The organism is Roseixanthobacter pseudopolyaromaticivorans (assembly GCF_043195145.2).
Taxonomy (GTDB): domain Bacteria; phylum Pseudomonadota; class Alphaproteobacteria; order Rhizobiales; family Xanthobacteraceae; genus NCEH01.
This window is the reverse complement of sequence record NZ_CM195539.1, coordinates 3457477-3688162: the sequence shown is the minus strand read 5'-3', so window position 1 is coordinate 3688162 and position 230686 is coordinate 3457477. Positions and strand designations below refer to the sequence as shown.

The following is a 230686-nucleotide window of genomic DNA, read 5'->3' as shown; positions in this document are numbered from 1 at the left end:
TTCCTCGGCGTGCCGATCCTGCGGGCCGGCAACACGCTGGGCGTTCTGGTGGTGCAGAACCGCGCGCGCCGCACCTATGCGGAAGAGGAGATCGAGGCGCTCCAGACCACCGCCATGGTGCTGGCGGAGATGATCGCATCGGGTGAGCTGACCGCGCTCGCCAAGCCGGGCGCGGAACCGGCAGTGCGCCGGCCGCTGCATCTCACCGGCATCGCCCTGGCTGACGGGCTGGGCCTTGGCCATGTGGTGCTGCACGAGCCGCGCATCGTCGTCACCAATGTGATTGCCGACGACGTGCAGAAGGAAGTGGTGCGGCTTGACGGCGCCATCGGCAAGCTGCGCGCTTCCATCGACCTGTTGCTGGAGGACGACGGCCTCTCCAAGGCTGGCGAGCATCGCGAGATTCTCGAAGCCTATCGCATGTTCGCGCACGACCGGGGCTGGATGCACCGCATGCGCGAGGCGGTGCTCTCCGGCCTCACGGCGGAAGGGGCGGTGGAGCGTGTGCAATCCGACACGCGCGCCCGCATCATGCGCGCTTCCGACCCCTATCTGCGCGAGCGCCTGCACGATCTGGACGATCTCGCGAACCGCCTGTTGCGTGAATTGACTGGGCGCGCCCGCAGCGCCGACCGGACCGACCTGCCGGAAAACGCGGTGCTGGTGGCGCGCAACATGAGCCCGGCGGCGCTGCTGGATTACGACCGCACCCGCATCCGCGGCCTGATCCTGGAAGAAGGCGGCACCACCAGCCACGTCACCATCGTCGCCCGCGCGCTCGGCATCGCGGCGGTCGGACAGGTGGAGAATGCCGCCGGCCTCGCCGATCCCGGCGATCCGGTGATCGTGGACGGGCAGGCCGGCGAAGTGCATCTGCGGCCGCCCGGGGATGTGGAGGCGGCCTATGCCGAGAAGGCGCGCTTCCGCGCTCGCCGGCAGGCCCAATATGCCGCGCTGCGCGATCTGCCCTCGGTGACCAAGGACGGCGTGCAGGTGGACCTCCATCTGAATGCCGGCCTGCTGGTGGATCTGCCGCACATTGCGGAAACCGGCGCTTCGGGCATCGGCCTGTTCCGCACCGAACTCCAGTTCATGATCGCGTCCACCTTCCCGCGCATCTCGGAACAGCTGAACCTGTACCGCGCGGTGCTGGATGCCGCCGCCGGGCGGCCGGTCACCTTCCGCACGCTGGATATCGGCGGCGACAAGGTGCTGCCTTACATGCGCACCGTGGAGGAGGAGAATCCGGCGCTCGGCTGGCGCGCCATCCGCCTCGGCCTGGACCGCCCCGGCCTGCTGCGCAGCCAGCTACGGGCCCTGCTGCGCGCGGGCGCGGGGCGCGAGCTGCGCATCATGTTCCCCATGATCGCGACGGCGGGCGAGTTCGACCAGGCGAAGGCGATCCTGGAGCGCGAATTGACCCATCTGCGCAAGCACGGCCACGTGCTGCCGGAGCGGGTGTTCGTCGGCGCCATGGTCGAGGTGCCCTCGCTCCTGTTCGAGCTCGACGAGATTCTCTCGCGGGTGGACTTCCTCTCGGTCGGCTCCAACGATCTCGTGCAGTTCCTGTTCGCCGCCGACCGGGCCAACGTGCGGGTCGCAGAGCGGTTCGATCCGCTCTCGCCGGCGGCGCTGCGGGCGTTCCGCATGGTGGCGGAAGCCGGCGCGCGCCATGGCAAGCCGGTGACGCTGTGCGGCGAACTCGCCTCGCGTCCACTGGAATCCATCGCCCTCGCCGCCCTCGGCTATCGAGCCCTGTCGCTCTCGCCGGCGGCCATCGGTCCGGTGAAGTCCACCTTGCTGCGGCTCGATGTGGAGGCCGCCCGCGCTATCCTCCTGCCGCTGCTGGCGGACACGACCGGCACGGTGGACGTTCGAGCCGCCCTGCGGACCTTCGCCGAACAGAGCGGATTGCTGCTTTGAGCGGGCTTCTCCTGTCGTGCGGTGTGCCTCGTGAGTGATTTGCCCCTCGCCAAGCTCGAACAATTGGTCGCCCGCCATCGCGAGGTGGAGGCGCTGCTTTCCGCTGGCGCGGAGGGCGATGAATATGTGCGTCTCGGCCGCGAGTTTTCCGATCTCACGCCGGTGGTGGAGCAGGTGCAGGCGCTGAAAGCCGCCGAGCGCGGCCTTGCCGAGGCGCGCGACCTTGCCGCCGAAGCGGGAGGCGACCCGGAGATGCGGGCGCTCGCGGAAAGCGAGCAGGAGCGTCTGACGGGCGAGATCGAGCGGCTGGAGAAGGCGGTGCGCCTCGCCTTGCTGCCCAAGGACGCCATGGACGAGCGCGGCATCATCCTGGAAGTGCGCGGCGGCACCGGCGGCGACGAGGCCGCACTGTTCGCGGGCGATCTGTTCCGCATGTATTCGCGCTATGCCGCCGAAAAGGGCTGGACCGTGGAAATCCTCTCGGAGAGCGAGGGCACCATGGGCGGCTACAAGGAAGTGATCGCCGCCATCCACGGGCGCGGGGCCTTCGCCCGGCTGAAATTCGAATCCGGCGTGCACCGCGTGCAGCGTGTGCCGGCGACCGAGACCTCCGGCCGCATCCACACTTCCGCCGCCACCGTCGCGGTGCTGCCCGAGGCGGAGGAGGTGGACGTGGAGCTGAACGAGAGCGATCTGCGCATCGATGTCTATCGTGCCCAGGGCGCCGGCGGCCAGCATGTGAACAAGACTGAGAGCGCGGTGCGCCTGACCCATCTGCCCACCGGGCTGGTGGTGGCGGTGCAGGACGAGCGCTCCCAGCATCGCAACAAGGCGCGTGCCATGGCGTTGTTGCGCTCGCGTCTGCTGGACGGCGAGCGCCAGCGCCAGGAAGCCGGCCGCGCGGCGGACCGGCGCGGTCAGGTGGGCTCGGGCGATCGCTCCGAGCGCATCCGCACCTACAATTTCCCCCAGGGGCGCGTGACCGATCACCGCATCAACCTCACGCTCTATAAGCTGGAGGAAGTGATCGCCGGCACCGCTCTGGACGAGATCATCGATGCGCTCGTTACCGAGCATCAGGCCGAGCTGATGGCCTCGGCGGACAGCAATTGAGCAGGGCCGCCTCCGGCGCCCCGACCCGCGCGGCGGTGCGTCGCTCGCTCGCGGCGCGGCTCCTCGCCGCCGGCATGGAGAGCGCAGATCTGGACGCGCGGCTGCTGCTCGCCGATGCGCTTGACGTGGCGCCTGCCGATCTGCTGCTGGATGGCGATCTGCCGATGGAGGCGCCGGCCCTTGCGGCCGCCGAGGCTCGCATTTTGCGGCGTCTTGCCGGAGAGCCGGTGGCGCGCATTCTGGGCGAGAAGGAATTCTGGAGCCTGCCGTTCCGTCTATCAGACGAAACGCTAGTGCCCCGGCCCGACACCGAGACTTTGGTGGAGGCGGCCTTGTCCGCGCTGAGCGGGCGGCGGGAAGAGCGGCTGCGGGTGCTGGATCTCGGCATCGGCAGCGGCGCCATTCTCGCGGCGCTGCTGAGCGAGTTGCCACACGCCTTCGGGGTGGGCGTGGACCGTTCCGCAGGAGCCGCTTCCACCGCCCGCGACAATCTGGCGCGACTGGGTCTGGCGGGACGCAGCGTGGTGCGGATCGGCGACTGGGCGCAGGATCTGGAGGGCCCGTTCGACCTCGTGGTGTCCAACCCACCTTATATTCCGAGCGGCGATCTGCCCGCGCTGGAGCGCGAGGTGCGCCTGTTCGATCCCGCGCGGGCGCTGGATGGCGGGGCGGACGGACTCGACGCCTATCGCGCGATTCTTGCTGCACTGCCGCGCTTGCTGGCCCCGGACGGCCTTGCCGTGCTCGAACTGGGCATCGGCCAGGAAGACCAGGTGGCCGCCTTGGCGCGGGCGCAGGGCCTCGTCGTGGAGGGGCCGGCGCGGGCGGATCTCGGGGGAATTCCGCGCGCTTTGGTGCTGCGGGCGGCGTGAACCGGCGCGGCGAAGGCGAGTGACCGCCCCTGTGCAAGCGGGGATTTGAGGCGCTGCCGCGAAAAAACCGCTTGGAAGGGCTAAGCGAACTGGCTAGTGTCCTTGGCAGGAATCGTACCGGGGCTTCGGTCCGCATGGTTGAGGCCCGCGCCTGAGACTGGAACCTTGTTTCGGGGGTGTGGCAGGCGAAAGTTGATGGCGCACCGATGTTGCGCCACGGCATTCCTTCACGGGACGATCGAATACCCACGGTCTCGCACGCTTGCCGCGAACGGGTACACCGCCAGCGGTAGCGTAGGGAAATGGCTTGGCTGGCCGCGCGTTTGGCGCGGAACGGGGCTCATGGTCGAACAGATCCGAACTAACACCAAGTCTGGAGCTGGAACGAACGCTGGCGCAGCCCGCGGTCGTGGTTGACGACACCCCGACGGACTTGAACCCGGCCGCGGCGGGCGCCTTTCCGGCACCCGTCCGAGCGGACCGGACGCAGAACGGCGATGAGTGCCGAGCGAGTAGAGAACGATTCAGATGAGAAATGGTCAGCAGAAGCGTCCGCGCGGCCGTAATAATAACAATAACAACAATAATAATAACAACAATAACAATCGCCGCGGCTCCAACCCCCTGACGCGGGTCTATGAGTCCAACGGGCCAGATATGAAGGTGCGCGGCACCGCCCATCACATTGCAGAGAAATATCTTCAGCTGGCCCGCGATGCCCAATCCTCGGGCGATTACGTGGCTGCGGAAAACTATTTCCAGCATGCTGAACATTATATGCGCCTGATCGCCTCCTTGCAGGGCCAGTTCGCGCCCCAGCCTCAGCCCGGCTTCGGTGCCGAGGACCAGGAGGACGAGGACGGCGAGGAGAATGCAGCCGGCGAAGGCCAGCAGCCCCAGCCGCCGCAGCAGCAACCCTATGCGCGAGAGGCGCAGTTCCAGCCGCGTCCGCAGCGCGACGACCGTTTCGGGCGCGACGATCGCCAGCCCCGTGACGACCGCCAGCCGCGCGACAATCGCCAGGGTGGCTACCAGCGCCGCACCGAAGAAGGTGGGGAAGGCTACCAGCAGCAGCCGCGCGAGTATCGGCCGCGTTCGGATGAGCAGGGCTATGCCCAGCGGCCCCCGCGGGCGCCGCGCGCAGAGGATGAGCAGGGCTACGCGCCCCGTCCGCCCCGCGCGCCGCGCGGCGAAGAGGAGGGGCAGGGAAATTATGCCCAGCGCCCCCCGCGCGCCCCGCGTAGCGAGGACGAACAGGGCTATGCTGCCCGTCCGCCCCGCGCGCCACGTGGCGAGGAGGACGGGCAGGGCACCTATGCGCCGCGCCAGCCGCGTGCACCTCGCACCGAGGACGAGCAGGGCTATGCGCCCCGTCCACCCCGCGCGCCGCGCGGCGAGGAGGATGGGCAGGGCGCTTATGCGCCGCGCCAGCCGCGTGCGCCTCGCACCGAGGACGAGCAGGGCTATACACCTCGCCCGCCGCGTGCCCCCCGCGAGGAGCGCTCCGAGCCGGCCGACCTCGGCCTGCCGTCTTTCATTACCGGCGGCCTGCCGCTGAAGGAGGCGCGCGAGCGTCCGGTCCGTGCGGAGCGCGCACCGCGTCCGGTGGAGGAGGCTGCACCCGCTCCGGTGGAGCGTCCCGCTGCCGAACTGCCGTTCGAGGAGGCGGCCCCGGCCGCGAAGCCGGCGCCAGTCGCATCCCCCGCGCCTGCAGCTCCCGCGCCTGCCGCGGAGCCTGCCTCGGTGGCGCATGTGGAAGCCGCGCCTGCGGATGCATCCCCCGCGGCCGAAGGCGCCGCTTCTTCCGAGGCGCCTGCCGGCACGGATGAAGAGGCCGCTCCCTTCCGCCGCCGCCGCCGCTATCGCTCGCGCGCCGAGCGGGCCGAGGAGGCCGCCACCCAGGCGCCCAGCGATGTGGAGCCCAGCCTCGGCGAGTGATCTGCTCGGCGAGCGATCCGCGCCAAGGGCGATAAAACGAGAAAGGCCCGGCATTGCCGGGCCTTTTTGTTGATGGGCCGGGATGGTGGTTGCCACCCCCGGCGGCACGGTCACTCCGCGGGCGTGCCCGCGAGCATCGCGGCCTTGCCGGTGAGGCCGAGGGACAGCGCCGGGATCGGCCGCCGCACCAGTATCCAGTAGATGATGGCCGCCGCCAGGGCCACCACCGAACCGGTGATCAGCGCCGGGGTGAAAGTGCCGGTGGACTGGACGATGAAGCCCGTGACGGTCGGCGCGAGCGCGCCACCGATGTAGCCGCCGAAGTTCTGCACCGAGCCGATGGAGGCGGTGCAATTGGCCGGCGCGGCCACCGAGGCCATGGCCCAGGCGGACGAAGAGCAGGAATAGACCAGGAACAGCGAGGCGGAGATGCAGGCGATCGCCAGCACGTCGCTCGGCGCCTCTGCCGCGATCAGCGTGAACAGAGCGGTAAGCACCAGGGCGCCCGCCATGGGATATTTGCGGGCCATCATGGGATCGACGCCGCGCCGCGCCAGCACATCGACGATGCGCCCGCCCGAGACCGCGCCGAGCACGCCGAAGGCAAACGGGATGGTGGCAACCCAGCCGGTCTTCGAGATGGTGAAGTGCCGCTCGATCTCCAGATAGCCCGGCAGCCAGGCGGTATAGAGCCAGGTGACATAAATGCAGCCGAAATAGCCGGCGATCATGCCCCAGGTGGTCTTGTAGGCGAACAGTCGCTTCCAATCCGCCCAGGTGACGCGCGCGGGCGCGTCCAGCGGATCGCCCTCCTTGAGGAAGGCCTTTTCCTCGGCCGTCAGGTTCGCCTGCTCCGGATTGCGGAAGACCAGGAAATACACGCACGCCAAGGCCAGGCCCGCGACGCCCATGGCGACGAACATCCAGCGCCAGCCGAAGCTCAGCATCAAAAGCGTAAGCAGCGGCACCGCGATGGCCGTGCCGAGCGAGGAGGCGCTGTTCCAGATGCCGGTCGCTGTGCCGCGCTGGCGGATGTTGAACCAGTCGCGCGAGATGCGGGCGCAGGTGGGGAAATGCGGCGCCTCGCCCATGCCGAGGATGAAGCGGGCGCCGGCAAACTGCCAGAAATTCTGCACAAGCCCGCCGAGCATCTGCCCAAGCGACCAGCAGGTGAGCCCGACCGTGAGAGAGAGGCGCGGACCGAACCGGTCGATCAAAGCGCCAGCCGGCAATTGGGAGAAGGCATAGGCCCACAGGAAGGCGGAGAGGAGCAGGCCCATTTCGCCGATCGAAAAGTGCAGTTCCTCGCGGATCAGCGGATTGGCGACCGCGAGCGTGGCGCGGTCCACGTAATTCACGACCCCGGCGGTCACCAGCAGGACCAGCGTGAGGGTCTGGGTACGCCTCAGGCGCGCAGTGCCCTTGGACTCGAGCATTCACATCCTCCCAATTTGATTTTCTCGGATGCTAGGGCCGATCAGGAAGGTGTAAATGCCGCGCCGCAGCATGCCGCTGGGTGAGGGTGGGGGTGGTTCCGGCAACAGTTGGCCAGCCTTGAATAAGTGACGCTGGGGGAGGCGAAACACGGGCTTTCAACGTTTCTTTTGAAACGATTGAATTTTGCGCCGGAAATGTCGGATTGTGCATCGCACCAGAGGAGGTGCGCGAATTCCGGTCACCTTTTCGTGAGTTTACTTAAGGGTATGTTGGTAGCGGGGGTTGTGGAGGTCCGTCTCGGCACCCGCACGGCCGCGCCGCCGTCCTAGAGTTTGCGAAGGCTGACTTCGGCGATCTCGTGGTCGCCCGCCTTGCGCAGGATCAGGTCGGCGCGCTGACGGGTGGGCAGGATGTTTTCCTGCAGGTTCGGCAGGTTGATGCGCTGCCAGATGGAGAGGGCGGTCGCCTTGGCCTCCTCCTCCGTGAGCTTGGAATAGCGATGGAAATAGGACATGGGGTCCATGAACGCCGTGGAGCGCAGGCGCATGAAGCGCTGCACGTACCATTGCTGGAGAATGTCCTCGTCCGCGTCGATATAGACCGAGAAGTCGAAGAAGTCGGAGACGAACGGGATCTCCTTGCCGTCGCGCGGCAGGCGCCCGGTCTGGAGCACGTTCAGCCCCTCGACGATGAGGATGTCCGGGCGGTCGACTTCCACCCGCTGGTCGGGCATCACGTCATAGAAGAAATGGCTGTAGAGCGGCGCGCGCACCGGCCGGCGGCCGGCCTTGATGTCGGTGAGGAAGCGCAGCAGCAGCGGCAGGTCGTAGCTTTCCGGAAAGCCCTTCTTCTCCATCAGCCCCTCGCGCTCCAGCACCGCATTGGGCAGCAGGAAGCCGTCGGTGGTCACGAGGTCCACCTTGGGAGTGTTGGGCCAGCGGGCGAGCAGGGCCTGGAGCACGCGCGCGGTGGTGGATTTGCCCACCGCCACGGACCCGGCGACGCCGATGATGTACGGCATCTTGCCGTCGCCATTGTTCCCGTGGTCCAGGAAGTGGCTCATGGCGCGGAACAGCTTCTGCGTCGCGCCCACATAGAGCGAGAGCAGGCGCGAGAGCGGCAGGTAGATCTCCTCCACCTCGCTGATGGACAGACGGTCGTTCAGGCCCTGGAGACGGACGATCTCCTCCTGCCGAAGCGGCATGGGCGTGTCCTGGCGCAGCACCGCCCATTCCTCGCGGGAGAAGGTGCGGTAAGGCGAAAGGCCGGGATCGACCTGCTGGTCCAACTGGCGTCTCCTTGCCGTCGAAACGTCAGCCGCGGGGTCGCGCGGCCTTTTCGTCGTGACCGGATCGAGCGGTGCGTCGGGCGAGTTCGGCGTGGACGTCATCGAGCGGAACGCCCCGTGCGTGGAGAAGGACGGCGAGATGGTAAAGCAGATCGGCGGATTCCGCGACGAGGGCGGCCGGCGGTTCGGAAAGGGCGGCGATCACCGTTTCCACCGCTTCCTCGCCCAGCTTCTGGGCGCATTTCGCCACCCCCTTGTCGAGCAGGGAGCGGGTGTAGGAGGCCTCCGCCGTCGCGGCGGCGCGGGTGGCCACGATCTGCTCCAAATCGGCGAGGGTCACGCGGGCGTCAGTCATTGTCGTGTCCAGTGCAACGCCGGCCGTCTCACGCATCGAGACGGACCGGAAGGCCGGCTTGCGCCAGATGGGCCTTGGCCTCGCCCACGCTGAAGGTGCCGAAATGGAAGATGGAGGCGGCGAGCACGGCCGCGGCCCCGCCGTCGCGGACGCCCTCCACCAGGTGGTCGAGCGCGCCGACCCCGCCCGAGGCGATGACCGGCACATGCACCGCATCCGAGACCGCGCGCGTCAGCGCCACGTCGAAGCCGATGCCGGTGCCGTCGCGATCCATGGAGGTCAGCAGGATCTCGCCCGCGCCGAGGTCCACGACCTCGCGGGCATATTGGATGGCGTCGAGCCCGGTGGGCTTGCGCCCGCCATGGGTGAAGATCTCCCAGCGGTTGGCCTCGCCGGGCGCGCTCACCTTCTTGGCGTCGATGGCCACCACGATGCACTGCTCGCCGAATTTCTCGGCCGCCTCGCCCACGAAGGCGCGGCGGTTCACGGCGGCGGTGTTGATGGAAACCTTGTCCGCGCCGGCATGCAGCAGGGTGCGCACATCGTCCACGGTGCGCACGCCGCCGCCGACCGTGAGCGGCATGAAGCATTGCTCGGCGGTGCGGCGCACCACGTCCAGAATGGTGCCGCGATCCTCGTGGCTGGCGGTGATGTCCAGGAAGGTCAGCTCGTCCGCGCCGGCGGCGTCATAGGCGCGCGCGGCCTCCACCGGATCGCCGGCATCGCGCAGATCGACGAACTGAACGCCTTTGACGACGCGGCCGTCCTTCACGTCCAGGCAAGGTATGACGCGGACTTTGAGCATGGTGGAACAACTCGAGCGTGCGGCGCAAACCTATGGCCGAATTCAAACTTGATGTCATCTTTTGCGGGCAAAATGGTGCATCGCACCCGCAATTTTCGAGCTACCGTAGCGGCACGGCCGGGCTTCAATGCCCCGCCATGAGCTGAAGCGCCTCGCGCGCATCGAGCCGCCCATCATAGAGCGCGCGGCCGGAAATGGCGCCGGCGAGCTTCTTCGCCCGTGGCTCCAGCAGCGCTTCGACATCGCTCAGCGAGCCGAGGCCGCCGGAGGCGATGACCGGAATGTTCACCACGTCCGCCAGCGCGATGGTGGCGTCGAGATTGAGCCCCTTCATCAGGCCGTCGCGGGCGATGTCCGTGAAGATGATGGCGGCAACCCCGGCATCCTCGAACCGGCGGGCGATGTCTTCCACCGACACGTCGGAGCTTTCTGCCCAGCCCTGCACCGCGACGCGGCCGTCGCGCGCGTCGAGCCCCACGGCCACGCGGCCGGGATGGGCTTTCGCCGCTTCCTTCACCAGGTCCGGGTCACGCACGGCGGCGGTACCGAGGATGACGCGGGTGACGCCCTTCTCCAGCCAGGCTTCGATGGTGGCATGGTCGCGGATGCCGCCGCCGAGCTGCACCGGGATCGAAACCGTCTCCAAGATCCGGTCCACCGCCGCCGCATTGACGGGATGGCCGGCGAACGCGCCGTTGAGGTCCACCAGATGGAGATAGCGGAAGCCGAGCGTCTCGAACTCGGCGGCCTGGGCGGCGGGATCGCGGCTGAACACGGTCGCGCGATCCATGTCGCCTTGTTCGAGGCGCACGGCGAGGCCGTCCTTCAGGTCGATGGCAGGAAACAGGATCACGGGCGCCACTTCAGGAAATTGCCGAGCAGGGCGAGACCAAGGGTCTGGCTCTTTTCGGGGTGGAATTGGGTTCCCGCCACATTGTCCTTCGCCACCGCCGCCGTGATCGTGCCGCCGTAATCGGTGGTGGCAACGAGATCGGCGGGGTCGGCGAGGACGAATTGGTAGGAATGGACGAAATAAGCGTGCAGCCCCTTTTCCCCGGTGGGAATGCCGTCGAACAGGGGATGGGGCCGCGCGAGGGTGAGGGTGTTCCAGCCCATGTGCGGGATTTTCAGCGTCGGATCTGAAGGCGCGATGCGGTCCACCTCGCCCTTGATCCAGCCGAGGCCGGCGGTGACGCCATGCTCCAGCCCGCGCTCGGCCAGCAATTGCAGGCCGACGCAAATGCCGAGGAACGGCCGGCCGCGTCCGTGCACCGCCTCTTCCATCGCCGCCACCATGCCGTCCACCGCGTCGAGCCCGCGCCGGCAATCGGCGAAGGCGCCGACGCCCGGCAGCACCACGCGGTCCGCCGTACGCACGATTTCGGGATCGCTGGTCACGATCACCTCTGCGCCGAGGCCGTTGGCGGCGCGCTCCAGCGCCTTGGCGGCGGAGTGCAGATTGCCCGAGCCGTAATCGACGATGGCCACATTCATGATGCGCGCGGCTCCGGGAACGAACCGATGATGGGGGCGCCGAAGCCCGGCGCGGCATGGGCGGGCTGCGGCCGGATCACCGGGCCCTGCAGCACGGGCGGCCGTGGCGGCGTCCAGGTGGTGAAGAAGCGCCGCTCGGCCTCGTCGCGGTCGCGGGCGACCACGGTGCCGGCCTCCAGATAACCGATGCGCCGCAGCTTCCAGATCCGCATGTCGGCGAGCTGGAGTGCAATCAAAACGTGCAGTCCGACGCCCAGCACGAAGCTCACATCCTCCGGCAGGCGCAGCAGCACTTCGGCAAGTCCGATCATCAGCGAGGCGAGGATATAGGCGCCGAACGCGAGCCAGAGCCGGTGGCCGAGCAGCACGAGCGGCGCGAACAGGAGGGCCGTCCAGGAGAATTTCTCCCGCACGAACACCACCCGGTCGGCCGCCGCGAGCGCGGTGTCGCCGGCCGTTTCCTTGGTCAGGACGGTCCAGATGGCCATGTTGCGTGCTCCGTCGCCCGCCTCAGGTGCCCAGCGCACCCTTGGTGGAAGGAATTTCCCCTGCCGCCGCCGGATCGATGGCCACCGCCGCGCGCAGCGCGCGGGCCAGCCCCTTGAAGCAGCTCTCCGCTATATGGTGATTGTTGTCGCCATACAGAGTCTCCACATGCAGCGTCACGCCGGCATTGGAGGCGAACGCCTGGAAGAACTCGCGCACCAACTCGGTGTCGAATTCGCCGATCTTCGGCGCAGAAAAGCTGGTGCGAAACACCAGGAACGGCCGGCCGGAAATGTCGAGCGCGACGCGGGTCAGCGTCTCGTCCATGGGCAGGTGCAGGTCGGCATAGCGGGTGATGCCGCGCATGTCGCCGAGCGCGCGCTTCACAGCCTGGCCGAGCACGATTCCGACGTCCTCGGTGGTGTGGTGGAAGTCCACGTGCAGGTCGCCGTCGGCCTTGATGTCGAGGTCGAAACGGGCGTGACGCGCGAGCAGGTCCAGCATGTGGTCCAGGAACCCGATGCCGGTTGCAATGGCGGCCTTGCCCGTTCCGTCCAGATCGACGGAAAGGCGCACCTTCGTTTCCTTCGTTTCGCGAACGATCTCGGCCTGACGCATGGAACTCCTCCAAGGCCGCGCCTTCTAGCAGGTAAGGTGCTGCAATGCCATATGGCGATGGTGTGACGGGGCCGGCGGCCCTTCTGTGCGGGCGTTAAAGAGCGGGAGGGCTCCCCTGACCCGGCGTGGCCGGCCATTGATTTCCGCGTCGTGCGCTGCCGCAGGGGCACAGGTAAAACCCGCCCGCTCCCCGCAACTCGTCGTCGTCTTGTGTCCTGGCGCCCGCTATAAGCTGGGGGTTCGTCACTCCTCTACCGCTTCCCCTGGAACGCTCAAATCCTCGCGGAGATGCCCGTGGTCGCAGATCATGACCCGCAGCTTTATTTCCATGTGCGGATCGTCATGGGCATGATCCTCGGCCTCAGCCTCACCCGCCTGCTGGGCGGTTTCGCCAAGTTCGTCCAGCATCCCTCGGTGAATGAGATCGCGCCCCTCCACATGGGGTGGGCGGTGATGGTGCAGCTCAACGCCCTGATGTTCTGGTGGTGGGAATTCCGCCTCATCAACGTCTCGCACTGGACGTTCGAGCTGTATCTGTTCCTGCTGACCTATTGCAGCGTCTTCTATTTCATGTGCGTGCTGCTGTTTCCCGAGCATCTCGGCGATTACCCCAGCTATCGCGCCTATTTCGCCGCCAAGCGCAAATGGTTCTTCGGCTTCTTTGCGCTCTCGCAGGTGCTCGACCAGATCGACAGCTGGGTGAAGGGCCCGGTTTATTTCCTGACCCTCGGCTGGCCCTATAGCGTGAGCACGGGCCTTCTTCGGCATAGCGGGTGATGCCGCGCATGTCGCCGAGCGCGCGCTTCACAGCCTGGCCGAGCACGATTCCGACGTCCTCGGTGGTGTGGTGGAAGTCCACGTGCAGGTCGCCGTCGGCCTTGATGTCGAGGTCGAAACGGGCGTGACGCGCGAGCAGGTCCAGCATGTGGTCCAGGAACCCGATGCCGGTTGCAATGGCGGCCTTGCCCGTTCCGTCCAGATCGACGGAAAGGCGCACCTTCGTTTCCTTCGTTTCGCGAACGATCTCGGCCTGACGCATGGAACTCCTCCAAGGCCGCGCCTTCTAGCAGGTAAGGTGCTGCAATGCCATATGGCGATGGTGTGACGGGGCCGGCGGCCCTTCTGTGCGGGCGTTAAAGAGCGGGAGGGCTCCCCTGACCCGGCGTGGCCGGCCATTGATTTCCGCGTCGTGCGCTGCCGCAGGGGCACAGGTAAAACCCGCCCGCTCCCCGCAACTCGTCGTCGTCTTGTGTCCTGGCGCCCGCTATAAGCTGGGGGTTCGTCACTCCTCTACCGCTTCCCCTGGAACGCTCAAATCCTCGCGGAGATGCCCGTGGTCGCAGATCATGACCCGCAGCTTTATTTCCATGTGCGGATCGTCATGGGCATGATCCTCGGCCTCAGCCTCACCCGCCTGCTGGGCGGTTTCGCCAAGTTCGTCCAGCATCCCTCGGTGAATGAGATCGCGCCCCTCCACATGGGGTGGGCGGTGATGGTGCAGCTCAACGCCCTGATGTTCTGGTGGTGGGAATTCCGCCTCATCAACGTCTCGCACTGGACGTTCGAGCTGTATCTGTTCCTGCTGACCTATTGCAGCGTCTTCTATTTCATGTGCGTGCTGCTGTTTCCCGAGCATCTCGGCGATTACCCCAGCTATCGCGCCTATTTCGCCGCCAAGCGCAAATGGTTCTTCGGCTTCTTTGCGCTCTCGCAGGTGCTCGACCAGATCGACAGCTGGGTGAAGGGCCCGGTTTATTTCCTGACCCTCGGCTGGCCCTATAGCGTGAGCACGGGCCTTCTGGTGCTGTTCAGCATTGTCGCCATGTTCTATGGCAACAGCCGGTTTCAGGCCGTGTTCCTCTGCCTCAGCCTGGTCAATGAGGTGGGCTGGATCATCTGGCTGCTGCACACGGTGAATTAGCCGCCGGCGCGCCTGCCGCTCGCTTGACGCTGCGCGCGCCACGGTTTCCATTTGTCCTCGATCCCGTCCTCTGGCCGACAGGCGCATCATGACCCGCTTCGCCACCCGTGAGGGGCTCTCGCTCGCCTATGATGTCGCGGGCGAAGGGCCGCCGCTGCTGATGATCGGCGGGCTTTCGGCCGATCGCGTATTCTGGTCCCTCGCGCGCCCGCTGCTCGGCGGCGTGCGGACCCTCGCGTTCGACAATCGCGACATCGGCGCGAGCGCGCGCTCCACCGGCGCCTATGGCGTGGCGGACATGGCGCGCGACGCCTTGGCGGTGATGGATGCGGCGGGTGTTGAGCGGGCCCATGTGCTGGGCCATTCGCTCGGCGGGGTGATCGCGCAGGAACTGGCACTGCTCGCGCCCGAGCGGGTGGACCGGCTGGTGCTCGCCAATAGCTTTGCCCGCAACACCCCTTATACGCGCGAGGTGATGTGGCTGCTGAAGCGCCTGCGGAGCGAGATCGCCGATCCCGTCACCTACGTCTCGGCGCTCGCCACCTTCACCCTCGGCCGGGCCACCATCGATACCGTCCCGCTTGAGGCGATCGCGCGGCAGGCGCTGTCCGCCGGGCCGCTGCAGGAGGCGGATGCCTTCGCCCGCCAGGCGGCTGCGGCGGCGGCTGCGCAGACCCTGGACCGGCTCGCCGCGATCCGGGCGCCGACGCTGGTGCTGTACAGCGCCGATGATCGCATCTTCGCGCCGGCATTGGCGCAGGAACTGGCGGGGGCGATTCCCGGCGGGGTGCTGGAGGAAATCCCGGCGGTGGGTCATTGCCCCATGGTGGAGGCCCCCGGCGTGTTCGCGGCCGCGGTGCTGCGTTTCCTGCTCTAGACGTTTTCAAAGGGCGGCGCCCGCGCCGCCCGCCGCGTGTCTTGCCCCGCCTGCGGGCGCCGCCCCTACAAGGACGCCTCATGCAGATCTCTTTGTTCCGCAGCCATGGCGCGTTGTTTCTCGCCGTGTTCCTGGACATCTTCTCGTTCGGCCTGATGTATCCGCTGATCGTCGGCCTGTTCGACGGGCCGGCTTTCGGCGGGCAGGTCACCGTCGCCAACCGCGACCTTATGATGTCGCTTGCGTTCGCGCTGTTTCCCATCGGCGCCTTCTTCGGATGCTCGCTGCTCGGCGATCTCTCCGATGCGCTCGGGCGCCGGCGCACCCTCGCGGTGTGCATGGCGGGCCTCGCGGCCGGCTATGGGCTGATGTGGCTTTCGCTGGAACTCGCCCATGTGTGGCTGTTTTTCGCCGGGCGCATCGTGGCGGGGCTCATGTCCGGAACGGCGCCCATCGCCCAGGCCAGCATGGTGGACGCGGTTGCGCCGGAGGCACGCGGCGATGCCATGGCGCAGGTCACCGTGGTGAATACGGTGGGCCTTATGGCCGGTCCCGCCATCGGCGGCGTGCTCGGCCATTATGATTTTCGCCTGCCGCTCGCGGTCGCGCTGGTGCTGTGCGCCTTGAATACGGTGATGCTCGCACGCTCGCGCTTTGGCGAGGAGACGCGGCGGCGCGCCTTTCACTTCGACTGGCGCCAGCCGTTCCTGTTGTTCGCGCGCCTCACAGAACGCCCGCAGGTGGTGCCGGCGCTTGTGTCCTTCTTCCTGTTTCAGCTGGGATTTCTCGTCTATTACACCTTCATCCTGGTGGTGATGCAGCGCGACCACGGCTTCACCACGGCGCAGATTGGCCTGTTCTCGGTGGGAATGGGCATCGGCTTCATGCTCGGCTCGGCTTTGTGTTACGCGCCGGTGTCGAAATGGCTGAAGGACGAGCGTCGCATCGCGATTTTTGGGGAAGCGACGTGTGGCGGCCTGTTGCTGTTCACCGCGCTGCCGGTGGGCGCGGCGGGACAGGTGGCGCTCGCGGTTCTGATCTGCATCGCCAACGTGTTTTCCTATGTCTCGCTGCTGTCCGCCATGTCGGGCGCGGTGGACGAGACTGAACGCGGCTGGGTGATGGGACTATCCGCCGCCAGCGTCGCGCTGTGCGTCTTCATCTCCGGCCTGTTGACCGGTCTGCTGGCGATCCTTCCCGCCGCCCTGTTCCTGGCTACGGGCGGAGTCCTGGTGCTGCTTGCCATTGTCCCAGCGCTCCGCATCACGCCCCTTTGCGCAATCACCAATTGTTCAAAAATCGAGACTTGATCTTTCGGTTGCGCTGCCGTCCCCTGGTACGGCGTGTGTCGCCAGGGTGTGCTGGGAAAAAGCGAGGTCGAGGGTGCCGCTCAAGGGGATAGGAAGCCAAGTCGGATCGGGCGAGCCGCCTCTGTTCGTTCATTCCAGCTACCGGACCTCCAGCACCTGGTTCTGGTCGAAGCTCCGCGCCAAGCCCACGGTTCTCGCCTATTGCGAGATTTTCAACGAGGCGCTTGCCAAGCTGACGTGCGAAACGATCGAAGCGCAGCATGCGGACAGCTGGGCTTCCGGCCATCCCTCGGTGGCGCCGTATTTCCTCGAGTTTCTTCCTCTGCTGACGAAAGAGCAGGGCCTACCACTCTATGATCGCTCGATGCCGTTCGCGCGGTTCATGCCGCTCGATGGAATGGGCGGGGCTCTGAGCGAGGCCGAAACCGAATATGTCGCAAGCCTGATCGCGAATGCTCATGCCTGCGGCAAGGTTCCGGTGTTGACCGACACCAGCACGCTCGGGCGCCTGCAGGCGTTCAAGCAAGCATTTCCTGGGCGGACGATCTTCCTCCACCGCAACCTCTTCCACCAATGGGCCTCCTATTCCAAGCAATGGGTGCTCGGAAATCAGTATTTCATCTGGACCACGGAATGGGCCATGGCGGGATGCCAGGGTGATCCTTTCGTTCGGCATCTCGACGAATTCTTCGCGAAACGCAGGCGTGCGGCGGACGACGAGCAAACGTTTCTGACCTTCGTGCTGTTTCACCTCTACCTTTATGCGCATGCGCTGGAAAATGCCGACTTGGTTCTCGACGTGGACGCGCTGGCGGCCGATGCGACGGTGCGGACCGAGGTGGAGCGGGAGGTCGGCGAATGGATCGGGGCTCCGATCGACCTGAGCGATTGCCGGCCCAATTTTGAGCTTTCGCTGGTCGCTTGCCGCTCCAACAGTGCCATGGTCGACACCATCGAGCAGTTTCTGAAGTTGATCGCCGCAACGGTGCGCACGAAAGCCGCGGTCGCCGGCATTGAAGAGATGAAGGACGCTTTGTTGCGCGAATGGGAACGCAACGATTTCTATGCCGGGGCGCTGCGTCGGCATCATGTGGCGCATGTCGCCAAGACCGCCGAGCAAGCCACGGAGTGGCAGGCCGAGCGTGAGACGCTGGCGACGCAGCGCACAGATCTCGAAGCCCGCCATGAGGACCTTTGCGCCACGCACCAGGCGCTGACCGGCGAGGCCGCCAGCCTGCGCGAGACGATTGCCGCGCTGTCGGCCGCGGGCCAGGCGGCGGACTTACAGGTCAAAGAGCTTGAGATGCGGCATGGGGAGTTGCGGGCCGCGTACGAGGCGCTTTCCGCAGACGCGGCCGGTTTGCGCGAGACAGTCGGCACTCTGTCCGCCGATGGCGAAGCGGCGGCCGCCCGGCTCCGGGATGCCGAAGCGCGGTACGCTGTGCTGCAGAATGCGTATGAAACGCTGGACCGTGAAGCAGTCGCTCTGCGCGAAGTGGCGGCAGCAGCGCAGGCGCACGAAGAGGCCGTCGCTCAGATGAAGGCGCCTTCGCGCGGCATTGCGCGTATGTGGAGGCGCTAGCGTCCCGGCGGCGATGGTCGTCCTAACGCCCATAGCCGAGACAGCGCGGGCGTGAGAGTTGCGCTTGCGCGGGAACTCCATAAGTAAGGCGCGTCACCGGAGCCTCTCATGCATTCCCCAGATACCATTTACGGCACCACCATCGTCTCCGTCCGCAAGGGTAACAAGGTTGCCATCGCCGGAGACGGGCAGGTGACGCTCGGCCAGACGGTGCTGAAATCCAACGCGCGTAAGGTGCGCCGCCTGGGCAAGGGGGATGTCATCGGCGGGTTCGCCGGGGCAACCGCCGACGCGTTCACCCTGTTCGAGCGCCTGGAAGCCAAGCTCGAGCAATATCCCGGCCAGCTCCAGCGCGCCGCCGTCGAGCTGGCGAAGGACTGGCGCACCGATCGCTACCTGCGCCGCCTTGAGGCGATGATGATCGTCGCGGATGCGCAGATTTCCCTGGTGCTCACCGGCACCGGCGACGTGCTGGAGCCGGAAGCCGGCGTCGCGGGCATCGGCTCGGGCGGCTCGTTCGCGCTCGCCGCGGCACGCGCGCTGCTGGACCGGGAAGAGGATCCGGAAGTGATCGTGCGCCGCGCCATCGAGATCGCGGCCGACATCTGCGTCTATACCAATCACAACATCATCGTTGAGACCGTCGGCTCCTGACACCGCCGCGCGACGCCGCCGAACATCAAGAGACCTCCGAAATCATGAGCGATTTTTCCCCCCGCGAGATCGTGTCCGAGCTGGACCGCCACATCGTCGGCCAGACCAAGGCCAAGCGCGCGGTCGCCATCGCGCTGCGCAACCGCTGGCGGCGCCAGCAATTGGAAGGGCACATGCGCGAGGAGGTTCTGCCGAAGAACATCCTCATGATCGGCCCGACCGGCGTCGGCAAGACCGAGATTTCCCGCCGCCTCGCACGGCTCGCCGGCGCGCCCTTCCTGAAGGTGGAGGCGACCAAGTTCACCGAGGTCGGCTATGTGGGCCGCGACGTGGAACAGATCATCCGTGACCTGGTGGAGGTCGGGATCGGGCTGGTGCGCGACGTGAAGCGTAAGGACGTGCAGGCGCGCGCCCATCTCGCCGCCGAAGAGCGGGTGCTCGACGCGCTGGTGGGGCAGGGCTCCTCCGCCGCCACGCGAGAGAGCTTCCGCAAGAAGCTGCGGGCGGGCGAACTCGACGACAAGGAAGTGGAGATCGAGGTCCAGGCCGGCGCCCAGGGCCTCTCCATGTTCGAGATTCCCGGCATGCCCGGCGCGCAGATGGGCTCGGTCTCGCTCGGCGATATGCTGGGCAAGGCACTCGGCGGTGGACGCACCCGGACGCGCCGCGTGCTGGTGCGGGATGCCCATCCTTTGCTCGTCACCGAGGAGGCCGACAAGCTGATCGACCAGGACGCGATCACGGTGGAAGCCATCTATGCGGTGGAGAACAACGGCATCGTGTTCCTCGACGAGATCGACAAGATCGCCGGCAAGGAAGGCCGCTCCGGCGCCGATGTCTCGCGCGAGGGCGTGCAGCGCGATCTGCTGCCGTTGATCGAGGGCACCACGGTTTCCACCAAGCACGGGCCGGTGAAGACCGACCACATCCTGTTCATCGCCTCCGGTGCGTTCCACGTCTCCAAACCTTCCGACCTGCTGCCGGAACTCCAGGGCCGCCTGCCGATCCGGGTGGAGCTGGAGGCGCTGACGCGTTCGGATTTCGTGCGCATCCTCACCGAGACCGAGGCGAGCCTCGTCAAGCAGTCGGTGGCGCTCATGGGCACGGAGGGGGTCACGCTCGACATCACGCTGGACGCCGTTGAGGCGATCGCCGACGTGGCCGTGGAGGTGAATTCGACCGTCGAGAACATCGGCGCCCGCCGCCTGCAGACGGTGATCGAGCGGGTTCTGGACGATCTCTCCTTCACCGCGCCCGACCGCTCCGGCGAGACCATCGTGATCGACGCCGCCTATGTGCGGGCGCGGGTGGAGGATCTGGCGAAGAATGCCGACCTGAGCCGCTATATTCTCTGAGCGCCGGCTTTCCGGCGAAGGGCGCCTCGCTCCCCCCTTGCGCGGGAGGGGGAAACGCCGGCACCCGAAAAGCGCCGGGCCGGATCAGCCGCGCGAGGCGTCGGCGAATTGCGGCAGGCCGGCCGCCTCCAGTGCGCCCATGACGCGGGCGTAGGAGTCCGAGAGCGGCAGCAGGTGGTGCACCAGGCGGGAGACGCCGGCTGGGCCGCCGGGCGTATCGCGCGCCAGCAGGGCCACGACGCCGCGTTCCTCTTCCTGGCGTCCCAGCGCGTGCAGGATCAGCGCCAGCGCGATGCGGCCCTGGGCGGAAGGATGGGCCTGCAAGGTGGGCAGCAGGCCGTTGGCAGCGATATCATCCTCGCGCAGGAAAGCCGCGATGGCGAGATAGACGTCCTGAATCGGCGTGCGTGCGGCGCCGTGGCCGCGCGCGAAGGTCAGCACCGCTTCGCCCTGCTCGGGCTTGCCGAGACCGATCATGATAGTGCCGACGGTGGCCGCCACGTCATAATCGAGCGGATTGAGCGCCAGCGCCCGGTCCGCGGCCGCCAGGGCGGCGTCCCGCTCGCCCCGGAAGAATTCGACGCTCGCCAGCACCTTGGCGGAATAGGCGCTGTTCGGGGAAAGGTCGGTGGCCAGCTCCGCCTCCCGCTGCATCTCATCCAGCATGGCCGGGTCCAGAGGCCGGTCGGAGGAGCGCTGCGCCTCGTCCAGCAGCAGCATGGCGCGGACCGCGTGCAGGGTGCCGAAGCCGTTGTCGCGCGTCACCCATTGGTCGAGGCAATTGCGCGCCTGGGCGGCGGTGGTGCTGTCCTCGCTGCGCATGACGGCGAAGCTCTGGGCGATGCAGCCGAAGCCCGAGCCGGGCGCGTCGGCGCGCGCCTGGGCGCGGGCGCGGGTGGGCAGCACGCCGTAGGATTGCATCACCGCCGAGGCGATATCGCGCACGACGCGGTATTCGGAGGCAGGAAGCTCGGCCCCGCGCCGAAGGTCCTCGAACGCGGTGGACCAGATGATGGTGCCGCCGCACCGGTCAGCCAGGCGCACCAGCAGCGAGAAGGTGCCGCCCTCGTGGGCTTCGGCAAGGCCGGTCAAGGAAAACACCGAGCGTGGCGGATTGCCGCGGCACTGGCGCGCCGAGCCTTCTTCCCCGGCCGACATGACATCCACGAAGTCAAAGCGGGCCATAGCGTCGCGCAACCGCACCTCGAACGCGTGCACCTCGCTCGCGCCGAAGCCCGTGGGGCCGGCCGTGCCGGCGATCTCGAACGGGCGCACCTCCAATTGCGGCATGCCCATGCGATCGGCGATTTCGCTCGCCGAATTGGCGCTTTCGAGTCCCAGCAGGGTTGCGATGGGGCTTGAGCGGTTGGAATCGGTGAGTTGCAGCGTGCCCCACACCAAGGCTGCGGCGGCCACCAGCCCCACGGCGACCCAGGCGAGGCGCCCGCGTGCACGGGCCAGCGGCGCAGGCGCGCGGGCGCCGGGCAGCGGATAAGCCGGCCCCTCGCCGTCGCCCGTGGCGGCCTGGCTTGCAGCCTCGCCGGCGCCGCGCGGCACGAAGCGCGGCACGTAGACGCCCTTGGGGATGACGATTTCCAGCGTCTCCTCGGGGCCTGCGGAGGTATAATAGCGCTCCAGCGCGCGGCGCAGGCGGGTCGCCTCGACGCGCACGATGGGGTCGGTCTGGGGGTCGAAGGTGGTCGGACGCCCGAGCGCCTCGACCGCGATGGTATAGCCCTTGATGGCGTCCGCGCGCCCGCCGAGCGTCGCTTCCACCACGAAACGCAGGAAATCCGCGAGGCGGGGCGAGGAGACGAATTCATCGGAGGCGAGGACGCGCGCGAGCGCCGCGCGGGCCTTGTCGGCCTGCACATCCTGCGCGGAGGGGAGGGCCGCGAGTTCCGCCGGGTCCTGCACATCGTCGCCCGGCAGGGCGGTTTCGTCCATCATTGGGTCGGCATCCGGCCTCGGATCGGTCTCGGGGGCGGTCACGAGCGCGCGCCGGCCCGGGCAGCGGCCTGAGGCGCCGATCCGGTCCCCGTTTCAGTCATGACGCGGCCTCGGCGCGCGGTCACTCTATCCGCGCCCCGTGCCAAACTGCCGCAGCGCGCATCAGCGACCGGCCCCGATTGAAAATGACCCATCGTCATGGCCTTCTTTTGTGCCAGTCGGGCGCATGGCGCAAGAGGCAGCGTTGCGACCTCGGCGGTTCCCTCCCTGCGTGGCCGCTGATAGCTTCCCCGCACAGGCGGCAAATGTGAGGCCGCCGCGCGCCGGTCGGGCGATGAGGAGAGGGATGATGGCACTGGACGAGATCGCGGTTCGAGCAACGGGCGACGCGGCGCCGAATGATCTGGACGCATTCTGGATGCCCTTCACCGCGAACCGCTCTTTCAAGAAGCGCCCGCGTCTGATCGCCCGCGCCAAGGATATGCACTATTACACCCCCGAAGGCCGCGCGATCCTCGACGGTGTCGCAGGCCTATGGTGCACCAATCCTGGCCATAACCGGGCGCCGGTGGTGGAGGCAATCCGCAATTCCGCGAGCGAGCTGGATTTCGCCCCCACGTTCCAGTACGGCCACCCCAACGCCTTCAAGGTGGCGAGCCGCATCGCCGCCCTTGCGCCCGGCGATCTGGACCATGTGTTCTTCTGCAATTCCGGCTCGGAAGCTGTGGATACGGCCCTGAAGATCGCGCTGGCTTACCAGAATGTGATCGGCCAGGGTGCCCGCACCCGCCTCATCGGCCGCGAGCGCGGCTATCACGGGGTCGGCTTCGGCGGCATCAGCGTCGGCGGCATCGTGCCGAACCGCAAGATGTTCGGCTCCCTGCTCGCCGGGGTGGACCATCTGCCGACCACTTATGACCGCCAGCACCAGGCCTTTACCAAGGGCGAGCCGGAATATGGCGCCCATTTCGCCGACGAGCTGGAACGCCTGGTGGGCCTGCACGACGCTTCCACCATCGCGGCGGTGATCGTGGAGCCCATGGCCGGCTCCACCGGCGTGATCCCCTCGCCGAAGGGCTATCTCAAGCGCCTGCGCGAGATCTGCGACAAGTACGGCATCCTGCTGATCTTCGATGAGGTCATCACCGGCTTCGGTCGCCTCGGCTATGCCTTTGCCGCCGAGCGTTATGGCGTGGTGCCCGACCTGATCACATTTGCGAAGGGCGTGACCGCCGGCGCCGTGCCCATGGGCGGCGTGCTGGCGCGGGCCGGCATCCACGATGCCTTCATGCGCGGGCCCGAGCATGTGATCGAGCTGTTCCACGGCTATACCTATTCGGCCCATCCGCTCGCCTGCGCTGCGGCGCTCGCGACCCTGGACCTTTATGCCGAGGAAGACACCTTCGCGCGCGCCCGCAAGCTGGAGCCCATGTGGGCGGACGCGGTGATGAGCCTGAAGGACAAGCCGGGCGTTCTGGATATCCGCACGGTCGGCATCACCGCCGGCATCGACCTTGCGCCGCGCGACGGGCAGCCCGGCCTGCGGGGCTATTCCACGCTTGATGGGGCGTTCCATGATCTCGGAATCATGGTGCGCGCCAGCGGCGATACCATCGCGCTGACGCCGCCGCTGATCATTTCCGAAGACCAGATCGGGGAATTGATCGAGAAGGTGGGAAAAGCGATCGAACTTTACGCATAACGCCCCCTCGGGGGCGCGAACATCGCACATGGCGGCGCGGCGGCACCCGGATGGGTGCCGCCGCTCTTTCTTGCGCAGGTCATTTGCTTGCGCAGCTCATTTGCCTGCGCAGGTCAGATCCGCCCTGTGAGCGCCAGCACAACCACGATGATGAGGAGGACGCCCACGATTCCGCCGGGGCCATAACCCCAGCTGCGGCTATATCCCCAAGTCGGCAGCGCGCCGACGAGAAGCAAAACTAAGATGACAAGCAGAATTGTGGACATGGCGTTGTGGTCTCCCGGCCTCTGAGTGCCTTGACAACGCCTGATTTCGCGGATGGTTCCCGTTAAGACGCAGCCGACGACTATAAAGCGTCGGGCGCAGTCTGGGCGATGGGCGCGGTGGCGCGCAGTAGCCAGGCGCAGGTCTCAGTGTCCAGCAGCGGCCCCACCCGCACGGCCACCTCAGCGTGATAGGAATTGATCCACTCGATCTCGGTTTTCGTGAGCAATTCCAGAGCCATCAGTCGCTTTTCAAACGGCGCGAGGGTGAGCGTCTCGAACCCCAGGCTCGGCCGCTCCCCGCCTTCGGGATGGCGCGGCTCCACCAGGATGAGATTTTCCAGCCGGATGCCGTAGGCATTGGATTTATAATAGCCCGGCTCGTTCGAGAGGATCATGCCGGCCTTCAGCGGCACATGGCCGAGCTTGGAGATGCGCGCCGGCCCCTCGTGCACTGAGAGCCCAGCGCCCACCCCGTGGCCGGTGCCGTGATCAAAATCGAGCCCATGGGCCCAAAGAAATTGCCGCGCCAGCGGATCGAGCTGCGCCCCGCTCACGCCGACCGGGAAAACCGCGCGGGCGAGCGCGATGTGACCCTTCAGCACCAAGGTGAAATGCCGGCGCATCTCCGCCGTCGGCTCCCCCACCACCAGGGTGCGGGTGACGTCCGTTGTGCCGTCCGGATATTGCGCGCCGGAATCGAGGAGAAACAATTCTCCGTCGTTGACCAATCGGTTGGTGTCCTTGGTGACGCGGTAATGCACGATCGCCCCGTTGGGGCCGGCGCCGGAAATGGTGGGGAAAGACACGTCGTTCAGCGGCCCGCTTTGCCGCCGGAAGGTCTCCAGCGCTTCCACCGCGCGAATCTCGCTGACCGTTCCGCTCGGCGCGGTCTCTTCGAACCACTTCAGAAAGCGTGTCAGGGCGACGCCGTCGCGCAGATGTGCCGCGCGCATGCCCTCGATCTCGGCCGCATTCTTCACCGCTTTGAGCAAAGCAATGGGATCGGCGCCTTTCGAGATGCTTCCGCCGGCCTGCTCGATGATTTGGGCGAGTGCGACCGGGGCGGTCGCCTGGTCCACGCGGACCGTGCGCCCCTTCGCAAAGGCCGCGAGCCGAGGGCCGAGGGCGCCTTCCTCCGCAATGTCGGCCACATCTTCCAATTGCGCGCGCACGGCATTGGAGAGCTTCTCGGGCGCGATGAACACCTCCGGCCGCCCCTGCGCCGGCACCAGCGACCAGGAGAGCACCAGCGGGGTGTGGCTGACGTCGGCACCGCGCAGATTGAACAGCCAGGCCGTCGCGTGCGGGTCGGAAATCAAGGCGCCGTCGAGCTTTTCCGCCACCAGCGCCGCTTGGACCTGGCTTAGCTTCTCCCGCGGGCTGGCACCGGCGCGGGCATCGTCCAGCAGACGCGCGGCGGCGCGCGGCGGTGCGGGCCGGTCGGTCCAAAGGCGGGCGATGGGATCGTCCTCGACCGCGACCAGGATGCCGCCGGCCTTGGCGACCGCCTGGGAGAGCTTGTCCTTCATGTCAAGGGTGGAGCGCCACGGGTCAAACCCCAGCGAGCAGCCCTTTGGCAGGTGTTCGGCGATCCAGCGCTCCGGCGTGATGTCGGCGAGCGGCACAACGGTGAAGGCGGTGCCGTCCACCTGCGCCGGTGCCTGGAGGGTGTAGCGCCCATCCACGAACAAAGCGGCTTCGTCCTTCAGCACCACGCACAGGCCAGCCGAGCCGGTAAAGCCGGTGAGCCACGCGAGGCGCTCTTCCGCCGGGGTCACATATTCGTTCTGATGCGCATCGGCGCGGGGGATGACGTAGCCGTCCAGCCCGCGCGCGGCCAGTTCCGCGCGCAAAGCGGCAAGACGCGCCGGCCCCAGCCGACCGTCGGCGGTGTCCTCGAACGTTTGAAAGAGCGCTGAAAACGCGGCGGGATCAGCGGCGGGAGCGGCAGGCTGGGTCTGTGACATGCGGTAATTTTAGGAGCGAAGCGCTTCGCCTGCAATTCGTACCGGCGCGCGGGCGCAGGCCTATTGCGTCTGCCCGGCGACGAAGCAGCGGTTGCGCCCGGCCTTCTTGGCCGCGTAGAGCGCCACGTCGGCGCGCGCCAGCAATTTGCGGAGCGGCTCCGGCGGGCGATATTGCGCGACGCCGAAACTGGCCGTCACCACCCGCGTATCCGGCACCGAATCGAAGCGGGTGCTCTCCAGGAGCAGGCGCACGCGCTCGGCAAACTGGCGCGCCCCCTCCGCGTCCGCCCCGGTCAGCAGGATGGCGAATTCCTCGCCGCCGATGCGGCCGATGACATCTTCCGACCGCATGGTGTTCAGCAGCAGCGCGCCGAACTCCTTCAGCACGGCATCTCCCGCCCCATGGCCATAGGTGTCGTTGAGCGTTTTGAAATGGTCGATGTCGCAGGAAATCAGGCTGATCGGGCGCCCTCCCGCGCGCGTCATGTGCGAACCGGCGATGCGTTCAAAGCCGCGCCGGTTCAGCAGCCGGGTGAGGAGATCGGTGTCGCGGTCACGCTCCATGTCGCCGAGCATGTCGGCGACAGTGGCCGCGAGCAGGGACAGGGCCATGACCGCGCCGAAGATGGCGAGGCTCACCTGGAGCACGAGCCAGAACACCGAGCGCCCGAAACTGCGGACGCCCCCGCCGAGGTCGGGATCGATGGTGGCCGTGGTGCGGATGAAGAAGTGGAAGGCGAAGGCGACGAGAACCCAATAAAGGAATCGATCGATGAAGCGGCCCGAGGTCCAACTCACCAGACGCATACAAATATAGAGGAAAACAAATCCGCATCCGAAATTGATAATGTAAATACGGGCGATGAGGCTGGGCTCGATATAAAAGAAATACCAGATCGGTATCATGATCGCGCAAAATATAACAATCATCGCGAGCGTGCTTAAGCGCTGGTCGGCGCGTTGCAAAACGCCGCTGCCGATCAGGATCACGCTCGTGGTGTAAAGCAGCGCGGTGAGAATGGTGTTTTGGCCAACATCCGCCGGCCAGAATGTAATCTGCAGAATTGCGGCCAAGCTGTAGACGAAGCACGCCGCCGAAAACAGCAGGATATAATTGCGTGTGCCGCCGAATGCCCACAGTCCGAGAAAACAAAATGAAAACAGCGCCAATATTGCCGGCCCGATGAGGGCCAATGCAAAATAGGTATCGGGAGCGGGGGGCATCTGTGCGTAAAGCTCGGACCGGTCGCTGGAAGGGCCTTATTCTTGTACCGGGTTAACACGGGCGGGGGAAGTAGGCCTCGTGTATCGATTTGAGGCTGCAACTGGCACGCTTCACTGGCCCGGCGGCTGGTCCACCGGGCCAATTCACATCGTCTCGTCCCTTGGTCTCGTCGCGGTCAGTAGGACACGAAGGCGCCGGCGAACAGGCCCTCGCCGCGGCTGTCGCCCGCCAGCTTGAAGCGGTATTGCGCGGTCAGGTCCACATAGGACATGGGGGCGGTGTATTTGTCCTCGCGGAACCACCACCGCAGGTTGACGCCGGGGCCTGCCCCGAGGGTGCCGGGGGTGTCGAGCACCGAATCATAGGCCCCGCCGATCGCCAGGAACGGCGTGACGATGAGATTGTCATTGATCGGCTTCACCCGATAGGAATGGCCCCAGCGGAATTCGAAGCTGCTGACCGATTCGGGAAGCTCCACGTAATAATTGGTGTCGGCGTAGAACTGCCAGTAGTTCCAGTCGTTCACGTCCACCCGCAGGTCGCTGCCCTCGCCGTTGGAATAGGCGGCGCGCAGCAGCCAGTCGTTGCGGGAATAGGCACCGATCGGGAACAGGCGGCTCGCCTCCAGCACCAGGTTCTGGTCCTTCAGCGGCTTCCACCGCACGCCCACGCTGCCTTGCATGGTATCGACGCCCGTCGGCCCGCCCTTTTCGTCATAGAGGGTGGTGAAGACGCGGCCGAACACCTCGAAGATCGAGCCGTCGCGATAGCCGATGCCGGGCGGGCGCCAATAGACCTCGGCACCCGATTGGATCGTGTGGCCGCCGGGGCCCGGCGGCGGGGCAAGCGGGGACCCGGGCATGACGCCGACCGCGCCGTAGCTCACCGAGGCATAGGCACCCCACGTGCGCTCCAGCTCGCCCACTTCGCGGCGCAGGCCGAACACGGTCTGTGCCGGCAAGGGCAGGGCGCCGTCCGCATTGGCGTCGATGGCCCGCTTGAACAGGGCCGCCGATTCCGCGTTCTGATATTCGTGCTTGGCGGCATAGGCGGCATCCACCAGCACCATGCCGCGGCGCAACCCGGTGGTGGAATCCACTTGGTGGAAATATTTGTAGGCGGTCGCCGTGTCGCCGGCCTGATTGGCGAGATAGGCGACGTCGAGCGGCTGCATGGCGCGCAGTTCGCCTGAGGCGAGTGCCTGCTGGAACCGCGCCTTGGCTTCGTCCTTGCGGCCCAGCGCCACCAGTTCGCCGATCACGGCGCTGGAGATATTGGCCCGGTCTGTCGGCGTGCGGGCGAGGCGATAGGCGAATTCGAAGGCTTCCAGCGCCTCCTCGTGGCGGCCCAGCGCCTGGAGCGCGAAGCCGCGGCGGGCCACCACATCATAGCTGCGCTCACGTCCGAGGGGGGCGAGGGCGTCGAGGGCGGCCTGCGGGTCCTTCGCCCCCATATAGGCGTCCACCAGGGCAAGGCGCACGCCGCGCACATCGTTCGCCGGCAGGCGGCCGCTGCGCAGGGCGGCGGCGAAGTCGGAGGCCGCGCCGCCATAACGGCCGAGCCGCTGGCGCAGGTAGCCGCGCTGCACCACCAGCGTCGTTTCGCCCGGGAAGGCGGCGATGGCCTGGGTGGATGCGGTTTCCGCCTCCGCCGTGCGGCCGGCGGTGGAAAGCGCGTTGATGAGGAACTGGCGATAGGTGACGTTGCGCGGGGAGAGTTCCACCGCGCGGCGCGCCTCGCTGATGGCGAGCGCGTAGTTGCGGGCCTTGAGCGCCCGGATCGAGGCATCGGCGGCTTCGTAGCCGGGGTCGCTCGGCACGCCGGAACCGGCGTTGGTGCCGCCCGCGAAGACCGAGCAGATGATGCCGTAATTGGTGGATTGGCACAGCGGCACCGGCGCCACCAGTGCGGGGCGCTGGCGGTTCGGGTTGGCCAGCATCGCCTCGGCGGTCTTGCGGAAGCTTTCGACATCCGCATTCTTCACGTCGTCGAGCGCTTTGAGGATCTTGATGGCGTCGTCCGGCTTGCCGGCCGCAAGGGCGGCATTGGCGGCGATCAGGCTGTAGTTAAGGATTTCCTGATCGGTGAGGACGTTGGAGGCGAGCACCTTGTCGAAATCCTGCACCGCGCCGGCCCGGTTGCCGGTGGCCTGGAGCAGATAGGCGCGCAGGATGCGGGGTAGGACGTCGTTCTCATCCTCCTCCACCGCGCTTGCGGCGGCGGCGGCGGCTTCCTTGGTCTGGCCGGCGGCCATCAGGGCCTGGATCAGCACGATGCGGAACACCATGGCGTGCGGCGCCTGCTGCACCGCTTTCTTGGCCGATTCCACGGCCGCCTTGGGATTCTTCTCGGCCATCTGCTTCAGCGCCAGCACGGCGGAAGGTTCGCCGAGGCGCGTCTGCGCCATGCCGCGCAGGCCGAGCAGGGCGGGATCGTCCTCGCCCGCCGCGATCGCTTCGCCGATGGCGGCGTCGAGGGCGGCGAACTGGTTGGAGCGCTCCAGCGTGTCGATCAGCAGGCGGCGCCAGGCGGCGTTCGAGGGGCTGACCGCGAGCGCCTCGCGGATGCGCTTTTCCGCCAACGCGTAATTGCCGTCCGCATACGCCTTATAGGCTTCGTCGGCGGCCTTGAAGCCGGGATTGGCGACGCCGCCGGCGCCCGGCGGCGTGGTGGCGGGCACCAGCGTGCAGGCCGGTCCATAAGGCGTGTCGCGGCACTTCTGATAGGGCACCGGCAGCGTCTTGAAGGCATCCTTCGGCACGATGCTGGGGGTGGCGTCCTGCGCGCTCGCGGCATCGCGGCGCGCCTTGACGGCTGGGTCCTGGGTATCGCCGAGCGGATCGAGAATCTTCAGCGCCCGGCGCGGATTCCCGGCGGCGATGGCAGCATCGGCGATCACCAGGCGCACGTCGCGCGCGTCCGGGCCGGTGAGCACCTCGTCGGTCAGCGCGCTGTCGAAATCCTGGTTCGCTTCGTTGATGCGGCCGAGGCGCTCGCGCAGATAGCCGCGCAACACCTGAGGCAGGAAGGATTTGGGATCGACCGCAATGGCCGCGGTCGCGGCCTGCTCGGCAGCCTCGATCTGGTCGTCGGCGATCAGCGCGTAGACCAGCAGGATGCGATAGCTGAGGTCGTCGGGCACGAGCGCGATGGCCTTGCGGATCTCCGCGAGCGCGGCCTTGGGATTGCGTGCCTCGAGCGCCTTGTTGGCGGCGAGCGAGGGCGCCTGCGCCAGCACCTTGCTCTGGCTGCGCAGGCGGGCCGTGATCGTCGGGTCCTGGACGCCGGCGGCGATTGCGTCTTTCGCCGTCGCGACCGATTCCGCGACATTGCCCTGTGCGTCGAGCGCATCCATGAGCAGAAGCCAGAGCCGGGCGACATCGGGCCGTAGGCGCAGCGCCTCGCGCGCCTGGGTGGCGGCGGTGGCGTAGTCCTTGGCCTGATAGGCGGCGTACGCCTTGTCGGCGGCTGTCCATGCCGGCCCCACGAGGGCCGGCTCCTGAGCGAGCGCTGGGCTGTGGGCCATCAGTGCAATGCCGCTCACCGTCATCGCCAGCATGGCGGCGGCGGTGACCCTGCGCATGCGTCCCATCGCCTGAAGGCGCATGGGACGGCTGATCTCGGAGAGATGAATCGCGGTAGTCATGACGCTACCGTCGGATATTAAGGTTAAATCACAGTTAAGGTTAATCGATCCGAATGAATCGGCGCCCTTTTCTTCGATTAACTTTTGTTAAGTACAAAATTTACTTCTTGGAAAGAGATTGTTTAGGAAGGGGAAAGGTCTCGTTTACAAAGCGTAAACCAGTATTTACGAAGAGTGAACGGGTGCGGGAGCGCTGGCGCACACGCGGCGTCGGCATCAGCGGCGGACGCCCGCGCATGGGAATGAGCAGGAACAGGCGCGCGCGTCGGTTCGCGCGGGGTGCGCGCGCCGTTGCACCGAGCCCCGGACCGGGCTCGGCCGGGACGGGATGTCGGCCCGTCGCGCTCTAACGCTGCAAGCGGTGTCTCAGCGCCCGATCGCCGCGACCATGCGGTCGCGCCACACCTGCGGGGCCACGATGGAGGGCGCATCCCATTGGCCGGTCGCGTCCGGGCCGCTCTGGAACTGTCCTTCGTTGAACTGCCACACGATCACTTGCGGCGGCTGCTTGGCGAAGCCGGGAGAGCCGACATATTGCAGGAACGTGAACCACGGTCCGATATTGCCCACGTTCCAGGTCAGCGAAACCGGGCGGTCAAGGGCGTTGGAGAGCTTCTGCGGGAAGCCGAGATAGGGCTGGACGAAGCTGTTGCCCACCACATGCACCGGCGCGGGCGCGGCATCCAGAAGGCCCTTCTTGTCCTCGGGGGGAACGCGCACGGTGTAGAGGTCCGGCCCCACGGCCTTCTGCTGGTCCGGCGAGAGGAAGCGCTGGGCGAGATCGCCGAGATTGCGCTGGGTCACCCATTCGCCCAGCTTGTCGCCGGTGCCGGCCGCGCCGGACAATTTCACGCTCGCCTTGATTACCTTGGCCACCGCATCCGCCGCGGCTTCGGCGGACCAGGCGGTCCAGTGATAATCCGCCCGGAAGAAGATGGTCTGCTTGCCGGTTTCCACCGATTTCAGAGCCGGCCGCAGGTCGATCGCCTCAAGCCCGTTCTGCTTCAGCTGGGCGAGGATGAAATCATAGCGCGCCTTCACCTCGGCGGAGACCGCGGTGCCGTCGGGCAGCTTGTCGGGATAGAAGGTGGCCTTGAACGGCACCACCACCGGCACCAGCAGGATATTGCGCGCCGCGAGGCGGTCCTTGGTGTCCTTGATCAGCTGCACCACGCTCTGGATGGCCGCGGAATTCGAGGTGGTGAGGCTTTCCCACCCCGGGAACAGCCAGCCGCCCTTGCCCATGATGATGATCGGCCCGTCGGCGGCCCACGCCGGAAGGCCGGGCAGGGCGGCGCCAGCGAGCAAAGCGGCAGCGGCGAGGAGGGCGCGGCGGCGCGTGACGAGCGTCATGGAAGGTCCCTTTCGAGATAACGCCGTTCGGCATCGGTGAGAGGCTGGGTCAAGGCGCGAACCGGCCATTCCCAGACAACAAGCTTGGTGCGCGGGAGCAGGTCGGCATGGCGCTCCAGCAGATCGAGGATGGCGCCGGCAAAGCCGCCGCCCGCGAGGCTGCGCTGGACCACTTCGCGCGCAAGCGCGGCCTGCAATTGCTCGAGGAAGCCCGAGTTCAGGGAATAGGATGAGCCCGCCAGGATTATGGCGGGCGCCGGGACATCGTCGAGCAGCCCGCCGGACCGGGTCAGGGTCGCGGAGATATCGCGGACGTCGTCGGGCGCCGGGCCGAAAATAGCGGCGGTGCTCCGCAGGTTGGCGAGCCGCATGAGATCGCCCGGGCGTGGATGAACCGGCCCTTCGGCCAAGGCGACCGGGGTCGTTCCCGTGCCCAGAATGGACTTGGCGATCGCCGCCACTTGCCCCGCCGCGAAGCCCGCGCCCGTGGTGTTCCAATGGGTGTCGGTGCGCAGGAAGCCCGGTGTCGGCCAGTTCAGCGCGAGGTTCGCCTGTCGCAGCCCGTTGCCTTCCGAATTGCCGCGCCAGGAGGCGAACCGGTTGCGCGCTTGCTCCGCCACCGGCAGGCCGCAGGTTTCATCGTGCGCCAGGTCCACCTTGTCCGGCACCGGAAGCACCACCAGCGCGACGCCGCGCTTGGCAAGATCGGCGGCGATCTTGCGCGCCAGCCGCACGCGCGCGGCGAGGAAGGTGTCGCCGTTACGGACTTCCAGGATTTCCTCGGCGAGGAACAGCCATCCGGGACAGCCGGCGCGCACCAGCGGGCCGGCATCGCCGATCGCGGCATAGAGCGCGCCCGCCACCGCCCCGTCCAGCGCCTCGCTGTGCGGCACGCCGGTGGCGAAGGTGCGGTCGAACGTGGCGGTGAACTGCCCATTGAGCAGCGTGGAGACGGTGAGCGGGGCATAGGCCGCGCGCGCCTTTTCGCTCCACAGATACGGCAGGCTGGCCGCCATGCCGACGAAACAGACCAGCAAAAAGGCCGCGGCGTAGACGAGGTGGAGTTTCGCGCGCATGGCCGTCTCCCTCCCTCAGAACTGGAAATACAGGAAGGGCACGACCGTGCGCCCTTGCAGCACGAACACCGCCACCAGCCACAGCGGCAGCGCCCCCCACAGCCGCACGACACTGCCAAAGCGCGCCGCCGGTTCGCTGAACCGGCCGATCAGCGGCACATATACCATCACGATGCCCAGCAGCAGCGTGGCGATGATGGTGGGATGCAGTGTGGCCAGGAATTCCTGCGAGGGCGCCGTCCCGTTCGCCCCGGTCAGGCCGTTGAGCGCCACCGCGAATTCATCCCAGGTCTGGGCGCGGAACAGCAGCCAGCCGAACATGACGAACAGCAGCGTCGTCACGTGGCCGAGCACCGCCGGCGCCTTGGGCAGGCCGGCCGCCGACGCGAGACGCAGCGCCATGAGGCCGAGCCCGTGCCACAGGCCCCACACCAGGAAGGTCCAGCTCGCCCCATGCCACAGGCCGCCGAGGCCCATGGTGATGAGCAGGTTCACGCACAGCCGCCACAGCCCGCCGCGATTGCCGCCGAGCGGGATGTAGAGATAGTCGCGTAGCCAGGTGGACAGGGAGATGTGCCAGCGGCGCCAGAATTCGGCGAGCGTGACGGAGAGATAGGGATTGTCGAAATTCTCGTGGAATTTCAGCCCCACCATCAGCCCGAGCCCGATCGCCATGGAGCTGTAGCCGGCGAAATCGAAATAAAGCTGCAGCGTATAGCCGAGCACCGCCAGGGCCACGTCCGCCGTGCTTGGATGGGCAAGGGAATATCCCGCGTCCACCATCGGCGCGAGGGTATCGGCGATCAGCACCTTCTGGGCGAAGCCGAGCATGAAGCGCTCCACCCCGATGGCGAATTCCGCCCGGTCGAAGGCGCGGGCGTGCAGGCGCTCCGCCACCCATTGATAGCGCACCACGGGGCCCGCCACGAGGTGGCCGAACATGGACTGGTAGGTGGCGTAATTGATGAAGCTGCGCTCCGCCGGCACGGTGCCGCGATAGACGTCGACCGAATAGGAGATGGCGCCGAAGACGAAGAAGGAGAGGCCGATCGGCAGCAGGATCGCCTGCCAGCCGGTGAGCGGAGCGCCGAGCGCGATGGCGGTGCCAACGAACAGATTGGCGTATTTGAACCAGATCAGCGCCGCGAGCGGCCCGGCGATGGCGACGAACAGCGGCCATCCGCGCTCATGGTCCGCCCGCCGGGCGATCCACAGGCCGGTCACCCAGGACCAGATGGCGATGCCGACGATGAGCGGCAGGAAGTCCACCCGCCACCAGGCATAGAACAGCCAGGAGAAGCCGAGCAGCGTGACATTGCGCCAGCGTGCCGGGGTCAGGCCGTAGGCGACCAGGAACACCGGCAGGAAAAGGAAGATGAAGCTGTCGCTGGCGAAGACCATTGCGGACCGACAGTCCTTTCGCGATCAGTTGGCGGGGCCGCGATAGGGTTCGGTCTCGTCATTCTGGCCGGCGAGCACGGGGGCCTGCGCTGTGCCCACCAGGAACAGGCTGTAATGGTCCCCGGCCTTCAGCGGCGGCAGCTTCAGCGGCGCGGAGACCGCATCCCCGCAGCGCCCGACAAGGCTGGCCTCCACCGGATTGATCGCCCGCTGGCGGCTCGCCATGGGGGGCACCGCATCGAACACGGTCGGCCCGTCGGCCACCGCAAGCGTGGCGGTGCAGCCGGGCGCGAGCGCGTAGAAACGCAGCATGGCCTTGAGATCGTCCCGGCCCTCGGTGGAATCCGCCAGCGCTTCCAGGCGGAAGCCGGCGCCTTCGGGCAGCAGGACCAGGGTGGAGAAACCATCGGCCGCGGGGCTCGCGGCGCCGGAGACCGGCTTGCCGTCCGCGGTGACCGAGACCGGCTTTCCGCCCGGCACCACGCGATAGACGCTCGCGCGCGGGCCGCCGGGGCCGAGGGTCGCCTTCGCGCCTTCGCCGAGCCCCACCACGACCGCCGCCTCGGTGGGATTGAGCACCCGCACGAAGGCCGAGCCGGCCGGCGGCTTGGCTGCGTACAGCCGCGCAAGCGGCGTCGCCTGGGCGAACGCCTCGCAGGCCACCAGGGTCAGGAGGGCGGCGAGAATTGCAGTGGTCGGAACACGGGTCATCGAACGACATCCCATCTGGAGGGGCGGGTCATACGGCGGCCAATTGCTCGAACCGACGCCGCTGTTCCGCCTGCGCGGTCTCGACGGCCTCGCGGGTGACGACGCCCCGCGCGACCAGATGGTCGCCGATGCGCCCGTCGCGCTCCGGACGATAGTCTTCCATGGCGGCGTCGAAGGCGGAGCGCTGCAGGAGGCCCTGCTCGATCAGCAGATCGCCCAGCAGGGGCACGCTGCCCTTTTCGCTCGTCTCGAAGGTGTCGCCCTGTTCGGTCAGCAGGCGCAGGGCGGCGGCGATCTCGCTTTCGCGCGCGATCATCTGCTCGGGCGTGCCGCCGAGGGCCGGGGCGAGCGCGGCGAGAACCTCCGGCTTCAGCGGGCCGCCCACGGCGATGCGCGGCACGCCGTCCTCGGCACCGAGGAAGATGAAGCGGTGGCGCACGCACAGGCCGAGATCGACCTGGCGGCCAAAGCGGCGCACGGTCGCGGCATCGATATGGGCGCGCGGCAGATCCGATTGCGCGGAAATCGCCTCCGCCAGGGTTTCGTCGTCCAGCCAGCCCTGGAAGATCAGCAGCCGGCCGAGGGGAATGTCGCGCTCAGCCTGGAGCGTCAGGGCATGTTCCAGGCGGGCTTCGTCCAGCACCTGCCAGGACATCAGCAGGTCTCCCAGGCGCCGGCGACGCAGCAGCAGTTCGTCGGCGGTGGGGAAGGCGTGCATGGTCTTGTCCCATGTCACGGCCTGCCCGAACAGCGAGGTTTGGATGAAGATGCGCCAGGCGCGCAGCGTCGCCATGAAGTTCACGGCGTTGCACACCACGAGGCGCGGCACCGAGAGCACGGCCTGCTGCCAGCCGTAGAGGCGCCAGACGAAATAGGCGCGCTGGCTGATGCGCAGCAGCAGGGCGAACGTGTTGAACCACAGGATGTAGAGGATCCAGCTGTTCTCGGTGAACAGCGGCGGGTAGCGCAGGGTCCAGGCCCCCAGTTCGGCGGCGATGTAGAAGCCGACGAAATTCAGCACCAGGAAGTAGGCGAGCGTGCTGACGATGGAGGTGATGATGGACTTGCGGTCGCGCACCAGCAGGTATTTCGTCGCGAGCGAACCCGGCCAGCCCTGCTGGCGCCAGCTCTGCAGGGCGATGCCCAGCGTCCAGCGGGCGCGCTGGCGATAGGCGGCGCGGAACGTGTCGGGGAAGTATTCGCGCACGCACAAAGGCATGTCCAGGGTGGTGGTGTGCACCCCGCTGCCCAGCCAGGAATAGCGCTTCACCTGGTATTTCACCGGGAAGCGCACGAAAATGGACCGCATGCCGAGGCGCGACAGGCGCATGCCGATGTCGTAATCCTCGGTCACGCTTTCGGTGTTGAACGGGCGGTTGTTATTGGTATCGCAGAGCGCCTGCAGCGCGCGGCGCGAGAAGCCCGTGCCGACGCCCGCCGACGGCACCATGCCGGAGATGCTCTCGCGCACCGGCAGGTCCTTGGCGTGCCATTCGGCGAATTCGTCCATATAGGTGCCCGCGACCAGCTCGAACCATTCGCGTTCCAGCGAGATCACCGGCAGCTGGATCAGGTCCTTGCGCGGGATCAGATAGTTGAACAGCCGCATTTCCAGCGGGTGCGTCACGTCCTCGCTGTCGTGCAGGATCACACCGGTGAACTCGATGCCCTTTTCCTGCTCGTAGAGGAAAATGGCCTGCACCACCCAGTTGAGGCAGTCGGCCTTGGAGGTCGGGCCGGGATGGGGCACTTCCACGCGCTGCAATTGCTTGATGCGCCGGCGCATGCGCTCGACTTCCACGATGGTGGCCGCATCGTTGGGATAGGTGCCGACGAAGATCGTGTAATCGCGATAGTCGAGCGTATCGACCAGCGTCTCCAGCATGCCGGCGATCACGTCCGCTTCCAGCCACGCCGGAATCATGATGGCAAACGGCTGTTCCGGCCGTTCCAGCAATTGCTCGACGGTGAGCGGGCGGTAGACGCGCTTGATGGTGAGCGCGCGATAGGTTTCGCGCACCCAGAAATAGATGTCGATGAACAGGTCATCCAGACTGGAAATCAGGATGATGATCGCCACCACGGCGGCGACCCATTCCAGGGCCGCGTAATAATCCGCGGCTCCGTAGGTGAGAAGATATGCCATCACGCCACGCCGCCTTGGTCAGGCATCACGGTTCCTCTCGCGTGCGCCGGCGCGCCCGCTGAGCAAGAACCACGAACAACAGGAACAGCAGGATTGCGACGCCGACGGCGGCCGGTCCCCAGGCAGGACCGCGCTTGAGGAAGTTGCTGAACGGATCGCTCTCCGCGCCTGTTTCCCGCGTCAGTGTCGCCGAATTGGTGTCGAGAGTCACCGCCGGCCCCGTGGAGGTCAGCAGGCTGATGTCGCCGGCGGCCAGCAGGAACGGCTTCTTCCACTCCGGCGCATTGGCGCCGATGGTGCGGTAGACGAGGCCGATCTGCCGCCCCGAGGTGACCGCCTCGATCACGCCGAGATTGGTGAGCGAGCCCACGTCCAGCATGGTCTGCTCGTTGCTGCCGTTGATGGCGAGGCGGCTGCCCTCCACCTTCACCTTGCTCGTCACGTTGCCGACGCGCGTGTCGATGGCGAGGAAGGCCCCGTCCGGCGTGATCTCGGCGCCGTCGCCGGCCACCGTCAGGATCGCGCGCTCGGGGGTGACGCCGGAGGCGACCGCCAGCGAGATCACCCGGCGCAAGGTCTTGGGGTCGCGCAGATAGGATTGCGGAATGATGACGTTGGCGCGCGTGGCGAGCCGCGGCATGGCGCCGAAGAAGTCGATGGTGGCCGGGGCATCCACCAGCACCGCGCGGCTGGAGGGCAGCACCGCCACGGGGAAGGCCTGCGGCGTCTCGCGGCAGCGGTCGCTCATGGGCTGGCGCTGGAACGAGATCTTCAGCACGTTGCGGGCCGCCAGGGCGTAGCGCGGCACCTGGACCGGAATGCGCTCGGTGATGCCGTTGGCGGAGAGCCGGCGGGCCCCGAGCAGGTAATCGTTCAGCGTGATCGAGGCGATCGGCGAGGAATCGCCGGCGCTCGGGGAGGCGGAGACGTCCACCAGGAATTCGGAGGGCACGCGCCCGCCGCCCAGCAGGGTGCCGAGGTCGAACGTGGCGCTCCAGTCGCCGCGCGCCAGCACGTCGAAGGTGCCGGTGCGGCCGCCGAGGCGCGAGAGGTCGATGGAGGTGACGCCGGAGAAGTCGGGCGTCGTGGCGACGCGCACGTTGGCCGCCGGCACCACCAGCATCTGACGCCACAGGTCCGAGAGCACGCCGGAGGCCTGCGCCGCCGCCTGGGCGGAGATGGCGATGACCGGCTTGCCGGCGATGGTCACGAGGCGGATGTTGTCGTCGCTCTGGGCCGCATTCGCCATGAGCTGGGCGCGCAGGGGCGCGAACGCGCTGGCATTGTCGGCGGAGCCGCCGCGCAGATCGTCTTCCAGGGCGCGCACGGCCTGGTCCATCTGGTCGCGCAGGGCCGGGTCCTCGATGATGAAGTCGGCCGAGAAGCCGCCCTGGCGGGCGAGCGCGATATAGGCGCCGAGTTCCGCCCGGCTGGCGATGCGGTGGCGGCCGCCGCCGGCGAAGGCCGCGAAGGCGGGCAGCGAGGCGAGGCCGGGCGACAGCACGATGCCGGAGGTGTCCACCTCCTGCCCGACGCCGGGCATGACGACGATGCGCGGCAGCTTGCCGGCCTGCTGGAGCACGGTGCCGATGCGCCAAGCGGCATCATAGGTGGCCTTGGAGAGATCGCCCGGCGGAATGAGGATCACCGGGCGCGGCGGCAGCGCGCTCCAGGCGGTGGCGAGGTCGCGGATGTCCGAGGCGTTGTAGGTGTAGGTGAAGCGCGTGGTCGGGTCGAACTCCAGGATATTGCCGATGGAGCGCTCGTCGCCGCACAATTCCTGGGAAATGACGGAGGACCAGGCGAGGTTCAGATTGACGAAGCCGGTGGGGCGGATGTCGCCGGAAATCGGCAGGAGCTCCGAGACGGTGCCCTTGTCGCCATCCACCGGCCGCGAGAATTGCGGGGTGCCGTCCACCGAGACCACATAAGTGGTGTGGCCGCCGTCGCCGCGCAGATAGCGCCCTTCCAGCTTGATCTGGGCATCGCGGATGCGCACGCCGGCGGGGACGGGAAGGAAGATTTCGCGCCGCGCGTCCATGCCCCACAGGGAGATCGGCCGGTCGATGCCGAGGTCTTCCAGGTTCAGGGTCACGGTGATCGCCCGGTCGCTGGCGAGCCGGCCGAGGGCGGCCGTCGGGGTTTCCGGGGCGGGCGCGGCCTGGGGGGCCGTGGTCTGAGGCGACGTGGCTGGGGGGGCCGCAGTCTGGGGCGCCGGGCTCTGTGTCGGCTGCGCCTGGGCGGTGCGAACCTGCGGGGGCTGGGCCTGAGCGTGTGCGCCCGTCACGAGACAGGTCTGCGCCATCGCCGCAAGGGCAAGCAAGACCGGCAAGTGACCATTGTGCTTAATCATCGTCGCGTCTCGAAAGGGAATTGTGCGGGGCTTTTTCAGGTATCGGTTCGGCTGGACTGGAAAAGTGGCGTTCGAAAACCCAGACCGAAGACCCCGGACGATGCATTCTGCTTCTAGGACTATGGCCAGGAAGGATTTGGATATCCTGTGGATAGCTAGAGCGCAAGAAGAAGTGGGATTACTCAAATACCATTGTCTGAGATTTTTGCCTTGCGGAGCGACGAATCGCGCTTCGACCGACGCGGCGTCGTGTGGAATCGCGCCTGTTTGGCCGATCGCCCGTGGTCCCATCCCTGACGTGGTGGAACTCATCTCCCGCCCCCCGGCATCTGCGCGGCGGCGATGCCACTGGCATTCGACCCGCAGGTGCATTTCCGTAAGATATCCTGCCCGCGGAGCGGTCGATGTCGACCGGCCAGCGGACCTCCGACTCTTTCTATTGCAGCCCTTGGTTAAATTTTCCCACCTCCCGCGCGTGTTTTGATCAGGCGAGGCTGGCGCCAGTGGGGCCGCGTGGGGCTATGGACAGGGGCGGGCGGCCTTTGCTAAACGTGGATCGCGCTCCCGGCTTCGCAACCGCGGGCGGTTTAGGTTCCTTCAGGTGCGGCCCTGGCGGCTAGGGCCTGAAGGGGTTTCCTCAACGGCGCAGTTTTGGCTTGCGGCGTTGCGGGCGTAGTTCAGTGGTAGAACGACAGCTTCCCAAGCTGTATGTCGTGGGTTCGATTCCCATCGCCCGCTCCAATTCGCCCTCGCCGCGCCCTTATCCCCGGTGCGCGCGCGGACCCTGCTGAGATCGCAGACATGCCCAAGCTCATCATGCGGATCGACTTTCCCCCCGCGGATCGTCTCGGGCGCGGGAAAATCGAATTGCTGGAGCAGATCCGCAGCGAAGGCTCCATCACCAATGCGGGGCGGGCCATGGGCTTGTCCTATCGCCGGGCCTGGATGCTGGTGGCCGCGATGAACCGCATGTTCTCCACCCCCGTGGTGGAATCCAAGCGCGGCGGCGGCGGCGGCGGGGGAGCAGCCCTCACCCCTTTCGGCGAAGAGCTCATCGCGCGCTTTCGCGGCATGGAGGCCAAGGCGCGCAAGGCGCTGGCCGAGGACATATCCTGGCTGGAAGCGCGTTATGTGCCCAGCGAGGAGCCAGACCCGGACGGCCCTAGCCCCGACTCTCCGCCAGCGCCACGGATTTGACCACGGCAAACACCGCCATGCCCGTCTGAAGGCCGAGCATCTCGCGCGAGAAGGTGGTCAGCCGCGCCAGCAGCGATTGCCCGCCGCACACCAGGCGGATGTCGATCATGCCGTCGGCCGGCTGGCCGATTTCCGCGATCTTCCCTTCGAGCACGTTGAGCGCGCTGAGCCCGTGGGGCGGGGCGAGCGAGATCATCACGTCACGGGCGGGAATGCGCACCCGCACGGTGGCGCCGGGCTGCTGGTCGCACAAAGGCACCCGCATCTGCCCGCTGCCGGTGTCGAGCACGGTCATGCGGTGGGCGGGGTCGTGGGCGGCGACCTTGGCTTCGATCACCGCGCCGCTCTCGGCGCGCCCGGTGGCGGCCACGAGGTCCGGCTGGGTCAGCACCTGGTCGGCCGAGCCGATGGCGACCGTGCGCCCTTCCACCAGCACCACGATGGTGGAGGCGAGGCGCGAGACCTCGGCCAGGGAATGGCTGACATAGACGATGGGAATGTGGGTCTCGTCCCGCAGCCGTTCGAGATAGGGCAGGATCTCGGCCTTGCGCGCCTCGTCGAGGGCCGCCAGCGGCTCGTCCATCAGCAGCATGCGCGGCTCGGAGAGCAGCGCCCGGCCGATGGCGACGCGCTGCTTCTCCCCGCCGGAGAGCGCGTCGGGCCGCCGGTCGAGCAGATGGCCGATGCCGAGCAGGTCCACCACCTGCGCGAGATTGCCCGCCCGCAGGGAGGCCGGTGCGAACCAGCGCCCGAACAGCAGGTTGCGCCGCACCGAGAGATGGGGGAACAGGCGCGCTTCCTGGAACACATAGCCGAAGCGCCGCTTGTGCTTGGGCACATAGATGCCGCGCGCGGTATCCACCAGCACCACGTCGTCGAACACGACCCGGCCGGCATCGGGCCGGATCAGCCCGCCGATGACATTGACGAGGGTGGATTTGCCTGATCCCGACGGGCCGAACAGAGCGGTGACGCCGGCGTGTGAGGCAAAGCGCGCGTCGAGGGTGAAGTCGCCCAGCTTCAGCTTGGCTTCGACCAGCAGCGTCATCGCAGGTCCGCCTTCCGGCCGGCAAAATGGGCGAGGATTTCGGAGGCGATCAACGCCGCCATGGAAATGGCCACCGAAATCAGCGTCAGGCGCAGGGCGCCGGCATCGCCGCCGGGCACTTGGGTGAAGCTGTAGATGGCGGCCGAGAGGGTCTGCGTCTCGCCGGGAATGTTCGAGACGAAGGTGATGGTGGCGCCGAACTCGCCCATGGCTTTTGCGAACGAGAGGATCATGCCGGCGATCACCCCTGGCAGGATCAGTGGCAGCGTGACGGTCAGGAATACCCATATCGGGCTCGCGCCGAGGGTGCCGGCGGCGTCCTCCAGCTTGCGGTCCACCGACTCGATGGAGAGGCGGATGGTCCGCACCATCAGGGGAAAGCCCATCACCGCGCAGGCCAGCGCCGCCCCGGTCCAGCGGAATGAGAAGACGATGCCGAAATAGGTGTCGAGAAAGCTGCCGATCGGCCCGCGCCGGCCGAACAGCAGCAGCAGGATGAAGCCCGTGACCACCGGCGGCAGCACCAGCGGCAGATGGACGATGCCGTTGAGCACCGATTTGCCCCAGAAGCGGCCACGCGCCAGGGCGAGTGCCATCAGGAGGCCGAAGGGCAGGCTGGCCAGCATCGCCACGGTGGCGATGCGCAAGGTGAGAACGACCGCCGTCCATTCGTCGGCGCTGAGATGCATGAAATCCACGCAGGTGTTCCAGGCGTCGGAGGAGTGGTGGCGCGCGGCGCGCCACACGCTTCACTTTAGGACAGTGAAGCCCTGCTTCTCAAATGCCGGCTGCTCCTTCGCCGAGCGCATGAAGGCGAGGAAGGCGGCGGCGTCCGGATTCTTAGAGGCCGCGACCAGCGCCACGGGATAGATGATCTTCGGGTGGCTGTCTTCCGGGAAGGTGCCGACGATGGCGACGCTCGGGTCGGCGGCGGCGTCGGTCTGGTAGACGATGCCGTAGGGCGCCTCGCCGCGCGAGACGAGCAGCATGGCGGCGCGTACGCTTTCCGCGCCCGCGACCTTGTTTTCCACCGAGGGCCAGACGTCGAGATAGGTCAGCGCCGCCTTGCCGTATTTGCCGGCGGGCACGCTCTCCACCGAGCCCATGGCGAGCCGCCCGCCCTTCAGCAGGCCGGCGAGGTCGAAGCCCTTCTTGATGTCGACCGGCTTGGCATTGTCCTTGGGGGCGATCAGCACCAGGCGATTGCCGAGGAAGTTCACGCGGGTCGCATCCTGGATCAGCTTGCGGCTGGCGGCATAGTCCATCCAGTCGAGATCGGCGGAGATGAAGATATCGGCCGGCGCGCCGGCCTCGATCTGCTTGGCGAGCCCGGAGGAGGCGGCATAGGAGATGCGCGTGGTCTTGCCGGTTTCCTTCTGCCAGTCGGCGGCCACCGCATCGAGGGCGTTCTTCAGGCTGGCGGCGGCGAAGATGGTGACCGGCTCGGACTGGGCATGGGCGACGCCCGCGAGCGGAAGGGTGCCGAACCAGGCGCCGCTCAGGGCGACGCATGCAATCTTCAGCCATGTGCGGCGGGCCAGATTCATTTTCCCTCTCCGAGTGCGGTGCCGTGGTGCAGCGCGATATATTGTGAAATATAACGCCGCGACGATTTTCGCTAGCGATATATTTTCTAAACTATGTCGATGTGGGGCGTGGCGGGCAGGACCCATCGGGCTCCGCGCCATCATTGGAGGGGATCATGAAGATCAGTGCGCGGAATGTGTTGAAGGGCAAGATCTTGGAAATCACCAAGGGCGCGACCACGTCCCACGTGCGCCTCGACCTGGGCGGCGGCGCGACCGTGACCGCTTCCATCACCAACGAGGCGGTGGACGAACTGAAGCTCGAAGTCGGTCAGGAAGCCGCCGCCATCATCAAGGCGTCGGACGTGATGATCGCCGTTCATTGAGGCCGGGCGGACGCCGCCGTGGGCGGCCCCGTCTTCTCAGGCCGCGCCCCTGGCGGCGCGGCCATCCGTGCGCGGCCTTCGTGCGCAGGCGAGCATGGTATCGTCGCGCGCATCGCCGGGGCCGCACCGGAAAAGGGCTTTCTCGATGTTCGTCCGTCAGCTGCATTATCTCCTGGCGGTCGCCCGCGAACGGCATTTCGGGCGGGCGGCGGAAGCCTGCAACGTGTCCCAGCCCACTTTGTCCGCTGGCCTGCGCAAGCTGGAGGAGGAACTGGGCCAGCCGCTGGTGGTGCGCGGCCACAGGTTTTTGGGGCTCACCGCCGAGGGCGAGCGGATCCTGCAGTGGGCCCAGCGGATCGTCGCGGATTATGACGGGCTGAGGCAGGAATTGTCCGGCCGCGGCGCCGGCCTTGCAGGCCAGCTGCGCATCGGCGCCGTGCCTGCCACCTTGCCGGCCATCCCGCCCCTCGTGAACGCTTTCTGCGCGCGCCATCCCGAGGTGCGGGTGCAGATCCATTCGCTCAGCTCGGTCGCGATCCAGCGCGGGCTCGACGATCTCGACCTCGATGTCGGCGTCACCTATCTCGACACCGAGCCGCTGAGCCGGGTGAGCGGGTTCGCGCTCTATGAGGAAGCCTATGTCTTCGTCACCGCGCAGGCCGACGAACATGCCGGCCGCGAGACCATCAGCTGGCGCGCGGCGGCGGAAAGCCCGCTCTGCCTGCTGACGGGCGACATGCAGAACCGGCGGATCATCGACCGCGTGCTGGCGCAGGCGGGTGTCGCCTCGCGCCCGCGCATCGAGGCCAACTCCTTCTTCGGCATCTGGTCGCAGGTGGCCTCCGGCGCCTGGGCGAGCATCGTGCCGCAGACCCATTTGTCCAGCTTCGGGCGCATCGAGGGGGTGCGCGCGCTGCGCTTGGTGGATCCGGTGCACACCCAGGCGGTGGGGCTCGTCGCCACCGACCGCGATCCCAAGCCCCCGGTGGCCGATGCCTTCCTGCGGATCGCGCGCGGCTTCGTCCAAGGCGCGCTGCGCACGCTCTGAGGCGCGCCGCGCCGCCCGTCGCCGGGCGGTTCCTGGAACCGTTCCATCATTGCCTTCGCCTATGAATTCTTGCGTCCAATCGATTGGACGCGCGCGGTCCGCCGGTCTTCACTGAGCCGGTCGAAGCGGCACCGTGCGCCAAAGCGCGCCGCCCCGAACGCGGAGCAGAACCGGCATCGCCTCAGGCGGGCGGTTGCTCCGCCCCCGCCCAAGATCCGGCATGCCTAACGCCTTTGCGGCGAATGCCGAGGCCTGCCTTCAGGAGGAAACCATGGCGAAAATTGTCTGCGTTCTCTACGACGATCCCGTTAACGGCTATCCCAAGACCTATGCCCGCGACGATCTTCCCAGGATCGACCATTATCCCGGCGGCCAGACCCTGCCGACCCCGAAGGCGATCGATTTCCAGCCCGGCACCATGCTGGGCAGCGTTTCAGGCGCGCTCGGCCTGCGCAAATACCTGGAATCCCTTGGCCACACGCTGGTCGTGACCTCTTCCAAGGACGGCCCCGACAGCGTGCTGGAGCGCGAACTGCACGACGCGGAAGTGGTGATCTCCCAGCCGTTCTGGCCGGCCTATCTCACCAAGGAACGCATCGCCAAGGCGCCCAAGCTGAAGCTGGCGCTCACCGCCGGCATCGGCTCCGATCATGTGGATCTGCAAGCCGCCATCGATGCCAAGATCACGGTCGCCGAGGTCACTTATTGCAACTCCATCAGCGTCGCCGAGCACGTGGTGATGATGATCCTCGGCCTCGTGCGCAATTATCTCCCCTCCCACGATTGGGTGCGCAAGGGCGGCTGGAACATCGCCGATTGCGTCGCCCGCTCCTATGACGTGGAAGGCATGCATGTGGGCACGGTGGCCGCCGGGCGTATCGGCCTTGCGGTGTTGCGCCGCCTGAAGCCGTTCGACATGCACCTGCACTATACCGACCGCCACCGCCTGCCGGCCGAGGTGGAGGCCGAGCTGAACCTCACCTGGCACGCGACCCGCGAGGAGATGTACGGCGTGTGCGACGTGGTCACGCTGAACTGCCCGCTGCATCCCGAAACCGAGCACATGATCAATGAGGAGACGCTGAAGCTGTTCAAGCGCGGCGCCTATCTGGTCAACACGGCGCGCGGCAAACTGTGCGACCGCGACGCCATCGTGCGCGCGCTCGAAGGCGGCCAGCTCGCCGGCTATGCGGGCGATGTGTGGTTTCCGCAGCCCGCGCCGCAGGATCACCCCTGGCGCACCATGCCCCACCACGGCATGACGCCCCACATCTCCGGCACCTCGCTCTCCGCTCAGACCCGTTATGCGGCCGGCACGCGCGAGATTCTGGAATGCTATTTCGAGGGCCGGCCGATCCGCGACGAATATCTCATCGTCGATGGCGGCAAGCTCGCCGGCGTGGGGGCCCATTCCTACAGCGCCGGCAATGCCACCGGCGGTTCGGAAGAGGCTGCCAAGTTCAAGAAGGCCAGCTGACGCCAGGGCCTGGTCCGACGAGTCCGATCAGGTTGAAACAGCCCGGCGGCGCCAAGGTTTGCGGTGCCGCCGGCCCTAGGATTGTTCTTTTCCCCTTTCCTCCCCGCCTTGCCGGGGCGCGCGGCACGTCATTGCGCCGCGCGGGAGGGGCCGCGTGGCGCGTGTCGCTCGTGGCCCTTTCCGCGCGGTGTGCCGCCCGCTCCGGCGATCTTTCCCCCCGTGCCCGTCAGGTGTCGTGCGGGTCGTCCAAAGGCTGGCCGAGCGTGCGCAGGGTCCAGCGCCGGCCGTCGGTGCGCAGGTCAGTCAGGCTCAGGGGCGCGATGTCGATCTGCCAGAAGGCGTCAGGCGCCTGGAGAAGCCCGGCCACCAGCGCCCGGACATTCGCCGCGTGGGTGCATGCGATCAGATGGCCATGGCTCTCGCGCTGGCGGTCCAGCCAATCCTCCATGCGGGCGATCAGCGCCGTGCGCGATTCGCCGCCGTGCGGCGCGGCCTGGGGCTCGCCGCGCCAGAGGGCGAGCGCGCCGGGATAAGCCGTGTCCACCTCAGCGAAGGTGAGGCCCGCCCAAAGCCCACAGTCCCAATCCTGAAGATCCACATCCGTCTCGGCGTTAAAGCCGAGGGCCTGTGCGGTTTCACGCGCGCGCAGGGCCGGCGCGGCGAGCACCCGGTCGGGCCGCCGCAGCCGGCCGCGCCAGGCTTGCGTCTGCGCGAGGGCGCGCGGCTCCAGCGGTTCGTCGCACGGAAAGGCGCCGGCCCGCATGGCGGCGGTGGCACCGTGGCAGATCAGCGTCAGGCGATTGGCCATGGCGACGGGGCAACCTCGCGGTATCAGGCGGGGACATCGAACGGCGGCCGGCGGGCCGGGCGGGTGCCCGGTTTGCCACATTGTTTGTTTGACACAACCTGTATCCCGCAAATAGTGTCGGAGCTTCGCTGCGGGTGAGGAAGTCGGTGAAAATCCGACACGGTCGCGCCACTGTAAGCGGCACGCCATTCCGGCTGTGCCGCAAGTCAGACCCGGCCCGCAGGGTTTTGTTCGATTTCGGGACGCGCAATCCCAGGAGACCCAGCATGGCCGACACCCTTCTTTCCGGTTCCTCCCTCGGCGCTGCGGCCGGCACGCAGACCATCTCGGTCAGCGAACTTCTGCCCTGGGCGGTGTTCGGCGGCCTGCTGATGCTGCTCGCGCTCTATTTCGTCGGCGCCGAACAGGGTGCGACCTCCCTCATCCCCGGCATGTATGTGCATGAATTCCTGCACGACGGCCGCCATCTGCTCGGCTTCCCCTGCCACTGAGGGGGATGCGACATGGTTGGGTCTCTCCTGCTTCGCGGGATGCTTGTCGGCGTCCTCGCGGGCCTGCTCTCGTTCGGATTCGCGCGCGTCTTCGGTGAACCCGCGGTCAACCGCGCCATCGCCTTTGAGGAAGCGCATGCGGAAGGGCCGGCGCCCGCCGCCGCTCCCGCATCCCCGGCGGCGACGCCGCATGTCCATGCCGACGGCAGCACGCACATGCATGCCGCCGCCCCGGAACCCGCCGCCGCAGAGGGCCATTCCCATGGTGGCGAGGAGGAATTGGTCAGCCGGTCCACCCAGGCCGGCCTCGGCCTGCTGACCGGCACCGTGGTCTATGGCGCCGCCATGGGCGGCATCTTCGCGCTGGTCTTCGCCTTCGCCCTTGGGCGGGTGGGTCCGCTGTCCCCGCGCGCCACGGTGGTGCTGCTGGCGCTGGGCGGGTTCTTGGCCATCGTGCTGGTGCCGGGGCTGAAATATCCCGCCAATCCGCCCGCCGTGGGCGACGGCGCGACCATCGGCTTCCGCACCCAGATGTTCTTCCTGATGCTCGCGGCTTCGCTGGTCGCGCTCACGGGCGCCGTGCTGCTGGCCCGGCGGCTCGCCGCCCGCCACGGCGCGTGGAACGGCATCGTGGCGGCGGCCCTCGCCTATGTGGCGGTGATCGCCCTGGTGCAGATGGCGCTGCCGACCATCAACGAGGTGCCGGCCGAATTCTCGGCCTCGCTCCTGTGGGAGTTCCGCATCGCCACGCTCGGCATCCAGGCGGTGCTATGGACGACCCTCGGGCTGGTCTTCGGCCCGCTCGCCGAGCGCAGCCTGCGCGCCCATCGCGGCGTGCGCCTCGCTTCCGCCGGCGCCCTGCGCTGACCAGCTTGCGCTGGGCCGGTTCGGTGAGCCGGGGGGACCGCTGTGTCGGACCCCCGGGTGCGCCGCCGGTGGTGCCCTTTTGGTCGCTGTCGGCCCGCGTCGATCCCTCAGAAGCGGGCGGCATTCGGCATGCCGAAATGTGATGCGCAATATCGGAGCGAAAAGCCGGTGTGATCGGCCGGAAAACCGCGGTGAAGCCCCAGTAAACCGATGTTCGTCTAGCTTAAGTCATTGTTTCACGTGAAACATTTTTGGTGAATGTGGGTGGCGGGGCGCGCCTAAAGGCTCGCTGCCGCCCGCGCCGCCTGATCGTAATGGCCGGAGAGCGTGCGCAGCAAGGCGGCGATTTCCGAAAGCTTTTCCGGCGCAATGCCGGTCGCGGCCACGGTCTTGGTCAGCAGCGCCTCGCGCACCTCGCGATAGCGCTGGCAGGCGAGGCGCCCCTTCTCGGTCGCCGCCAAGGTCTTCTCCTTGCCGCGCCGGCCGCCGGAAACCAGCCCCAGCGCCTGGAGCTTCTTGGCCGCATAGGTCACCAGGTGCGTATCCTCCACATCCAGCACCAGGCACAGATCGGCGATGGTCTTCGCCCGGTCGCGGTGGGCCACATGGTGCAGCACCAGCACGTCGAGCGAGGAGAGATCCGGCAACCCGGCCGCCGCCATGCAGCGGACCATCCAGCGCTGATAGCCGTGGGTGATCATGTTGAGGCCGAATTCCAGCTCCGAGAGCGCCGGCAGCGCCCCGTCCGCGAGATGGGCCGAGGAGACGATCGAGCCGAGCGGGCCGGAGGAGATCTTGCGATCATCGCTGGCGGCGGCCGAAGGGGGGGAGGGGCGTCGGGTCATGCGGCGTGGCGTCTATCTGTTATTGGGCATGGACCGCGGCGGCCGGCCGAGGCGTCTTCAGTGAAACGCGCCGGCGCGGATTTCGCGGAAAGACCGGCCCTTGCGGGGCCGGCCAGCGTGGGGCGGCGCGCCAGCCGCGCGCCGCAGCCTCAGGCGTCGAGGCTCATTTGTTGAAGGTGGCGAGGATGGCTTCGCCGTCCGGGCCGGCCTTCTTGATCCAGTCGGCGGTCAGCTGCTTGCCGATCTTCTCGAAGCCCGCCCGCAGTTCGGCGGAGGGCGGCTCCACCTTCATGCCCTTGGCCTGGAGCTGGTCGACATACCATTTGCTCTTTTCGATGGAGCTCTTCCAGCCACGTTCCTCGGCTGCGGCGGCGGCCTTCAGCACGGCCTCCTGAGTCGGCTTGTCGAGGGCCTCGAACGCGGCCTTGTTCACGAACACCATGTTCTTCGGCAGCCAGGCCTGGACGTCGTAGAAATAGGGAATGCTTTCCCAGATCTTCACGTCATAGCCAGTGGCGGCGGAGGTGATGAGGGCGGTGACCACGCCGGTGGCGAGCGCCTGCGCCAGTTCGGCCTGCTGCACGGTGACGGACTGGGCGCCAAGCAGATCGCCGATGCGCGAGGTGCCGACATTATAGGCGCGCCATTTGGCGCCCTTCAGATCCTCGACCTTGGTGACAGGGTTCTTGGAGAAAATGCCCTGCGGCGGCCAGGGCACCGCATAGAGCACCATAAGCCCCTGCGATTCCATCTTCTTCTCGACGAACGGGCGAGAGGCCGCCCAGAGCTTCTTCGAGCTTTCGTAGGAGGTGGCGAGGAACGGAACCACGTCGACGCCGAAGATCGGATCCTCGTTCTCGTGGATCGACATGATGACCTCGCCGGCCTGGGCCTGGCCGGTCGCCACCGCGCGCTTGATCTCCGGCGCCTTGAACAGGACGGCGTTGGGATGAAGCGTGATCAGCAGCTTGCCGCCGGACAGGGTTTCCACGTCCTTGGCGAACTGAGCGATGTTCTCGGTGTGGAAATTGTCCGCCGGGTAGGCGGAGGGAAGGTTCCACTTGGTCTGGGCGAGCGCTGGGGCCGCCGAGAGCGTGGCGATGCCGGCTGCGACGAGCGCCGGTGCGAGGAAACGCAAGCGTGCCATTTTGTATCCCTCTTCTGGTTGGCTTTGACGGCGGTGGATCACCCGGGGAAGGCCCAGCGCGGCAGCACCAGGACGATCTCCGGGAAGGTCGTGATGATGATGACCGCGACGTTGAGCAGAATGAAGAATGGAAAAGCAGCCTTGGCCACCGAGAGCGTATCGCGCCCGCTCATGTTCTGGAGCACGAACAGGTTGAAGCCCACGGGCGGCGTAATCTGCGCCATCTCGACGTGGATGACGAGGTAGACGCCGAACCAGACGAGGTCGAACCCTGCCTGCTTCACCATCGGCAGCACGATCACTGCCGTCAGGACGATCATCGAGATGCCGTCCACGAGGCAGCCGAGGATGATGTACATGACGGTCAGCGCCAGGGCGAGCTTGCCGGGGGTGAGGTTGAGCCCCTGCACCCATTCCGCCAGCGCCACCGGGATGCCGGTATAAGCCATGGCGGCGGTGGTGAAGGCCGCGCCGGCGATGATCAGCATGATCATGCAGGACAGCCGGGTGGCGCTCATCACGCTCTCGATGAACGCGGTCCAGGTCAGCGTCCCGCTCCAGGCCGCCAGGGCAAGCGCGCCCATCACGCCCCAGGCGGCGCATTCGGTCGCCGTGGCGAGGCCGAGGATGAGCGAGAGAAACACCCCCGCGATCAGCAGCAGGCACGGCAGCAGGCGCGCCGATTGGCGTAGCTTTTCCCGGAACGGCATCCGCGGGTCGCGCGGCGGCGACTTGGACGGGTTGAGCAGCGCCCAGATGATGATGTAGCCGCTGTAGAGCGCCATCACCAGCAGCCCCGGCAGGAAGCCGCCGAGGAACACCTGGAGCACCGAGACATTGGCCGTGACCGCATAGACCACCATCGGGATCGACGGCGGAATGAGCAGGCCGAGCGTGCCCGAGCCGGCCAGCGTGCCGATGCTCATGCCCTTGTCGTAGCCGCGCTTGTCCAGCTCCGGCAAAGCGATCTTGCCGATGGTGGCGCAGGTGGCGGCGGAGGAGCCGGAGACCGCAGCGAAGATCCCGCAGCCCACCACGTTCACATGCAGCAGGCGGCCGGGAAGCCATTGCAGCCACGGCGCAAGGCCGCGGAACATCTCTTCCGACAAGCGTGTTCGGAACAGGATCTCGCCCATCCAGATGAACAGCGGCAGGGCGGCGAGCGTCCAAGAGGCGGTGGCGCTCCACACGGTGGTGGCGAGCACCTGGCCGATGGGCACGTTGGTGGTGAGCACCATGGCCGCGAGCCCGACGATGCCGAGGCCGAAGGCAATCCACACACCGCTGGCGAGGATGGCGACGAGAAGCAGAAGCAGCACGATGGAGAGCTGCGCCAGATCGAAATGCATCATGGCTCAGACGCCTCCGCCGGCAGCGATGCGCTCGACCAATTCATCTGGCGAAGTGGCGGGTTCCTTCTCATAGCGGGGCCGGTTGCCGCCCGCGACATGGACAAACTCGTCCAGCATGGCGATCAGCAATATCACCAGCCCTGCCGCATATCCGCTCTGCGGAATCCAGAGCGGCACGGCGATCACGCCTTGCGACATGTCGTTGAAGAGCATGGATTCATAGGCGAGTTGCACGGCGTTCTTCGCGAAATAGGCGAGGAAGGCGATGCCGATCGTCAGGGCCACCAGTTCCGCCGCCTGACGGGAGCGGCCGTGGAGCCTCTCGAGCAGCAGGCCCACGCGGATCATGTCGCCGGCCTTGAAGGTGTGGGCGAGGCCGAGAAACGCCATCGCCGCCATGCACCAGGCGGTGAAATCATCGCCGGCGGGAACATTGAGGCCGAACTCGCGGCCGGCAGAAAGGGCGATCATCAGGCCGAAGATCGCGAGCAGGAAAAGCCCGGCCAGGATGCCGGAGAGAAGATAGAGCCCGTCGAGCGCCTTGCGGATCATGCGCGCCCTCCGCAGATCGGATGTCGGCGCCGCCCGGCGGATGTGTCTCTATCCTTCGCGACGCTGCGCGCGCGCGTTTTCAACCGCCGTCGATGGCGGAATTCTTCCCTGGTCATCTGAACCCCTCAAAAGTCTGTCCGGCGCCCTTCGGGCTATGCCCTGGGTGCTCTCGAAAGATATGCTGGCCTCAACCTGTCATTTCGTCAACAAAATGTTGACGTTTTTTATCCGACATGACTTCATTCGTTTCGCAGACGCCTAACTGACGTGGCATCCAGGCAAACGATCGATGCTGCAGAGTGGGCCAGACGGATCGAGAATAGGAAATTCTAATTTTGAGCCCATTCATGCTGAAATCGGTATCAGTCCGATGCGGCGTGAAGGGTGGTTGAACAGCGCGGACCGCTTGGGCGGTGCAGAAAACGGGCCAGCCGAACCGGCGCGGTTCCGGCGACCATCAGACGACGCAGGGGACAGATATGGTGACGAACGCGGACGCGGAGATTTCTTCGGGCAAGCGGGGTGCTTGGGAATTCTGGATCGACCGCGGCGGCACCTTCACCGACATCATCGGGCGCCGGCCTGATGGACATCTGGTGGCGCACAAGGTCTTGTCGGAAAACCCGGGCGCATATCGCGACGCGGCGGTACACGGCATTCGCGAGTTGCTTGGCCTCAAGGCAGGGGAGCCCATACCCGGCGGCCTCGTTTCTGCTGTCAAAATGGGCACGACGGTCGCCACGAACGCGCTTCTTGAGCGCAAGGGCGACCGCACCCTGCTGGTGACGACACGCGGCTTCAAGGACGCGCTGAAGATCGGCTATCAGGCGCGACCCAAGATTTTCGCCAAGAAGATCGTTCTTCCCCACATGTTGTTCGAACGCGTGCTGGAGGTGGGCGAGCGTGTGCGCGCCGACGGCACCATCGAGGCGGCGCCCGATCTGGACGCGGTGCGCGCGAGCCTGGTGGAGGCACGCGAGGCCGGCATCGTGGCGGTGGCGATCGCCTTCATGCACGCCTATCGCTTCCCCGAGCACGAGCGGCAGATCGCGGCATTGGCGCGGGAGATCGGCTTTCCGCAGGTTTCCGTGTCCCACGAGGTTTCCCCGCTCATCAAGCTGGTGGGGCGAGGCGACACTACGGTGGTGGATGCCTATCTCTCGCCAATCCTGCGCCGCTATGTGGGGCAGGTGGCGGAGGAACTGGGAGCCGGGGAGCCCGAGGGCGCCGACCCGATCCGCCTGATGTTCATGATGTCCTCTGGTGGGCTGACCGCCGCCAATCTGTTTCAGGGCAAGGACGCACTGCTTTCCGGGCCTGCCGGCGGCGTGGTCGGCGCGGCGGAAACCGGCGGCATTGCCGGGCTTGAGCGCATCATCGGCTTCGACATGGGGGGCACGTCCACGGACGTCTGCCATTTCGACGGCGAGCTTGAGCGAGCTTTCGACACGGAAGTCGCCGGCGTGCGCATTCGCGCGCCCATGATGCGCATTCACACGGTGGCAGCGGGCGGGGGATCGATCCTGCATTATGATGGCTCGCGCTTCCGCGTGGGGCCGGACAGCGCGGGCGCCAATCCCGGCCCGGCCTGCTACCGGCGCGGCGGGCCGCTCGCGGTGACCGACGCCAATGTGATGCTCGGTAAGCTCATTCCCGATTTCTTCCCGAAGATCTTCGGCCCAAACCAGGATCAGGCGCTCGATGCCGATGCGGTGCGCGAACAATTCGCCGCCCTCGCGGCCGAGATGGGGGATGGCCGCACCGCCGAGGCCGCCGCCGACGGCTTCATCACCATCGCGGTGGAGAACATGGCCAATGCGATCAAGAAGATCTCGGTGGAGCGCGGCTATGATGTCACCCGCTATGCGCTGACCTGTTTCGGCGGGGCGGGCGGGCAGCACGCCTGCCTGGTCGCCGACGCGCTGGGCATGAAGAGCGTCCATATCCACCCCTTCTCAGGCCTGCTGTCGGCCTATGGCATGGGCCTCGCCGCCATCCGCGCCCATCGCACAAAGGCTGTCGGCGTGCGCCTCGAAGCCGAGGCTTTGGCCGCGCTCGAGCAAACCCGGGACGCGCTCGCGGGGGAGACGGTGGCGGAACTCGTGGGGCAGGGCATTGCTCAAGGCGATGTCGAGACGCAGGCCAAGCTGCACCTGCGCTATGAAGGCACCGATACGCCGCTCTCCGTCGCACTTGCCGACGTGCAGGCCATGCTTCGCGAGTTCGAAGCCAAGCATAAGGGCCAGTTCGGCTTCGTCTCGCCCGAAAAGCCGGTGGTGGTCGAGGCCATCGAGGTTCAGTCCTCGGGCGGCGGGGCTGGCATCGCGGAACCTGATCATGCCCTGTGCGAAGGCGCCCCGCAGGCGGACCGCACGGCGCGCTTCTTTTCGCGCGGCGAATGGCATGAGGCGCCCGTTGTGCTGCGCGCGGCGTTCCGGCCGGGCATGGTGCTGCAAGGCCCGGCCATCGTCATCGAGCCCAACCAGACGGTGATCGTGGAGGCCGGCTGGCGGGCGGAAGTGACGGTGAAGGACCATCTCCTGCTCACCCGCGCCGTGGCCTTGAAGCGCGCCGAGGCGGTCGGCACGCACGCCGATCCCGTGATGCTGGAAGTGTTCAACAACCTCTTCATGTCCATCGCCGAGCAGATGGGCGTAACACTCCAGAACACCGCCTATTCGGTGAACATTAAAGAGCGGCTGGACTTCTCGTGCGCGGTCTTTTCCGGCACCGGCGAACTGGTGGCCAACGCGCCCCACATGCCGGTGCATCTTGGCTCCATGGACCGCTCGGTGGAAACCGTGATCCGCGAGAATGATGGCGCCATCCGCCCCGGTGATGTGTTCGCGTTGAACGCTCCGTACAATGGCGGCACGCATCTGCCGGATATTACCGTGTGCTCGCCGGTGTTCGACGATGAGGGGAAGGAGTTGCTGTTCTGGGTCGCCTCGCGCGGCCACCACGCGGACGTTGGCGGCGTCGCTCCCGGTTCCATGAGCCCGCGCGCCACGGTGATCGAGGAAGAAGGCGTCTATATCGACAATTTCAAGCTGGTGGACCAGGGCCGCTTCCGCGAGGCGGAACTTCTGGATCTGCTCTCCGGCGCGAAGTATCCCGCCCGCAATCCGGTGCAGAACGTGGCGGACCTCAAGGCGCAGATCGCCGCCAATGAGAAGGGCATCCAGGAATTGCGCAAGATGATCTCGACCTTCGGGCTCGATGTCGTCACCGCTTATATGGGCCACGTGCAGGACAACGCCGAGGAGAGCGTGCGCCGGGTTCTCGATCGTCTCAATGACTGCGAATACAGCTATGAGATGGACCAGGGCACGGTGATCAAGGTGAAGATCACGGTGGACAAGGCGGCACGTCGCGCCACGGTGGATTTCACCGGCTCCTCCCCGCAGCAGCCGACCAATTTCAACGCGCCGGCCCCGGTCACCCGGGCGGCGGTGCTCTACGTCTTTCGCGTGATGGTGGAGGATGAAATCCCCATGAACGCTGGCTGCCTGCGGCCCATCGACATCGTGGTGCCGCAGGGCTCGATGCTCTCGCCGGTCTATCCCGCCGCGGTTGTGGCCGGGAATGTGGAGACGTCCCAGGCGGTCACCAATTGCCTGTTCGGCGCGCTGAAAGCCATGGGCGCGTCCCAGGGCACCATGAACAACCTCACCTTCGGCAACGAGAAGATTCAGTATTACGAGACCATCTGCTCGGGTTCGCCGGCGGGCCCCGGCTTCGACGGCACGGACGCGGTGCACGTGCACATGACCAATTCGCGCCTGACCGACCCGGAAATCCTGGAAACCCGCTTTCCGGTTCTGCTGGAGGATTTCCACGTGCGGCCGGGCTCCGGCGGGCGGGGGCAGTGGAACGCGGGCGCCGGCACCTACCGGCGCATCCGCTTCCTAGAGAAGATGGATTGCGCGCTGCTGTCTTCGCACCGGCGCGTCCGTCCCTTCGGCGTGGACGGCGGCGAATATGGTGCGGTGGGCGAGGGCTTCGTGCGCCGCAACGATGGGTCCTACGACGTCATGGAAGGCTGCGACCAGACCGTGCTCGAAGCCGGCGAAGCGGTGATCGTCATCACGCCGACGGGTGGCGGTTTCGGGGATCCGGCCTTGCGCAAGGGGTGATCCACGCGGCGTGATCTGAAAGTCCGGATGCCGTCGTCCGCACGTCCTTGGTGGTGTGGGCGATGGTGTTCTTTCGAGTTTTGATCCCGATCAATAGCGATACCTCCGTGGGGACTAGACTGCATCGCCAGATCCTGGCGTGCGGTGCGATCCGCGGAGAAATCCCATGGCTTCGAAATGGACGGTCCGTTCCCTGTTCGCCGCCGTCGCCGTCGGCGGGCTCACGCTCATGCCCTTTGCCGCCTTTACGCAGGTGAATGCACCTGCGCAGAAGCATGAGGCTTATGTTCCCCACCTCGGCGACATCATGGAGACCATGCAGCTTCGGCATTTCAAGCTGTGGTTTGCAGGGCGCCTCGGCAATTGGGAGCTTGCCGATTACGAACTCGGGCAGATGCGGGCGAGTTTCCAGGATGCGCTGACCCTCTATCCCGGTATTCCGGTTGCCGACATGAGTTCGATGACCGAGCCGGCCCGCCTCATCGGCGAGGCTATCAAGGAAAAGAACGGGCCGAAGTTCGCGACCGCGTTCAATGACATGACCAATGCCTGCAATGCCTGTCACCAGTCGATCGGGCGCGGGTTCATCGTCGTGCAGGTGCCCACCTCCTCGCCCTTCAGCAACCAGTCCTTCGCGCCTCCGGCCAAATAGCCGCCGCGCGTCAGACCGAGAGCAATGCGTCGCGGCGTGCGGGATCGCCCGCGAGCGCCGCGAAGCTGCCCTCGAATACCATGCGGCCGCGCGCCATGACGCAGGCGCGATCGCAGATGAGCCCGGCGAAGTGAAGGTTCTGCTCGCACAGCAGGATCGAAAGTCCCTCACGCTTCAGGGTCGTCACCGCCAGCGCGATTTGCTCCACGATCCGCGGCGCCAGCCCTTCGGAGGGTTCGTCCAGCAACAACAGCAGCGGATTGCCCATGAGGGTGCGTGCAAGGGTGAGCATCTGCTGTTCGCCCCCGCTCATCTCGCCGCCGCGCCGCCGGCGCATCTCCGCCAGATTGGGGAACAGCGCGAACAGGCGCTCCACCGTCCAGGGCGCATGGCCCGGCCGGGCGGGGCGGCGGCCAACTTCCAGATTCTCCATCACGGTGAGGTCGGTGAAGATCCGCCGATCCTCCGGAACATAGCCGATGCCGGCCTGGGCGAGGTCGTGGGTTTGCAGGCGCGAGACGTCGCGGCCCTCCAGGCGCACCTGCCCGGTGCGGCGGGGCCCCTGCGCGATGATGGCGCGAAGCGTGGTGGATTTGCCAGCCCCATTGCGGCCGAGCAGAGCGAGCGCCTCTCCGGTGCGCACCTCCAGCGCCACATCGTAAAGAATCTGGGCGTGGCCATAGAAGGCATCGAGATGCGCCACCTCAAGCATCCGCAGGCCCCGCGAAGGTCAAGCCGGTGCCGAGATAGATGGCGCGCACATGCGGATCGGCACGGATGGCGGCGGGCGAGCCTTGCGCGATCAGCGTGCCGCGATCCAGCACCAAAACCCGGTCGGCATGCTCGAACACCACATCCATATCGTGCTCGGTGAACAGGATGCCCATGTCGCGCTCCCGGGCGAGGCGGGCGGCCAGGCGCATCAGGGCGACGCGCTCGCCGATTGCCATGCCGGCGGTGGGCTCGTCCATGAGCAGCAGGCGGGGGCCGTTCGCCAGCGCGAGCGCAAGTTCCAGCCGCTTGACGTCACCATAGGCGAGCTCCCCGCTGGCCCGTTCCGCCTGGTCCGCGAGCCCCACGAGGCCGAGCAGCGCGTCCGCTTCCTGCCTGTGGGCGCGGCCGGCGAAGCCGAAGGGACGGGCCAGCGCGCCATGGTGGGAGAGCAGGGCGACCGCGAGATTCTCCCGCACGCTCATGGACGCGAAGGTGGCGGCGATCTGGAACGTGCGCCCGACGCCCAGGCGGAACAGCCGGCGCGGCGGCGCGCCGGTGATCTCCTGCCCGGCGATGCGCACGGTGCCCGCGTCGGGCGTCACCTGCCCGCCCAGCAGGCTGAAGCAGGTGCTTTTCCCAGCGCCATTGGGGCCGATGAGCGCCACAATCTCCCCGGCCGCCAGGGTGAAGGAGACATCGCGCACGGCGGCGACGCCGCCATAGGCCTTGGAAAGGCTGATGGCCTCGAGCAACGGCGGGCTCATGCGTCACCGCTCCCCAAGCGTGGGCGTAGGCGGGCGAGCGAACCCACGATGCCATGGGGAAAGGCGATCACCAGCAGCACGATCACCGCGCCCAGAACGAGCTTGGAATGCTCGGTCTGGCTCATCAGCCCTATGGATAGCAGCTTGTAGGCGATGGCGCCGACGATGCCCCCTGAGATGGTTTCAACCCCGCCCAGGAGCACCATGGCTAGGGCATCCACCGAGAGTGGTATGCCCAGCGTATCGGGAAAGACACTGCCTTTCAGAAAAGCGAACAGCGCGCCGGCGAGCGCCGCGAACAGGCCCGCGAGGGCAAATGCCGCCCATTGGATGCGATGGCGGTCAACGCCCAGCGCTTCGGCCCGCGCGGCATTGTCACGCGCCGCGCGAAGGGCATAGCCGAAGGGCGAGAAGATGAGCGTGCGCAGGGCTGCGACGCCAAGCGTCGCGAGGGCAAGGGCCAGCCAATAGAAGCCGGAGGGGGTCGCAGCGAAGCCTTGCGGCCAGATGCCGAGCAGGCCGTTGTCGCCGCCGGTCACCTGGACCCATTGGAAGGTAATCGCCCAGGCGATCTGCGCGAAAGCGAGCGTCAGCATGGCGGAATAGACGCCCGACAGGCGTACGCAAAACCAGCCGAACAGCACCGCGCCGGCGAGCCCCAGGAGCGGACCGAGCAGGATCGAACCGATCATGGAAAGCCCGGCGAGCTTCAAGGAGAATGCCGCGCCATAGGCGCCGAGGCCAAAATAGGCGGCATGGCCGAAGGAGGGGAGGCCGCCTGCACCCATGAGGAAATGCAGGCTCGCGGCAAAAAGCACGAAGATCGCGATCTCCGCGGCCACATTCAGCGCATAGGCGCTTGCGCCGAGTGGCAGCAGGGCGGCCACCAAGACGCCGCCAGCCACCGCCGCGCGCCCGCGCGCCGTCAATGGTCGCCACGGGGCAATGAAGGTGCCGATGGTCGTGCGTGCGCCGCCGTCGGCCCGGCCGAGCAGCCCGTACGGCCGCAGGACCAACACCAGCGCCATCACCGCGAACACCAGCACCAAAGACACCTGGGGCAGAATGAGGATACCGAAGGCGTTCAATTCGCACACCAGCACGGCCGCGAGAAACGCGCCGGTGACCGACCCGAGCCCGCCGATCACCACCACCACAAACGCCTCCACGATGATCTTCAGATCCATGGAATGGTTCACCGCCTCGCGCGGCAATTGCAGCGCCCCGCCAAGCGCGGCGAGAAACACGCCGATGGCGAACACCGAGGTGAACAGCCATTTCTGATTCACGCCGAGCGCCGCCACCATGTCCCGGTCCTGTGTCGCCGCACGCACCAGAATGCCCCAGCGGGTGGTGTGGAAGGCGAGCCAGATCGCGCCGAGCACCAGCGGTCCTAAAGCCACCAGGAACAGGTCGTAGGCGGGGATCGCCTGGCCGAGAACGTCCACTGCGCCCTTCAATCCCGGCGCACGGGGGCCGAGCAGGTCTTCCGGCCCGAAGATCAGGACCACAAGATCCTCAACCATCAGCGTGACGCCGAAGGTTGCGAGCAGTTGGAACAGCTCCGGCGCGCGGTAGATGCGGCGCAAGAGCAGGATTTCCATGGCCACGCCCAGCAAGGCCACGAAGCCGGCGGCGCAAACCAGGGCCGCCCAGAAGCCCAGCGCCCCGGAAAACCGCTCCGTGAGGCTGTAGGCCACATAGGCGCCCAGCATGTAGAAGGCGCCATGGGCGAAGTTCACGATACGCGTAACGCCGAAGATGATCGAAAGCCCGCTTGCCACCAGGAACAACGAACAGGCGCTGGCAAGGCCGGTGAGGAGTTGGGCAATGATGAAGTCCAAAAGCCTCGTCTCCACGCCTTGGTTTGGCCGGGCGTCACCGCCTCTCACCGAGGGAGAGGTCGTCCGCATCGCTGGCGGGTGAGGGGGCACCATGCCCCGCCAGCGCTTCACCCTCGCCCCATCCTTTTCCTTCTCGGGAGAGGAGGCAGGCAAGGCGCGTCAAAACCTATTGCGCCGGGCGCAGCTTTGCGGCCTCTTCCTCGCTCGGCAGATAGGCGGCGCCGTCGCGATAGACGAAGTCCACCATCCGGCCCTGGCCGTCCTGGACCGTGGTCTTGCCCACGAAGGCACCGAGGGTGGATTGGTGATCCCCCTTGCGGAACACGATGGGCCCGAACGGGCTGACGAGGGAAATGCCTTCGGCGGCGGCAATCAGCTTGTCGGTGTCGGTTGACCCGGCCTTGGCGATGATCGCGGCGGCTGCCTTGATGGTCGAATAGCCGACCACGGACCCGAGGCGGGGATAATCGTTGAACTTCGCCCGGTAGGCGTTCAGGAACGCGTCGTGCTCCGGCGTATGGATCGCGTACCAGGGATAGCCCGTCACGATCCAGCCTTGCGGCGCCTCGTCCTTCAGCGGGTCGAGATATTCCGGCTCGCCGGTCAGGAAGCTGACCACGGCGCGATCCTTGAACAGGCCGCGCACATTGCCCTCGCGTACCAGCTTGGCGAGGTCCGGACCGAAGGTGACGTTCAAGATCGCGTCCGGCTTGGCGGCGGCGATGGCCTGGACCACGGGACCGGCGTCGATCTTACCCTGAGGTGGCCATTGTTCCGCCACCCATTCCACGTCCGGCCGCTTGGCCGAGAGCAGCTTCTTGAAGACCGCGACCGCGGACTGGCCGTATTCGTAATTGGGCGCGATGGTGGCCCAACGTTTGGCGGGCAGCTTGGCCGCTTCCTCCGCCAGCATGGCCGCCTGCATGTAGTTCGAGGGGCGCAGGCGGAAGGTATAAGCGTTGCCCTTCTCCCAGGTGATGGCGTCGGTCAGCGGCTCGGCGGCGAGGAAAAACACCTTCTTCTGCTTGGCGAAATCCGAGACGGCAAGGCCGATGTGGGAGAAGAAGGTGCCGGCGAGCATGGCCACCTGATCGGGCGAAACCAGCTCGTTGGCGGCGGTCACCGCATCGGCGGGCTTGCCGGCATCGTCCTTGGAAATCACCACCAGCTTCTTGCCGAGCAAGCCGCCGGCGGCGTTCACCTCGTCGACCGCGAGTTGCCAGCCCTTGCGGTACGGCTCAGTGAAGGCGGGCAGAGTGGAATAGGAATTGATCTCGCCGATCTTGATCTCACCCTGTTGGGCAAGGGCCGCCGAGGCGAACAGGGTGGCGCCGACGGCGAACGCCGCAACGGAAGCGGACAGCGTGCGCATCCTCAACCTCTCCTTCGCAGAGCCGGCGCGCCGCGGGGAGTTCCCCGTTCGGAAAGGCGGCGCCGACCTCTTGCGGATACGCGAGGCGCGGCCGGAAGTCGAGCACGTCAGGGCGCCCGCTGCCGGGTAAGGCGCACGCCGACTATTGAACGCGCTGGGTCTGCGCCGCTGCTAGCGCCGTGCGGCAGCCTTCACTGATTTGGTCGGTCTGTTTTTGAGGGCACTGCATGATGCGTCCGCCGCCCGGCTGGACACTGGCGCACAGCTTCTGCGCGTCCGTGCGGCAGGCCTCCAGTGCCGCCTTGGTGGCCGCAGAGCCCGCGTCCTGCGCCAGCGCCGAGGGCGCGGCGAGACTGCTCTGGATCAGAAAGGAGAATGCGAGGCGCGCCAAGGCGCGGCGGGGAAATGCGATGGCAGGCAAGCGACGGCTCCGGTCGGTGCGGCGCCGCTGGGGCGCCGCTTCATTCCGGAACCATGGCGGCCGGCGGTTGCCCACCGATGTCCGCACGTTGCCAGATCGTTCGGACGTGTGAAGTTTTGTAACAGCCCGAGAGAGGGACAAGCCGGCGTTTCATGCCGGCCCGCGCATGCCGTCCCACCCCTCAGCGGCGCAGGCGGTCCAATACGTCGGCATTGGGGTAGCCGTCCGGCACCATGCCGCTCTTGATCTGGAAATCCTGCACGGCGACGCGGGTCTTGTTGCCCAGGATGCCGTCGGGATTGCCGATATCGTAGCCGCGCTGGAGCAGGAGGGACTGCATCTCCACCCGCTCGGCGCGGGTCAAGGTACGTTCGCCCGCGGGCCAGGAGGCCACGAACGGCCCGCCGCCCCGCAGCCGGTCCGACAGATGGCCGATGGCAAGGGCATAGGCGTCCGCCGGATTGTACCTCAGGATCGAGCTGAAGTTCGGCAGCATCAGGAAGGCCGGCCCCTTGGCGCCGGTGGGGAGCAGCAGAAAGGCGGTGTCCGTGGCGCGCGGAAACGCCTTGCCGCCTGGCCGCGTGATGCCGAGCGAGGCCCATTGGCTGAGGCTGTAGCGCTTGGAGCGATCCACATAGCGATAATCGAAGTTCGCCGGCAGGACGACTTCATAGCCCCAGGTCTTGCCGAACTGCCATCCATCGAGCTTGAGGTTGTTCGCGGTGGAGGCGATCACGTCCGGGATGGAATCCACCACGTTGCGATGGCCGTCGCCGTCGAAATCCACCGCGAAGCGCTGGAAGCTGGTGGGCATGAACTGGGTCGGACCGAACGCGCCCGCCCAGGACCCCTTGAGATGGTCGGCGGGCACATCGCCCTTGTCGAGGATCTGCAAGGTGGCGATGAATTCGTCGCGGAAATAATCCTGCCGCCGGCCGATGCAGGCGAGCGTCGCAGTGGAGCGCAGCACCGAGCGCGAACCCATGCCGTTCGGATTGCCGTAGTCGCTTTCGATGCCCCAGATGGCGGCCACCGCGTAGCGGTCCACCTTATAGGCCTTTTCCACGGCGTCGAAGATCGGCTTGTACTTCGCCAGGATCTCCTTGCCCTTGGCGATGCGCTTCTCGCTCACCAGCATGTTCACATAATCGCCCAGCGCGCGGGAGAATTCCGGCTGGCTATCGAGATAGTCCATGATCTTCATGTCGGGCTCGAGGCCCGTGGTGAAGCGTTCGAAGCCACGCTGGGAGACGCCCTTGGCCTGGGCGAGCGGCCACATGTTGGCGATGCAATTGGGGAAATTGGCCTGCGCCTGGGCAATTGCCTCGGGCGTCATGAGGGGATGGCTGGCGGGGCGGGTGGCCTCGGGCGTCGGATTGGCAGGAAATCCAAAGATCGAGCCGGTCACCTGTGCCTGCGCCCCGGCTGGGGTGAGCCCTGCCAGGGAAAGGCCGAAAGCGATGGCGAGCGCTCCGCCGGTTGTCTTCAGCGCCATGACTGCCCTCTTCGCTGCGCGGCGCGCAGATGTCGCCCCACGGATTCCATGACCGCTAATGGGCAGTCCATATGGTTGCTCTGTGGTTAACGTAGGGCAACTTTATCCGCGACGGTCAGCGAACAGAGTTAAATCTTCTCCCGCTCCGCAAGGCTACGCTCCCAGTCCAGCGCATGGGCGACGATGGTGGGCAGATCATCGAGCTTCGGTGCCCAGCCGAGCTGCGCCTGGATACGATCGGACGCTGCGACGATGGCGGCGGGATCGCCGGCGCGGCGCGGCGAATAGGTGACGGGGAAATCCACCCCGGAAACCGCCTTCACCGTCTCCACCACGTCCAGGACCGAATAGCCCCGGCCGTAGCCGCAATTGAAGATGCCGCTCTCGCCTCCGCTCCGCAGATAGGCGAGCGCGTCGAGATGGGCGGCGGCAAGATCGCTCACATGAATATAGTCCCGCAGGCAGGTGCCGTCGGGGGTCTCGTAATCCGTGCCGAACACATGCAGGCCGGGCCGCTTGCCGAGCGCCGCCTCGCAGGCGACCTTGATGAGATGGGTGGCGCCGGCGGTCGATTGGCCGGAGCGCCCCTTGGGGTCGGCACCCGCCACGTTGAAATACCGCAGCGCGACATAATGCAGCGGGAAGGCGGCGCCGGCGTCGCGCATCATCCATTCGCTCATCAACTTCGAGCGGCCATAGGGCGAAATGGGATTGAGCGCGGCGTGCTCGTCCACGGGCTCTGTGCCGACCATGCCATAGACGGCGGCGGTGGAGGAGAAGATGAAATGCGGTACGCCCGCGCCGACCACAGCCTCCAATAAGGCGCGGGTCTTCACGGTATTGGCGAGATAATAACCGAGCGGGTCGGCGACGGACTCCGGCACGACAATCCGTGCGGCGAAGTGAATGACGGCCTCGATGCCGTATTGCCGCACGGTCTGCGCCACCAATGCGGAGTCGCTGACATCCCCTTGAACGAAAACAGCCGCCTCGGGCACCGCCCAACGAAATCCGGTTGAAAGATCGTCCAGCACCACGACCGCTTCGCCGGCATCGAGAAGCGCCAGCACCATGTGGCTGCCGATATAGCCCGCGCCGCCTGTAACCAGAATCGCCATGTCCTCATCCCTCTGCCCGCGCCAGCCTCTCTGGGCCGTCTGAAATCGCGCGGCTATTGTGCGGTGCATTCATCGCTTCGGTCCACCTGTCGCGAACCATTTCGATGCGGATGCGTTACCTCCACGGACACAGCAACGTCAAAGGCAATCGCGCGATGCGTCAGACTGCGGCAGCCGTTAGCAATACGACGATCGAGTGCTTTGCCGGACGCTGGACCCACGTGCTAGAAGCCCTTGTCTCCCGAAACTGAATGGTGCTCATTCCATGCCGAAGCCTCTGCGGAAAGCCATCCTGCCGGTTGCCGGCCTCGGTACGCGCTTCCTGCCCGCCACCAAGGCGGTTCCTAAGGAAATGCTGACCGTGGTTGACCGGCCGGTCGTTCAGCACGTCGTGGACGAGGCACGTGCCGCCGGCATCGAGCACATCGTTTTCGTCACGGGCCGCAACAAGGCGGTCATCGAAGATCATTTCGACCGTCAGTTCGAGCTCGAAAAGACGCTCGTCGATCGCGGCAAGACGGCGGAACTGGAGCAGCTCGACCGCGACACGCCGAAGGCGGGCACCACCTCCTTTACGCGCCAGCAACTGCCGCTCGGGCTCGGGCATGCGGTGTGGTGTGCGCGCGATCTGATCGGTGACGAGCCGTTCGCGCTGCTGCTGCCGGACATGCTGCACCTGCCCAAGAACGGCAAGGGCTGCCTCGGTAAGATGGTCGAAGCCTACGAGCACACCGGCGGAAATGTCATTTCGGTCTATGAAGTGCCGGACGATCAGACCCATCAATACGGCATCGTCGGCACCTCCTCTGCCCCGGGGTTCGTTCCTGAAATTACGCAAATGGTGGAAAAACCCGCCCGCGGCACGGCGCCGACCAACCTTGCCATTTCCGGGCGTTATATTTTGCAGCCGACGATCTTCGATCTGCTCGCCAAGCAGGGACAGGGTGCGGGCGGTGAAATTCAGCTCACCGATTCGATGCTGAAGCTGATGGAGCGGGAGCGTTTCTTCGCCGTGACCTTCGATGGCGCGGTTTATGATTGCGGCTCCAAGATCGGGTTCTTGATGGCCAATGTCGCTTACGCGCTCATGCGTCCTGATATAGAGCCCGAATTCCGCTCGGAATTGACCTCATTCCTGAAGATCTGACGTAACGGCGGCAGGGCGTGACGTTATTAGAATACCATTTCAGTCGTCGCGCCTTGCCTTGACCCGAACTCTTTTCCCGTCTAATCGCGGTCTCCGAAGCCTTATCTGGTCCAGGCGCGGAGCCCGCGAATGCTGCAGTCCCAAAACCATGGCGGCGAGTTGCGCAAACCCCGCATGAACGATGAACTGCGGTTCCTCCAGTCCTGGTTCCAAAATCCGCTGAAAACGGGCGCGGTTTCGCCTTCCGGCAAGGCGCTTGCCCGGATGATGGCGAACTACCTGGACCCGGCTGTTCCAGGCCCGGTGATCGAGCTTGGACCTGGCACGGGGCCGGTGACGCGGGCGCTGCTGTCGCGGGGATTCGCGCCCGAACGTCTGTTTCTCATCGAATATAACCCGGAATTCTGCGCTCTTCTGCGCCGTCGTTATCCCGGTGTCACCGTGATTCAGGGCGACGCCTACGAAATGCGTAAGACGCTGAACGGGCTGCTGCCCGGCCCGGCGGTCGGCACCATCTCCTCGCTGCCGCTGTTCACCCGCTCGCCGGAGGATCGCGACCGGATGGTGAACGAGGCATTCGACCTGTGCGTCGGTGGCGCGCCGTTTGTTCAGTTCACCTATGCGGTGGTCTCGCCCGTGCCCCTCAAGAATGGGCGCATCAATGGCGAGCGCTCGCCCCGCGTGTGGCTGAACTTGCCCCCCGCCCGCGTGTGGGCCTATCGGCGGCCGTGACGCCCTTTCTTTATGTCAGCCATCCGCAGGTGAAGGTGGATGCGGACCTCCCGGTTCCGCTGTGGGGGCTTTCTGACATCGGGATCGCCCGCACTCGCGCCTTCGCCCGTGATCCGGCGCTGCTGGCCTTCGGCCGCATCGTTTCGAGCGACGAGGTGAAGGCGAAGGAGACTGCTGCCCTTCTGGCCGAGGCGCTGCGCCTGCCGGTGGAGGTGCGCCCCGCCATGCACGAGAATGATCGCTCCTCCACGGGGTATCTGGCCGAAGCGGAATTCCAGGCGGTGGCCAATCTTTTCTTCGCCCACCCGCAGGAGAGCGTGCGTGGCTGGGAGCGCGCTGCCGACGCCCAGGCCCGCATCGTGCGGGAGGTGACGGCAGCGCTCGCCGACGCTCCGCAGACGCCGCCGATCTTCGTCGGTCATGGCGGCGTCGGGACATTGCTTTTATGCCATCTCGCGGGCTATCCGATCTCGCGGGCGCATGACCAGCCGCCCGTCGGCGGAGGTTGCTGGTTCCAATCCGCGCTGGATCGCACGCCCGATCGCTGGCGCGCCATGGAGGAGGCCCTCACCCCATGACATCTGGCCCCGCGACATCCGCAACCCCGTCCGAGACGGCGCGCGACAAGCTTATCGTCGCTCTCGATTTCCCGAATGTTGCCGCGGCGGAAGCGCTGGTGTGGCAATTGGGTGATGCCGTCAGCTTCTACAAGATCGGCCTGGAACTCACGATCTCCGGTGGCCTCGATCTCGCGAGCGACCTGATCTCCGCGGGCAAGAAGGTGTTCTTGGATCTCAAGCTCCACGACATCGACCACACGGTGGAGCGCGCCACTGCCGCCGCTGCCGCGCGCGGGGTCACGCTATTGACCGTTCATGCCTATCCCCAGACGCTCGCCGCGGCTGCCCGTGGCGCCAAGGGCAGTGAGCTGAAGGTGCTCGGCGTCACGGTGCTCACCTCCTATGACGACGCCGATCTTGCGGCGGCCGGGTATGGAAGCGGCGTCGGCGAGACGGTTCGCCTGCGCGCCCGCCAGGCGCGCGAGGCTGGGATTGCCGGCGTCATCTGCGCGCCGACCGACGCGGCGACCGTGCGCGGCATCCTTGGGCCCGACGGCCTTGTGGTGACGCCGGGCGTGCGCCCGAGCGGCTCCGAGGTGGGCGACCAGAAGCGGATCGCGACACCGGCCGCTGCCATCGCGGCGGGCGCGAACAAGATCGTGGTCGGCCGCCCGATCATCGCCGCGCCGGATCCCGTCGCGGCGGCGCAGGCCATATTGAAGGAAATCTCCGGCGCCTGATCCCTCGACGATGGGGGCGCTGTTGTGGGATGGTCGCCGGCGCGAAAGCGCTTGAGTGGCGGGACGAAGGGGCGGAACGAGATGGCCAAGGGCTATTGGATCGCGCGTGTCGATGTGGTCAACCCGGTAGGATACGCGGAATACGCCAAGGCGAATGCCGAACCCTTCGCTGCCCACAAGGCGCACTTTCTGGTGCGCGGCGGCGAAATCCACGCGATGGAAGGCATTTCGCGCGGCCGCAATGTGGTGATCGAGTTCGAGAGCTTCGAAGCCGCCCGCGCCTGTTATTTCTCTCCCGAGTATCAGGCGGCGCTTGCGCTGCGCCAGCCCTATTCCATTGCCGACGTGATGATCGTGGAAGGCGTCGAGCCTCCCGTCGAGGCGCCGTCCTCGGCGGCAACGCCCGCGGGCTATTGGGTCATGGGCCTCGATATTATCGACCAGGAAGGGTACCGCGCCTATGCGGCGGCGGGCGGCACGGCGGGGTTCAAGCCGCGTTTCCTGGTGCGGGGCGGGCGTCAGGAATTGCTGGAAGGCATCGGCCGCCAGCGCACCGTGCTGCTGGCCTTCGATGATGTGCCGACCGCACTCGCCTGCTACGAATCAGATGAGTATCAAAAGGCCGTCCTGCTGCGCGAAGGTGCAGCCGAGGTGGATCTCATCATCGCGCCCGGCTATTCCGGCCCGCAGCCTGCCTAAGACAAATAAGCCCGGATCCCCGGGGGGAGCAAAGCCAAGTGTCGGATCTGCGTGTCGTCATCACCGGGGCCAGCGGTCGCATGGGGCGCACGCTCCTGCGCGCGGTGCTCGAAACCGAGGGGTTCGCACTGGTCGGCGCGCTGGAGCATGCCGATAGTCCCCATCTCGGCGAGGATGCGGGCCTGCTGGCCGGCATCGGCGTTTCGGGCGTGACGGTGCGCAACGATGTGTCCCGCGTGCTCAACGGCGCGGACGTGGTGATCGATTTCACCACACCGTCGGCCTCGGTGCGGCTGGCCGAGACGCTGGCGGAAGCCGGCATCGCCCACGTGATCGGCACCACCGGCTTTTCCTCCGCCGATCTCTCCACCATCGCGGCGGCCGCGCGGCGCACGGCGATCGTCCGCTCGGGCAACATGAGCCTTGGCGTGACCCTGCTGGCGGCGCTGACCAAGCGCGTGGCGGCGACGCTGGGGCAGGAATTCGACATCGAGATCGTTGAGATGCATCACGCCCGCAAGGTGGATGCCCCTTCCGGCACCGCGTTGCTGCTGGGCGAGGCGGCGGCCGCGGGCCGCAATGTGGACCTTGACGACTATGGGGTGCGCGGCCGCGATGGCGTCACGGGTCCGCGCCGGCCGGGCGCCATCGGCTTCGCCAGCCTGCGCGGCGGCTCGGTCATCGGCGAGCATCAGGTGATTTTCGCCGGCCCGGCCGAGCGCATCGAGTTGGTGCACAAGGCCGAGGACCGTTCGATCTTTTCCCACGGCGCGCTGACCGCCGCGCGCTGGACCAAGGGGCGCGAGCCCGGCCTTTACGACATGGCAGACGTGCTCGGCCTTTCGGATTTCTGACCCCTCAGGGGCGCTATGGCTTTTGAAATTTCCGGCTCGGACGTGCTATCAGTCGCGCCGACACATCAATCCGCCCTGCGGCGGCCTTCCCTCAAGGCCCAGCCGAAGCTCCTCGTTCAAGGAATGCGTCCATGGAACGGCTTCTCGTCCTCGTCCGTCACGGGCAGAGCGAGTGGAACCTCAAGAACCTGTTCACCGGCTGGCGCGATCCGGGCCTGACGGAGAAGGGGGTCGCGGAGGCGCAGCGCGCCGGCAGCCTGCTTGCCGCGGAAGGGTTGAGCTTCGACTTGGCTTACACGTCCGCTCTCGGCCGCGCCCAGCGCACCTGTTCCCTCGTGCTGGAGGAGATGGGTCTTGCGGGGATCGAGACCATCGCCGACCAGGCTTTGAACGAACGCGATTACGGCGATCTCTCGGGTCTCAACAAGGACGAGGCGCGCCAGCGCTGGGGCGACGAGCAGGTGCACATCTGGCGCCGCTCCTACGACATTCCCCCGCCCGGCGGCGAGAGCTTGCGCGACACGGTGGCACGGACGCTGCCTTATTACGTGCAGGAAATCCTGCCGAGCGTACTTCGCGGCCGGCGCACCCTGGTGGCGGCCCACGGCAATTCCCTGCGGGCGCTGGTGATGGTGCTGGAGCGGCACACCCCCGAGAGCATCATGAAGCGGGAACTCGCCACCGGCGCGCCCATCGTCTACCGGCTGGCGCCCGACGCCACCGTGGAAGAGCATCGTGATCTGATCGTCTGATCCTGCGCCCGGCCCATCGTGCGGGCCGGGGAGTAAGGCGGTACGCCGATCAGCGCATGGCGGGGGCGGAAGGCGCGGGGGGCGTGGCCGTTCCCGGCTTAGCGGCGCGGGGCGCCTGGGCCAAGCCGGCCGACAGCCGCACGGCCACCGATTGCGCGAAGCAATTGTAGCTCCAGTCCGTCAGGTGCAGACCGTCAAGGATGATCATCTGCGAGAGCGGGATGCCGTCGCGTTCCTTCCAGCGCTTCATCATGGCGTAGCGGGCGATGACGGGCACATTCTCCTGCTGTCCCACGTCGGCGATCAGCTTCAGCATCGGCCCGGTGTCGGCGTCGATATTCACCCAGGGCGAATATTGCAGATCGATCAGCACCGGGTCGGCGCCATAAGCGCGGATGCGGGCGATGCCGGTGCGCAGCTGGTCGCCGAAATTGCCCAGGCCGAAGCTGCGCAGCACATAATTGGTGCCGACCTGCCAGAGCACCACATCGGGCTTCAATGCGCCGACGTCGCGGTCGAAGCGGGCGAGATTCTCCGGCACGTCCTCCGCATTGCCGCCCTTGTTGACGACCTTGATCTGGGTGCCGGGGAAACGCGCCTGCAGCTGCGCCTCGAGCACCGCCGGATAGGTGCGGGAGGGATCCGAGGCACCGACGCCGGTGGTGGAGGAGGAGCCGATCGCCACGATGGTGATCGCCTTTGTCCGCGCCAAAGTTTCGGCCGCCCGCGGCACGCTCAACGCCGCCTGCGGCGGTTGAGCCGGGCAGGCGGTCGTCTGTGCCATGGCGGAGCCGGCGAACACGCCCAGCAACGCAGCGCCGCACACGCGTGCCGCGATGCTGGAAAACGAGGCGGCCATGCCGGTTTCCTCCAATGATGTTCTACTGCGCCTTCTGGCGCAGCGCGAACCCGAACATGGCGGTGGTGACGCCGTTCACGATCAGGTCGATGCCCAGGAACAGGCCGAGCAGGAATACCGAATTCACGGGCCAGCCCGCAATGATGATCACGCCCAAAAGGAAGGTGATCACCCCCGACAATGCGAGGAATCCCCAGCCCGCTGCGGGACGCGCGCCGATGGCAGCGAAGATGCGGAACCCGCCACCCACCACGAGCGACACGCCGATCATCAAGGTGATGACGCCGGCCGCCAGAAGCGGCTGGTACATGATGAGGCCGCCCGCGATCACATACAGCACGCCGCCCAGCAGCCAGAACAGGAACCGGCCCCAGCTCTGAACGCGGAAGGCGTGAAGGATCTCCACGATGCCCGCGACCATCACCAAGGCACCGACATAGAGCGCGGTGACGAGGGTGGAGGTGAGCAGATGCGCGAGCGCGATGAAGCCGAGCACCACGAAAGCGATTCCAAGAGCAACGAACCAGCCCCAGCTGGCCCGGATTTCCGTGATGTGAAGCTTGGCGGTGGGGGAGGGAAGACTGGTGGGCATGATCGGGTGCTCCGGCAGCGTAAAGCCGTCCGCAGGCGATCATATCCGCACCGTCCGCGCAATGCTAAGACGCAACGGGATCGTGCAGGGGCAGCGCATATTTCGCGGTGCGATTCGCCGCAGGTCGGAAATCGATGATGACACAGGCCAAACGTTCGAACCGTGCCGCCAAGGAGCAACTGGAGGCGCAGCGGCACGCGGCGGAGATCGCCCGTCTGTGGGTCGGCCATCGCGTGGTGCGGCTGCACGTGCGCCTGTTCATTGCCGTCCTGCTCGGGTTGGCCGCATTCGCGATGATGAGCTTGACCGGGATTGCAGAGGGCATCACGCGCGCCCTGCTCTCGTGGGACATCGCCATTTTGGTCTGGCTGATCCTGGTGGGCGTCCTGGTGGTGCGCACGGATGCGCGGATGCTGAGCATCCATGCCGGCATTGATGACGAGGGCGGGCCGGTGATTCTGGTGGCCTCGCTCCTGTGCGCCGGTATCAGCTTGGCGGCGGTCATCCTGGAAAGCGGCCATCACGGCACGGATGGGAGCTCGTCCCCGCTGCGCGTCGGCTTGGCTGTGGGGACCTTATTGCTGTCCTGGCTGTTCCTTCACACCATCTACGCCCTGCATTATTCGCGGGAATATTATTCCTCCCGCCCCGATGCCTCGCCCATGCTGGTGTTTCCCGGTGATGCGCAGCCCAATTATTGGGATCTGCTCTATTTTTCCTTCAATATCGGGACCGCCTCGCAAACCGCGGACATCACCATTCCCTCGCCGCGCCTGCGCCGGCTCGTGCTGGGCCATCAGATCGCCTCGTACATCTTCAACGCCGCCGTCATCGCCCTTGGCGTCAACGTGGCGGCGAGCCTCGTCTAGGGCGCTTTGGCTGTCTCCTGCGCATCCTGGAGTTGCAAGAATTCAGGGGACGACTGCGCTTGATCTGTTAAATGTGCGCATCGATACTGCGCGCCGTCGGTGCGTTGCGGTATGAATGTAGCGAGCGCGCCGGCCGGCTGTTCACGATGCGCGAGCGGCGCTGTGGGGTGGGAGGTGAGGGGTGGCCCAGGTTTCGACATTCGTGTGCGGCGTTCAAAAGGGCGGAACGACGAGCCTGTTCGAATATCTGAGGTCCCATCCCGATCTTGCTGCGCCGTACCACAAGGAACCTCATTTCTTCGACAACGAGTCGATCGATTGGAACCGCCCGGATTACGGCATGCTGGAAGCCGCCTTTCCCGTGGACGACGGGCGCGAGCGGTTCGAGGCGACCCCCATCTACAGCTTCTGGCCGCCGGCGATGGAGCGCATCCAGGCCTACAATCCAAAGGCGCGGCTGATCTTCCTGTTTCGCGATCCCTGCGAGCGCGCCTGGTCCCATTGGTGCATGGCCTATGCCCGTGGGGAGGAGGATATGCTGTTCGCTGACGCGATCCGCGAGGGACGCGCGCGCATCCCGTCGATGCCCGTGTCTGAGGCGTTGCGTCAGTTCAGCTATGTGGAGCGCGGTTTCTACGCGAGCCAGGTGCGTCGGGCGATGGCGCTTTTTCCGGCCGGACAATTGCTGTTCCTGCGCTCTCGGGATCTCGCGCATGATCAGCATGCGACGCTGGCGCGGATCGCATCTTTCCTGGGGCTGGCCCCGTTCCCGATCATGACTCCCAAGCGCGCGTGCGTCCGGCCGGCACGCGCGTGGCCGTGTTATCCGACGCAGGCCGACCATGCGCTGCTGTCCCGCCTTCTGCGGCCGGAGGTCGAGGCATTTGCGGAACTGACGGGGCTGGATGTGTCGGGTTGGCTGAGCATGGCGGGCGCGTCCTCAGCGGAGCGCACATCGCCGGCTGCCGTTCGCGATCACGTCCCGTGCACCGGGGATCAGGCTCAGGCGAGCTGCACGCAATAGCGCACGAACTCGTCGGCCGGCGTGAACGAATCATAGAGGCGGCGGGCCACGGTGTTGCTGGCCTTCGTTTGCCAATAAAGCTCGATCCAGCCCTCGGCCCGGCCGCGTGTGATCAGATCTTGAATCAACGCCCGCCCCACGCCCCCGCCGCGCACTTCAGGATCGACGAACAAATCCTCCAGATAGCAGCGCGGCCCGTGACCCCAGGTGCCTGGATGCAGCACGCTGACGGCAAAGCCGGCCACAAGCCCCTCCCGCTCCGCGAGACGGCAGGAGATGGGCGAGGCGGAATCGAGGATCCGGGCCCAGGTATGTGCGGTCACATCCGCGGGCACGTCGGTTTCGTAAAAGGCGGTATAGCCCGCCCACAGGTCGCGCCAGCGCGCTTCGTCCCCTGCGGTGGCATCGCGCACGCAAATCGAGGCCAGAGGGGACAACGCCTCGCTTCTCTGCTCCGTGCCGGACATGCCGCCCCCGTGTTTGCGTGACCTCGGCCTTTTTCCCCGGTGCCCATCATCGCGCAGGCATCGGCCGCCGCGAAGTGACCACGTCAAAAGAAAAGCGCGCCGGCCGGGCGCGCTTTCTTAAACTCGAACCGACGCGTCACGCGCGGCGGGCGACTCAACGAGCTTGGGAATTGGACGCGGCGTTCGCCTGCGCCCCTCCGGTCTTGGGCATGATGACAACCTTCGTGCCCACCTTGACGCGGTCGAACAGGTCTTCCACGTCCGCATTCAGCATGCGGAAGCAACCGGAGGACACGAACTTGCCGATGGTCTGCGGCTCGTTGGTGCCGTGGATACGATACTCGGTGCCGCCGAGATAAAGCGTGCGCGCGCCGAGCGGATTGCCGGGGCCGCCGGCCATGAAGCGCGGCAGATAGGGCTGGCGGGTGATCATTTCAGACGGCGGGCGCCAATCGGCCCATTCCGCCTTGCGGGTGATCTTCTCCGTGCCGGCCCAGGTGAAGCCTTCGCGGCCCACGCCAATGCCGTACCGAATCGCCTTGCCGCCACCCTGAACCAGATAGAGATAGGTGTTCGACGTATCGATCACGATCGTGCCGGGCGGCTGGGTGCTCGGGAAATCCACCGTCTGGCGGCGGAAGCGCTCGGGCACCGGCTCGCTCGGATCGACATTCTCGATGCGCGGACCGGACGGCGCTTCCTGCGTGCCGGGCACAACGGCGGCGTTGGCCCCGTACACGCCCGACGGCGGAGCACCGGCCGGGCCGGGCGCGGCGCTGCCATAGGCGGCCGTCTGGGGCTGCACGTAACCTTGCTGCGGCTGGACGTAGCCCTGCTGCGGCTGGACATATCCCTGCTGGAGCGCCTGAGCTCGCAGCGCATCCTGCTGAGCGGAGGTCGGCGGCTCATCCGAAGCCTGGGGCTGCACATAGCCTTGGGGCTGCTGCACATATCCCTGCGGCTGCTGGACGTAACCCTGCGGCGCGTTGGTGCCATGCGCGCCCTGGGAGGCATAGCCACCCTGCGGGGCGTAGCTGCCTTGGGGTGCAATCGAGATCGGCTGGTTGCTGGGGGCGGCGGCCTGGACGGGCGCACCCTGCGGATAGCCTTGGGGCGCCGGCTGGGCATAGCCGGGCGCGGAATAGGTGGGAGCCTGAACGCTGCCGGGCGGCGGCGCGATGGGCGCGCTCTGAACGGCGTCGTTGCGCGTCGCGGGGCGCGCATAAGGATCATTATAGCCGGGGACGCTTCCCGACGGTTCGGGAGCGATGGCGCCGGTCGGCTCATCTTCATCCACCGCCGCGGCCGCGGGGACATAATACCGGCTTTGGACGGGCTGAGCCTGTGCCGAAGCAGCCAGGACGGAGATCCCAAGGGCGGAGAGGAGTGTGTTGCGCAGCGTCATGGGATTCGTTGTTAATCCTGAAACGTGACGAAATTGGAAACGATCGGAATTTTTTCACCCCACCGTTTTGCCAAGCTTGCATGCCGGAGCGTTAGACGCTCATGCGATGGATCAAGCCCGCGAAACAATGGTTCCCCGCCGCTTCCATAACCACTTGAGGGCACCTTATGTTCCGTTGAACTCGTAGCGCCCGCTCGACCGCGGCGCAACGCAAAGACGCATTGGTAACCCAAACGTGGTGCAATCCTGGAATGCGTTGCAGGAGGGTGACGGTCGCGCCGCTTGAAAACGGCGCGGGATCAATATAAAGATATCTTTATGTCTTTAGTTGGTCACGATCTCGCGGCGAAGCCACTGTCCTATGCCGTCCTTCTCGAAGGGCTGAAGGCGGCCGGGGAGGACACGCGCCTGCGTCTGCTCGCCGTGCTCGGCGAGGCGGAGCTGACGGTGTCCGACCTGACGGAGATTCTCGGCCAATCCCAGCCACGCATTTCCCGGCACCTCAAGCTGCTGGCCGACGCGGGGCTGGTTGAGCGTCACCGCGAGGCCAGCTGGATGTTCTACCGTCGCGCCGCCGAAGGACCAGGCGCGTGCCTCGCGGGCATCCTGCTCCAATTGCTCGATCCGCTGGACGATGTGGCGCGGCGCGACCGCGAGCGTCTCGCCGAGGTGCGGGCTGCCCGCGCCCAGGCGGCGCAGACCTATTTCGCCGCCCATGCCGCCCAATGGGACGCCATCCGCAGTCTTCATGTGCCCGAGACGGCGGTTGAGGCGGCGGTGCGGGAGGCCCTTTCCGGACGGCCTATCGACTCCCTTCTCGATCTCGGCACCGGCACCGGCCGCATGCTGGAGTTGTTCGCGCCCGAGATCGGCCGCGGCGTGGGCATCGACCTCTCGCCCGACATGCTGGGCATCGCCCGCGCCCATCTGGAGCAGGCGGGGATCCGCAATTGCTCGGTCCGGCAGGGCGACATCTACAATCTCGCCATGCCGCGCGAGAGCTTCGATGCCATCATCGTCCATCAGGTGCTGCACTTTCTGGACGATGCCGGGCGCGCGGTGCGCGAGGCGGCGCGGCTGCTGCGGCCCGGCGGCCGCCTGCTGGTGATCGATTTCGCGCCCCACGACCTGGAATTCCTGCGCGAGGCCCATGCCCACCGCCGGCTCGGGTTCTCTGCCGAGGCGGTGGAGAACTGGCTGGCCCAGGCCGGGCTCGTGCCGACCATGCATCGCCTGCTCGTCCCCGAGCGCGGCGGCGGCGATGCGCTGACCGTATCCCTATGGCTCGCCCGCGACCCCCGCGTCGCCGAAGTCCAAGAACAGCAGGAGGTTGCGTGATGGCCGGGCCGATCCGAGCGAGCCGGGAAATTGGCAAGGCGCCGGTGGGCGTCTCGTTTGAATTCTTCCCGCCGAAGACCGAGGAGATGGAGCGCAACCTGTGGGCCAGCGTCGCGCGCCTCGCGCCGCTTGCGCCCCGCTTCGTCTCTGTGACCTACGGGGCGGGCGGTTCCACGCGGGAGCGGACCCATGCCACGGTCGAGCGCTTGGTGCGCGAGACCGATCTTGCTCCTGCCGCCCATCTCACCTGTGTCGACGCGACCCGCGCGGAGATCGACGACGTGGTCCGCGCCTATGCCAAGGCCGGCGTGAAGCACATCGTCGCCTTGCGCGGCGATCCCACCAGCGGGGTGGGCACGACATACGAACCGCACCCGGACGGCTATGCCCATGCCTGCGATCTGGTCGCCGGTATCCGCAAGCTCGGGGATTTCGAGGTCTCCGTCTCGGCTTATCCCGAGAAGCATCCCGAAAGCCCCAGCATCGATGCCGACATCGATTATCTGAAGGAGAAGGTGGACAACGGGGCGACCCGCGCCATCACCCAGTTCTTCTTCGATAACGACGTCTATTTCCGCTATCTGGACAAGGTCCGCGCGCGCGGCATCGACATTCCGATCCTGCCCGGTATCCTGCCGGTGACCAATTTCAAACAGGCCGCGAACTTCGCCGCCCGCACCGGCGCGAGCGTGCCGGACTGGCTCGCCAAGCGTTTCGAAGGGCTCGACAACGATCCCGAGACGCGCAAGCTGATCGCTGCCGCCGTGGCGGCCGAGCAGGCGACCGATCTGGTTGATCGCGGCGTCGGCGATATCCATTTCTACACGCTCAACCGCGCCGACCTGGTCTATGCCATCTGCCATCTGCTCGGCCTTCGGGACAAGGGCATGGCGAGCACGGCACCGCAGGCCATCGCCGTGTGATGTTTTGCGTTTAATGCGGGGCGGCGGTGCCGTCCCGAGCGGTCCGGGCCGCTTTCCCGAGCAGACGATTCAAGGCTTCCCAGACGGGATCAGTGGTGCACCATGACCAACACCCGAAACGAAACCACCGCCGCTCTCCATGCCGCCGCGCGCGAGCGCATCCTGGTGCTGGACGGGGCCATGGGCACCATGATCCAGGGCCTGAAGCTGGACGAGGCCGGCTATCGCGGCGCGCGCTTCGCCGCCTGGCCGCGGGACGTGAAGGGCAATAACGACCTGCTGAACATCACCCGGCAGGACGACGTACGCGCCATTCACCTGAAGTATTTCATGGCCGGCGCCGACATCGTCGAAACCAACACTTTCTCCTCCACCACCATCGCCCAGGCCGACTATGGCATGGAGGAGATCGCCTACGAACTGAACGTGGAAGGCGCCCGCCTCGCCAAGGAAGCGGCAAAGCAGGCGCAGGAGAAGGACGGCCGCCGCCGCTTCGTCGCCGGCGCCATCGGGCCCACCAACCGCACCGCCTCCATCTCGCCGGACGTGAACGACCCCGGCTTCCGGGCCACCTCGTTCGACGAACTCGCCGTCGCCTATGGCGAGCAGGCGCGCGGCCTGCTGGACGGCGGCGCCGACCTGCTGCTGATCGAGACCATCTTCGACACGCTGAACGCCAAGGCGGCGATCTTCGCCATCGAGGGGCTGTTCGACGAACTGGGTTATCGCGTGCCGGTGATGATTTCCGGCACCATCACCGATCTGTCCGGCCGCACGCTCTCCGGCCAGACGCCGGCGGCCTTCTGGTATTCGCTGCGCCACGCGCAGCCCTTCTCCATCGGCCTCAATTGCGCCCTTGGCGCCAAGGAGATGCGCGCCCATATCGCCGAGATCGGCAAGGTCGCGGATACGCTGGTGTGCGCTTATCCCAACGCCGGCCTGCCCAATGAATTCGGCATGTATGACGAGAGCCCCGAAGCCATGGCGGCCCTGGTGGGCGAGTTCGCCGCCTCGGGCCTCGTGAATATCGTCGGCGGCTGCTGTGGCACCACACCGGACCATATCGCGGCGGTGGCGAAGGCGGTTTCCGTCCACAAGCCGCGCCTCGTGCCCGACCTGCCGCCCATGCTGCGCCTCTCGGGCCTGGAGCCGTTCGAGCTGACGCCGCAGATCCCGTTCGTGAATGTGGGCGAGCGCACCAACGTCACCGGCTCGGCCCGCTTCCGCAAGCTGATCACCAATGGCGATTTCCCCGCCGCGCTCGATGTCGCCCGCGATCAAGTGGAGAACGGCGCCCAGGTCATCGACATCAACATGGACGAGGGCCTGCTGGACAGCCAGAAGGCCATGGTGACCTTCCTCAATCTGGTCGCCGCCGAGCCCGACATTTCCCGCGTGCCGGTGATGGTGGACAGCTCGAAATGGGCGATCATTGAGGCCGGGCTGAAGTGCATCCAGGGCAAGGGAATCGTGAACTCCATCTCCATGAAGGAGGGGGAGGACGCCTTCCGCGCACAGGCGCGCCTCGTGCGCCGCTATGGCGCCGCCGTGGTGGTGATGGCGTTCGACGAGCAGGGGCAGGCCGATACGTTCGAGCGCAAGACCCAGATCTGCGCTCGCGCCTACAAGATCCTCACCGAGGAACTCGGCTTCCCGGCCGAGGACATCATTTTCGATCCCAATATCTTCGCGGTCGCCACCGGCATCGAGGAGCACGCCCCCTATGGCGTGTATTTCATTGAAGCCACGCGCTGGATCCGCGAGCATTTGCCTTACGCCCACATCTCGGGCGGCGTGTCGAACCTGTCGTTCTCGTTCCGCGGCAACGAGCCGGTGCGCGAGGCGATGCACGCGGTATTTCTCTACCATGCCATCAAGGCGGGCATGGACATGGGCATCGTCAATGCCGGCCAGCTCGCGCTGTATGACGAAATCCCGGCCGAGCTGCGGGAGGCGTGCGAGGACGTGGTTCTCAACCGCGATCCCGATTCCACCGAGCGCCTGCTGACCTTGGCCGAAGGCTTCAAGGGCGGCGCCGGCAAGGAGAAGAAGGAGGCGGATCTCGCCTGGCGGACCTGGCCGGTGGAGAAGCGCCTCGCCCATGCGCTGATCAACGGCATCACCGAATTCGTCGATGCCGACACCGAGGAAGCCCGCCAGCAGGTGGCGCGGCCGCTGCACGTCATCGAAGGCCCGCTGATGGCGGGCATGAACGTGGTCGGCGACCTGTTCGGCGCCGGCAAGATGTTCCTGCCCCAGGTGGTGAAGTCCGCCCGCGTGATGAAGCAGGCGGTGGCCTATCTCATGCCCTTCATGGAGCAGGAGAAGCTGGACAACGGCACCACCGAATCCTCGTCCGCCGGCAAGATCCTGATGGCGACGGTGAAGGGCGACGTGCACGACATCGGCAAGAACATCGTCGGTGTCGTGTTGCAGTGCAATAATTTCGAGGTCATCGACCTCGGCGTCATGGTGCCCACTGCCAAGATCCTGGAAACCGCCAAGCGCGAGAATGTGGATGTGATCGGCCTCTCCGGCCTCATCACCCCCTCGCTCGACGAGATGGTCTCCGTCGCCTCCGAGATGGAGCGCGAGGGTTTTGTCGTGCCGCTGCTGATCGGCGGAGCCACCACTTCCCGCGTCCATACGGCGGTGAAGATCGCCCCGCAATATGAGCGCGGGCAGGCGGTCTATGTCACCGACGCGAGCCGCGCGGTCGGCGTGGTGGCGAACCTGCTGAACCCGGAAACGCGCGCCTCCTACATGGCCGACGTGAAGGCGGAATATGTGAAGCTGGCGGACGCCCATGCCCGCGCGGATGCCGCCAAGCAGCGCGTGCCGCTGGCAAAGGCGCGCGAAAATGGGCTGAAGCTGGATTTCTCGGCCTATCTGCCGCCCAAGCCCGCCTTCCTCGGTACCCGCGTGTTCGAGGACCACGATCTCGCCGACCTCGTGCCCTTCATCGATTGGACGCCGTTCTTCCAATCTTGGGAATTGTCCGGCCGCTATCCGGCGATCCTGGAAGACCCCACGGTGGGCGAGCCGGCGCGCAACCTGTTCAAGGATGCGCAGGCCATGCTCGCGCAGATGGTGGAAGAGAAGTGGGTGACGGCGAAGGCGGTGGTCGGCTTCTGGCCCGCCAACAGCATCGGCGACGACATCGTCCTGTTCCGCGACGATACCCGAAAGACACCGCTGGCCACCCTGCACACCTTGCGGCAGCAACTCGCCCGGCGCGAGGGGCGCTACAATCTGGCGCTCTCGGATTTCGTCGCACCCTTGGAAACCGGCGTGCCGGATTATGTGGGCGGCTTCGCCGTCACCACCGGTTTCGGCGAGCAGGCGCGCTCCGATGCCTTCAAGCATGCGAACGACGATTATTCCGCGATCATGGTGAAGGCGCTGGCGGACCGGCTTGCGGAAGCCTTCGCCGAGCGCATGCATCATCTCGTGCGCACGCAGCTCTGGGCCTATGCGCCGGACGAGGGGCTCTCCAACGACGACATGATCCTGGAGAAGTATCGCGGCATCCGCCCCGCGCCGGGCTATCCGGCGCAGCCGGACCATACGGAAAAGGGCACGCTGTTCTCGATCCTGGATGCCACCAGCAAGATCGGCCTGGAACTGACCGAGAGCTATGCCATGTGGCCCGGTGCGGCTGTTTCCGGCCTCTATTTCTCCCATCCCGAGAGCGCCTATTTCGGCGTCGGCCGGATCGAGCGCGACCAAGTGGAGGATTATGCGGTCCGCAAGGGCTGGAGCGTGGAGGAGGGCGAGCGCTGGCTCGCGCCGATCCTCAATTACGATCCCACCCGGCGCGAAGCCGCCGAATAGGGCAGGGCCGGGGCGAAGGCGGCGACCCACGCGCGCTTCAGCCCACGCCATCGCGCAATAAAAAAGCCGAGGCATGCAGCCTCGGCTTTTTTCGATTCAGAAAGCACGATCGCTGACGCGGCAGGCCCGTCAGCGCGAGCGCGCTTTCCTCAGATCCCGCTCATGGGATAGTTCGGGCTCTCGCGGGTGATGGTCACGTCGTGGACGTGGCTTTCACGCAGGCCGGCGGAGGAGATGCGCACGAAGCGCGCCTTCTCGCGGAATTCAGTCAGATCCGCGCCGCCCACATAGCCCATGGCGGCGCGCAGGCCGCCGGAGAGCTGATGCAGCACGGCGGAAACCGGGCCCTTATAGGCGACCTGCCCCTCGATGCCTTCCGGCACCAGCTTCAGCGTATCGCGCACTTCCGCCTGGAAATAGCGATCCGCCGAACCGCGCGACATGGCGCCCACCGAGCCCATGCCGCGATAGGATTTGTACGAGCGGCCCTGGAACAGGAACACTTCGCCCGGGCTCTCGTCGGTGCCGGCCAGCAGCGAGCCGATCATGGCGCAGGAGGCGCCGGCGGCGAGCGCCTTGGCGAGGTCGCCGGAATATTTGATGCCGCCATCAGCGATCACCGGCGTGTTGGTGGCCTGGGCCGCCTCCACCGCATCCATCACGGCGGTGAGCTGGGGCACGCCCACGCCCGCGACAATGCGGGTGGTGCAGATGGAGCCGGGGCCGATGCCGACCTTGATGGCGTCCGCGCCGGCGTCGATCAGGGCCTTGGCGCCGTCGGCGGTGGCGATGTTGCCGGCCAGGATCTGGGTGGTGTTGGACATGCGCTTGATGCGCTCCACCTGGTCCAGCACCTTGCGGGAATGGCCGTGGGCGGTATCGACCACCACCAGATCGACGCCGGCGTCGATGAGGCGCTCGGTGCGCTCGTAGCCGTCCTCGCCCACCGTGGTGGCGGCGGCAACGCGCAGGCGGCCCTGCTCGTCCTTGGCGGCGTTGGGATTGGCGACTGCCTTCTCGATGTCCTTCACCGTGATCAGGCCGACGCAGCGGTAATCATTGTCCACCACCAGCAGCTTCTCGATGCGGTGATGATGCAGCAGGCGCTTGGCTTCGCTCTGGTTGACGCCCTCATCCACCGTTATGAGCTTGTCCTTGGTCATCAGCTCGGCGACCCGCTGGGTGGGGTCGGTGGCGAAGCGCACGTCGCGGTTGGTCAGGATGCCGACCAGCTTGCCGCCGCGCCCGTTGGAGCCGCGCTCCACCACCGGAATGCCGGAGATGGAATAGCGCTTCATCAGCGCCAGGGCGTCAGCGAGCGTGTCGTCGGGATGGATGGTGACGGGATTCACCACCATGCCCGATTCGAACTTCTTCACCTGCCGCACATGCTCGGCCTGGATTTCCGGCGTGAGGTTGCGGTGGATGACGCCGATGCCGCCGGCCTGGGCCATGGCGATGGCGAGACGCGATTCGGTCACCGTGTCCATCGCCGCGGACAGGATGGGAATGTTGAGCGTGATGGTGGAGGTGAGGCGGCTGATCAGCTTCACATCGCCGGGCATGACTTCCGACGGGCCGGGCAGCAGCAGCACGTCGTCGAAGGTCAGCGCTTCGCGAAAGGGCGAACCGGAAATGGGGTGGATCGAGCCGGGCACGCTGGGCGACGACATGGCCAACTCCTTGAAGTGAGCGCGGCCGAGCGTCCGGCCGGGAAGAAGGAAACGCCGCGGAAAAGCTCGTCCCGCCTGCGTTATCGAGTTGGCGGTGGCGCATACCATGGCCGCGCGACGATTCAAAGACCTGCTGACACGCTTCCCCCATGCGTCCGGCGCAGAGGCGCCTTGCGGTGCGATGCGCGGGGCGGCCGCCTGCGCCCCGCAGAGAGGCCCGCTCGTGATGCATCTAAAATATACATAGCGATATCAATATCTTATATGGGTATGCCGGGATCAATTCCTGATCGACATTTCTTGGGCATGCTCTAATGTCCCCACGCCCGCCCGAAAGGCACGTCCGTGTGAGCGGGCCGCACCGTTCGGCGCGAGCAGGATATCGCGGCAAGGAATGCGCGCATGTACATGATGCTGTTCGGGCTCGTCTTGTTGCTGGGGGGCCATGTGCTGGTCAGCCTGCGGGGGATGCGGGCGCAGCTGATTGCCCGCCTCGGCGAGGGGCAATACAAGGGATTCTTCTCGCTCGTCGCGGTCAGCGGTCTCCTGCTCACGGCTTATGGATTCGCGCTCTGGCGCGCGGCGGGCTCGGCCCCGATCTGGGATCCGCCGCTGTTCATGCGGCACATCACCATGCTGCTGATGCTGTTCGCCGCGATCGCAGGCGTGGCAGCCTATGTCCCGAGTCACATCAAGGCGAAGCTCAAGCACCCGTTGCTGGTGGCGGTGAAGGTCTGGGCGCTGGCCCATCTGCTGGCCAATGGCGATATCGCCTCCATGGTCCTGTTCGGCTCGGTGCTCGCGTGGGCGGTCTACGACCGCATCTCGCTGAAGCGCCGGGGCGATCCGCTGCCGGTGGCGCCGCAGGGCTATCGGGGAGACATGCTGGCCGTGGCCGGCGGCCTTGTCGTCTATCTCCTGCTCGCCTTCGTTTTTCATCCCTATGTCGTCGGCGTGCCCGTCATGGGCTGACTTTTCGGGCGGGCCGCGCGCCGGGTCCCCGCCCATCCAGGCTTCAAGCAAAAACATATCGAGGAACGCGTCATGTCCATTCAAGCCGACGCCAAGCGCGTCACCGCGCCGGAAATCTTCGCGCGCAAGGGCGGGGATCCCATCGTCTGCCTGACCTCCTATCACGCCCATACCGCCCAATTGCTGGATCGCCACGTGGATGTGATCCTCGTGGGCGACAGCCTGGGCATGGTGATGCACGGGCTGGAAACCACCGTGCCGGTCACGGTGGAGATGATGATCGTGCATGGCCGCGCCGTGGTGCGCGGCACGAAGCGGGCGCTGATCGTCGTCGACCTTCCGTTCGGCAGCTATGAGGCGAGCCCCGTGGAGGCGTTCCACACCGCCGCGCGCGTGCTCAAGGAAACCGGCGCCGGCGCGGTGAAGCTGGAAGGCGGCGTGCGCATGGCCGAAACGGTGCGCTTCCTGGTGGACCGCGGCGTGCCGGTGATGGGGCATGTGGGCCTCACCCCCCAGGCCATCAACACGCTCGGCTCCTTCAAGGCCCGCGGCCGCGACGATGCGGAAGCCGCTTCCATCGTGGAGGATGCCCGCGCGGTGGCTGATGCCGGTGCGTTCTCCATCGTTCTGGAAGCCATGGCCGAGCCGGTGGCCCGCCGCATCACGCAGGACATCTCCACCCCAACCATCGGCATCGGCGGCAGCCCCGCCTGCGACGGCCAGATTCTGGTGCTGGAAGACATGCTCGGGCTCGGCCAGCGCGTGCCGAAGTTCGTCAAGAAATATGCCGAGCTGGGCCCCGCCATCGAACAGGCTGTGGCCACTTATGCCGACGAGGTGCGCGCCCGCACCTTCCCTGGCCCGGAACACACCTATGCGCCCAAGGTGCCGAAGGCGTGAGCCGGCTGGCAGGCGGGGGCGCAACCTGTGTGGAAACCTTAGCTTGCCCCCCCTCCCGCTTGCCGGGCAGGGGCGCTGCGCGGCTCGTCGTGCGCGCGTTCGGAGGGCAAGCGCTCCGCGGCCTGTGGGCGCTGGCCGCGCTCGCCCTGCCGCTTCTGCTCGCCCCGCCGGCTCAGGCGGCCGAGGACTGCCTTCTGGTGACCGAGCTAAAAAGCGCCCAGGTGGTGGCGAAGCAGGGCCTGTGCGCGAGCCGCCATTCGCCCGCCTCCACCTTCAAGATCGCCCTGGCGCTCTTGGGTTATGACAGCGGCATCTTGAAGAGCGCGACGGCGCCGGTGTTCACCACCGAGCCCGGGCTCGCGGAAGGCGATGGCGCGCAGAAGGAGACGTGGGCCGGGCCCCAGACGCCGCAGAGTTGGATGAAGAATTCCGTCGTCTGGTACTCGCAGGTGCTCACTCGCAAGCTCGGAGCCGAGAAACTCGCCGGCTATGTGAAGGGGTTCGCCTATGGCAATGAGAACCTCTCCGGCGATCCCGGCAGAGACAACGGGCTGATCCGCGCCTGGCTGTCCTCGTCGCTCCAGATCTCGCCGCGCGAGCAGGTGGATTTCCTGCGCAAGATGCTGAAGGGCGAGCTGCCGGTCAGCACTGAGGCCGTGGACAAGACCATCGCCCTGCTCAAGGCGCCCGAGGAGCCGGCCGGCTATATGCTCTATGGCAAGACGGGCTCGGGATTCCTGCAGCTGAACGACGGCTCGCTGGACCGGACGCGGCCGTTCGGCTGGTTCGTCGGCTGGGCGGAGAAGGGCGGGCGGACATTCGTCTTCGTGCGCTTCATGTCCCTTGATTTCGCGGTGGATGAATCGCTTGGCCTGCGGGCGCGCCAGCAGGCGTTGATGGCGCTGGAGCCCGTGCTCCAGGCCCAGGCTCGCTGAGGCGGCCATGGACGCGCCCGTTCAAAGCGACCCGCAAGGGCAAAGCCAGGGGCCGGCACTGCGCCTCTCCGTGGTCGTCGCCGCGCTGGTGGCGGCGCTGGTGGGGTTCGGCGGCACGGTGCCACTGGTTCTGTCCGCCGCGGCCGTCCTGGGCGCCACGCCTGCACAGACCGCATCCTGGGTTGCCGCCGTGTGCCTTGGGGCAGCGGGAAGCACGCTCTATCTCAGCCTGCGCCATCGCATGCCTATCGTTACGGCATGGTCGACGCCGGGGGCGGCGCTGATTGCCGGCTTTGGCGCCGGCATCGGCATGCAGGCGGCTGTGGGGGCGTTTCTGCTGGCGGCGGTGCTGGTGATGCTGTGCGCCGCCATCCGCCCGCTCGGCCGCCTGGTCGCTGGGATCCCGGTGAGTGTGGCCGCTGCGATGCTCGCGGGTGTGCTGGCGCGCTTCGTCATGGCGGTGGCCGATCATGCGGCGGCCAGCCCGGCGCTGGTGCTCCCGTTGCTAGCCCTGTTCTTCCTCGTGCGGCTGTTTTCGCCGAGCTGGGCGGTGCTGGCTGTCCTCGTCGCCGGAGCCGCCGGCGTGTTCGCCTTCGGCCTCAATGCCCCATTGACCGGCGGCTGGGAAACGCCGCAGCTTACCCTGGTGGTGCCGGTGTTCGACCCGGCGGTGATGTTGGGGCTCGGCCTGCCGCTGTTCCTGGTCAGCATGGCGGCACAGAACCTGCCAGGCTTCGCGGTGCTGCGGGCCTCGGGCTATCAACCGCCCACCGGTTCGATCCTGGCGGCGACAGGGCTGGCCTCCCTGGTCCTGGCGCCGGTGGGGTCCCATTCGGTAACGCTGTCCGCCATCACGGCGGCGATCTGCACCGGCAAGGACGCCCATCCGGATCCGGCGAAGCGATTCCTCACCGGACCGTTCTACGCGCTGTTCTATTTCATCCTGGCCGGGTTCGGCGCCACCATGGTGGCGGTGTTCGCCGCCCTGCCGCCGGCCTTGATCGCCACCATCGCGGGGCTTGCGCTTCTCTCCCCCCTCACCGGGGCGCTCACCGCGGCGCTGGCCGAGGAAAAGGGACGGATCGCGGCGGTCGCGACTTTCACCACCACGGTGTCGGGGGTCTCCGCCTTCGGCCTCGGGGCGCCGGTGTGGGGCCTTCTGGCGGGGTTGCTCCTGCTGTTTCTGGATCATTTGCGCGCAAAACTTTAGCCCTGCCGTGCCGTGGTGGCCCGGAAGGGTTTGCCACGATGCAGCCGCATGGCTAGTTTACGCGCCCTTAGCCTGGGCTTTGTCCGGGCCCTTTCGGCGCGTGCCTGTTGCGGACCATTCATGACCGACATTTTCCACGAGATCGAAGAAGACCTGCGGCGCGACCGGCTGCGCCGGGTATGGGATCGCTTCGGCATCTATTTCATCATTCTGGTGGTCGCGATCATCGCCGCTGCCGGCGCCTATAGCGCCTATCGCTATTACAGCCTGCAGAAGGCCCAGGCGGCCGGCGCCCGTTATGAAGCGGCCAGCACCCTTGCGGACGACGGCAAGGCCGCCGAGGCGCAGGCCGCCTTCGACGCGCTCGCCAAGGATGGCCCGGCCGGTTATCGCACGCTCGCGCGCTTCCGCGCGGCGGGGGAGATCGGCGCCAAGGACAAGGCGGCCGGCGTTGCCGCGTTCATGGCGCTCGCCAATGACGGCACCCTCGCGCCGGTGCTGCGCGATCTTGCCAGCGTGCGCGCTTCTCTCCTGCTGGTGGACACGGCGCCGCTGGCCGAGATCAAGGCGCAGCTTCAGCCGCTCGCCGACGGCACGGGCGGCCTGCGCCATTCGGCGCGCGAGCTGCTGGCCCTGGCGCAGTTTAAGGCGGGTAACTCCGCCGACGCTAACAAGACCGCCCAGCAGGCCATTGACGATCCGGAAGTGCCGCTCGGCGTGCGCAACCGCATGGAGCTGATCCGCACCCTGACCGCCGCAGCCGCCCAGCCGGCGCCGGCTTCGGAAGCGGCGGCCGCGGCTGCTGAGGCGAAGGCGGCCAAGGAAGCTCCCGCCGCCCAGCCGGCGCCCTCGGAACCCGCATCTGCCGCCCCGTCCGCACCGGCCCCCGCCGCTCCGCCCGCTGCCGTTCCCGGCCCGGCGGAAAGTGGCGGCGCCACGAAATGAGGAGCTTCCCCATGAACCGGATGCTGCGCCTGCTTCTCGCCGGCTCCGCTCTGCTCGCCCTGACCGGCTGCGAGAGCTTCGATTTCGACAAGATCAACCCGTTCCAGGAGCGCAAGACCCCGCTTTCGGGAACGCGCCAGCCGGTGTTTCCAAACGGCGTGCCGGGTGTCAGCGCCTCCGCGCCGCTGGACCAGCCTTCCAATGCCAACGTGTCGCTTGACGCGATCTCGGCCGCCAAGCCAAATGCCCCTGCGGCCGCGCCGGGCAGCAACTGACTCTAGGGCGCGCGTGCGCCGAGCTTAAAAAACATGTCCTTTACCCTCGCCATCGTCGGCCGGCCCAATGTGGGCAAGTCGACCCTGTTCAATCGTCTCGTGGGCAAGAAGCTCGCGCTGGTGGATGACCGCCCCGGCGTCACTCGCGATCGCCGCGAGGGCGATGCGCGCCTGGGCGACCTGTCGTTCCGCATCGTCGATACGGCGGGGCTTGAGGAAGCCGACCCGGCGAGCCTGGAAGGGCGCATGCGGGCGCAGACCGAAGCCGCCATCGGCGATGCCGACGCGCTGCTGTTCATGGTGGATGCGCGCGCCGGCCTCACGCCCACCGACCGCGCCTTCGCCGCCCTGGCGCGCAAGTCCGGCAAGCCGACCATCCTGGTCGCCAACAAGAGCGAGGGGAAAGCCGGAGAAGCCGGCTCGATGGAAGCCTATGCGCTCGGCCTCGGCACGCCGATCCCGCTTTCCGCAGAGCATGGCGAAGGCCTTTCTGACCTTTACGACGCCATCTGCGACGCCCTTCCCGCCCACACCATGAAGCCGGAAGATGCCGAGGACGAGCGCGAGGAAACCGATGAGGAGCGGGCCAAGCGCCCGATCAAAGTCGCGGTGCTCGGCCGGCCCAATGCGGGCAAGTCCACCCTCATCAACCGCCTGTTGGGCGAAGACCGGCTGCTGACCGGGCCGGAAGCGGGCATCACCCGCGATTCCATTTCCGTGGAAGTGGATTGGCGGGGCCGCCGGCTCGATGTGTTCGACACCGCCGGCCTGCGCAAGCGCGCGCGCATCGACGACAAGTTGGAGAAGCTCTCCGCCGCCGATGCCCTGCGCGCCATGAAGTTCGCCGAGGTGGTGGTGGTGCTGATCGACGCCACCCGGCCGTTCGAGGAGCAGGATCTGCGCATCGCCGACCTGGTGGAGCGCGAGGGCCGGGCCATCGTGATTGGCTTCAATAAGTCCGATCTCGTGCCCGACACCGGCCTCATGAGCCGGCTGCGGGAAGAGGCGGACCATCTGCTGCCGCAGATCAAGGGCGTGCCGATTATCCCCATTTCCGGGCTCACGGGACGCGGGCTGGACCGGCTGGTGGACGCAATCGCGGAAACCTACCGGGTGTGGAACATCCGCATTCCTACCAATCCGCTCAACCGCTTCCTGCAGCAGGCAACCGACACCCATCCGCCGCCGGCGGTCTCCGGCAAGCGGCTGAAGATCCGCTATATGACCCAGGCGAAGGCGCGTCCGCCGAGCTTCGTCATCTTCTGCTCCCGCACCGACGCCGTGCCGGACAGCTATCTGCGCTATCTCTCGAACAGCCTGCGCGAGGCGTTCGACCTGCCGGGCGTGCCGATCCGCATTACCCTGCGCGAAAAGGCTAATCCCTACGCCTCCTGAGGCATCGGCAGCAGGATCGTATCCTGCGGCTTGAGGGATTTTCCCGCGGCGTCCCGCACTTCGAGCGGGGCGAGGGGCTTGCCGCAGGCGGCGTCCACCAGCGGCGGAAAGTGCTCGCCGCTGGAGAAGCCGTGCTTCTCGCCCCATTGGCGCAGGGCGATGACCACCGGGAACAGGTCGCGGCCCTTCTGCGTGAGCAGGTAATCGTTGAACGCGCTGCCGTCCGCGGCTGGAACGCTCGCGAGAATGTCGGCTGCCATGAGCGCTTTTAGCCGCGCAGAGAGAATGTTCTTGGCCACACCCAGGCTCTTCTGAAACTCCCCGAACCGGCGCTTGCCCAGGAAGGCGTCGCGCACGATCAGCAGCGACCACCAATCCCCCACCACATCCAGGGTTCGGGCGATAGGGCAGCTCGCCTCGTCCATCCGCGTGCGTTTCATGGCTTCCTCCTCGGCGCGGGACAGAACGCATTTCCATGACGTTCGTCATCAAACTGGTTGCATGATAAAACTGAAAGCGCTAAACGTCCATCTAGTTTCAATATGCAACCAAAAGATGGAGTGTCAGATGCGTCTCTCAGGCAAGCGCGCCCTCATCACCGGCGGCAACAGCGGCATTGGGCTGGCCACCGCCCGCCTGTTCCTTCGGGAGGGCGCGAAGGTGGCGATCACTGGCCGCAACCAGGAGACCCTGGACGCCGCCGTCGCTGAACTCGGCCCGAACCTGCTTGCCTTGAAGGCCGACGTGGCGGATTTCGATGCCACCGCCGCCGCCGTGAAGCAGGCGGCCGAAGCCTTCGGCGGGCTGGACATTGTGTTCGCCAATGCCGGCATCGGCGGCTCGACGCCGCTCGGCCAGACGAGCGTGGACACCTTCGAGACCATCCTCAGCACCAATCTGACAGGCGTGTTCTTCACAGTGCAGGCGGCCGAACCCTTCCTCGCCAAGGGCGGGTCGGTGGTGCTGAACGGTTCGGTTCTGGCCGTGCTCGGCGCGCCCAATTGGTCGGCCTATGCGGCCAGCAAGGCCGGCGTGCGGGCCATGTCGCGGGTCCTGGCGTCGGAACTCGCCCCGCGTGGGATCCGGGTGAACGTGGTGGTGCCCGGCGCGGCGCGCACGGCCATCTGGTCCCCCATGGCGCCTACGCAGGAGGCGCGCGAGGCACTCGACGCCGGCCTTGCCCGCTCGATCGCGCTCGGGCGCGTCGGCGAGGCGGAGGAAGTCGCGAACACCGTCCTTTTCCTGGCTTCCGATGATGCGTCCAACATCACCGCTGCCGAGATCGTGGTGGACGGCGGCACGACGGGTGCTCCCTTCGGCGCGCCGATCTATCGCGGCTGAGTGTGCGCGGGTACGAGAACGCGCTTAACGGACGGTGAACCCCGCTCCCTTACCTTCCTGCCCAAACCGACGAACGGGATGGGTGCGATGGGTGCGGGGATGATCATCAACCGGAGGGTCGCCTTGCGCGCCCTCTGCGGCGTGGGCGTGGGCCTCGTGTCCACGTCCCTGTTTCCGGTGCGCGCGGCCGACGATCCCGACGAGGTGGCGATCCGCGATCTGAAGCCGGGCACCTATATCTGGTATCCCGAGCGCGCCCCTGAAGGGCTGGTGGCGATCGTGGTGTCGCTGCCGGAGCAGCGGTGCTTCGTCTATCGCAATGGCGTGCGCATCGGCGTCTCGACCGTCTCGACCGGGCGCGAGGGCCACGACACGCCGACCGGGGTGTTCACCATCCTCGACAAGGACGTGGACCACCATTCCTCGGTCTATAACGATGCCGCCATGCCCTATTCCGAGCGGCTCACCTGGTCGGGCGTGGCGCTGCATGCGGGCGGGCTGCCCGGCTATCCGTCCTCCCACGGCTGCGTGCACCTGCCGCTTCCCTTCGCGAAGCTGCTGTTCTCGGTCACCCAGGTGGGAACGCCGGTGATCATCGCCGACAGCCACAGCGGGCCAACCGATGTGCTCGATCCGGGCCTGATCCTGCCTGCCGACGTGGACAAGATGTTCGATGCGGATGCCAAGCCGATCCTGGTGGCGGCGGCCGGCGATCCGGTCTCGCTCGTTGCCAGCGGCGCGGATCGCAAGCTGATCGTATTGCGCGGCGGGGCGACGGTGCTGGAAGGCGCGATCACCGTTCAGGACCCGACGAAACCACTCGGCAACGTGGTTTACATGCTGACGGCCGACGGCGTCGGGCGCACGCCGCGCTGGATGGCCGTGAGCTATGAAGGAAATGGCGCGCAGCCGGGCCTTGCCCAGGAGGCCCTCTCGCGTATCGTGGTGGATCCTGCGATCAACCGGGATCTGAGTGCCATGCTGAGCCCCGGCGCCACTTTGCTTGTGACTGACCTGCCGGCTCATCCCGGAACGCGCACCGACAAGGATTTCGTCATCCTCACCCGCAAGGGAACGGTATGATTATGGGCGGAGCCCGGATCGCGGGCCTCGCTGTGGTGCTGGCGCTCGCGGGGCTCGTCCCGGCGCAGGCACAGAGCCCCGCAACCGCACCGGCCGGGGCGGCGGCCGTGCCGGCCCGCGAGCTGTTTGGCGCGGCGACCGGCCCCGCCCCTCTCGCGACCCGGTCCGTGGGCTTCTATTCCAAGGGTTGTCTCGCCGGCGGTGCTGCCCTGCCCATCACGGGGGCGACGTGGCAAGTGATGCGGCTATCGCGCAACCGCAATTGGGGACACCCCGATCTCATTGATTTTCTGGAGCGTTTTGCCGCCGCCGTGCCCAAGGTCTCGAACTGGCGCGGCATCCTGGTCGGCGACATGGCGCAGCCGCGCGGCGGCCCCATGCGCACGGGCCATGCCTCCCATCAGGTCGGCCTTGATGCCGATATCTGGCTGACGCCGAGCCCGGGGCGCGAACTGACGCGCGCGGAGCGCGAGAGTCTTTCCGCCACCATGGTGGTGCGTTCCGATCGTCTGGACGTGGATCCCAAGGTGTGGACGCCCGACCACATCGCCGTCATCCGCGCCGCCGCGCTCGATCCGCGCGTGGAGCGCATCTTCGTGAATGCCGCGATCAAGAAGGCCCTCTGCCGCGACGTGCGCGGCGATCGTGCCTGGATGACCAAGGTGCGCCCCTATTGGGGGCACGATTATCACATGCACGTGCGCTTGAGCTGCCCGGCCGACAGCCCCGATTGCCGGCCCCAGGAGCCGCCGCCCCAAGGGGATGGATGCGGCGCGGACCTTGCCTGGTGGTTCACGGATGAGGTGCTGCACCCTAAGCCCCCCAAGGTTCCGCCAAAGCCGACGCCGCCTTTGCTCCTCGCCGATCTCCCAGCGGCATGCGCGGTGGTGCTGGGGGCGCATTAACTTAACCATGGCGGGCGATGGGCCTCCCGACGCCCCCGGCGTGCCGCATTTGCACCGCAGCGTGGAAGCCGCTATCCAGGAGCGGTTCCAAGGTGAAGCGTGACGGGGCGGCGATCACGCGTCTGACGAGGATGTATGGGCCGTCTCGATCGCTACATTTTCCAGACTGCGGCGGTCGCCTTTTTTGGCGTGACCATCGTTTTGACGGCGATGATCTGGTCGACCCAGGCGCTGCGCCAGCTGGATCTCGTAACCAGCCAGGGGCAGACCATCCTGGCCTTCTTCGCCATTACCTCCCTGTCGGTCCCCACCCTGATCCTTGTGATCGCGCCGGCCGCCTTGTTCATCGCCACCGCTTACACGCTGCTGAAGCTGAACGGCGATTCTGAAATCGTCGTCATGGCGGCCGCCGGCATGAGCCATTGGCGCGTGCTGCGCTCGATGATTCTCCTGGCGACCCTGGTCTCGCTTTTCTGCGCCGCGCTTTCGATAGATCTGGTGCCGGCGAGCCTGCGCATGTTTCGTGATCAGGTGTCGCGCGTCCGCGCCGACGTGGTGTCGTTCGTGGCGCAGCCGGGCCGATTCGTGAACTTGGCCCAGGGGCTGGTGTTTCACGTGCGGGAACGCTCCGCCAACGGCGTGATGCATGGGGTTTTCATCAACGATGCCCGCGAAAAGGAAATCTCCACCTATCTCGCGGATCGTGGGCAGATCGTCGAAACCCCAAATGGCATTTTCCTGGTGCTCGAAGACGGCTCCATCCACCGGCGGACCTCCGGGTCGAACAGCAACGGCTCGGTCGTTGCGTTCCAGCGCTATGCGTTCGGGCTGTCGGAACTCGCTCCGGGCTCGCAGGCTGTCGATATCCGCCCGAACGAACGGCCGTTCGAATATGTGCTGAATCCGCCGACGAACGACGTCTACCGCATCATGGGGCAGGGGGGGCGCTTCCGCGAGGAGGTCCACAAGCGCCTCTCGTCCGGGCTTTATCCGTTCGCCTTCTTCGCGGTGGCCGCGGCCGCTCTGGCCCGCCCAAGAACCACCCGTCAGGGGCGCGCCTTGGCGCTGACGGCCATCATCCCCATCATGGTGGCGCTCCAGATTGCGAATTTCGTGGTGACCGGCCAGTTGCGGACATCGGCGGCGGCGGTACCCATTGCCTATCTGCTGCCGATCACCTCGATCGTGCTGTGTGCGCTCGCCCTCGACGGACGGGTGAAATTCGCCGCGCCGGGGTTCGTGACCCGCATTATCGACGCGATCGCGCTGCGCGTGTCCCGGCTCTCGGCGACCTGAGCCATGATCGGAAAGACCCTCGGCTTTTATTTCGCACGGCGATTCTTCTCGTCCGTGGCGATGATCTTTTTTTCCTGCGTCGCCCTGATCATGCTCGTGGATTTCCTCGAGATGACCCGCCGCACGGCGGATCGCGACGAGGTGACCTCTCTGGTGGTGGGCCTGCTGACGCTCTACCGCACCCCGGCCTTTACCGAGCAATTGCTGCCGTTTGCCGTGCTGTTCGGCGCGATCGCGACCTTCGTGACATTGTCGCGCAAGCTTGAACTGGTTGTTGCTAGGGCGATCGGGCTGTCGGCCTGGCAGTTCATTTTTCCGGCCGTTCTCGTGGCATTCCTGATCGGCGTTGCCTCCACCACCCTGTTCAACCCGGTTTCCGCGGAATTCAAGGAGCGGGCGAATCGGATGGAGGGGGAGATCTTCAACACCACCGCCGGCCTGATGGCCCAGGGAAAGGCGGGCTTCTGGGTGCGTCAGCAGAGCGTGGACGGGCAGGCGATCATTCAGGCGGGGTCTTCCCAACAGGGCGGCCGCGAGCTGATCGGCGTCACCATGTTCGAATTCGACCGCCACGACCGCCTCGTGCAGCGCATCGAGGCGCGCTCGGCGGTATTGGAGGAGGGGTATTGGCGCTTGCAGGACGTGCGGGTGCTGGTTCCAGGCTTCGAGCAGCAGACGTATTCCGTTTACCTTGTTGCGACGAATCTGGACCCCTCACAGGTCCAGGAGAGCCTGATCTCGCCGGACACCGTGTCTTTTTGGCAACTTCCGGCGGCGATCGAGAGTGCGGAGCAGCAAGGCTTTGGTGCGAGCCGCTACCGGCTCCAGCTTCAAAGCCTTTTGGCACGGCCATTTTTGCTCGTGGCCATGGTGCTTATCGCCGCGGTGGTGGGCCTGCGCGTGTTCCGCTTCGGGGGAGTCGGCCAGACGATTCTCGGTGGCGTCGTGGCGGGCTTTCTGCTTTATCTGGGAACCAAGCTCGCCGAGGATTTGGGCGAGGCGGGCGTGGTGCATCCTGTTGCTGCTGCATGGTTTCCAGCGGTAGCGGGGATATTCCTGGGGATTCTCGTATTGTTGCACCGGGAGGACGGATGACGGTCGGGTTTCCCCCCGCCGAAGGCCATGGAGCTGCAACCGGCCGGCGCGTTTCGCGTCGCAGCGGGAGCGGCTGGTCTTTTGCCGTCGGCCTTCTGTGCGCTGCGCTGGCTTTCGCTGTGCTGCACCCGGGGACGGCTGCCGCGCAGACGGCGAGCTTCGCCAATACCAAGATGCCCAAGGCCGACCCGAACAAGAAGATGCTCGTGACCGCCGACGAGCTGGTCTACGACTACGAACACGACAAGATTTCGGCCGTCGGCAACGTCCAGATTTATTACGACGGCTCCACCCTGGAGGCGAAGCGCGTCACGTTCGACCGGAAGGCGAACACGCTGCGCGCCGAGGGCGATGTGCTGCTGAAGCAACCCGACGGCAAGATCCTGACCGCCAACACCATGCAGCTGACCGAGGACTTCCGCGACGGATTCCTGGAATCGCTGCGCGTGGATACCCCGGACAAGACCCATTTCGCCGCGTCCCGTGCGGACCGCACGGACGGCAACATCACGGTCTTCCAAAATGGCGTCTACACCGCGTGCGAACCCTGCAAGGATCATCCGGAAAAGCCGGTGCTCTGGCAGATCAAGGCCGCGCGCATCATTCACAACCAGAATGAGCAGATGATCTATTACAAGGACGCCACGCTCGAGTTCTTCGGGCTGCCGTTCGCGTATTTTCCTTACTTCTCTTCGCCGGATCCGACGGTGAAGCGCAAGACCGGCTTCCTGATGCCGGAATTTTATAACAACAGCATGCTCGGCATCGGTGCTGGCGTTCCGTTCTTCTGGAACATCGCACCCGACCGCGACCTCACGTTCGATCCGCTCTATTTTTCCAAGCAGGGCCTCCTGGCCAAGGGAGAATGGCGCCAGCGGCTGATCGACGGATCGTACAATATCCGCGCCGCTGGCATTCAGCAGCAGGACATCTCGCAGTTCGCAGGCCTGCCCGGCTACCGCGAAAATCGCGGCATGGTCGAAAGCTCCGGTAATTTCGTCATCAACCAATATTGGCAGTGGGGTTGGGACGGCACCCTCACCTCAGACCGCACCTTCCTGCGCGATTACGGGTTGATCGGCGCCGCCGAGACCGAGAAGGTGTCGCAGCTCTATTTGACCGGGCAGGGCGACCGCAGCTTCTTCGACGTGCGGGGCATGTATTTCCTTGGCTTGTCGGTGACCGACAACCAGGATCTCATCCCGGTGGTGGGCACCTTCAATTATAATTACGTGTTCGGAAAGCCGGTGTTCGGCGGCGAGGCCGGCTTCAAGGTGAACTTCAACTCGGTCTCGCGCAACGAGGCGGATTTCGTCGGAACGTCGGCGGCCACATCCTGGGTGTCCGGCGCGACAGGAATCCCGCCGGGATCGTGCCTGCTGAGCAATCCCAATCCCACCCAGTGTCTGCTGCGTGGCGCGCCGGGTGACTATCAGCGCCTCAGCGGCGAATTCTACTGGAAGAAGACGCTGACCGACGCCGCCGGTCAGATGTGGACGCCGTTCGCCAGCGCCCGCGTGGACGTTGCGCACGCCAATATCAGCGCGCTGCCCACCAGCTATACCGACGGTCCGACCCTGGCGGGGCAGAACCCGCTTCAAGGCGGCAGCGACGACCTCATCCGCGCCATGCCGGTGATCGGCCTCGATTACCGCTATCCCTTCATCTCGGTGGAGAATTGGGGCACGCAGACCATCGAGCCCCGCGCCCAGCTGATCATCCGCCCGAATGAGACCAGCATCGGCAAGTTCCCCAACGAGGACGCGCAAAGCCTCGTGTTCGACGATGCCAATCTGTTCTCGGTGAACAAATATTCCGGCTGGGACCGGGTGGAAGGCGGCAGCCGCCTGAACGTGGGTGTCACCTATACCGCCGCGCTCAACGGCGCGGGCGTCATCTCCGCCGTGGTCGGCCAGTCTTACAGCCTGTTCGGGAAGAACTCCTTCGCCTATGGCGACATGGCGAACACAGGCCTGGAATCAGGCCTGGAGACGAGCACGTCCGACTACGTCGCCCGGTTCAGCTATTCGCCGACCAACAATCTGGAGTTCATCTCCCGCTTCCGGTTCGACGAGGCAAACTACACCCTGCAGCGGCTGGAGCTTGAGGGACGGACCAGCATCGACCGTCTGTCGGTTTCCGCCACCTATGGCCGGTATGAGCCGCAGCCCCTGCTCGGCTATTATCAGGAGCGCGAGGGCATCTTCACGACCGCGAGCTATAAGCTGACGGACGTGTGGTCCGTCAGCGGCGGCATTCGCTACAATATCGCGCAGGCCAGCATCGACATGACCACGGCCGCCATAACCTATGCGGACGACTGCTTCACGCTCGCCCTGACCTATCTGTCCGACTATTCGATCAACGGACCGAATACCGGGCCGAACAACACGGTCATGCTCACCATCGGGCTGCGCACCCTGGGTGAAACCAAGGTGAAATCGGCGATCGGCAGCTCCACCCAGTGAGGTCTGGGCGCCGGCTTGAGGCCGGCGCGGCCCCATTGCCGCCACAGGAGGCGGCAACAAGCATTTACAAGCCGAAGGGCGCGGGTTAAGCGCGCAGGGAGGCCTTCGTCTCCCGCCCCCTCGCCGAGCCATTCCGGGTTGATCGATGCAGTCCTGCCGCCGCTTCCTGTTCCTCTTCAGCCTTGCCGTTGCAGCCCTTTCCAGCGGGGCCGCCAGCGCGCAACAGATTCTCGCCATGGTGAATGGGGCGCCCATCACCAGTTTCGACGTGGGCCAGCGTCAGAGAATGCACACGCTGCTGGAGCGCAAGAACGTCAGCGCCAAGGAAGCGCTCGAAGAAGTGATCGACGATCGCATCAAGATCTCCCAGGGCGTGAAGCTGGGCATCGATCTTGAGCAAAAGGAGATCGACGATCTGTTCGCCAATGTGGCGGCCCGCTCCGGGCGCACCGCCGACCAACTGGCTGACGGACTGAAGCAGGGCGGCATCGAGCCGAGCGCGTTCAAGCAGAAGCTGCGTGCCGACAACATCTGGCAGCAATATGTGCGGGCCCGTTCGCCCAGCGTGACGGTGCGCGATCAGGACGTGCTCGCCGCCATCAACCACAGCGGCAACGCTTCGATGGTTGCTACGGAATATACACTGACGCCGATCGTGCTGGTGGTGCCGCGTGGCAGCAACGCCTATGCGGCGCGCCTCGCAGAGGCCAATTCCCTTCGCACGCGCTTCAACGGATGCGAAAGCGGCCTCGCGATGGCGAAGGCCATGAAGGAAACCGTGGTCCGCTCGCCGGTTCTGCGCTTGTCCTCGGAGATGCCGGCGGCGCTGCGCCAATTGCTCGACAAGACCGAGGTGGGGCGGCTCGCTCCGGCCGAGGTTACCCAATCCGGGGTCGAGGTGTTCGCCGTCTGCGCCAAGCGCGAGGTGCATGGCGAAGCATCGAACAAGCGCGATGTGAAGGACCAGCTCGCCACAGCGCAATTCCAGGCGGAATCCAAGCGCCTCCTCACCGAGCTGCGCAAGAGCTCCCTCATCGTCTACCGCTGATGTCCGCGGCGCTTGCGCTCACCCTCGGTGAGCCTGCCGGCATCGGGCCGGACCTCACCCTCGCCGCCTGGACCTTGCGGGCGGAAAAGGGGTGCCCGCCGTTCTTCGCGGTCGGCGATCCCGCCTTGCTGGAGGATCGCGCCCGTCGACTCGGGCTTAGCGTCCCTGTCCGCGTGGTCGAACCGCAGAACGCGATCGACGCATTCGATACGTTCCTCCCCATCGTCCCGGCCGGACCACGCGCCACGGCCGAGCCGGGCGTGCCCGACGCCACCAGCGCCGCCGCTGTTGTTCAGAGCCTGGACCGGGCCGTGGATCTCGTGCAGGCCGGTGTCGCCCGAGGCCTGGTGACGGCGCCGCTTGCGAAATCCGTGGTCTATGCCGCCGGCTTCCCGTTTCCCGGCCATACGGAATATCTCGCGGCCCGTTGCGCCGCGCGCGACGGCGCGATTCCCCACCCCGTGATGATGATCTGGTCGCCCCTGCTGGCGGTGGTGCCGGCTACCATCCACATTCCGCTGGCGCAGGTGCCGGCGCAGGTGACGCAGGCTCTGCTGGTCAAGACCGGGCGCATCGTGGATCGCGACATGCGCGCCCGCTTCGGCCTTGCCGCGCCCCGTCTCGCCTTTGCCGGGCTCAATCCCCATGCGGGGGAGGACGGTACGCTCGGCCGCGAGGATGAGGACGTGGTGCGTCCTGCCATCGCCACGTTGCGGGCGGAGGGGATCGACGCGCTAGGGCCGCGGCCGGCCGACACGCTGTTTCATGAAGAGGCGCGCGGCGGCTATGACGTGGTGATCGGCATGTATCACGATCAGGTGCTGATCCCGGCCAAGACCCTCGCGTTCCATGACGGGGTGAACGTGACGCTTGGCCTCCCGTTTGTGCGGACCTCGCCCGACCATGGCACCGCATTCGATCTCGCGGGCACGGGGCGCGCGAATCCCACCAGCCTGCTCGCGGCATTGCGCCTCGCCTGGCGCCTGACCGAACCGGGCCGCGCCGCATGAGCGCCATCGACGAACTGCCGCCGCTGCGGGATGTCATCCGCCGGCATGGCCTCTCGGCGCAAAAATCGCTGGGGCAGAACTTCCTTCTGGATCTGAACCTTACGGCGCGGATCGCGCGCGGCTCGGGGCCGCTCGAAGGGGCGAACGTGCTGGAGGTCGGGCCAGGCCCCGGCGGGCTGACGCGGGCTCTCCTCGCATTGGGGGCCGCGCGCGTGGTGGCGGTGGAACGGGATCATCGCTGCATCGAAGCCTTGGCGGAAGTCTCCGAAGCCTATCCCGGCCGCCTTCAGGTGATTGAGGGCGACGCGCTGAAGGTCGAAGCCGCGCCTTTGTTCGGCGGCGAGCCGGCGCGGGTGGTTGCGAACCTGCCCTATAATATCGCGACGGTGCTTCTGGTGGGCTGGCTCTCTTCCGATCCCTGGCCGCCCTGGTTTTCCTCGCTCACGCTCATGTTCCAGCGCGAGGTGGCCGAACGCATTGTCGCCGAGCCGGGCTCGAAAGCCTATGGGCGCCTCGCGGTGCTGGCGGGATGGCGGACGGAGGCCCGCATCCTGTTCGACGTGGCCCCCTCCGCCTTCGTGCCGCCGCCCAAGGTGACGTCCTCGGTGGTGCATCTGGTGCCGCGCGCCGAGCCCCTGCCGTGCCGCCTTTCGGTGCTGGAGAAGGTGACGGAGGCCGCCTTCGGACAGCGCCGCAAGATGCTGCGACAAAGCCTGAAGTCCCTGGGTGTCGATGCTCAGGCCCTGCTCGCCGCCGCAGAGGTGGAAGAAACCCGGCGTGCAGAGGAGATCGACATCGCCGGCTTCGTACGACTCGCCAATTGCTGGGAACAACTGCGCCAGCCCGCCTGAACCGGCGAGGCGCCGGCTCAGAGCCCGGCGCGCAGCGTGTTCACGAAATGGGCGAGCCCGGTCAGCCGCCGGCGCCTCAGACGTTCCGCCTGAAGAATCGCCTTGAGCTTGACAAGGCTCTTTTCCACATCCTCGTTGATGAGGATGTAGTCATACGCGTCGTAATGGCTGATCTCGTCGGATGCCTTGGCCATGCGCTGGTGCACGACATCGTCGGCGTCCTGACCGCGACCGCGCAGGCGCTCCTCCAATGCGGCGGCGGACGGGGGAAGGATGAAAACCTTCACGAGGTCATCCTTGGCGCCGTCGCTCTCCTCCAGCTGCTGGGTGCCTTGCCAGTCGATGTCGAACAGCACATCGCGCCCGTGGGCGAGGGCGTCCTCCACAGGTTTCCGGGGCGTGCCGTAGAGATTGCCGAACACGGTCGCATGTTCCAGCAGCGCGCCCGTGTCGCGCATGTGGCGGAAGCCGTCCACGTCGGTAAAATAATAGTCCGTGCCTTCCACTTCGCCGGGGCGTGGCTTTCGCGTGGTGACGGAGACCGACATGGTGATGCGGTTGTCCTGCGCCAGCAACAGCCGCGAGAGCGTGGTCTTTCCGGCGCCCGACGGCGAGGAAAGCACCAGCATCAAGCCCCGCCGGGCAAGCCCCGAGCGGCCAGACGTCGGGGCGGAAGGGGCGCTCGCAGCGTCCATGGTCGGGTCGGCCTCACTCGATGTTCGCGATCTGCTCGCGGAACTGATCCACAAGCAGCTTCAGGTCAAGCCCGATCTGGGTGAGCGCGACCGCATTGGACTTGGAGCAGAGCGTATTGCTCTCCCGATTGAACTCCTGGGACAGGAAGTCCAGCCGCCGCCCCACCGGCCCCCCTTGGGCGAGCAAGTCCCGCGCCGCGGCGAGGTGGGCGGTCAGACGATCCAGTTCCTCACGGATATCAGCCTTGGTGGCGAGCAGGGCCGCTTCCTGGTGCAGGCGCTCGGGGTCGAGCGGCGTCCCGGTATCCAGCAGCGCGCGCACCTGATCGCGCAGGCGAGCCTTGATGGCCTCGGCGCCGCGCTCCGGCCGGGCTTCCGCCTGGGCCACGAGAGCCGCAATGGCGTCAAGCCGCTCCAGCAGCACCGCCTTGAGCGCAGCACCCTCGGCGTGGCGCATGGCGATCAAGGCCTCAAGCGCCCCCTCGAAGCCGGCGAGGGCCGCATGAGAGACCGCCTCCTGGTCCTGCGGGGTGAGCTCGGCCTCGATCACCTCGACGATGCCCTTCACGGTGAGCAGAGCATCGAGGGTGGGCGGGGCGATGGAATAACGCTCGGCCGCCGCGCGTGCCGCGACGATCAGCGCTTCGAGGGCCGGCTGGTTCACCGCCACGGCGACGCTCTCGCCCTCCCGCGCCAGGGTCAGCGTGCCGGCCACAGAACCACGCGCCAGGGCGCGGGAGGCGGCGGCCCGGGCTGCGGTGTCCAGAGCCTCGAAGCCGGCGGGAACGCGCAGGCGCAGGTCGAGCCCCTTGGCATTCACCGAGCGCACCTCCCACGCCCAGCGCCAGCCGGCGGTGACGCCCTGAATGCGGGCAAAGCCGGTCATGCTGGCCAGGGCCGAGCGCTGGGAAGGGGCGGAACCCGCAGATGACATCAGAGCCTCGTGTGGCCGGCGTGCCGCCGGCCCGTTCAGTTGGAAGGGGCGCGCGGCGGAGGCGGCGCGGCGGGTGCCGGATCTCCTGTGCCGACGCCGGTATTGCTGGTCGGAACGGCGTTCTGCGCCTTGGTACGCGCCTCGGCTTCGATCTCGCGCCAGCGGGCGACGTTGCGATTGTGCTGCTCGAGCGTCTCGGAGAAGACGTGGCCGCCCGTGCCGTCGGCGACGAAATAAAGATCCTTGGTCTTGGCCGGATTGGCCACAGCCGCCAGGGAGTCGCGTCCCGGGTTCCCGATCGGGCCGGGCGGCAGGCCGTCAATGGCATAGGTATTGTACGGGGTCGCGTTCGTGATATCCGCCCGCGAGATCGGCCGGCCCAGCACGCCCTTGCCGCCTGCGATGCCATAGATGATCGTGGGATCGGACTGCAGGCGCATCTTGCGGGCGAGGCGGTTGATGAAGACCGCGGCAACCTTCGGCCGTTCGTCCGGCTTGCCGGTCTCCTTCTCGACGATCGAGGCGAGGACCACCATTTCCTGCGGCGTCTTCAGCGGCAGGTCGGGCGCGCGCTTGGCCCAAAGGTCGCGCACCAGCTTCTGCTGGTCGCTCGCCATGCGCTTCAGCACCTCGTCGCGGCTGGTGCCGCGGACGATATTATAGGTCTCCGGCAGCAGGGTGCCTTCCTGCGGCATGCGCGGCGTGCCTGTGAGCAGGTCGCTTTCCATCAGGCGGGCGACGATCTGCTGGGTGGTCAGCCCCTCGGGAATGGTGATCTGGTGCTGGATGACACGCCCGTCGGCCAGCGCGTCGAGCACCTTCTCCAGGGAAACGCGGGGCTTGAAGATATATTCGCCGGCCTGAAGCGGCTGGCCGCGATGCGCCAGCTGCTGCGCCACCATGAACAGCAGCCAATTGTCGATGACGCCCTGGCGCTCAAGCAGGTCGGCGATGTCGCGCGCGCCCTGGCCCCGGGGAATGAATACGTTTTTCTCCGCCGCCAGCGGACCGGGCGCAGCATATTTCAGCTGTCCGTACCAGGCCACCAGCCCGCCGCCGACGGTCAGGAAGAGCAGAATCGTGAAAATGGCGCTGCCGATCACCACAGCCGGGTGGCGGGCGCCGCGGGACGGGCGCTTCTTTTCGGCCGCCTTGGCGGCGGCGCGCGGATCACGCGCGAGGCGTTCCGCGCGTCTCCTGGCTTTCGCCTGGCCACGGGTCTCGCGCGGCGGCTTCGCGGGCTTTGCCTTTGGCGATTCGGGGGGCGCCTCGGGCACGGGTTGCGCCGCATCCGCAGCCTGCGTTGCTGACGCGGAAGGGGCGGGCGCGGACGAGGAGGGAGCGGTGGCGTCTGCGACCATGCGGCTTTCCGGCGCCTTCACTTCTGGGGCAGCAGGCCCCGCGCCTGCCGCGGGGTCGGTGCCAATTCGTGGTTCCGGCGCGGGGGAAGACGCGGCGTCGCTTTGCGATACGGGGGCCACCACAGGCGCGGCGCGGCCGTCGCCCGGCACGGCCGGCGATGCGCCCAACACAGGCTCCTGACGGGGGGCGTTGTTGGGGCGGCCTTCGTGCGCTGGAGGCTCGGACGTCGCCATTCAGGGTTCTCCCATCGCGTTCGCTGCGCCCAAGATCTCCGCGCACCGCACGGCCCGGACCGGAAAGCCAGCCCGCGCGCCGGTCCATGCAAAGAGGCGCATGATACCTATCGCAGGGCGAAGGCCAATGGCGCGCAGGCTAACGTCAAATATGGCGATAAGGCGTACCGCCGCCGAGAACCGGCGGGTTTCGCGGCCCGCATGATGAACGGGCCGCAAAAGGCGTGTGCTCAGGCCTCGGCGCGGCGGAACACCACCGAGGCATTGGTGCCGCCGAACCCGAAGGAATTGGACAGCACCGTGTTGATTTCCCGCTGCCGCGCCGTGTGGGGCACGAGATCGATGGGGGTGTCCACCGAGGGATTGTCGAGGTTCAGCGTCGCCGGGGCGATCTGGTCGCGGATGGCGAGCACCGAGAAGATGGCTTCCACCGCGCCCGCCGCGCCGAGCAGGTGCCCGATGGAGGATTTGGTGGAGGACATGGAGGTCTTCGCCGCCGCATTGCCCAGCAGCCGCTCCACCGCGCCCAGTTCGATTTCATCGGCCATGGTCGAGGTGCCATGGGCGTTGATGTAATCGAGTTCGGAGGCGGGGATGCCCGCGCGCTTGAGGGCGGCGGTCATGCAGCGGAAGGCGCCGTCGCCGTCGGGCGAGGGGGCCGTGATGTGATAGGCGTCGCCCGAGAGGCCATAGCCGATGAGTTCGGCGTAGATCTTCGCGCCGCGCGCCTTGGCGTGCTCGTATTCCTCAAGCACCACGATGCCGGCGCCCTCGCCCATGACGAAGCCGTCTCGGTCTCGGTCATAGGGCCGAGAGCCCTTTTCCGGTGCGTCGTTGAAGCTGGTGCAGAGCGCCTTGCAGGCGGCGAAGCCGGCGAGGGACAGACGATTCACCGTCGATTCGGTGCCGCCGGCCACCATCACGTCGGCATCGCCGAGCGCGATCAGCCGTCCGGCATCGCCGATGGCATGGGCGCCGGTGGAGCACGCCGTGACGACCGCGTGGTTCGGCCCCTTCAGCCCGTGGGCGATTGAGACGTAGCCGCCGGCCAGATTGATCAGGCGCCCGGGAATGAAGAAGGGCGAGATGCGGCGCGGGCCGCGCTCCTTCAGGATATGTGCGGCTTCGGAAATGCCCTCGATGCCGCCGATGCCGGAGCCGATGAGGACACCGGAGGCGATCTGGTCCTCATACGAGGTGGGATGCCAGCCCGCATCGTCGAGCGCCTGCTTGGCCGCAGCCATGGCGAAGACGATGAATTCGTCGACCTTGCGCTGCTCCTTGGGCTCCATCCAATCGTCAGGATTGAAGGTGCCATCGGTGCCGTCACCACGGGGGATCATGCACGCGATCTTGCAGGCGAGGTCCGACACGTCGAAGCGTTCGACGAACTTTGCGCCGCTCTGGCCCGCAATCAGTCGCCGCCAGCTTGGCTCGACGCCGCAGCCGAGCGGCGTCACCATGCCGAGGCCGGTGACGACAACACGTCTCATGAGGGGAACTCCGGAACTAGGAACGCGACGGCCGCCATCCTGGAGAAATCCATGGCGGGTGCGACCGTCGCCGTCGCTGGCACGGCTCAGGCCGCGTTCTTCTCCAGGAACTTGATCGCGTCGCCGACCGTCAGAATGGTCTCAGCCGCGTCGTCCGGGATCTCGGTGTTGAAAGCTTCCTCGAAGGCCATGACGAGCTCGACGGTGTCGAGGCTGTCGGCGCCGAGGTCGTCGATGAAGCTGGCGTTTTCCGTGACCTTCTCGGGCTCCACGCCCAGATGCTCCGCGACGATCTTCTTCACCCGCTCGGCGATGTCACTCATCGATGCACCCTCATTATCTGAAAAAATTGTCTCTATGCCGTACGGCGGCTGTGAGAGGGCATAATGCCTTTCTTCCGCCGTGCCCAGCCCCCATGCTCATTCCGGCGGGTCTTGGAACCAAAGACGTACCGGATGCGCGTTTTTATCCCGGTCCGGAGCTGGATTTCCAAGGCCGGGACAGGACGGTGCGGGTCGGTATCATACTTCCTGCGCCTATGCCAGCAAAGCCCGCTGCGCCGCCCGCTCCCGCACCTTTGTCAGATCATCGCCATGCCGCCGTTCACGTGCAGCGTCTGGCCCGTCACATAGCCGGCTTCGTCCGAGGCCAGATAAACGCAGGCGCTGGCAATGTCTTCCGGCGAGCCGAGCCGAGCCGCCGGCACGGCCTTCAGAATGCCCTCGCGCTGCTTTTCGTTCAGCACGTCGGTCATGGCGGTGGCGATAAAGCCCGGAGCGACGCAATTCACCGTCACGCCGCGGCTGGCCACTTCCTGGGCGAGGGACTTGGACATGCCGATCATGCCCGCCTTCGCTGCGGCATAATTGCCCTGGCCGGCGTTCCCGGTCACGCCCACCACCGAGGTGATGGAAATGATCCGGCCCGACCGGCGCCGCATCATGGAGCGCACCGCCGCCCGGGAGAGGCGGAAGGTGGAGGTAAGGTTCACCGCGATCACCTGATCCCAGTCCTCGTCCTTCAGGCGCATGAAGATATTGTCGCGGGTGATGCCGGCATTGTTCACGAGGATGTCGAGCTGGCCTAGCGCCGCCTCGGCGTCGGGAATCAGCTTCTCCACGTCCTCGGTGACGCCGAGATTGCAGGGCAGCACATGCACGCGCTCCTTGAGCTCCGCGGCGAAGGCGTCCAGCACCTCTCGGCGGGTGCCGGAAATGGCGACGGTCGCGCCCTGGGCGTGGAGCGCCTTGGCGATGGCGCCGCCGATGCCGCCGGTTGCGCCGGTGACGAGGGCGGTCTTGCCGCTGAGATCGAACATGGAGGCTCCTGAAACGAAAGAGGGGAATGAGCCGGGGCGGCTCAGGCGGCCGGTGTCTGGCGGGCGGCGATGAAGGCCGCCACGTCTTCCGGCGTGCCGACCGCCGAGACCGCGATTTCCTTGGCGATGCGGCGCGAAAGGCCCGAGAGGACCTTGCCGGCGCCCACTTCCACCGTGCGTGTAACGCCAGCGCCCGCCATGAACAGCACGCTTTCGCGCCAGCGGACCGTGCCCGTTACCTGCTGCACCAGCAAGGCGACGATCTCCGCCGGGTTGCTGACCGGGGCGGCCCGCACGTTGGAGACCACCGGCACCACCGGCGCCTTCACCGCGCTGGCGGCGAGCGCGATCTGCATGGCGTCGGCGGCCGGCTGCATCAGGCGGCAATGGAACGGGGCGGACACGGGCAGGAGGATCGCGCGAGAAGCACCCTTGGCCTTGGCGATCTCCATCGCCCGCTCGACCGCCGCCGTGGAGCCAGACAGAACCACCTGGCCGTTCGCATTGTCGTTGGCCGCTTCACAGACGTCGGCGCCGGCCGCCTCTTCGGCGACGGCGCTGGCCTGCTCGAAATCGAGACCGAGGATCGCCGCCATGGCGCCCTGGCCCACCGGCACGGCGTCCTGCATGGCGCGTCCGCGAATGCGCAGCAGGCGGGCGGCGTCAGTGATGGAGAGCGCGCCGGCGGCGGCGAGCGCGGAATATTCCCCCAGCGAATGGCCGGCGACGAACGACGCGTCGCGGGAAAGGTCGAGACCGGCTTCCGCCTCCAGCACCCGCATGGCGGCGAGCGACACCGCCATCAAGGCCGGCTGGGCGTTGGCGGTGAGGGTCAGTTCCTCGATCGGCCCGTCCCACATGGTGCGGGAGAGGGTCTCGCCGAGGGCGCCGTCCACCTCGTCGAACACGGCCTTCGCGACCGCGAAATTTTCCGCGAGCGCCTTGCCCATGCCAACGGCTTGGCTGCCCTGGCCGGGGAAAATAAAGGCTGTGGTCAAGGGGTATCCCTCCGTTCAATTTTGGGGAGGGCAAAGACACCGGGACGCAAGGGGAGTCAAGCTGAGTGCCCGCCTATTCGTCTGAGGCCGACGCGGCGGCGGGGCCGACGAGCGCCATCGGGCGGGCGCTGATGCGATAGACCGAGGCCGGCGGCAGGTTGCGCAAGGTGCAGCCGACGAATGTCGCCTTCAGCCCCAGCCGGTCGAGAATCGGGCGCGGCACGGGGCAGCGCGGGCCGTAGGTGAATTGATAGAAGGCGCCGCGTGGGCGCAGATAGCCGAACGCGCCGGAGAGGATCGCCATGATCTTGCGCGGGCCCATGTTCAGCAGCGGCAGCCCGCTGACCACGGCGCCCAGCGGCGCGCCCTCGAACAGACGGTAGCGGGCAAGCTGACTGGCGTCGGCCCATAGCACGCGGGCGGCGGGAAAGCGGACCTGGAGCAGGGCCGCGAAATCCGAGCCGAATTCGATCAGCGTCAGGTCATGCTCGCGCAGGCCGCGCGCCAGCAGTGCTTGGGTGAACACGCCGGTGCCGGGGCCAAGCTCCAGCACCGGGCCGGTAGAGGTATCGATTTCCGAGGTGATCAGCCGCGCCAGGGCGGGGCCGGAAGGCGCCAGCGCTCCGAGCCGCCCGGGATTGGAGGCCCAGGCTCTCAGGAAGCTCAGCGAATCGTTCGTGCGGGAGTGATGCATCGGGAAGTGGCGAGCCTTTGTTCCGGTCAGGCGCGCGGCCTGCGATGCCTGCTGTGCAGCGGCTGGATTACCGGTGCATTACGCCCGGGCCGGAACCGTCGCGCCCGGCGTGGCGAACAGCGGCAGCGTGATGCGGAACCGGGCGCCGCCGCCCGGCCCGTCGATGACGCAGACGCTGCCGTGATGGGCGCGCACGATCTCTCCCACCAGATGCAGGCCGAGGCCGGCGCCGCGCGCCCGCGGGCGCAGCCGCTGGAATGGCTCGAAGATGCGCTGGCGGAATTCGGCCGGCACGCCGCCGCCGTCGTCCGCCACCTCCATCACGCCGCCCCGCTCGACCCGCACCACGATGGCGCCGCCGCCGGCATGCTCGATGGCGTTCTGCACCAGATTATAGAGCGCCCGCTCCAGCGAGAACGGCTCGCCGGCCACAGCGATGCTCTCGCCCTCCGTCTCGAAGGAGAGGTCGAACCCCGCGGAGATGGCGAGCGGCGCAAGGTCCGCCACCGTGCGGCGGGCGAGCGGCACGAGGTCCACCGGCATGAAGGGGCCGCTGCGATCGAGGCGCTGCAGATCCAGGAGTTGCTCGGCCAGCAGCGACAGGCGGGCGAGGTCCTCCAGCAGGCGGGATTTGTCCGGCCCGTCCGGCAAGCCCTCCAGCCGCGTGTTTAGGATGGCGATGGGGGTGCGCAGCTCGTGCGCCGCATCCATGAGGAAGCGCTGGCGGCGCTCGTAGCCCTCGTCCAGCCGGCCGAGGGCGTCGTTCACCGCCGTCACAAGCGGAACCACCTCGTCGGGGACGTCGTCGAGCGAGAGGCGGGCGCCGCGGTCGTCGGCATCGATGCGCTGTGCCTCGGCGGCGGTCGCACTGAGGCTGGCCAGCGAGCGGCGCACCACGATCGGCGTCGCGACCAGTGTGGAAAGCGTCATCAGCGCCAACGCCGGCAGAATCACGCTGATGCCGAGAATGAAGGCGGCCCAGGCGATCCGCCCGAGCGGCACGCTCCCTCCCGGGCCGGTCATGATCTGCAGGGACCCCGCAGGGGTGCGCACCTTCTTGAGGCGGGCCGCGGCACGGGGCGGCTCGTCCAGCGTCCAGCCGAGCCGGGCCTGCCCGACATCGTCGAGCGCCTTGCCGGCGCGCGCGAACTCGGGCGGCACCGGGCCTTCCTTAAGTTCGTGACCGGCCTTGTCGCGGATGGTGAACCACAAATCGGGGCGTTCCGCGCGCAGGCTCTTCAGCGCCGGGGTGTCGCGCAGTTCGAGGCCGCCGTCCGGGCCCTGGGCGGTGGCTGCGGCCAGGGTGTCGATCACCGCGTCCTCCGGCTCCAGGCCTACCAGATAGCCGGTGGCCCAGAGCGCGGCGAAGATCACCGCGATGAACAGCGTCAGCATCGCCGCCTGGAGCGTGACCAGGCGGGAGACGAGGCGCCATCTCAGGGAGCAGGTGTGCGGTTCGCTCATGGCGTGGCGCGCAGCAGATAGCCGACGCCCCGGATGCCGTGGATCTCCACGCCCGCCCCGGCGGCCTCCAGCTTCCGGCGCAGACGGGAGATATGGGCGTCGAGAGCGTTGGACTGCACCTCGTCCTCAAAACCGTAGATCGCCTCCACCAACGCCTCGCGCATGACCGTGCGGCCGGGCCGGCGCATCAGCGCCTCGAGCACCAGCAATTCCCGGCGCGGCAGATCGAGCACCTCGCCCACCACGCTCGCTTCCCGGTGCTCCGGGTCGAAGACCAGCCGCCCGGCCTGCGTCGAGCGGGCGGCAAGGCCGGAGGGTCGGCGCAGAACGGCGCGCAGGCGCGCCAGCAATTCCTCCATGGCGAACGGCTTGGCGAGATAATCGTCGGCGCCGGCATCAAGGCCAGCCACCCGGTCCGACAGGTCGCCTTGGGCGGTGAGGACGATCACCGGGATGTGCCCCTCGCCCTGCAGGCCGCCGCGCAGGCGCGCCAGCAGGGTCAGGCCGTCGCCGTCCGGCAGGCGTCGGTCCAGCAGCAGGGCATCGTGGCAATGGTCCGCCAGCGCCGCCTCGGCATCGGCGAGGTTGGCGACATGATCGAGCAGGATTCCGAGCCGGCCGAAGTTCGCCGCCAGGGCAGAGGCCATTTCCGGCTCGTCTTCGATCAGCAACAGGCGCACGTTCGTCTCCGCGAGGGGATCGCCCGTGCTATGCCGCGATCATTGCGGCTACATTGCGTGTCGGCGGCCGGCCGATCCTCCGGCATCCTTGCCTTCAGCGGAAAACCTGCTATACGCACCGCTTCCGTTGCCCCGGCCGGGGGCTGAACGGACGGCCATCTGTTGTTTTCTGCGCAAGCCGAGAACCTGAGGGCAGGGCTTTCAGGTCCGTCGTCCCGTGTCCCCGCCTTCCGAGCAAACGAGCCTTTCCAAAGGTTCGAAAGGGCTTGGCGCCGGGCGGCGGAGCAACAGGAAAGGTACAGGACACATGGCGCTCTATGAGCATGTGTTCCTCGCGCGCCAAGACGTTACGGCGCAACAGGTCGAGGAACTCGCCGCCCGATTCAAGGGCGTTATCGAAGCGAACGGCGGTCAGGTCACCAAGACCGAAGCCTGGGGCGTGAAGACGCTCACCTATCGCATCAACAAGAACCGCAAGGCGCACTTCACCCTCATGAACATCGACGCCACCCCGGCGGCGGTTCAGGAGATGGAGCGCCAGATGCGCATCGACGAGGACGTTCTGCGTTTCCTCACGCTGCGTGTGGAAGAGCACGAGGAAGGCCCCTCGGCCATGCTCCAGAAGCGCGACCGCGACGATCGTGATCGTGGCGAGCGTGGCTTCGGCGGCGATCGCGGCTTCGGTGGTGGCGGCGGCTTCGGCGGCCGTGACCGTGAAGACCGTCCGCGCCGTCCGCGCGACCGTGAAGAAACCGCTGGTGAGGAGGCGATCTGATGGCATTCGCTCAAGCTGGTGGCGCCGGCGGCGGTCAGCGCCGTCCGTTCTTCCGTCGTCGCAAGACCTGCCCGTTCTCCGGCCCCAACGCGCCGAAGATCGACTACAAGGACGTGCGTCTGCTGCAGCGCTACATTTCCGAGCGCGGCAAGATCGTGCCGAGCCGCATCACCGCGGTGTCCGCCAAGAAGCAGCGCGAGCTGTCGGCCGCCATCAAGCGTTCGCGCTTCCTCGGCCTGCTGCCGTTCGTGATTCGCTGATCAATCCAGGCGCCCGCTCCCCGGAGGGGGCGCCTTTCATTTAACGATGCGTCCCGGGGTTACGGCTTCCGGGTTTGGCTGGGGCAGGCGACGATCTGCCTCTAACCGCTTCTGCGGGACAGCGAGCTGATGGCACAGTTTCTGATGATCGGCCTCGCCGCCGGAGCGGCGTCGGCGCTTCTCGTCGCGGGCATCGCGACCGGGGGCATCTGGGCCGTGCCGTTCTTCTATCTGGCGCCTCTGCCCATCATGATCGCGGGGCTTGCCTTCTCGCACATCTCGGCCCTGGCCGGCGTCGCCGTCGCGAGCATCGCCCTCGGGCTCTATTTCAATTCTTCTTTCCTCATCGCCTATCTCGTCGGCATCGGCGGGCCCGCCTGGGCTTTGTCCTACGGCGCGCTGATGGCCCGCAGCGATGCGGCAAATCCCACCAAGCTGATCTGGTTCTCCATCGGCGGGCTGGTGCTCACCTGCGCCGCGCTGTCGAGTTTCAGCGTCATCACGGCGGTGCTCTCGGTCGCCGGCGATTTCGAGACATACCGCACGGCGGTCGCGGCCGCCTTCGCCACCTTCGTCCAGGTGCAGGGACAATCCGGCCCGACGAGCGCGGACACCGCGCGGATGGGCGAGATGGTCGCGAACATCCTGCCGCCCATGGCGGGCGCCCTCGCCATGGTCACGCAACTGTGCTGCCTGTATCTCGCGGGCCGCGCGGCGCTGGTATCGGGCCGGCTCGCCCGTCCCTGGCCCGACCTGGCGGCGACCCGCCTGCCGGCGTCCACCTCGCTCGTGCTGGCTCTGATCATCGCCGCCTCCGTGGTGCCGGGCATGGTGGGTCTTTCCGCCTCCGTGGTCGCGGCGACGCTGGTGACCGCCTATGCGGTCGCGGGCTTCGCGGTGCTGCATTTTCTCACCCGCGGGCGCAATTCGCGGGTTCTCATTCTCACCGCCGTTTGGCTCGGCACCCTGGCATTGGGGTGGCCGGTGCTGGTGGTGGCGCTGCTTGGCGTGGTGGACGCCATGTTCGATCTGCGGACGCGATCGGCTCCCGGCGGGCGACCGCCGGCCGCCAACGACCGCTGACAGAAATTCCCCGACCCCCGAAACATCGAAACAGGAGACACGAAAATGGAAGTCATTCTTTTGGAGCGCGTGGCCAAGCTGGGCCAGATGGGCGAAGTGGTGAAGGTGCGTGACGGTTACGGCCGCAACTTCCTGCTGCCGAACAACAAGGCCCTGCGCGCCACCAAGGCCAACAAGGCCAAGTTCGACCAGATGAAGGTTCAGCTGGAAACCCGCAATCTGGAGCTCCGCAAGGAGGCCGAGGGCGTGGCCGAGAAGCTGAACGGCCAGAGCGTCGTGATCCTGCGCCAGGCCGGCGAGAGCGGCCAGCTCTACGGCTCGGTGTCCACCCGCGATCTCGCCGAGGCCCTGGTGAAGGCAGGCTTCACGGTCGACCGTCAGCAGATCGAGCTCAATCACCCCATCAAGACCATCGGCATGCACACGATCCCCGTGCGCCTGCACCCCGAAGTTGAGGTCGCCGTGACCGCCAACGTCGCCCGCAGCGTCGAGGAAGCCGAGCGCGTGGCGCGCGGCGAGGACCTGCGCACCCGCCGTGACGAGGATGAAGAGGCTGAGGCCGAAGCCGCCGCCGAGCGCGACGCCACCCTCGCCGAGGCCGAAGCCGAAGAAGCCGCCGCGGAACTCGACGACGCCGAGTGAGTTGATCTTCTTCCGCTTACCTCACGCTTTGGAAACGCCCGGCCATGCGCCGGGCGTTTTCTTGTTTTTGGTCAATTTTGGTATTGCCGTAGCGGTCATGTGGTGTTCAGATTTACACGGCTTCTGCTGGCCGTAAGAGCCCGCAAGGACAGCATGACTGCGGACCGGGCCGAATCCCGTTTCCGTTAAGTCATGCGCGAGCGCCCCGGCTAATGCATCACGTGTGTGTGCTTTGGTGCGCGGGGGCAGAAACCAAGAGGAGGGGCAACCCAGGCGGTCATCTTAGGATGGAGGCGGCCCAGTGGATCGGTTGCTTGAATCTGTTCTGCGTCGTGTCGTGAAACACGGCGGTCTCAAAGTCACGACGGCGTCCGGCCGCACCTTCAAGGCGGGGCCGAGCGAACCTCTGGTTCATGTCCGCTTCGCCACCAAACGGGCGCAGCTCATGTTGCTGCTCGACCCGGAAATGCAGCTCGGCGAAATCTACACCAGCGGCGATCTGGTGCTCGAGCGCGGCTCCATTGCCGACCTGCTGGAACTGGTGATGTCGCAGGACGTGCTCCAGCCCACGCTGACCTCGCGCCTGCTTTATTTCGCGCGGCGCGTGCTGCGGCGCCTCGACCAGTTCAATCCGCGCGGCCGCGCCCGGCGCAATGTGGCCCATCATTACGACCTGGACGGGCGGCTCTATTCGCTGTTCCTGGACGCGGACAAGCAATATTCCTGCGCCTATTTCGAGCATCCCGGCGAGCGGCTCGACGATGCCCAACTGGCCAAAAAGCGGCATATCGCGGCCAAGCTGGTGCTCGACAAGCCGAATCTGAGCGTGCTGGACATCGGCAGCGGCTGGGGTGGGCTCGGCCTGTATCTGGCGGAGATCGCCAAGGCACGGGTCTCCGGCGTCACCTTGTCCACGGAGCAATTGGGCGTCGCCCAATCCCGCGCCCGGGAAAAGGGGCTGGAGGGGCAGGTCTCGTTCGCGCTCCAAGATTATCGCGACGTGCCCGGCCCGTTCGACCGCATCGTCTCCGTGGGCATGTTCGAGCATGTGGGCGTCGATCATTACGGCGAATTCTTCCGCAAGACGCGCGCGCTGCTGGCGCCCGACGGGGTGATGCTGCTGCACGCCATCGGCCGGTTTGACCCGCCCGGCTTCACCAATCCCTGGATCGCCAAATACATCTTCCCCGGCGGCTACATGCCGGCGCTCTCGGAGGTGACGCCCCACATTGAGCGGGCGGGGCTGGTCGTCACCGACATCGAGATCCTGCGCCTGCACTATGCCGACACGCTGAAGGCGTGGCGCGAGCGCTTCCTCGCGCGGCGGGAGGAGGTCCTGCGCCTCACCGACGAGCGGTTCCTGCGCATGTGGGAATTCTATCTCGCCGGATCGGAAATGGCGTTTCGCTACCAGGGCCTGATGGTGTTCCAGATCCAGCTCGCCCGCAAACAGGAGGCGGTGCCGCTGACCCGCGATTATATCGCCGAGGCCGAGGACAAGCTGCGGGGAATAGAGAAGCGCAGCGCTCCGCCGCTCCGGCTGGCGGGTGAGTGAACGCGGCCTTCGGGGCCGCGCGATGCGTCTCTCCCGGCGGGATGAGCATGCCCGCCCGGACTAAACCTTCGGGGCGGGTTATCCCCGTAATGCCCAGAAGTCATGCACAGGGAAAATTCCCTCGTCGGCGAAGAAAGCAAGGGTGTCCGCGGAGGCTGCGCCTTCTGCTAAACAAGGGCTCGTTCACCAAACCGGCCTCGCCCCATGCTCGACCTCTCCGACCAGAAGGGGGATCTTGATCCCTCCTATCGTCAGGCGCCCCACAATGTGGAGGCGGAGCAATCCCTTCTGGGCGCGATTCTGGTCAATAACGACGCCTTTTACCGGGTGTCGGACTTCCTCAAGCCCGAGCATTTCTTCGAGCCCATCCACGGGCGCATCTTCGAGTTGGCGGGCGCCCTGGTGCGCGCCGGGAAGGTGGCGACTCCGGTCACCCTCAAGACCTTCCTGCCGGCCGACCTGGATGTGGCGGGGCTAAGCGGCCCGCATTATCTCGCCCGCCTCGCGGCGGAGGCGACCACCGTCATCAATGCCGAGGATTACGGCCGCGCCATCTATGATCTCTCGGTGCGGCGCGAGCTGATCCGCATCGGCGAGGAAATCGTCAACGACGCCTATGACGCGCCGGTGGAGGCGACGCCGCAGGACCAGATCGAGGAAGCGGAAAAGCGCCTCTACGCCATCGCCGAGAGCGGACGCTATGACGGCGGCTTCCAGCGCTTCGGCGAGGCGCTGCGCGAAGCGGTGGACATGGCGAGCCGCGCCTTCCAGCGCGAGGGCCATCTTTCCGGCATCGCCTCGGGGCTCGACGATCTGGACCAGCAGATGGGCGGTCTACAGCCCTCAGATCTTGTGATTCTCGCCGGCCGTCCCGCCATGGGCAAGACCGCGCTCGCCACCAACATCGCCTTCAATATCGCCGCCGCCTATCGCGGCGAGCAGCGGGCGGACGGCTCCATCGAGACCCAGAGCGGCGGCATCGTCGGCTTCTTCTCGCTGGAAATGTCCGCCGAGCAATTGGCGACGCGTATCCTCGCCGAGCAGGCGGAGATTGCCTCCTACAAGATCCGCCGCGGCGATATTTCGGAAAGTGAGTTCTCCAAGCTGGCTGCCGCCGCCCAGACCATGCAAGTGGTGCCGCTCTATATCGACGATACCGGCGGCATCTCGATCGCCCAGTTGGTGGCCCGCGCGCGGCGCCTGAAGCGCCAGCGGGGGCTGGACTTCATGGTGGTGGACTATCTGCAATTGCTGTCCGGCTCGTCGAAAAGCTCGTCGCAGAACCGCGTGCAGGAAGTCACTGAAATCACCACCGGCCTCAAGGCGCTGGCGAAGGAATTGCAAGTGCCGATCATGGCGCTCTCGCAGCTTTCCCGTCAGGTGGAGGCGCGCGACGACAAGCGCCCGCAACTCGCCGACCTGCGTGAATCCGGCTCCATCGAGCAGGACGCCGACGTGGTGATGTTCGTCTATCGCGAGGAATATTACCTCAAGAGCCGCGAGCCCAAGCCTGGAACCGAGGAATGGTTCAAGTGGGAGGCGGACATGAAGGCGGCCGAGGGGGTCGCGGAAGTCATCATCGGCAAGCAGCGCCACGGCCCCACGGGCACGGTGAAGGTGCATTTCGAGCCGCAGTTCACGCGCTTCTCGAATCTTGCACGTGAAGATCGCCTGCCCGACCGCCACTGACCGCCCCATGATGGGCGTGGCGCGCGGATCTGCCCCGCGTTCGGCGCTGCCGCCCCGTCACGGGTAAGGTATAGACAGGACAGCGAATCCCGTCGCCTTCAGGGAAAGCGTTTCGATGCAGCCCGCGTCCGCCCCGTCCTCCGCTTTGTCCCGCGCCGTCCTGACCATTGATCTCGGCGCCCTGGCCGATAATTGGCGCACCCTCGCCGCGCGGGTCGCGCCGGCGGAATGCGCGGCGGTGGTGAAGGCGGATGCCTATGGCCTCGGCCTTGCGCAGGCGGCGCCGGCGCTGTGGAAGGCGGGCGCGCGCACCTTCTTCGTCGCCCTGGTGCAGGAAGGCGAGGCGTTGCGGGCGCTGCTCCCCGAGGCCACCATCTATGTGCTCGGCGGCCTGCTGCCGGACACCGCCCATTCCTATTCCGCCGCCGATCTGCGGCCGGTGCTGGGCAGCCGGCAGGAAATTGCCGAATGGTCCATCCACAGCCGGGCCCTTGGGGTGAGCCAGCCCGCCGCCCTGCATATCGATACCGGGATGAACCGGCTGGGTCTCAGCGTGGACGAGGCGCTCACGATTGCCGGGGAGGGGGGACCCTCGTTCCGTCCCTCCCTCATCATGACGCACCTTGCCTGCGCGGATACGGCGCGCCACCCGCTGACCCAGGCGCAGCACCATCTGTTCGCGAAAGTGGCGGCGGCATTTCCCGGCATTCCCGCCTCGCTCGCCAATTCGGCCGGCACGCTGGGCGGGCCGGAGATGTATTTCGACATGGTGCGCCCCGGCATCGCGCTCTATGGCGGCGCGCCGATTTCCGGCGGCACGGCGTTGCGCAGCGTGGTCCGGCTGGACGTGCCGATCATTCAGGTGCGCGAAGCGCGCGCCGGCACGACGGTGGGCTATGGTGCCGCCCAGCGCCTGCAACGCGACAGCCGGATCGCCATCCTCTCCCTCGGCTATGCCGACGGCTTCCTGCGCGCGTTCGGCGGCAGCGATGCCCGACGGGGCGCGGATGCCATGATCGGCGGCCTGCGCTGCCCGCTGGTGGGACGCATTTCCATGGATCTGACGGCCGTGGACGTCACCGACGTGCCCAATGAGAAGGCGCGGCGCGGGGACCCGGCCGTGCTGCTCGGCGACGGCATCGGCATCGATGAACTCGCCGCCCATGGCGGCACCATCGGCTATGAGGTGCTCACCAGCCTGGGGCCGCGCTATCACCGCGTCTATGTGGGCGGCTAGACTATACGGGTGAGTCGCGCCCCTGCGCGCCCGGAGCCCTCCCGACCCATGGCCAAGAACAGCCCCACCTTCGTCTGCCAGTCCTGTGGCGCGGTCTATAACCGCTGGCAGGGCAAGTGCGAGGCCTGTGGGGGATGGAACACCATTTCCGAGGAGGCCAATGTCGCCGCTTCCGTGCCGGCCGCCCAGCGTTCCGGCCGCAAGGGACGGGCGGTGGCGCTGGAAAGCCTGCAGGGCCAGGGCAAGGCGGCGCCGCGCCTGATTTCCGGCATCGGCGAGCTGGACCGGGTGGCCGGCGGCGGCTTCGTGCCCGGTTCCATCGTGCTGCTCGGCGGCGATCCCGGCATCGGCAAGTCCACCTTGCTGATCCAGGCCTCGGCCGCCCTGGGGCGGGCGGGGCATCGCATCGTCTATGTCTCGGGCGAAGAGGCGGTCGACCAGGTGCGCATGCGCGCCGGCCGGCTCGATCTGGCCGACGCGCCGGTCGGACTTGCCGCCGAGACCAATGCGGAAAACATCATCGCCACCCTCTCCGCTGGGCCGCCGGTGCAGTTCGTGGTGATCGATTCGATCCAGACCATGTGGAGCGATTCGGTGGAATCGGCGCCGGGCACCGTCACCCAAGTGCGCACCTCGGCCCAATTGATGGTGCGCTACGCCAAGCAGACCGGCGCGGCGGTGATCCTGGTGGGCCATGTCACCAAGGACGGGCAGATCGCCGGCCCGCGCGTGGTTGAGCACATGGTGGACGCGGTGTTCTCCTTCGAGGGCGACGGCGGCCACCAGTTCCGCATCCTGCGAGCGCAGAAGAATCGATTCGGCCCCACCGACGAGATCGGCGTGTTCGAGATGACCGGCAAGGGATTGTCGGAAGTCGCCAACCCGTCCGAGCTGTTCCTCTCCCATCGCGATGCCGGGGCGCCGGGCACAGCCGTGTTCGCCGGCATGGAGGGCACACGCCCGGTGCTGGTGGAGATCCAGGCGCTGGTGGCGCCCTCCACCCTCGGCACGCCGCGCCGGGCGGTGGTGGGATGGGATTCCAACCGCCTCGCCATGGTGCTGGCGGTGCTGGACGCGCGCTGCGGCGTGCGGCTGGGTGGCCATGACGTATATTTGAACGTGGCCGGCGGCCTGCGAATCGGCGAGCCGGCGGCGGATCTCGCGGTGGCGGGGGCGCTGGTCTCCTCGCTCACCGGCGCGCCCTTGCCGGCGGACGCGGTCTATTTCGGCGAGGTGAGCCTCACCGGGGCGGTGCGTCCGGTCTCCCAGGCGGCAGCACGGCTGAAGGAAGCCGCGAAACTCGGCTTCGCGCGCGCCGTCATGCCCAGCGGCGCCGCCGAGGGAATGGACGGCGCCATATCCATCGAGGGCGTCGCTTCCCTTGCGTCCCTTGTGGCGGGGATCGCGGCCCGCGCGCCACGCAGGGCAGCGTTACCGAAAGAGGGGTGATGACGCGGCGGGCGCTTGAAGCTATACGTCCGAGCCACGCTGCGGATTTATGACACGCAGTGTTCCGCCGCACGCCTCCGGGCGCCGCATGAAGGACCCGCCGCGCCCATGCCCGTGACGCTGCTCGATCTCATCGTTATTTCGGTGATGCTGCTTTCCGGCCTTCTGGCCATGGTTCGCGGTTTTTTGCGCGAAGTCTTCAGCATCGTTTCCTGGCTGGCTGCGGCCGGCGTAACGTTGTTTTTCTATCCTCAATTGCTGCCGATCACCAAGCAATACGTGTCGCAGGATACGGTGGCGCTTGCGGTGACCGTCGGCATCCTGTTTCTGGGAACGCTGCTGATCGTTTCCATTATCAGCGCGCGCATTTCCGATGCGGTGCTGGACAGCCGGATCGGCGCGCTGGACCGCACCTTGGGCTTCGCCTTCGGCCTTGCGCGCGGCCTGCTGGTCATGGTTGTGGCATTTCTGTTCTTCAACTGGCTGGTTCCCGACAAGAGCCAGCCGCCGTGGGTTTTGAACGCAAAATCCCGTCCGGTGCTGCAAAACACGGGGGATTGGCTTATGTCCCTGTTGCCGGACGATCCGGAGAATACCATTCTTAAGAGACTCAAGCGGTCTCCGGCGACAGATGAGGGCGATGCGCCCGCCACGCCGCCAGGTCCGCGCACGGAACGTGGGGGCACCACGATTACAGTTGCGACGGTCGCCGGAGCGGCGGCTGGAGAAACCGGATACCGCCGCGGTGAGCGGCAAGGGTTCGAGCAACTGCTTGAGAGCGCGCGCGGCACCGGCCAGTGAGCCGCGTCGAGCGGAGGTAAAGATGGACATGGAGAGCGAGGAGTCCCACGCTCCCGACGCCCAATGGGCGCGGGACGGCTTTGCGCATGGTGGGGTTGCACGGGAGACGGGCCAGATGAACCTGGACGAAGATCTGAACGGCGACCGCCTGCGCGAGGAATGCGGGGTTTTCGGCGTCTTCAACCATCCGGACGCCGCCGCCATCACGGCCATCGGCCTCCACGCGCTTCAGCATCGCGGGCAGGAAGCCGCCGGCATCGTCACCTATGACGGCCGCCGCTTCCATTCCGAGCGCCGCCTCGGCCTCGTCGGCGATACCTTCTCAGACGCGCGAGTGATCGAGCGGCTGCCCGGCCATATTGCTGTTGGCCATGTGCGCTATTCCACCACCGGCGAAACCCTGCTGCGCAACGTGCAGCCGCTGTTCGCCGAGCTGGACGCCGGCGGCTTCGCCGTCGGGCACAATGGCAACCTCACCAACGGGCTCACGCTGCGCAAGCAGTTGGTGCGGGAAGGGGCCATCACCCAGTCCACCACCGATACCGAAGTGATCTTGCATCTGGTGGCGCGCTCAAAGAAGGCGCGCTTCGTCGATCGCTTCATCGACGCGCTGCACTTCTTGGAAGGCGCCTATTCGCTGGTGGCGGTCACCAACAAGAAGCTGATCGGCGCGCGCGATCCCCTCGGCATCCGCCCGCTGGTGCTGGGCATGCTGGACAATTCGCCCATCCTCGCCTCCGAGACCTGCGCCCTCGACATCATCGGCGCGCGCTATGTGCGCGATATCGAGAATGGCGAAGTGGTGGTGATCGACGAGGACGGCATCACCTCCTTCAAGCCGTTCCCCTCCATGCCGGCGCGGCCCTGCATCTTCGAATACATCTATTTCGCCCGGCCGGACTCGGTGGTGGGCGGGCGCTCGGTCTACCAGGTGCGCAAGACCATGGGTCAGGTGCTGGCGCAGGAAAGCCACCTGCCGGCCGACGTGATCGTGCCGGTGCCGGATTCCGGCGTGCCGGCGGCCATCGGCTATTCCCAGGTGTCCGGCGTGCCGTACGAACTCGGCATCATCCGCAACCATTATGTGGGCCGCACCTTCATCCAGCCGACTCAGACCGTCCGCGACCAGGGCGTGCGCATGAAGCATTCGGCGAACCGCTCCGTCGTCGCCGGCAAGCGCATCGTGCTGGTGGACGACAGCCTGGTGCGCGGCACCACCTCCGTGAAGATCGTGCAGATGATGCGCGACGCCGGCGCGAGCGAAGTGCATTTCCGCATCGCCTCGCCCCCCATCACCCATCCCGACTATTACGGCATCGACACGCCCGACCGCGACAAGCTGCTGGCCGCGACACACGATCTGGAAGGCATGCGGCGCTATATCGGCGCGGATTCGCTGGCCTTCCTGTCGGTGGACGGCGTCTATCGCGCCATGGGCTATGAGGGCCGCGATCCGGTGCGTCCGCAATTCACCGACCATTGCTTCACCGGCGACTACCCGACCCTGCTCACGGACAAGTCCGGGGCGGTGGGGGCGCAGCAATTGTCGCTGCTCGCCGAAGCCAGCTGAGCCATCTTCCCGCCGCGCCCGAGCGGGGGCGGCGGAGGTGCCGGGCCGCGCTGCGCGTTCTCTGCGAACAGCCTACCGCACCGGCGGCATGATTCCCCACATATCGCGCTTCTCGCCCTTGCGCTTTCGGCCACATGGCGGGATGGTCGCGCCCCTCATTCCGATCTGACAGAGACCCTGCCATGACCGACCGGCCGCTTGCCGACAGGATCGCCCTCGTCACCGGCGCCACGCGTGGCATCGGTTCGGCCACAGCGCTCGCCCTGGCGAACGCCGGGGCCCATGTGATCGCCGTCGGCCGCACTGAGGGCGCGCTCGAGGAAGTGGACGACGCCATCAAGGCCGCCGGCGGCTCCGCCACCCTCGTGCCCATGGACGTGACGGATTACGACGCCATCGACCGGCTCGGCGGGGCGATCTACCAGCGGTGGGGCCATCTCGACGTGTTCGTGGGCAATGCCGGCATCCTCGGGCCGGTGACCCCGCTCGGCCATGTGGACCCGAAGGATTGGGACCAGGCGCTGAGCGTGAACCTCACCGCCAATTACCGCTTCGTGCGTTCGCTCGACCCCCTGCTGAAGCTCTCCACCGCCGGCCGCGCGGTGCTGGTCTCCTCCGGCGCGGCCCATAAAGCCCGCGCTTATTGGGGTCCTTATGCCGTGACCAAGGCCGCGCTCGACGTGCTCGGCCGCACTTGGGCGGCGGAAAGCGTCAGCGGCAATCTCAAAGTCAATCTGTTCAACCCCGGCCCGATCCGCACGCGCATGCGCGCCAAGGCTTTCCCCGGCGAGGACCCGCAGACCCTGCCGGCGCCCGAGGAAGCGGCGGAGGCCATCGTTTCGCTCTGCCTGCCCACCTTCGAGGAAACCGGGAAATATTACGATTTCCCGATGCGGAAGCTGTTGGCGTTCCAGCATCCCGCCTGATCCGTCCGCGCGCGCGGGCGATGCCTCGCCGGGAGCTCTTTGCCGTGCGGCGAATGGCGGTATTCTGTATCCATGACGATACCGCTCACTTATCTTTTTACCGCTGGCCGGTCGGGACCCTGGTGCATTGACCGGCTGACGCCGGTGGTGGGCGAGGGGCTCGCGGACGCCTCCCACCTGACGATCCACGACGCCGCAGCCAGCCAGCCGGACCCGATCTGGGTCTTGCGCGGCACCACCAGCAATACCCGCTATTCCCAGCGGGCCGAGATAAACGCGTTGACCGCGCGGCAGGAGGGCTTGGGCCGGGCAGGTGCCACTTGCGCGGCCCTGATCCCGATTCGTAAGACCCAGGCTTGGTGGGATCTCGCGCAAGACGAGCGCCGCGCGATATTCGAGGAGCAGTCCCGCCATATCGGGATCGGCCTTGAATATCTCCCCGCCGTCGCCCGGCGCCTGCATCATTGCCGCGAACTGGGCGAACCGTTCGATTTCCTCACCTGGTTCGAATATGCGCCGGAGGATGGCGACAAATTCGAAGATATGGTGCGCAAGCTGCGCGACACGCCGGAATGGCGTTACGTCGACCGGGAAGTGGACGTCCGTCTGCGCCGAGCGTGAGGGGTGGCTTGCGCTGCGGGCATTTGTCGGCGTTGCGTGCAGGGGCTAGAGAGGTGTGAATAGCCCATCGTCTTTGCGCCCCCGCAGGCAGTATCTCCCGGAGTATCCATGGCCGAGCCCGTCACCATCCGTTTCGCCAAGCATGGCGCCGCCCCGAAGGGTGTCCTCGTCGTCCTCACCGACGATACGCTCACGTTCGGACGGGAAGCGCAAAAGCTGCTCAAGCCCGCCCTTGATGGGGTGAAGCGGGCGATCAGCGCCGACCATTTCAAGGGCCGCCTCTCGTCCACCCTGGACCTGATCGCGCCGGCGAACCTCGATGCGCCTCGCCTCGTGATCCTGGGCGTCGGCAAGGGCGCGGATCTCAAGGCGGCGGATTTTCTCAAGCTGGGTGGCGTGGCCGTCGGCAAGATTCCCGGCGGCACGCGCGAAGCCACGGTCGTCGTCGACCTGCCCGGGTTGAAGGTGAGCCCGGAGTTCGTGGCAGAGATGGCGCTCGGCGCGCGGCTGCGCAGCTATGTGTTCGATCGCTACAAGACCAAGCGCAAGGAAGGCGACGCCGAGCCGGTTGCCCTGTCCCTGACCTTCCTGGTGGCGGACGAGCCCGCGGCGCGCCGCGCCTGGACGTCCGGCGAAGCGGTGGCGGACGGCGTGGTGTTGGCTCGCAATCTGGTCAATGAGCCCTCCAACGTGCTCGACCCCCCGGAATTCGCCCGCCGCACGCAGGAGCTGACCTCGGTCGGCGTCGAGGTGGAAGTGCTGGGCGATGCGGAGCTTGCCGAGCTCGGCATGGGCGCGCTGCTCGGCGTCGGCCAGGGCTCCATCAAGGAAAGCCGCGTCGTGGTGATGCGCTGGAACGGCGCGGACGCGAAGACCCAGCCGGTGGCCTTCATCGGCAAGGGCGTGACGTTCGATACCGGCGGCATCTCCATCAAGCCCGCGGCCGGCATGGAAGACATGAAGGGCGACATGGGGGGCGCGGCTTGCGTCACCGGGCTCATGTATGCGCTGGCGGCACGCAAGGCCAAGGTGAACGCGGTCGGCGTCATCGGCTGCGTGGAGAACATGCCCGACGGCGCCGCCCAGCGGCCCGGCGACATCGTGACCTCCATGTCGGGCCAGACCATCGAAATCATCAATACCGATGCCGAGGGCCGGCTCGTTCTGGCCGATGTGCTCTGGTACACCAAGGAGCGCTTCAAGCCGCGCTTCATGGTGGACCTCGCCACCCTCACCGGCGCCATTCTGGTGGCGCTCGGGCATGAATATGCCGGCCTGTTCTCCAATGACGACGAACTGGCGCAGCGCCTTTCGGCGGCCGGCATGGAGACCGGCGAGCGCGTGTGGCGCATGCCGCTGGGCCCGGAATACGACAAGCAGATCGACAGCCGCTTCGCCGACATGAAGAACACCGGCGGACGCAACGGCGGGTCCATTACCGCCGCCCAGTTCCTCCAGCGCTATGTGGAAAAGACGCCCTGGGCGCATCTGGACGTGGCCGGCACCGCCATGTCCTCGCCGGCCAGCGACATCAACAAGAGCTGGGCTTCGGGCTGGGGCGTGCGGCTGCTGAACCAGCTGGTCGCCGACCATTACGAGGGCTGACGGCCCGTCCGCCCGTGAGCTTGGTGGCTAGACCACCTTGCGCTCGACCAGCGGCGCGTTTCGCGCGATCCGCCCGTAGCCGAGCGGCGACAGGTCCAGCGTCGCATAGCGCCCGTGCACGACCAGCTCGCTCAATCCCCGGCCCACAGCCGGGGATTGCTGCAGGCCATGGCCGCTGAAGCCATTGGCGAGCAGCAGGTTGGCGCAGCCCGGCGCAGACCCGAGAATCGCGTTCTGGTCGAACAGGTTCATGTCGTAATGCCCGGCCCAGGCGCGGCCGGGGCGCAGGCGCTCGAAGGCGGGAATGCGCCGCGCCAGCGTCGGCCAGATCACCTCCTCGAACAGTGCATGGTTCACCTCGAAATCTGCGCTGTCGGGATCGTCCTGCGGCGGTGGAGCGGTGCCGCAGAGGAAGCCCTGTCCCTCCGGCCGCACATAGACCCCGCTCGGGTCGATCAGCAGCGGGCAATCCGGCACCGCATCCGGGCAGGTGAAGGTGAAGATCATCCGCTTCTTGTTCGCGACCGGAAGATCGATGCCGGCCGTGCGGGCGAGATCGGCGCCGCCTCCGCCTGCCGCATTCACCGCCCATCCGCAGGCGATGCGCGTGCCGTCGGCGAGTTTCACCGCCGTGATGCAGTCGGCGCTGCGTTCCAGCGCAACGGCGTTCGCCGCGCGATAGGTCACGCCAAGGCTGCGCGCCTTGCGGCGGAACGCCTGCATCAGGCCGTAGCCGTCGAACCAGCCTTCACCCGACAGGCCGAGGCTGCCCCGCGCGATACCTTCGGTATTCAGCCAGGGAAAGCGCGCCGCCAGCGCGTCCGGCGCCAGCAGGGCGATGTCGGCGCCAAGGCCGGTCTGGAGGGCATGGGCGGCGGCAAGCTCATCGGCCCCCGCATCGCTGGCGAGGAAAAGATAGCCGCCTTCCCGCAGGCCGATGGCTGGCGCGTCCCTGTCCACGGCCAGCCGCGCGCCAATCTCGCGCAGGAAGGCGATGCCGTAGAGCGAGATTTCCACATTGATGGCGGCGGAATATTGCTGGCGGATGGACGCCGCCGAGCGGGCCGAGGCGCAGTTTTGGTAGCTCGGGTCCTTTTCCAGCACCAGCACGCGGCCGGAAAAGTCGGGGTGTGCGGCGAGGTGAAAGGCGGCGGAACTGCCGGTGGCCGCCCCGCCCACGATCACCACGTCAAAGGAGTCGTCCGCCATCTGAAATCCCGCATTGGGCGCGCCGCGCCCTCCTATGCCGCCGCCGCCAGCCGTGCACAACGCCGCTGTGAGCGGGCGCGCATCGCCCTTATGTTCCAGCGACGTGCCTAATGGAGCCGATTCGCATGCCCAAGGTCTTCAGCGCCGCGCAGATCCATGCGGCGCTCGATTATCCCTCCCTGGTGGACGCCCTGCGCGACGCTTTTGCCGCCCAGAAGGTGGAGGCGCCGGTGCGCCAAGCCTTCGAGGTCGGCACCGAGGGGGCGAGCGCCCATCTGCTCACCATGCCGGCGTGGGAACGCGGCGTCGCCATGGGCGTGAAGATGGTGACGGTCGTGCCCGGCAACAGCGCGCGCGGCCTCGGCGCGGTGAATTCCATCTATACCCTGTTCGATGGCGAGACCGGCGCCCCGCGCGCGATCCTGGATGGCGACGCGCTCACCAATCGCCGCACGGCGGCCGCGTCCGCGCTCGCCTCCTCCTACCTCTCGCGGCCGGAGAGCCGCACGCTCCTGCTGGTGGGCACCGGCCATCTCGCCGGCTATCTCGCCGCTGCCCATGTGGCCGTGCGGCCCATCGCGCGCATCCTGGTGTGGGGCCGGGCGCCGGAGAAGGCGCGCTGCGTCGCCGACCGGCTGAAAGGGCAGGGGCTGGATGCGCATACGGTGTCCGACCTTAAGGGCGCCCTGGCGCAGGCGGATATCGTCTCCTGCGCCACCACCTCCACGCAGGCGATCGTGCTGGGCGCGGATGTGCGGCCGGGCACCCATGTGGACCTCGTCGGCGCCTTCACACCGGCCATGCGCGAGAGCGACGATGCCTTGATTGCCGCGAGCGCGGTCTATGTGGATACGCGCGCCGGCGCCTTGGCGGAGGCAGGCGACCTGCGCCTTGCCATGGCCTCGGGCGCCTGGTCCGCCGAGCGGCTGAAGGGCGACCTGTCGGACCTCTGCACCGGCCGGGTGCCCGGCCGTACCGGAGGGGACGAAATCACCCTGTTCAAATCGGTCGGCGCCGCGCTGGAGGACCTGACCGCGGCTCGCCTCGTCATGACATCGGTGGGCTGAGGCCACTCAATGGACGCGGGCCGCGCCGGCTGCGCGCCCGGGTTTCGGGCTTGGCGGCTTCGCCGGCTGGCGGTTTCGGATGGAACCTTCCGGGCGTGCGAGCATTTGAAGCTGGTTGGCCCTGTCACTTTCTGCGCCCGCGGGTGCCTTCCATTCTGATTTCATGCTATCGGCAGCCGACCAAACAGAGCCGTTGCGGAGAAGCTTTTCATGTTTCCGACGCCGAAGCCCGCACTGACGCCCAACACATACGCCTATGAATCCGAGCCCATGGTGAAGCCCACCGGGTTCCGGGAATATGACGCCCGCTGGTTGTTCCAGAAGGAAATCAACCTGATGGGCATTCAGGCGCTGGGCATGGGCCTCGGCACCTTGATGCACCAGATGGGCGTCAAGCCCGAGATCGTCACGGGTCACGATTTCCGCGGCTATTCCTCCTCCATCAAATACGCGATGGTCTCCGGCCTCATGGCGGCCGGGGTGAAGGTGCACGACATCGGCCTCGCCATGTCGCCCATGGCCTATTTCGCCCAGTTCGCGCTGGATGTGCCGGCGGTGGCGATGGTGACCGCTTCCCACAACGACAACGGCTGGACCGGTGTGAAGATGGGCGTCAACCGCCCGCTCACCTTCGGACCCGACGAGATGACCCGCCTGAAGGAAATCGTGCTCTCGGCCGCCTTCGACCTGCGCGGCGGCGGGGCCTATCACTTCGTCGAAAATTTCCCCGAGGTCTATATCAAGGACCTCACCGACCGGCCCAAGCTGAAGCACCCCATCAAGGCGGTTGTGGCCTGCGGCAACGGCACCGCCGGCGCGTTCGCCCCGCGCATCCTGGAAGCGCTGGGCGTGGAAGTGGTGCCGCTCGACACCGAGCTGGACCATTCCTTCCCCAAGTACAATCCGAACCCGGAAGACATGGAAATGCTCCATGCCATGCGGGACGCGGTGCTGGAGCACAAGGCGGACGTGGCGCTCGGCTTCGACGGCGACGGCGACCGCTGCGGCGTGGTGGACAATGAGGGCGAGGAGATCTTCGCCGACAAGATGGGCGTGATGCTGGCGCGCGACCTCGCCAAGATCTACCCCGGCTCCACCTTCGTGGTGGACGTGAAGTCCACCGGCCTGTTCGCCACCGACCCGGAGCTGATCAAGCTCGGCGTGAAGGCGGATTATTGGAAGACCGGCCATTCCTACATGAAGCGCCGCGTCAACGAGACCGGCGCTCTGGTGGGCTTCGAGAAGTCCGGCCATTACTTCTTTAACAAGCCCATCGGCCGGGGCTATGACGACGGCCTCGTCTCCGCCATCGCGGTGCTGGACATGCTGGACCGCAACCCCGGCAAGAAGCTCTCCGAGCTGCGCCTCGCGCTGCCCAAGACCTGGTCCTCGCCCACCATGTCGCCGCACTGCGCGGACGAGGCCAAATACGGCATCGTCAGTGACGTGGTGAAGCATTTCGAGAAGCTGCAGGCCGAGGGCGGCAGCGTCACCGGCCAGCCGATCCGCGATCTCGTGACCGTCAATGGCGTGCGCGTCACGACGGAAGACGGCACCTGGGGCCTGGTGCGCGCCTCCTCCAACAAGCCGGAGCTGGTGGTGGTCGTGGAAAGCCCGGTTTCCGAACAGCGCATGCGCGACATGTTCAAGGAAATCGACGGCGTGCTGCGCACCCATCCCGAAGTCGGCGCCTACAACCAGACCATCTGACCTGCACGCGGACGTCTCGTGCGTCTTCTGGTTGTGGATTTGTAACCTAAACTGCGGCCCATGCGCGACCCGCGCGTGGGCCGCATGCGTATGGGCGTGCCCCGGGGGATGATGATGCGGCTGATGTCGGTCCTGCGTTTGTCGATCCTCTCCCTTGCCGGCCTGCCGCTCGGCTTCGTCCTGCCGGCGATGGGGCAGGAACCCTTGCCCGCTGTGCGGGTGGAGGTGTTGACGCTGCCACCGCTGCCGCTCGCGCGGGTCGATATCCCCCATGGAAAGACGCTCGATCTGAATGTGGGGCTGGGCTCCGGCCTGTTCCGTGCGGCGTCGGACCCGGAAGGCGTGATCTGGGCGATCACCGACCGCGGGCCGAACGTGGATTGCAAGAAGCCGAAGGACATCACCGGCCTCGGCACCAAGGCGATCTGCCAGGGCGACAAGAACGGGAAAATCTTCCCCCTGCCCGCCTTCACACCCACCATCTACAAGCTGCGGATCGGCACGGAGGGGAAAGTGGAGGTGCTGGAGACGCTGCCGCTGAAGGGGCGATCCGGCAAGGCCATCACCGGCCTGCCCAATGATCTGAACTCCACCGAGACGGCCTTTAGCGTCGCCGGCACGTCCATCGGCAAGGACCCCTCCGGCCTCGACACCGAGGCGCTGGTTCGCTTGCCGGACGGCAGCTTCTGGGTGAGCGAGGAATATGCCCCTTCGCTGGTGGAAATCGCCCCCGACGGTACGATCCGCCGTCGGCTGGTGCCGGAAGGGCTGGCGGACCGATTGAAGGGCGCGGACTATGAGGTCGTCTCCGGCCTTCCGGCGATCCTCGCCGCGCGCGATCTCAATCACGGCATCGAAAGCCTCGCGCTGTCGCCCGATGGGGCCTTTCTCTATGCCCTGATGCAGGGCGCGCTGGCCAATCCCGATACGGCGTCCGCCGAGCGCTCGCCGCTGGCGCGCCTGATCAAGCTGGATCGCAAGACCGGCGCGGTGGTCGGCTCCTATGCCTATGGCGCCAGCGCGCCGGGCGCCTTCAAAGCCGATGCCACGGGAAAGAAGCAGGACCAATCGGACGTGAAGATGAGCGAGATGGTTGCGGTCAGCCCGGACCGGCTGCTGGTGCTGGAGCGAATCGACAAGACGACCAAGCTGTTTCTGATCGATCTCGCGGGCGCCACGCCCCTTCCGGCCGATTTCACCACCGGGGCCGCTCACCCCACCCTTGAGCAATTGGCGCCGGACGATTTCCCGCGCGCCGGCGTGGTGCCGCTCGTCAAGACGCTGATCCTGGATAGCGATCTCCTGAAGGGCCTGCCCGCCAAGATCGAGGGCGTCGCGGTGCTGAATGATCGCGAGCTGGTGCTCGTCAGCGACAGCGATTTCGGCATCAAGGGCGATACGACTGAGATGCGGCGGGTCCTGTTTGAGACTCCCGTTCTGAAATGAGGCGGGGCCGAAGCGGTCCCGCCTCATCGCCTCACGCGGCGGCCGCCGGCTCCGCCCTGCGGCCGCGTGCCGCTTCCAGCCGCACCGCCCACGAGGCCGTGCCCATGGCGGCGAGCGGCACCAGCGCCGCGATCCAGGGAATGGCGCCGAGGCCCGGCCCATGGTCGATCACCAGCCCGCCCAGCCATGCGCCGATGGCGTTGCCGAGGTTGAAGGCGGCGATGTTGAAGCTGGAGGCGAGGCTCTGCCCGGCGCCCTGCGCCTTTTCCAGCACCCACATCTGCAGCGGCGCGACGGTCGCGAACGCCACCGCGCCCAGCAGTCCCACAAAGGCGACGGCGGCGATCTGGCTGTGCAGCGCGAAGGTGAGCAGCACCAGCACCACCGAGAGCGCGAGCAAGGTGGCGAAAACGGTGGGCACGAGGCGCCAGTCCGCGAGCCGGCCACCGAGCAGATTGCCCACCACCAGCCCGCCGCCGAACACCAGCAGGATGGGCGAGACCGCCCCTTCCGAAAAGCCGGTGATGCGCGTCAGCATGGGGGCGATATAGGTGAAGGCGGCGAACACGCCGACCCAGCTCAGCACGGTGGTTGCAAGGCCCAGCAGCAGCGGCGCGCGGGTGAGCACGGCGAGGTCGTGTTTCAGGCTGGAGGGCGCCTCCTCGCCCTTGGTGCTCGGCACCAGCAGGGCGATGACTGCGAGCGCGATCACGCCCACCAGCGTCACCGCCCAGAAGGTGGAGCGCCAGCCGAAATGCTGGCCGAGCCAGGTGCCGAACGGCACGCCCAGGATGTTCGCGACCGTGAGGCCGGTGAACATGATGGCGATGGCCGAGGCCTTCTTGTTGGGTGCCACCAGCCCGGTCGCCACCACCGAGCCGACGCCGAAGAAGGTGGCGTGGGCAAATGCGGTGAGCACGCGGGCCGCCATCAAGGTGGCATAGTCCGGCGCCAGCGCGCAGGCGGCATTGCCGAGGGTGAACACGCCCATCAGGCCGAGCAGCACGGCCTTGCGCGGCCAGCGGGCGGTGAGCACCGTCAGCACGGGGGCGCCCACCACGACGCCCAGCGCATAGCCGGAGATCAGCAGGCCGGCGGAAGAGAGCGTCACTCCAAGGTCTGCGCTGACATCCAGCAGCAGGCCCATGATGACGAATTCTGTGACGCCGATGCCGAAGGCGCCGGCGGTCAGGGCATAGAGGGCAAGGGGCATGGCACGTCCAACAGAAGGGTATTGCGTTGCAGCAAAAATGGACGTTTTGTCCCAGGCGAGCTAGATTGCCCTAAAGCAAAGCATTTATGAATTGAATTCATCATGGCCCGGTTGGACGTCAATCGCTCCGGCGAGATGGAAGTGTTCGTGCGGGTGGTGGAGCAGGGCGGCTTTTCGGCCGCCGGCCGGGTCTGCAACATGACCCCCTCCGCCGTGAGCAAGCTCATGGCGCGGCTGGAAGCGCGGCTCGGCGCCCGGCTCATCAACCGGTCCACCCGGCAATTGCAACTCACCGCCGAAGGGGTGGATTTCTACGAGCGCGCGCTGCGCATCCTCGCCGACCTGGAGGAGGCGGAGCGCAGTGCCTCCACCAGCGAGATCGCGAGCGGCCGCCTGCGGGTGAATGCCAATGTGCCGTTCGGCACCCATTTTCTCATTCCCGCCCTGCCGGAATTCCTGGAGCGCCACCCCGCCGTCTCGTTCGATATCGTGCTGACCGACAAGGTGGTGGACATGCTGGAGGAGCGCATGGACGTGGCGGTGCGCGCCGGGCCGCTGAAAAGCTCGCTCCTCATGGCCCGCAAGCTCGGCGAATCGCGCATGGTGATCGTCGGATCGCCCGCATATCTCGCGCGGAACGGCACGCCCCAGGTGCCGGCGGACCTGGAGCGGCACAACCGCAGCGGCTTTTGCTACCTGCGCCAGATCGAGGGCTGGCCGCTCAGGACCGAGGGGGGCGAGATGCGGTTCGCGCCGGTGGGCAACGCTTTGGTCAGCGACGGGGAAACCCTGCGCCATCTCACGCTCGCCGGCGTCGGGCTCGCCCGCCTCTCCATGTTTCATGTGGCGCACGATATCGCCGCCGGCCGCCTCGTGCCGGTGCTTGAGGATTTCAATCCCGGCGACACCGACCCGACCCACGCGGTCTATGTGGGGCAGGGCGGCCATCTGCCGGCGCGGGTGCGGGCCTATCTGGATTTCCTGGTGGAGGTGGTGGCACCGCGCTTCACGCAGACCGCGATGGCCGACCCGCGGGAGCTGGCGCGCCGCGCCGCCTGAGGGTCCCCGCCGTGGCCGGGCATGACCCGGCCACCCCCGCATCGCCGCCGGCCGCGTGCGGGGGCACGACCTTTGGGTCCGCGCGGATCTCCGGGCGGGGGGCCCGGAGATGACGATGTGAAAAGATCGATTGTGAGTCCCGCCGGGCGGGCCGCCGCGTCAGGCGGTGCGCTTCATCGCGTCCGAACGGGCGATGAGATCGGCGAGCGAGGGCTTGGCCTCCAGGGCGCCGGTGGGGCTGATGAGACCGCGGGCGCCGTCCAGCGCGCCGGGCTGAAGCTCCAGCGCCAGCAGCCGCTTGCGATCGTAGCGACCGGGCATCCATAGCCCGCCGGTCATGCGGGCGGAGAAGCCGAAGCGCTGGTAATAGGGCGCATCGCCCACCAGCAGCACGGCGCCATGGCCGTGCGCCTCGGCCTCAACCAGCGCCGCGCGCATCATGTCTCCGCCGAGCCCGCGCGCGCGGAACCAGGGATGAACCGCGAGCGGACCGAGCAGCAGCGCCGGCTTGCCGGGGCCGGCGGTGATGTGCCACAGGCGCACGGTCGCGGCGAGGCGCCCGTCCGGCCCGTGGGCGACCAGCGACAATCCCTCGGCCGGCAGACGGCCTTCCCGCAGCCGCTCCGAGGATTTCTCGAACCGGGCCGGCCCCATGCACAGGTCCAGAAGCGCCTCGCGTGCGGCGACCTCTTCCCATTTTTCAGCAACGATCTCAGTCATCAGCACCTCCCGTGCCACAACCGGAAAGCCGAAAGACGCCGACCCGCGCGCAAGCGCGTCCCCCTCGGCGGGGCGCGGCGCGGCACAGGCCGCCCTCTCAGGCGAGGGCAGCGGGTCGGTATGGAAGCGTGAGGATCAGATCACGTAGGACTTCAGCGGGGGGAAACCGTTGAAGGACACCGCCGAATAGGTGGTGGTATAGGCACCGCAAGCCTCGATGAGGATCTTGTCGCCGATGGCGAGCGACACCGGTAGGTGCACCGGGGTCTTCTCATACATCACGTCGGCCGAATCGCAGGTCGGCCCGGCCAGCACGCAGGCGGCGGTGTCGTCGCCGTCGCGCGGGGTGCGCAGCGGGTAGCGGATCGCTTCGTCCATGGTCTCGGCGAGGCCGCCGAACTTGCCGATGTCGAGATAGACCCAGCGCATAGTGTCGCTCTCGGCCTTCTTGGAGATCAGCACCACCTCGGTCTCGATCAGGCCGGCATTGCCGACCATGCCGCGCCCCGGCTCCATGATGGTCTGCGGGATTTCGTTGCCGAAATGCTTGCGCAGCGAATCGAAGATCGCTTCGCCATAGGCGGCCGCCGCCGGCACGTCCTGGAGATATTTGGTGGGGAAGCCGCCCCCGAGATTGACCATGGCGAGCGAGATGCCGCGCATCGCGCACTCGCGGAAGATGCCGGCGGCAGAGGCGAGCGCCTGGTCCCAGGCGTTCACATTCTTCTGCTGCGAGCCCACGTGGAAGGAGACGCCGTAAGCCGTGAGGCCGAGGCGATGGGCGTGCTCCAGCACGTCCGCGGCCATTTCCGGCTCGCAGCCGAACTTGCGGGACAAGGGCCATTCGGCCCCGGCGCCGTCGCACAGGATGCGGCAGAACACCTTGGCGTTCGGCGCGACGCGGGCGATCTTCTCGACCTCTTCGTAGGAATCGACGGCGAACAGGCGCACGCCCAGCTTATGGGCGCGCTCGATGTCGCGCTCCTTCTTGATGGTGTTGCCGAACGAAATGCGCTCGGCGCCCGCGCCGGCGGCCATCACCATGTCGATCTCGCCCACCGAGGCGCAATCGAAGCAGGAGCCGAGCTCGGCCAGCGCCGCGAGGATGGCGGCGTCGGGATTGGCCTTCACGGCATAGAACACGCGGGTGTCCGGCAGCGCACGGCTGAACGCCGCGTAGTTCGCGCGCACGACATCGAGATCGACAACGACGCAGGGTCCGTCTTCGCGTCGGGTCTTGAGAAATTCGCGGATGCGATCGGTCATGGTGTCCTCCGTGACCTGAAGCCTCGTGAAGCGCGGTTGCCCGCGCGACGACAGGACGAGAAGGCCTTTTCCGCGGCGCCATCGCCGCTGTCGGGGCCTGCCCGGGGCACGCACACGCGGGACAAGGGCGGTTTGGACGCGCCATTCTCCCAACGGGCCGTACCCGCTTCGCCGGTCACAAACCGGCCGCATCATCGAACCGAACGGCATTTCCTTCCCGGCCATGGCGCGAGCCACGACAAGGGTGTTTTCAGAAATGCGCGCGCTTGGAGAGGGGAGTCCCACTCCGTACGGCCGGCAAGATGTAGTGCCTCTTTAGTAACGCCGACCTTTGGAGGGCCGACCGAGACCAAAAAAGCCCTTACGTCGTTGCTTCAAGTCACGTCCCCTGCTGAGAGCAGGGTGGGCCGGTTCCCTCCGGCTACCGATCGTCCTGGCGGCTTTCCGGCCTCTTGTCCGGACTTCCGCCGATCGGCACGCAACCACAGGCACGTGCGAAATTGGGCAGGGGTGGATTTATGAGAAAACGGCCGCCTTCGCAAGCGGCAATTTGATGAAATTTGATCCAATTTGAGCCGCAATTCTTAGGCGACTGAACGCTTGTGGGGCAACGCTTTGCGTCATTCGGGCCCGCAAAGCCCGTATTCACGGGATCGCGAGCGGAATTGCCAAAATGAATGCATAAAATGCGTTGGATCGCCGCGCGTCAGGCACACCCCTTGATCGAGGTCAAGGGAGAGAGCAATGTGGCCTTCTAAGATTAGAAGAATTCGCGTTCGCCATCTGGCTTCGTCCGGTGCCTTGCACCCTGTGACTGGGTTTTCCATGGACTACGATCAATACTTTAGCGTCGCTGTAGACGCGTTGCGTCGTGAGCGTCGCTATCGGACCTTCGCCGAGATCGAGCGCAAGGCGGACCGCTTTCCGCGGGCCACTTGGCATTCGCCGGGCGGGCCGCGCGACATCGTGGTGTGGTGCTCCAACGATTATCTCGGCATGGGCTGCCACCCGGTGGTGATCGAGGCCATGCGCGAATCAGTGTCGAAGCGCGGCGCCGGTGCCGGCGGCACGCGCAACATCTCGGGCAACAGCCACGAGATCGTCCAGCTCGAGCGCGAACTCGCTGACCTGCACGGCAAGGACGCGGGCCTCGTCTTCACTTCGGGCTATATCTCGAACGAGACCGGCATCTCCACCATCGTCAAGCTGATCCCCGATTGCGTGGTGATCTCGGACGAGCTGAACCACAATTCCATGATCGAGGGCGTGCGGCGCGGCGGGCGGCAGAAGGCCATCTTCCGCCACAACGACCTCGCCCATCTCGAAGAGCTGCTCCAGGCGGCGGCGGATCGTCCGAAGCTGGTCGTGTTCGAGAGCGTCTATTCCATGGACGGCGACATCGCCCCCATCGCGGCCATCTGCGACCTGGCGGAGCGCTATGGCGCCATGACCTATCTCGATGAAGTGCACGCGGTGGGCATGTACGGCCCGCGCGGCGGCGGCGTCGCCGAGCGCGACGGCGTCATGCACCGGGTGGACGTGATCGAGGGCACGCTCGGCAAGGCGTTCGGCGTGGTGGGTGGCTATCTCACCGGCAAGCGCGTGGTGATGGACGCGGTGCGTTCCTACGCCCCCGGCTTCATCTTCACCACCGCCCTCCCGCCAGCGGTCGCAGCTGCCGCTACCGCCTCCATCCGCCACCTGAAGAATTCGCAGGCCGAGCGTGACGGGCAGCGCGCCCAGGTGGCCAAGGTTAAGGCGGCGCTCGCGGCCGCCGGCCTGCCGCAGATGGAAACCCCCACCCACATCATCCCGCTGATGGTGGGCGACGCGAAGGCCTGCAAGGCGGCGAGCGACGTGCTCCTGGCCGAGCACGGCATCTATATCCAGCCGATCAATTATCCGACCGTTCCGCGCGGAACGGAGCGCTTGCGCATCACCGCGACGCCCCATCACGACGACAAGCTGATCGCCCAACTGGCGGAAGCCCTGAACGACGTATGGTCCCGTCTCGATCTGCCGCGGGTCAACACCCCCGTCGCCGAGCGCCCCCTGCGGGCCATGGCTGGCGCAGCGCCGATCCCGCTGCCCATCGCCGGCGGCTGAACGGCTCATCTTCCGCGAAAACGCGTTCCATCGGCCGGGCTTGTCCCGGCCGATTTGATTCTGGGGCGGCTTGCGGCGGCCGGATCCGAGGGGACGGGCGCGCCGCCGATTCGCCCGCTTTGGCGCGCGCGGCAACCCCGTGCCGGCCCTATCGCGTCGTGGCGTCGGGCCGAAGACGGCCGCTCCGCGCCTGGGCGCAGCCTCAGGCGGGGATGGCGCGGCGGGGCGGCTCTTCCTCGTCGAACGAGCCCTCGAACACGGTGATCAGCGCGCGCCGGATCGCCGATTGGCGGGCCGCACCGGTGATCTTCGCGCCCATCAGGTCGGTGACATAGAACACGTCCACCGCCCGCTCGCCGAAGGTCGCCACATGGGCCGAGGCGATGTTGAGGTTGAGCCGCGACAAGGTGTTCGTCAGCTCGAACAGCAGGCCGGGCCGGTCGAGGCCGGACACCTCCACCACCGTGTGCCGGTTCGACCAGGCATTGTTCACCGTCACCTCCGGCTCCACCGAGAAGGTGCGGCGCGCCTTGGGCAGCTTGCGGGCCATTACTTCCGGCAGGCGCACTTCCCCGGTCAGCGCCTTTTCGATGGAGACGCGGATGCGCTGGGCGCGGCGTTCCTCGTCCTCGTCGCGGTCGAAGGCGCGGCGGATGGCGATGGTGTCCAGCGCCAGCCCGTCGGTGGTGGTGGAGATCTGCGCATCCACGATGTTCGCGCCCGCCGCCGCGCAGGCCCCGGCGATCACCGACAGGAGCTTGGGATGGTCGGGGGCGAGCACCGTCAGCTCAGTGATGCCGCGTGCCGGCTCCACATCCGCATGGGTGGTGAGGGTCTGCCCGGCGGCTTCCATCTCCGTGATGAAGCGGGCGTGCCGCACCTTGGTGTCCAGGTCGGTGCGCAGCCAATAGGAGGGGTAATGGCGCGCCGAATAGGCGTTCACATCTTCCTCGCTCCAGTCGCTCAGCGCGTGGCGCAACTGGGCCTGGGCCACCTTCACCCGCTTGCCGCGATCCACCTCCGAGAAGCCGCCGGTGAGCATGGGCTCGGTTTCGTAATAGAGCGTGCGCAGAAGTTGCGCCTTCCAGCCGTTCCAGGTGCCCGGACCCACCGCGCGGATGTCGGCCGTGGTGAGGATGGTGAGCAGCTTCATGCGGTCGAGATTCTGCACCACGGCGGCGAAATTCTCGATGGTCCGCCGGTCGGAGAGGTCGCGCGACTGGGCGACCGTGGACATGACGAGATGCTGCTCCACCAGCCAGGAGACGGTCTCCGTCTCGGCGGCGCTGAGGCCGAGGCGGGGGCACACGCGCCGCGCCACGCGGGCGCCGGCGATGGAATGGTCTTCCGGCCGGCCCTTGGCGATGTCGTGCAGCAGCAGCGCCACATAGAGCAGGTGGCGCTGGGGCTTCAGGGTGAGCATCAGCTCGTTGGCGAGCGCGTTCTCGGGATTGGTGTTGCGCTCGATCTCCGAGAGGATGCCGATGCAGCGCAGCAAATGCTCGTCCACCGTATAGTGGTGGTACATGTTGAACTGCATCATCGCCACGACCTTGCCGAACTCCGGCAGGAAGCGGCCCAGCACGCCCACCTCGTTCATCCGCCGCAGCACGGTTTCCGGCGTGTTCTTGGAGCAGATGATCTCCAGGAACAGGCGGTTCGCCTCCGGGTTCTCGCGCAGCTTCTGGTCGATCAGCGACAGGGAGCTTGCGGCCAGGCGCATGGCATCGGGATGCAGCGCGAGGTTGCGTTTGTCGGCGATGTGGAACATCCGCAGGAAATTCACGCCGTCGCGCACGAACGCCAGATCGTCGGCGACGTTGAGCCGCTCGGTGTCGATGACGAAGTCGGCGCTCTCCTTCAGCTTCGTGCGCTTGGCGCCGCTGCGCAGGCGATCCACCATGCCCTTAAGGCCGGGCACCGGCTTTTCGTGCCGCGCCTCGAGCCCGGCGGAGAGGATGGCGGTGAGATCGCCCACGTCCTTCGCCACCAGGAAATAATGCTTCATGAAGCGCTCGACGTCGCGCTGGCCGGGATGCTCGGTATAGCCGAGGCGCTGGGCCATCTCGCGCTGCAGGTCGAAGGAGAGGCGCTCCTCCGGCCGGCCGGTGAGGAAGTGCAGATGGCAGCGCACCGACCAGAGGAAATCCTCGCAGCGGGTGAACAGCCGCGCTTCATCGCGGGTGAACACACCCTTGGAGACCAGTTCGCCGGTGGAGCGCACGCGGTAGACGTATTTGGCGATCCAGAACAGCGTGTGCAGGTCGCGCAGGCCGCCCTTGCCGTCCTTCACATTGGGCTCGACCAGATAGCGCGACTGGCCCGCCTTGCGCAGGCGCTCCTCGCGCTCGGCCATCTTGGCGGTGACGAATTCAGTGGCGGTGCCTTCCACCACTTCCTTGTCGAAGCGAGTTTCCAGATCCTCGAACAGGGCCTTGTCGCCCACCAGGAAGCGCGCCTCCAGGATCGAGGTGCGGATGGTGATGTCGGCGCGCGCCTGGCGCAGGCATTCCTCTACCGAGCGCGTGGCGTGGCCCACCTTCAGGCCGAGATCCCACAGCATGTAGAGCATCGCCTCGGCGACGCTCTCGCCCCAGGCGGTCTGCTTATAAGGCAGCACGAACAGGATGTCGGTGTCCGAGCCCGGCGCCAGCATGCCGCGGCCATAGCCCCCCACCGCCACCACCGCCATGCGCTCGGCGCGGGAGGGATTGTCGATGGGATAGAGGATGGTGGTCGCGACTTCGTGAACCGCGGCGATGATCGCATCCTGGAGCGCGGACAGGCGCACCGAGCAGCAGCGCCCGCAGCCGTCCTCCATGAGCAGGCGCTCGGCTTCCACATTCCCTTCCGAGAGCGCCTGCTTGAGGCGCGCCACGACGGCGCGGCGCAGCTCCACCTCGCGTCCCGCATGGGCCTTGGCGATGTCAAGAACCTCGGCCTTCATGAGGCGGCCCAGGAACGGTTCGCCGATGGTGCGATGACCCTTAGGAATGCGGAGCGTGCTCATGCCAGATACCGGGCGGCCTGAATTCTTGCGGCCCAAAAGCGAGCCGAGCTTTCCGCTTTATCGCAATCGCGCGGCGCCGTCACGGCGCGCTGCGGGGATAAGCGGGCCGGTTTTTCGCCTGTTCCATTAACCGCCCCTTAAATGGCCGCAATCGAAGGTCGTTTAGGTCTGCTCACCGAGCGGCGGACGGAACATTCATGGCGTGGAGAGGCAAAGGCGAAGGGGAACGGCGGGAGCCTCTGTTGGAGCGCCCGGAGAGCCTGTTCGACATCCGCCTCGACGCGACTGACCGGCCCGGCGGCGTTCCCTATGAGGAAAAACCGCGCGCGGCGCCGGCAAACCCGAAGACCCGCCGGCGGGCCGAGCCTGGCTTTGCCCCAGGCGAGGAGGAGCTTGAGGAGGACAGCGCCGTCACCCGTCGCCCGTCCCGAGCCGCAGCCGTGCGGAGCGAAACCCGCCACTCGCGCGCCGCCGAGCCCGCGCGCCGCGGCGCGACGCGCGGCACCGCGCGCAAGCGCCGGCGTGGCTTCTTCTCCCTGTTCGGCCTCATCAAATGGGGGCTGATCCTCGGCCTGTGGGCGGTGCTGGCGGTGGCCGGCGTGGTCGCCTACGAGGCTTCCAAGCTGCCCTCCATGCAAACCCTGATGGTGCCCAAGCGCCCGCCCACCGTGATGATCCAGGCGGCGGACGGCAAGCCGCTGGCCACACGCGGCGACATGGGCGGCGCCGCCGTGCCGCTGAAGGAACTGCCCGCCTATCTGCCCAAGGCCTTCATCGCCATCGAGGATCGGCGCTTCTACGATCACTGGGGCATCGACACGCTGGGCCTCGCGCGGGCCGTGTTCACCAACCTCACCTCGGGACGGGTGCGCCAGGGCGGCTCGACGCTGACCCAGCAATTGGCCAAGAACCTGTTTCTGACCCAGGAGCGCACCTTCTCCCGCAAGATCCAGGAAGTGGTGCTTGCGCTGTGGCTGGAGAAGAAATTCTCCAAGGCCGAGATCCTCGACCTCTACATGAACCGGGTCTATTTCGGCTCCGGCGCCTATGGCGTGGAAGCCGCCGCCCAGCGCTATTTCGGCAAGTCGGCGCGCAATGTGACGCTTTCGGAAGCGGCCATGCTGGCCGGCATCGTGAACGCGCCCTCGCGCCTTGCCCCGACGCGCAATCTGAAGGCCGCGCAGGATCGCGCCGCGCTGGTGCTGGTCGCCATGCGCGAGCAGGGGCTGATCAGCCCCGACATGGCCAAGACCGCGCTCGCGCGCCCGGCCACGGTGGCCAAGCCCACGGGCCCCGAATCCATCGGCTATGTGGCCGATTGGGTGATGGAGCAGATGGATTCCTATGTGGGCGAATTGTCCGGCGACGTGACGGTGCGCACCACCATCGACGCCAATCTGCAATCGGTCGCCCAGGCGGCGGTCAGCGACACGCTGGCAAAATCCGGCGCGAAATACGGCGTCGGCCAGGGCGCGCTGGTTTCGCTCGATACCGACGGGGCGGTGAAGGCGCTGGTGGGCGGGCGCTCCTATGAGGACAGCCAGTACAACCGCGCGGTGACCGCCCGCCGCCAGCCGGGCTCCTCCTTCAAGCCGTTCGTCTATCTCACCGCCCTGGAGCGCGGGCTCACCCCGGACACGGTGCGCGAGGATGCGCCGATCCAGCTCAAGGGGTGGCGTCCGGAAAATGCCAGCCACGAATATCGCGGGCCGGTGACGCTGCAGACCGCGCTCGCCTTGTCGCTGAACACCGTTTCGGTGCGTCTCGCGCTGGAGGTGGGGCCAAAAGCCATCGTTGCCACCGCCAAGCGCCTCGGCATCGCGTCTCCGCTCGATCCCAACCCCTCGATCGCGCTCGGCACGTCGGAAGTCTCGGTGCTGGAACTCGCCGCCGCCTACACGCCGTTCGCCAATGGCGGCATCGGCGTCATTCCCTATGTGATCGACAGCGTGAAGGGCGCCGACGGCAAGGTGCTCTATGCCCGCACCACCTCCGGGCCGGGCCGGGTGGTGGCGCCGGAATACGTCTCCATGATGAACCACATGATGGAGGAGACGCTGATCTCCGGCACCGGCCGGCGCGCCGAGCTTCCGGGCTGGGACGCGGCCGGCAAGACCGGCACCTCGCAGGATTATCGCGACGCCTGGTTCGTCGGCTATACGGCGCGCTTCGTCACCGCCGTGTGGCTGGGGAACGATGATTCCTCGCCCACCAAGAAGGCCTCGGGCGCGAACCTGCCGGCGGAAATCTGGAGCCGCTACATGAAGGTGGCGCACCAGGGCGTGCCGATCGCCGAACTGCCCGGCGGCGCCCGCTCCCCCGGCTTCGGCCTGCCCCTGCCTCCGGGCGCGGTGCCGGACGAGGCGCCCCCCGCCGTGGTCGGCCAGATCCCCCAGCAGGGCCCGCCGCCGCAGCAGCAGGAACCCATGACCCTGGACCGCTGGTTCGTGGATACGTTCCTGGGCGGGAGACGGTGAGGGGGATCGGAAGCTGGGCTGAGCGGGCGGACGCGCGGAAGCGGATCAGCCTGAAGTGGAATTGCCCCGAATTGTGGCCAGCATCCGCTTTCTGATCATGCCGCTCACGGGGCGGATGAGATACCAATAGGGTGCAAATCTTCGCCGCGCTTCATCGTCCAGACAGAAGACGCGGGTTTCCGTCGTCAGCTTGGTCTTGTCGTTTGATTGGCGCATGACAGCAAAGTTGAGGGCGAGCTTTGCGCAACCCGGCTGGTTGAAGGCGTCGAAATCGCCCGCGCTCGACACGGTCGCCAGCCCGTATTTCGGTTGCCAGAAACGTCCTGCCAGCCCGAAAACCGCCTCGCGCCCCTCCGAAACTTCGAGCAGACTGAAGTTCTTCATGCTGAAGGGCGGCGCGGGCTCTGATCGCGTCCGGCCGATGACGTCCGATATCCTAGCGGGAAGCTCCCGGACGGCGATCATTGAGCGCAAGAACGGATCGCTGGAGAATTGATAGTTCATCGCGGCTGTGAGAACCGCTGATGGAGGCGCCGCGATCTCGATCGCGTGTTTCTCGCAGAACTGAAAGTGCGGAAGATATTTGTCGATGATCATTGCCATCAGACTCATGGTGGCGCGTTCGGCAAAGAGGGAAGGCGCTTCTTCGATCCAGCGATCGGGGGCAGACGGCTCGCAGCCATCATATCAAGTCCATTATCGCTTTCGAACGCCGCCTTCGCACCTGTGACGGCGCCCGCCGAAGTGTCATCTCGCCGAACTTTGGTGGAAATGTCGGTTTAAGCCCGCGAAAATTTGCGGAAACGGCGCTCAAAACCACGATTCGTCTTCTTCAGATCAATGTTCCACGTGAAACATTCCGCCAAAAACCGAGTATTTGCAGGCGGCCCGACCGGACGAACCCGGCCGGGCCTGATCTGGGACGCGATTTTTCTTCGAATGCGAATCTGAATTTGAAAACCGGTGATACCCCTCAAACCCTCAGGCGGCTTCCATCTCCTCCAGCTCGGTGATCATGCTCTCGATCAGCGAAAGGCCGGTCTGCCAGAAGGCCGGGTCGCGGGCATCGAGGCCGAACGGGGCGAGAAGCTCGGCGTGGTGCTTGGTGCCGCCCGCGGAGAGCATGGCGAGATAGCGTTCCGCAAACCCGTCCGCCGCCTTCTCATAGACCGCATAGAGCGAGTTCACGAGGCAATCGCCGAAGGCATAGGCGTAGACATAGAAGGGCGAATGGATGAAGTGCGGGATGTAGGTCCAGAAGGTCTCGTATCCGGCGCTCAGATGGATCGCCGGGCCGAGGCTCTCGGTCTGCACCTGCATCCAGATCTCGCCGATCCGCTCGGCAGTCAATTCGCCCTGGCGGCGCTCGGTGTGGACGTGCCGCTCGAAGGTGTAGAAGGCGGTCTGGCGCACCACCGTGTTGATCATGTCCTCCACCTTCTGCGCCAGCATCACCTTGCGCGCCTGCGGCGTCTCGGCCTGGGCGAGCAGCCGGCGGAAGGTGAGCATCTCGCCGAACACGGAGGCGGTCTCGGCGAGGGTCAGCGGGGTCGGCGCCATCAGCGCACCCTGGCGGGCGGCCAGCACCTGGTGCACGCCGTGCCCCAGCTCATGGGCGAGCGTCATCACGTCGCGCGGCTTGCCCTGGTAGTTCAGCAGCACATAAGGGTGCGCGGACGGCACGGTCGGGTGGGCGAAGGCGCCGGGTGATTTGCCCGGACGCACCGGCGCGTCGATCCAATTCTTCTCGAAGAAGGTGCCGGCGATGTCCGCCATCTTAGGCGAGAAGGTGCGGTAGGCGCCGAGCACGGTCTCGCGCGCCTCGCTCCAGCCGATGTCGCGGGTGGCGACGCGGGGCAGGGGGGCGTTGCGGTCCCAGAATTCCAGCTTGTCCTTGCCGAACCATTTGGCCTTCAAGGCGTAATAGCGGTGCGAGAGGCGCGGATAGCTGGCGCCGATGGCCGCCACCATGGCGTCCACCACCTCATTCTCCACCCGGTTCGCCAGATGGCGCGAGGCGGCGACATCGGTGAACCCGCGCCAGCGGTCGGAGATTTCCTTGTCCTTGGCCAGCGTGTTGGTGATGAGGGTGAACAGGCGCACGTTCTTGCCGAACGTGTCGGCAAGCGCGAGGCCGGCGGCCTTGCGCACGCTCTCCTGCGGATCCTGCATCAGGTTCAGCGTCGGCTCGATGGCCAGTTCCTGCCCGTTCACGTTGAACCGCAGGGCCGACATGGTCTCGTCGAACAGCCGGCTCCAGGCCCCGCGCGAGGGGTTGGATTTCTCGTGGAACAGCTGCTCGATGCGGTCCTCGAGCTGATAGGGCTTGTCGGCTCGCAAATCCTCGATCCACGGCCGGTAATGGCCGAGCGCGGCCGCCGCCATGGCGCCTTCCAGCGCCGCGTCGTCCAGCCGGTTCATCTCCAGCGTGAAGAACAGCAGGTGGGTGGAGGCGTCGGTCAGCCGCTCCTGGATGTCGCCGTAGAATTTGGCGCGGGCGGGGTCGGAGGTGTCGCCGGCATAGACCAGGCTGCCGTAGGAGGCGATGCGGCCGAGCAGGTCGTCGATGGCTTCATAGCGCCGGACCGCCTCGGCCAACTTAGCGCCCGCGTCGGGCGCTGCGAGCAGATCGGCGAGCTTGCCCTTATAGGCATCCTCGAACGCCTTGCATTCCAGGTCAGCCTTATCCAGGTCCGCCTTCAGCTCGGGCGCGTCCATGGCGGAATAGAGGTCGGTGAGGTTCCATTCGGGCAGCGCCTCGGCGCCGGGGGCGGCGGCGGTGGCGGCGGGTGCGAATGTCGCGGAACCGGGCATGAGACCTCCAGAAAAGGGAAAAGGGCCGAACGCTCTTTTGCTCCGCCCGTCATAGCGCGCGGGGCCTGCCCCCTCAACGGCGGCGTGGCGGGTTGGATCCCGGTCCATAGGGCAGACGCGGGCGGGCGAAGGTTACATCTGTCTTAACCATCTTGGCGGAAGCTTGGCGAATCAGCCGTATCGGATTGCCATGACCGCTCGCATCCTCTTGGTGGAAGACGATCTTCTCGAACGCCGCCGGCTCGAATCGAGCCTTAGCCATCTCGGTTACACCTGCACGAGCGTCGGTGACGGCGACGCCGCCGTGGCGCGCCTTGCCGTGGAAGCGTTCGACTGCGTGCTGCTCGATCTGGTCCTGCCGGGGCTGGATGGGCTGGGCGTGCTCGGCGCGCTGCGGGCGCGCGGGTGTCCTGTGCCGGTGGTGGCGTGCGTCACACCCGGCGGCCTCGACGCGGTGGCTTCGGCGATCCGCCTTGGCGCGCGCGATTTCGTGGTGAAGCCGGTGGGAGCGCTCCGCCTCAACGTCGCGATCACCAATGCGATCGCCCTGGCGAACCTGGTTCGGGAGGAAGCGCAGGCGCGCGCGGATCGACACAATGTCGTGACGCTCACCCCCGTGCCGGACGTGGAAGACCTTGCGGAAGAGCCCTCGCCCCAGGTGGCGCTGATCGATCCACACGGTCACGTGCGTGCGCTCGTTCAGATCGAGGAAGAGGCGATCCGTGCGGCCGTAACGCTTTATGGCGGGCGGATGAGCGAAGTCGCGCGGCGGCTCGGAATCGGGCGGTCGACGCTCTACCGTCGCCTGAACGCGCTCGGCTTAGCTGTGACGGAACCATACCGCCCGCTGGCGGTTGCCGCCGAGTAGCAAACGTGGAAAAAGCCGTCACGCCAACGCTTGTGAGTTGATGCGCGGCGGCACTCAGGCAAGCTTCCGGTGCGAGGAAGGTTGGCGTCGGCAAGGGATTTGGAGAGGCCTATGGCCCGTCAGGACAAGAAGGCATTCGCCACGGCCGCCATCCTCGCCTGCGCGTTGATCGCGGGTGCGCCCGCGGGCATCGCGGAAAGCCCGGTGATGGGCGACGCGGGCATGGGCACCGCCACGGGCCCCGCCGCCGCGGCGCCACCCGCCCAGCCGGCGGGGGACGCAGCACCAAGTCATCTCCAGGGGCAGGCGCCGACACCGGGCGATTCCAGCCCGGAACCGCGCCAAGCCGCGCCGCGTGCCGCCGAAACCGCGCCGGAACAGCCATCCCAGGCCAGCGCGGTCGTGCGCTCGACCCCGCCGAACGGTGTGGAAGGTGTGCTGCAGGCCATCCGCCCGGCCACACCAGAAGCCACCGCATCCACGCCCAGCGCCCCGCCGGAGGCCGCCCCCGCCGTTGCCGAGACGCCGGCGCCCGACGAATCCACCGCGCAGGCGGCTAAGGAAGATCCGCAGGCCGCCATCGACCGCATGGCGCAGCCCGCGAACGAGGAACTGACCGCGCCGCCTGCGGCCCTGGCGCCGCCCACCCGCGATGCGGCGGTGCCGCCGTCTTCCAATCCCGCATCATCCGCCGCGACCGCCAAGGCCCCCGAGACTCTTCCGCCGGCTGGCGCCGCTTCGAGCAGCCCGCCGGTGGACACTACCCCGGCCCAGGCAGCCGCCCCGGCTCCCTCAGCGCCGGTGCAGGCGCAGACCCCGCCGGCCGCGCCCACGCGCACGGCCGCCCCGGCAGTTGGCTCCGCCGCACCCGCCGCTCCTGCGAACACCGCCGCAGCCGATCCGCTCGCCCCCATCGCCGAGCAGATTGCAAAGCTGCTGGCGGTTCCCGGCGCCGATGCGCTGGTGGGTTCGGCCAAGGAGCAGGAGGCGCTGCTCACTTTCTACAAGGCCCGCATGGATGCGCCGGTGTTCGTCGACGCCTCGGGCTTCAACGCGCGCGGCAAGGCCGTGCTCGCGCGCTTCGCCGCCGCCGCTGAGGACGGGCTGGAGCCGAGCGATTATGCGCGTCCGCGCCTCTCCCCGGGTGCCGATCCACTGACGCTCGCGCGCGCCGAACTCAAGCTTGCCGCCACGGCCCTGCTCTATGCACGGCACGCCCAGGCCGGGCGGTTCGATCCGAGCCGCATTTCCGAACTGGTCGTTCCGACCCGCAGCTTCCCGGACGCGCTCGAGGTGTTGTCGAATCTCAGCACCACGTCGGACGCGAGCGCGGCTCTTCAATCCTACAATCCGCCGCATGAAGGCTATCGCGCACTCAAGGCGCAGCTGGCCTCCAGCCGCACGGTTCCCCCCTCCACGCCGGTCGTCCGCATCCCGCCGGGCCCGACGCTGCGGCCAGGCGATGTCGATTCCCGCGTTCCGGCCCTGCGGACCCGTCTTGGGGTGCGCGGCGGCAATGACCGGATGTATGACGGCGACCTGGTGGATGCGGTAAAGATGTTCCAGGCCAGCAACGGCCTCGACCCCGACGGTGTCATCGGCGCCAGCACCATTTCCGCCTTCAATGTCGCGGCCTCAGCCCATGGCGTGGACCGCACAGCCGATATCATCGCCAATATGGAGCGCTGGCGCTGGCTGCCGCGCGACATCGGCGCGACCCGCGTGATGGTCAACATTCCCGAGTTTGTCGTGCGCATCTATGACAACGACCGCGAAGTCCACGAGACCCGCGTCGTTGTGGGCAAGCCGGAAACGCCGACGCCCCTGCTGAGCCACGACATGGAATATGTCGTCCTCAATCCCTATTGGAACATCCCGCCGAGCATCGCCCGCAAGGAGATGCTGCCCAAGCTGCAGGCCGACCCCTATTTCCTCGCCCGCCAGGGCATGGAAGTGGTGCGCAACGGCCGGGTGGTGGACCCCGGCTCGGTGAACTGGAATGCCGGCCTCGGCGGCTATTCCTTCCGTCAGCCTCCCGGCGAGCGCAACGCGCTTGGTCGTATCAAGTTCATGTTCCCGAACAACCAGTCCGTCTACCTGCACGACACGCCCTCGAAAGCCTTGTTCGCCAGGGATAAGCGGGCGTTTTCCCATGGCTGCATCCGGGTGCAGGAGCCGCTGAAATTCGGCGAGGTTATTTTCAACCTTGGCCTCGGTTCCACCGAATGGACCGATGCGAAGATCGGCAAGATGCTCGGCGGAGCGGAGCGCTACATCAACCTGAAGCACCATATTCCGGTGCATCTCGTCTATTTCACCGCCTTCGTGGAGAACGGAAGGCTGCAGATGCGCGAAGACGTCTACGGCATCAACGAAAAGGTCAAAGCCCAGCTCGGCCTTTCTGGTGGCCAAACCATGGCGGCCGGCCGGCCGCTGTCTGCCGCACGCTGAGAAAATACGGCCAAGTTCCTGATTATGGCTCGCTTCAAGCTTGCATGTGGCAATGTTGCCACATGGAATCGGCACGTTTTTGCCATACTCGCCCGTTAGTCACGCTCCTGTGACCTTGCGGACCGGTTGATAAGCCGGGCAAGCTTGGGGTGGGGGCGAGGGGCGTCAACGTGCCCTTAACCGAACCCGATAAGACTCTGTTGAGCTTCGCGCCGCGCGACCAACCGGTTGCGCGACTGAGATGAATCTGAGCCTCGGGTTCGAGCCTTTGCAAAAAACATCCCGTTCCGTATCGCAGATCGTTTCCCGCGCCTTCAGGGTGAAGGGGATGCGTACTCTCGCGATCGCCGTCGCCATCGTCGCCGGCGGCGCCACGTCTCTGCAGAATGCCGTCGCCAATGGCGACACCCGCACCCTCTACATCGAGAACATGCATACGGGCGAAAAGGGCGCGTTCACCTTCAAGAAGGAAGGCCGCTACGATCCCGAGGTGCTCAAGAAGCTGAACTGGCTCCTGCGCGACTGGCGCAAGGAAGAGCCCATCGACATGGACCCCCAGCTGTTCGACCTGATCTGGGAGGTCTATCGCGACGTGGATGCCAAGGAGAGCATCCATGTGGTGTGCGGCTATCGCTCGCCGGCCACCAACGCCATGCTCCGCGCCCGCAGCAAGGGCGTCGCCGAGCAGAGCCAGCATACCCGCGGCAAGGCGATGGATTTCTACATTCCCGGCGTGAACCTCGCCGATCTGCGCGCCGCCGGCCTACGGCTGCAACGCGGCGGGGTCGGTTTCTATCCCACCTCCGGTTCGCCGTTCGTGCACATGGATACCGGCGGCGTGCGCATGTGGCCGCGCATGACCCACGACCAGCTTGTGAAGGTATTCCCGGACGGGAAGACCGTGCATATCCCCGCCGATGGCAAGCCGCTTGCCAATTACAATGCGGCGGTGGCCGAGCTTGAGGCGCGCGGGGGCAAGGCCGCGACGGTGGTTGCCTCAGACGACAGCGGCAAGGGAATCAAGAATTTCTTCTCCTCGCTGTTCGGCAAGAAGGGCGGCGACGACGACGAGGGCGCGGACGAGGCGCCGGCCCGCACCAGGGTCGCCACCGCGAAGACTTCGCCGGTCAACGACACCGAAACCGCCTCCACCGGCACGCCGGCGGCGCCCACGAGCCGTGCCACGTTCGCGGCGGCCCCCATTCCCGCCGCTCGCCCGGCGGAAATCGCCGCCGCTCTTGCCACCGCGCAGCAGACCGCCCAGGCGACGATGGCGCCCTTGCCGCTCAAGCGGCCAAACGCCCCCGCCCAGCCCGCTCCGGTGCAGACCGCAGCGCTTGGCCCGGTGCCGCTGCCTGCCGTCATCACCCGCGGCACCGAGGCGCCGCCGCCGCCGGCACTCGGTTACGCGCCGGCCAACGACCCGATGGCGGGAATGCCGCAGAATCTTGTGATGTCGGCTGGGCCTCAGCCCAAGCTGCGGGAAAAGACGAGGGCGGCGGAAATTCCGTTCGGCCGCATGTTCCTGGCGCCGAGCCTGACCGCCGAACCTTATCTGCGCGCCCCCGAAATGCGGGTCTTCACGGCCTTCCTGACCGCGCCACGCGAAGTGGTGGCCATGGGCTTCTCCTATGATGCGACCGGCGGTCTCTCGACCCAGCGCTTTTCCGGGCCCGCCATCGCATCGCTTCCCACTTATATGTTCGCGTCCGCAAACGTGCGGCTGACCCAGCGCATTCCCTAAGGACGCGGGCTCGCGGCACCTAGCCGGCGCGGGAGCGCCGGCGGGCGGGCTCGGCCTTGTCCTTGGACGGGCTGGCAGCCTCGGTTTCCGACTCGGGAGCGCCGGCCGGCAGATTGCGGAACTTCGCGGTGCGTAGAATATGGGTGCGCATCACATGGGCGGCGCGCTCCGCATCCCGCGATTCCAGCGCGGCCAGCAATTCACGGATTTCGCCGAGCGCGCTGGTCGGGCGCGGTGAGCCGACGCTGGTGCGCTGGATCCAATGCACCTTGTCCAGCAGATTCACGAGGATGCCTTGAATCAGGTGATTGCCGGCGGCGCTGTAGATGGCGCGGTGGGTTTGCAGATCGAGCGCGAAATATTCTTCGACTCGTCCCTCCGCAATCTCCGTACCGAACGCCTCGAACGCACGCCGCAGCTTGGAAACCTCCTCGGAGGACATACGCTCCGCCGCAAGGCCGGCGACCGCCGGCTCCAGGATCAGGCGCAGCTCGAACACCTCGTTCATCTCGGCGTCGGTGAGGCCCTTCACATAGGTGCCGCTCTGCGGTGACACCGCAATCCACCCCTCGCCCTGAAGGCGGGCGAGGGCGGTTCTGATGGGCGAGCGTCCGACGCCCAGTTCCGCCGCCAGCCGCACTTCACTCAGTTTTTCGCCTGGCGCGAACCGGCGGTCCATGATGCGCGACTTGATCTCACGATAAGATGCCGCGGCCCGTCCAATATCTGTTGTGGCGAGGTTGCTTTCGATCATAGGACGCATGGAGCTTTCAATCGGAGCGAGCGGATTTTGGTATAATCACGCAATCGAGTGCACTGCAACCCGAGCCCACGGCGAATACAGCAAGCGGATTGATCTCAACCTCGGAAATTTCCCCCGAGAAATCGGCGAGAAAAGTCGAAAGCGCACTGATGATCTGCGCGACCGCCATTTTGTCTGCCGGTTGCTTGCCACGCCATCCGTCGAGCAGGCGCGAGACTTGGGTGGTGCAAAGGGCATCCAGAGCCTGCTCCGGCGTGACGGGGGCGAGACGCACCGCAACATCCTTGTAGAGTTCCACCTCGACGCCCCCCGCGCCCATCACGATGAGGGGGCCAAAATCGGGATCGGTGCGCCCGCCGATGAACAATTCGGCGATGGGGGAGGCCTGTTCCTGGACCAGCAGGCCGAGCACGGCCCCGGTGTTCACGGCAGCCGCCGCCTCCAGCATGCGCTCCGCTGCGCGACGAACATCCTCGGGCGTCTTCAGCCCCACCTTCACCAGCCCGGCATCGGACTTGTGGACGAGATTTTCCACCAGGCCTTTCAGCACCACGGGATAGCCGAGCGCCTGCGCGGCTTCGACCGCCGCATCGGCGGTGGTGACCTGCATTTCGCGCGGGCCGGCGATGCCATAGGCCGCCAGCACGTCCTTCGCCTCGCGCTCGGTGGCAAGGCGGTTCCCCGGAACCTCCTTCATCCGCGCCCGCGCCTCAGCAGCGTGGGTGGAAACCCCCTCGGCGCGAACCGGCGTCTGCGTCACGGCCCAGCGGCCATAACGCGAGAGCGCCATCATCCCGGCACGGGTGCCGCGCAGATAGGGCACGCCGAGCGCTTTTGCGGCGGCGTTCAATTCCACATGCGGCTGATCGGAGAGATTGGACAGCGCGACCAGCGGCTTGCCGCTGTCCTGCGCACCCGCCGCCACGGATTTCAGCAGCGCCGAATAGCGCGCCGCCTGCTGCGCGCCGAGCCCGAAGGGTGCATCCTGCAACAGCACTAGAAGGCCCACGTCCTCCTGGCTGGTGATCGCTCGCGCACAACCGCGCGCCACCTGGGGGTCGTAGAGCCCGGCCCAGGTCAGATCGAGCGGATTACCGATATGGGCATAGTCCGGCAGCAGGCGGGTCAGTTCCTCCGCCGTGGACGGGGTGATGGGGGCAAATTCAAAGCCCACCTCTTCCGCCATGTCGAGCGCCAGCGCGATCTCTCCGCCGGACAGCGAAAGTGCTGCCGCCTTGCGCCCTGTCGGCAGCTGCGCGAGCTGAGAGACCAGCAAGGCGGTCTCGATCAGTTCGTCGAGCGAGAACACCTGGATCGCGCCGGCATCCGCGAGCGCGGCATCGCAGGCTTCGACGCTGCCGGCGACCGCGCCAGTATGCGCCTTCACTGCTTCCTGCCCCTTGGCGGAGCGGCCGCTCTTCAGCACGATGACCGGCTTGCCCTTCGCCCGCGCGCGCCGCAGCGCCGCGATGAAATGCTGGGGCTTCTTGATCTGCTCGGCGAACACCACGATGGTCGTCACCGCCGGATCCTCGAGGAACGCCTCGATATAATCCGCTGCGGTGGTCACGGCCTCGTTGCCGGAGGTCACCACATAGCTGAAGCCGAGGCCGCGCGCGGAATTCAGCAGCGCGATGCCCACCGAGCCGCTCTGCAGCACCGCCGCGATGCCGCCGCGCGCGATCTGGTCCGGCAGCGAGGTGCCGAACAGTGCGGTCTTACCCGCGAAATTCAGCAGGCCCAGGCAATTGGGCCCGCAGACCGCAAGGTCGTGCTCGTGCGCGATCCGCACCAATTCCGCCTGCGCGGCCACGCCCTCCGGGCCGGTTTCGCCGAACCCGCTGGAGAGGATGACCAGGGCACCCGCGCCCTTGGCCACCGCCTCGCTGGCGACACCGGCCACCGCCTCGGCACCCACCGCTACGAACACCGCATCCAAGGTGCCCGGGATCTCGGCGAGGCTGGCATAGGCTTTCTGGCCCAGCAATTCGGCCCGGCGGGGGTTCACCAGATGGACCTGCCCTTCAAATCCCACATGCTGAAGAGCATTCCAGGCGTTCAGCCCCGGCCCCACCTTGTCGGACGCACCGACGATGGCGATGGAGCGCGGCCGCAGCAGACTCTCGATACCCATCAAATCCTCGCAAAAACCGGCTCGCGCTTTTCGGTGAAAGCCTTGGGGCCTTCATGAGCGTCCGGATGGGAGAACACCTGCTGGCAGATCTCCTCCTCGAACTGCGCCATGGCGCTCCAGCCCTCGCGCATGTTGAAGGCGATCGCCTCGCGGGTGGCGCGGATGGCGTTGGGAGACGCCTTGGATATGCGCCGCGCGATGGAGGTGGCTTCTTCCATCAGCTTTTCACGCGGCACCACCTTGGTGATGAGCCCGAGTTCCTGCGCGGTCTTGGCGTCGAAATTCTCGCCGATCAGCAGGATGTCGAGCGCGCGGTTGCGCCCGACCAGGCGCGGCAGGCGGGTGAGGCCCATGCCCCAGCTCGGCACCATGCCGATATAGGCATCGCCAGCGCGGAAGATGGCGTTGTCCGCCGCGATGCGAATGTCGCACACCCAGCCGATGGCCGTGCCGCCGCCGATGCAGTAGCCGTGGATGGCGCTGACCACGGGCACGAAATAGCTTTCCAGCCGGTTCAGCGTGCGACGGCCGAGCTCGCGAAAGGCCTTGGCCGCTTCCGGGCCGCCGAAATCGCGTTCCTGCCGCAGGTCGCCGCCGGCGCTGAAGGCTTTTTCGCCCGTGCCGGTGAGGATGACGCACCGCGCCTCGCCTTCGGATTCCACCATATCAAGGGCGGCAATCAGGGCTTCCAGCACGGCGGAGGAGAGCGCGTTGACTGGGGGATTGTTGAGGGTCAGCGTCACGACATGGCCGTCGCGCGCGATCTTCACGAGGGGATCGCTCATGGACTTTCTCCAATCTTATTTTCTATTCAGTGGTCGTTGGCCAAGCCCTTGGGCTTGCCCCAGAAAACCAGGCGCACGTGGAAGAAGCGCACCATGGCGTGCAGCGCGATGCCGAGTATGGCGAGCACCACCAGCACCGCGAACATGCCGGACACGTCCATGTTGTAGTTCAGCTGCATCAGCAGATTGCCGAGACCGCGATCGGCGCCGATGAACTCTCCCACCAGCGCGCCGGTGATGGAAAAGACGATGGCGACGTTCAGCCCGGCGAAGATGAAGGGCAGCGAATTGGGGAACACCACCATGTGGAATTCCTGCCAGCGCGAGGCCACCAGTGACCGCATCAGGTCGATCTTCTCAGCTTCGATGGTGGAGAAACCGATGATCGCATTGATGAGCACGGGGAAGAACGAAATGATGGCTGCGATGGCGATCTTGGATTCGATCCCGATGCCCACCCACACCACGATGAGCGGCGCCAGCGCCACTTTCGGAAGGGCCTGGAAGCCGACGAGATAGGGCATCAGTGCACGCTCGATCAGTTCCGAGCGGGTGACCAGGAACGCACAGGCCACCGCCGCCATCGAACCGATGAGAAAGCCTGCGAGAGCCTCGAACAGAGTGACAAGGGTGGCCCCCACCAGCAGCCCGCGATCGAAGATGATCCAGAGCGCGCGTAGCACGGACGAGGGCGGCGGAATGAGCAGCGCCGACACGCCGAACAAGCGGGGCAGCGCCTCCCACAGGCCGAAGATGATGATGCCGGCGACCAGCGGTGGGCCGTACCGGTGCATGAGCTGCTTGAGACGCGAATTCATTGCGTTTGCTTTCCGATGCGCTCAATGCGGGTCCGAGGCGAAGTATTCGCGTAGCTTGTCGGCAAGCTCCACGAACACCGGATCGACGCGGGTGCGGCTGGTGCGGGGACGGGGCAAGGGCACGTCCACCACGTCGATGATCGAGCCCGGCCGGGGGGAGAACACCGCCACCTTGTCGGAGAGGAGAAGGGCCTCCTCGATGGAATGGGTGACCAGCACCACCGTCTTCGCGCTCGCCTGCCAGATGCGCAGCAGTTCGAGATTCATGGATTCTCGCGTCAGCGCGTCGAGAGCGCCGAAGGGTTCGTCCATCAACAGCACGTCGGGATCGTGCATGAGCGACCGGGCGATCGCGGCACGCTGGCGCATGCCGCCGGACAATTCGTCCGGATAGCGGTCCATGAACTTCTCAAGGCCGACGAGCTGGAGGAGGTCCTTTGCCCGCGTCTCGGCTTCCTTGCGGTTCAGCTTCAACACTTCCGCGGGCACCAGCACGTTCTTGAGGATCGTTCGCCAGGGCAGCAGGACCGGGGTCTGGAACACCAGGCCGGTGTCGCGGCGCGGGCCGGTGATGGTGGTGCCGCGAATGGCCAAGGTGCCGGAAGAGGCCTTCTCCAGCCCCGCGATCATGCGGAGCAAGGTGCTTTTCCCGCAGCCCGAGGGGCCGATGATGCATACGAACTGCTTGTCGTCGATGTCCAGCGAGGTTTCCCGCAAGGCTTCGATCTGCTCGTTGGAACGCGACCGGAAGGTTTTGCTGACCTTCCGGATCGCGATTGCGGCCTGCCCGCTCATTTGTAGTCCTTCGCCTGGGCGATGATCGCCTTCTTGTCGAACGCGTTGTAATATTCGACGAACTTATTGGTGTAATAAGTGCTCACGTCCGGCTTAGACTTGATGAGGCCCGCGTTGTAGAAGAAGTCTTCTGTCTGGACCCACTCCTCGCGGGTGAAGGCGCCGAAGCGGGGATCCGCGCGGCCGTCGATCTTGTACTTGGCGAGGCGCGCTTCGAGGATATGGATCGCCTCCTTCAGCGCCTGCTCTTCGGGAATATTGGTGGGCTTGGAGGCGGGATACTTCTGCCAGTGGATGCGCACCGCCGCTTCCGGATTGGCGAGCGTGAACTGGGTGCCCATGGCGATGCCACGACCCATCTTCTCGGTCACGGAAGGATTGGCGTTCACATAATCCTCGTTGCCGAGCAGCATCAGGCTGAGCAGCTTGGAGGTTTCCGGCGTTTCGAAATGGCGGAAGGCGAGACCGTAATTCTCAAGCTGGGCGTAGCTCCAGTCCCACAAAGCAAGCGCGTCGACGCGGTTGGCCTTGATTGCGGCGGCGGCCTGGGCGCCGAGGCCGATGGGCAGCCACTTCACGTCCTTCTCAGGATCGAAGCCGATTGAGCGGAGCATTGCCTTCGCCACAGGAACCGCGCCGCTTGACAGGCTGACCACGCCGATGGTCTTGTCCTTTAAGTCTTTCAGCTGGGTGATGCCGCTGTCTTTCAGAACCGCGATCGTATAGATCGGCTCGCGCACATGATTATAGACCGCGATGATCTTTGCGCCGTCTTGCCGGCCGAAGAGCAAGGCTTCGGGGCTCGCCATGGTGAATTCGGCGGTGCCGGCGATCACCAATTGAGCGGCGGCGGTGGACCCGCTGAAGGGGGAAACCTCCACGTCCAGTCCCTGCGACTTCCAGAAGCCCAGCGTCTCGGGTACCGAGGAATGCGGGGCCTCGGCCACCGTCGGGCTGGGCGAGGTGAGCAGATAGCGCACCTTGGTCTGAGCGGAGGCGGGCAGACAGGAGGCGACGAGCAAAAGGCCCGCAGCAAGACGTGCGTGAAGCGAAGACATTGATGCTACCTCTGGATGCGTTCTTCGACGCTGGTTTAGACTAGAAAACTAGTCATCTAGATTTGTGTCAAGGCGCTTTTTTCATCTTGCCTGCAAGTTTCTCAGGCGGGACCCGCGCCGTGGCCCTCAGAGTGCGGATTTTTCCCGCCGCAGGAGGCTCTGCCGGCGTGCGCAGTCCGGCCTTCGATAGGGTTCAACGAATTGAGAAATAAAGATTTTTATGATCAAAACGAAAAGAGGGGGCGACTGACGTCGCCCCCTCTTCGAAACTGTCACAGCCGATGGTAAAGGTTTGGCGCGGTGCTCCTGCCCGCATTTTCATCGGGGCGCCGGACCACCCCGGGGATGGGCGCGCCTGTTTAATGCGACAAGCCCCCGCCCAGATAGGCCTCATGGACATGCGGATCCTCGATCAATGCTTTGCCGGTGCCCTCCAGCGCCATGGTGCCGGTCTCCAGCAGATACGCATAGTCGCACATTTCGAGCGCGGCATAGGCGTTCTGTTCCACCATCAGCACCGTGGTGCCAGAGGCGCGAATGGTCTGGATGATCTCGAACACCTGCTCCACGATGTTGGGTGCGAGCCCGAGCGAGGGTTCGTCGAACAAAATCAGCTTCGGTCGCGACATCATTGCCCGGCCGATGGCCAGCATCTGCTGCTCGCCGCCGGAGAGTGTGCCGGCGATCTGCCGCCGGCGCTCGGCAAGGCGCGGAAATTGCTCGAAAATATGCGCCATATCGGCCGCGATGGCCTTGCTGTCGGAGCGCAGGAAGCAGCCCATCTCCAGATTTTCGGCAACGCTCATCTGGCCGAACACTCGCCGGCCCTCGGGACAATGGGCGATGCCCTTGGCGAGAATCCGCGCCGGGGAGGAGCGTGTGATATCCTCGCCATCGAACAGGATCTGCCCCCCCGCCGCGGGCACGAGGCCGGAAATCGAGCGCAGGGTGGTGCTCTTGCCCGCGCCATTGGCGCCTACCAGGGCGACCATCTGACCGCGCTCGACCTTCAGCGAGATGCCCTTGAGGGCCGTGACCTTGCCATAGCGGCAGACGAGGTTGCGGATCTCAAGCATGCTTCACCCCTTGGCCGAGATAGGCCCGGATCACTTCGGGATCGCTCTGGATCTTGCTCGGCGGACCCTCCGCGATAATACGCCCGTGGTTGAGCACAACGATCCGGTCGGAAATGCCCATCACCATGGGCATGTCGTGCTCCACCAGCAGGATTGTCACGCCACGCGCGCGGATCTTCTGGAGGATCTTGATGAAGTTGGCGGTTTCCGTGGCGTTCATGCCGGAGACCGGTTCGTCCAGCAGCAAGGCGGACGGGTTTGCCGCCAATGCCAGGGCGACGCCCAGCAGCCGCTGGTCGCCATAAGGCAGGCTGCCGCCCAGTTCGTTCGCCTGATGATCGATCCCCACGACGCGCAGGATCTCCCAGGCTTCCTCGCGCAGTTTCTCCTCCTCGCGCTTCTCTTTCGGCAGGCCCAGCAAGGTCCCGAAGAGGGTCGCGCGATTGCGCCGGTGCAGACCGATCAGGGCATTCTCGAACACCGTGTTCTTGTCGAACACGCTGGTGCGCTGAAAGGTGCGCACCAAGCCGAGATTGGTCACCTGGTGCGGCTTGAGGCCGTTGAGCGAGGTGCCGCGAAAGGTGACCTGCCCCTTGGTCGGCCGCAGAAAGCCGGTGATCACGTTAAAGGCGGTGGTCTTGCCCGCCCCGTTGGGGCCGATGAGGCTGACCAGTTCCCCTTCCCTGACGTCGAAATTCATGTCGGCGATTGCGACGAGCCCGCCGAAATGCACTGCCACATGTTCGATCGAGAGAGCGATCTTGGCTTTCGTGAAGGCGTTCATGCCTGCTCTCCCTTCTCGGTCAGGGTGAGGGACGCGGGGGCTGACGGCGGCCGGGAGAACCAGCGCTCGATCGCCGGAACGATGCCCTGCGGCAGGATGAACACGATCAGGATCATCAGCACGCCATAGAGGATCCACTGCACCTCCGGCCCCACATATTCACGCAGCAGGACCGGCGCGATGCCGAAGATGAGGCCGCCGACCAGCGGCCCGGCCAGAGTGCCCTTGCCGCCCGTGATCACCATGATGACCATGGTCACCGTATTGAGGAACATGAAGATCATAGGATCGATGATCTGAAGGTAATGGGCATAGAGCCCGCCCGCCGCGCCCGCCATGGCAGCCGAGATGATGGCGGCGAGCACGAGATAGCGCGTCACGTCGATGCCCACCGACATGGCGAGGGATTCATTCTCGCGCAGGGCGATCATGGCGCGCCCATAGGGCGAGTTCACGATGCGCTTGATGATGATGTAGCCCAGCGCGATGAAAAACAGCACCACGTAATAGTTTTGCCATTTCGCCCAGAGCGTGACGTAGCCGGTAAGATCCGAGCCGAGGGTCAGCGGCGGGATGCCGGGCAGGGCCAGCGGGCCATTGGTGAGTTCCACCCAATTGAGGGCGACAAGGCGCGTCACCTCGGCGAAGCTCACCGTGACGATCACGAAATAGGCGCCGCGCACACGGAACGACAACCGTCCGATGATGTAGCCGCACAGGCCCGCGACAATTGTGCCGAGCAGCAAGCCGACCACGGCGGGCCATTGCCCATGCACGAACGTATGGCCGAACAGCGTGACCTCAAAGCCCAGCGTCGTGAGGGCGCTGACATAGGCGCCGATGCCGAAAAAGGCGACGTGGCCGAGGCTCAGCTGCCCAGTGTAACCGAGCAGCAGGTTAAGGCTGAGTGCCGCGAGGATGAAGATGCCGGACACCACCAGCGTATGCAGGAAATACTGGTCCTTCAGCCAAAGCGGAACGCAGCCGAAGAAGAGAATGACGAGATAAGGAAGAAGGCGTCTCATCCGATACGCTCCACGCGCGCGAACAGGCCGGTGGGCCGGAACAGAAGAACCAGGATGATGATGATGAAACCCATGGCGTCGCGGTATCCGGACGAGATGTAGCCGGCGCCCAATTCCTCGACGAACGCGAGGATGAACCCGCCGATGGTCGCGCCCGAAATGCTGCCCAGCCCGCCAAGAATGACGATGGCAAAGGCTTTCAGCGAGGCGAGGTCGCCCATGGTGGGCGTTACCACGAACACCGGGCCGAGAAGCGCGCCCGCCGCCGCGGCGAGGCTCGATCCAAGGGCGAAGGTCATGGTGTACACGAGGTTGATGTTCACGCCCATCAGGGCCGCCGTGCTGCTATCTTGGAAGGTGGCACGCATGGCCTTGCCGAGCTTGGTGCGGTTGATGAGGGCGTAGGTTGCCGCGATCAGCGCCAAAGCAAGGCCCAGCACCAGCAGGCGCAGCCAGGAGAGCGAGACCGGGCCGATCACTAGCGGTTCGGTGGGAAGCGGCGAGGGAACGGATTTTGCGACACTGCCCCAAGTGAGCGTCTCGACATTCTGCAGCACGATCCAGGCGCCGATCATCAGCAGCATGGTCGTATCGATGTCGGCGTTGCGTTTCGGCCGCAGCAGGATCAGCTCGATAAGCGCGCCGAGCACCAACCCGGCGAAGATCGCGAAGCCGATGGCCAGGAAGAAGTTCAGGCCCAGCATGCCTGCCACGAAATACATCATGTAAGCACCGAGCGCGTAGAGTTCACCGTGGGTGAAGTTCACCACGCGCATGATGCCGAAGATCAGCGTCAGCCCGATGCCCAGCAGGGCATAGGTGCCGCCCATGATGAGGGCATTGGCAATATGTTGCAGCAACTGGTCCATGACCGCTCCTACTGGGGGCTTCGCCGCATGTCGCGTTGCGCGCGCAGGAAGACGCACGACGCGGGCGAAACCCATTGAACGGGAGAAGCTGAGGGAGGAGGAGGACCGACCTGCCGTCAATTTCCCACTGAAGGTATCCGGCATCCTTGACTGTGAAACAGCGGCGCCGGTTATTGATTTTTACTTTCTTCGCAGAATGTGTGCGACCAAATCACGCCCCGGGCGGCGGCAGATCCACACAGAAAACTTCGAAGAAAGCTCGTTTTTCGTACCGTCCCGTACGGGGATACTAAAACGTATTATTATTAGCACAATAATACGAGTGGCCGCGCGGATTTCAAGTCCCGCAGCGGCATGGACACCGAATTCTACGCGGAAGCCTTCGCAGCGTCAGGCCTGCGGAGAATCTCCGCAGGGGAGGCGCCGACGATGGCGGCGTAGCGGCCCGCATCGGTGGCCCCCTCGGTGTTGATCACGAACACCCGAGAGCTATCGTCGATACCGAGCGTATCACGCAGGCGCTCGCTTTTCGCCACCTTGACCAGCCCGGCGAGACCCGCCCCGCCGCTTTCACCCGAGACGATCGCCGGGTCGCCGGGCAGCGGCCGCGCGAGGCGGCGCATCATGTCCTCCGCATCGGCCTCGTCCACGGTCATGAAGGCATCGGCGGTACGCGACAGAATGCGCCATGCCACCAGCGAGGGTTCGTAGCATTCCAGCATCGCCATGATGGTGGGTTCGCCCGCTTCGATTTTGACGGACTGCCCGGCCTTGGCGCTTTCGAACAGGCAGGCCGCGCGGGCCGGCTCTACGACGATGAAGCGCGGACGCGCCTCTCCGTAGATCACAGCGAGATGTCCGGCCACTGCCGCTGCGAGGCCGCCGACACCGGCCTGCATAAACACATGGGTCGGCTTTTCAGGCATAGCGGCGACCGCCTCGCGAATCATCGCGGTATAGCCCTGCATGACGAGGCCGGGAATGCGCTCGTAGCCCCGCCAGGAGGTATCGGAGACGACGATCCAGCCCTCGGCAGCACATTTGCGCGCGGCTTCCTCCACCGCGTCGTCATAGGTGCCGGGCACGTGGATCATGCGCGCGCCGAAGCGGGCGATGGCTTCCACACGGTCGGCACTGACACCGGAATGCACGAAGATGGCGGCTGTCGCGCCCACCAATTGCGCCCCGGCGGCGACCGAGCGGCCGTGGTTGCCGTCCGTGGCGCAGCCCACCGTCATGGTCTGAGCGATCGCGCGGATCTCCGGGGTGAGCAGTTCGGAAATGTCCACGGAGCGGCCAAGACGGCGGCCCGCTTCTTCCAGCACCAGCCGGATCACGGCATAGGAACCGCCGAGCGCCTTGAAGCTGCCGAGCCCGAGGCGTGTGCTTTCATCCTTCACGGCGATGGAGGCGATTTTCAGTTCGCGAGCAAGCGCCGGCAGAAAGTGGAGCGGGGTTGGCACATGTTCCGGCCGGTGGCCGAGGAAACGCTCAACCTCATCCGCCGCCGCCAGGGACAGGCATTCGGCGTCCTGTGGGTCCAGCGGACGGTCGTGATCGGGATGTGCATTGGGAATAAGCATGCCGCGTCCTTGTGCTCTTTATGCAACGTTAGTGTGCCGAAAGAGGACGCGGGGCTCTAAATCAGGGTCTCAAATGCAATTCTGTTGCGTTTGTCGCTGGGGAAGATGCGTTTTGTCTTAAGCAGAAGAAGTGTGGTTCGATTGGGCAGAACGGCCCCTCACGCATCAGCTCCCCGGCAAGCCAAAGAAGGAGCGGCAGAGGCGCGGAGCTGCGCATATAGAAAAACGGCCGGCTCTTCGAACCGGCGACCAAACGTCGCAATGCGTGAAGCCTTGGCCTCACTTCTTCTCTACGCCGCACCAGTCGTAGATGCTCAGCGCCATGACCTTGATGGCCGTGATGTAATCCTCGATCGACACATATTCGTCGTTCGAGTGCATGACGGCGGTAGAGCCGGGTCCAAAGATCACGGTGGGCGTGTCGGCATAGAGGTTTAGGAAGCGGGTATCCGCCGCGCCCTGGCGACCGGAAATGATCGGCTGGTGGCCGGAAATCTCCGTGTAGGTCTTGCTGACGATGTCCACGATCGGGTGGTCGCGGGGAATTTCGGAGGCCTGCGCGTCATAGCCCACGAAACGCACGACCGGGGGATGATCCTTCATCCAGGGATCGCGGGCAGCATGCTCGGCGATCTTCTTTTCCAGGCTGCGCTTCACGCCCTCGTGGTCCTCGCCCGGCACCGTGCCGATGGAGCCCTTGAGCAGGCAGGTGGCCGGGAAAGCGCTCGGATAATTTCCGGCCTGGAAGCTGCCGATGATGCAGGGCAGGGAATCCAGCGCATTGGGATAGAGCGGATGGGTGACCGTGGCCACGCGCTCGTCTTCCAGTTCCTGCACCGCGGCGGCGATCTTGTTGCCGAGCGTGATGCCGGAAATGCCCTTGTAGCGCTGCTGGATGCCGGCGGGCTTGCCGTTGATGTCGATCTCGAACCAGATGCGGCCGATGCAGGCCGGCTGCACGTGCAGGTCGCTGGTCTCGCCGGAAATGCCGGCGTCCGCCTTATAGCCGCGGATCACGGTGTCGAGCGTGCCGTGGCCGCTGACCTCCTCGTCGATCACGACGTTGATGTAGACGTCGCCCTTGGGCTGCAGGCCGAGTTCCTTCATGAACTCCACCGCCATGATGTGGCTGGCGACACCGCTCTTCATGTCCGCCGAACCGCGCCCATAGATGCGGCCGTCTCTGATGAGGCCGGACCAGGGATTGTCGGTCCAGCCTTCGCCGTTGCCGACCGGGATCACATCGGTGTGGCCGTTCAGCAGCAGCGAGCGCCCGCCGCCGGCGCCCTTGAAGGTGGCGACGATGTTCGGGCGGTTCTCATAGCCGCGGTCGACGGGGCGATAACCGGGGTGCTTCTTCAGCTCTTCCCAATCGGTTTCCCACATATCGACATCGAGGCCGATGTTGGTCATGTATTCGTTGAGGAAATTCTGGATTGCGGCTTCATCGCCGGTCACGCTCGGGATGGTGATCATCTTCTGCAAGAAGGCGATCGCCTTGTCGCGATTGGCGTCGATTGTGTCCAGAAGGGCCTGACGGTTCGGGTCGCTCATTGCACTGTCTCCGGAAAGTCTTGTTGCGCCGGCTCGCGGCGGTGTCCAGATGCAAAAGAAAATGCCCCCGGGAGGACCCGGGGGCTTGAGGCGCCGCCTCAGAGGGCCTTGAGGCGGGGAATGATTTCCTTGGCGATCACCTCGACCTGATCGGGGCGATACTTGTAGGGAACGAAGATGATCTTCTGCACGCCGGCGTCGATCTGCTCCTGGAGCTGGGCGACGCATTCATCGACGTTGCCCATGATGGCGCTCTCGCGGGTGCAGTCGCTATAGGCCGGGAAGTCCCATTCCTTGTTCAGCCAGTCCATCATCTCGTCCTGCACGGCGGCCTTGGAGTCACCCACCATGATGGGCAGCTGGGAGGCATTGAGCAGGGTGTCGGGATCCTTGCCGCCTTCTTCAGCGAAGTTGCGCAGCTTGACCCAGGACTTCTTGAAGTCCTCGGGACGGTAGAAATAGGTCAGCCAGCCATCGCCGACGGTTGCGGCACGCTGCAGGACCTTGTCCACATAGCCGCCGATGAGGATCGGCATGCGCGGCTGCTGATAGGGCTTAGGATACATAACCGCGGCGGAGATCTTGTGGAACATGTACTCGCCGTCCACCTTATCCTCAGTGAACAGGCGGTTCAGGATCTCCAGATTTTCATCCATGATCTTGCCGCGCTTCTCGAACGGGATGCCCATGGCATCGAATTCGCGCTTGTACCAGCCGGAGGCCATGCCCATGACCATGCGGCCCTTGGAGAGCTGGTCCATGCTGGACAGCTGCTTGGCGAGCGCCACCGCATTGCGCAGCGGCAGAACCAGAATGCCCGTTCCCAGCTTGATGCGCGTGGTGCGCGCGGCGATGGCGGTCAGCACGGTCAGGGAGTCAATGATGGGGAAGTTCGGCTCGACGCCGAGCAGCATGTGATCCCACACCCAGATGGAATCATAGCCGAGCTCTTCGCACTTCACGCCGTATTCGACGAGGCCGGGCGCATCCGGCATTTCCGGATAGGCGGTGAAATTCCGCGAGGCGATCCCGAAGGTCTTGGACAGGATGGTCATTCTTGTTCCTCCATTGGCCTTTTCAGGCAGTGAACAGGCGCTCGGGATCGAGCATCCGCAGGGTGGACAATTCGTGCTCGGTGGGCGGTTCGGTGACTGCGCTCTGGGCGTCGAACACCAGGTCGAACCCGGTGTTGTCCTGCACCTCCTCGCGGGTGACCCCCGGATTGAGGGCAAGCACCTTCATGCGCCGCTCGGCATCGTCGAAACCGAACACCGCAAGCTCGGTGATGACGCGGAACATGCCGCCCGCCGGCAGGCCGCTTTCGGCGCGCGAGGTGCCACCGCGGATGAAGCCGGGGCTCGTGATGAAGTCCACATGCTCCACGAACCGCCGCTTCTCGTGCTTCATGGCGACGATCATGTTGGTCAGGCTGGAGATGTCGTTGCCGCCGCCGGTGCCCGGCAGCCGCGTCTTGGGGTGCTCCGGATCGCCGATGAAGGACGAGTTCAGATTGCCGAACTGGTCGATCTGCGCGCCGCCCATGAAGCCGATGTCCACATAGCCGCGCTGCAAAAGCAGCAGCACATCGGTGGAGCCGAGCACCATGTTGGCGCGCTTGGTGCAGCGCTGGTCGTTGGTGGAGGGCGGCAGCTTGCCGGGCTCGACGAACGCGCCGACCACGCCGCCCTCGAACAGGATGGTCAAGCCGGGGCAGCGCAGCCGCTGGGCCAGCGTGGCCGCCAGCAGCGGAATGCCGACGCCGGCGAACACCACCTGCCCGTCCTTGAGTTGGCGGGCGCTGAGGATGGCGAGGATCTCGGTCGCCGTGTAGCGGTGCGCCTCAGTCATTGTAGATGCTCCGTCCGCGCTGGCTGGCTTCCAGGATTTCCTCAAGGCCGATGAGCGAGAGGTATTCGTTCCAGGAGGCGGGGCCGTAGACGTATTTTTCCAGGTACTCGCGCATGCCCTCGACGGGCGCCTTGTTTACCTGCGCCACATAAGCGGCCATGTGCTTCATCATGGGCTCGTAAAGGCCGAAGCATTCGTGCGGAGCGGAGCCGTACGGCACTTCCACCACCGCATCTACGCAGAAGAAGGGGATCTTGGTCTGGTCGGGCGCCCGGCGGATCTGGTCGTTGGAGACGATGCGCTCCGTAGTCAGGATCACCCGCTTCGCCGCCATGGCGAGGTCGATGTCCATGAATTGCAGGCCGTCCATCTGCGCGTTGCCATAGGCGTCGCAGCGCTGGACATGGATCAGCGCCACGTCCGGATTGAGCGCCGGAACCAGCAGCAGCTTTTCGCCGGTGAAGGGGCAGTCGATTTCCTTCGCCTCGGGGCGAATGCGCAGCACGTCCGACCCGAGCATGGAGCGGATCGGCAGGAAGGGCACGCCCATGCCGCCGGCGCGGAAGCGCATGCCGACCGCCATGTGGCTCCATTCCTCATAGGTCGCGCCGCCGGTCTCGACATGGTGGCGCATCACCTTGGAGAGACCCCACAGGATGCCCTGAGCGAACCAGCTGGTGATGATGTGGTCGCAGATGCCCGAGCCGAACAACAAATCGCCATCGGTCGAAATGATGCTGCGCGAGCAGGTGAGGCCCTTCTTGCGGGCGCGCATGAGCTGCCAGATCATCGCCATCGGCGTGCGCGACATGGTCGACCCGCCGATGCCCACGCTCGCACCATCCGGCACGAAGGAGGCGGCCTCTTCGAGCGTCACGACCTTCTCGCGCAGGCTCTTGTCCCGCTGCGAGAGATCTTCACGCAATTGCGCATAGGGCGTCACGCCTGATGCCGTCAAAATCGTCTCCTCTGGTCTAAAGGAAGCTTTTGCTTTTTAGGAGGCGTTTACTTCCGCGTTGAACTCTTCGATCAGTCGGTCGTAGACCGGAAGCTGGGCGGCAAGCCCATCCCAGAACGATTGGTGCTTGCGGCGCTCGAAATCCTCGAAGGCGATCCCCTGCTGCTCCACCCAGGTGTAGTAGCCGAGGTTGAAGATGCGCCGGCGGTCGCTCTCGCTCAGTTCCAGCATGTCGGCTGTAGAGGCCGCCTCGATGGCGAATGTGTAGGTTTCGGCCGCGTCCACCGTGTCGAAGCTGCCGCCGTAATGCTTGGCGAGATAGGACGAGCGTTCGGTCTCATAGAGGCCGGCCCCGTCGGTGGCGATGGTCACCACCACGTCGTCCGCGCCATAGCGCATGTATTTGGCGAGCTTGATGGAGGCGACGATATTGGCCATGCCGGAAATGCCGATATTGTCGAAGGCAGCGATCAGCGCGGGGTCGATCTTCTTGCGGTCGGCCAGATAGGCGCGGCCGACATCGGTGCCGAACAGCAGGTTGAGCCGGTCGCTGGCGCGGTCCGATACGGCGACCACAAAGTCCGTGTTCATCACATTGTGGATGAGCGGGATATGCTTGTCGCCGATGCCCTGGATATTGTGCTCGCCATAGCCGTTCTCGAGCATCGTCGGGCATTCCAGCGCTTCCACTGCCGCAATGCGCGTGCCGTAGATGGCTTTCAGATGATCGCCCGCGGCGATGGTGCCCGCGGAGCCGGTCGCGGAGACGAAGGCGGCGAGACGGCTCCCCGGCGCGCCGGCCTTCAGGCTCTCGAACACGCTCGCACATGCCGCACCGGTGGCGGCGCGGTGCACCATATAGTTCGAATAGGCCGAGAACTGGTTCAGGATGACGTTGCTTTCATCCTTCTGCATTTCATTGCAGGCGTCGTAGATTTCCTTGACGTTGCTTTCCGTGCCCGGCGTGCGAACGATATGGGCCGGGCTGGAAACCCATTTTTCCAGCCAGTCGAAGCGCTCCTGGCTCATGCCCGCTGGCAGCACGGCAACGCCGGCGCAGCCGATGATGCGCGAGACGGCGATGCCGCCCCGGCAATAATTGCCGGTGGACGGCCACACGGCCTTGTGGTGGGAGAGATCGAACGCGCCGGTGACGAGTTGCGTCACCAGGCCCGCATAGGCGGGCAACACCTTGTGCGCGCCGATCAGCGGGAAGCGTGCACCCAGCAGCACCACGATCGGGGCGGCGACGCCGGTGAGGGCGCTCGGCAGCACGATGTGGTCAGGAACCGGCACCGTCCCGCGGCCGTCGGCGGCGTTGTTCCAATGAATGCGCCACAGATTGGCGCCGTCCGGCGCATTGCGGTCCACATCAGCCAGGGCGACGGTCCGCGCGGCGGGAATGGTCGAGGGATCGGCCAGTTGACCGAAAGTCGGCAGGCTCAGACCCGCGTCCCGCATGTGCCGGATCGCAGCCTGCCGCTGCTCAGCATTGACGATGCCCGGAGCCGATCCGGGTACGTGCGCTGCACTCATCTCAGAAAAACTCCCCCGCCGAAACGGATCTGGCGACCTAAGGTCATATTATCATACTATTATTAGTACAATACGCTTGGGGAATGGCAAATCCTTTTTGCTCCAAAATCGGCGTCTCTTCGCAGTTTTCTTAGCTGTGAGCGGCCATCTGCAATGCGGTGGGGGCATTCACGTTGCGCGCGCGCTCGCCCAGTAATGCCGGAGCGTCATCATACAGCGTGGTGCGCATGCGCGGCGCGCGTCCGGCGGAGCGGATGATCATCTCCATCGAACGGGGCGTCATCTCCTGCCCGTGGCTCGCCCCGGCGGAACGGGAGATGGTTTCGTCCATGAGCGTGCCGCCGAGATCGTTGACGCCAGCCGAAAGGGCGAGCTTCACGCCCTCGGGCCCGAGCTTCACCCAGGAGGCCTGAATATTGGTGATGTGCGGATGGAGTGCGAGCCGGGCCACCGCGTGCATCAGGATCGTCTCGCGTAGGGTCGGCCCCTTGCGGGATCGCCCCTTCAGGTAGATTGGTGCTTCCATGTGCACGAACGGGAGCGGCACGAACTCGGTGAAGCCGCCGGTCTCCACCTGCAGGTCGCGCACCCGGATGAGATGCCGCGCCCAGTGCTCGTAGCGCTCGATGTGGCCATACATGATGGTGGCGGTTGAGCGCAGGCCGAGCGAATGCGCCGCGCGCATCACGTCGAGCCATTCCTGGGTGTTGATCTTGTCGGCGCACAGATGGGCGCGCACTTCGTCATCAAGGATTTCCGCCGCCGTGCCAGGCAAGGTGGAAAGCCCCGCCTCCTTCAGCGCCGCCAGGAAATCGGGAATGCTGACGCCCAGCGTCTTGGCGCCCTGGCTCACCTCAAGGGGTGAGAAGGCGTGCATGTGCATCTGCGGCACCGCGTCCTTCACCACCTTGCAGAGGTCGAGATATTTCTGGCCCGTGTAGGAGGGGTGGATGCCGCCTTGCATGCAGACTTCGGTCGCGCCGCGTGCCCAGGCCTCGCGCACCCGGTCCGCTACTTCCTCCATTTCAAGGTCGTAGGGGCGGCCGCGCAGATTCTCGCTCAGCTTGCCCTTGGAGAAGGCACAGAATTGGCATTTGAAATAGCAGATGTTGGTGTAGTTGATGTTGCGCGTGACGACGTAGCTCACCGTATCGCCGTTCACCGCGCGGCGCAGTTCGTCGGCGGCCCGGCACACGGCGGTGAATTCCTCGTCCCGGGCCCGGAACAGGCGCACGATCTCGGTTTCCTCGATCGCGATGCCGGCAACAGCCCGGTCAAGAATGCGCGTGAGCACGCTGTCGGTGCTGGCTGGGGCGGAGGGCCTCAGCAGCGCACCTTCTTTGGCCGGCAGGCGGTCAGTGGAGCCAGGGCACCAGTCGTCGGCGCGCGGCCATCCCTCGCCGTCGATGATGTCGAGCAGCTTGGTGCGCAGCCCCTCGTCCACCCAGCGACGGGAATGGGCGGCAAAAGCCGGATAGATGGCAAGCCGCTCCGTCAGAATCTTGCCGGCGGCCTTGGTGGCGGATTCGAGCACCCGCAGATGCGGCCACGGGGCTTCCGGATTCACATGGTCCGGCGTGACGGGAGAGACACCGCCCCAGTCGTTGATGCCCGCCGCCACCAGCTTGTTGAGCGCGCCGGGGCTGAGGTTGGGCGGCGCTTGGATGTTCATCTCCGGCTCGAACAACAGGCGGGTGATGGCGATGGTCCACAGGTGCTCGTCGAGCGAGGGCGCCTCGGCCTTGGCCATACGGGTGCCCGGCTTGGGGCGGAAATTCTGGACGATGATTTCCTGGATATGCCCGTAGGTGTCGTTGAGATCGCGCAGGGCCAGCAAGGATTCGATGCGCTCGGCGCGGGTCTCGCCGATGCCGATCAGGATGCCGCTGGTGAAGGGCACGCCCTGTTCGCCGGCGATGCGCATGGTTTCCAGACGCGCGGCTGGGATCTTGTCGGGCGAGCCGTGGTGCGCCGCGCCTTTTGCCATGAGGCGCTCGGAGGTGCTCTCCAGCATGATGCCTTGGGAGATGGACACCCGCCGCAGCGCCGCCACGTCCTCGGCGGTCAGCAGGCCGGGGTTCACATGGGGCAGCAGCCCGGTTTCGCGGAACACCAGCTCGGCCATCTCTGCGAGATAGGAGAGCGTGGTTGGGTGGCCGAGCTCGGCCAGCGCGTCGCGCGCGAACTGATAGCGCAGCTCCGGCTTGTCGCCGAGCGTGAACAGGGCTTCCTTGCAGCCTGCCTTCTGGCCGGCGCGGGCGATGGCCAGCACCTCCTCGCGGGAGAGAAAGGCGCGCTCGCCCTTTCGCGGCGCATGGGCGAAGGTGCAGTAATGGCAGACGTCGCGGCACAATTGGGTGAGCGGAATGAACACCTTGCGCGAATAGGAAACGAATTGCCCGTGAGCCGCATCGCGCCGCTGCGCCGCCGCTTCAAGCAAAGGCGCGAGATCGTTCATATCCACCAGGGCAAACGCCTGCTCGGGCGAAAGGCGGGCGCCGGTGGGGAGATCAGCGAGGAGGGAGGGGGCGATCATAGGGGCAACGGCTCCTCAAGCGGCGAGGGCAAGGTCTGAGCCGCGCCGGTGCGGGCTCGCAAATGAAACGGCGCGAGGGCGTCGGGCAGGGCCGCAAGATCCTCGCTCACATCGATGTCGCGCCCGAGGCCGGGCAGTTGCAGCACGCGTGGCTCGATGCCTGCGGCCAGCGCACTTTCCACGTGGCGGGCAAAGCTGCAGGGACCGAAGCTCGGGGCCATGAGCGCCGGCGGGCAAGCCGCGAGCAGATTGGTGCCGCCGTCTCGGGTCGCTGGAACGAGCACGACGGAAGATCCCTCAAGCGCGTCGATCACCTCTTCCACTTCCGCTCGCGTGACGCCTGGGACGTCGCCTGGCACGACGATGGCGCCGCCCTTGCCGGCCCGGTGGAGCGCGGCCATGCCGGCGCGCACGGCGGAGTTGGTCCCGGCTTCCACCGCGTCGGGCAGCACCTGGGCGCCGAACGCACGGCCGAGCGCCATGGCCTCCGGATCACTGGTGACAATGAGAATGCCGGCGATGCCCCGGCAGCCCGCCAGCACGCCGAGTACTTGATGCAACATGGCCTTGGCGAGCGCGGCACGCTCGCCCTGCGAAAGCCGGGGCGCAAGGCGGCGTTTGGCGAGGGCGAAGCGCTTCACCGGAATGAGCGCCCACAGATCGCGGGGGATGCGAAAATCGCCTGCGGGAACATGGCTGTTCATGGACGCACCGCCTCCCTGTCCGCATGAATGACCCCGCCTGCCGCCGCGAGCGCATCGGCGAAGCGCAACACGTCCTGTGCCAAGCGGAGGCTGTCATCGGCCGTTTTCATGAGTGTCGGCACCGCCGAAACCGGGGCGGGAATGCGGGCGCGCTCGTCGGCGTCGGCGGCGTCGATCACGATGCCGTCGATCAGCGTGCCGTAATGGGCGGCGATGGCGGCCGAGGTGGCGGGTACGTTCAGTTCCGCCATGATCTTGGCGGTCGGCCCCTTGATCGCTTGGCCGGAAATGATGGGGGAGACCGCGACGATGGGGGCGCGCACTGCGGCAACCGCCGCTCGCAGCCGGGGAATGGCAAGAATGGGATCGATGCTGAGATACGGATTGGACGGGCAGATCACGACCGCCCGCAGATCCGGTGCAGCGAGCGCAGCAAGCACGTCAGCGGTGGGCTGCGCCGCCCCAGTGCCGTCAAAAGCGAAACCGGTCACGGCAGGCGCGCATCGGCGCTCCACGAAATAGCGCTGGAATGGCAGAGTGCCCTCATCGGTGTGCACCAGGGTGCGCACGGGGGCATCGCTCATGGGCAGGAGCCGCGCCCTCACCCCAAGACGGGTGCGCAGCGATTCGGTGATCTGGGTGAGACTCTCGCCGAGCTTCAGGCGCCGTGTGCGCTCCACGTGGAGCGCAAGGTCGCGGTCGCCAAGCTGAAACCAGGTTTCCCCGCCCAGTTCTCCCAGCGCGGCCATGAAATTCCACGTCTCGTCCGCCCGACCCCAGCCGCGCACCTCGTCGCTGAGCCCGCTCAGCTTGTAGAGCACGCTGTCGAGATCGGGGGAGATGGCGAGCCCGAGATGCTCGAAATCATCGCCCGTATTGACGACGAGTGACACCGCCGCGCCGAATTCCTGCTCTAGGCCGAGCGCGAGCTTGGCACCGCCCACGCCACCGCAGAGCGCGACGATGGGGCCGGAGCGGGAGCGGAGCGGAGAAAGCGGAGCGTTCATCGGAACATATCGCGTTCGCGGGGGCGGATGAGGGCGGCGGCGGGCCGTTCCGGCGCAGCGCGCCGATATCCGCGCACCAGCACGGCCGGCAGGCCCTCGTCGCCCTGGCCCATGAGCAGGGAGGCGGCGGAGGCGAGTTCGTCCGCCACGGCGATTTCCGTCACGCGCATCGCGCGGCCGAACAGATCCGGTGCGCCGACCATGTCCACCAGGGAGGGCACGCCCGCTGCGCCGATCGCGACGCCGACGACGCCGTTGCGCCAGGGCCGGCCGAAACTGTCGTTGATGACAATGCCGACAGAGGCGCCGAAGCGGGCGTCGAGGCGGGATTTCAATTCTGCCGCAGAGCGGTCCGGTTCGCGCGGGAGCAACAGCACGCGCGCGCCGGCCTCATGGTCGATGTTGGATTCGTCCACACCGGCATTGGCCATGACGAAGCCCAGCTTGTGGGCGACCACAAGCACATGGGGACCCTCCCGGACGATCTCGGACGATTCGCCGAGCACCGCTTCCACATGACGCGGGTCCTTGCGCAGGCGCGCGGCGATCTCGATTGCCGCAGGAGAGGGCGTCACGTCGGCGAATGCGAGATAACGCCCTTCCGCCTTGGAGACGATCTTCTGCGCCACCACCAGAACGTCGCCGTCCTGCAGGCCCAGCCCGCTCTCTTCCAGTGCCGCGCCGAGCAGGCCGGCGAGGTCGTCGCCGGGCTCCACCAGGGGAATCCCAGGCAAGGCGTGGAGGGAGAGGGCGGGCGCGGCCATGGCGGGTCAGCCGACGGCGGGGATGTCGAGGCCAGTGATGCGGATGCCGGCGCCCGGCACCTTGTAGCGGCGGTTGATGCCGATCAGCACCGAGGTAAGCGCTTCTGCGGCGGCCGAATTCGCCAGCACGCCGCCGTCGACGCCGCGCGTCGCGACGACGCCGGCAAGGGCGATCACCTGGTCCCGCGCGTCCTTGTCGTTGCCGAAGACCAGCACGTCGCAATCGGCCTTGCCGCCGCCATGCAGCTTGGTGGCGCCGACATTGTGGAACGCCGAGACCACGCGGACGCCGTCGCCAAGCAGCGATTGTGCGATCTGCGCCGCAGACCCTTCCGGCGGTAACTGAACGGTGGAAACCTTGGGTGGGACCAGGGGCACTGCGGCATCCACCACGATCTTGCCCTGGACGGCGTCACGCACGTCCAGAAGCGTGGATTCATGGCTCGCGAAAGGCACCGCCAGCACGACGATATCGCCGGCGCGCGCGGCGCCCGCATTGTCGTCACCGCGCGCCGAGCCCCCGAGAGCGGCTGCGGCCTCCGCGGCCTTTTCCGCGCTGCGCGAGCCGATCACCACGTCATAGCCGGCGGCCGCCCAGGATTTGGCGAGGCCGGAGCCGAGATCGCCGGTTCCCCCGAGAATGGCAATGATGGGCTTGGCGTCGCCGGGCATGGGCTCTGATCCTGATTTTGGTGTTAAATCAAATTCTTGGCGAGTTCACGCAAGGTGCGTGTGGCGGGGAATTCGATCTCAATGAACCAAATGGTGCTATAAACAGAATGATAAGACAACTCAATTCTTCAATCGCCTTTTCGTCCTGCCGAGGGACGGAAAGGGCACCTGAAAATCCAGAGATGGCGGCGGTTTGCGACTCCTAAGTTTGCGGCTCCAAGCCGTGGCGCGGCGGGCGCGGCAAAAAAATGCTGCGCCTCGCAAAGCGATTGCGCAAGAGAGCCTTGACAGGATGAGTTTTCCTATCTGATGGTATATAGAATGATTGACATTCGAGAGTTGGTTTCGGAAAGTCTCGGAGCCTCTCATCCGTCATTCATGCGCGTCATGTGGGCCTTTCGCGCATGTTCATCGCAGCAAGACGATGCCAGTGCTTCAACAATGATAAATAACCCCCCTTCAGAGGACCGGTGATATGGTGAAGCTGAAATCAGGATTTCTGACATCTGCCGCCTGCGCGTTTGGCCTGTCCTTGGCAGTCGCGCTGCCGGCGGCCGCACAAGACATTTCAATTGGCGTGAATATGCCGCTGACCGGAGCGTTTGCTGCATCCGGCAATTTCGTCGCCGACGGCGCCAAGATCGCCGTCGAGGAGATCAACGCCAAGGGCGGCGTACTGGGCAAGAAGCTCAACCTCATCATCGAGGACAATAAGAGCAATCCCACCGAGGCCGCCGCAGTCGCGGAAAAGCTGATCGTGCGCGACAAGGTGCCGGTCATGCTCGGCGCCTGGGGTTCCAGCCTGACCCTCGCGGTCATGCCCAAGCTGATGCAGTACAACGTGCCGATGGTGGTGGAAACCTCGTCTTCCTCCAAGATCACGCTGCAGGGCAATCCCTACGTGTTCCGCATCTCCGCCCCGTCCTCGCTGGAGGCGCAGAATTTCGCCAAGGTCATTGACGGCTTCAAAATCAAGAAGGCCGACTTCCTGGTCGTGAACAATGACTGGGGCCGCGGCACCGCCAGCGACTTCTCCGCCATGTTCAAGGACAAGGGCATCCAGGTCGGCGCGGTCGAGACAATGGATCAGGGCGCGCAGGATCTCAGCGCCCAGCTGGCCAAGATCAAGGCGTCCGATAGCGATACCCTCATCGTCACCACCGCCGTGGAGCAGTTGACCCTTGTGCTGAAGCAGGCCCAGTCGCTCGGCCTCAACAAGCAGATCATCACCACCGGCGGCTCCCAGAGCCCCGACCAGCTCGCCGAACAGGCCGGCACCGCTGCCAACGGCACGTACCACCTGCTGTTCTTCACCCCCTGGTCGCCGGAAGCGACGCCCTATCCGGATCGCGCGAAGGCGTTCGTGGAAGCCTGGAAGAAGAAGGGCTATCCCATGGCCGGTCTCACCGAGAGCTTCCGTGGTTATGACGGAATCAACGTGATCGCCGCCGCCATCGCCAAGGCCGGCGCGGCCGATCCTGCGAAGATCACCGTGGCCCTCTGGAAGGTCGAAGTGCCTGGCCTCAATGGCAAGATCGTGTTCGCCAAGGCCGGCCCCGAGGGGCGTGAGAGCGGCCAGAGCAGCCCGGCCACCTATGTCGTGAAGATCGTCAACGGCAAGGTGGAAGTGGTTCACTGATCCGGAAGGGGCATTTGAACCCCCGTCTCTTCCGGTTGGGTGGGGCATCGGCGGGCCAGCGCCTGACGCCGTCGGTGCCCCATCTTTTTTCGGCAAGCTGTGGCTGCCGCCGGTTCTGGAATTGGATTCCCGCAGCCAAGATGCCGGCTGAGTGTTGAAGCCGACGCTTAAGGAAAACGCGATGACGAAGCAGGGTGTCGGGGCGCGTCTCCCGCGCAAGGAGGACGATCGCTTCCTGCGCGGACGCGGCCAGTTCGTGGCCGATATCCGCCTGCCGGGGCTGAAGGATGTTGCCTTCGTGCGCAGCCCCCTCGCCCACGCCCGCATCCACGGCGTTCACATCCCTGAGGCTTATCGCGAGGTTGCTTTCAGCGCCGAGGCGCTGGCGGGCGTCAAGCCGATCCGCGCGGTGACGGCGCTGCCCGGCTTCAAGGTGTCGGAGCAGTGGCCGCTCGCCACGGATAAGGTCCGCCAGGTGGGCGAATTGCTCGCAGCCTGTGTCGGCGACACGCGGGCCCAGGCCGAGGACATCGCCGCCGCCATAGAGCTGGACCTGGAAGAGCTTCCCGCCGTCCACGACATGGTTTTGGCGCGCGCGCCCGGCAGTGCGCTGGTGCATGAGCATTGGGGTGACAACGTCTTCCTCGAAAGCTTCATGGAAGTGGGCATCGAGAAGGCCTTCGACGCCCAGATCAAGATCACGCGCACCATCTCCACCGCGCGCCAGAGCATGGCGCCCATGGAGGGGCGCGGGACGGTGGCGCACTGGGATCATCGCAAGGAACAGCTCGTTCTCCACACCGGCAGCCAGATGCCGCACATCGTGCGCAACGGTCTGGCCGAATGCCTGGGGCTCAACCAGGAACAGATCCGGATCATTTCGCCGGACGTCGGGGGCGGCTTCGGCTACAAGGGCATCCTGCTGCCGGAAGATATCTGCCTCGGCTGGCTTGCCATGCGCCTCGGCCATCCCGTGCGCTGGATCGAGGATCGGCGCGAGAGTCTGACGGCCGGCGCGAACTGCCGCGAGCATCATTATTCGATCACCGCCTATGCCGATCGCGATGGTACGTTGCGGGGCGTCGATTGCGAAGCCATCGTCGATTCCGGCGCCTATTCCTCCTATCCCTTCTCGGCCTGCTTGGAGGCCGCGCAGGTCGTCAGCATCCTGCCCGGCCCGTACGATTTCCCCTCCTATCGCTGCCGCACCTGGTCGGTCGCCACCAACAAATGCCCGATCCTGCCCTATCGCGGCGTGGCGCGCACCGGGGTGTGCTTCGCGCTCGAACTGGTGCTGGACGCGATCGCCCGGGAGATCGGCATGGAGCCGCACGAACTGCGGCTGAAGAACCTCGTGCGGCCCGAACAGATGCCGTTCGACAACATCACCAAGAAGCATTTCGACAGCGGCGACTATCCGCAGGCGCTGAACCGCGCCATCGCCATGGCGCGCCTTGACGACGTGCGCGTGCGCCAGGCGAAGGGCGAGGCGGATGGCCGGCTGATCGGCATCGGCCATTCCATCTATTGCGAGCAGGGCGCCCACGGCACTTCGGTCTATTCCGGCTGGGGCATTCCCATGGTGCCGGGCCACGAGCAAGCGACCGCCCGCATGACGCCCGACGGCGGGCTCGAGCTGCGCGTCGGCGTGCATTCCCACGGCCAGAGCATGGAAACCACGTTCGCCCAGGTGGCGCACGAAGTGCTCGGCATCGATACCGCGCGCATCAAGCTGGTGCACGGCGATACCGAATACACGCCCTATTCGACAGGAAGCTGGGGCTCGCGTTCCATGGTGATGGCCGGTGGCGCGGTCGCCACCGCTTGCAAGGAAGTGGCGGCGCTCGCGGCGAAGATCGGCGCGCATCTGCTCCAGGCGGATCCGGCCGAGGTGGTGATCAAGGATGGGTTCGCGGTCGCGCCCTCAGGTTCGGTGAGCCTCCAGGAGATCGCGCACACCTGGTATCGCCGCCCGCAGGACCTTCCCGCCGGCATTGACCCACACGGTCTTGAATCCACCATCGGCTACAAGCCGGTGCGCGATACCGGTACCTTCTCCTATGCCGCCCATGTGGTGCTGGTGGCGGTGGACCCGGAACTCGGCGACATCGAGATCCTTGACTATGTGATCGTGGAGGACGGTGGCAAGCTGGTAAACCCCATGGTGGTGGACGGCCAGATCTATGGCGGCCTCGCCCAAGGCATCGGCACCGCGCTCTATGAGGAGATGCCGTTCGACGCCTCCGGCCAGCCGCTCGCCTCCACCTTTGCCGACTATCTGCTGCCCGGCCCCACCGAGGTGCCGGAACCGCGGCTCGACCATATGGAATTCCTCGCCCCCTATACGGAATTCGGGGTGAAGGGCATCGGCGAGGGCGGCGCCATCGCCCCGCCGGCCGCCATCGGCAATGCGGTGAACGATGCGCTGAAGGGCATCGGAGCCGAGCTGCTGCATTCGCCTATTACGCCGCGCCGTGTCCTGGAAGCCATCGAGGCAGCCAAGGCCGCCAAACTCGCCGGGAGCGTGGCATGAAGTCTGTCCGTTTCGATTATGAACGCCCCGTTGAGATCGGCGCCGCGCTCACGTTGATGCAGGACGAGGGGCGGGTGGTGAAGATCATCGCCGGCGGCCAGTCGCTCGGCCCCATGCTGAACATGCGCCTCGTCCAGCCGGAATTGCTGGTGGACATCACAGCCATTCCCGCGCTGAAGCGTGTCGAGGACAATGCGGACCACATCGTCGTCGGGGCCTGCGTGACCCATGCCGATTTCGAGGATCGCCGCGTGCCGGACGTCACCGCCGGCGCATTGCCGGGTGTGGCACGCGGCATTGCCTATCGTGCGGTGCGCAACCGCGGCACGGTGGGCGGAAGTCTGACCCACGCCGACCCCTCCGCCGATTGGATTTCCATTCTCTCCGCCGTGGGCGCGCGGGTGATCCTGCGCTCGGCCGCGGGCACCCGCGAGGTGCCGGTGGAGCAGTATATGCTCGGCGCGCTCGCCGCCGATCTGAACCCTGGCGAACTGCTGGAGGCGGTGCGCATTCCCAAATGCAGCGCCTCGGCTCGCTGGGGTTATTTCAAGAGCTGCCGCAAGACCGGAGAGTTCGCCCATGCCATCGGTGCGGTGCTTATGGACCCCGACCGCGGCGTGTTTCGCGCGGTGATGGGGGCGACCGAGACGCGGCCCATCCTTGTGACCGAACGCGCGGCGCTATTCGCTGAAACGGGCTTCTCGACGGGCGCGGCGGAAGAGGTGGCGCAGGCCGCCGGCATGGGCGACCTGCTGGATCGCAGGACACACGCGGTGGCGCTGCGCCGCGCATTCGAGCAGGCGGACGCGGCATGAGCATGGTTTCCCTCACCGTCAATTCCCGCACGGTCCGCGCCGATGTGGAGCCGCGCACAAACCTCGCCGATTTCCTGCGCGATTCGCATGATCTCACAGGCACCCATGTTGGTTGTGAGCACGGCGTCTGCGGCGCCTGCACCATCATCGTGGATGGCGAGCCGGTGCGCTCTTGCATCACCTATGCGGTGGCGTGCGAGAACGCGCAGATCACCACCATCGAGGGCCTCAACGATGACGAGGTGGCGGGTGAGCTGCGCGCCGCCTTCACACGCGAGCACGGCCTTCAGTGCGGCTATTGCACGCCGGGCATGATCGTCTCTGCCCGCGACGTGGTATTGCGCATGCCCGACGCCAGCGAGCATGAGATCCGCGTCGCCATGAGCGGAAACCTATGCCGCTGCACCGGCTATGTGGGCATCGTGCGGGCGATCCGCTCGGTGATCGCGGAGCGCAAGGCGCGTGGCGCAGCCCCCCGGGCCGATGTGCGCACCGTCCTCGGCCCGGCCGGCTCCGGCCACGCCGGCGCTTTTGCCGCGGGTACGCAGAAGTCGCCAGCCGCCCCGGCTGCCAGGGCGGCGGCACCTGCGCCGCGCGCGGCGGCCAAGCTCGATGCCGACTGGGTTCCCCAGACCAGTTTTCCCCAGAGCTTCGTGGTCGCCCATCCCGTGGACGTGGTGTGGGATTTCTTCGGCCGCGTGGATGAAGTGGCCGCCTGCCTGCCCGGGGCATCCCTGGTCGGCACGCCGACGCCCGAGCATGTGGAAGGCCAGATCCGCGTGAAGGTCGGGCCCATGGTGGCCGAATTCCAGGGCGTCGCCGATATCTCGCGCGACGATGTGCTGCATGCGGGGCGCATTTCCGGCAGCGGACGCGACACGCGCAGCAATTCGGCGACACGCGGCCTCATCGGCTACACGCTGACGCCGGTTGAGGACGGCCGCGCAACGCGGGTGGACGTGAGCATCGGCTACACGCTCACGGGCATGCTGGCGCAGTTCGGGCGTTCCGGCCTGGTGCAGGACATCGCCGGCCGCCTGGTGGCTGCGTTCGTGCAGAATCTCGAGGCGCGGCTCGGCCAGGGTGAAGGCGCGCCTGCGGCCCCCGTGGTCACGGAACTGAACGCCGGATCGTTGGTCTATTCGGTTTTCCTGTCGCGGCTGAAAGAGCTATGGCGCAGAATTGCCGGATAAAGCGGGGCGCGCGCATGGCGCAGAAACGCGCCGCTGCCCCTGCGCCTGATTGCTCACCGATCCAGGGGCACGGTGAGGCCGGTCTTGACCCGGTCCATCACAACAAGCGTCCGAAAGCGCTTGATATTGCTGTTTTCGAAGAACAGGCGGCGGGTGAGGTCTTCATACTCCGCCATGGTCGCGACGGTGACGATCAGCACGAAATCGGCATCTCCCGTAACGTAATAGCATTGCTGGACTTCGGGGCAGCGGACGAAATTGGCTTTGGCCGCGTCCACGAGATCGATGCGCTCGCTTTCCACCACCACTTCCACCACCAGCGTCAGCGGCTGGCCGACGCGGGCGGGATTGAGAATGGTGACGTCGCCCGCGATCACGCCGGTCTCGCGCATGCGCTTGATGCGCCGCTGCACGGCGGCCGCGGAGAGGTTCACGCGCTCACCAATGGTGCGTTGCGGGGTGGTGTTGTCCTTTTGAAGGATAGTAAGAATGGCGAGGTCGAAGGCATCCAGATCTGCGCGCTGGTTGGACAGAGAAGAAGCCATGACACACCAAATCCGTTGAACTTTTTTACATTCTAATAGTATAATTATCTTTGTCTATGATGTATTGTTTATATTCTAACGTTTATAAAATAATATATCAGATATACATAAATGATTTATACATATATATCGGTTCAGTATTGGTGATTGATAATATCGCATAGTCGGGGTGTGTTCTGCCTGCATGATTGGCGGCGGCTTAATCATGTGCGCGTTTTGGCGTCTTGCGTCGTTCGGTAATTCTATGCCCGGCGCGGGAAGACGGGCTAATATGCACAAGTCGCAGGCACTTCCCTATTCACCTTTGCCCGCCATGGGGCTAAACTATGATTTCAGGCGTGAAGTGGAGATGGTTTCTGCTCGCGCGCCGCCGAGTCTGATGGTCCTGTATGCAAACAAAGTCCAAACTATCGGCAGCCTATGATCGAAGCCGCGTGCCGCTCTACATCCAGGTCGCATCGGTGCTCCGGCAGCGGATCCAGGCAGGCCATTGGGCGATCGGCGACAAGATTTCGACCCTTGAAGAATTGGAAGAGGAGTTTCAGGTCGCGCGCGTCACGGTGCGCCAAGCCGTGGAAATGCTGCGCGATGAAGGGCTCGTCAGCGCGCGCCAGGGGCGTGGCACCTTCGTTTCCAGCGTTGTGCCGGATCGGCACTGGCTGAAGCTTGAGACCACCTGGGCGAGCCTGATCGCGTCGGTGAAGGAAAATGTGCCCCGGCCCATCACCTTGACCGAGAACGTGCCGCCGCCGATGCTGAAGCCGGAGGACGGCGAACTCGCATCCGAATACGTCTCGCTGAAGAGCCTGCAGTTTCGCGATGACCAGCCCTATTCCATCGTCAACCTTCTGCTTGCGCGCCATGTGTTCGAAATGGATCGCGACGTCTTCCTGACCGGCCCGGCCTTGCCGGCGCTCGCCGGCCTCAAGAAAGTGAAGGTTAAGGATGCCCACCAGACGCTGATCATCGGCAGTGCCGATCCGACGGTGGCCGATCTCATGAAGATCCCGCTGGGAGCGGCGACGGTTGAGAGCCATTGCGTGGTGGTGGACGCGAAGAATGTCGCCATCTACGTGGCGGACATCGTCTATCGCAGCGATTGCATCAAGTTGCAGATCGACCTGCTGCGCTCCGAGCGCGGCTGAGGCGGCATTCCGCGCCAGCTCAGTCCCGGGAGTCATGCCGCCGGAACCGTGCCGGCAGCGTTCGTTTCAAACGTGCGCCGATGACCGGGCCGGGCCGGGCCAAGACGAAGGCCCCGCAACCGTCCCGCCGCGCTGCCGCCTCAGGAGAAAATGCCGAGCGCCTGCATGTAGAGGTCGACGATCGCCTCGTGCTCCTTGCGCTCGTCCACGTCTTCCTTGCGAATCTTCAGGATTGCGCGCAGCGCCTTCACGTCGAAGCCGTTGGCCTTGGCCTCGGCGAAGACGTCCTTGATATCGTCGGCGATCGCCTTCTTCTCTTCCTCAAGGCGCTCCACGCGCTCGATGAAGGATTTCAGCTGTTCCTTGGCAAAGCCCGCCGGGGCGTCCGATACGTCTTCCGACACGTGGTGCAACCTCATAAACAAACAGGGGCGGATAGGGCGCCGATCAGGGGCAAGATACAGCGCGCAGGTGGGCACCGACGTCAAGCCGCTGTCCCCGCAATCCTCCCTATCCCCTGCCGCGCGGCAGGTTCAATGGCCGTCGTGCGGCGGCTTGAAGGCGGCGGACTGCTCCGGCGTCGCCTCGGTCTGGTAACGGCTTTTCCATTCCTCGTAAGGCATGCCATAGACGACCTCGCGGCTCTGCGCTTTGCTCACCGGCAGGCCTTCGGCCTCTGCGGCGTCCAGATACCAGTTGGAGAGGCAGTTGCGGCAGAAGCCGGCGAGGTTCATGAGCGCGATATTCTGCACGTCGGTGCGCTCGCGCAGATGGGCGACGAGCCGCCGAAATGCCGCGGCTTCCAGCCGCTCGCGATCCTGGTCGGAAAGCGACGCGGGGCCGTCCTGCTGTGTCGGATTTGAAGTTTGCGTGCTCATGGCGTGTCCACCCTTTGTCGCCTTCATGTGGCGCGCGCGCGCGCCGGGTGCAAGGGTCGCAAGGGGCATGCCATGAAGGGGCTGCAGCCCGTCGCCCCTCAACCGCTACGGCTGGTGCTCGGCATCGCCGCCCTCGCCGCCGGCGCTTTCGCCATGGGCGCATCGGTGCTGTTCGTGCGGCTCGCCGATGTCGGTCCGTTCGCCAGCGCGTTCTGGCGCGCCGCCCTGGCGCTGCCCGTCCTGCTGGTCTGGGCGGTGGCGGCGGACGGGCGCGGCGCCCTTGTGCCCGATCGCGCCTCGTTGCTGGCGGGGGTGTTCTTCGCCGGTGACTTGTTCTTCTGGCATCTGGCCATCCTCGGCACCAGCGTGGCCAATGCCGCCGTGCTGGCCACCACCTCACCGGTGTGGGTGGCTTTGTTCGCGTGGCTGGTGCTGCGCATCGCAATCACCCGCGCGACCCTTGCCGGGCTCGCCTTGTGTCTCGCCGGTGCGGGGGCGCTGATCGGGCGCAGCTTCCATCTGGAGCCGGCGCATCTGCTGGGAGATGCGGCCGGGCTCGTGACGGCGATCTTCTTCGCCGCTTATTTCCTGGCGATCGGCAAGGCACGGCGCTTCCGCGGGGCCGGGGCCGTCACGCTGATCTCCACTGCCGCAACGGCGGCGATCCTGTTCCTGGTGGCCCTGGCGGTCGAGCCGACCCTGTGGCCCGCCAGCGCCTCCGGGGCCGCGGCCCTGCTGGGCCTTGCCTTGGTGAGCCAGGTGGGCGGGCAGGGGCTGATGGCGGTCGGCCTTTCGGTTGTGCCGCCGATCTACGGGGCGCTGGTGTTCTTTCTGGAAGTGGTTTCGGCGGCAGCCTTGGGCTGGCTGGTGCTGGGCGAGGCGCTCGGGCCGCTTCAGGGCATCGGCATGGGGCTGGTGTTGTTCGGCCTGTGGGTCGCGCGGCCGGGGCAGGGCAAATGATCCGCCTCGCTTCTGCCCCGATCACGCCCGAAAAGGCGGGACGATGCGTCGCCCATGCATCGTCCATTGACGCCCGTGCCGTACCAAGGCTAACAGCCGAGCCCATGTTGTTTTCCCGCCCGTTCGCTCCGAATGGATTTTCCAGCTTCTGGCGCGGTCTGCGCGCGCTGGCGCTTCTCGCCTTGCTGGCGGCCGGCGCGCTGACGGCCAGCGCGGGCACCGCGGCGGCCGACTTCCGCTTGTGCAACCGCACTTCCAGCCGTGTCGGGGTGGCGATCGGCTATAAGGAAAACGATGTCTGGACCACCGAAGGCTGGTGGAATGTCGCGGCCAACAGCTGCGAGACTCTGCTGCGGGGCGATCTCGTGGCACGCTTCTATTATCTCTACGCCGTGGATTACGACCAGGGCGGGGAATGGGCCGGCAAGGCCTATATGTGCACCCGCGACAAGGAGTTCACCATTCGCGGGGTGGAGGACTGCTTGGCACGGGGCTTCGACCGGGCCGGCTTCCTGGAGGTGGACACCAAGGAGCAGCGCGGCTGGACCGTTCAATTGACCGAGGCCAACCAGTCCGGCCGGGCGCAGCCGGGCATCGCGCCCCCCGGCGCCGCGCCCATGCCCATGCCAAACCCGGGCAATCGCGGGAAATAGCATCCAGATTGGCGGCTATTGCGCCGTTCCCCCTGCCGCTGTGATATTTCCTCAAGGGCCGCGCCATCCTGCGGCGCCACGGGCAAAAATGCCCGGGTCAGGGAGGGTCACATGGCTGGGACGGGGCGTGTTCTCATCGCGGGCGCGGGGCCGGTTGGCCTGACCCTGGCGGGCGAACTGGCACGATATGGCGTCGGCGTGCGGATCGTGGACACATCCGCGGCGCGGACCGACAAATCCAAGGCGCTGGTGCTGTGGAGCCGCTCGCTGGAGCTGCTGGCCCGCACCGGCCGCGCGCAAGCCTTTGTCGACGCCGGCATGGAAGTGTATGGCGCCCGCATTTCCAACGGCCGCACGCTGATCGCCGAGATCGATTTCGACGCAGCCGAGAGCCTGTTTCCCGCCGCCGTCATGATCCCGCAGAGCGAGACCGAGCGGCTGCTCGAAACCCACCTGGAATCGCTGGGGGTTAAGGTGGAGCGCAACACCGGGCTCACCGGCTTCGCGCTTGTGGGCGATGGCGTGCACGCCACCGTGCGCGACGCCGCCGGCCGGGAGGAACAGGTGGAAGCGGACTGGCTGGTGGGCTGCGACGGCGCCCATTCCACGGTGCGCCACACGCTCGGCATGGACTTTGCGGGCAGCACCCAGCCGAGCGACTGGGTGCTGGCGGATGTGCACCTGGAGGGGCTGACCCCCGACAAGCTGGATATCTATTGGCATTCCGACGGCATTCTCGCCTTCTTCCCCATCACCGGCGGGCGCTATCGCATGGTGGCGGATCTCGGCCCGTCGCAAAGCGAGGCGCACCGCCCCGACCCGACGCTCGCCGAGGTGCAGGCGCTGGTGGATGCGCGGGGGCCCGGCGGCATCCGCATGTTTGATCCCTTCTGGCTGGCGAATTTCCGCATCAACGAGCGCAAGGTGAAGGACTACAGCCGCGGCCGCGCGTTCCTGGCGGGCGATGCCGCCCACATCCACAGCCCGGCGGGCGGGCAGGGCATGAACACCGGCATGCAGGATGCTTTCAACCTCGCCTGGAAGCTGGCGCTGGTGGTGCGCGGGCGGGCGAAACCGGCTCTGCTCGACAGCTATTCGGTGGAGCGCAGCGCCATCGGCGACCTGGTGCTGCGCAACGCCACGCGCATGACGGACCTTGCGGTGATGCGCAATCCGCTGGCCCAGGCGGTGCGCAATTTCGCCGCCCATGTGGTGCTGGGCCTGTCGCAGGTGCAGCGCCATGCTTCGCACAGCCTCACCGAGCTGGAAATCGCCTATCCCCTCAGCCCGCTGTCGGTCACCGCGCCCCATGCGCCCCATGGCGCGGACCTGCCGAAGGCGGGCGAGCGCTGGCCGCAGCTCGACGCGGCGCTTGCCCCCATCGGCTCCGGCGATACACCCCGCTTCGCCCTGATCGCGCCGGGCGCGGCGGCAAGCGAGCTTGCGGCCGGCTTCGGCGGGCTGGTTGAAGCGCGTGAGCCGCCAGCGGGTTACGACGGGCTTTGGGTGGTGCGGCCGGACGGCTATGTGGGCCTCTTCGCTGCCGCGACGGATCTTTCCGCCGCCGAAGCCTATCTGGCTGGAATCCTGGTCTGAGGGGGTGTCGGGCCGCATTCTCCCAAAAAATGTTTCACGTGAAACAATGGGTTAGCGCAGACGACTTGAGGGGAGAAGGCACTTGGAGGCGCTTTTCCGTGCCTTTCCCGCGGACCAAACCGCGATTTCGGCCGAACGTTCGGCGCAGATGAATCCTCGCGTGCGACGGGAGTGCGAATCGTCGGTGCACCGACGGGGGCGGGCGAACGGTGCGCGCGAAAACGCGTCTAGATGTCCCGCCCCTCGACCTTGATCTTCAGCTCGCTCTCGATGTCCTTGGCGGCGGTCAGGTGCGGGTTGACGGCGAGGGCGCGGCGGGCGGCTTCCAGGGCGTGGGTGTCGTCGCCAATCTCGCGCATGATGAGCGACAGGCCGAGCAGCATGGAATAATGGCGCGGCTCGCGGGTCAGCACCTCGCCCACGTCCACCAGGGCGGAGGCGTAATCGTCCTGGAGATAATAGATCGTGGCGCGCCGGCTGCGGGCGGCAAGGAAATCGGGGTTGGTCTCGATCACCGTTCCGAGCAGCTCCAGCGCCAGATCATATTCCTTGGCCTGGGTGGCCGCCTCGGCGCGGGACATGAGAAGGTCCGCGCTGGCGCTGCCCGATTGGGCGAACATGGCCTCGATGCGGCTGCCGAGGGCGGAGGCGGTTTCATCGTCGGGCGCGAGTCGCAGGGCCTCGAACATGGCGTCGAGCTGAACCCGACGATCGCGCGGCAGCTTGGGCCGGGCCGGGGTGGCGTCCGCCGCGCCGGCATTGGGCGCAGGCTTGGCCGCATCGGGCTTGGAACCATTGGGCTTGGTCGCGCCGGCCGGCGGCTTTTCGCCGGTGACCTGGGCATGGGCGGCGTAGGAGCCGCAGAGCGCAAGGGCGAGCGCGCAGGCAAACGCCATGACCAGCGCCCGGCGCGTGGCGCTGCTGCCGCGCGCTGCCGGAACCTGGAACGAATGCTTGGACATCATCATCGGCAAAGTGTGAGGCGATGCGCATAAAGCGTCAACCGCCCCACCCCTTTCGGGGGGAGCGGCGCGATCAACTCATCTCGATGACGAGAGCCCCGCTCGCAAGGAGCGGGGAAACGCTCAGCCCTGGCGGGCCTTGTAGCGCTTCTGGGTCTTGTTGATGATGTAGACGCGGCCCTTGCGGCGCACGAGACGGTTGTCCCGGTGACGGCCGAGGAGCGACTTGAGAGAGTTGCGGATCTTCATAACCTACTGCCTTCGGCCGACCGCGGCGCGGCTTCACCGCGCGGCTCGTCGACACAATGTATTGGATCGAGCCGGTTCGATAAGGGGCGCGCGCCGCAATGTCAACGGCGCGCGCTGTGGATGACGCGTGATTGCGCGCCTGCGGAAAGCCCCGCAGGCAGCATCCGCCTCACTTCGCGGGCTGTTATTTGCCGGCGAGCAGCGGCGCCAGTTCCTTGTCGAGCTGCTCGGGGGTCATGGCGCCCGAGACCTTCTTGCCGTTGATGAAGAAGGTGGGGGTCGAATCGACGCCGAGTTCCTTGTTGCCGTACTGGGTGCCGGCCTGGATCTTCTCCGCCAGCTCCTTGTCGCTCAGGCATTTCTCGAAATCGGTTTCGCTCATGCCCGCCTGCTTGGCGACGCGCATCAGCCCCTCGGCCGGATTGTTGCCGAACGCCCAGCTGCGCTGGGTTTCGAACAGCGAGGAGACCATGGGGAAATATTTGTCGCTCGGCATGCAGCGCGCCAGCATGAAGGCGGCGGTGGCGACCGGATCGAACGGGAATTCCCGCAGGATGAACCGCACCTTGCCGGTGTCGATGTATTTTTCCTTCAGCGTCGGGAAGGTGCCGGTGTGGAACGCCGCGCAATGGCTGCAGGTGAGCGAGGCATATTCGATGATGGTCACGGGCGCGTCCGCCTTGCCCATGGCCTGCTCGGGCAGCGGGGTCGCGGCGGGGGCGTTGAGCTTGAGCGGGTCGACGGTCTGGCCCTGGGCCGGGGACTGGGCGAGCGCGCCCTCCGACAAGCCCGGCAACATCCCGGACAGCTGGAGCAGGGGCCCGGCGAGCGCGACGCTCAGGGCGAACTGGCCCACGCCCAGCAGGAAACGGCGACGATGAAGCGACATGGAGATCTCCGGGAAAGCGCCTTCGCGGTCTAAGGAGCGCGCTACCATGGCAAGGGTAGGGCGCCAATCCCCTCGCGCCCTCGCGACGATCAAGATTTCCGGCGCTCGTGGCGCACCAGGGCGCCCAGGCGGGCCAATGAGGCGCCCAGCGCCTCGTCCTCGAACGGGCCGAGCGCGCCGCGCACCTGCGCCAGAACCTCCGGCTCCGGCTCCACGCGCGGCGGCGGTCCTTGGTGGCGCTGCGGCACCGGGCCCTGGCGCAGCACCAGCCGGCCGACGCAGCGCCAGCCGAAATAGGCGTTGATGCGGTCGATCACCACAGGCGCGGCATATTGCAGCTCGATGGCATAAGCGCCTTCCACACGCACCACCAAAGTCGCCGGCTCGCTGGCCTGGCGGGCGTCCTGGCGCGGCCATTGCAATTTCACCGGCGTCGAGCGCGGGGCGAGCGCGGGGCCGACGATCTCGTCCCAATGGGTCACGATCTCCACCGCCGAAAAGCCCGCCTTGCCGCACAGGTCGGCGATGGACGGCCCCACGAGGTCGGCGAGGGGACGGGCGGCGGGCCGCCGCTTCCAGGGGGATTTGATGGGGGGCTCTTCCGTCATGGCTGCGGCAGATGAAGCGCGCGGGGTGAAGGCGCGTGCGTGCCGGGCGTTCGCCCCCTTGCGGGCGGCGCGCGGCCCCGGCACGGTGGCGCCATGGACGATGCCACCCTATCAGCCCCGCGCGCGCGCAAGAAGGCCGCTGCGCCGGCCGCCCCCGCGAAAGTGACCGGCGAAAGCGCGACGGGCGCTGTCGCCGCCGCCTTGCTCGCCTGGTACGACCGCAACCGCCGCCGCCTGCCCTGGCGCGCGGAAGGCGGGCGCCTCGGCGACCCCTATCACGTGTTTCTCTCCGAGATCATGCTCCAGCAGACCACGGTGAAGGCGGTGGGCCCCTATTTCACCAACTTCCTCGCCCGCTGGCCGCGCGTGGCGGATCTGGCGGCGGCGCCGCTGGAACAGGTGCTCTCCGCCTGGGCGGGGCTCGGTTATTATGCCCGCGCGCGCAATCTGCATGCCTGCGCCAAGGCGGTGGTGGAACGCCACGGCGGCGCCTTTCCCGCGGATGAGGCCGCGCTGCTCGACCTGCCGGGCATCGGCCCCTATACGGCCGCGGCCATCGCGGCGATCGCGTTCGATCTCCCGGCAAGCCCGGTGGACGGCAATATCGAGCGGGTGGTGAGCCGGCTTTACGCCGTGGATGCGCCCTTGCCGAAATCCAAGCCGCGCATCAAGGCGCTCGCCGCCGCGCTGACGCCGCACGAACGGCCGGGCGATTTCGCGCAGGGCATGATGGATCTCGGCGCCACCATCTGCACGCCGCGTTCCCCCGCCTGCGTGCTGTGCCCGCTCAGCGCGCCCTGCCTTGGCCGGGCGGCGGGCGATCCCGCGCGCTATCCCGTCAAGGCGGCGAAGGGCGAGAAGCCGGCGCGGGCGGGCATCGCGTTTCTTGCCGTGCGCGCCGATGGCGCGGTGCTGCTGCGTACCCGGCCGGAAAAGGGCCTGCTGGCGCAGATGACCGAGGTGCCCTCCACCCCGTGGACCGCCGGCGTGCCTTCGCCCGGCGACCATGCGCCGCTTGCCGCCGGGGCCAAGGGCTGGCGCGTCCTTCCGGGGCGGGTGAGCCATGTGTTCACCCATTTCGCCCTGGAGCTGGAGGTGTGGCGCGCCGATCTGCCGGCCGCCACCGCCGCGCCGGCCGGCCATCGCTGGGTGCAGCCGGTGGATTTCGCCCGCGAGGCGCTGCCGAGCGTGATGCGCAAGGTGCTGGCGCACGCCCGTGTGCCGGGGGCGTGAGGGCAAATTCTCCGGCCGGTACCTGACGAAGGGGGAGGCGGCGGATCATTGCCTTTCCCGCGCCGCGCCCACCCCCGCCGAAATCCGCATTGCCGCCGACGCGCGTTCGCGCCATAGGATCGGGCAAGGCAACCTCATGGCGGTGGGCATGCGCGATGACCGACCCCGCTTTCCCTCGCGCCCCATGGCGGGAGGGGCAAGCGATGCGCCGGCTGAATTCAGCATTGATCTGAGCGCCGCCGTGGTCGCGGTGACGGCGGAGGAGCCGCGCGTGCTCGCGCTGCGCGTCGGCGACCGGCCGGCCCTGCCGTCCGGCCCGCTGGAGGAGCACCACCGCACGCTTGAAGGCGGCCTGCGCAGCTGGGTGGAGCGGCAGACCCACCAGCAGCTCAATTATATCGAGCAGCTCTATACCTTCGGCGATCTCGACCGGCACGACGGCGGGGCGGCGCGCGCGCTCTCGGTGGCCTATCTCGCTTTGGTGCGCGAGGCGCGCCCGGCGGGCGAGATGGCGGCGGCCTGGCTCGGCTGGTACGCCTGCTTCCCCTGGGAGGATTGGCGCGGCGGCCGCCCGGGCGTGCTCGATCGCATCGGCGCGGGCCTGGAAGCCTGGGCGTGCGCGGCACCGGACGCGCGAACCGCCGAGGTGCGCCGCCGCCGCCGCGTGCTCGCCTTCGGCCTCGAAGGGGCGGAAGAGACCTCCTGGAACGACGAGCGCGTGCTGGAGCGCTACGAATTGCTCTATGAAGCCGGCCTCGTCGCGGAAGCCGCAGCAGAGGACGGGGCGCCGGCCGCGCCCGAGGCGCTTCCCGGCCAGCCGCTGCTCGGCCAGCCCATGGCGCTCGACCATCGGCGCATTCTCGCCACCGCGATCAGCCGCCTGCGTGGCAAGATCAAGTATCGCCCCGTGGTGTTCGAGCTGATGCCGCCCGCCTTCACCTTGCTGCAATTGCAGAAGGCGGTGGAGGCGCTCTCCGGCATGCTGCTGCACAAGCAGAATTTCCGCCGCCTGGTGGAAAGCCAGGGCCTGGTGGAGGAAACCGGAGAGACCACCAGCGGCACCGGCGGGCGCCCGGCGCGGCTCGTGCGGTTCCGCCGCGACGTGCTGCTGGAGCGGCCCGCGCCCGGCGTGCGGCCGCAGGGCGCCCGGCGCGGATAGCGGCGTGTCGAGCTTGGCGCGGTGCCACGGCCGGGGCCGTGCAATCCGGCCGAAAAAACCCTCCCGCTTTACCTGCCCTTAAGTCCGCGCCGCGACACTGCCCCCATCGTAAGCGTTGCGTATGGGTTGCGTCATGAATGTGGTGCGTAAAGGGGCGCCCCGAGGGGCGCCCCGTCTGTCCCGGGCGGCCCTCGCGGCAGTGCCGGATCTGGAACTGGACCGGGTGCTGGTCGGGGATTGCATCGCGGCCATGAACGCTTTGCCGGCCAATAGCGTCGATCTCGTCTTCGCCGATCCGCCCTACAATCTCCAGCTCCAGGGCGAGCTGAAGCGCCCCGACGAAAGCCGCGTGGACGCGGTGAACGACGATTGGGATCAGTTCGAGAGCTTCGCCGCCTATGACGCCTTCACCAAGGCCTGGCTCGCGGCCGCGCGGCGCGTGCTGAAGCCGTCCGGCACGCTGTGGGTGATCGGCTCCTACCACAACATTTTCCGCGTTGGCGCGACCATGCAGGATCTCGGCTTCTGGATCCTCAACGACGTGATCTGGCGCAAGACCAATCCCATGCCGAATTTCCGCGGCCGCCGCTTCACCAATGCCCATGAGACGCTGATCTGGGCCGCGCGCGATGCCGACGCCCGCAATTACGTGTTCAATTACGAGGCGCTGAAGGGCGGCAACGAGGATACGCAGGTGCGGTCCGACTGGCTGTTCCCCCTGTGCACCGGCCATGAGCGGCTGAAGGACGAGAACGGCCGCAAGACCCACCCTACCCAGAAGCCGGAAGCGCTTCTCGCGCGCATCCTGCTCGCCGCCTCGCGGCCCGGCGATGTGGTGCTGGACCCGTTCCTCGGCTCGGGCACCTCGGCGGCGGTGGCCAAGCGGCTGGGGCGGCACTATCTCGGGATCGAGCGCGACACCACTTACGCGGCGGCGGCGGAAAAGCGCATCGCCGGCGTGACGCCGCTGCCGGACTCCGCGCTCGCCGCCCCGCCCAGCGCGCGCGAAGCTCCGCGCGTCGCCTTCTCGGCCCTGGTGGAGCGCGGGCTGGTGACGCCCGGTGTGGAACTCACCGATTCCAAGGGGAACGTGCGCGCCGTCGTGCGGGCGGACGGCACCATCGCCCTGACCGGCCTGGCGGGCGCCCCCACCGTGGGCTCGATCCATCGCATGGGCGCGCTCGCCCAGGGGGCGGAAGCCTGCAACGGCTGGACTTTCTGGCATGTGGAGCAGGAAGGCCGGCGCCATCCCATCGACGTGCTGCGCGCCCGCCTGCGCGCCGAAATGGGCATCCGCTCGGAATAGCCGCCCGCCTCGGCGCCCGCGAAACGTCGCGAAAGACAGCCGGCCCCGGTTCGCCCGGGGCCGTTTTGCGTTTCACACCGGCCCGCCCATCTCCTCCAGCGCGCCGAGCGATTCGGGAAGGATCTGCCCGCCATCCACCACCATGCCCTGGCCGGTGATGTAGCCGGCCTCCTCGGACGCGAAGAACAAGGCGGCATTGGCGATGTCGTCCACGCTGCCGAGCCGCTTCAGGGGGATGGAGGATTCCATTTTCGCAATATAGTCCGGCCCGAGCCCGTCGAGGCCCTCGGTGCGGATGTTGCCGGGCATCACCGCATTCATTGTGATGCCCCAAGGCGCCAGCTCGATGGACGCGGTGCGCATGAAGCCGAGCTGCGCCGCCTTGGAGGCGCCGTAGTGCGCCCAGCCGGGATAGCCGGTGATCGGCCCGGTGATGGAGGAGGTCAGCACGATGCGCCCCCATTTCTTGGCCTTCATCTGCGGCAGCACGGCGGACACCGAAAGGAACGTGCCCTTCATATTGGTGTCCATGACGAGGTCGAAATCCTCCCCCGTCATCACGTCCAGCTTGGCGGCGGGGAAGATGCCGGCATTGGCGCACAAAACGTCGATGCTGCCATAGCGCTCCAGCGCGGCGGCGGCGAAGGCGCGGCAGTCCTCCGCCTTGGTGACATCGGCCGCAAAGGCCGAGGCATGGGCGCCGATTTCCTGTGCGACCGATGTGGCTTCTTCCAACTTCCGCGACACCACAAGCACATTGAGCCCGGCCGCACCGAAGCGTTTCGCGATGCCGCGCCCGATGCCCTTGCTGGCCCCTGTGACGATGACGGTACGCCCTGCGAGCGCTTTGAACATGCGCTTCTCCTCATGATCTGAAAGGTTTTTCAACGCGATGGGTGCGGAAGACGCGCGCGCGGCGGGCGCTTCGTCCCGCTATGCGAAACGCAGAATGCGGTGCAAAAAACCTGTTGTAAAGCCCACGAGTCGGAGGTTCATATCCAACATAGTTCAACAGAAAGTCCAACATCTCTCGACCTCCACACCCGGAAATGGAGCGCCCGCGCCGGTGCGGAGGACCCCGGACAAGGCGGGGCTCTTCATGCGCTTGCGGCATCTTGCATGGCTTCGCCGGGACCGGAGCGCGCGGCGGGAGATGCGCCGCTGTTCTGTCGCCTTTTATGCCGGGCCGCCCGGAGCGCTGATCGCGGTTTCGCCCAGCCACCGCGCCACCCGTATCCGCGCCGCGAGGGCCGCGATCAACCCGAGCGAGAATGCGATGATTTCAGGTTCCACAGCGATGCGGAAACGCATGTTCTCGGTCAGTTCCACGGCGTTGAAGAAGATCGCGCCGTAGGTCACCACCGCCAACAGCAAAACCAGCTTTCCATCGAATATGCCGGGGCGCTTGCGCCACCGGAGCGTGAGATCCGCGATAAAAGCCAGCGGTGTTACAAAGTGCAAAATGAAAAAGAAGAACGTGTCGAACGCAAGCAGGCGGATCGAGGGCAGGGAAATTGGCTCCGGGATCTTGATTTGGGCCGTCCCTTCATTGACCCAGGCGGTTTGCGGTCGCCAGTCGAACGTCAGGTCCGCGATGCTCGCCAGAGGAGGCTCCAGAAACAGGGGGCCGACGAACATTCTCCCATAATTCAACATCGGTTCCCAATATATGCGGTAGGACCGCAAGAATTTATCGAACAAAAACGGACTTAAGAGGCCAAAATTGGCTTTGATCGCTTTTAGATATTCCACCGACAGCATTTGAACGGCGATGGAATTGACGGCTCGGTTGGTGCCGCGCAGCTCCGCATCGATCTGGGCCTGCCTTTGACGCACATCGTCGGGGACAAAGGACATCACCGCAGGCGGCGACCATGCGACCACGCCTTTTTCCTGCATGAGCCGGACGAACCAGTCGGCGCTCGGGCTGCCGGGCTTGGCCACCGCGTCGATAAAGCGCTTTGCATCCGCGTCGGTCTGGAACAGCCCATGCATCACGCTGATGCCGCCCCATGAGGATGCGGTGGGGCTGAAATAGCCGTACACGGCATAGGTTTTCAGCGCCCATCCGCCTTGCAGCACAATCACCGGCAGTAGGAAAACCAGCATGGCGCGCAGGCCGCGGTTCCAGGCCAGGACTAAGGCGATGGGCACGGAAATAAACGACAGGGAGGACCGTGTCAGTATGGCGAACGCCGTGCTTAGCCCGGCCAAAAGGATGAACCTGCGGCAGGCGCGGTCGGGCGCCGGTGCGTCGAAGGCGATGCAGAGGAAATAGCTCGCCGACACGGTCAGGAACATGCCCAGCGTTTCATAAAAAAGCTGGCCGAACGAATAGGCCTCCATCACCAGCAGGTCCGTGGAGCAGGCGAACACAAGCGCCATCCCGGCGCTCACGAGCAGGCCGCACCCGAGGCGTGCCAGGAGGAGAAAGAGCACCACCCCGCTCGCACTGGTGATCGCCGTCTGGAGAACGTAGAGCCAGCGCGCGACGCTGACCGGCCACTCCGCCAGGTTCACGATCACGCCAAAGATCAGCTGCGGAATCGGAGGTGTCTGCTGGAGATACCAAAGCGTCTTGAGGAATTCGAACCTGAATCCATCGCGGCGGAGAATTTGCATCGTCAACCGGGCCTGGTTGACCTCCGCGGACTGGTCGAGCGCACCGCCAATGGTGAGGCCGAGATAAAGACGTTGCAGCACGACCACAACCACGATGGCCATCGCGCATGCGAGGCGCGGATGGGCGCGCAAGCCGGCGATGGCGCGGGCGGCAAGAAGGGCAAGAGGAGCAACAGGCGAGTGTCTCCCGTCCCCCGCGTCTGCGCCGCGGCGGGCTTGAGCGGCGCGGGGCTCACGCTTCTGGCCAATCATCCTGAACATTTGCTCCGGCAGAAACGCGTTCAAGGTGCATGGCGCACGCGCGGCCGCGGACACCTGCCCGCATGCGAGGGGACAGCGCGGCAGTTTAATAAAACACCGATGCATGGAAAGGCGGAAGCGGCGGAGCACCGCACTATGCCGCAGTGCGAAACGAGGAAAGCGGTGCAAAAAAACTGTTGTAAAGCCCACGAGTCGGAGCTTAACATCCAACATAGTCCAACAGAAAGTCCAACATTCCTCTGGCGCCCCGAACTGCCTGTCCGACCCCTCGGATGGGATTGGCGGCGCTGTGCCGGAAGACCGGGGGGCCTAGATTGGGCGCGAAATCAGAACCACCAGACCATTCCAGAGGATCGACAATGACCATTTCCAGACGGTCTGTGCTCAAGGGCATGGCGGCCGGCGGCCTCGCCATGGCGGGCGGCCCGTTCGCCATGACGGGCTCCGCCTTCGCGGCGCGCGAGAAGGAGCTGAACATCCTGTGCTGGGAGGGCTATAATTCCGCCCAGGTGCTGGACCCGTTCCGCAAGAAGACGGGCGCCACGGTGAAGGCCGAGAGCCTCACCAACGATCCCACCATGATCAACCGTCTGCGGGCCGGCGAAATCAATGTGTGGGACCTGATCAACGTCAACAATCCCTGGGCCCGCAAGGTCATGTATCCGGAGAAGCTGATCAAGCCGCTCCCGAAGGAAGAGTTCGAGCCGTTCTTCGCGAAGATGCTGCCCATGTTCAAATGGCCCTACAAATGGGCCATGAGCGACGACGGCAAGGAATTGCTCGGCTCCTGCCAGCGCTTCGGACCCTATTCCTTCGTGGTGAACACCAAGAAGATCGACCGCAAGACCGCCGAGAGCACCGGCTGGGACCTGTTCAACGATCCCAAGCTCTCGGGCAAGTACGGCATCCTGGAATCCGACGATTGGAACGTGTTCAACATCTTCCTGGTCGCCGGCATCGACCCGTTCAAGGTCCACACGCCGGAGGAATTCGCCAAGTTCGAGGAGACCGCGAAGAAGGTGTTCAAGGGCGCCAAGCTCATCGGCGACATCGCCGCCATGAACCAGGCGCTGGTGTCCGGCGAAATCGACCTGCACCTCACCGGCGGCACCTATTCGGTCTCGCCCGCGCGTGCCGACGGCTATCCGGAACTGCGTGGCATCACCCCGCTCAAGGGCCCGCTGCCGGGCGGCAAGGGCGGCGTGTCGTGGATCGAGGTGACCTCCACGGTCAATAATCCCAACCCCACCCCGCTGGCGGTGGAGTTCCTCAAATATGTGCAGGCGCCGGAAGTGGCCCACACGGTGGCGTTCGCGGAAGGCACGTTCAACCCGGTCGCCCAGATGGGCAATCCGGACTGCTTCAAGCTGTTCACCAAGAAGGAGCTGGAAGCGATCCAGTGGGACAGCCTGGACGAGGAAATGGACCGCTCCGTCGAGTACGACATCGTGCCCGATTACGACAAGGCGCTCGATCTCATGAACGCCGCCAAGCGCGTGCGGGGGTAGGGACATACGCCCTCCGGCGTGTTTCCCCCGCCCTCTCCCGTACGCGGGAGAGGGTTCGGGCGGAGCTGGGGAGGGACGTTGCCGATTTTCACCCGCTTGCCTTTTCGCCTGCCGAGATCCCTGATGACCCAAGAAGCCGCGCCGAAACTGCCCATCCTGCAACTCGTCGGGGTGCGCAAGACCTTCAATGATTTCGTCGCTGTCGAGAAGATCGACCTCGATGTGATCGAAGGAGAGTTCCTCACCATCGTCGGCCCCTCGGGCTCGGGCAAGACCACGCTGCTGCGCATGCTCGCCGGCATGGACCAGCCGAGCGAAGGCAACATCACCCTGCATGGCGCGCGCATCAACGACGTGCCGCCCAACAAGCGGCCGACCTGTCTGGTGTTCCAGTCGCTGGCCCTGTTCCCCCACAAGAGCGTGGGCGACAATATCGAGTTTCCGCTGAAGGTGCGCGGCGTCGACGCCAAGACGCGCAAGGCCCGCGCGCTGGAGTTGATGCGCGTGGTGCGCCTGCCGGAAAGCTATTATTCCAAGAACGTCATGAAGTGCTCGGGCGGCGAGCGCCAGCGCGTCGCGCTCGCCCGCGCGCTCGCCTACGACCCGGAAGTGCTGTTCTTCGACGAGCCGCTCTCCGCCATCGACTACAAGCTGAAGAAGGTGCTGGAGAAGGAATTGAAGGATCTCCACAAGGAGACCGGCAAGACCTTCATCTACATCACCCATTCGCTGGAAGAAGCGATGGTGATGTCGGACCGCATCGGCGTCATGCGCGCCGGCCGCTTGGTGCAGGTGGGCACGCCGGAACAGATCTACAATCATCCGGTGGACCGCTTCGTCTCCGAATTCGTCGGCGAGGTGAATGTCATCGAGGTGAAGAAGGGCGAGGACGGCGCGCCCTGGCGCGGCGTCGACGTGCCCGGCGCCTTTCATGTGCGCCCGCCGGAAGAAGATGCGGGCGCGGAACACGCCTTCGTCGTCATCCGTCCGGAATATCTGCGCTTTCTCGGCGCCGGAGACAGCGCTCAGAACAGCCTGAAAGGCACGGTCTATAACGAATATTCGCTCGGCTCGCGGATCCAGTACCAGGTGCGCGTGGGCGAGAAGGTGATGCTGGTGGAGCTGTCGCGCTCCAAGGCCCTGCCGATCGCGGCGGACCGCAGCGTGACGGTGGGCTGGGATGCCGCCGACGCCATCACGGTGCGGGCCTGAGCCATGGCGAACACCTCGCTCTCCCATCCCGCCGCGCCGCTCTCCGTGGAGGCCGCCCCTGCCGCCCCCACGAGGCGCGACGCGCTGCTCTCGCTCGGCGCGCGCTGCTCGCTGCCGGTGATCGTGCTGCTGGCAGTGGGCTTCGTGGCGCCGCTGATCGCCATCTTCGCCTATTCCTTCGCCAAGCCCCGCACGTTCGAAGTGTTCCGCTCCTTCACGCTCGTGAACTATGCGGAAATCTTCAACGTCAACAACACGGTGTGGCTCTCCTTCCTGTGGTCGCTGGGCTTTGCGTTCGCCACCTGCGCGCTGCTGGCGGTCATCGCCTATCCCATCGCCTACGGCCTCAATCGCGTGTTCGGCAAATGGTCGTCGCTGGTCTCGATCCTGTTCGTGTTCCCGCTGTTCGTGTCGGAGAATGTGCGGCTCTACGGCTGGGTGCTGTTCTTCATCAAGAACGGCGTGCTCGACGGCGCGTTGAAGACGCTGGGTTTCGAGGGCGGGCCGCAGGTCCTGTATCAGCCGCCCATGATCCTGGCCGGCATGCTCTATGTGTATCTCCCCTTCATGCTGTTTCCCATGACGCTGGGTCTTGCCATGGTGCCGCGCGACCTGATCGACGCCGCGCGCGACCTCGGCGCCAACCGCTGGCAGATCTGGCGCGAGGTGGAATTGCCGCTGGCCATGCCGGGCATCCTCATCGGCATGCTGCTGACCTTCGTGCTCGGCATCGGCGCGGTGGCGGAGGCGAAGATCCTCGGCGGGCAGTCGGTGATCGTGATTTCCCACGATATCGAAATCGCCTTCACCTATTCGCAGAACTGGCCACTCGGCTCGGCGCTGGCGGTGGTGGTGACGATCTTCATCGGCGCGCTCACGCTTGCGGTGTTCTCGCGCCTCGATCTCGACCGCCTGCTGGGGAGGCGCTGAGCCATGGAACAGGAAAAGGCCCGCACGCGCCTCTTCATCTGGCTCTGGACCGCCTTCGTCGTGGTCCTGCTGTATCTGCCGATCTTGTGCGGGGCGCTGGCGAGCGTCTCCAAGGGGCGCTATTTCGCCTTCCCGGTCCGTGCCTTCACCTCCGAATGGTGGGAGAAGACAGTCGATTCCATCGAGATTGGCATGATCGTCCACACCTCGCTGCTGGTGGCGGCGCTGGTGACTGTGCTCTCGGTGGTGGTTGCCTTCTTCGGTGCGCTCGCGTTCGCGCGCTATGATTGGAAGGGCCGGCGGCTGTTCCAGAAGATCGTCATCCTGCCGATCTTCTTTCCCCAGCCGGTGCTCGGCCTGGCGCTGCTGCTGTGGTTCAGCGCGGCGGGCATCCAGACCTCGTGGCTTACCGCCGTCTTCGCCCATCTGGTGTGGATCGTGCCAGTGGTCACCTTGGTGATCGCGATCCAGGTCTACAGCTTCGATCCCTCGCTGGAGGAAGCCGCCTTCGATCTCGGCGCCACCCGCTGGCAGGTGATGCGCGAAGTCACCCTGCCCATCCTGTGGCCCGGCATCTGGTCCGGCGCGCTGTTCGCCTTCCTGCTTTCCTGGGGCAATTTCCCGCTCTCGCTCTATACGGCCGGGGCGGATTCCACGGTGCCGAAATGGCTCTATTCCAAGATGGTGGCGGGCTATACGCCCATGGTGCCGGCGCTTGGAACCATGAGCACGCTCGGGGCCGCCAGCGCGCTGCTGCTGGGCGGGCTGGTGCTGTGGCTGCTGCGGCGGCGGGCCGTGGCATGAGCACCCCTCCCATCCCCGGCGCACCGCCCGCGGCGGAGAAAGCGCGGCTGTCCAAAAAGGATCGCCACGAGCGCATCCTCGCCGAAATGCGCACCAGCTCCACCTTGCGGGTCTCGGAACTGGCGGCGGAGCTGGACGTCTCCACCGAGACCATCCGGCGCGACTTGTACGAACTGGGCGAGCGCGGGCTTATCAACCGCACCTATGGCGGGGCGGTGCGCCCGCTCGGCACCGAGCCTTCGGTGGCCGAGCGTCACCGCATGCTGGTGGAGGAGCGCGAGGCGATCGCCGCCGCGACCGTGAAGTTCTTGCGCCCGAACGAGGTGGTGGCCATCGGCGCCGGCGCGACCACCACGCACGTCGCCCGCCGCATGGCGGCGGAGTGCCGGGACATCACCGTCATCACCCATTCCTTTTCGGTGGCGACGGTGCTGGCGCCGAACCCCACCATCTCCGTGCTCATGTGCCCCGGCCGCTATGACGGGCGCGAGGGCATGATCGTCGGTGCCGAGACCATCGAGTTCCTGCAATCCTACAACGCCAACTGGGCGATCCTCGGCGCCACCGGCATTACCGCCGAGGGTTTCTCGGACGCCGAGGCGGCGGCCGCCTCGGTCTACAAGGCGATGATGCACCGGGCGGTGCAGACCATCGCTGTCGCCGACCATTCCAAGTTCGACCAGCAGGCGCTCGCCATCTGGGGACGCTGGGCGGATGTGGGCCGGCTGATCACCGACGTCGCCCCGAGCGGCGCCATCGCCCGCGCCCTCCAGCGGGCCCGTGTCGAAGTCACCGTCGCCCGCAAGCGCGGCGCCTGAGGAACATCCCATGTGGCAGGAAAAAGCCCCCGATCGGCGGATCGACCTCCAGATCCAGGGCCATCGCATCGTCGCCTATGAATTCGGCACCGGCGATGAGGTGGTGCTGCTGCTGAACGGCGGGCCCGGCCTGCCGTGCGACTACATGCGCGAGGCCCATTCCTTTCTCGCCGACCATGGTTTCCGTGTGGTGGCGTTCGATCAATTGGGCTGTGGCGCCTCCGACCGGCCGACCGATCCCGCGCTCTGGTCCATCACCCGCTATGTGGAAGAGGTGGAGGCGGTGCGGCAGGCGCTGGGGCTCGGCGCGGTGCATCTCGCCGGCCATTCCTGGGGCGGGTGGCTTGCCATCGAATATGCGCTCACCTATCCCGACGCGGTGAAGAGCCTGCTGCTGGAGAACACCGCCGCAGACCTGCCCCACCTCATGAGCGAATTGCACCGCCTGCGCGATGCGCTGGGGGAAGAGACAAGCGCCATGCTGGCGCGGCATGAGGCGGACGGCACGCTCGCTCATCCCGAATATCAGGGCGCCATGACGGTGCTGAACTATCGCCATGTGTGCCGGCTGATGGAATGGCCGGCCCCGGTGATGCGCTCGCTCGCCGATTGGAACATGGCGCCCTACGAGGCCATGCAGGGGCCGAACGAATTCCTCTATATCGGCAATCTGAAGGACTGGTCGCGCCTCGCCGACCTGCCGCAGATCACGGTTCCGGTGCTGATCCTGGTGGGGGCGCACGACGAGCAGACCCCGGCCTGCGCCGCCCTGATGAAGGCGCAACTGCCCCAGGCCGAGCTGCACGAATTCCCCCAATCCAGCCACATGCCCGCCTATGAGGAGCCGGAGGCGCACGGCGCCGTGCTGCTCTCCTTCCTCCAGCGGGCGGCGCAAGAGGTGCCGGCATGAACAAGCCGCACTGGAAGCAGCGCAACCGCTCGCTCTATTACGCCACCGCCCCCGCGCCGGACGATCCGGTGCTCGATCCCGCCACCACGGCGCTGCTCGTGATCGACGTGCAAAACACCTATCTAGAGCGCCCCGCGCGCGTGGGCTTGAGCGGCGCGGAGCTGGCCCATTATGACGCCTGGACGCCGTTTCACGATCGTATGCACGCCCAGGTGATCCCCGGCATTGCGGAGGCGCTCAAGCTGTTTCGCGGCAAGGGCATGGAGGTTCTGTTCGCCCGCATCGCCTGCCAGACCAAGGACGGGCGCGAGCGCTCGCTGAGCCAGAAGAAACCCGGCTTCAACAACCTGCTGCTGCCGAAGGATGAGCTTGCCTCGCAGATCGTGCCGGAACTGGCGCCCGTGGGGGATGAGATCGTCCTCACCAAGACCACCGACAGCGCGCTCACCGGCACCAATCTGCGGCTGGTCCTGCACAATCTCGGCATCCGCAAGGTCGTCTGCGTCGGCATCTTCACCGACCAGTGCGTCTCCTCCACCGTGCGCAGCCTCGCCGACGAGAGCTTCGACGTGGTGGTGCTGGAGGACCTGTGCGCGGCCGCGAGCCTGGACCTGCACGCGCAGGAGCTGGCGATCCTCAACATGATCTATTGCAACGTGATGGATTTTTCCGAGTTCGCGGCGCTGCTGGCGGCGCAGGAGACGGCGCGATGAGGGCGGGTGCGCGGCGCGCCGCGTGCGTTCGCTGGCACGAAAGGATCCCGCAAGGGGAAGGTCCCGTCACACGCCACCGGACCAGAGGGAGAAACACCAGTGCTCTATGACGGCGGATTCCTGACCCGGCTCGAAGACGGCGTGCGCGGCGCGCTGCCGCGCTGGGACATCGCCCCGCACACCGAACTGAAGCTGCTGACCATTTCGGAGAACGCCACCTTCCGCGCCAGCAACACCGGCACCGGCGGCGACCTCGTGTTCCGCGTCCACCGGCCCGACTACCACACCCGCCGCGAGATCGAATCCGAACTCGCCTGGATCGAGGCCTTGCGCGCCGCGGGCGGCATTCTCACCCCGCGGCCGATCCCGCTGCGCGATGGCGCCCTGATCGCCGATATCGACGATGCGGGCACGACGCGCCACGTGGTGGCGTTCGAATTCCTGCCGGGCAAAGAACCGGACGAGAGCGACGATCTGGTGGGCTGGTTCGAGAAGCTGGGCGCCATCCATGCCGGCCTGCATGCCCAGGCCCGCGCCTGGACGCGGCCGGAGGGCTTCACCCGCAAGGTGTGGAATTTCCGGACCACCCTGGGCGACCAGCCGCTGTGGGGCGATTGGCGCGCCGGCCTCGGCCTCACGCCCGATGGCCTTGCGATCCTGGAGAAGACGGCGCTGGTGCTGGAGCGCGAACTGGCCGCCATCGGCACCGGGCCGGACAGCTTCGGCCTCGTCCATGCCGACCTGCGGCTCGCCAATCTTTTGGTGGACGGGGACAAGCTGGCGCTGATCGATTTCGACGACTGCGGCTTCTCCTGGTTCCTCTATGATTTCGCCGCCGCCGTCTCCTTCATCGAGCACGAGCCCTATATCCCGGCCCTGATGGACGCCTGGATCGCGGGATACCGCTCCCGCGCTCCGGTGACAGAGACGCAGGCTGCGCAATTGCCGGTGTTCATCATGCTGCGCCGCATGCTGCTGACCGCCTGGATCGCCTCCCATGCCGAGACGCCGACCGCGCAGGCCATGGGGATTCCCTACACGGACGGCACGGTGGCCCTCGCCGAAGCCTTCCTCTCCGCCCGTGCATGACGCGTTCCGGCCGCGCGCCGGGACAGCCAAGAGAACCGGAAACAAGCCCATGAAGACCCAGCAGATCCTGTCCCTCAATGCCTTTCAGCCGGGGGAAACCGCAGGTCTCGCGGACGATGTCGCGGTGCTGGTGGAACGCCGTAAGCGCAGTTTCGGCGCGTCCTCCGTGCTGTTTTACCAGCAGCCCCTGCATGTGGTGCGCGCGTCTGGCGCGCTGATCCGCACCGCCGACGGGGCAGACTATCTCGACCTCTACAATAATGTGCCCTCGGTGGGCCATTGCCACCCCAAGGTGGTGGAGGCGGTGCAGAAGCAGGTGGCGCTGCTGAACTGCCACACCCGCTATCTGTTCGACAATGTGCACGATTATGCCGAGCGTCTGCTCGCCACCTTCCCGGTGCCGCTGTCCAATCTGGCGCTGACGTGCACCGGCAGCGAGAGCAACGATCTTGCCCTGCGCATCGTCGCCATGGCCACCGGCGGCACCGGCTTCATCGTCACGCAGACGGCCTATCACGGCAACACCACCGCCGTGACCGAGGTTTCGCCCTCCTCCTACAAGGTGGGCGCGCCGCCCAAGCACGTGCGCACCGTGCCGGCGCCGGACCCGCGCGCTTTTCCCGGAGATCTCGGCGCGGGCTTCGCCCAGGCGGTGCGCGATGCCATCGCGGCGCTGGAGGCGGACGGGATCACATTCGCCGGCCTGCTGGTGGACACCATCTTCTCCAGCGACGGCGTGTTCGCCGATCCACCCGGCTTCCTGAAGGAGGGGGTCGACGCGGTGCATGCGGCCGGCGGCCTGTTCATCGCCGACGAGGTGCAGCCTGGCTTCGGACGTACTGGCTCCGGCATGTGGGGCTTTGCCCGCCACGGCGTGGTGCCGGACGTGGTGACCATGGGCAAGCCCATGGGCAACGGCATTCCCATGGGTGGCGTCGTCACCCGGCCGGAACTGCTGAAGGGCTATTGCGACGCTTTCGGCTATTTCAACACCTTCGGCGGCAACCCCGTGGCGGCGGCGGCCGGGCTCGCGGTGCTGGACGTGATCGAGCAGGAAGGGTTGATCGCCCATGCGGCGCAGGTGGGCGGCCATATCACCGAGCGGCTGAATGCGGCCCGCGCCCGGTGTCCCGCCATCGGCGCGGTGCGCGGCGCCGGGCTCTATCTCGGCGTGGAGATCGTGGATGGCGCAGACGGTGAGAGCGCCGATGCGGCGGGCGCGACCGCGCTCATCAACGCTTTGCGCGAAAAGCGCATCCTGATCGGCGCGGCCGGGCCGCTCGGCCATGTGCTGAAAGTGCGCCCACCGCTGTGCCTGAGCCTGGAGCAGGCCGACATGTTCGTGGATGCGGTGGAAGCCATCCTCACGCCGGGATGAGCCGGCCCTTCCTCAAGGCAGGCTTGCGGCGACCTTGGCGGGTGGACGGCGCGTCATCAGCCGCAGGAGCGGGCGCTCGATGGTGAAATGCACCACCACGCCCGCCGCCACCGATGCGATGATGGCGCCGACGGTGAACACGGCGATGCCCCCCGGCAGATCGGCGGGGACCACCTTGCGCCAGATCTGCCCGGCCGCCGAAAGCGCGATGCCGTGGACGATATAGATCGAATAGGAGGCATCCCCCAGCAGGACGAAGAAGGGATATTTCCGCACCGCCCCGGCTTTTTCCAGCACCAGCGCGCCGACCACGATCATGGCCGCCGGAATGCCCCAGAGCAGGAAGCGCATCTGCAACGTCACTTCGTTGATGCCGAGCATCACGGCGAACCCGACGGCGACCAGCGCCCAGCCCGCCGCCACGGGAAGCGCGCGGCCCTGCAGGTACCAGATCCCCACCATGACGCCGAAGATGAACTCGATGATGATGGTGGAGGTGTAGAAGGTCAGCATCACGTTGCGGGAGGGCAGCGCGGCGCCGAGCAGCACCAAGGCGGCGAACAGCGTGATGATGGTCGCGACGCGCATGCGGTCCGGCAGCAGAAGCACGAGGCCCCACACCAGATAGAAGAACATCTCGTAATTCAGCGTCCATCCCGGAATAACCACCGGCTCGATGGTCGGGAACACAGGATGCTGCGCCGGCAGGAACAGATAGGAGGCGATGATGTGCCACAATTCCGGCCGCCCGCTCTGCACCGCACTGGGCACGAACAGCATCAGAAACACAAAAAGACTGGTGATGATCCAGTAAAGGGGAACAATACGCACCAGGCGTTTCTGGTAAAACGTAAGCGTGTATCCGGTCCTGTTGGTCGTCGTGACGAGCATCAGGAAGCCGCTGATAATGAAGAAAAGATCAACGCCGCTGGCGAGTGAGGCGGGCCACCACCCGTGATAGTCCATCCGCTCGAGTTGAACGTGAACGTGGAAGCATACAACCATGATGCTCGCGATCGCCCGCAAATATTGAAGCGAGTCAAGCATCCGTTAATGGTCTCCAGCGCATTTAATGTAGATGCTGTATCGAAGGCGGCCGGAATGATCAAGGCGTACGGGGCGGGCGGTCGGGTTTGGCGCAGCGGAGCAATGTGCCGGCAAATCAAATGCCGTTGGATCGTGCGGCGCGAAACTCCGTCTTGACCCCCTTTCGCTTCTTGCGCAGAACCTTCGGCGCCCGGGCGGGCAGAGCGATTTTTTGAGTTTTCGGGGTTGGTGGCTATGACGCGTTGGACCCATGGCCTGATAAATCGCCTGGTTATTCTGTGCGATGTGACGATGATCGTGTTCGCTGCGGCATTTTCTTATTCCGTCTGGCATTTCGCCACCTGGAGCCAGGTGGCGATTCTATGTGCCTTTGGCGCCGCGGTCTTCACGCAAATTCTTCAGCTTGGCCGTGCCTACCGGGTCGAGCATTACAGCCATTCCCTGCGTCAGATCGGCCATCTGATCGTCGGCGGCGTGCCCGCCGCCTTGATGGTCGCGGTGTTTTACTATGCCCTGGTGCCGATCCACACCACCAACCTGCCGGGCCTGCTGGCCTGGGGGCTGATGACGGGTGTGGCGCTGATTTTCGGACGGCTGGTCATCGTGCGGCTCGGCATGGGGCAGGCGCGGCGACACGAGGTTCTGCGCCGCCAAGTGGTGCTGGTGGGCGATGTGGACCGCGCGCGCGCCCTGGCGCTGCGCTGCGCGGAGGAGGACGACGAGGGCCTGTTCGTCTTTCTCGGCATTTTTGACGACAAGGCGCACGATCCGCAAACCGCCGATCTCGCACATCCGCCCGTGCTCGGCGGCCTGCCCGACTTTCTGAAATTCGTGCAGAACCATCGCGTGGACGTGGTGGCGATCGTCGAGAGCTGGGAAAACCCCCTGAAGATCAGCGCGATCGTGGAGCAATTGCACCGTATCGCCGCCGACGTGCTGGTGGAACTGGACCCGGACGGGTTCAACCTGCGCTTCGCCCGCGTCACCAGCATCGCCGGCCAGCCGGCGCTCCAGGTGCAGCAGCGCCCGCTGAAGGGCTCGCTCGGCCTCTTGAAGGCGCTGGAGGATTATTCCGTGGCGGTGATCGGGCTGATCCTGGTCTCACCCATCCTGCTCGGGGCGGCGCTGGCCATCAAGCTGGATTCTCCCGGCCCGATCTTCTTCCGCCAGCCGCGCGTCGGGCTGAACAACAAGGTCTTCACGGTCTTCAAGCTGCGCACCATGACGGTGGACCCGAGCGACGACGGCTCGCTCGGCACCACCAAGTTCAACCCGCGCATCACCCGCGTCGGCGGGCTGCTGCGGCGCCTGTCCATCGACGAGCTGCCGCAATTGCTGAACGTGCTCAAGGGCGACATGTCCGTGGTCGGCCCGCGCCCCCATGTGCCGAACATGCAGGTGGCCGAGGATGTTCGCTATGAGGCGATCCGGGAATATGTGGCACGATATCGGATGAAGCCGGGCATCACCGGCTGGGCGCAGATCAACGGTATGCGTGGCGGCATCAACACCGTGGAAAAGGCCGAGCGCGGCGCGAAGCTCGACCTGTTCTACATAGAAAACTGGTCCATATGGTTCGATATCAGGATCATGCTTCTGACCATCACCAAGGGCATGGCCGGCCGCGACGTCTTCTGAGCGGTCTGGTTCTGCTCCTCGCCGCCTGCGCGGCGGCGCTGCTCACCGGCGGCGCGCCGGCCCGCGCGGCGGAGCCGCCCCGCCCGTTCCTGGCCTATCACGCCAGCTGGTACGAGGTGCAGACCTCGGTCCCCGCCGACACCAGCCTTGCCCGCCTGCCGGGCTATATCACCCATGTGGCCCTCAGCTTCGTGAAGCCGGATCTCGTCTATGTCGGCGATCTCGACCTGAAGGGCACGGGCCTGCTCTATCCCTTTTCCGGCACCGTTCTGAAACAGGCGGTGGCGCTGCTGAAGGCGCGCCATCCGGCGATCAAGGTGCTGATCTCGGTGGGCGGCTGGGGCTATTTCGGCTGGGACAAGCTGGACGCGCCGGCGCTGGCGCGGCTGGTGCGCGATCTCGGCGCCGATGGGGTGGACGTGGATTATGAAACCTCCGATCCCGCCTGCGTCGCGCGCGGGGAGGGCATGAGCTGCCCCGGCGACGCGCGCTCCATCTCGGTGATCGAGCAGGTGCGCGCAGCGTTGCCGCGGCCGTTCGTGGTGTCGGTGGCGGGCTGGAGCGTCGGTGCCTATGGCGCCGGCGATTTCCGCACGGCCGCGCCTGCGAGCCCTTGGACCGGCTCGATTCTGGCGCTGCTTGGTGCGCCGGTGGCGGCGCAGATCGATCTCGTCTCCATCATGTCCTACGACGCCGGCCCACGCTATCGCCCGCAGGAGGCGTTCCGCGCCTATCGCCGGCTGTGGAAGGGCCCGCTCATGCTAGGCGTGCAGGTGATGCCGAGCGAGGCGGGCGGGCCGCGCTTCACAGTGGATTACACCCGCCGCATGCTGGGCGGCGTCACCGCCGACCCGCTGGCCGGCGCCATGCTCTACGCGGTGCGCCTCACGCCGCCCGGGGTGATCGGCCCGGACAATCCCGACGACCGCTATCTCGCCGCGACCATCTGCATGGCGCTGGAACTGGCCGATTGCTCGGCGCCCATGCCGTAAAGCCGCATACCGCCGCCGCGTATTTTTTTTGATTCCAATGCGACGCGATTCCAGGCACTTCCCGCAACGCACCCAGAAGAATGGTGCGACGCTACCGAGAAATGCCGCGCACGCACGATTGACGCCCCTTATGCTCCGTGTAAGCATAATCGAAAGAAAGCCGGCTTTGCTCCGGCTGTTTTTCGGCTGTTGATATGCTCAAATCGAGCATATGGGGAGACGTTTCCATGCTCGACACCCCGGTTTCATCGGCGATCGACTTCGCCCCCGTCGATCGCCCCGCGCCCGCGGGTGCGATGCCGCTTCCAGATGTGTACGCCAAGGTCTCCCGTCACGTCCCGGCGATGGAATGGGCCGCGCTGGCGGATGATGTCGCGGCCATCCTGCGCCTGAAGAAGGAGCGCAATGCGATCCTCCTGGCGCACAATTACCAAGCGCCGGAAATCTTCCACACGGTGGCGGACATCGTCGGCGACAGCCTCGCTTTGGCGCGCGAGGCGGCCAAGGCCGATGCGGACGTGATCGTGCTCGCGGGCGTGCACTTCATGGCCGAGACCGCGAAGATCCTGAACCCCGACAAGGTGGTGCTGATCCCGGACGAGCGCGCGGGCTGCTCGCTCGCCGAGAGCATCACGCCGGAAGATGTGCGCGGCCTGCGCGCCCGCTATCCCGGCGTGCCGATCGTCACCTATGTGAACACCTCCGCCGCCGTGAAGGCGGAATCCGACGTCTGCTGCACCTCCGGCAATGCCAAGAAGATCGTCGAGGGGCTCGGCGTGCCGCGCGTCATCATGATCCCGGACGAATATCTCGCCCGCAACATCGCCGCCCAGACCGATGTGGAGATCATCACCTGGAACGGCCATTGCGAGGTGCACGAGCTGTTCTCGCCCGCCGATATCACCGACATCCGCGAGATCTATGCGGACGTGACCGTGATCGCCCATCCCGAATGCCCGCCGGACGTGATCGCGGCCGCCGACTTCGCCGGCTCCACCGCCGAGATGGTGCAATATGTCGCCGACCATCGCCCGGCGCGGGTGGCGCTCGTCACCGAATGCTCCATGGGCGATAACGTGGCGGTGCATTATCCCGAGATCGACTTCGTGAAGCCGTGCAACCTTTGCCCGCACATGAAGCGCATCACGCTGAAGAACATCCGCCGGGCGCTGGAGACCATGTCGCCCCAGGTCCACGTGGACCCCGCCTTGGTGCCCGGCGCCCGCGCGAGCGTCGAGCGCATGCTGGCGATCAAGTGACCGCCATGGCACAGGCCGCCGGGAGAGACGCGGACCGCGTCATCGTCGTCGGCGCCGGGGTGGCGGGCATCGCCTGCGCCCTCGCGTTGGCTCCGCTCAAGGTTTTGGTGGTGGCCCCGCAGGGTGTCGCCGCCGTTCCGGCCACCGCCATGGCCCAGGGCGGCATCGCCGCCGCGCTCGGCGTGGACGACCACCCCGACCTGCACACGCAGGACACTCTCAAGGCGGGCGCCGGCCTCACCCGGCCGGACGCGGCGGCACGCGTCACGGGGGCGGCGGCTTCGGTGATCGCCCGCCTCGCGGATTGGGGCGTTGCCTTCGACACCGATGCCGCGGGCGCCGTCGCGCTGGGGCTGGAAGCCGCCCACAGCCGCAATCGCATCGTCCATGCGGATGGTGACGCCACCGGCCGCGCCGTGCTCGACGCCCTGATCGCGCGCGCCCGCATCAGCCCGCATATTTCCCGCCGCACGGATCTCAAGGCCATCGACCTGCTGCGCGATGCCGAGGGCCGCGTCACCGGCGTGCGCTGCATGGGCACCAACGGCGCGGGCATGGACCTGATGGGCCGTGCCGTGGTGCTCGCCACCGGCGGGCTCGGCGGGCTCTATGCCTCCACCACCAATCCGCGCGCCGCGCTCGGCAGCGGGCTGGCGCTGGCCGCGCGGGCGGGAGCGGTGTTGCGCGACATCGAGTTCGTGCAGTTCCACCCCACCGCCATCGCCGCTACGCGCGATCCCATGCCGCTCGCCACGGAGGCGCTGCGCGGGGAGGGGGCGATCCTGTTCAACGACCAGGGCGAGCGCTTCATGGCCGATGTGGCGGGGGCGGAACTCGCGCCGCGCGACGTGGTCGCGCGCGCCATCCATGCGCAGATCGTTGCCGGCCGGCGCGTGACGCTGGACGCACGCGCCTGCCTTGGTGACCGCTTCGCGGCGCGCTTTCCCTCCGTGCATGCCCTGTGCCTGGAAAGCGGCATCGACCCCGCGCGGGAGGCGATCCCGGTGCGTCCGGCGGCGCATTACCACATGGGCGGCGTGAAGGTGGACGCCCACGGCCGCACCAGCGTGCCCGGCCTCTATGCCTGCGGCGAGGTCGCCTCCACCGGCCTGCACGGCGCGAACCGGCTGGCGAGCAATTCTCTGCTGGAGGCGATCGCCTTCTCCGGCTGGATTTCCGCGGCCATCGCCGGCGAGGCCGCGCGCGATGCGGGCGGCGCCACGGCGCCGGTGCGCACGCCGAAGCCGGCGCTCAATATCGAGGCCCTGCGGCGCATCATGGATCGCCATGTGGGCGTGGTGCGTTCGGCCGCCGGGCTCGGCGAGGCCCTGCGGGCGTTGGCCCCGCACGCGGACCATGACGATGCCGCCTTGGTGGCGAGCCTCGTCGCGCTTTCTGCCCTCAAGCGGGAGGAAAGCCGGGGCGGGCATTTCCGCGCCGATCATCCCGCGCCCGAACCGCACGGGCGCCATTGCGAGATCGACCTCGCGCAGATCGAGGCCGCGCTCGCCCCCTGGCGCACCGAACCCGCCTTCAAGGAAGCCGTCTGATGTCGCTCGCCGCTCCCGCCGTGCATTTCGCCGCCGAAGCTCCCGAACTCGTGCCCCTGCCGGCCCTGCTCACCGAGGGCGTGGTGCGCGCCGCCTTGCTGGAGGATCTCGGCCGCGCCGGGGACATCACCAGCGAAGCCGTGGTGCCCGCCGATGCGCGCTTCGCCGTGACCATGACCAGCCGCCAGACCGGCGTGGTCGCGGGCCTTGGCCTTGCGGTCCAGGCGTTCCACCTGCTCGATCCGGCGATCCGCGTGGAGATCCTGCAGCCTGACGGCATGCACGTGTCTCCCGGCGAGGCGGTGATGCGCATCGAGGGCTTGGCGCGGCCGATCCTCAGCGCCGAACGGGTGGCGCTGAATTTCGTGTGCCGCCTGTCGGGCATCGCCAGCGCCACGGCCCATCTGGTGGCCGCTGCGCGGGCCAATGGGCATGCCCGCATCACCTGCACCCGCAAAACCACGCCGGGCCTGCGGGCGCTGGAAAAATATGCCGTGCGCGCCGGCGGCGGGGCGAACCATCGTTTCGGGCTCGACGATGCGGTGCTGATCAAGGATAACCATCTGGTGGCGGCGGGTGGCATCATTCCCGCCATCACCCGCGCCCGCGCCCATGTGGGCCACCTCGTGAAGATCGAGGTGGAAGTGGACACCCTGGCCCAGCTGGAAGAAGCGCTCTCCGTGGGCGTCGATGCCGTGCTGCTGGACAATATGAGCCCCGAAACGCTGCGCACCGCCGTGGACATGGTGGCGGGCCGCGCCATCACGGAGGCCTCGGGCCGCGTGAACGCCCAGACCGTGCCGGCCATTTCGGCGTCCGGCGTCGATCTCATCTCATGCGGCTGGCTGACCCATAGCGCGCCGATCCTGGACCTCGGGCTGGACGAAGCGTAGGCGCGCGGACGGCCTGAAAATGGGCGGGCATGAAAAAGGGGCCGGCGCGATGCGCTCCGGCCCCCGATTCTTTCGCGCGGTTCTTCCCGTTCAGGCCGCGCGGATCATCTTTCCCGCTTAGGCCGCGCGGCCTTGGGGATGGCGCGCCACCACGTTGCAGAATTCGGTCGGCCGGCTGGAGAGCGGGCGCAGCGCGCCGTCGTCCTGGAGGCGGAAGAAGGCATAACCATGGGCGGCCAGGCCGTTCCACGAGGCCGCCGGATCGCCGCCCGCCTTGAACAGCGTGGGGCAGTTGATCTCGAAGATCACGTCTGGCCGCCAGGTGGAGAGCGTGTGGCTCGCCCCGGCGATCACCATGTTCTCCGCGCCTTCCACATCCATCTTGATGCAGTCCACGCGCGGCAGGTTGAGGTCGTGCACCATCTGGTCGAGCGTGGTGATCACCACCACTTCGCTCTCCACATCGGTGCCGTCGCTGATCAGCGAGAAGGCCTGCGGGTCGTCGCCGAGGGGATTGTGGTGCAGCACCGCTTCGCCCGGCACATCGGAGAGCGCCTTGCGCACGATGGTTACGTGGGAGAAGCCGTTGAGCGCGATGTTCTTGGCCAGCAGGTCGCCGGCATCCTTGCCCGGCTCCACCGCCACCACGCGGCCCGCATAGGGCGCGACCTTCAGCGTGAACAGGCCGATGTTGGCACCCACATCGATGAACACGTCGCCCTTGCCGACGAAATTCTGGATGTAGCGCAATTCCGGCTCGATCGCGTCGCGCAGCAGGAAAGCGGAGACCGAGGTGTAGCGGAAGTCGCTCGGCACGGTCAGCTTGGCGCCGCCCGGCACCAGGGTGAACACCGGCTGACGGCCGAGCGGCACGGAGACCGCCCAGGTCAGCGCGCGCGTGAGCACGGTCACGGGCGCGGCCTGGAAGGCCGGCTCACCGAACAGTTTTTTTAGCCGTCGCAGCATGGGTAATCACCATCATCCGTCTACGGGTGGATCTGTCAGCGTCAAGGTCGGCGGGTGCGGGCGGCGTGCTGCCCGGATGTTTGCTCCGGTACCGGTCGAGATAGACGGCGATCGCCATGATGACGCCGAGCTCGCCGGGTGTCAGCACCAGGGAATATACCGCGGAGCCCACCAAGAGGAAGAGAATATAGTCAGCAAGGGCTTGGGCGAACGGTTCGCCGCTGCGCTGCGCGGCTTTGCTCACCGCCACATAGCCCCACAGATACAGGATGACGATTAACAGAGCTCCCACCGCGCCATATTCGAACACCACGCCGACCCAGCCGAGATCGGCGATGAAGAATTGCGCGTTGCCGAAGATTTCCGCGAGCGTGATGGTACTGAAACGCGTGGTCGCGCCGACGCCGAACAGCCAGTGCCAGACATCCGTGCCCAGGAACTGGGTCGCCAGCGCGAACGAATTCTGCCGCACCGAAAGCGAGCCGCCGAGGGATTCGGCCACATTGCCGTTGGCCTTCATCACCAGCACCGCGACCGCCAGCGGCACCAGCAGGCACAGGGCGCCGATCATCAGCCGGCGCAATTGCCGCGGCGCCGAGGCCACCACGCCGAAGCCGATCACCACCAGTGCGCTGCCGATGGAAGCGCGCTGCTTGAAGATGATGAACATCAGCAGCACCGCGATTCCCACCGCCGCCACCTTCAGCACGTGCGGCCGCTGCATGAAACTGCGCGTGAGGTAGAACACCAGCAGCATGCCGAAGAACATGGGCATGTAGATGCGATAGCCGCGCTCGGCCTCGAACAGCATCAGCTTCCCGACCGAGGGATCGCTGTTGTACCAGGAGGCTGGCGCCACCAGCCACAGCAGCAGCATGATGCCATAGGTGGCGTAGCCGAGCGTGACCACGGCGGTCTTCAGCCGGGGCCCGGTGGGCGCCATCCACGCCAGCAGCGCCGAGAGGGCGAAATAATAGGTGACGGGCCAGATCTTGATGGTGGTGGTCAGCGCGTCGAAAAAGCCGTTGCCCAGCTGGATCATCGAGACCAGCGGCGTGAAGCCGATGGCATAGGCGAGGAACACCAGATAGATCGCCTTGCCCGGCAGCTTCATGCGCGCCATGGCGTAGAGCGTCAGCGGGATCGCCATCACCGGCCACGCCTTGGAGAGCAGGTAGGTGGGCGGCAGTTCGTTGAGATAATGGAAGCATTGGGCGAACATCGGCAGGATGCCGAGCAGCACCACGAACGTCAGGTTCGGCGAGAGGCGCTCGCCCTCGTCCAGCCGGGTCGGCGGCGCGAACCGCCCGACCCGTGGAATGGCCACGTGCCGATAGGTGCGCGCGGCCGGTACGCTCATGGCTGGTCCGGGCTCCGCAGGCCCTTCTCCCCGGTGCCGGCCATGCCATAGGCTGCGGGATTGCGCCGGGCATCGGCCACCATCAGCAGAAGCGGCATGGATTCCACGAACACCCGCCGCGCATGGCCCTTGGGGTTCAGCATCAGGCGGTGCAGCCATTCCAGGCCGAACTTGCGATAGAATTCCGGCGCGCGCTGCACGATGCCGGTGACGAAATTGAGCGAGGAGCCGACACACAGGCCGGTGCCCACCGCCCCGCCGCGCTTTTCCACCATGCGGGCCATGTATTCGGAGGCCGGGGCACCCACCGCGAAGAACACGTAGCGCGCCGGATGGGCCAGCACGAAATCCACGCAGGCCTCCACCTCTTCCGGCTTGTTGATGAAGCCCATGGAGGGGTTGAGCAGGTTCACCGCCTTGAGGCCGAATTGCTCGATCAGGCGGCGGCGCATCTCCTCGCCCCCACCGATCACGGTCACGCTGTCGCCGGGCGCGATATGGTGCGCGAACAGATAGGCGGTCAGATCGCTGCCGGCGGCATGGGGGAGGTCGAGCCCGAACACGCGTCGGGCGAGGGCGCGCGGGGTCTTGCCATCCAGCAGGCGCAGCCAAGCGTGCTCATAGGCGTCGGCGAAGCGGGCATCCTTCAGCCGGCCGAGCCGCACGAAATGCTGGGCGTTGGGCGTCACCACATAGGCAAACGGGGCACCGGCGCCGCGCGCGGCAATGCGTGCTGCCGCCGCCGGAACGTCGAGGCAGGAAATACGCACGCCGAGATAGGGCACTTCCCGGATCGGCGCCTCGCCGGCCTGTGCTAGCATCGTGTCCACCGTGGTTGGCGCGGCGCGCCGCGCCGCCGAACAGGAACATATCCTACCACGCCGCAGCGCGGAAAGGCTCACGGGATCAGGGTCGAAGCGCCGCTGGATGTGGTGGAATAGGCGCCCAGCGTGTAGCTGAAGGTGCGCTGGAACGGCACCACCTTGTTGATGAACTGGTCGATCCACAAATTCAGCTCGGCGATGTCGCTGCGCGGCACGTAGAGGATGTCGCCGGCCACCAGCGGCACGTCGGCTTCGTCCGATCCGGTCTGGATCATGTCGCGCACATTGATGATCTTGAGCATGGCGCGGTTGGAGGGATCGCGGCGGATCAGCGCCACCTCGCCGAGGCGGGCCTCGTCCGTGAATCCGCCCGCGAGCAGCACCGCCTCCAGCGAGGACACGCGCATCTCGGCGATCTTGTAGAGCCCCGGATGGGCCACGCTGCCGCCGACATAAACCTTTGAGGAACCGGAATCTTCCAGCGAGACCACCACGCGTTGGTCGGTCAGCTCGCGCCGGGCGGAGACGCGGATGGTCTCCTGCAGGCCGGCGAGCGTCATGCCCTCGACCTTGATCTGTCCCACCGCGCGCACGCCGATGGTGCCGTCGGGAGAGACGACGAGGTCCTCGTCCATCTCGCGCGTGATGGAGAATTTGATTTTCAGCTTATCGCCGGGGCCGAGGCGATAGGCCGGGATGCCGGGAGTCCAGGGGCGGAAGCCTTCCGGGTTCACCTGGGTGAAGCTCAGCTCCTGCCCGGTGAGCATGGGCGTGCGGCCCGAAGTGGTGGTGCATCCGGCAAGCATGGTGCTGCCCAGAAGCAGGAACAGGGGCAGCCGCAGGGCCGCCCACGGCCCGGCGCTCCGGCCGCGCGGCGCACCCAGCTCCGGGCTGCGATCGCGACGGGTCGCTTCGCATGCGGGGGAGGGCATCGAGCAAGGCTCCTAGTGGGCGACCCCGTCCAGGACCCTGCGCCGACCTTCCCGCCCGCTCCTTGCGGAACGGGGTGCGGAAGGGGTGTGAAGCGGGGTCGCTGAACCGATCAACGTGGTAAAGCAACCCTAAAGCTCCATGGTTAATGAAACGTTTCTTCTCACGCCCTTCGGTAAATCCACTCCGGCAAATAGTATCTGCGGCCCATAAAGACGAATCCGAGAACGAATCCGCCGTTCTCCAAAACAATAGATCGCAACCGAAGCGCAGCGGGCTTGCGGGTATGCTCGGCGCGAATCGTCAGGATATTGGCATCCACCAGCATGTTGAGGCGCTGAATCACGGGAGAAGCGCCCTGGGCGGTGGAGCAGATGACGATCGCATCGAACAGATCTTGCAGCTCCTCCATCATCTGGCGCCCTTCCACCAGGGAAAGCCGCACGCTCAGCAAGGGCGATTCGGCGCTGTCGGTCAGCGACCACAGCAGCGGCACCGGGGTCGCCGACATGGCGAGGCCGCCCTTCACCTCCGCGCCGCTTGATTCGAGTGGGAAGGGGTTCGCCGAACACAGATCCACCAGCAGGGTGCGCAGGCCGCGCTGAAGGCTCATCTCCTCGGCGAGGCGACGGCACAGCATGGGCACGTCGTCGTCGCGCTCCGAGGTCAGGAAATGCATGGTTCGCAGCGGCTTGCCGTCCAGCTCCGTATCCAGGAGCAAGGTCGCGAGCCCGCCGATGGTCTGTTCCGCAGCCGCCGTCGCAAGGGCGTTGCGGCCGTCGGCGAAATCCGCGAGGCAGGGCAGGGCGAGTGCGCGTTCGGCTTCCGTGGGCTGGATAAAGACGGTGCGCAGGGCGGAGGCGAGGGCGCCGGCGGCGGCGCCGAACAGCAGCCCGCCGAAAATGCCGGCGGCGAGGAACGGCAGCGCCATGGAGCGGCTGGTGACGGCGGCGCTCGCGTCCTGCACCACGCGCACGTTGGAGGCGCGCACCTTGGCGGCGGTCTCCTCTATGGTGGCGGCGACCGCGCGGCGCAGATATTCGCGATAGCCGTCGCTCAGCGAATCGCGCTGGCGGTTCAGTTCCACAAGCCGGGTCTCGGTGTTGCGCAGCATGGCCAGCCGCTCCTCGGCGACCTTCTGCTGCTGGTCCAGCTCGTCGGTCTGGCGGGAGAGCGCATCCTTCTCCACCCGCAGGCTCAGCACCATGTTGTTGACATAGCTGATGGCCGGATTGCGCACGTCGCGATTGGTGGAGGCGAGGCGCTGGTCCGGATCGGACAGGCTCTGGCGGATGGTGGCGATCTTCTTCTCCACCTCGCGCATCTGCGGGCTGGTGGGCTGGTATTGCAGGGCGATGCGGTCGCGGTCCACCAGCAGGCGCGTCAGCGTGTTGCGGGTGTCGTCATTGGCCGTGGCGTCGGTTTTCTCGGCGAAATCGAACACCGTGCTCGGCAGCGCCTTCATCTGCTTCTCGGCTTCTGCGAGCTGCGCCGTGACGGCGGCGCGCCGCTCGGCCACCTGGCGGCGGCGCTGGATCACGCTGTCCACCTGGTTGGCGGCGAGGATCGCGTCCTGGGCGAAGTCGATGACCTCGCTCTTGTCCTTGAGCGCCTGGATCTCCAGGTCCACGGCGCGCAGGTCGCGCTTGAAGCGCTCCACTTCCACCGAGAGGATTGCCGAGGTGGGGTTGTCGAAAATCTTGCGCCGGCGGTCCAGATAGGCCTTCACGAGCGCATCCGTCACCTCGATGGCCAGTTCGCGGCTGGCATTGGTGAACGAGACCAGGATGATATTCGAGCCCGACTGAACCGTGGTGCGCATATTCTTGCGGAAGCGCTCGATCGCCTTGTCCATGGTGTTGGCCGGCGTGCCGAAGCTCAGGCGGTCGGTGATGAAGGACAGGCGGCCGGGCGGGAACAGGTGGTCGAGGCCGATGTCCTCGATGGTGGCGCGGATGACGTCAGCGCTCTCGATGATCTGGACTTCCGATTCCACCGTCTTGAGGCCCTCGATGGAGAGCACGGCCGGCCCGGAATCCGTCACGTTCTGGGAATTGGAAACCTCACGGTTCACAAGCACCATCAGCAGGCTGCTGGCGGTGTATTCGGTCTTGGCCGAAAGCGCGGCGAACAGGCCGATGAGGATGGGCAGCAATGCCGTCAGCATCACCACGCGGACGTGATAAAAGGTGGCGATCAGGAAGTCGCGAATGGTGAAGGCTGTGGGCCTGTTGTCGCTCCAGATCATCGGCGGCGTATTGTCCATCTCGCCGGCTTGCGAACCTTTCATCGACATCCCCGGTCCAAGTGAGGCACTGACTTCTTCATCGCTCGGCTCATCCTGCGCCGTCGCGCTGCCGCCGAAACGGCGCCAGGCCACCCGTCCCCGGGCCCGGCGCACCCTTCCTTAGCGACCACTGGCGGAAGAAAACGATAAATTCCTTAACATTGCGGCATCTGTTCGATCTTGCATGACGATCGAACCGCCGTCGCATGGCTTAAAATGCACGCGGCAGCAGCCGGCGCAGCACCAAAGTGGTGCCGATCGCGCCCTGGGCGATGAAAATCGCAGTAAGCACCGCCGCCCCCGTCATGCCGAATAGCGGGATCAGCACGGCACCCAGCAGGCAGCAGGTGGCGAGCTGGGCGGTGTTGAGCCAGCGCAGCACGCCGCCATGGCCGGTCATGGCGAGCACGATGTCCTGGCAGGGCAGGAGGCAATTGATCAATTGGCCCACGCCCATGATGACCAGGGCGGCGGAAGCGCTCTCGAAGCCGGGGCCGATGAGGTGCAGCACCTGCGCGGGAAAGATCATCATGGCTGCGATAACGGGAATGCCGCACAGCGCCACCACCGCGCGCACCCGCCGATTGAGCGTGCGCAGCGCGTCCCATTCCCCGCGTCGGTGCAGCGCCGCGAACGAGGGGGCGGCGATGGTGCCGATGGAGATGATGACCACCCAGATCAGCATCGAAATGCGGTTGGCGACGCTGAACGCGCCGACGTCCGACGCGCTCGCGAACACGCCGAGCACCAGCACGGGAATCGAGTTCAGCGACACCTGCACCACTTCCACCACGCCGAGCGGGAAAGCGGTGCGCCACAAAGCGGGCAGCACCTCTTCCGGCGGATCGTCCGGGGAGGGGGTATGCAGCGGCCCCTTGTGGCGCAGGATCAGATAAAGGCCGACCAGGGTGGCGGCGAGGTTCGCCCCGCCCAACGCCAGCAGCATGCCGTTCAGCGAGGTGATGCCGGCCGCGACGGCCGCCAGCGTCAGCACCGGCCACAGGCCGTTCTGGATAAATTGCGCGGCAACCCCCCGGTTGAGGCCGGAGAGGGCATGGCCGATGACGATGCACAGCGTCTGCGGCAGGATCACCGCCGCGGAGACGGCGAGCGGCAGGCCGAGATCCGGCTCGCCGAACACATGGGCGGAGAGGGGATGGGCGAACAGCACCGTGAGGGCGGTGGCAAGGGCGCCGCCGAAGGTGGCCCAGCCGACGCCGGTGAACAGCGCGATCCGTGCCTGTCGTTCCTTGCCCAGGGCCAGTTCGGCGGCCATGTGGCGGATGATCGCCTTTTCAAATCCCGCCCGTGCGACGGTGGAGATGAGGCCGATCCAGGTGATGCAGAGGAAGAACAGGCCGGCCTCGTGGGCGCCGAGGATGCGCGCCGCGATCATATAGAGGCCGAGCTTGCCCACCAGCTCCATGCCGCGTACCACCAGCGCCGCCGCATAGGCCGAATAGGTCGAGATCAGCTGGGGCGTCAGAAGGCTGCGAAGGGGCTTCATGCTCTTGTCGCGTCCGCGGTTCGGAGATCAAGGTGAGGCGTGCCGGCGCGCGCGGCAGGCCCTATGATGCCGGTGTGCGGGGCCAGAGGGAGATTGTCCAGGCCATGGGAGCCGAACGCCGCGCCTTTGCGCGGATCTTTTCCAGTAAAAGCCGGATGGCGCCGGCCTGCCGCGCTGGTGCGTGGGTGTTGTGCGCCCTGGTTGTCGCCTGCGCCGTTGCGCGGCCGCAGCCGGCCTTCGCCCAATCGAGCAGCAACGTGCCCGGGCAGGGCGCCGTGGATGCTGAGATCGACCCTTTTCCCTATGATCCGCGCCTGGAGATCCGCACCTATTTGCAGAACCATCTGCCGAGCCTCTGGTGGGCCAACGAGCCGGAATACGGGCTCGGGGTGTTTACCGTGACGATCCATGTTCCAGTGAACTGGCGCGGCAATCCCACCTCGGCGCTTCAGCAATTATGCCCGCAGGCGAATAGCACGATTTGGCACGGCATCAAAAGCCTCCAACTCCAGCCGTTTTACAAGAATGCCATGTGGCCCGGCGTGGTCTGCCGGCCTTAAGTAAAGTGGTTCTTTTGTACCGCTAAGGGTGACGACTTTCGTCCAAACGTCTGACGCGGGTAGGAACCGCCGGGAATTTCTGTAACGTATGGCCCATGCTTGGCGTAAATGCGTATTGAGCGGGGGGATGTGCGTGCTGGCGGCATTGAAATCGATCGGCGAAGCGCATCTGCCACATCTCTACGCGAAAGCCTGCGATCTGTTCGATCAGCTGGCGGCGCGCAATCCCGCCAGCGAGGTCAATCTGCTGCCGCTGCTCGTGGATGAGGGTGAAACCGCGTGCGACATCGGTGCGAACCACGGGTTGTTCACCTTTTTCCTGCTGCGGCAGAACGTTCGCGTGCTCGCCTTCGAGCCTAATCCGCACCTGGTGCGCATCCTGCGCTATCGCTTTCCCGACGCGATCCGGCGCGGCGACCTGCGGCTGTTCGATTGCGCCTTGAGCGATGCGGAGGGGCAGGCCACCCTGCATGTGCCCAAGGGCTTCTCCCCGCTCGCGACCCTCGACGGCGCCCTGGCCGCGGCGGACGTGGAGATGGAGACCGTCGCGGTGCCGCTGCGCCGCCTCGACGCGGCCGTGCGCGAGGATATCTCCTTCATCAAGCTGGACGTGGAGGGGCACGAGGCCCGCGTCCTGCTGGGTGCCGACCGGCTGTTGCGCGCGAACCTGCCGAGCTTGCTGGTGGAGGCCGAGGAACGCCACCGGCCGGGCGCGGTCGCCTCGGTGGAGGCGCTGCTCGGCCCCCTGGGCTATGCCGGTCTATTCTTCGAGAACGGCGTACCGCGCCCGCTTGCCGCTTTCGACCTGCAGCGGCACCAGCGCCGCGACGCCCTCAATGCTGCCGGCACGAAGGTGCTGGCGGGGTGCACCTACATCAACAATTTCGTCTTCGTCGCCCGCGCCGACGCGAAGGCGCGGTTGGCGGCCCGCTGGCCCGAGCTTCAAGCGGACATCGCGCTCTGACCGCGCGCCCCGAAGCCGCCTCGGCGGGTGCGGGATAGGTATCCTTTTGATGTTCCGCCCGGTTGGCAGGCGCTTGGGGCCGCGCTATCAGGTTCTGCCGAATTCCCCACCCAGCGAGCAAGCCATGCCGGATCGTGCAGCGCCCCCCGTCCCCTGTCCTTACGCGACCGCTGGCCGGCCGCGAGGCCTCGTGGCCAAGGTGCTGGCGGGTCTCGTCTTGATCGGCCTGAGCGGGCAGGCCGTCGCGCAGAGCGCCGCACCGCAGACCACGACCCCGGCCCAGCCGGCGGCACCCAAGAAGCCCGCCCCGGCCGCCGCGCCCGCGGCCCCCGCCAAGCCCGCCGCCCCGGCGCCTGCCGCCACTGACGAGGGCCCGAGCCGGACTTCCGCGACCTATGAGGATTGGGTGGTGCGCTGCGAGCGTCCGGAGGGGGCGACCGCAAAGGTCTGCGAAGTCTCCCAGACCCTGCAGATCGGCGATAAGCAGCAAGGCCTCATGGCGCAGATCGCGTTCGGTCGCCTGAAGGCGGATACGCCCCTCCTGCTGGTGTTGCAGCTGCCGGCGGGTGTGTGGCTGCCGGCGGGTGCCCGCTTCACCTATGATGACAAGGCCAAGCCCATCGGCCTGACGTATAAGTTCTGCATCCGCGCCTGCATCGCGGATATCGAGCTGAGCGCCGCCGACGCCACCGCCCTGGCCAATGCGAAGGGCAGCGGCAAGGTTGAATTCCAGGACCGCTCACAGACCCCCATCTCGCTTCCGATTTCGTTCAACGGCCTTTCCGCCGCCCTGGCCGCCCGCGACAAGATGTGAGAACGCCTTGAGATTCCTCGCCTTTGATCCGGAGTGGGTCACAGGCGAGGACGAGCCGCATGTTTCCTTTGGATTTCTGACGATTTATGATATTCATCAGTTTCTGAAGCAGAAGGCGGACCCCAAGTGAGCGTGCGGCTGAAGGAAACGGCGGACGAAACCCGCGAGCGGATCGCCAAGGTGGCGGAAGAATTGTTCCGCCGCATGGGGTTCGCCAAGACCGCGGTGGCCGATATCGCCGCCGAGTTGGATATGTCCGCGGCCAATGTCTACCGCTTCTTCCCCTCCAAGAACGCCATCGTCGAGACCATCTGCAACCGCTGCCTCGCCGAGATGGAAACCCAGATCGCTGCCGTGGTGCGATCTCCGGCCCCGGCGGCGGAGCGGATCGAGCAGGTGTTCTCCGCCATCCACTTGTATCATCGCGAAAATTTCCTTGCCGATCGGCGTGTCCACGACATGGTCCTGGTGGCGATCGATCACAATTGGACGGCGATTGCGGCCCATAAGGAGCGCATCCGGTACTATATCGCCGGCCTGCTGCGCGAGGGCATCAGCGAGGGCGCGTTCGAGCCGCATGATGTCGATCGCGTCAGCGCCATCATGATGGGCGGCTGTATCCGCTTCTGCCACCCCATCCTTGTGGCGCAATGTATCGACGAGGATCTGGAGGGGCAGTCGCGCGAGACCGTGCGGTTTCTCCTGCGCTCCGTCGAGGTGAACCGCCGCCCCTTGTGAGTGTTGCGTGACATCAGCCAAGACGCGTTCCCGCGCGCTTTTCCTGATGAAAGTTGAAAATCGTTAGTGGTGAGTCGTAACTCTTTAGCTTGGAAACGAAGCCATGTTATCCGTCCGCCACCTCCTGGCCTGCACCGCCCTGCTGGGCAGCGCACTTCTTCTTTCCGCCTGCAGCGATCCCGCTCCGGCCGAGCAGGCCGGGCCACCTCCGCGGCCGGTGCAGGTGACGACGGTGACCTTGCGCCCCGCCGAGGCGGACAAGACCTTCGTCGGCGTGGTGCGGCCGCGCTGGGAGATCGATCTCTCCTTCCGCGTCGCCGGCAAGGTGTCGCAGCGCCTCGTGGAAGTGGGACAGCGGGTGAAGGCCGGCGATGTGATCGCCAAGCTCGATCCCGAGGATTTCAAGCTCGAACTCGGCAGCGCCGAGGCGGAACTCGCCGCGGCGCAGGCCAATCTCGCGCAGACCTCCGCCGAGGACGGGCGCTATCGGACCCTTCTGGCACGCGGGTTCGCCTCCAATGCGGATCTCGACCGCAAATCGGTGGCCAAGGAGGAGGCGGTCGGCCGTCTCGAGCGAGCCAAGCGCTCGCTGGATCTCGCGCGCAACAAGCTCGCCTATTCCGATCTCCTGTCCACCGCCGACGGCGTCGTCTCCTTCACCGCCGCCGAGCCGGGGCAGGTGGTCACGGCCGGACAGACGGTTGCCCGCGTGGCGCGGCTGGACGAGAAGGAAGCGCTCGTGGCGCTGCCGGAAACCGCGCTTGCGGATGCGCGGACCGCCGATGCAACGGTGACGCTGTGGGCCGCGCCGGACCGCAGGATCAAGGCGCACCTGCGTGAGCTGTCGCCGCAGCCGGACACGGCGAGCCGCACCTATCCCGCCCGCTTCACGCTGGAGAACGTGGACGACGCGGTCGCCCTGGGCATGACGGCAACGGTGCTGCTGCGGCCTGCGGGCACGAAGGATGTGGCGCGCCTGCCGCTCTCCGCCGTGTTCGATCGCGGCAGCGGTCCGCATGTCTATGTGGTCGATCCCAAGACCAAGACGCTGATCGCGCGGCCGGTGGAGGTCATAGGCTATGCCGCCGATGCCGCGCTTGTTTCGCAAGGCGTGTCCAATGGCGAGGACGTGGTGACCATGGGCGCGCAGACGCTCGAGCCCGGACGGCTCGTGCGCACCGTCGCGGCCAAGTGACGGCGGCGACCATGGACAGCTTCAATCTCTCGCGCTGGGCCATCACCCACCGCACCCTCACCTTGTTCGCGATCCTCATGCTGGCCGCGGCCGGCACCTTCGCCTATTTCAATCTCGGGCGGGCGGAAGATCCCTCCTTCACCATCAAGGTCATGGTGGTGAATGCCGTGTGGCCCGGCGCGACCTCCACCGAAATGGAGGAGCAGGTCGCCGATCCCATCGAGAAGAAGCTCCAGTCCCTGCCGCATCTCGACCGGGTGGAGAGCTATTCGCGCCCCGGGGTGAGCTTCATCCAGATCTACCTCACCGATTCGACTCAGGCGAAGGATGTGAAGGAGCTCTGGTATCAGGTGCGCAAGAAGGTCGGCGACGTGAAGGCGAACCTGCCCTCCGGCGTGATCGGCCCGTTCTTCGACGATGAATATGGCGACGTCTATTCCGCCCTCTACATGCTCAGTGGCAAGAATGTCGCTCCCGCCGAGCTGAAGCGGCAGGCGGAGATCATCCGCCAGGATCTGCTGCGGGTGCAGAATGTGGAAAAGGTGGATCTGGTGGGCGTGCGGCCCGAGCGGATCTATATCGAATTCAGCCATGCGCGCCTCGCCACCCTCGGCATCACCCCGCAGCAGATTTTCGACAGCGTGGCGCGGCAGAATGCGGTGGTCTCCGGCGGCGCCATCGACACCAATGCGGACCGGGTGAACCTGCGCATCACCGGCGCGTTCGCGGGCGTGGACGCCATCGCGGCGGTTCCGGTGGCGGCCGGCAATGCTGTGTTCCGCCTGGGCGATGTCGCCACCGTGCGGCGCGGCTACGAGGACCCGCCGAGTTTCCTGGTGCGGCAGAACGGGGATGCGGCCGTGGGCATCGGCGTTTCCATGTCGGCCGGCGCGAACATCCTTACCCTCGGGGAAAACCTGAAGGTCGCCATGGACAAGGCGATCCGCGAATTGCCGGTGGGTATCGACGTGACGCAGGTGGCCGACCAGCCACACATCGTGGGTGAATCCGTCGGCGAGTTCCTACACACCTTCGCCGAGGCGCTGGTGATCGTTCTGGTGGTGAGCTTCCTGTCCCTGGGATTTCGCACCGGCATTGTGGTGGCGCTCTCCGTGCCGCTGGTGCTCGCCATCGTGTTCCTGGTGATGTTCTCCTCGGGCATGGACCTGCATCGCATCACCCTCGGCGCGCTGATCATCGCGCTCGGCCTGCTGGTGGATGACGCCATCATCGCCATCGAGATGATGGTGGTGAAGATGGAGGAGGGGCTCGACCGCGCGAGCGCGGCCACCTTCGCCTGGCATTCCACCGCCTTTCCCATGCTCACCGGCACGCTGGTGACGGCGGCAGGTTTCTTGCCGGTGGGCTTTGCGAAATCGAGCGCGGGCGAATATGCCGGCGGCATCTTCTGGATCGTCGGCATCGCGCTGATCGCCTCCTGGTTCGTGGCGGTGATCTTCACGCCCTATCTCGGCTACATGCTGCTGCCGACCTTCAAGGTGCACGCCCATGGCGAGGCGCATGACGGGCGGCTGTATCGCCTGCTGCGCGGGCTGCTGAATTTCTGCCTGCACCACCGCTTTGCGGTGATCGCCACCACGTTCGCGCTGTTCGCGGTGTCGATCGCCGGGTTCGGGCTGGTGCAGCAGCAATTCTTCCCCACCTCCACGCGGCCCGAGCTGTTCCTGGAAATGCGCCTGCCGGAAGGCACCTCCATCAATGTCAGCGAGGCGACTGCCAAGAAGGCCGAGGCGATGCTGCAGGGCGACCCCGACATCGCCACCGCAACCACCTATGTGGGCCAGGGCACGCCGCGCTTCTGGCTGGGCCTCAACCCGGTCCTGCCCAATCCCAACTTCGCCGAAGTGGTGATCGTCGCGAAGGACATCGCGGCCCGCGAGCGCATCAAGGCGCGGCTGGAGAAGCAGATCGCCGACGGCGCGCTCAGCGAGGCGCGGGTGCGTGTGGACCGCTTCGTGTTCGGCCCGCCGGTGGGCTTCCCGGTGAATTTCCGCGTCATCGGGCCGGACCCGCAGAAGGTGCGCGAGATCGCCGAACAGGTGCGCGTCGTGATGGCGGGAGATCCCGCGCTCATTGATCCGCATCTCAATTGGGGCGAGCGGGTGAAATCCGTGACTCTCCAGGTGGACCAGGACCGGGCACGCGCGCTCGGCACCACGCCGCGCGACGTGGCCGAGACCCTGCAGACGCTGCTGTCCGGCTACACCGTGACGCAAAATCGCGAGGGCAATCTGCTGATCGACGTGGTGGCGCGCGCGGTGCCGCAGGAGCGGGCGGACCTTCAGGATCTCGCCGGCCTCACCGTGAGCTCGCGCAACGGGGTTGCCGTCCCGCTCGGGCAGGTGGCGCGCATCGTCTATGAGTCCGAGGAGCCGATCCTCTGGCGGCGCGACCGCGACCTGGTGCTGACAGTGCGGGCGGACGTGAAGGACGGCATCCAGCCGCCCGATGTTACCACCCGCCTCTTGCCCAAGCTCGCCGCCATCAAGGACAGCCTGCCGGCCGACTATCGCATCGAGACCGGTGGTTCCATCGAGGAAAGCGTGAAGGCCAACAAGGCGCTGGCGGCGGTGTTCCCGATCATGATCGTGGCCATGCTGACCTTGCTGATGATCCAGCTTCAGAGCTTCTCGCGGCTTGCCCTGGTGCTGTGCACGGCGCCTTTGGGCGTGATCGGCGCCACCTGGGCGCTGCTGGTGGCCAACAAGCCGTTCGGCTTCGTGGCGCTGCTGGGGCTGATCGCGCTCGCCGGCATGATCATGCGCAACACCGTGATCCTGGTGGACCAGATCGACACCGACATCAAAGCCGGCCACGCGCCGGGGCAAGCGGTGGTGGACGCCACCTTGCGCCGCGCGCGCCCGGTGGTGCTGACCGCGCTCGCGGCGGTGCTGGGCATGATCCCGCTGGCGGGCAGCGCCTTCTGGGGGCCCATGGCCATCACCATCATGGGCGGATTGCTTGTGGCGACCGTCCTGACGCTGCTGGTGGTGCCGGCGCTCTACGCCGCCTTCTTCCGCGTGAAGGTTTTGGAGCCGGAAGCGGCGCATGCCGAACCGCAGGCGGGGGCCGGGCACGGGGCCGGGCATGGGGCGGGGGCGCCCGCGTGATGGGCCTGGAAAATAGGAATAAATTGACAGTAGGAATTTGATCCTTTAGACCCATGCGCGAGCATTTGCGCATGGAAGGGGGATATGCCGTCCATTCGAGACGATCATCTGGAGTTGGCGCAGATCGCCAGCGCCCTGGCGGCGTTGAAGTTCGAAGTTCAATTGCTGCGCTACGGCCTTGCCCGGAAGGCGGGCTTTCTTTTCGCCCAACCCCGGGTCCCGGCAGGCAATCCCGACGGCGGGCAATGGACTGACGGGGGCGGTTCGAGCGGGCTCGTCCGGGAGCCGCGAACCGTCACGCGCGTCAGCGGCAGTGGCGCGGAAAGGCGCCTTGTCCGCAGCACGTATCGCGCGGATGGCACCTTGGCCGAGCAGGCGGTGGCCAATGCCGATGGCAGCCGCATCGTATCGCGCTATGCGGCGCCTGGTGACAGTCCGGAATGGGATAATATTCACCGGGTCGAACTGCCGGACGGCGCCGCCGCCACGTTTCTCAACCGCGGCACGACGCAAGAGATCTTGGACGGCGAGGGCCGGCTCATCAGCCAGACCGTCTGGGCCGAAGCGGGCCCGCAACCGCAGGCGATCATCCAGCCTGCAGTCGCGCCACTAGCCTTGGTCCCTTTGGTGCTCCCTGAGGCGGCGACAGCCTCGATTGAACTCGCTCTCGCTCTGTATGGAGCCTATGTCGCAGGTGTCATCGGCCCCCTCGTTCCGGACGCGCAGCCGGTCATTGCCTTCACGGCACGCGAATATGTGCTGGGCGCTGCGCCGCAGGTGGTGCCATCTTATGTCGGCACTTTGACCAAGGAGGAGGTCGAGAAGGCGTGCCGTCGATTGGGCGAGGTGCAGGATTATGCCGATGATGCGGTGCGAAGCCTCGATCGATCCGACTATGCCAGTGCCGCGACCTATGGAACTGCGGTGCATTCCGAGATAAATCGCAGGATAAGAGCGTTGGGAGATCCAAATTTTGTCTCTGAGTTTTCGCTATTAAAGGCCCGGGATGAGGTCGGGCCGCGTTTTCTCTCCGAATTATTAGAGGATCCTCGTTATGGGAAAGAAGGATCGATCCGAATAGACGTACTTGAAAACACCGGCACTGGCACAGTATGCGTATATGATTTCAAGACAGGCCGAAGTGGTTTAACCGCAGCCCGGTCGATCGAAATTGCGGGCGCGGTATCAAAGAACTTTCAAGGCGTTCAAAATATCTTGGTTACACAGGTGAGGCCCAGCCAATGACCACTGCACGGGAGGTTAAAAAACTGGTGTCTCCATTGTTGGCGAAGAACGATGATTTGATCTTAATAGGCCGTGCCATCGTTTTTAGGCCCGTAAAACATGTTCTGAGGGGCGTCTATATTGATCGAACAAGTAGTGCAGATTTATTTTATGTCGCTCTATCGGTTATTTCGCTCTTTTTTAGACAAGATGATTTCACGATGAAGAGGGACGGGGCGATTTACCCGCCGCATAAAAAGTTATGGCTTATCTCCGATCCCGAGGTCTCTGAGACTCTGTGCAAGCAGATCGAAGACGTGGCATTGCCGAGATTGCGGGCGCTAGGCAGTGATCTGGATTACATTCGCAGTCGGCAAGAAAAAGATCCTTATACGCTCAATCGCGCCGCCCCGACCTATGCTCTCTATCGGATCGCGGAAGGCAATCTCGACGCGGCGCGTGATCTCATCGTCACGTCCGAATACGCGTCCCATTTCTGGCTTCCGCACCTGAAGCGGCTCGGGCTGGATGAGAAGTTGCTCACGCTCGGCAACAAATTGCCCCACGCCGATCGCCTCACCCTCGCCGGCCTGCTGCACGAATGGGAGGCCTATAGCGTGGAAAAGCTTAAGCTTGGAAAAATCTGGGAGCGCGCGCCGTTTCCTCTGGAAACGATGCCCTCCTGACCGCATGGCGGAAAAAACGAAAAAGCCGGGGTGGCGCCCCGGCTTTCTGATCGCGTGCGGAATAAGGCAGCCGGCGCTCCGCCGGCCCTCTCTCACCAGGTGTATTTGAGGCCGGCGGAGAAGGATTGCGCCGTCACGTCGTCGCTCAGCGAGAGTTCGTACTGGCCGAACACCCGCAGATGCTCGCCCTGCTGGGCCGAGAGGCCGGCCGCCAGCACGCCGATGTTTCGCCCGATACCGGTGGTGTCCACGGTGAAGGGCAGGGCGGGGGCGCTGATGAGGCCGGCGGTGGTGCCGACGTTGGTATCGCCGAAATTATAATAGTAACGGGCGCTCAGCTCCGGGCTGAGGCTGATGGCGCCGAAGCCGTAGGTGGTGGCGAGCCGCACGCCGACCGAGGGCATCACCAGATCCAGCGAAGCCGAGTCGACATTGAGGCCCGCCGCGCCCGCATAGCCTTCCGTGAAGGCGCTGCGTGAGAGGTGATACCAGTCGAAACCGAGGCTCGGCTCGGCGGTGAAGGCGCCGAGCGCGAACAGGCCGCCCGACTTGAGCGAGAAAGTCACGTCATTGCCGTTGGGCGAGGCCGTGGCCACACGCGACAAGGCGCCGAAGGTCAGCGCGCGGTTGGTGGCATAGTCCGAATAGGCATAGCCGAGCGTGCCGTCGAGGAACCAATTGCCCGATTGCAGCGAGCCGTAGAGCGACACCTGATAGCTGTCCGCGCTGCTGTTGCCGCCATTGTAGCCGTTGTTGTCAAAATTGCCGTACCCGAGCGAAATGCCGACCAGCCCGTTGCCGAGCACCTTGTCCACGCCGAGCAGCACGCCGACGCCGGTCATGTCGAAGGCGCCCGCGCCGCCGACGCTGGTGGGGCCGCCGAGCACGCGGGCCCAGGCGGACACGGCGCCGTCGCCGACACCCTTCTGCCCGGGACCGGACTGGGCGACTGCCGCCGAGGCATCCTGGAGCGCGCCGCCGAGGCCAGCGCTATCCGGCCCGAGGGAGAGCATGGAGGCGTTGGCGCCGAGATCGCCCGCGCCGCGACCGGAGCGCCGGGCGGAAATGCGGTCTTCCAGCGCGCGGGTAAACTGGCCCCGCTGCACGGCGTCCGCAGTGAGCAGATTGCCGATGGACTGGCCGGAGAGCTGGTCGAGCGCTGCTGCGCCGACGGCGTTCGTGCCTGTGGTGTCGAGGCCGTAGAACACGTTATCGAGGTCGCCCTGGGACCCGCTCTGGTAGGCCGCGTTCAGATGGGCTGCGACCGCGCGCTGGTTCGCGGTCACGGCCGGGGCCGCGAAATTGCGCGAAAAGGTGACGCTCACCGAATTGGCGGAATAGCTCAGGGTTTCCGAGAGGAAGGGCGAGAGATCGACCACCTCGTCATACTGGCCTTCCAGCGCGCCGTTGGAGCGCGCGACGGTGAAGGTCTGGTTGGTGATCTTGTCCGTCGGGTCGGTGATGATGGTGACGTCGCCGTCCAGCTTCATGGTGCCGGTGACGATCAGGTTGTCGGTGCGGTTGGCATCCACTTCGAGCTGGTAGGAGCCGCTGTCTTCCTGGATCAAATCGCCCTGGATGGTGAGCGTGCCGATGGAATTGCCCGGCATCAGCCGGCCGGCATTGTTGACGGTGCCGACGATGGTGCCGCTGCCCCCGAGTGAGCCTTGCGCGCCGACATTGAGCACCTTGGTGCGATATTCGCCCGTGCTGTTGATC

The 230686-nt window shown here is 66.4% G+C and carries 198 protein-coding genes, 1 tRNA gene, 1 pseudogene and 1 riboswitch (2 of these 201 running past the window's edge); of the genes and pseudogenes, 104 read left to right on the top strand and 96 right to left on the bottom strand.

The features are described from left to right. The 4 genes from ptsP to V5F68_RS17345 form a co-directional block, all read left to right on the top strand. Nucleotides 1-1923: the 3' portion of a phosphoenolpyruvate--protein phosphotransferase gene (gene ptsP, locus V5F68_RS17360; protein ID WP_394014256.1), read on the top strand. The gene continues 345 nt to the left of window position 1, outside the view; 1923 of the gene's 2268 nt are visible here — the last part of the coding sequence; its start codon lies beyond the left edge, outside the window; its stop codon occupies nt 1921-1923. A gap of 30 nt (nt 1924-1953) precedes the next feature. Next, nucleotides 1954-3036, top strand: coding sequence for a peptide chain release factor 1 (gene prfA / locus V5F68_RS17355; protein WP_348844192.1), 1083 nt, complete (start codon nt 1954-1956; stop codon nt 3034-3036). Beyond that, nucleotides 3033-3908, top strand: coding sequence for a peptide chain release factor N(5)-glutamine methyltransferase (gene prmC / locus V5F68_RS17350; RefSeq protein WP_394014255.1), 876 nt, complete (start codon nt 3033-3035; stop codon nt 3906-3908). Before prfA ends, prmC begins: the two co-directional genes overlap by 4 nt. A gap of 528 nt (nt 3909-4436) precedes the next feature. Continuing rightward, nucleotides 4437-5846 carry a DUF4167 domain-containing protein gene (locus V5F68_RS17345; RefSeq protein WP_394014254.1) on the top strand — a complete coding sequence of 470 codons (1410 nt, stop codon included), beginning with the start codon at nt 4437-4439 and terminating at the stop codon, nt 5844-5846. 110 nt (nt 5847-5956) lie between these two features. Here the strand turns inward: V5F68_RS17345 and V5F68_RS17340 are convergent, their stop codons facing one another. The 8 genes from V5F68_RS17340 to hisB form a co-directional block, all read right to left on the bottom strand. Continuing rightward, nucleotides 5957-7282, bottom strand: coding sequence for an MFS transporter (locus V5F68_RS17340; RefSeq protein ID WP_394014253.1), 1326 nt, complete (start codon nt 7280-7282; stop codon nt 5957-5959). A 326-nt stretch (nt 7283-7608) separates the two neighbouring features. Further along, complete coding sequence (gene coaA / locus V5F68_RS17335) at nt 7609-8571, bottom strand: type I pantothenate kinase (protein ID WP_348844196.1); 963 nt, start codon at nt 8569-8571, stop codon at nt 7609-7611. Nucleotides 8572-8596: 25 nt separating this feature from the next. Continuing rightward, complete coding sequence (locus V5F68_RS17330) at nt 8597-8926, bottom strand: phosphoribosyl-ATP diphosphatase (RefSeq protein ID WP_394014252.1); 330 nt, start codon at nt 8924-8926, stop codon at nt 8597-8599. Between the two features lie 28 nt (nt 8927-8954). Next, the gene (hisF, locus tag V5F68_RS17325) at nt 8955-9731 is read right to left on the bottom strand and encodes an imidazole glycerol phosphate synthase subunit HisF (protein WP_348844198.1); all 777 of its coding nucleotides are present in this window, start codon (nt 9729-9731) and stop codon (nt 8955-8957) included. Between the two features lie 124 nt (nt 9732-9855). Continuing rightward, on the bottom strand, nt 9856-10584 hold the full coding sequence (gene hisA, locus V5F68_RS17320; RefSeq protein ID WP_348844199.1) for a 1-(5-phosphoribosyl)-5-[(5-phosphoribosylamino)methylideneamino]imidazole-4-carboxamide isomerase: 729 nt from the start codon (nt 10582-10584) through the stop codon (nt 9856-9858). Further along, nucleotides 10581-11225: an imidazole glycerol phosphate synthase subunit HisH gene (hisH, locus tag V5F68_RS17315; protein ID WP_394014251.1), complete on the bottom strand. Its 645-nt coding sequence runs from the start codon at nt 11223-11225 to the stop codon at nt 10581-10583. Before hisH ends, hisA begins: the two co-directional genes overlap by 4 nt. Continuing rightward, nucleotides 11222-11713, bottom strand: a complete 492-nt coding sequence (locus V5F68_RS17310) for a DUF2628 domain-containing protein (protein WP_394014250.1) — start codon at nt 11711-11713, stop codon at nt 11222-11224. Before V5F68_RS17310 ends, hisH begins: the two co-directional genes overlap by 4 nt. A gap of 22 nt (nt 11714-11735) precedes the next feature. Next, nucleotides 11736-12329, bottom strand: a complete 594-nt coding sequence (gene hisB, locus V5F68_RS17305) for an imidazoleglycerol-phosphate dehydratase HisB (protein WP_394014249.1) — start codon at nt 12327-12329, stop codon at nt 11736-11738. 294 nt (nt 12330-12623) lie between these two features. Between hisB and V5F68_RS17300 the strand changes: the two genes are divergently transcribed. Beyond that, the gene (locus V5F68_RS17300; protein ID WP_394014387.1) at nt 12624-13106 is read left to right on the top strand and encodes a hypothetical protein; all 483 of its coding nucleotides are present in this window, start codon (nt 12624-12626) and stop codon (nt 13104-13106) included. Here the strand turns inward: V5F68_RS17300 and V5F68_RS17295 are convergent. Continuing rightward, a pseudogene (locus V5F68_RS17295) lies at nt 13093-13368 on the bottom strand (imidazoleglycerol-phosphate dehydratase); the annotation flags it as partial. The gene V5F68_RS17300 and the pseudogene V5F68_RS17295 sit on opposite strands and share 14 nt — an antisense overlap. Nucleotides 13369-13662: 294 nt before the next feature. Here V5F68_RS17295 and V5F68_RS17290 point away from each other — a divergent pair. The 6 genes from V5F68_RS17290 to hslU all read left to right on the top strand — a co-directional run bounded on the left by V5F68_RS17290 (nt 13663) and on the right by hslU (nt 20028). Beyond that, nucleotides 13663-14250 carry a hypothetical protein gene (locus V5F68_RS17290; protein WP_394014248.1) on the top strand — a complete coding sequence of 196 codons (588 nt, stop codon included), beginning with the start codon at nt 13663-13665 and terminating at the stop codon, nt 14248-14250. An 88-nt stretch (nt 14251-14338) separates the two neighbouring features. Continuing rightward, entirely contained in the window at nt 14339-15127 is a 789-nt protein-coding gene (locus V5F68_RS17285) for an alpha/beta fold hydrolase (RefSeq protein WP_394014247.1), read from the top strand. An 80-nt stretch (nt 15128-15207) separates the two neighbouring features. Next, the gene (locus tag V5F68_RS17280) at nt 15208-16437 is read left to right on the top strand and encodes an MFS transporter (RefSeq protein WP_394014246.1); all 1230 of its coding nucleotides are present in this window, start codon (nt 15208-15210) and stop codon (nt 16435-16437) included. Between the two features lie 73 nt (nt 16438-16510). Continuing rightward, the gene (locus tag V5F68_RS17275; protein ID WP_394014245.1) at nt 16511-18019 is read left to right on the top strand and encodes a hypothetical protein; all 1509 of its coding nucleotides are present in this window, start codon (nt 16511-16513) and stop codon (nt 18017-18019) included. A gap of 108 nt (nt 18020-18127) precedes the next feature. After that, entirely contained in the window at nt 18128-18673 is a 546-nt protein-coding gene (gene hslV, locus V5F68_RS17270) for an ATP-dependent protease subunit HslV (protein ID WP_348844207.1), read from the top strand. 44 nt (nt 18674-18717) lie between these two features. Then, nucleotides 18718-20028: an ATP-dependent protease ATPase subunit HslU gene (hslU, locus tag V5F68_RS17265; protein WP_394014244.1), complete on the top strand. Its 1311-nt coding sequence runs from the start codon at nt 18718-18720 to the stop codon at nt 20026-20028. Between the two features lie 84 nt (nt 20029-20112). Here the strand turns inward: hslU and V5F68_RS17260 are convergent, their stop codons facing one another. Next, nucleotides 20113-21978 (bottom strand): hypothetical protein, encoded by a 1866-nt coding sequence (locus V5F68_RS17260; RefSeq protein WP_394014243.1) that lies wholly within the window; start codon nt 21976-21978, stop codon nt 20113-20115. 349 nt (nt 21979-22327) lie between these two features. Between V5F68_RS17260 and aptA the strand changes: the two genes are divergently transcribed. Next, nucleotides 22328-23680, top strand: coding sequence for an omega-aminotransferase AptA (aptA, locus tag V5F68_RS17255; RefSeq protein WP_394014242.1), 1353 nt, complete (start codon nt 22328-22330; stop codon nt 23678-23680). 113 nt (nt 23681-23793) lie between these two features. Here the strand turns inward: aptA and V5F68_RS17250 are convergent, their stop codons facing one another. From V5F68_RS17250 to V5F68_RS17205, 10 genes are all read right to left on the bottom strand, one after another. Beyond that, complete coding sequence (locus tag V5F68_RS17250; protein ID WP_348844211.1) at nt 23794-23946, bottom strand: DUF3309 family protein; 153 nt, start codon at nt 23944-23946, stop codon at nt 23794-23796. 80 nt (nt 23947-24026) lie between these two features. After that, on the bottom strand, nt 24027-25913 hold the full coding sequence (locus V5F68_RS17245; RefSeq protein WP_394014241.1) for an aminopeptidase P family protein: 1887 nt from the start codon (nt 25911-25913) through the stop codon (nt 24027-24029). 60 nt (nt 25914-25973) lie between these two features. Further along, entirely contained in the window at nt 25974-27137 is a 1164-nt protein-coding gene (locus tag V5F68_RS17240; protein WP_394014240.1) for a GGDEF domain-containing protein, read from the bottom strand. Between the two features lie 176 nt (nt 27138-27313). Then, the gene (locus V5F68_RS17235) at nt 27314-30784 is read right to left on the bottom strand and encodes an NfrA family protein (protein ID WP_394014239.1); all 3471 of its coding nucleotides are present in this window, start codon (nt 30782-30784) and stop codon (nt 27314-27316) included. Nucleotides 30785-31150: 366 nt separating this feature from the next. Continuing rightward, nucleotides 31151-32137, bottom strand: a complete 987-nt coding sequence (locus tag V5F68_RS17230; RefSeq protein WP_394014238.1) for an alginate O-acetyltransferase AlgX-related protein — start codon at nt 32135-32137, stop codon at nt 31151-31153. Continuing rightward, nucleotides 32134-33213, bottom strand: coding sequence for an alginate O-acetyltransferase AlgX-related protein (locus V5F68_RS17225; RefSeq protein ID WP_394014237.1), 1080 nt, complete (start codon nt 33211-33213; stop codon nt 32134-32136). The genes V5F68_RS17230 and V5F68_RS17225 overlap by 4 nt, the downstream gene beginning before the upstream one ends. 15 nt (nt 33214-33228) lie before the next feature. After that, nucleotides 33229-34614, bottom strand: coding sequence for an MBOAT family O-acyltransferase (locus tag V5F68_RS17220; RefSeq protein ID WP_394014236.1), 1386 nt, complete (start codon nt 34612-34614; stop codon nt 33229-33231). Nucleotides 34615-34638: 24 nt separating this feature from the next. Further along, complete coding sequence (locus tag V5F68_RS17215) at nt 34639-35325, bottom strand: alginate O-acetyltransferase AlgF (RefSeq protein WP_394014235.1); 687 nt, start codon at nt 35323-35325, stop codon at nt 34639-34641. A 28-nt stretch (nt 35326-35353) separates the two neighbouring features. Further along, nucleotides 35354-37471: a glycosyl transferase family protein gene (locus V5F68_RS17210; protein ID WP_394014383.1), complete on the bottom strand. Its 2118-nt coding sequence runs from the start codon at nt 37469-37471 to the stop codon at nt 35354-35356. A gap of 25 nt (nt 37472-37496) precedes the next feature. Further along, nucleotides 37497-39824 (bottom strand): hypothetical protein, encoded by a 2328-nt coding sequence (locus V5F68_RS17205; protein WP_394014234.1) that lies wholly within the window; start codon nt 39822-39824, stop codon nt 37497-37499. Between the two features lie 666 nt (nt 39825-40490). Here V5F68_RS17205 and V5F68_RS17200 point away from each other — a divergent pair. Together V5F68_RS17200 and V5F68_RS17195 are read left to right on the top strand one after the other, a co-directional pair. Next, nucleotides 40491-40565, top strand: a tRNA-Gly gene (locus V5F68_RS17200). Between the two features lie 60 nt (nt 40566-40625). After that, on the top strand, nt 40626-41021 hold the full coding sequence (locus V5F68_RS17195; RefSeq protein WP_394014233.1) for a winged helix-turn-helix domain-containing protein: 396 nt from the start codon (nt 40626-40628) through the stop codon (nt 41019-41021). On the opposite strand, the gene modC is transcribed toward V5F68_RS17195, so the two are convergent. From modC to modA, 3 genes are read right to left on the bottom strand one after another with little or no spacing between them, the layout of a single operon-like run. Next, complete coding sequence (modC, locus tag V5F68_RS17190) at nt 40987-42069, bottom strand: molybdenum ABC transporter ATP-binding protein (RefSeq protein WP_394014232.1); 1083 nt, start codon at nt 42067-42069, stop codon at nt 40987-40989. The two genes, V5F68_RS17195 and modC, sit on opposite strands and share 35 nt — an antisense overlap. Further along, on the bottom strand, nt 42066-42758 hold the full coding sequence (gene modB / locus V5F68_RS17185) for a molybdate ABC transporter permease subunit (RefSeq protein WP_394014382.1): 693 nt from the start codon (nt 42756-42758) through the stop codon (nt 42066-42068). The genes modC and modB overlap by 4 nt, the downstream gene beginning before the upstream one ends. Before the next feature lie 60 nt (nt 42759-42818). Then, nucleotides 42819-43616, bottom strand: a complete 798-nt coding sequence (modA, locus tag V5F68_RS17180; protein ID WP_394014231.1) for a molybdate ABC transporter substrate-binding protein — start codon at nt 43614-43616, stop codon at nt 42819-42821. A 155-nt stretch (nt 43617-43771) separates the two neighbouring features. On the opposite strand from modA, the gene V5F68_RS17175 reads away from it, so the two are divergent. The 3 genes from V5F68_RS17175 to V5F68_RS17165 all read left to right on the top strand — a co-directional run bounded on the left by V5F68_RS17175 (nt 43772) and on the right by V5F68_RS17165 (nt 46506). Beyond that, nucleotides 43772-43981: a TOBE domain-containing protein gene (locus V5F68_RS17175; protein ID WP_394014230.1), complete on the top strand. Its 210-nt coding sequence runs from the start codon at nt 43772-43774 to the stop codon at nt 43979-43981. A gap of 145 nt (nt 43982-44126) precedes the next feature. Beyond that, entirely contained in the window at nt 44127-45029 is a 903-nt protein-coding gene (locus V5F68_RS17170; protein WP_394014229.1) for a LysR family transcriptional regulator, read from the top strand. 271 nt (nt 45030-45300) lie between these two features. Then, a complete protein-coding gene (locus V5F68_RS17165; RefSeq protein WP_394014228.1) occupies nt 45301-46506 on the top strand; it encodes an NAD-dependent formate dehydrogenase in 1206 nt (401 codons plus the stop codon). 226 nt (nt 46507-46732) lie between these two features. Here the strand turns inward: V5F68_RS17165 and V5F68_RS17160 are convergent, their stop codons facing one another. Beyond that, nucleotides 46733-47314 carry a histidine phosphatase family protein gene (locus V5F68_RS17160; protein WP_394014227.1) on the bottom strand — a complete coding sequence of 194 codons (582 nt, stop codon included), beginning with the start codon at nt 47312-47314 and terminating at the stop codon, nt 46733-46735. Between the two features lie 111 nt (nt 47315-47425). Beyond that, a riboswitch (adenosylcobalamin (AdoCbl) riboswitch) is annotated at nt 47426-47579 on the top strand. A gap of 1 nt (nt 47580) precedes the next feature. Here V5F68_RS17160 and V5F68_RS17155 point away from each other — a divergent pair. Both V5F68_RS17155 and V5F68_RS17150 read left to right on the top strand, forming a co-directional pair. Then, a complete protein-coding gene (locus V5F68_RS17155) occupies nt 47581-47805 on the top strand; it encodes a CbtB domain-containing protein (RefSeq protein ID WP_348844225.1) in 225 nt (74 codons plus the stop codon). A gap of 12 nt (nt 47806-47817) precedes the next feature. Further along, nucleotides 47818-48672, top strand: coding sequence for a CbtA family protein (locus tag V5F68_RS17150; protein ID WP_394014226.1), 855 nt, complete (start codon nt 47818-47820; stop codon nt 48670-48672). Nucleotides 48673-48950: 278 nt separating this feature from the next. On the opposite strand, the gene V5F68_RS17145 is transcribed toward V5F68_RS17150, so the two are convergent. From V5F68_RS17145 to V5F68_RS17130, 4 genes are all read right to left on the bottom strand, one after another. Further along, entirely contained in the window at nt 48951-49517 is a 567-nt protein-coding gene (locus tag V5F68_RS17145; protein ID WP_348844227.1) for a winged helix DNA-binding protein, read from the bottom strand. 163 nt (nt 49518-49680) lie between these two features. Then, complete coding sequence (locus V5F68_RS17140) at nt 49681-50664, bottom strand: TRAP transporter substrate-binding protein (protein ID WP_394014225.1); 984 nt, start codon at nt 50662-50664, stop codon at nt 49681-49683. Nucleotides 50665-50702: 38 nt separating this feature from the next. Continuing rightward, nucleotides 50703-52016 carry a TRAP transporter large permease gene (locus V5F68_RS17135; protein WP_394014224.1) on the bottom strand — a complete coding sequence of 438 codons (1314 nt, stop codon included), beginning with the start codon at nt 52014-52016 and terminating at the stop codon, nt 50703-50705. A 3-nt stretch (nt 52017-52019) separates the two neighbouring features. After that, on the bottom strand, nt 52020-52568 hold the full coding sequence (locus tag V5F68_RS17130) for a TRAP transporter small permease (protein ID WP_394014223.1): 549 nt from the start codon (nt 52566-52568) through the stop codon (nt 52020-52022). Nucleotides 52569-53047: 479 nt separating this feature from the next. On the opposite strand from V5F68_RS17130, the gene V5F68_RS17125 reads away from it, so the two are divergent. Further along, on the top strand, nt 53048-56704 hold the full coding sequence (locus tag V5F68_RS17125; RefSeq protein WP_394014222.1) for a hydantoinase B/oxoprolinase family protein: 3657 nt from the start codon (nt 53048-53050) through the stop codon (nt 56702-56704). 166 nt (nt 56705-56870) lie between these two features. Then, nucleotides 56871-57356: a hypothetical protein gene (locus tag V5F68_RS17120; protein WP_394014221.1), complete on the top strand. Its 486-nt coding sequence runs from the start codon at nt 56871-56873 to the stop codon at nt 57354-57356. Nucleotides 57357-57366: 10 nt separating this feature from the next. Here the strand turns inward: V5F68_RS17120 and V5F68_RS17115 are convergent, their stop codons facing one another. The 7 genes from V5F68_RS17115 to galE all read right to left on the bottom strand — a co-directional run bounded on the left by V5F68_RS17115 (nt 57367) and on the right by galE (nt 65084). Further along, nucleotides 57367-58068, bottom strand: coding sequence for an ABC transporter ATP-binding protein (locus V5F68_RS17115; protein WP_394014220.1), 702 nt, complete (start codon nt 58066-58068; stop codon nt 57367-57369). Beyond that, nucleotides 58061-58834, bottom strand: coding sequence for an ABC transporter ATP-binding protein (locus tag V5F68_RS17110; protein ID WP_394014219.1), 774 nt, complete (start codon nt 58832-58834; stop codon nt 58061-58063). Before V5F68_RS17110 ends, V5F68_RS17115 begins: the two co-directional genes overlap by 8 nt. Then, nucleotides 58831-60678: an ABC transporter permease gene (locus V5F68_RS17105; RefSeq protein WP_394014218.1), complete on the bottom strand. Its 1848-nt coding sequence runs from the start codon at nt 60676-60678 to the stop codon at nt 58831-58833. Before V5F68_RS17105 ends, V5F68_RS17110 begins: the two co-directional genes overlap by 4 nt. A gap of 166 nt (nt 60679-60844) precedes the next feature. Beyond that, nucleotides 60845-62050 (bottom strand): ABC transporter substrate-binding protein, encoded by a 1206-nt coding sequence (locus tag V5F68_RS17100; RefSeq protein WP_394014217.1) that lies wholly within the window; start codon nt 62048-62050, stop codon nt 60845-60847. A 142-nt stretch (nt 62051-62192) separates the two neighbouring features. Beyond that, on the bottom strand, nt 62193-62471 hold the full coding sequence (locus V5F68_RS17095) for a cysteine rich repeat-containing protein (protein WP_394014216.1): 279 nt from the start codon (nt 62469-62471) through the stop codon (nt 62193-62195). Between the two features lie 181 nt (nt 62472-62652). After that, nucleotides 62653-63966, bottom strand: coding sequence for a lytic murein transglycosylase (locus V5F68_RS17090; RefSeq protein ID WP_394014215.1), 1314 nt, complete (start codon nt 63964-63966; stop codon nt 62653-62655). Between the two features lie 128 nt (nt 63967-64094). Further along, nucleotides 64095-65084: a UDP-glucose 4-epimerase GalE gene (gene galE / locus V5F68_RS17085; RefSeq protein ID WP_394014214.1), complete on the bottom strand. Its 990-nt coding sequence runs from the start codon at nt 65082-65084 to the stop codon at nt 64095-64097. Nucleotides 65085-65349: 265 nt separating this feature from the next. Between galE and V5F68_RS17080 the strand changes: the two genes are divergently transcribed. The 7 genes from V5F68_RS17080 to V5F68_RS17050 all read left to right on the top strand — a co-directional run bounded on the left by V5F68_RS17080 (nt 65350) and on the right by V5F68_RS17050 (nt 70568). Further along, nucleotides 65350-66231 (top strand): UTP--glucose-1-phosphate uridylyltransferase, encoded by an 882-nt coding sequence (locus V5F68_RS17080; RefSeq protein ID WP_394014213.1) that lies wholly within the window; start codon nt 65350-65352, stop codon nt 66229-66231. Between the two features lie 129 nt (nt 66232-66360). Beyond that, nucleotides 66361-66963, top strand: a complete 603-nt coding sequence (locus tag V5F68_RS17075) for a class I SAM-dependent methyltransferase (protein WP_348844241.1) — start codon at nt 66361-66363, stop codon at nt 66961-66963. Continuing rightward, complete coding sequence (locus V5F68_RS17070) at nt 66960-67541, top strand: histidine phosphatase family protein (protein ID WP_394014212.1); 582 nt, start codon at nt 66960-66962, stop codon at nt 67539-67541. The genes V5F68_RS17075 and V5F68_RS17070 overlap by 4 nt, the downstream gene beginning before the upstream one ends. Then, nucleotides 67538-68263 carry an orotidine-5'-phosphate decarboxylase gene (pyrF, locus tag V5F68_RS17065; RefSeq protein WP_394014211.1) on the top strand — a complete coding sequence of 242 codons (726 nt, stop codon included), beginning with the start codon at nt 67538-67540 and terminating at the stop codon, nt 68261-68263. The genes V5F68_RS17070 and pyrF overlap by 4 nt, the downstream gene beginning before the upstream one ends. Nucleotides 68264-68344: 81 nt before the next feature. Next, on the top strand, nt 68345-68962 hold the full coding sequence (locus tag V5F68_RS17060) for a DUF1330 domain-containing protein (protein ID WP_394014210.1): 618 nt from the start codon (nt 68345-68347) through the stop codon (nt 68960-68962). A 38-nt stretch (nt 68963-69000) separates the two neighbouring features. Continuing rightward, nucleotides 69001-69816 (top strand): 4-hydroxy-tetrahydrodipicolinate reductase, encoded by an 816-nt coding sequence (dapB, locus tag V5F68_RS17055; protein WP_394014209.1) that lies wholly within the window; start codon nt 69001-69003, stop codon nt 69814-69816. 131 nt (nt 69817-69947) lie between these two features. After that, on the top strand, nt 69948-70568 hold the full coding sequence (locus tag V5F68_RS17050; RefSeq protein WP_348844245.1) for a 2,3-bisphosphoglycerate-dependent phosphoglycerate mutase: 621 nt from the start codon (nt 69948-69950) through the stop codon (nt 70566-70568). Nucleotides 70569-70617: 49 nt separating this feature from the next. On the opposite strand, the gene V5F68_RS17045 is transcribed toward V5F68_RS17050, so the two are convergent. Then, on the bottom strand, nt 70618-71427 hold the full coding sequence (locus tag V5F68_RS17045) for an SGNH/GDSL hydrolase family protein (protein WP_394014208.1): 810 nt from the start codon (nt 71425-71427) through the stop codon (nt 70618-70620). A gap of 22 nt (nt 71428-71449) precedes the next feature. Continuing rightward, on the bottom strand, nt 71450-72019 hold the full coding sequence (locus tag V5F68_RS17040) for an HdeD family acid-resistance protein (RefSeq protein ID WP_394014207.1): 570 nt from the start codon (nt 72017-72019) through the stop codon (nt 71450-71452). A gap of 137 nt (nt 72020-72156) precedes the next feature. Here V5F68_RS17040 and V5F68_RS17035 point away from each other — a divergent pair, with 137 nt between their 5' ends. Then, a complete protein-coding gene (locus tag V5F68_RS17035; protein WP_394014206.1) occupies nt 72157-72888 on the top strand; it encodes a DUF1345 domain-containing protein in 732 nt (243 codons plus the stop codon). 181 nt (nt 72889-73069) lie between these two features. Next, nucleotides 73070-73912 (top strand): sulfotransferase, encoded by an 843-nt coding sequence (locus tag V5F68_RS17030; protein WP_394014205.1) that lies wholly within the window; start codon nt 73070-73072, stop codon nt 73910-73912. Here V5F68_RS17030 and V5F68_RS17025 read toward each other — a convergent pair. Beyond that, nucleotides 73891-74349 carry a GNAT family N-acetyltransferase gene (locus V5F68_RS17025; RefSeq protein WP_394014204.1) on the bottom strand — a complete coding sequence of 153 codons (459 nt, stop codon included), beginning with the start codon at nt 74347-74349 and terminating at the stop codon, nt 73891-73893. The genes V5F68_RS17030 and V5F68_RS17025 overlap by 22 nt on opposite strands. 184 nt (nt 74350-74533) lie before the next feature. Next, the gene (locus tag V5F68_RS17020; protein ID WP_394014203.1) at nt 74534-75784 is read right to left on the bottom strand and encodes a L,D-transpeptidase; all 1251 of its coding nucleotides are present in this window, start codon (nt 75782-75784) and stop codon (nt 74534-74536) included. A gap of 318 nt (nt 75785-76102) precedes the next feature. Here V5F68_RS17020 and V5F68_RS17015 point away from each other — a divergent pair, with 318 nt between their 5' ends. From V5F68_RS17015 to metH, 3 genes are all read left to right on the top strand, one after another. Next, nucleotides 76103-77122 carry an ArsR/SmtB family transcription factor gene (locus V5F68_RS17015; protein ID WP_394014202.1) on the top strand — a complete coding sequence of 340 codons (1020 nt, stop codon included), beginning with the start codon at nt 76103-76105 and terminating at the stop codon, nt 77120-77122. Then, on the top strand, nt 77122-78045 hold the full coding sequence (metF, locus tag V5F68_RS17010; RefSeq protein WP_394014201.1) for a methylenetetrahydrofolate reductase [NAD(P)H]: 924 nt from the start codon (nt 77122-77124) through the stop codon (nt 78043-78045). The genes V5F68_RS17015 and metF overlap by 1 nt, the downstream gene beginning before the upstream one ends. Before the next feature lie 102 nt (nt 78046-78147). Then, nucleotides 78148-81879 (top strand): methionine synthase, encoded by a 3732-nt coding sequence (gene metH / locus V5F68_RS17005; RefSeq protein WP_394014200.1) that lies wholly within the window; start codon nt 78148-78150, stop codon nt 81877-81879. Between the two features lie 149 nt (nt 81880-82028). On the opposite strand, the gene guaB is transcribed toward metH, so the two are convergent. Continuing rightward, the gene (gene guaB, locus V5F68_RS17000) at nt 82029-83552 is read right to left on the bottom strand and encodes an IMP dehydrogenase (protein WP_394014199.1); all 1524 of its coding nucleotides are present in this window, start codon (nt 83550-83552) and stop codon (nt 82029-82031) included. A 402-nt stretch (nt 83553-83954) separates the two neighbouring features. Here guaB and V5F68_RS16995 point away from each other — a divergent pair, with 402 nt between their 5' ends. From V5F68_RS16995 to der, 7 genes are all read left to right on the top strand, one after another. After that, nucleotides 83955-84524, top strand: coding sequence for an NnrU family protein (locus V5F68_RS16995; protein WP_394014198.1), 570 nt, complete (start codon nt 83955-83957; stop codon nt 84522-84524). A gap of 72 nt (nt 84525-84596) precedes the next feature. Next, nucleotides 84597-85424: a 3-methyl-2-oxobutanoate hydroxymethyltransferase gene (panB, locus tag V5F68_RS16990; protein WP_394014197.1), complete on the top strand. Its 828-nt coding sequence runs from the start codon at nt 84597-84599 to the stop codon at nt 85422-85424. An 89-nt stretch (nt 85425-85513) separates the two neighbouring features. Then, a complete protein-coding gene (locus V5F68_RS16985) occupies nt 85514-86359 on the top strand; it encodes a penicillin-binding transpeptidase domain-containing protein (RefSeq protein ID WP_394014196.1) in 846 nt (281 codons plus the stop codon). Nucleotides 86360-86417: 58 nt separating this feature from the next. Next, nucleotides 86418-87569 carry a benzoate/H(+) symporter BenE family transporter gene (locus V5F68_RS16980; protein ID WP_394014381.1) on the top strand — a complete coding sequence of 384 codons (1152 nt, stop codon included), beginning with the start codon at nt 86418-86420 and terminating at the stop codon, nt 87567-87569. A gap of 120 nt (nt 87570-87689) precedes the next feature. Continuing rightward, a complete protein-coding gene (locus tag V5F68_RS16975) occupies nt 87690-88514 on the top strand; it encodes a tetratricopeptide repeat protein (RefSeq protein ID WP_394014195.1) in 825 nt (274 codons plus the stop codon). Nucleotides 88515-88525: 11 nt separating this feature from the next. Further along, nucleotides 88526-88789: a hypothetical protein gene (locus tag V5F68_RS16970; RefSeq protein ID WP_394014194.1), complete on the top strand. Its 264-nt coding sequence runs from the start codon at nt 88526-88528 to the stop codon at nt 88787-88789. 33 nt (nt 88790-88822) lie between these two features. Next, on the top strand, nt 88823-90184 hold the full coding sequence (gene der, locus V5F68_RS16965; RefSeq protein WP_394014193.1) for a ribosome biogenesis GTPase Der: 1362 nt from the start codon (nt 88823-88825) through the stop codon (nt 90182-90184). Here der and V5F68_RS16960 read toward each other — a convergent pair. Next, on the bottom strand, nt 90172-90624 hold the full coding sequence (locus tag V5F68_RS16960) for a winged helix-turn-helix transcriptional regulator (RefSeq protein ID WP_394014192.1): 453 nt from the start codon (nt 90622-90624) through the stop codon (nt 90172-90174). The two genes, der and V5F68_RS16960, sit on opposite strands and share 13 nt — an antisense overlap. Nucleotides 90625-90751: 127 nt before the next feature. Between V5F68_RS16960 and V5F68_RS16955 the strand changes: the two genes are divergently transcribed. The 9 genes from V5F68_RS16955 (at nt 90752) to rsmA (ending at nt 101281) form a co-directional block, all read left to right on the top strand. Next, on the top strand, nt 90752-91525 hold the full coding sequence (locus V5F68_RS16955; RefSeq protein WP_394014191.1) for an SDR family oxidoreductase: 774 nt from the start codon (nt 90752-90754) through the stop codon (nt 91523-91525). 87 nt (nt 91526-91612) lie between these two features. After that, on the top strand, nt 91613-92608 hold the full coding sequence (locus tag V5F68_RS16950; RefSeq protein ID WP_394014190.1) for a L,D-transpeptidase: 996 nt from the start codon (nt 91613-91615) through the stop codon (nt 92606-92608). A 2-nt stretch (nt 92609-92610) separates the two neighbouring features. Beyond that, on the top strand, nt 92611-93513 hold the full coding sequence (mepA, locus tag V5F68_RS16945) for a penicillin-insensitive murein endopeptidase (protein WP_394014189.1): 903 nt from the start codon (nt 92611-92613) through the stop codon (nt 93511-93513). A 135-nt stretch (nt 93514-93648) separates the two neighbouring features. Beyond that, nucleotides 93649-94809: an LPS export ABC transporter permease LptF gene (gene lptF, locus V5F68_RS16940; RefSeq protein ID WP_394014188.1), complete on the top strand. Its 1161-nt coding sequence runs from the start codon at nt 93649-93651 to the stop codon at nt 94807-94809. 3 nt (nt 94810-94812) lie between these two features. Beyond that, a complete protein-coding gene (gene lptG / locus V5F68_RS16935) occupies nt 94813-95904 on the top strand; it encodes an LPS export ABC transporter permease LptG (protein WP_394014187.1) in 1092 nt (363 codons plus the stop codon). Next, nucleotides 95901-98372, top strand: a complete 2472-nt coding sequence (locus V5F68_RS16930) for an LPS-assembly protein LptD (protein WP_394014186.1) — start codon at nt 95901-95903, stop codon at nt 98370-98372. Before lptG ends, V5F68_RS16930 begins: the two co-directional genes overlap by 4 nt. A 145-nt stretch (nt 98373-98517) precedes the next feature. Beyond that, nucleotides 98518-99420, top strand: a complete 903-nt coding sequence (locus tag V5F68_RS16925; protein ID WP_394014185.1) for a peptidylprolyl isomerase family protein — start codon at nt 98518-98520, stop codon at nt 99418-99420. Then, nucleotides 99420-100430, top strand: coding sequence for a 4-hydroxythreonine-4-phosphate dehydrogenase PdxA (pdxA, locus tag V5F68_RS16920; protein ID WP_394014184.1), 1011 nt, complete (start codon nt 99420-99422; stop codon nt 100428-100430). The genes V5F68_RS16925 and pdxA overlap by 1 nt, the downstream gene beginning before the upstream one ends. Next, nucleotides 100427-101281 (top strand): 16S rRNA (adenine(1518)-N(6)/adenine(1519)-N(6))-dimethyltransferase RsmA, encoded by an 855-nt coding sequence (gene rsmA, locus V5F68_RS16915; protein ID WP_394014183.1) that lies wholly within the window; start codon nt 100427-100429, stop codon nt 101279-101281. The genes pdxA and rsmA overlap by 4 nt, the downstream gene beginning before the upstream one ends. A gap of 17 nt (nt 101282-101298) precedes the next feature. Here the strand turns inward: rsmA and gmk are convergent, their stop codons facing one another. The 10 genes from gmk to V5F68_RS16865 form a co-directional block, all read right to left on the bottom strand. Next, a complete protein-coding gene (gene gmk / locus V5F68_RS16910) occupies nt 101299-101910 on the bottom strand; it encodes a guanylate kinase (protein WP_394014182.1) in 612 nt (203 codons plus the stop codon). Between the two features lie 79 nt (nt 101911-101989). After that, complete coding sequence (locus V5F68_RS16905) at nt 101990-102910, bottom strand: YicC/YloC family endoribonuclease (RefSeq protein ID WP_394014181.1); 921 nt, start codon at nt 102908-102910, stop codon at nt 101990-101992. A 35-nt stretch (nt 102911-102945) separates the two neighbouring features. Further along, entirely contained in the window at nt 102946-104271 is a 1326-nt protein-coding gene (gene mltG, locus V5F68_RS16900; protein ID WP_394014180.1) for an endolytic transglycosylase MltG, read from the bottom strand. 464 nt (nt 104272-104735) lie between these two features. Then, nucleotides 104736-105998 (bottom strand): beta-ketoacyl-ACP synthase II, encoded by a 1263-nt coding sequence (gene fabF / locus V5F68_RS16895; protein WP_348844275.1) that lies wholly within the window; start codon nt 105996-105998, stop codon nt 104736-104738. Between the two features lie 86 nt (nt 105999-106084). Next, nucleotides 106085-106321: an acyl carrier protein gene (locus V5F68_RS16890; protein WP_029003376.1), complete on the bottom strand. Its 237-nt coding sequence runs from the start codon at nt 106319-106321 to the stop codon at nt 106085-106087. 257 nt (nt 106322-106578) lie between these two features. Next, the gene (fabG, locus tag V5F68_RS16885) at nt 106579-107316 is read right to left on the bottom strand and encodes a 3-oxoacyl-[acyl-carrier-protein] reductase (protein ID WP_394014179.1); all 738 of its coding nucleotides are present in this window, start codon (nt 107314-107316) and stop codon (nt 106579-106581) included. Nucleotides 107317-107357: 41 nt separating this feature from the next. Continuing rightward, the gene (fabD, locus tag V5F68_RS16880; protein ID WP_394014178.1) at nt 107358-108314 is read right to left on the bottom strand and encodes an ACP S-malonyltransferase; all 957 of its coding nucleotides are present in this window, start codon (nt 108312-108314) and stop codon (nt 107358-107360) included. A gap of 73 nt (nt 108315-108387) precedes the next feature. Then, nucleotides 108388-109008, bottom strand: a complete 621-nt coding sequence (locus tag V5F68_RS16875; protein ID WP_394014177.1) for a class I SAM-dependent methyltransferase — start codon at nt 109006-109008, stop codon at nt 108388-108390. A gap of 78 nt (nt 109009-109086) precedes the next feature. Then, nucleotides 109087-110472 (bottom strand): sensor histidine kinase, encoded by a 1386-nt coding sequence (locus V5F68_RS16870; protein WP_394014176.1) that lies wholly within the window; start codon nt 110470-110472, stop codon nt 109087-109089. Then, nucleotides 110469-111152: a response regulator transcription factor gene (locus V5F68_RS16865; RefSeq protein ID WP_394014175.1), complete on the bottom strand. Its 684-nt coding sequence runs from the start codon at nt 111150-111152 to the stop codon at nt 110469-110471. The genes V5F68_RS16870 and V5F68_RS16865 overlap by 4 nt, the downstream gene beginning before the upstream one ends. Before the next feature lie 307 nt (nt 111153-111459). On the opposite strand from V5F68_RS16865, the gene rpsF reads away from it, so the two are divergent. From rpsF to V5F68_RS16800, 13 genes are all read left to right on the top strand, one after another. Next, nucleotides 111460-111927 (top strand): 30S ribosomal protein S6, encoded by a 468-nt coding sequence (gene rpsF, locus V5F68_RS16860; RefSeq protein ID WP_348844280.1) that lies wholly within the window; start codon nt 111460-111462, stop codon nt 111925-111927. Continuing rightward, nucleotides 111927-112187 (top strand): 30S ribosomal protein S18, encoded by a 261-nt coding sequence (gene rpsR, locus V5F68_RS16855; RefSeq protein WP_348844281.1) that lies wholly within the window; start codon nt 111927-111929, stop codon nt 112185-112187. The genes rpsF and rpsR overlap by 1 nt, the downstream gene beginning before the upstream one ends. A gap of 129 nt (nt 112188-112316) precedes the next feature. After that, complete coding sequence (locus V5F68_RS16850; protein WP_394014174.1) at nt 112317-113270, top strand: DUF2232 domain-containing protein; 954 nt, start codon at nt 112317-112319, stop codon at nt 113268-113270. A 45-nt stretch (nt 113271-113315) separates the two neighbouring features. Then, nucleotides 113316-113912, top strand: coding sequence for a 50S ribosomal protein L9 (gene rplI, locus V5F68_RS16845; RefSeq protein WP_394014173.1), 597 nt, complete (start codon nt 113316-113318; stop codon nt 113910-113912). A 301-nt stretch (nt 113913-114213) separates the two neighbouring features. Next, nucleotides 114214-115467, top strand: a complete 1254-nt coding sequence (locus tag V5F68_RS16840; protein WP_394014172.1) for a cyclopropane fatty acid synthase — start codon at nt 114214-114216, stop codon at nt 115465-115467. A 204-nt stretch (nt 115468-115671) separates the two neighbouring features. Continuing rightward, a complete protein-coding gene (locus tag V5F68_RS16835; protein WP_394014171.1) occupies nt 115672-117156 on the top strand; it encodes a replicative DNA helicase in 1485 nt (494 codons plus the stop codon). 115 nt (nt 117157-117271) lie between these two features. After that, complete coding sequence (gene alr, locus V5F68_RS16830; RefSeq protein WP_394014170.1) at nt 117272-118393, top strand: alanine racemase; 1122 nt, start codon at nt 117272-117274, stop codon at nt 118391-118393. Between the two features lie 48 nt (nt 118394-118441). Beyond that, the gene (gene radA, locus V5F68_RS16825; RefSeq protein ID WP_394014169.1) at nt 118442-119842 is read left to right on the top strand and encodes a DNA repair protein RadA; all 1401 of its coding nucleotides are present in this window, start codon (nt 118442-118444) and stop codon (nt 119840-119842) included. 108 nt (nt 119843-119950) lie between these two features. Then, the gene (locus V5F68_RS16820) at nt 119951-120643 is read left to right on the top strand and encodes a CvpA family protein (protein ID WP_348844288.1); all 693 of its coding nucleotides are present in this window, start codon (nt 119951-119953) and stop codon (nt 120641-120643) included. Nucleotides 120644-120758: 115 nt separating this feature from the next. After that, nucleotides 120759-122213, top strand: a complete 1455-nt coding sequence (purF, locus tag V5F68_RS16815) for an amidophosphoribosyltransferase (protein WP_348844585.1) — start codon at nt 120759-120761, stop codon at nt 122211-122213. Nucleotides 122214-122395: 182 nt separating this feature from the next. Then, on the top strand, nt 122396-123139 hold the full coding sequence (locus V5F68_RS16810; protein WP_394014168.1) for an SDR family NAD(P)-dependent oxidoreductase: 744 nt from the start codon (nt 122396-122398) through the stop codon (nt 123137-123139). A gap of 72 nt (nt 123140-123211) precedes the next feature. Then, nucleotides 123212-123760, top strand: coding sequence for a chlorite dismutase family protein (locus V5F68_RS16805; RefSeq protein ID WP_394014167.1), 549 nt, complete (start codon nt 123212-123214; stop codon nt 123758-123760). A gap of 108 nt (nt 123761-123868) precedes the next feature. Further along, complete coding sequence (locus V5F68_RS16800) at nt 123869-125365, top strand: leucyl aminopeptidase (RefSeq protein ID WP_394014166.1); 1497 nt, start codon at nt 123869-123871, stop codon at nt 125363-125365. Between the two features lie 27 nt (nt 125366-125392). Here V5F68_RS16800 and V5F68_RS16795 read toward each other — a convergent pair whose 3' ends face one another. Next, complete coding sequence (locus tag V5F68_RS16795) at nt 125393-126574, bottom strand: NAD(P)/FAD-dependent oxidoreductase (protein WP_394014165.1); 1182 nt, start codon at nt 126572-126574, stop codon at nt 125393-125395. A 125-nt stretch (nt 126575-126699) separates the two neighbouring features. On the opposite strand from V5F68_RS16795, the gene lhpI reads away from it, so the two are divergent. From lhpI to V5F68_RS16780, 3 genes are all read left to right on the top strand, one after another. Continuing rightward, nucleotides 126700-127641 (top strand): bifunctional Delta(1)-pyrroline-2-carboxylate/Delta(1)-piperideine-2-carboxylate reductase, encoded by a 942-nt coding sequence (gene lhpI, locus V5F68_RS16790; protein ID WP_394014164.1) that lies wholly within the window; start codon nt 126700-126702, stop codon nt 127639-127641. Nucleotides 127642-127851: 210 nt separating this feature from the next. Further along, on the top strand, nt 127852-129351 hold the full coding sequence (locus V5F68_RS16785) for a phosphomannomutase/phosphoglucomutase (RefSeq protein ID WP_394014163.1): 1500 nt from the start codon (nt 127852-127854) through the stop codon (nt 129349-129351). Nucleotides 129352-129474: 123 nt separating this feature from the next. After that, on the top strand, nt 129475-130797 hold the full coding sequence (locus tag V5F68_RS16780) for an esterase-like activity of phytase family protein (RefSeq protein WP_394014162.1): 1323 nt from the start codon (nt 129475-129477) through the stop codon (nt 130795-130797). A gap of 31 nt (nt 130798-130828) precedes the next feature. Here V5F68_RS16780 and V5F68_RS16775 read toward each other — a convergent pair whose 3' ends face one another. Continuing rightward, nucleotides 130829-132010: an MFS transporter gene (locus tag V5F68_RS16775; RefSeq protein ID WP_394014161.1), complete on the bottom strand. Its 1182-nt coding sequence runs from the start codon at nt 132008-132010 to the stop codon at nt 130829-130831. Nucleotides 132011-132112: 102 nt separating this feature from the next. On the opposite strand from V5F68_RS16775, the gene V5F68_RS16770 reads away from it, so the two are divergent. Then, nucleotides 132113-133069, top strand: coding sequence for a LysR family transcriptional regulator (locus V5F68_RS16770; RefSeq protein ID WP_394014160.1), 957 nt, complete (start codon nt 132113-132115; stop codon nt 133067-133069). Between the two features lie 159 nt (nt 133070-133228). Here V5F68_RS16770 and V5F68_RS16765 read toward each other — a convergent pair whose 3' ends face one another. After that, a complete protein-coding gene (locus V5F68_RS16765; RefSeq protein WP_394014159.1) occupies nt 133229-133789 on the bottom strand; it encodes a GNAT family N-acetyltransferase in 561 nt (186 codons plus the stop codon). Nucleotides 133790-133924: 135 nt separating this feature from the next. Then, nucleotides 133925-135055 carry a type III PLP-dependent enzyme gene (locus tag V5F68_RS16760; protein WP_348844300.1) on the bottom strand — a complete coding sequence of 377 codons (1131 nt, stop codon included), beginning with the start codon at nt 135053-135055 and terminating at the stop codon, nt 133925-133927. Between the two features lie 825 nt (nt 135056-135880). On the opposite strand from V5F68_RS16760, the gene hemA reads away from it, so the two are divergent. Next, complete coding sequence (gene hemA, locus V5F68_RS16755; protein WP_394014158.1) at nt 135881-137161, top strand: 5-aminolevulinate synthase; 1281 nt, start codon at nt 135881-135883, stop codon at nt 137159-137161. A gap of 202 nt (nt 137162-137363) precedes the next feature. On the opposite strand, the gene V5F68_RS16750 is transcribed toward hemA, so the two are convergent. Further along, on the bottom strand, nt 137364-140171 hold the full coding sequence (locus tag V5F68_RS16750) for a [protein-PII] uridylyltransferase (protein ID WP_394014157.1): 2808 nt from the start codon (nt 140169-140171) through the stop codon (nt 137364-137366). Nucleotides 140172-140368: 197 nt separating this feature from the next. Here V5F68_RS16750 and V5F68_RS16745 point away from each other — a divergent pair, with 197 nt between their 5' ends. Next, entirely contained in the window at nt 140369-142648 is a 2280-nt protein-coding gene (locus tag V5F68_RS16745; protein WP_394014156.1) for a transglycosylase domain-containing protein, read from the top strand. A 45-nt stretch (nt 142649-142693) separates the two neighbouring features. On the opposite strand, the gene V5F68_RS16740 is transcribed toward V5F68_RS16745, so the two are convergent. After that, nucleotides 142694-143245, bottom strand: a complete 552-nt coding sequence (locus tag V5F68_RS16740; RefSeq protein WP_394014155.1) for a hypothetical protein — start codon at nt 143243-143245, stop codon at nt 142694-142696. Nucleotides 143246-143629: 384 nt separating this feature from the next. After that, the gene (locus V5F68_RS16735) at nt 143630-145462 is read right to left on the bottom strand and encodes a M3 family oligoendopeptidase (protein ID WP_394014154.1); all 1833 of its coding nucleotides are present in this window, start codon (nt 145460-145462) and stop codon (nt 143630-143632) included. A 190-nt stretch (nt 145463-145652) separates the two neighbouring features. Here V5F68_RS16735 and V5F68_RS16730 point away from each other — a divergent pair, with 190 nt between their 5' ends. From V5F68_RS16730 to mepK, 3 genes are all read left to right on the top strand, one after another. Then, the gene (locus tag V5F68_RS16730) at nt 145653-146330 is read left to right on the top strand and encodes a response regulator (RefSeq protein ID WP_394014153.1); all 678 of its coding nucleotides are present in this window, start codon (nt 145653-145655) and stop codon (nt 146328-146330) included. Nucleotides 146331-146441: 111 nt separating this feature from the next. Further along, nucleotides 146442-148781, top strand: a complete 2340-nt coding sequence (locus V5F68_RS16725) for a L,D-transpeptidase family protein (RefSeq protein WP_394014152.1) — start codon at nt 146442-146444, stop codon at nt 148779-148781. Nucleotides 148782-149109: 328 nt separating this feature from the next. After that, nucleotides 149110-150525 carry a peptidoglycan L,D-endopeptidase MepK gene (gene mepK / locus V5F68_RS16720; RefSeq protein ID WP_394014151.1) on the top strand — a complete coding sequence of 472 codons (1416 nt, stop codon included), beginning with the start codon at nt 149110-149112 and terminating at the stop codon, nt 150523-150525. 19 nt (nt 150526-150544) lie between these two features. Here mepK and V5F68_RS16715 read toward each other — a convergent pair whose 3' ends face one another. From V5F68_RS16715 to npdG, 21 genes are all read right to left on the bottom strand, one after another. Beyond that, nucleotides 150545-151279 carry a GntR family transcriptional regulator gene (locus tag V5F68_RS16715; RefSeq protein ID WP_394100464.1) on the bottom strand — a complete coding sequence of 245 codons (735 nt, stop codon included), beginning with the start codon at nt 151277-151279 and terminating at the stop codon, nt 150545-150547. Nucleotides 151280-151295: 16 nt separating this feature from the next. Then, nucleotides 151296-153422 (bottom strand): acetate--CoA ligase family protein, encoded by a 2127-nt coding sequence (locus tag V5F68_RS16710; RefSeq protein ID WP_394014149.1) that lies wholly within the window; start codon nt 153420-153422, stop codon nt 151296-151298. Further along, the gene (locus V5F68_RS16705) at nt 153422-154207 is read right to left on the bottom strand and encodes an enoyl-CoA hydratase/isomerase family protein (RefSeq protein WP_394014148.1); all 786 of its coding nucleotides are present in this window, start codon (nt 154205-154207) and stop codon (nt 153422-153424) included. Before V5F68_RS16705 ends, V5F68_RS16710 begins: the two co-directional genes overlap by 1 nt. A 26-nt stretch (nt 154208-154233) precedes the next feature. Continuing rightward, nucleotides 154234-155025, bottom strand: a complete 792-nt coding sequence (locus tag V5F68_RS16700; protein WP_394014147.1) for an ABC transporter permease — start codon at nt 155023-155025, stop codon at nt 154234-154236. A 21-nt stretch (nt 155026-155046) separates the two neighbouring features. Then, nucleotides 155047-155820 carry an ABC transporter ATP-binding protein gene (locus tag V5F68_RS16695; protein WP_394014146.1) on the bottom strand — a complete coding sequence of 258 codons (774 nt, stop codon included), beginning with the start codon at nt 155818-155820 and terminating at the stop codon, nt 155047-155049. Beyond that, nucleotides 155817-156878, bottom strand: coding sequence for an ABC transporter substrate-binding protein (locus tag V5F68_RS16690; protein WP_394014145.1), 1062 nt, complete (start codon nt 156876-156878; stop codon nt 155817-155819). Before V5F68_RS16690 ends, V5F68_RS16695 begins: the two co-directional genes overlap by 4 nt. A 359-nt stretch (nt 156879-157237) precedes the next feature. Then, entirely contained in the window at nt 157238-157954 is a 717-nt protein-coding gene (locus V5F68_RS16685) for an ABC transporter ATP-binding protein (protein WP_394014144.1), read from the bottom strand. Further along, on the bottom strand, nt 157947-158738 hold the full coding sequence (locus V5F68_RS16680; protein WP_394014143.1) for an ABC transporter ATP-binding protein: 792 nt from the start codon (nt 158736-158738) through the stop codon (nt 157947-157949). Before V5F68_RS16680 ends, V5F68_RS16685 begins: the two co-directional genes overlap by 8 nt. After that, nucleotides 158735-159763 carry a branched-chain amino acid ABC transporter permease gene (locus tag V5F68_RS16675; RefSeq protein ID WP_394014142.1) on the bottom strand — a complete coding sequence of 343 codons (1029 nt, stop codon included), beginning with the start codon at nt 159761-159763 and terminating at the stop codon, nt 158735-158737. The genes V5F68_RS16680 and V5F68_RS16675 overlap by 4 nt, the downstream gene beginning before the upstream one ends. Further along, a complete protein-coding gene (locus V5F68_RS16670; RefSeq protein WP_394014141.1) occupies nt 159760-160632 on the bottom strand; it encodes a branched-chain amino acid ABC transporter permease in 873 nt (290 codons plus the stop codon). The genes V5F68_RS16675 and V5F68_RS16670 overlap by 4 nt, the downstream gene beginning before the upstream one ends. 368 nt (nt 160633-161000) lie before the next feature. Next, the gene (locus tag V5F68_RS16665) at nt 161001-162215 is read right to left on the bottom strand and encodes a diaminopropionate ammonia-lyase (RefSeq protein ID WP_394014140.1); all 1215 of its coding nucleotides are present in this window, start codon (nt 162213-162215) and stop codon (nt 161001-161003) included. 279 nt (nt 162216-162494) lie between these two features. Continuing rightward, entirely contained in the window at nt 162495-163769 is a 1275-nt protein-coding gene (locus V5F68_RS16660) for an ArgE/DapE family deacylase (RefSeq protein WP_394014139.1), read from the bottom strand. A gap of 98 nt (nt 163770-163867) precedes the next feature. Then, nucleotides 163868-164824 (bottom strand): LLM class flavin-dependent oxidoreductase, encoded by a 957-nt coding sequence (locus tag V5F68_RS16655; RefSeq protein WP_394014138.1) that lies wholly within the window; start codon nt 164822-164824, stop codon nt 163868-163870. A gap of 22 nt (nt 164825-164846) precedes the next feature. Continuing rightward, nucleotides 164847-165617: a CoA-transferase subunit beta gene (locus V5F68_RS16650; protein WP_394014137.1), complete on the bottom strand. Its 771-nt coding sequence runs from the start codon at nt 165615-165617 to the stop codon at nt 164847-164849. Beyond that, on the bottom strand, nt 165610-166575 hold the full coding sequence (locus V5F68_RS16645) for a CoA transferase subunit A (RefSeq protein ID WP_394014136.1): 966 nt from the start codon (nt 166573-166575) through the stop codon (nt 165610-165612). Before V5F68_RS16645 ends, V5F68_RS16650 begins: the two co-directional genes overlap by 8 nt. A gap of 36 nt (nt 166576-166611) precedes the next feature. After that, nucleotides 166612-168111 carry a pyridoxal-phosphate dependent enzyme gene (locus tag V5F68_RS16640; protein ID WP_394014135.1) on the bottom strand — a complete coding sequence of 500 codons (1500 nt, stop codon included), beginning with the start codon at nt 168109-168111 and terminating at the stop codon, nt 166612-166614. A gap of 130 nt (nt 168112-168241) precedes the next feature. Then, nucleotides 168242-170647, bottom strand: a complete 2406-nt coding sequence (cofH, locus tag V5F68_RS16635) for a 5-amino-6-(D-ribitylamino)uracil--L-tyrosine 4-hydroxyphenyl transferase CofH (RefSeq protein ID WP_394014134.1) — start codon at nt 170645-170647, stop codon at nt 168242-168244. Further along, a complete protein-coding gene (gene cofC / locus V5F68_RS16630) occupies nt 170644-171351 on the bottom strand; it encodes a 2-phospho-L-lactate guanylyltransferase (RefSeq protein WP_394014133.1) in 708 nt (235 codons plus the stop codon). Before cofC ends, cofH begins: the two co-directional genes overlap by 4 nt. Further along, a complete protein-coding gene (gene cofD, locus V5F68_RS16625; protein WP_394014132.1) occupies nt 171348-172358 on the bottom strand; it encodes a 2-phospho-L-lactate transferase in 1011 nt (336 codons plus the stop codon). Before cofD ends, cofC begins: the two co-directional genes overlap by 4 nt. Beyond that, nucleotides 172355-173122: a coenzyme F420-0:L-glutamate ligase gene (cofE, locus tag V5F68_RS16620; protein ID WP_394014131.1), complete on the bottom strand. Its 768-nt coding sequence runs from the start codon at nt 173120-173122 to the stop codon at nt 172355-172357. Before cofE ends, cofD begins: the two co-directional genes overlap by 4 nt. 6 nt (nt 173123-173128) lie before the next feature. Then, entirely contained in the window at nt 173129-173794 is a 666-nt protein-coding gene (gene npdG, locus V5F68_RS16615; RefSeq protein WP_394014130.1) for an NADPH-dependent F420 reductase, read from the bottom strand. A gap of 475 nt (nt 173795-174269) precedes the next feature. On the opposite strand from npdG, the gene V5F68_RS16610 reads away from it, so the two are divergent. The 4 genes from V5F68_RS16610 to V5F68_RS16595 all read left to right on the top strand — a co-directional run bounded on the left by V5F68_RS16610 (nt 174270) and on the right by V5F68_RS16595 (nt 179974). After that, the gene (locus V5F68_RS16610) at nt 174270-175433 is read left to right on the top strand and encodes an ABC transporter substrate-binding protein (RefSeq protein ID WP_394014129.1); all 1164 of its coding nucleotides are present in this window, start codon (nt 174270-174272) and stop codon (nt 175431-175433) included. 181 nt (nt 175434-175614) lie between these two features. Further along, a complete protein-coding gene (locus V5F68_RS16605; RefSeq protein WP_394014128.1) occupies nt 175615-177966 on the top strand; it encodes a xanthine dehydrogenase family protein molybdopterin-binding subunit in 2352 nt (783 codons plus the stop codon). Next, nucleotides 177963-178781: an FAD binding domain-containing protein gene (locus V5F68_RS16600; protein ID WP_394014127.1), complete on the top strand. Its 819-nt coding sequence runs from the start codon at nt 177963-177965 to the stop codon at nt 178779-178781. The genes V5F68_RS16605 and V5F68_RS16600 overlap by 4 nt, the downstream gene beginning before the upstream one ends. Beyond that, complete coding sequence (locus V5F68_RS16595) at nt 178778-179974, top strand: xanthine dehydrogenase family Fe-S subunit (RefSeq protein ID WP_394014126.1); 1197 nt, start codon at nt 178778-178780, stop codon at nt 179972-179974. Before V5F68_RS16600 ends, V5F68_RS16595 begins: the two co-directional genes overlap by 4 nt. A 53-nt stretch (nt 179975-180027) precedes the next feature. On the opposite strand, the gene V5F68_RS16590 is transcribed toward V5F68_RS16595, so the two are convergent. Next, nucleotides 180028-180519, bottom strand: a complete 492-nt coding sequence (locus V5F68_RS16590) for an Lrp/AsnC family transcriptional regulator (RefSeq protein WP_394014125.1) — start codon at nt 180517-180519, stop codon at nt 180028-180030. Between the two features lie 434 nt (nt 180520-180953). Here V5F68_RS16590 and V5F68_RS16585 point away from each other — a divergent pair, with 434 nt between their 5' ends. Beyond that, a complete protein-coding gene (locus tag V5F68_RS16585; RefSeq protein ID WP_394014124.1) occupies nt 180954-181664 on the top strand; it encodes a GntR family transcriptional regulator in 711 nt (236 codons plus the stop codon). A 140-nt stretch (nt 181665-181804) separates the two neighbouring features. Here the strand turns inward: V5F68_RS16585 and V5F68_RS16580 are convergent, their stop codons facing one another. Both V5F68_RS16580 and V5F68_RS16575 read right to left on the bottom strand, forming a co-directional pair. Next, on the bottom strand, nt 181805-182068 hold the full coding sequence (locus tag V5F68_RS16580; protein ID WP_348844337.1) for a DUF2312 domain-containing protein: 264 nt from the start codon (nt 182066-182068) through the stop codon (nt 181805-181807). Nucleotides 182069-182197: 129 nt separating this feature from the next. After that, complete coding sequence (locus V5F68_RS16575) at nt 182198-182542, bottom strand: DUF1244 domain-containing protein (RefSeq protein ID WP_394014123.1); 345 nt, start codon at nt 182540-182542, stop codon at nt 182198-182200. A gap of 72 nt (nt 182543-182614) precedes the next feature. Between V5F68_RS16575 and V5F68_RS16570 the strand changes: the two genes are divergently transcribed. From V5F68_RS16570 to V5F68_RS16560, 3 genes are all read left to right on the top strand, one after another. Then, the gene (locus V5F68_RS16570; RefSeq protein ID WP_394014122.1) at nt 182615-183502 is read left to right on the top strand and encodes a DMT family transporter; all 888 of its coding nucleotides are present in this window, start codon (nt 182615-182617) and stop codon (nt 183500-183502) included. Between the two features lie 104 nt (nt 183503-183606). After that, complete coding sequence (locus V5F68_RS16565) at nt 183607-184155, top strand: DUF1036 domain-containing protein (RefSeq protein ID WP_394014121.1); 549 nt, start codon at nt 183607-183609, stop codon at nt 184153-184155. 111 nt (nt 184156-184266) lie between these two features. Continuing rightward, nucleotides 184267-185751, top strand: coding sequence for an FAD-dependent monooxygenase (locus V5F68_RS16560; protein WP_394014120.1), 1485 nt, complete (start codon nt 184267-184269; stop codon nt 185749-185751). 227 nt (nt 185752-185978) lie between these two features. Here V5F68_RS16560 and V5F68_RS16555 read toward each other — a convergent pair whose 3' ends face one another. From V5F68_RS16555 to V5F68_RS16540, 4 genes are all read right to left on the bottom strand, one after another. After that, on the bottom strand, nt 185979-186713 hold the full coding sequence (locus V5F68_RS16555; protein WP_394014119.1) for a tetratricopeptide repeat protein: 735 nt from the start codon (nt 186711-186713) through the stop codon (nt 185979-185981). A 123-nt stretch (nt 186714-186836) separates the two neighbouring features. After that, nucleotides 186837-186962 (bottom strand): type B 50S ribosomal protein L36, encoded by a 126-nt coding sequence (gene ykgO, locus V5F68_RS16550; protein WP_012114086.1) that lies wholly within the window; start codon nt 186960-186962, stop codon nt 186837-186839. Nucleotides 186963-187146: 184 nt separating this feature from the next. Continuing rightward, entirely contained in the window at nt 187147-187851 is a 705-nt protein-coding gene (locus tag V5F68_RS16545; RefSeq protein WP_394014118.1) for a DsbA family protein, read from the bottom strand. A gap of 89 nt (nt 187852-187940) precedes the next feature. Further along, nucleotides 187941-188459 carry a DUF721 domain-containing protein gene (locus tag V5F68_RS16540; protein WP_394014117.1) on the bottom strand — a complete coding sequence of 173 codons (519 nt, stop codon included), beginning with the start codon at nt 188457-188459 and terminating at the stop codon, nt 187941-187943. A gap of 93 nt (nt 188460-188552) precedes the next feature. Between V5F68_RS16540 and mutY the strand changes: the two genes are divergently transcribed. The 3 genes from mutY (at nt 188553) to V5F68_RS16525 (ending at nt 192157) form a co-directional block, all read left to right on the top strand. After that, nucleotides 188553-189692, top strand: a complete 1140-nt coding sequence (gene mutY, locus V5F68_RS16535) for an A/G-specific adenine glycosylase (protein WP_394014116.1) — start codon at nt 188553-188555, stop codon at nt 189690-189692. Nucleotides 189693-189876: 184 nt separating this feature from the next. Further along, a complete protein-coding gene (locus V5F68_RS16530; RefSeq protein WP_394100463.1) occupies nt 189877-190851 on the top strand; it encodes an NUDIX hydrolase in 975 nt (324 codons plus the stop codon). A 133-nt stretch (nt 190852-190984) separates the two neighbouring features. Next, entirely contained in the window at nt 190985-192157 is a 1173-nt protein-coding gene (locus V5F68_RS16525) for a site-specific DNA-methyltransferase (protein ID WP_394014114.1), read from the top strand. A 72-nt stretch (nt 192158-192229) separates the two neighbouring features. On the opposite strand, the gene fabG (V5F68_RS16520) is transcribed toward V5F68_RS16525, so the two are convergent. Both fabG (V5F68_RS16520) and V5F68_RS16515 read right to left on the bottom strand, forming a co-directional pair. Then, nucleotides 192230-193012 carry a 3-oxoacyl-ACP reductase FabG gene (fabG, locus tag V5F68_RS16520; RefSeq protein ID WP_394014113.1) on the bottom strand — a complete coding sequence of 261 codons (783 nt, stop codon included), beginning with the start codon at nt 193010-193012 and terminating at the stop codon, nt 192230-192232. A 321-nt stretch (nt 193013-193333) separates the two neighbouring features. After that, on the bottom strand, nt 193334-195064 hold the full coding sequence (locus V5F68_RS16515) for a hypothetical protein (RefSeq protein ID WP_394014112.1): 1731 nt from the start codon (nt 195062-195064) through the stop codon (nt 193334-193336). A gap of 335 nt (nt 195065-195399) precedes the next feature. On the opposite strand from V5F68_RS16515, the gene V5F68_RS16510 reads away from it, so the two are divergent. The 9 genes from V5F68_RS16510 (at nt 195400) to V5F68_RS16470 (ending at nt 204402) form a co-directional block, all read left to right on the top strand. Next, complete coding sequence (locus tag V5F68_RS16510) at nt 195400-196548, top strand: ABC transporter substrate-binding protein (RefSeq protein WP_394014111.1); 1149 nt, start codon at nt 195400-195402, stop codon at nt 196546-196548. A 123-nt stretch (nt 196549-196671) separates the two neighbouring features. Continuing rightward, nucleotides 196672-197760 (top strand): ABC transporter ATP-binding protein, encoded by a 1089-nt coding sequence (locus tag V5F68_RS16505; protein WP_394014110.1) that lies wholly within the window; start codon nt 196672-196674, stop codon nt 197758-197760. Nucleotides 197761-197763: 3 nt separating this feature from the next. Then, the gene (locus V5F68_RS16500; protein ID WP_394014109.1) at nt 197764-198690 is read left to right on the top strand and encodes an ABC transporter permease; all 927 of its coding nucleotides are present in this window, start codon (nt 197764-197766) and stop codon (nt 198688-198690) included. A 3-nt stretch (nt 198691-198693) separates the two neighbouring features. Then, nucleotides 198694-199494, top strand: a complete 801-nt coding sequence (locus V5F68_RS16495) for an ABC transporter permease (RefSeq protein WP_394014108.1) — start codon at nt 198694-198696, stop codon at nt 199492-199494. Beyond that, complete coding sequence (locus V5F68_RS16490; RefSeq protein WP_394014107.1) at nt 199491-200312, top strand: DeoR/GlpR family DNA-binding transcription regulator; 822 nt, start codon at nt 199491-199493, stop codon at nt 200310-200312. The genes V5F68_RS16495 and V5F68_RS16490 overlap by 4 nt, the downstream gene beginning before the upstream one ends. Nucleotides 200313-200322: 10 nt before the next feature. Beyond that, nucleotides 200323-201222: a proline iminopeptidase-family hydrolase gene (locus V5F68_RS16485; RefSeq protein ID WP_394014106.1), complete on the top strand. Its 900-nt coding sequence runs from the start codon at nt 200323-200325 to the stop codon at nt 201220-201222. Then, nucleotides 201219-201935 (top strand): cysteine hydrolase family protein, encoded by a 717-nt coding sequence (locus V5F68_RS16480; RefSeq protein ID WP_394014105.1) that lies wholly within the window; start codon nt 201219-201221, stop codon nt 201933-201935. The genes V5F68_RS16485 and V5F68_RS16480 overlap by 4 nt, the downstream gene beginning before the upstream one ends. Before the next feature lie 99 nt (nt 201936-202034). Continuing rightward, nucleotides 202035-203024 carry a phosphotransferase enzyme family protein gene (locus V5F68_RS16475; protein WP_394014104.1) on the top strand — a complete coding sequence of 330 codons (990 nt, stop codon included), beginning with the start codon at nt 202035-202037 and terminating at the stop codon, nt 203022-203024. Nucleotides 203025-203073: 49 nt separating this feature from the next. Beyond that, the gene (locus V5F68_RS16470) at nt 203074-204402 is read left to right on the top strand and encodes an aspartate aminotransferase family protein (protein WP_394014103.1); all 1329 of its coding nucleotides are present in this window, start codon (nt 203074-203076) and stop codon (nt 204400-204402) included. Nucleotides 204403-204414: 12 nt separating this feature from the next. Here V5F68_RS16470 and V5F68_RS16465 read toward each other — a convergent pair whose 3' ends face one another. Then, complete coding sequence (locus tag V5F68_RS16465) at nt 204415-205449, bottom strand: acyltransferase family protein (protein WP_394014102.1); 1035 nt, start codon at nt 205447-205449, stop codon at nt 204415-204417. Between the two features lie 291 nt (nt 205450-205740). Here V5F68_RS16465 and V5F68_RS16460 point away from each other — a divergent pair, with 291 nt between their 5' ends. The 5 genes from V5F68_RS16460 to nadC all read left to right on the top strand — a co-directional run bounded on the left by V5F68_RS16460 (nt 205741) and on the right by nadC (nt 211781). Continuing rightward, nucleotides 205741-207087, top strand: coding sequence for an exopolysaccharide biosynthesis polyprenyl glycosylphosphotransferase (locus V5F68_RS16460; RefSeq protein ID WP_394014101.1), 1347 nt, complete (start codon nt 205741-205743; stop codon nt 207085-207087). After that, entirely contained in the window at nt 207021-208079 is a 1059-nt protein-coding gene (locus V5F68_RS16455) for a glycoside hydrolase family 18 protein (RefSeq protein ID WP_394014100.1), read from the top strand. Before V5F68_RS16460 ends, V5F68_RS16455 begins: the two co-directional genes overlap by 67 nt. Nucleotides 208080-208375: 296 nt before the next feature. After that, complete coding sequence (gene nadA, locus V5F68_RS16450) at nt 208376-209338, top strand: quinolinate synthase NadA (RefSeq protein WP_394014380.1); 963 nt, start codon at nt 208376-208378, stop codon at nt 209336-209338. 5 nt (nt 209339-209343) lie between these two features. Then, nucleotides 209344-210888, top strand: a complete 1545-nt coding sequence (locus V5F68_RS16445; RefSeq protein WP_394014099.1) for an L-aspartate oxidase — start codon at nt 209344-209346, stop codon at nt 210886-210888. Beyond that, complete coding sequence (nadC, locus tag V5F68_RS16440) at nt 210888-211781, top strand: carboxylating nicotinate-nucleotide diphosphorylase (RefSeq protein WP_394014098.1); 894 nt, start codon at nt 210888-210890, stop codon at nt 211779-211781. Before V5F68_RS16445 ends, nadC begins: the two co-directional genes overlap by 1 nt. 117 nt (nt 211782-211898) lie before the next feature. Here nadC and V5F68_RS16435 read toward each other — a convergent pair whose 3' ends face one another. From V5F68_RS16435 to V5F68_RS16410, 6 genes are all read right to left on the bottom strand, one after another. Further along, on the bottom strand, nt 211899-212747 hold the full coding sequence (locus V5F68_RS16435; RefSeq protein WP_394014097.1) for an FkbM family methyltransferase: 849 nt from the start codon (nt 212745-212747) through the stop codon (nt 211899-211901). Then, nucleotides 212716-214107: a hypothetical protein gene (locus tag V5F68_RS16430; RefSeq protein ID WP_394014096.1), complete on the bottom strand. Its 1392-nt coding sequence runs from the start codon at nt 214105-214107 to the stop codon at nt 212716-212718. Before V5F68_RS16430 ends, V5F68_RS16435 begins: the two co-directional genes overlap by 32 nt. Then, the gene (locus V5F68_RS16425) at nt 214104-214928 is read right to left on the bottom strand and encodes a WecB/TagA/CpsF family glycosyltransferase (protein WP_394014095.1); all 825 of its coding nucleotides are present in this window, start codon (nt 214926-214928) and stop codon (nt 214104-214106) included. Before V5F68_RS16425 ends, V5F68_RS16430 begins: the two co-directional genes overlap by 4 nt. Nucleotides 214929-215005: 77 nt before the next feature. Continuing rightward, complete coding sequence (locus tag V5F68_RS16420; protein ID WP_394014094.1) at nt 215006-215863, bottom strand: polysaccharide biosynthesis/export family protein; 858 nt, start codon at nt 215861-215863, stop codon at nt 215006-215008. 161 nt (nt 215864-216024) lie between these two features. Beyond that, nucleotides 216025-218151, bottom strand: a complete 2127-nt coding sequence (locus V5F68_RS16415; protein WP_394014093.1) for a GumC family protein — start codon at nt 218149-218151, stop codon at nt 216025-216027. A gap of 208 nt (nt 218152-218359) precedes the next feature. Then, nucleotides 218360-219655 (bottom strand): lipopolysaccharide biosynthesis protein, encoded by a 1296-nt coding sequence (locus V5F68_RS16410; RefSeq protein WP_394014092.1) that lies wholly within the window; start codon nt 219653-219655, stop codon nt 218360-218362. A 104-nt stretch (nt 219656-219759) separates the two neighbouring features. Here V5F68_RS16410 and V5F68_RS16405 point away from each other — a divergent pair, with 104 nt between their 5' ends. The 8 genes from V5F68_RS16405 to V5F68_RS16370 all read left to right on the top strand — a co-directional run bounded on the left by V5F68_RS16405 (nt 219760) and on the right by V5F68_RS16370 (nt 228967). Then, nucleotides 219760-220215, top strand: coding sequence for a hypothetical protein (locus V5F68_RS16405; RefSeq protein ID WP_394014091.1), 456 nt, complete (start codon nt 219760-219762; stop codon nt 220213-220215). Between the two features lie 133 nt (nt 220216-220348). Beyond that, a complete protein-coding gene (locus V5F68_RS16400; RefSeq protein WP_394014090.1) occupies nt 220349-221179 on the top strand; it encodes an FkbM family methyltransferase in 831 nt (276 codons plus the stop codon). 190 nt (nt 221180-221369) lie between these two features. Continuing rightward, nucleotides 221370-221993 carry an invasion associated locus B family protein gene (locus V5F68_RS16395; protein WP_394014089.1) on the top strand — a complete coding sequence of 208 codons (624 nt, stop codon included), beginning with the start codon at nt 221370-221372 and terminating at the stop codon, nt 221991-221993. Between the two features lie 126 nt (nt 221994-222119). Continuing rightward, entirely contained in the window at nt 222120-222731 is a 612-nt protein-coding gene (locus V5F68_RS16390) for a TetR/AcrR family transcriptional regulator (RefSeq protein ID WP_394014088.1), read from the top strand. 103 nt (nt 222732-222834) lie between these two features. Then, nucleotides 222835-223926: an efflux RND transporter periplasmic adaptor subunit gene (locus V5F68_RS16385; protein ID WP_394014087.1), complete on the top strand. Its 1092-nt coding sequence runs from the start codon at nt 222835-222837 to the stop codon at nt 223924-223926. Nucleotides 223927-223937: 11 nt separating this feature from the next. Beyond that, entirely contained in the window at nt 223938-227057 is a 3120-nt protein-coding gene (locus V5F68_RS16380; protein ID WP_394014086.1) for an efflux RND transporter permease subunit, read from the top strand. An 84-nt stretch (nt 227058-227141) separates the two neighbouring features. Beyond that, nucleotides 227142-228302 (top strand): hypothetical protein, encoded by a 1161-nt coding sequence (locus tag V5F68_RS16375; protein WP_394014085.1) that lies wholly within the window; start codon nt 227142-227144, stop codon nt 228300-228302. Continuing rightward, a complete protein-coding gene (locus V5F68_RS16370) occupies nt 228299-228967 on the top strand; it encodes a hypothetical protein (RefSeq protein ID WP_394014084.1) in 669 nt (222 codons plus the stop codon). Before V5F68_RS16375 ends, V5F68_RS16370 begins: the two co-directional genes overlap by 4 nt. A gap of 92 nt (nt 228968-229059) precedes the next feature. Here the strand turns inward: V5F68_RS16370 and V5F68_RS16365 are convergent, their stop codons facing one another. Beyond that, nucleotides 229060-230686 carry the 3' portion of an autotransporter domain-containing protein gene (locus V5F68_RS16365; protein WP_394014083.1) on the bottom strand. The gene runs 1583 nt beyond the window's last position, so only the last 1627 of its 3210 coding nucleotides appear in the window; its start codon lies beyond the right edge, outside the window — the gene reads right to left on this strand; the stop codon is at nt 229060-229062.

Bases quoted from the DNA above. Each gene is read 5' to 3' on its own strand.
- V5F68_RS17230 (WP_394014238.1), bottom strand. From the start codon at position 32,137: ATGACGCTCGTCACGCGCCGCCGCGCCCTCCTCGCCGCTGCCGCTTTG.
- V5F68_RS16780 (WP_394014162.1), top strand. From the start codon at position 129,475: ATGTCGGTCCTGCGTTTGTCGATCCTCTCCCTTGCCGGCCTGCCGCTC.
- V5F68_RS16460 (WP_394014101.1), top strand. From the start codon at position 205,741: ATGATCGTGTTCGCTGCGGCATTTTCTTATTCCGTCTGGCATTTCGCC.
- V5F68_RS17240 (WP_394014240.1), bottom strand. From the start codon at position 27,137: ATGCCCCCCGCTCCCGATACCTATTTTGCATTGGCCCTCATCGGGCCG.
- V5F68_RS16760 (WP_348844300.1), bottom strand. From the start codon at position 135,055: ATGACCGATCGCATCCGCGAATTTCTCAAGACCCGACGCGAAGACGGA.
- V5F68_RS16555 (WP_394014119.1), bottom strand. From the start codon at position 186,713: ATGTCCAAGCATTCGTTCCAGGTTCCGGCAGCGCGCGGCAGCAGCGCC.
- lptF (WP_394014188.1), top strand. From the start codon at position 93,649: ATGGGCCGTCTCGATCGCTACATTTTCCAGACTGCGGCGGTCGCCTTT.
- V5F68_RS16835 (WP_394014171.1), top strand. From the start codon at position 115,672: ATGCTCGACCTCTCCGACCAGAAGGGGGATCTTGATCCCTCCTATCGT.
- panB (WP_394014197.1), top strand. From the start codon at position 84,597: ATGTCCATTCAAGCCGACGCCAAGCGCGTCACCGCGCCGGAAATCTTC.
- V5F68_RS17340 (WP_394014253.1), bottom strand. From the start codon at position 7,282: ATGCTCGAGTCCAAGGGCACTGCGCGCCTGAGGCGTACCCAGACCCTC.
- V5F68_RS17165 (WP_394014228.1), top strand. From the start codon at position 45,301: ATGGCGAAAATTGTCTGCGTTCTCTACGACGATCCCGTTAACGGCTAT.
- V5F68_RS16805 (WP_394014167.1), top strand. From the start codon at position 123,212: ATGACGATACCGCTCACTTATCTTTTTACCGCTGGCCGGTCGGGACCC.
- radA (WP_394014169.1), top strand. From the start codon at position 118,442: ATGGCCAAGAACAGCCCCACCTTCGTCTGCCAGTCCTGTGGCGCGGTC.
- V5F68_RS16610 (WP_394014129.1), top strand. From the start codon at position 174,270: ATGGTGAAGCTGAAATCAGGATTTCTGACATCTGCCGCCTGCGCGTTT.
- V5F68_RS16955 (WP_394014191.1), top strand. From the start codon at position 90,752: ATGCGTCTCTCAGGCAAGCGCGCCCTCATCACCGGCGGCAACAGCGGC.
- V5F68_RS16995 (WP_394014198.1), top strand. From the start codon at position 83,955: ATGTACATGATGCTGTTCGGGCTCGTCTTGTTGCTGGGGGGCCATGTG.
- V5F68_RS17345 (WP_394014254.1), top strand. From the start codon at position 4,437: ATGAGAAATGGTCAGCAGAAGCGTCCGCGCGGCCGTAATAATAACAAT.
- V5F68_RS16430 (WP_394014096.1), bottom strand. From the start codon at position 214,107: ATGAGCGTACCGGCCGCGCGCACCTATCGGCACGTGGCCATTCCACGG.
- cofC (WP_394014133.1), bottom strand. From the start codon at position 171,351: ATGAACAGCCATGTTCCCGCAGGCGATTTTCGCATCCCCCGCGATCTG.
- V5F68_RS17260 (WP_394014243.1), bottom strand. From the start codon at position 21,978: ATGATGGACGAAACCGCCCTGCCGGGCGACGATGTGCAGGACCCGGCG.
- V5F68_RS16560 (WP_394014120.1), top strand. From the start codon at position 184,267: ATGGCTGGGACGGGGCGTGTTCTCATCGCGGGCGCGGGGCCGGTTGGC.
- V5F68_RS16690 (WP_394014145.1), bottom strand. From the start codon at position 156,878: ATGTCTTCGCTTCACGCACGTCTTGCTGCGGGCCTTTTGCTCGTCGCC.
- V5F68_RS17310 (WP_394014250.1), bottom strand. From the start codon at position 11,713: ATGGCCATCTGGACCGTCCTGACCAAGGAAACGGCCGGCGACACCGCG.
- V5F68_RS16570 (WP_394014122.1), top strand. From the start codon at position 182,615: ATGAAGGGGCTGCAGCCCGTCGCCCCTCAACCGCTACGGCTGGTGCTC.
- V5F68_RS16530 (WP_394100463.1), top strand. From the start codon at position 189,877: ATGGCGGGAGGGGCAAGCGATGCGCCGGCTGAATTCAGCATTGATCTG.
- V5F68_RS16670 (WP_394014141.1), bottom strand. From the start codon at position 160,632: ATGGACCAGTTGCTGCAACATATTGCCAATGCCCTCATCATGGGCGGC.
- V5F68_RS16505 (WP_394014110.1), top strand. From the start codon at position 196,672: ATGACCCAAGAAGCCGCGCCGAAACTGCCCATCCTGCAACTCGTCGGG.
- lhpI (WP_394014164.1), top strand. From the start codon at position 126,700: ATGCCCAAGGTCTTCAGCGCCGCGCAGATCCATGCGGCGCTCGATTAT.
- V5F68_RS16950 (WP_394014190.1), top strand. From the start codon at position 91,613: ATGGGTGCGGGGATGATCATCAACCGGAGGGTCGCCTTGCGCGCCCTC.
- fabF (WP_348844275.1), bottom strand. From the start codon at position 105,998: ATGAGACGTGTTGTCGTCACCGGCCTCGGCATGGTGACGCCGCTCGGC.
- V5F68_RS16545 (WP_394014118.1), bottom strand. From the start codon at position 187,851: ATGTCGCTTCATCGTCGCCGTTTCCTGCTGGGCGTGGGCCAGTTCGCC.
- V5F68_RS17135 (WP_394014224.1), bottom strand. From the start codon at position 52,016: ATGATGCATTTCGATCTGGCGCAGCTCTCCATCGTGCTGCTTCTGCTT.
- V5F68_RS16375 (WP_394014085.1), top strand. From the start codon at position 227,142: ATGCCGTCCATTCGAGACGATCATCTGGAGTTGGCGCAGATCGCCAGC.
- V5F68_RS17250 (WP_348844211.1), bottom strand. From the start codon at position 23,946: ATGTCCACAATTCTGCTTGTCATCTTAGTTTTGCTTCTCGTCGGCGCG.
- V5F68_RS16385 (WP_394014087.1), top strand. From the start codon at position 222,835: ATGTTATCCGTCCGCCACCTCCTGGCCTGCACCGCCCTGCTGGGCAGC.
- V5F68_RS16500 (WP_394014109.1), top strand. From the start codon at position 197,764: ATGGCGAACACCTCGCTCTCCCATCCCGCCGCGCCGCTCTCCGTGGAG.
- V5F68_RS17020 (WP_394014203.1), bottom strand. From the start codon at position 75,784: ATGACGCTGCGCAACACACTCCTCTCCGCCCTTGGGATCTCCGTCCTG.
- hisH (WP_394014251.1), bottom strand. From the start codon at position 11,225: ATGAATGTGGCCATCGTCGATTACGGCTCGGGCAATCTGCACTCCGCC.
- V5F68_RS17075 (WP_348844241.1), top strand. From the start codon at position 66,361: ATGCTGCAGTCCCAAAACCATGGCGGCGAGTTGCGCAAACCCCGCATG.
- V5F68_RS16725 (WP_394014152.1), top strand. From the start codon at position 146,442: ATGGCCCGTCAGGACAAGAAGGCATTCGCCACGGCCGCCATCCTCGCC.
- V5F68_RS16795 (WP_394014165.1), bottom strand. From the start codon at position 126,574: ATGGCGGACGACTCCTTTGACGTGGTGATCGTGGGCGGGGCGGCCACC.
- V5F68_RS16975 (WP_394014195.1), top strand. From the start codon at position 87,690: ATGACCGACATTTTCCACGAGATCGAAGAAGACCTGCGGCGCGACCGG.
- V5F68_RS16380 (WP_394014086.1), top strand. From the start codon at position 223,938: ATGGACAGCTTCAATCTCTCGCGCTGGGCCATCACCCACCGCACCCTC.
- V5F68_RS17170 (WP_394014229.1), top strand. From the start codon at position 44,127: ATGTTCGTCCGTCAGCTGCATTATCTCCTGGCGGTCGCCCGCGAACGG.
- V5F68_RS16710 (WP_394014149.1), bottom strand. From the start codon at position 153,422: ATGGGTATCGAGAGTCTGCTGCGGCCGCGCTCCATCGCCATCGTCGGT.
- V5F68_RS17155 (WP_348844225.1), top strand. From the start codon at position 47,581: ATGGCCGACACCCTTCTTTCCGGTTCCTCCCTCGGCGCTGCGGCCGGC.
- ykgO (WP_012114086.1), bottom strand. From the start codon at position 186,962: ATGAAGATCCGCAACTCTCTCAAGTCGCTCCTCGGCCGTCACCGGGAC.
- V5F68_RS16665 (WP_394014140.1), bottom strand. From the start codon at position 162,215: ATGCTTATTCCCAATGCACATCCCGATCACGACCGTCCGCTGGACCCA.
- der (WP_394014193.1), top strand. From the start codon at position 88,823: ATGTCCTTTACCCTCGCCATCGTCGGCCGGCCCAATGTGGGCAAGTCG.
- V5F68_RS16925 (WP_394014185.1), top strand. From the start codon at position 98,518: ATGCAGTCCTGCCGCCGCTTCCTGTTCCTCTTCAGCCTTGCCGTTGCA.
- V5F68_RS16700 (WP_394014147.1), bottom strand. From the start codon at position 155,025: ATGAATTCGCGTCTCAAGCAGCTCATGCACCGGTACGGCCCACCGCTG.
- V5F68_RS16875 (WP_394014177.1), bottom strand. From the start codon at position 109,008: ATGCATCACTCCCGCACGAACGATTCGCTGAGCTTCCTGAGAGCCTGG.
- V5F68_RS16695 (WP_394014146.1), bottom strand. From the start codon at position 155,820: ATGAGCGGGCAGGCCGCAATCGCGATCCGGAAGGTCAGCAAAACCTTC.
- V5F68_RS16740 (WP_394014155.1), bottom strand. From the start codon at position 143,245: ATGATCATCGACAAATATCTTCCGCACTTTCAGTTCTGCGAGAAACAC.
- V5F68_RS17285 (WP_394014247.1), top strand. From the start codon at position 14,339: ATGACCCGCTTCGCCACCCGTGAGGGGCTCTCGCTCGCCTATGATGTC.
- hemA (WP_394014158.1), top strand. From the start codon at position 135,881: ATGGACTACGATCAATACTTTAGCGTCGCTGTAGACGCGTTGCGTCGT.
- V5F68_RS16640 (WP_394014135.1), bottom strand. From the start codon at position 168,111: ATGAGTGCAGCGCACGTACCCGGATCGGCTCCGGGCATCGTCAATGCT.
- alr (WP_394014170.1), top strand. From the start codon at position 117,272: ATGCAGCCCGCGTCCGCCCCGTCCTCCGCTTTGTCCCGCGCCGTCCTG.
- V5F68_RS16905 (WP_394014181.1), bottom strand. From the start codon at position 102,910: ATGTCATCTGCGGGTTCCGCCCCTTCCCAGCGCTCGGCCCTGGCCAGC.
- mltG (WP_394014180.1), bottom strand. From the start codon at position 104,271: ATGGTCGCAGACGCCACCGCTCCCTCCTCGTCCGCGCCCGCCCCTTCC.
- V5F68_RS16600 (WP_394014127.1), top strand. From the start codon at position 177,963: ATGAAGTCTGTCCGTTTCGATTATGAACGCCCCGTTGAGATCGGCGCC.
- rplI (WP_394014173.1), top strand. From the start codon at position 113,316: ATGGAAGTCATTCTTTTGGAGCGCGTGGCCAAGCTGGGCCAGATGGGC.
- cofD (WP_394014132.1), bottom strand. From the start codon at position 172,358: ATGAACGCTCCGCTTTCTCCGCTCCGCTCCCGCTCCGGCCCCATCGTC.
- V5F68_RS17045 (WP_394014208.1), bottom strand. From the start codon at position 71,427: ATGGCCGCCTCGTTTTCCAGCATCGCGGCACGCGTGTGCGGCGCTGCG.
- V5F68_RS16525 (WP_394014114.1), top strand. From the start codon at position 190,985: ATGAATGTGGTGCGTAAAGGGGCGCCCCGAGGGGCGCCCCGTCTGTCC.
- aptA (WP_394014242.1), top strand. From the start codon at position 22,328: ATGGCACTGGACGAGATCGCGGTTCGAGCAACGGGCGACGCGGCGCCG.
- V5F68_RS16765 (WP_394014159.1), bottom strand. From the start codon at position 133,789: ATGACTGAGATCGTTGCTGAAAAATGGGAAGAGGTCGCCGCACGCGAG.
- V5F68_RS17035 (WP_394014206.1), top strand. From the start codon at position 72,157: ATGACACAGGCCAAACGTTCGAACCGTGCCGCCAAGGAGCAACTGGAG.
- V5F68_RS17120 (WP_394014221.1), top strand. From the start codon at position 56,871: ATGGCTTCGAAATGGACGGTCCGTTCCCTGTTCGCCGCCGTCGCCGTC.
- V5F68_RS16745 (WP_394014156.1), top strand. From the start codon at position 140,369: ATGGCGTGGAGAGGCAAAGGCGAAGGGGAACGGCGGGAGCCTCTGTTG.
- V5F68_RS16715 (WP_394100464.1), bottom strand. From the start codon at position 151,279: ATGATCGAAAGCAACCTCGCCACAACAGATATTGGACGGGCCGCGGCA.
- V5F68_RS16565 (WP_394014121.1), top strand. From the start codon at position 183,607: ATGTTGTTTTCCCGCCCGTTCGCTCCGAATGGATTTTCCAGCTTCTGG.
- V5F68_RS16485 (WP_394014106.1), top strand. From the start codon at position 200,323: ATGTGGCAGGAAAAAGCCCCCGATCGGCGGATCGACCTCCAGATCCAG.
- V5F68_RS16490 (WP_394014107.1), top strand. From the start codon at position 199,491: ATGAGCACCCCTCCCATCCCCGGCGCACCGCCCGCGGCGGAGAAAGCG.
- V5F68_RS16415 (WP_394014093.1), bottom strand. From the start codon at position 218,151: ATGAAAGGTTCGCAAGCCGGCGAGATGGACAATACGCCGCCGATGATC.
- cofH (WP_394014134.1), bottom strand. From the start codon at position 170,647: ATGATCGCCCCCTCCCTCCTCGCTGATCTCCCCACCGGCGCCCGCCTT.
- V5F68_RS16470 (WP_394014103.1), top strand. From the start codon at position 203,074: ATGAAGACCCAGCAGATCCTGTCCCTCAATGCCTTTCAGCCGGGGGAA.
- V5F68_RS16850 (WP_394014174.1), top strand. From the start codon at position 112,317: ATGGCACAGTTTCTGATGATCGGCCTCGCCGCCGGAGCGGCGTCGGCG.
- V5F68_RS16735 (WP_394014154.1), bottom strand. From the start codon at position 145,462: ATGCCCGGTTCCGCGACATTCGCACCCGCCGCCACCGCCGCCGCCCCC.
- V5F68_RS16675 (WP_394014142.1), bottom strand. From the start codon at position 159,763: ATGAGACGCCTTCTTCCTTATCTCGTCATTCTCTTCTTCGGCTGCGTT.
- V5F68_RS16540 (WP_394014117.1), bottom strand. From the start codon at position 188,459: ATGACGGAAGAGCCCCCCATCAAATCCCCCTGGAAGCGGCGGCCCGCC.
- V5F68_RS17145 (WP_348844227.1), bottom strand. From the start codon at position 49,517: ATGACCCGACGCCCCTCCCCCCCTTCGGCCGCCGCCAGCGATGATCGC.
- V5F68_RS16420 (WP_394014094.1), bottom strand. From the start codon at position 215,863: ATGCCCTCCCCCGCATGCGAAGCGACCCGTCGCGATCGCAGCCCGGAG.
- V5F68_RS16960 (WP_394014192.1), bottom strand. From the start codon at position 90,624: ATGAAACGCACGCGGATGGACGAGGCGAGCTGCCCTATCGCCCGAACC.
- V5F68_RS16465 (WP_394014102.1), bottom strand. From the start codon at position 205,449: ATGCTTGACTCGCTTCAATATTTGCGGGCGATCGCGAGCATCATGGTT.
- npdG (WP_394014130.1), bottom strand. From the start codon at position 173,794: ATGCCCGGCGACGCCAAGCCCATCATTGCCATTCTCGGGGGAACCGGC.
- V5F68_RS16810 (WP_394014168.1), top strand. From the start codon at position 122,396: ATGACCGACCGGCCGCTTGCCGACAGGATCGCCCTCGTCACCGGCGCC.
- V5F68_RS16770 (WP_394014160.1), top strand. From the start codon at position 132,113: ATGGCCCGGTTGGACGTCAATCGCTCCGGCGAGATGGAAGTGTTCGTG.
- pyrF (WP_394014211.1), top strand. From the start codon at position 67,538: ATGACATCTGGCCCCGCGACATCCGCAACCCCGTCCGAGACGGCGCGC.
- rsmA (WP_394014183.1), top strand. From the start codon at position 100,427: ATGAGCGCCATCGACGAACTGCCGCCGCTGCGGGATGTCATCCGCCGG.
- V5F68_RS16455 (WP_394014100.1), top strand. From the start codon at position 207,021: ATGGTTCGATATCAGGATCATGCTTCTGACCATCACCAAGGGCATGGC.
- V5F68_RS17225 (WP_394014237.1), bottom strand. From the start codon at position 33,213: ATGCGCGCGAAACTCCACCTCGTCTACGCCGCGGCCTTTTTGCTGGTC.
- V5F68_RS16680 (WP_394014143.1), bottom strand. From the start codon at position 158,738: ATGAACGCCTTCACGAAAGCCAAGATCGCTCTCTCGATCGAACATGTG.
- mepA (WP_394014189.1), top strand. From the start codon at position 92,611: ATGGGCGGAGCCCGGATCGCGGGCCTCGCTGTGGTGCTGGCGCTCGCG.
- modA (WP_394014231.1), bottom strand. From the start codon at position 43,616: ATGAATCTGGCCCGCCGCACATGGCTGAAGATTGCATGCGTCGCCCTG.
- V5F68_RS16445 (WP_394014099.1), top strand. From the start codon at position 209,344: ATGGCACAGGCCGCCGGGAGAGACGCGGACCGCGTCATCGTCGTCGGC.
- fabG (WP_394014113.1), bottom strand. From the start codon at position 193,012: ATGTTCAAAGCGCTCGCAGGGCGTACCGTCATCGTCACAGGGGCCAGC.
- V5F68_RS17080 (WP_394014213.1), top strand. From the start codon at position 65,350: ATGCCGAAGCCTCTGCGGAAAGCCATCCTGCCGGTTGCCGGCCTCGGT.
- V5F68_RS17195 (WP_394014233.1), top strand. From the start codon at position 40,626: ATGCCCAAGCTCATCATGCGGATCGACTTTCCCCCCGCGGATCGTCTC.
- V5F68_RS17125 (WP_394014222.1), top strand. From the start codon at position 53,048: ATGGTGACGAACGCGGACGCGGAGATTTCTTCGGGCAAGCGGGGTGCT.
- V5F68_RS17100 (WP_394014217.1), bottom strand. From the start codon at position 62,050: ATGCGCACGCTGTCCGCTTCCGTTGCGGCGTTCGCCGTCGGCGCCACC.
- V5F68_RS16730 (WP_394014153.1), top strand. From the start codon at position 145,653: ATGACCGCTCGCATCCTCTTGGTGGAAGACGATCTTCTCGAACGCCGC.
- lptG (WP_394014187.1), top strand. From the start codon at position 94,813: ATGATCGGAAAGACCCTCGGCTTTTATTTCGCACGGCGATTCTTCTCG.
- purF (WP_348844585.1), top strand. From the start codon at position 120,759: ATGAACCTGGACGAAGATCTGAACGGCGACCGCCTGCGCGAGGAATGC.
- fabG (WP_394014179.1), bottom strand. From the start codon at position 107,316: ATGTTCGATCTCAGCGGCAAGACCGCCCTCGTCACCGGCGCAACCGGC.
- metH (WP_394014200.1), top strand. From the start codon at position 78,148: ATGACCAACACCCGAAACGAAACCACCGCCGCTCTCCATGCCGCCGCG.
- V5F68_RS17235 (WP_394014239.1), bottom strand. From the start codon at position 30,784: ATGACTACCGCGATTCATCTCTCCGAGATCAGCCGTCCCATGCGCCTT.
- V5F68_RS16480 (WP_394014105.1), top strand. From the start codon at position 201,219: ATGAACAAGCCGCACTGGAAGCAGCGCAACCGCTCGCTCTATTACGCC.
- hisF (WP_348844198.1), bottom strand. From the start codon at position 9,731: ATGCTCAAAGTCCGCGTCATACCTTGCCTGGACGTGAAGGACGGCCGC.
- gmk (WP_394014182.1), bottom strand. From the start codon at position 101,910: ATGCTGGTGCTTTCCTCGCCGTCGGGCGCCGGAAAGACCACGCTCTCG.
- V5F68_RS17210 (WP_394014383.1), bottom strand. From the start codon at position 37,471: ATGGCATATCTTCTCACCTACGGAGCCGCGGATTATTACGCGGCCCTG.
- V5F68_RS16785 (WP_394014163.1), top strand. From the start codon at position 127,852: ATGTTTCCGACGCCGAAGCCCGCACTGACGCCCAACACATACGCCTAT.
- hslU (WP_394014244.1), top strand. From the start codon at position 18,718: ATGAGCGATTTTTCCCCCCGCGAGATCGTGTCCGAGCTGGACCGCCAC.
- V5F68_RS17160 (WP_394014227.1), bottom strand. From the start codon at position 47,314: ATGGCCAATCGCCTGACGCTGATCTGCCACGGTGCCACCGCCGCCATG.
- V5F68_RS17330 (WP_394014252.1), bottom strand. From the start codon at position 8,926: ATGACTGACGCCCGCGTGACCCTCGCCGATTTGGAGCAGATCGTGGCC.
- guaB (WP_394014199.1), bottom strand. From the start codon at position 83,552: ATGTCGTCGCCCAGCGTGCCCGGCTCGATCCACCCCATTTCCGGTTCG.
- V5F68_RS16410 (WP_394014092.1), bottom strand. From the start codon at position 219,655: ATGAAGCCCCTTCGCAGCCTTCTGACGCCCCAGCTGATCTCGACCTAT.
- metF (WP_394014201.1), top strand. From the start codon at position 77,122: ATGGCCGGGCCGATCCGAGCGAGCCGGGAAATTGGCAAGGCGCCGGTG.
- V5F68_RS17220 (WP_394014236.1), bottom strand. From the start codon at position 34,614: ATGGTCTTCGCCAGCGACAGCTTCATCTTCCTTTTCCTGCCGGTGTTC.
- V5F68_RS17115 (WP_394014220.1), bottom strand. From the start codon at position 58,068: ATGCTTGAGGTGGCGCATCTCGATGCCTTCTATGGCCACGCCCAGATT.
- hslV (WP_348844207.1), top strand. From the start codon at position 18,128: ATGCATTCCCCAGATACCATTTACGGCACCACCATCGTCTCCGTCCGC.
- nadA (WP_394014380.1), top strand. From the start codon at position 208,376: ATGCCGCTTCCAGATGTGTACGCCAAGGTCTCCCGTCACGTCCCGGCG.
- V5F68_RS17280 (WP_394014246.1), top strand. From the start codon at position 15,208: ATGCAGATCTCTTTGTTCCGCAGCCATGGCGCGTTGTTTCTCGCCGTG.
- cofE (WP_394014131.1), bottom strand. From the start codon at position 173,122: ATGGCCGCGCCCGCCCTCTCCCTCCACGCCTTGCCTGGGATTCCCCTG.
- V5F68_RS16800 (WP_394014166.1), top strand. From the start codon at position 123,869: ATGGCCGAGCCCGTCACCATCCGTTTCGCCAAGCATGGCGCCGCCCCG.
- V5F68_RS16655 (WP_394014138.1), bottom strand. From the start codon at position 164,824: ATGACCATCCTGTCCAAGACCTTCGGGATCGCCTCGCGGAATTTCACC.
- V5F68_RS16750 (WP_394014157.1), bottom strand. From the start codon at position 140,171: ATGAGCACGCTCCGCATTCCTAAGGGTCATCGCACCATCGGCGAACCG.
- V5F68_RS16890 (WP_029003376.1), bottom strand. From the start codon at position 106,321: ATGAGTGACATCGCCGAGCGGGTGAAGAAGATCGTCGCGGAGCATCTG.
- rpsR (WP_348844281.1), top strand. From the start codon at position 111,927: ATGGCATTCGCTCAAGCTGGTGGCGCCGGCGGCGGTCAGCGCCGTCCG.
- V5F68_RS17150 (WP_394014226.1), top strand. From the start codon at position 47,818: ATGGTTGGGTCTCTCCTGCTTCGCGGGATGCTTGTCGGCGTCCTCGCG.
- V5F68_RS16495 (WP_394014108.1), top strand. From the start codon at position 198,694: ATGGAACAGGAAAAGGCCCGCACGCGCCTCTTCATCTGGCTCTGGACC.
- V5F68_RS16405 (WP_394014091.1), top strand. From the start codon at position 219,760: ATGGGAGCCGAACGCCGCGCCTTTGCGCGGATCTTTTCCAGTAAAAGC.
- V5F68_RS16435 (WP_394014097.1), bottom strand. From the start codon at position 212,747: ATGCTGCGACGGCTAAAAAAACTGTTCGGTGAGCCGGCCTTCCAGGCC.
- V5F68_RS16660 (WP_394014139.1), bottom strand. From the start codon at position 163,769: ATGAGCGACCCGAACCGTCAGGCCCTTCTGGACACAATCGACGCCAAT.
- modC (WP_394014232.1), bottom strand. From the start codon at position 42,069: ATGACGCTGCTGGTCGAAGCCAAGCTGAAGCTGGGCGACTTCACCCTC.
- V5F68_RS17110 (WP_394014219.1), bottom strand. From the start codon at position 58,834: ATGAGCCCGCCGTTGCTCGAGGCCATCAGCCTTTCCAAGGCCTATGGC.
- V5F68_RS17130 (WP_394014223.1), bottom strand. From the start codon at position 52,568: ATGATCCGCAAGGCGCTCGACGGGCTCTATCTTCTCTCCGGCATCCTG.
- V5F68_RS17090 (WP_394014215.1), bottom strand. From the start codon at position 63,966: ATGGCGCTGAAGACAACCGGCGGAGCGCTCGCCATCGCTTTCGGCCTT.
- V5F68_RS16930 (WP_394014186.1), top strand. From the start codon at position 95,901: ATGACGGTCGGGTTTCCCCCCGCCGAAGGCCATGGAGCTGCAACCGGC.
- V5F68_RS17060 (WP_394014210.1), top strand. From the start codon at position 68,345: ATGGCCAAGGGCTATTGGATCGCGCGTGTCGATGTGGTCAACCCGGTA.
- pdxA (WP_394014184.1), top strand. From the start codon at position 99,420: ATGTCCGCGGCGCTTGCGCTCACCCTCGGTGAGCCTGCCGGCATCGGG.
- V5F68_RS17040 (WP_394014207.1), bottom strand. From the start codon at position 72,019: ATGCCCACCAGTCTTCCCTCCCCCACCGCCAAGCTTCACATCACGGAA.
- V5F68_RS16650 (WP_394014137.1), bottom strand. From the start codon at position 165,617: ATGACTGAGGCGCACCGCTACACGGCGACCGAGATCCTCGCCATCCTC.
- nadC (WP_394014098.1), top strand. From the start codon at position 210,888: ATGTCGCTCGCCGCTCCCGCCGTGCATTTCGCCGCCGAAGCTCCCGAA.
- V5F68_RS17175 (WP_394014230.1), top strand. From the start codon at position 43,772: ATGAAGATCAGTGCGCGGAATGTGTTGAAGGGCAAGATCTTGGAAATC.
- V5F68_RS16590 (WP_394014125.1), bottom strand. From the start codon at position 180,519: ATGGCTTCTTCTCTGTCCAACCAGCGCGCAGATCTGGATGCCTTCGAC.
- V5F68_RS16970 (WP_394014194.1), top strand. From the start codon at position 88,526: ATGAACCGGATGCTGCGCCTGCTTCTCGCCGGCTCCGCTCTGCTCGCC.
- V5F68_RS16775 (WP_394014161.1), bottom strand. From the start codon at position 132,010: ATGCCCCTTGCCCTCTATGCCCTGACCGCCGGCGCCTTCGGCATCGGC.
- galE (WP_394014214.1), bottom strand. From the start codon at position 65,084: ATGGCGATTCTGGTTACAGGCGGCGCGGGCTATATCGGCAGCCACATG.
- mutY (WP_394014116.1), top strand. From the start codon at position 188,553: ATGGACGATGCCACCCTATCAGCCCCGCGCGCGCGCAAGAAGGCCGCT.
- V5F68_RS16870 (WP_394014176.1), bottom strand. From the start codon at position 110,472: ATGAGCGAACCGCACACCTGCTCCCTGAGATGGCGCCTCGTCTCCCGC.
- V5F68_RS17050 (WP_348844245.1), top strand. From the start codon at position 69,948: ATGGAACGGCTTCTCGTCCTCGTCCGTCACGGGCAGAGCGAGTGGAAC.
- hisB (WP_394014249.1), bottom strand. From the start codon at position 12,329: ATGCGTCAGGCCGAGATCGTTCGCGAAACGAAGGAAACGAAGGTGCGC.
- V5F68_RS16705 (WP_394014148.1), bottom strand. From the start codon at position 154,207: ATGAGCGATCCCCTCGTGAAGATCGCGCGCGACGGCCATGTCGTGACG.
- V5F68_RS16370 (WP_394014084.1), top strand. From the start codon at position 228,299: ATGACCACTGCACGGGAGGTTAAAAAACTGGTGTCTCCATTGTTGGCG.
- V5F68_RS16595 (WP_394014126.1), top strand. From the start codon at position 178,778: ATGAGCATGGTTTCCCTCACCGTCAATTCCCGCACGGTCCGCGCCGAT.
- V5F68_RS16605 (WP_394014128.1), top strand. From the start codon at position 175,615: ATGACGAAGCAGGGTGTCGGGGCGCGTCTCCCGCGCAAGGAGGACGAT.
- V5F68_RS17015 (WP_394014202.1), top strand. From the start codon at position 76,103: ATGTCTTTAGTTGGTCACGATCTCGCGGCGAAGCCACTGTCCTATGCC.
- V5F68_RS17245 (WP_394014241.1), bottom strand. From the start codon at position 25,913: ATGTCACAGACCCAGCCTGCCGCTCCCGCCGCTGATCCCGCCGCGTTT.
- V5F68_RS17205 (WP_394014234.1), bottom strand. From the start codon at position 39,824: ATGATTAAGCACAATGGTCACTTGCCGGTCTTGCTTGCCCTTGCGGCG.
- V5F68_RS16510 (WP_394014111.1), top strand. From the start codon at position 195,400: ATGACCATTTCCAGACGGTCTGTGCTCAAGGGCATGGCGGCCGGCGGC.
- V5F68_RS16685 (WP_394014144.1), bottom strand. From the start codon at position 157,954: ATGCTTGAGATCCGCAACCTCGTCTGCCGCTATGGCAAGGTCACGGCC.
- V5F68_RS16575 (WP_394014123.1), bottom strand. From the start codon at position 182,542: ATGAGCACGCAAACTTCAAATCCGACACAGCAGGACGGCCCCGCGTCG.
- rpsF (WP_348844280.1), top strand. From the start codon at position 111,460: ATGGCGCTCTATGAGCATGTGTTCCTCGCGCGCCAAGACGTTACGGCG.
- V5F68_RS17140 (WP_394014225.1), bottom strand. From the start codon at position 50,664: ATGGCACGCTTGCGTTTCCTCGCACCGGCGCTCGTCGCAGCCGGCATC.
- mepK (WP_394014151.1), top strand. From the start codon at position 149,110: ATGCGTACTCTCGCGATCGCCGTCGCCATCGTCGCCGGCGGCGCCACG.
- V5F68_RS17215 (WP_394014235.1), bottom strand. From the start codon at position 35,325: ATGACCCGTGTTCCGACCACTGCAATTCTCGCCGCCCTCCTGACCCTG.
- modB (WP_394014382.1), bottom strand. From the start codon at position 42,758: ATGCATCTCAGCGCCGACGAATGGACGGCGGTCGTTCTCACCTTGCGC.
- V5F68_RS16425 (WP_394014095.1), bottom strand. From the start codon at position 214,928: ATGCTAGCACAGGCCGGCGAGGCGCCGATCCGGGAAGTGCCCTATCTC.
- V5F68_RS16820 (WP_348844288.1), top strand. From the start codon at position 119,951: ATGCCCGTGACGCTGCTCGATCTCATCGTTATTTCGGTGATGCTGCTT.